Annotated in this window: 188 protein-coding genes and 3 pseudogenes; 70 read left to right on the forward strand and 121 right to left on the reverse strand. The window is 67.1% G+C overall.

Features of this window, described 5'->3' with window-relative positions; translation table 11 throughout:
- On the reverse strand, positions 1-721 hold a 721-nt coding region (locus tag LK10_RS05950), incomplete at its 3' end, for a DnaJ domain-containing protein (protein WP_043121112.1).
- Between the two features lie 12 nt (positions 722-733).
- On the reverse strand, positions 734-1,747 hold the full coding sequence (hrcA, locus tag LK10_RS05955; RefSeq protein WP_043121114.1) for a heat-inducible transcriptional repressor HrcA: 1,014 nt from the start codon (positions 1,745-1,747) through the stop codon (positions 734-736).
- Between the two features lie 250 nt (positions 1,748-1,997).
- Here hrcA and LK10_RS05960 point away from each other — a divergent pair, with 250 nt between their 5' ends.
- A complete protein-coding gene (locus LK10_RS05960; protein WP_043121117.1) occupies positions 1,998-2,843 on the forward strand; it encodes a DUF3097 family protein in 846 nt (281 codons plus the stop codon).
- A gap of 50 nt (positions 2,844-2,893) precedes the next feature.
- Positions 2,894-3,298: a DUF4870 domain-containing protein gene (locus tag LK10_RS05965; protein WP_043121121.1), complete on the forward strand. Its 405-nt coding sequence runs from the start codon at positions 2,894-2,896 to the stop codon at positions 3,296-3,298.
- A 15-nt stretch (positions 3,299-3,313) separates the two neighbouring features.
- On the opposite strand, the gene hemW is transcribed toward LK10_RS05965, so the two are convergent.
- Positions 3,314-4,564, reverse strand: a complete 1,251-nt coding sequence (gene hemW, locus LK10_RS05970) for a radical SAM family heme chaperone HemW (RefSeq protein WP_043121125.1) — start codon at positions 4,562-4,564, stop codon at positions 3,314-3,316.
- Positions 4,565-4,609: 45 nt separating this feature from the next.
- Positions 4,610-6,463, reverse strand: coding sequence for a translation elongation factor 4 (gene lepA / locus LK10_RS05975; RefSeq protein WP_043121127.1), 1,854 nt, complete (start codon positions 6,461-6,463; stop codon positions 4,610-4,612).
- Positions 6,464-6,780: 317 nt separating this feature from the next.
- Between lepA and rpsT the strand changes: the two genes are divergently transcribed.
- The gene (gene rpsT, locus LK10_RS05980; RefSeq protein ID WP_043121129.1) at positions 6,781-7,041 is read left to right on the forward strand and encodes a 30S ribosomal protein S20; all 261 of its coding nucleotides are present in this window, start codon (positions 6,781-6,783) and stop codon (positions 7,039-7,041) included.
- Positions 7,042-7,214: 173 nt separating this feature from the next.
- Here the strand turns inward: rpsT and holA are convergent, their stop codons facing one another.
- Entirely contained in the window at positions 7,215-8,243 is a 1,029-nt protein-coding gene (holA, locus tag LK10_RS05985; RefSeq protein ID WP_043121131.1) for a DNA polymerase III subunit delta, read from the reverse strand.
- Between the two features lie 261 nt (positions 8,244-8,504).
- Between holA and LK10_RS05990 the strand changes: the two genes are divergently transcribed.
- Positions 8,505-8,747, forward strand: a complete 243-nt coding sequence (locus LK10_RS05990) for a hypothetical protein (protein ID WP_052207012.1) — start codon at positions 8,505-8,507, stop codon at positions 8,745-8,747.
- A gap of 222 nt (positions 8,748-8,969) precedes the next feature.
- Here the strand turns inward: LK10_RS05990 and LK10_RS05995 are convergent, their stop codons facing one another.
- From LK10_RS05995 to LK10_RS06020, 6 genes are all read right to left on the reverse strand, one after another.
- Positions 8,970-10,280, reverse strand: coding sequence for a ComEC/Rec2 family competence protein (locus tag LK10_RS05995; RefSeq protein ID WP_197061867.1), 1,311 nt, complete (start codon positions 10,278-10,280; stop codon positions 8,970-8,972).
- 491 nt (positions 10,281-10,771) lie between these two features.
- Complete coding sequence (locus LK10_RS06000; RefSeq protein WP_081998313.1) at positions 10,772-11,614, reverse strand: ComEA family DNA-binding protein; 843 nt, start codon at positions 11,612-11,614, stop codon at positions 10,772-10,774.
- Positions 11,615-11,739: 125 nt separating this feature from the next.
- The gene (locus LK10_RS06005) at positions 11,740-12,759 is read right to left on the reverse strand and encodes a DegV family protein (protein WP_043121134.1); all 1,020 of its coding nucleotides are present in this window, start codon (positions 12,757-12,759) and stop codon (positions 11,740-11,742) included.
- Between the two features lie 34 nt (positions 12,760-12,793).
- Positions 12,794-15,322, reverse strand: a complete 2,529-nt coding sequence (gene leuS, locus LK10_RS06010) for a leucine--tRNA ligase (protein WP_081998314.1) — start codon at positions 15,320-15,322, stop codon at positions 12,794-12,796.
- 169 nt (positions 15,323-15,491) lie between these two features.
- Entirely contained in the window at positions 15,492-17,009 is a 1,518-nt protein-coding gene (glpK, locus tag LK10_RS06015) for a glycerol kinase GlpK (protein ID WP_043121137.1), read from the reverse strand.
- Positions 17,002-18,792 (reverse strand): glycerol-3-phosphate dehydrogenase/oxidase, encoded by a 1,791-nt coding sequence (locus LK10_RS06020; RefSeq protein WP_231567636.1) that lies wholly within the window; start codon positions 18,790-18,792, stop codon positions 17,002-17,004. Before LK10_RS06020 ends, glpK begins: the two co-directional genes overlap by 8 nt.
- A gap of 204 nt (positions 18,793-18,996) precedes the next feature.
- Here LK10_RS06020 and LK10_RS06025 point away from each other — a divergent pair, with 204 nt between their 5' ends.
- Genes LK10_RS06025 through LK10_RS06040 form a run of 4 tightly spaced genes read left to right on the forward strand, consistent with a single transcriptional unit; the run spans position 18,997 to position 22,825 of the window.
- A complete protein-coding gene (locus LK10_RS06025; protein WP_043121448.1) occupies positions 18,997-19,911 on the forward strand; it encodes a sugar-binding transcriptional regulator in 915 nt (304 codons plus the stop codon).
- A 36-nt stretch (positions 19,912-19,947) separates the two neighbouring features.
- On the forward strand, positions 19,948-20,781 hold the full coding sequence (locus LK10_RS06030) for an aldo/keto reductase (protein WP_043121140.1): 834 nt from the start codon (positions 19,948-19,950) through the stop codon (positions 20,779-20,781).
- Positions 20,781-21,701 (forward strand): alpha/beta fold hydrolase, encoded by a 921-nt coding sequence (locus tag LK10_RS06035; protein ID WP_043121142.1) that lies wholly within the window; start codon positions 20,781-20,783, stop codon positions 21,699-21,701. The genes LK10_RS06030 and LK10_RS06035 overlap by 1 nt, the downstream gene beginning before the upstream one ends.
- A complete protein-coding gene (locus LK10_RS06040) occupies positions 21,701-22,825 on the forward strand; it encodes a glycosyltransferase family 4 protein (protein ID WP_043121145.1) in 1,125 nt (374 codons plus the stop codon). Before LK10_RS06035 ends, LK10_RS06040 begins: the two co-directional genes overlap by 1 nt.
- A 67-nt stretch (positions 22,826-22,892) precedes the next feature.
- Here LK10_RS06040 and LK10_RS06045 read toward each other — a convergent pair whose 3' ends face one another.
- From LK10_RS06045 to pyrR, 13 genes are all read right to left on the reverse strand, one after another.
- A complete protein-coding gene (locus LK10_RS06045; RefSeq protein ID WP_043121148.1) occupies positions 22,893-25,046 on the reverse strand; it encodes a primosomal protein N' family DNA-binding protein in 2,154 nt (717 codons plus the stop codon).
- Positions 25,046-26,239 (reverse strand): methionine adenosyltransferase, encoded by a 1,194-nt coding sequence (metK, locus tag LK10_RS06050; protein ID WP_052207043.1) that lies wholly within the window; start codon positions 26,237-26,239, stop codon positions 25,046-25,048. Before metK ends, LK10_RS06045 begins: the two co-directional genes overlap by 1 nt.
- A 114-nt stretch (positions 26,240-26,353) precedes the next feature.
- Complete coding sequence (gene coaBC / locus LK10_RS06055; RefSeq protein WP_043121154.1) at positions 26,354-27,604, reverse strand: bifunctional phosphopantothenoylcysteine decarboxylase/phosphopantothenate--cysteine ligase CoaBC; 1,251 nt, start codon at positions 27,602-27,604, stop codon at positions 26,354-26,356.
- Positions 27,605-27,617: 13 nt separating this feature from the next.
- Positions 27,618-27,890, reverse strand: coding sequence for a DNA-directed RNA polymerase subunit omega (gene rpoZ, locus LK10_RS06060; RefSeq protein WP_043121157.1), 273 nt, complete (start codon positions 27,888-27,890; stop codon positions 27,618-27,620).
- A 41-nt stretch (positions 27,891-27,931) separates the two neighbouring features.
- Complete coding sequence (gene gmk, locus LK10_RS06065; RefSeq protein WP_043121160.1) at positions 27,932-28,492, reverse strand: guanylate kinase; 561 nt, start codon at positions 28,490-28,492, stop codon at positions 27,932-27,934.
- A 175-nt stretch (positions 28,493-28,667) separates the two neighbouring features.
- On the reverse strand, positions 28,668-28,985 hold the full coding sequence (gene mihF / locus LK10_RS06070) for an integration host factor, actinobacterial type (protein WP_043121161.1): 318 nt from the start codon (positions 28,983-28,985) through the stop codon (positions 28,668-28,670).
- Positions 28,986-29,114: 129 nt separating this feature from the next.
- Positions 29,115-29,996: an orotidine-5'-phosphate decarboxylase gene (pyrF, locus tag LK10_RS06075; protein ID WP_081998317.1), complete on the reverse strand. Its 882-nt coding sequence runs from the start codon at positions 29,994-29,996 to the stop codon at positions 29,115-29,117.
- Positions 29,989-33,336: a carbamoyl-phosphate synthase large subunit gene (carB, locus tag LK10_RS06080; protein ID WP_052207017.1), complete on the reverse strand. Its 3,348-nt coding sequence runs from the start codon at positions 33,334-33,336 to the stop codon at positions 29,989-29,991. The genes pyrF and carB overlap by 8 nt, the downstream gene beginning before the upstream one ends.
- A complete protein-coding gene (carA, locus tag LK10_RS06085) occupies positions 33,336-34,532 on the reverse strand; it encodes a glutamine-hydrolyzing carbamoyl-phosphate synthase small subunit (protein WP_043121163.1) in 1,197 nt (398 codons plus the stop codon). The genes carB and carA overlap by 1 nt, the downstream gene beginning before the upstream one ends.
- A gap of 3 nt (positions 34,533-34,535) precedes the next feature.
- The gene (locus LK10_RS06090) at positions 34,536-35,069 is read right to left on the reverse strand and encodes a PH-like domain-containing protein (RefSeq protein WP_043121164.1); all 534 of its coding nucleotides are present in this window, start codon (positions 35,067-35,069) and stop codon (positions 34,536-34,538) included.
- On the reverse strand, positions 35,066-36,430 hold the full coding sequence (locus LK10_RS06095) for a dihydroorotase (RefSeq protein WP_043121167.1): 1,365 nt from the start codon (positions 36,428-36,430) through the stop codon (positions 35,066-35,068). Before LK10_RS06095 ends, LK10_RS06090 begins: the two co-directional genes overlap by 4 nt.
- Positions 36,427-37,398: an aspartate carbamoyltransferase catalytic subunit gene (locus tag LK10_RS06100; protein ID WP_043121170.1), complete on the reverse strand. Its 972-nt coding sequence runs from the start codon at positions 37,396-37,398 to the stop codon at positions 36,427-36,429. Before LK10_RS06100 ends, LK10_RS06095 begins: the two co-directional genes overlap by 4 nt.
- Positions 37,395-38,048 (reverse strand): bifunctional pyr operon transcriptional regulator/uracil phosphoribosyltransferase PyrR, encoded by a 654-nt coding sequence (gene pyrR / locus LK10_RS06105; RefSeq protein WP_052207018.1) that lies wholly within the window; start codon positions 38,046-38,048, stop codon positions 37,395-37,397. Before pyrR ends, LK10_RS06100 begins: the two co-directional genes overlap by 4 nt.
- A 163-nt stretch (positions 38,049-38,211) precedes the next feature.
- On the opposite strand from pyrR, the gene LK10_RS06110 reads away from it, so the two are divergent.
- The gene (locus LK10_RS06110) at positions 38,212-39,390 is read left to right on the forward strand and encodes a PrsW family intramembrane metalloprotease (RefSeq protein WP_043121172.1); all 1,179 of its coding nucleotides are present in this window, start codon (positions 38,212-38,214) and stop codon (positions 39,388-39,390) included.
- A gap of 33 nt (positions 39,391-39,423) precedes the next feature.
- Here the strand turns inward: LK10_RS06110 and nusB are convergent, their stop codons facing one another.
- The 16 genes from nusB to hisS all read right to left on the reverse strand — a co-directional run bounded on the left by nusB (position 39,424) and on the right by hisS (position 56,649).
- Positions 39,424-39,834: a transcription antitermination factor NusB gene (gene nusB / locus LK10_RS06115; protein WP_043121177.1), complete on the reverse strand. Its 411-nt coding sequence runs from the start codon at positions 39,832-39,834 to the stop codon at positions 39,424-39,426.
- A complete protein-coding gene (efp, locus tag LK10_RS06120) occupies positions 39,834-40,397 on the reverse strand; it encodes an elongation factor P (RefSeq protein WP_043121181.1) in 564 nt (187 codons plus the stop codon). Before efp ends, nusB begins: the two co-directional genes overlap by 1 nt.
- Positions 40,398-40,472: 75 nt before the next feature.
- Positions 40,473-40,985, reverse strand: a complete 513-nt coding sequence (locus LK10_RS06125) for a tetratricopeptide repeat protein (protein WP_043121183.1) — start codon at positions 40,983-40,985, stop codon at positions 40,473-40,475.
- Complete coding sequence (aroB, locus tag LK10_RS06130) at positions 40,982-42,085, reverse strand: 3-dehydroquinate synthase (protein WP_043121456.1); 1,104 nt, start codon at positions 42,083-42,085, stop codon at positions 40,982-40,984. The genes LK10_RS06125 and aroB overlap by 4 nt, the downstream gene beginning before the upstream one ends.
- Position 42,086: 1 nt before the next feature.
- Positions 42,087-42,656 (reverse strand): shikimate kinase, encoded by a 570-nt coding sequence (locus tag LK10_RS06135; RefSeq protein ID WP_081998318.1) that lies wholly within the window; start codon positions 42,654-42,656, stop codon positions 42,087-42,089.
- Positions 42,653-43,852, reverse strand: coding sequence for a chorismate synthase (gene aroC, locus LK10_RS06140; RefSeq protein ID WP_043121186.1), 1,200 nt, complete (start codon positions 43,850-43,852; stop codon positions 42,653-42,655). Before aroC ends, LK10_RS06135 begins: the two co-directional genes overlap by 4 nt.
- A 26-nt stretch (positions 43,853-43,878) precedes the next feature.
- Complete coding sequence (locus LK10_RS06145) at positions 43,879-44,754, reverse strand: shikimate dehydrogenase family protein (protein ID WP_043121189.1); 876 nt, start codon at positions 44,752-44,754, stop codon at positions 43,879-43,881.
- The gene (gene mltG / locus LK10_RS22555; RefSeq protein ID WP_231567637.1) at positions 44,751-46,682 is read right to left on the reverse strand and encodes an endolytic transglycosylase MltG; all 1,932 of its coding nucleotides are present in this window, start codon (positions 46,680-46,682) and stop codon (positions 44,751-44,753) included. Before mltG ends, LK10_RS06145 begins: the two co-directional genes overlap by 4 nt.
- Positions 46,683-46,768: 86 nt before the next feature.
- The gene (gene ruvX, locus LK10_RS06155; protein ID WP_052207020.1) at positions 46,769-47,329 is read right to left on the reverse strand and encodes a Holliday junction resolvase RuvX; all 561 of its coding nucleotides are present in this window, start codon (positions 47,327-47,329) and stop codon (positions 46,769-46,771) included.
- A gap of 9 nt (positions 47,330-47,338) precedes the next feature.
- Positions 47,339-50,029: an alanine--tRNA ligase gene (gene alaS, locus LK10_RS06160; RefSeq protein ID WP_043121192.1), complete on the reverse strand. Its 2,691-nt coding sequence runs from the start codon at positions 50,027-50,029 to the stop codon at positions 47,339-47,341.
- Between the two features lie 127 nt (positions 50,030-50,156).
- A complete protein-coding gene (locus LK10_RS06165) occupies positions 50,157-50,369 on the reverse strand; it encodes a hypothetical protein (RefSeq protein WP_043121195.1) in 213 nt (70 codons plus the stop codon).
- A 71-nt stretch (positions 50,370-50,440) separates the two neighbouring features.
- Complete coding sequence (locus tag LK10_RS06170) at positions 50,441-50,821, reverse strand: DUF948 domain-containing protein (RefSeq protein ID WP_043121196.1); 381 nt, start codon at positions 50,819-50,821, stop codon at positions 50,441-50,443.
- A gap of 224 nt (positions 50,822-51,045) precedes the next feature.
- Positions 51,046-51,669 (reverse strand): 30S ribosomal protein S4, encoded by a 624-nt coding sequence (rpsD, locus tag LK10_RS06175; protein WP_043121199.1) that lies wholly within the window; start codon positions 51,667-51,669, stop codon positions 51,046-51,048.
- A gap of 189 nt (positions 51,670-51,858) precedes the next feature.
- On the reverse strand, positions 51,859-53,319 hold the full coding sequence (locus LK10_RS06180; protein ID WP_043121202.1) for a replication-associated recombination protein A: 1,461 nt from the start codon (positions 53,317-53,319) through the stop codon (positions 51,859-51,861).
- Between the two features lie 30 nt (positions 53,320-53,349).
- Positions 53,350-55,179: an aspartate--tRNA ligase gene (gene aspS, locus LK10_RS06185; protein WP_052207021.1), complete on the reverse strand. Its 1,830-nt coding sequence runs from the start codon at positions 55,177-55,179 to the stop codon at positions 53,350-53,352.
- Between the two features lie 123 nt (positions 55,180-55,302).
- Positions 55,303-56,649 (reverse strand): histidine--tRNA ligase, encoded by a 1,347-nt coding sequence (hisS, locus tag LK10_RS06190; RefSeq protein ID WP_043121204.1) that lies wholly within the window; start codon positions 56,647-56,649, stop codon positions 55,303-55,305.
- A gap of 129 nt (positions 56,650-56,778) precedes the next feature.
- On the opposite strand from hisS, the gene LK10_RS06195 reads away from it, so the two are divergent.
- From LK10_RS06195 to LK10_RS06205, 3 genes are all read left to right on the forward strand, one after another.
- A complete protein-coding gene (locus LK10_RS06195) occupies positions 56,779-57,549 on the forward strand; it encodes a peptidylprolyl isomerase (RefSeq protein ID WP_052207022.1) in 771 nt (256 codons plus the stop codon).
- 29 nt (positions 57,550-57,578) lie between these two features.
- A complete protein-coding gene (locus LK10_RS06200; protein ID WP_081998320.1) occupies positions 57,579-59,015 on the forward strand; it encodes a DUF349 domain-containing protein in 1,437 nt (478 codons plus the stop codon).
- Between the two features lie 120 nt (positions 59,016-59,135).
- Complete coding sequence (locus LK10_RS06205) at positions 59,136-59,765, forward strand: type IV toxin-antitoxin system AbiEi family antitoxin (protein ID WP_197061868.1); 630 nt, start codon at positions 59,136-59,138, stop codon at positions 59,763-59,765.
- A 5-nt stretch (positions 59,766-59,770) separates the two neighbouring features.
- On the opposite strand, the gene LK10_RS06210 is transcribed toward LK10_RS06205, so the two are convergent.
- On the reverse strand, positions 59,771-62,125 hold the full coding sequence (locus tag LK10_RS06210) for a RelA/SpoT family protein (RefSeq protein ID WP_052207024.1): 2,355 nt from the start codon (positions 62,123-62,125) through the stop codon (positions 59,771-59,773).
- Positions 62,126-62,144: 19 nt separating this feature from the next.
- On the opposite strand from LK10_RS06210, the gene LK10_RS22560 reads away from it, so the two are divergent.
- Positions 62,145-62,303 carry a hypothetical protein gene (locus LK10_RS22560; RefSeq protein ID WP_156144057.1) on the forward strand — a complete coding sequence of 53 codons (159 nt, stop codon included), beginning with the start codon at positions 62,145-62,147 and terminating at the stop codon, positions 62,301-62,303.
- Positions 62,304-62,603: 300 nt separating this feature from the next.
- Here the strand turns inward: LK10_RS22560 and secF are convergent, their stop codons facing one another.
- From secF to pdxT, 8 genes are all read right to left on the reverse strand, one after another.
- Positions 62,604-63,608 (reverse strand): protein translocase subunit SecF, encoded by a 1,005-nt coding sequence (gene secF, locus LK10_RS06215; protein WP_043121213.1) that lies wholly within the window; start codon positions 63,606-63,608, stop codon positions 62,604-62,606.
- Positions 63,608-65,401: a protein translocase subunit SecD gene (gene secD / locus LK10_RS06220; protein ID WP_043121214.1), complete on the reverse strand. Its 1,794-nt coding sequence runs from the start codon at positions 65,399-65,401 to the stop codon at positions 63,608-63,610. The genes secF and secD overlap by 1 nt, the downstream gene beginning before the upstream one ends.
- Before the next feature lie 69 nt (positions 65,402-65,470).
- Positions 65,471-65,911, reverse strand: a complete 441-nt coding sequence (gene yajC, locus LK10_RS20760; RefSeq protein WP_052207046.1) for a preprotein translocase subunit YajC — start codon at positions 65,909-65,911, stop codon at positions 65,471-65,473.
- Positions 65,912-66,072: 161 nt separating this feature from the next.
- Positions 66,073-67,173 carry a Holliday junction branch migration DNA helicase RuvB gene (gene ruvB / locus LK10_RS06230; RefSeq protein ID WP_043121218.1) on the reverse strand — a complete coding sequence of 367 codons (1,101 nt, stop codon included), beginning with the start codon at positions 67,171-67,173 and terminating at the stop codon, positions 66,073-66,075.
- Positions 67,166-67,813: a Holliday junction branch migration protein RuvA gene (ruvA, locus tag LK10_RS06235; protein ID WP_043121221.1), complete on the reverse strand. Its 648-nt coding sequence runs from the start codon at positions 67,811-67,813 to the stop codon at positions 67,166-67,168. Before ruvA ends, ruvB begins: the two co-directional genes overlap by 8 nt.
- A gap of 190 nt (positions 67,814-68,003) precedes the next feature.
- The gene (ruvC, locus tag LK10_RS06240; RefSeq protein WP_408021440.1) at positions 68,004-68,621 is read right to left on the reverse strand and encodes a crossover junction endodeoxyribonuclease RuvC; all 618 of its coding nucleotides are present in this window, start codon (positions 68,619-68,621) and stop codon (positions 68,004-68,006) included.
- 7 nt (positions 68,622-68,628) lie between these two features.
- Positions 68,629-69,384, reverse strand: a complete 756-nt coding sequence (locus tag LK10_RS06245; protein WP_043121222.1) for a YebC/PmpR family DNA-binding transcriptional regulator — start codon at positions 69,382-69,384, stop codon at positions 68,629-68,631.
- Between the two features lie 2 nt (positions 69,385-69,386).
- Entirely contained in the window at positions 69,387-70,067 is a 681-nt protein-coding gene (gene pdxT, locus LK10_RS06250; RefSeq protein WP_043121469.1) for a pyridoxal 5'-phosphate synthase glutaminase subunit PdxT, read from the reverse strand.
- A 132-nt stretch (positions 70,068-70,199) separates the two neighbouring features.
- Between pdxT and asnB the strand changes: the two genes are divergently transcribed.
- Together asnB and LK10_RS06260 are read left to right on the forward strand one after the other, a co-directional pair.
- Positions 70,200-72,890, forward strand: coding sequence for an asparagine synthase (glutamine-hydrolyzing) (gene asnB / locus LK10_RS06255; protein ID WP_043121223.1), 2,691 nt, complete (start codon positions 70,200-70,202; stop codon positions 72,888-72,890).
- A gap of 89 nt (positions 72,891-72,979) precedes the next feature.
- Entirely contained in the window at positions 72,980-74,992 is a 2,013-nt protein-coding gene (locus tag LK10_RS06260; protein WP_043121225.1) for a M3 family metallopeptidase, read from the forward strand.
- A 124-nt stretch (positions 74,993-75,116) separates the two neighbouring features.
- Here the strand turns inward: LK10_RS06260 and pdxS are convergent, their stop codons facing one another.
- The 6 genes and pseudogenes from pdxS to LK10_RS06285 all read right to left on the reverse strand — a co-directional run.
- Positions 75,117-76,025, reverse strand: a complete 909-nt coding sequence (gene pdxS / locus LK10_RS06265; RefSeq protein WP_043121227.1) for a pyridoxal 5'-phosphate synthase lyase subunit PdxS — start codon at positions 76,023-76,025, stop codon at positions 75,117-75,119.
- 168 nt (positions 76,026-76,193) lie between these two features.
- Positions 76,194-76,814, reverse strand: a complete 621-nt coding sequence (gene pgsA / locus LK10_RS06270) for a phosphatidylinositol phosphate synthase (RefSeq protein ID WP_043121228.1) — start codon at positions 76,812-76,814, stop codon at positions 76,194-76,196.
- Positions 76,804-77,442, reverse strand: coding sequence for an HIT family protein (locus LK10_RS06275; RefSeq protein WP_081998321.1), 639 nt, complete (start codon positions 77,440-77,442; stop codon positions 76,804-76,806). The genes pgsA and LK10_RS06275 overlap by 11 nt, the downstream gene beginning before the upstream one ends.
- A 1-nt stretch (position 77,443) precedes the next feature.
- Positions 77,444-79,465, reverse strand: a complete 2,022-nt coding sequence (gene thrS, locus LK10_RS06280) for a threonine--tRNA ligase (RefSeq protein ID WP_043121229.1) — start codon at positions 79,463-79,465, stop codon at positions 77,444-77,446.
- 162 nt (positions 79,466-79,627) lie between these two features.
- A complete protein-coding gene (locus LK10_RS23010; protein ID WP_408021445.1) occupies positions 79,628-80,131 on the reverse strand; it encodes a helix-hairpin-helix domain-containing protein in 504 nt (167 codons plus the stop codon).
- Positions 80,126-81,991: pseudogene (locus LK10_RS06285) on the reverse strand (PHP domain-containing protein); the annotation flags it as partial. The pseudogene LK10_RS06285 and the gene LK10_RS23010, both read right to left, overlap by 6 nt.
- A 79-nt stretch (positions 81,992-82,070) precedes the next feature.
- Here LK10_RS06285 and LK10_RS06290 point away from each other — a divergent pair.
- The gene (locus LK10_RS06290; RefSeq protein WP_043121231.1) at positions 82,071-82,790 is read left to right on the forward strand and encodes an SOS response-associated peptidase; all 720 of its coding nucleotides are present in this window, start codon (positions 82,071-82,073) and stop codon (positions 82,788-82,790) included.
- Here the strand turns inward: LK10_RS06290 and LK10_RS06295 are convergent.
- On the reverse strand, positions 82,771-83,958 hold the full coding sequence (locus tag LK10_RS06295) for a winged helix DNA-binding domain-containing protein (protein ID WP_043121233.1): 1,188 nt from the start codon (positions 83,956-83,958) through the stop codon (positions 82,771-82,773). The two genes, LK10_RS06290 and LK10_RS06295, sit on opposite strands and share 20 nt — an antisense overlap.
- Positions 83,959-84,543: 585 nt before the next feature.
- Between LK10_RS06295 and LK10_RS06300 the strand changes: the two genes are divergently transcribed.
- Positions 84,544-85,122, forward strand: a complete 579-nt coding sequence (locus LK10_RS06300; protein WP_197061869.1) for an adenylate kinase family protein — start codon at positions 84,544-84,546, stop codon at positions 85,120-85,122.
- A 171-nt stretch (positions 85,123-85,293) separates the two neighbouring features.
- Here LK10_RS06300 and LK10_RS06305 read toward each other — a convergent pair whose 3' ends face one another.
- The 3 genes from LK10_RS06305 to LK10_RS06315 form a co-directional block, all read right to left on the reverse strand.
- Positions 85,294-85,674: a nuclear transport factor 2 family protein gene (locus tag LK10_RS06305; protein ID WP_043121236.1), complete on the reverse strand. Its 381-nt coding sequence runs from the start codon at positions 85,672-85,674 to the stop codon at positions 85,294-85,296.
- 69 nt (positions 85,675-85,743) lie between these two features.
- A complete protein-coding gene (locus LK10_RS06310; RefSeq protein ID WP_081998323.1) occupies positions 85,744-86,091 on the reverse strand; it encodes a hypothetical protein in 348 nt (115 codons plus the stop codon).
- A gap of 172 nt (positions 86,092-86,263) precedes the next feature.
- Positions 86,264-86,509, reverse strand: a complete 246-nt coding sequence (locus tag LK10_RS06315; RefSeq protein ID WP_231567640.1) for a hypothetical protein — start codon at positions 86,507-86,509, stop codon at positions 86,264-86,266.
- Positions 86,510-87,090: 581 nt separating this feature from the next.
- Between LK10_RS06315 and LK10_RS20765 the strand changes: the two genes are divergently transcribed.
- From LK10_RS20765 to LK10_RS20770, 3 genes are all read left to right on the forward strand, one after another.
- On the forward strand, positions 87,091-88,968 hold the full coding sequence (locus LK10_RS20765) for an LGFP repeat-containing protein (RefSeq protein WP_052207026.1): 1,878 nt from the start codon (positions 87,091-87,093) through the stop codon (positions 88,966-88,968).
- A 720-nt stretch (positions 88,969-89,688) separates the two neighbouring features.
- Complete coding sequence (locus tag LK10_RS06325) at positions 89,689-90,900, forward strand: beta-propeller fold lactonase family protein (protein ID WP_052207027.1); 1,212 nt, start codon at positions 89,689-89,691, stop codon at positions 90,898-90,900.
- Between the two features lie 304 nt (positions 90,901-91,204).
- Entirely contained in the window at positions 91,205-92,851 is a 1,647-nt protein-coding gene (locus LK10_RS20770) for an LGFP repeat-containing protein (protein ID WP_052207028.1), read from the forward strand.
- 690 nt (positions 92,852-93,541) lie between these two features.
- Here LK10_RS20770 and LK10_RS06335 read toward each other — a convergent pair.
- Positions 93,542-94,111, reverse strand: coding sequence for a TetR/AcrR family transcriptional regulator (locus tag LK10_RS06335; RefSeq protein ID WP_043121241.1), 570 nt, complete (start codon positions 94,109-94,111; stop codon positions 93,542-93,544).
- An 80-nt stretch (positions 94,112-94,191) separates the two neighbouring features.
- Between LK10_RS06335 and LK10_RS06340 the strand changes: the two are divergent.
- Together LK10_RS06340 and LK10_RS06345 are read left to right on the forward strand one after the other, a co-directional pair.
- Positions 94,192-94,934, forward strand: a pseudogene (locus LK10_RS06340) (SDR family oxidoreductase).
- A 126-nt stretch (positions 94,935-95,060) separates the two neighbouring features.
- Complete coding sequence (locus tag LK10_RS06345) at positions 95,061-95,540, forward strand: RidA family protein (RefSeq protein WP_043121244.1); 480 nt, start codon at positions 95,061-95,063, stop codon at positions 95,538-95,540.
- Positions 95,541-95,570: 30 nt separating this feature from the next.
- Here the strand turns inward: LK10_RS06345 and LK10_RS21220 are convergent, their stop codons facing one another.
- Positions 95,571-96,182, reverse strand: coding sequence for a hypothetical protein (locus tag LK10_RS21220; RefSeq protein WP_231567642.1), 612 nt, complete (start codon positions 96,180-96,182; stop codon positions 95,571-95,573).
- 84 nt (positions 96,183-96,266) lie between these two features.
- Positions 96,267-96,413 (reverse strand): annotated as a pseudogene (locus tag LK10_RS23015) (GNAT family N-acetyltransferase); the annotation flags it as partial.
- On the opposite strand from LK10_RS23015, the gene LK10_RS22225 reads away from it, so the two are divergent.
- Both LK10_RS22225 and LK10_RS06360 read left to right on the forward strand, forming a co-directional pair.
- Positions 96,342-96,602: a hypothetical protein gene (locus tag LK10_RS22225; RefSeq protein ID WP_043121249.1), complete on the forward strand. Its 261-nt coding sequence runs from the start codon at positions 96,342-96,344 to the stop codon at positions 96,600-96,602. The pseudogene LK10_RS23015 and the gene LK10_RS22225 overlap by 72 nt on opposite strands.
- 399 nt (positions 96,603-97,001) lie before the next feature.
- On the forward strand, positions 97,002-98,483 hold the full coding sequence (locus LK10_RS06360; RefSeq protein ID WP_043121251.1) for a cation:proton antiporter domain-containing protein: 1,482 nt from the start codon (positions 97,002-97,004) through the stop codon (positions 98,481-98,483).
- Between the two features lie 36 nt (positions 98,484-98,519).
- Here LK10_RS06360 and LK10_RS06365 read toward each other — a convergent pair whose 3' ends face one another.
- Positions 98,520-99,833, reverse strand: a complete 1,314-nt coding sequence (locus tag LK10_RS06365) for a DUF2254 domain-containing protein (protein WP_156144060.1) — start codon at positions 99,831-99,833, stop codon at positions 98,520-98,522.
- 262 nt (positions 99,834-100,095) lie between these two features.
- Between LK10_RS06365 and LK10_RS21765 the strand changes: the two genes are divergently transcribed.
- The 7 genes from LK10_RS21765 to LK10_RS06395 all read left to right on the forward strand — a co-directional run bounded on the left by LK10_RS21765 (position 100,096) and on the right by LK10_RS06395 (position 110,019).
- Positions 100,096-100,194, forward strand: a complete 99-nt coding sequence (locus LK10_RS21765) for a potassium-transporting ATPase subunit F (protein WP_156144061.1) — start codon at positions 100,096-100,098, stop codon at positions 100,192-100,194.
- A 3-nt stretch (positions 100,195-100,197) separates the two neighbouring features.
- Positions 100,198-101,838 carry a potassium-transporting ATPase subunit KdpA gene (gene kdpA / locus LK10_RS06370; protein ID WP_043121253.1) on the forward strand — a complete coding sequence of 547 codons (1,641 nt, stop codon included), beginning with the start codon at positions 100,198-100,200 and terminating at the stop codon, positions 101,836-101,838.
- Positions 101,835-104,039, forward strand: coding sequence for a potassium-transporting ATPase subunit KdpB (gene kdpB / locus LK10_RS06375; RefSeq protein ID WP_043121256.1), 2,205 nt, complete (start codon positions 101,835-101,837; stop codon positions 104,037-104,039). The genes kdpA and kdpB overlap by 4 nt, the downstream gene beginning before the upstream one ends.
- A 25-nt stretch (positions 104,040-104,064) precedes the next feature.
- Complete coding sequence (kdpC, locus tag LK10_RS06380) at positions 104,065-104,646, forward strand: K(+)-transporting ATPase subunit C (protein WP_043121258.1); 582 nt, start codon at positions 104,065-104,067, stop codon at positions 104,644-104,646.
- 44 nt (positions 104,647-104,690) lie between these two features.
- A complete protein-coding gene (locus LK10_RS06385) occupies positions 104,691-107,210 on the forward strand; it encodes a DUF4118 domain-containing protein (protein ID WP_043121261.1) in 2,520 nt (839 codons plus the stop codon).
- Positions 107,211-107,221: 11 nt separating this feature from the next.
- Positions 107,222-107,899, forward strand: coding sequence for a response regulator (locus LK10_RS06390; RefSeq protein WP_043121264.1), 678 nt, complete (start codon positions 107,222-107,224; stop codon positions 107,897-107,899).
- Positions 107,900-108,042: 143 nt separating this feature from the next.
- Positions 108,043-110,019, forward strand: coding sequence for an APC family permease (locus LK10_RS06395; protein ID WP_043121267.1), 1,977 nt, complete (start codon positions 108,043-108,045; stop codon positions 110,017-110,019).
- Positions 110,020-110,031: 12 nt separating this feature from the next.
- On the opposite strand, the gene LK10_RS06400 is transcribed toward LK10_RS06395, so the two are convergent.
- On the reverse strand, positions 110,032-110,376 hold the full coding sequence (locus LK10_RS06400; protein WP_043121270.1) for a hypothetical protein: 345 nt from the start codon (positions 110,374-110,376) through the stop codon (positions 110,032-110,034).
- Between the two features lie 204 nt (positions 110,377-110,580).
- Here LK10_RS06400 and LK10_RS06405 point away from each other — a divergent pair, with 204 nt between their 5' ends.
- The 3 genes from LK10_RS06405 to LK10_RS06415 all read left to right on the forward strand — a co-directional run bounded on the left by LK10_RS06405 (position 110,581) and on the right by LK10_RS06415 (position 112,663).
- The gene (locus tag LK10_RS06405; protein ID WP_043121274.1) at positions 110,581-110,841 is read left to right on the forward strand and encodes a mycoredoxin; all 261 of its coding nucleotides are present in this window, start codon (positions 110,581-110,583) and stop codon (positions 110,839-110,841) included.
- A gap of 98 nt (positions 110,842-110,939) precedes the next feature.
- Positions 110,940-112,034, forward strand: a complete 1,095-nt coding sequence (locus LK10_RS06410) for an S-(hydroxymethyl)mycothiol dehydrogenase (protein ID WP_043121276.1) — start codon at positions 110,940-110,942, stop codon at positions 112,032-112,034.
- A complete protein-coding gene (locus LK10_RS06415; RefSeq protein WP_043121278.1) occupies positions 112,034-112,663 on the forward strand; it encodes an MBL fold metallo-hydrolase in 630 nt (209 codons plus the stop codon). The genes LK10_RS06410 and LK10_RS06415 overlap by 1 nt, the downstream gene beginning before the upstream one ends.
- Positions 112,664-112,692: 29 nt before the next feature.
- Here the strand turns inward: LK10_RS06415 and LK10_RS06420 are convergent, their stop codons facing one another.
- Positions 112,693-113,262 carry an SDR family NAD(P)-dependent oxidoreductase gene (locus tag LK10_RS06420; RefSeq protein WP_408021442.1) on the reverse strand — a complete coding sequence of 190 codons (570 nt, stop codon included), beginning with the start codon at positions 113,260-113,262 and terminating at the stop codon, positions 112,693-112,695.
- 75 nt (positions 113,263-113,337) lie between these two features.
- Here LK10_RS06420 and LK10_RS21770 point away from each other — a divergent pair, with 75 nt between their 5' ends.
- From LK10_RS21770 to LK10_RS06450, 6 genes are all read left to right on the forward strand, one after another.
- Complete coding sequence (locus LK10_RS21770; protein ID WP_043121281.1) at positions 113,338-113,754, forward strand: hypothetical protein; 417 nt, start codon at positions 113,338-113,340, stop codon at positions 113,752-113,754.
- On the forward strand, positions 113,751-116,192 hold the full coding sequence (ppsA, locus tag LK10_RS06430) for a phosphoenolpyruvate synthase (protein ID WP_081998328.1): 2,442 nt from the start codon (positions 113,751-113,753) through the stop codon (positions 116,190-116,192). The genes LK10_RS21770 and ppsA overlap by 4 nt, the downstream gene beginning before the upstream one ends.
- 215 nt (positions 116,193-116,407) lie before the next feature.
- On the forward strand, positions 116,408-117,025 hold the full coding sequence (locus tag LK10_RS06435) for a hypothetical protein (RefSeq protein ID WP_231567643.1): 618 nt from the start codon (positions 116,408-116,410) through the stop codon (positions 117,023-117,025).
- Between the two features lie 83 nt (positions 117,026-117,108).
- On the forward strand, positions 117,109-117,465 hold the full coding sequence (locus tag LK10_RS06440; RefSeq protein WP_043121286.1) for an SPW repeat protein: 357 nt from the start codon (positions 117,109-117,111) through the stop codon (positions 117,463-117,465).
- Positions 117,466-117,584: 119 nt separating this feature from the next.
- The gene (locus LK10_RS06445) at positions 117,585-117,854 is read left to right on the forward strand and encodes a universal stress protein (protein WP_081998342.1); all 270 of its coding nucleotides are present in this window, start codon (positions 117,585-117,587) and stop codon (positions 117,852-117,854) included.
- Between the two features lies 1 nt (position 117,855).
- Positions 117,856-118,719: a polyphosphate kinase 2 family protein gene (locus LK10_RS06450; protein WP_043121290.1), complete on the forward strand. Its 864-nt coding sequence runs from the start codon at positions 117,856-117,858 to the stop codon at positions 118,717-118,719.
- A gap of 7 nt (positions 118,720-118,726) precedes the next feature.
- Here LK10_RS06450 and LK10_RS06455 read toward each other — a convergent pair whose 3' ends face one another.
- The 5 genes from LK10_RS06455 to mgtA form a co-directional block, all read right to left on the reverse strand.
- The gene (locus LK10_RS06455; protein WP_043121292.1) at positions 118,727-119,200 is read right to left on the reverse strand and encodes a pyridoxamine 5'-phosphate oxidase family protein; all 474 of its coding nucleotides are present in this window, start codon (positions 119,198-119,200) and stop codon (positions 118,727-118,729) included.
- Between the two features lie 67 nt (positions 119,201-119,267).
- The gene (locus tag LK10_RS06460; protein ID WP_231567645.1) at positions 119,268-120,236 is read right to left on the reverse strand and encodes a hypothetical protein; all 969 of its coding nucleotides are present in this window, start codon (positions 120,234-120,236) and stop codon (positions 119,268-119,270) included.
- Positions 120,233-120,934: a cytochrome b N-terminal domain-containing protein gene (locus tag LK10_RS06465; protein ID WP_081998329.1), complete on the reverse strand. Its 702-nt coding sequence runs from the start codon at positions 120,932-120,934 to the stop codon at positions 120,233-120,235. The genes LK10_RS06460 and LK10_RS06465 overlap by 4 nt, the downstream gene beginning before the upstream one ends.
- A complete protein-coding gene (locus tag LK10_RS21775; RefSeq protein WP_156144063.1) occupies positions 120,931-121,098 on the reverse strand; it encodes a hypothetical protein in 168 nt (55 codons plus the stop codon). Before LK10_RS21775 ends, LK10_RS06465 begins: the two co-directional genes overlap by 4 nt.
- A gap of 52 nt (positions 121,099-121,150) precedes the next feature.
- Positions 121,151-123,850, reverse strand: a complete 2,700-nt coding sequence (mgtA, locus tag LK10_RS06470) for a magnesium-translocating P-type ATPase (protein WP_052207031.1) — start codon at positions 123,848-123,850, stop codon at positions 121,151-121,153.
- A gap of 86 nt (positions 123,851-123,936) precedes the next feature.
- Here mgtA and LK10_RS06475 point away from each other — a divergent pair, with 86 nt between their 5' ends.
- Positions 123,937-127,104 carry an HAD-IA family hydrolase gene (locus LK10_RS06475; protein WP_043121295.1) on the forward strand — a complete coding sequence of 1,056 codons (3,168 nt, stop codon included), beginning with the start codon at positions 123,937-123,939 and terminating at the stop codon, positions 127,102-127,104.
- A 49-nt stretch (positions 127,105-127,153) separates the two neighbouring features.
- On the opposite strand, the gene LK10_RS06480 is transcribed toward LK10_RS06475, so the two are convergent.
- Together LK10_RS06480 and LK10_RS06485 are read right to left on the reverse strand one after the other, a co-directional pair.
- On the reverse strand, positions 127,154-127,708 hold the full coding sequence (locus LK10_RS06480; RefSeq protein ID WP_043121299.1) for a DUF421 domain-containing protein: 555 nt from the start codon (positions 127,706-127,708) through the stop codon (positions 127,154-127,156).
- A 68-nt stretch (positions 127,709-127,776) separates the two neighbouring features.
- A complete protein-coding gene (locus LK10_RS06485; protein WP_043121300.1) occupies positions 127,777-128,463 on the reverse strand; it encodes a DUF5134 domain-containing protein in 687 nt (228 codons plus the stop codon).
- Here LK10_RS06485 and LK10_RS22565 point away from each other — a divergent pair.
- Positions 128,374-128,964 carry a BlaI/MecI/CopY family transcriptional regulator gene (locus LK10_RS22565; protein WP_081998332.1) on the forward strand — a complete coding sequence of 197 codons (591 nt, stop codon included), beginning with the start codon at positions 128,374-128,376 and terminating at the stop codon, positions 128,962-128,964. The genes LK10_RS06485 and LK10_RS22565 overlap by 90 nt on opposite strands.
- A gap of 31 nt (positions 128,965-128,995) precedes the next feature.
- Here LK10_RS22565 and LK10_RS06495 read toward each other — a convergent pair whose 3' ends face one another.
- From LK10_RS06495 to LK10_RS06505, 3 genes are all read right to left on the reverse strand, one after another.
- Positions 128,996-131,308, reverse strand: coding sequence for a heavy metal translocating P-type ATPase (locus LK10_RS06495; RefSeq protein WP_269429489.1), 2,313 nt, complete (start codon positions 131,306-131,308; stop codon positions 128,996-128,998).
- Positions 131,305-133,320: a cytochrome c oxidase assembly protein gene (locus LK10_RS06500; protein WP_052207033.1), complete on the reverse strand. Its 2,016-nt coding sequence runs from the start codon at positions 133,318-133,320 to the stop codon at positions 131,305-131,307. Before LK10_RS06500 ends, LK10_RS06495 begins: the two co-directional genes overlap by 4 nt.
- Positions 133,321-133,384: 64 nt before the next feature.
- A complete protein-coding gene (locus LK10_RS06505; protein ID WP_197061871.1) occupies positions 133,385-135,154 on the reverse strand; it encodes a chloride channel protein in 1,770 nt (589 codons plus the stop codon).
- Between the two features lie 83 nt (positions 135,155-135,237).
- On the opposite strand from LK10_RS06505, the gene LK10_RS06510 reads away from it, so the two are divergent.
- Positions 135,238-135,726 carry a MarR family winged helix-turn-helix transcriptional regulator gene (locus tag LK10_RS06510; protein WP_043121303.1) on the forward strand — a complete coding sequence of 163 codons (489 nt, stop codon included), beginning with the start codon at positions 135,238-135,240 and terminating at the stop codon, positions 135,724-135,726.
- A 13-nt stretch (positions 135,727-135,739) separates the two neighbouring features.
- Here LK10_RS06510 and LK10_RS21235 read toward each other — a convergent pair.
- From LK10_RS21235 to LK10_RS06535, 4 genes are all read right to left on the reverse strand, one after another.
- Positions 135,740-136,637, reverse strand: a protein-coding gene (locus LK10_RS21235) for an IS5 family transposase (RefSeq protein WP_156144065.1) whose coding sequence is annotated in 2 segments (ribosomal slippage) — positions 135,740-136,285 and positions 136,287-136,637 — 897 coding nt in all. Because the reading frame shifts where the segments join, the coding sequence is not laid out codon by codon here.
- Positions 136,638-136,707: 70 nt separating this feature from the next.
- Entirely contained in the window at positions 136,708-137,409 is a 702-nt protein-coding gene (locus LK10_RS06525) for a DUF4396 domain-containing protein (RefSeq protein ID WP_156144066.1), read from the reverse strand.
- A gap of 125 nt (positions 137,410-137,534) precedes the next feature.
- Entirely contained in the window at positions 137,535-139,811 is a 2,277-nt protein-coding gene (locus tag LK10_RS06530; RefSeq protein WP_043121312.1) for a transglycosylase domain-containing protein, read from the reverse strand.
- A 102-nt stretch (positions 139,812-139,913) separates the two neighbouring features.
- Complete coding sequence (locus tag LK10_RS06535) at positions 139,914-141,428, reverse strand: SulP family inorganic anion transporter (protein WP_043121316.1); 1,515 nt, start codon at positions 141,426-141,428, stop codon at positions 139,914-139,916.
- An 85-nt stretch (positions 141,429-141,513) separates the two neighbouring features.
- Between LK10_RS06535 and LK10_RS22230 the strand changes: the two genes are divergently transcribed.
- Positions 141,514-141,882, forward strand: coding sequence for a MerR family transcriptional regulator (locus LK10_RS22230; RefSeq protein WP_052207050.1), 369 nt, complete (start codon positions 141,514-141,516; stop codon positions 141,880-141,882).
- On the opposite strand, the gene LK10_RS06545 is transcribed toward LK10_RS22230, so the two are convergent.
- From LK10_RS06545 to LK10_RS06605, 13 genes are all read right to left on the reverse strand, one after another.
- Positions 141,871-143,106 (reverse strand): MFS transporter, encoded by a 1,236-nt coding sequence (locus LK10_RS06545; protein WP_231567647.1) that lies wholly within the window; start codon positions 143,104-143,106, stop codon positions 141,871-141,873. The genes LK10_RS22230 and LK10_RS06545 overlap by 12 nt on opposite strands.
- Before the next feature lie 59 nt (positions 143,107-143,165).
- Positions 143,166-143,750 carry a V-type ATP synthase subunit D gene (locus LK10_RS06550; protein ID WP_043121321.1) on the reverse strand — a complete coding sequence of 195 codons (585 nt, stop codon included), beginning with the start codon at positions 143,748-143,750 and terminating at the stop codon, positions 143,166-143,168.
- A complete protein-coding gene (locus LK10_RS06555) occupies positions 143,747-145,171 on the reverse strand; it encodes a V-type ATP synthase subunit B (RefSeq protein ID WP_269429490.1) in 1,425 nt (474 codons plus the stop codon). Before LK10_RS06555 ends, LK10_RS06550 begins: the two co-directional genes overlap by 4 nt.
- Positions 145,168-146,925: a V-type ATP synthase subunit A gene (locus LK10_RS06560; RefSeq protein ID WP_156144069.1), complete on the reverse strand. Its 1,758-nt coding sequence runs from the start codon at positions 146,923-146,925 to the stop codon at positions 145,168-145,170. Before LK10_RS06560 ends, LK10_RS06555 begins: the two co-directional genes overlap by 4 nt.
- Positions 146,913-147,437: a V-type ATP synthase subunit E family protein gene (locus LK10_RS06565; RefSeq protein WP_043121323.1), complete on the reverse strand. Its 525-nt coding sequence runs from the start codon at positions 147,435-147,437 to the stop codon at positions 146,913-146,915. Before LK10_RS06565 ends, LK10_RS06560 begins: the two co-directional genes overlap by 13 nt.
- Positions 147,434-147,658: a V-type ATP synthase subunit F gene (locus LK10_RS06570; protein ID WP_043121325.1), complete on the reverse strand. Its 225-nt coding sequence runs from the start codon at positions 147,656-147,658 to the stop codon at positions 147,434-147,436. Before LK10_RS06570 ends, LK10_RS06565 begins: the two co-directional genes overlap by 4 nt.
- Positions 147,659-147,662: 4 nt before the next feature.
- Positions 147,663-148,067, reverse strand: a complete 405-nt coding sequence (locus tag LK10_RS06575; protein ID WP_197061872.1) for an ATP synthase subunit C — start codon at positions 148,065-148,067, stop codon at positions 147,663-147,665.
- Positions 148,067-149,401, reverse strand: coding sequence for a V-type ATPase 116kDa subunit family protein (locus LK10_RS06580; RefSeq protein WP_043121329.1), 1,335 nt, complete (start codon positions 149,399-149,401; stop codon positions 148,067-148,069). The genes LK10_RS06575 and LK10_RS06580 overlap by 1 nt, the downstream gene beginning before the upstream one ends.
- Complete coding sequence (locus tag LK10_RS06585; protein ID WP_043121333.1) at positions 149,388-150,308, reverse strand: hypothetical protein; 921 nt, start codon at positions 150,306-150,308, stop codon at positions 149,388-149,390. Before LK10_RS06585 ends, LK10_RS06580 begins: the two co-directional genes overlap by 14 nt.
- Complete coding sequence (locus LK10_RS06590; RefSeq protein WP_043121336.1) at positions 150,305-150,733, reverse strand: hypothetical protein; 429 nt, start codon at positions 150,731-150,733, stop codon at positions 150,305-150,307. Before LK10_RS06590 ends, LK10_RS06585 begins: the two co-directional genes overlap by 4 nt.
- Before the next feature lie 133 nt (positions 150,734-150,866).
- The gene (locus LK10_RS06595) at positions 150,867-151,595 is read right to left on the reverse strand and encodes a lipoate--protein ligase family protein (RefSeq protein WP_156144070.1); all 729 of its coding nucleotides are present in this window, start codon (positions 151,593-151,595) and stop codon (positions 150,867-150,869) included.
- A gap of 26 nt (positions 151,596-151,621) precedes the next feature.
- Positions 151,622-152,440: a thioesterase family protein gene (locus LK10_RS06600; protein ID WP_043121341.1), complete on the reverse strand. Its 819-nt coding sequence runs from the start codon at positions 152,438-152,440 to the stop codon at positions 151,622-151,624.
- Positions 152,437-152,979 carry a DedA family protein gene (locus tag LK10_RS06605; RefSeq protein WP_043121343.1) on the reverse strand — a complete coding sequence of 181 codons (543 nt, stop codon included), beginning with the start codon at positions 152,977-152,979 and terminating at the stop codon, positions 152,437-152,439. Before LK10_RS06605 ends, LK10_RS06600 begins: the two co-directional genes overlap by 4 nt.
- 130 nt (positions 152,980-153,109) lie before the next feature.
- On the opposite strand from LK10_RS06605, the gene LK10_RS06610 reads away from it, so the two are divergent.
- The gene (locus LK10_RS06610) at positions 153,110-154,144 is read left to right on the forward strand and encodes an NAD-dependent epimerase/dehydratase family protein (protein WP_043121346.1); all 1,035 of its coding nucleotides are present in this window, start codon (positions 153,110-153,112) and stop codon (positions 154,142-154,144) included.
- Between the two features lie 91 nt (positions 154,145-154,235).
- Here the strand turns inward: LK10_RS06610 and LK10_RS22235 are convergent, their stop codons facing one another.
- The 6 genes from LK10_RS22235 to LK10_RS06635 all read right to left on the reverse strand — a co-directional run bounded on the left by LK10_RS22235 (position 154,236) and on the right by LK10_RS06635 (position 159,229).
- Entirely contained in the window at positions 154,236-154,409 is a 174-nt protein-coding gene (locus LK10_RS22235; protein WP_197061873.1) for a hypothetical protein, read from the reverse strand.
- A gap of 189 nt (positions 154,410-154,598) precedes the next feature.
- Positions 154,599-155,603 (reverse strand): hypothetical protein, encoded by a 1,005-nt coding sequence (locus tag LK10_RS06615; protein ID WP_043121348.1) that lies wholly within the window; start codon positions 155,601-155,603, stop codon positions 154,599-154,601.
- A gap of 72 nt (positions 155,604-155,675) precedes the next feature.
- Complete coding sequence (locus LK10_RS06620; protein ID WP_231567648.1) at positions 155,676-156,413, reverse strand: SDR family oxidoreductase; 738 nt, start codon at positions 156,411-156,413, stop codon at positions 155,676-155,678.
- Complete coding sequence (dgoD, locus tag LK10_RS06625; protein ID WP_043121354.1) at positions 156,407-157,555, reverse strand: galactonate dehydratase; 1,149 nt, start codon at positions 157,553-157,555, stop codon at positions 156,407-156,409. Before dgoD ends, LK10_RS06620 begins: the two co-directional genes overlap by 7 nt.
- 25 nt (positions 157,556-157,580) lie before the next feature.
- Entirely contained in the window at positions 157,581-158,186 is a 606-nt protein-coding gene (locus tag LK10_RS06630) for a 2-dehydro-3-deoxy-6-phosphogalactonate aldolase (protein WP_043121355.1), read from the reverse strand.
- Positions 158,183-159,229: a 2-dehydro-3-deoxygalactonokinase gene (locus tag LK10_RS06635; RefSeq protein ID WP_043121357.1), complete on the reverse strand. Its 1,047-nt coding sequence runs from the start codon at positions 159,227-159,229 to the stop codon at positions 158,183-158,185. The genes LK10_RS06630 and LK10_RS06635 overlap by 4 nt, the downstream gene beginning before the upstream one ends.
- 73 nt (positions 159,230-159,302) lie before the next feature.
- Here LK10_RS06635 and LK10_RS06640 point away from each other — a divergent pair, with 73 nt between their 5' ends.
- Entirely contained in the window at positions 159,303-160,103 is an 801-nt protein-coding gene (locus LK10_RS06640; RefSeq protein ID WP_231567650.1) for an IclR family transcriptional regulator, read from the forward strand.
- Positions 160,104-160,161: 58 nt separating this feature from the next.
- Here LK10_RS06640 and LK10_RS06645 read toward each other — a convergent pair whose 3' ends face one another.
- Positions 160,162-161,244: an L-idonate 5-dehydrogenase gene (locus tag LK10_RS06645; RefSeq protein WP_052207035.1), complete on the reverse strand. Its 1,083-nt coding sequence runs from the start codon at positions 161,242-161,244 to the stop codon at positions 160,162-160,164.
- Positions 161,245-161,476: 232 nt separating this feature from the next.
- Here LK10_RS06645 and LK10_RS06650 point away from each other — a divergent pair, with 232 nt between their 5' ends.
- A complete protein-coding gene (locus tag LK10_RS06650) occupies positions 161,477-162,685 on the forward strand; it encodes an aspartate transaminase (protein ID WP_043121359.1) in 1,209 nt (402 codons plus the stop codon).
- A 24-nt stretch (positions 162,686-162,709) separates the two neighbouring features.
- Positions 162,710-163,393 carry a 4-carboxy-4-hydroxy-2-oxoadipate aldolase/oxaloacetate decarboxylase gene (locus LK10_RS06655; RefSeq protein ID WP_231567651.1) on the forward strand — a complete coding sequence of 228 codons (684 nt, stop codon included), beginning with the start codon at positions 162,710-162,712 and terminating at the stop codon, positions 163,391-163,393.
- A gap of 156 nt (positions 163,394-163,549) precedes the next feature.
- Here LK10_RS06655 and LK10_RS06660 read toward each other — a convergent pair whose 3' ends face one another.
- A complete protein-coding gene (locus LK10_RS06660) occupies positions 163,550-163,774 on the reverse strand; it encodes a hypothetical protein (RefSeq protein ID WP_043121362.1) in 225 nt (74 codons plus the stop codon).
- A gap of 171 nt (positions 163,775-163,945) precedes the next feature.
- The gene (locus tag LK10_RS06665; protein ID WP_043121365.1) at positions 163,946-164,875 is read right to left on the reverse strand and encodes a LysR substrate-binding domain-containing protein; all 930 of its coding nucleotides are present in this window, start codon (positions 164,873-164,875) and stop codon (positions 163,946-163,948) included.
- A 233-nt stretch (positions 164,876-165,108) separates the two neighbouring features.
- On the opposite strand from LK10_RS06665, the gene LK10_RS06670 reads away from it, so the two are divergent.
- From LK10_RS06670 to LK10_RS06715, 10 genes are all read left to right on the forward strand, one after another.
- Complete coding sequence (locus LK10_RS06670; protein WP_052207036.1) at positions 165,109-166,191, forward strand: ABC transporter substrate-binding protein; 1,083 nt, start codon at positions 165,109-165,111, stop codon at positions 166,189-166,191.
- Positions 166,192-166,235: 44 nt separating this feature from the next.
- Positions 166,236-167,369, forward strand: a complete 1,134-nt coding sequence (locus tag LK10_RS06675) for an ABC transporter ATP-binding protein (RefSeq protein WP_231567653.1) — start codon at positions 166,236-166,238, stop codon at positions 167,367-167,369.
- Positions 167,366-168,289 (forward strand): ABC transporter permease, encoded by a 924-nt coding sequence (locus LK10_RS06680; RefSeq protein ID WP_043121368.1) that lies wholly within the window; start codon positions 167,366-167,368, stop codon positions 168,287-168,289. Before LK10_RS06675 ends, LK10_RS06680 begins: the two co-directional genes overlap by 4 nt.
- A gap of 2 nt (positions 168,290-168,291) precedes the next feature.
- A complete protein-coding gene (locus tag LK10_RS06685) occupies positions 168,292-169,122 on the forward strand; it encodes an ABC transporter permease (RefSeq protein WP_231567655.1) in 831 nt (276 codons plus the stop codon).
- A gap of 240 nt (positions 169,123-169,362) precedes the next feature.
- Positions 169,363-170,151 carry a LamB/YcsF family protein gene (locus tag LK10_RS06690; RefSeq protein WP_408021444.1) on the forward strand — a complete coding sequence of 263 codons (789 nt, stop codon included), beginning with the start codon at positions 169,363-169,365 and terminating at the stop codon, positions 170,149-170,151.
- 1 nt (position 170,152) lies between these two features.
- A complete protein-coding gene (locus LK10_RS06695) occupies positions 170,153-170,875 on the forward strand; it encodes a 5-oxoprolinase subunit B family protein (RefSeq protein WP_043121372.1) in 723 nt (240 codons plus the stop codon).
- Positions 170,872-171,876 (forward strand): 5-oxoprolinase subunit C family protein, encoded by a 1,005-nt coding sequence (locus LK10_RS06700; RefSeq protein ID WP_043121374.1) that lies wholly within the window; start codon positions 170,872-170,874, stop codon positions 171,874-171,876. The genes LK10_RS06695 and LK10_RS06700 overlap by 4 nt, the downstream gene beginning before the upstream one ends.
- 90 nt (positions 171,877-171,966) lie before the next feature.
- Positions 171,967-172,716, forward strand: a complete 750-nt coding sequence (locus tag LK10_RS06705; protein ID WP_043121377.1) for an SDR family oxidoreductase — start codon at positions 171,967-171,969, stop codon at positions 172,714-172,716.
- Positions 172,717-172,800: 84 nt separating this feature from the next.
- Positions 172,801-173,340: a hypothetical protein gene (locus LK10_RS06710; RefSeq protein ID WP_043121378.1), complete on the forward strand. Its 540-nt coding sequence runs from the start codon at positions 172,801-172,803 to the stop codon at positions 173,338-173,340.
- Positions 173,341-173,375: 35 nt separating this feature from the next.
- A complete protein-coding gene (locus tag LK10_RS06715) occupies positions 173,376-173,891 on the forward strand; it encodes a gluconokinase (protein WP_043121380.1) in 516 nt (171 codons plus the stop codon).
- A gap of 24 nt (positions 173,892-173,915) precedes the next feature.
- Here the strand turns inward: LK10_RS06715 and LK10_RS06720 are convergent, their stop codons facing one another.
- The gene (locus LK10_RS06720) at positions 173,916-174,251 is read right to left on the reverse strand and encodes a YnfA family protein (RefSeq protein WP_043121382.1); all 336 of its coding nucleotides are present in this window, start codon (positions 174,249-174,251) and stop codon (positions 173,916-173,918) included.
- 41 nt (positions 174,252-174,292) lie between these two features.
- Positions 174,293-175,210: a cation diffusion facilitator family transporter gene (locus LK10_RS06725; RefSeq protein ID WP_043121384.1), complete on the reverse strand. Its 918-nt coding sequence runs from the start codon at positions 175,208-175,210 to the stop codon at positions 174,293-174,295.
- Positions 175,211-175,321: 111 nt separating this feature from the next.
- On the opposite strand from LK10_RS06725, the gene LK10_RS06730 reads away from it, so the two are divergent.
- Entirely contained in the window at positions 175,322-176,605 is a 1,284-nt protein-coding gene (locus LK10_RS06730) for an APC family permease (RefSeq protein ID WP_043121388.1), read from the forward strand.
- Between the two features lie 42 nt (positions 176,606-176,647).
- On the opposite strand, the gene LK10_RS06735 is transcribed toward LK10_RS06730, so the two are convergent.
- The 3 genes from LK10_RS06735 to LK10_RS20775 are packed head-to-tail and all read right to left on the reverse strand — an operon-like array spanning position 176,648 to position 178,718.
- Positions 176,648-177,223 (reverse strand): DUF3618 domain-containing protein, encoded by a 576-nt coding sequence (locus LK10_RS06735; protein WP_043121390.1) that lies wholly within the window; start codon positions 177,221-177,223, stop codon positions 176,648-176,650.
- Entirely contained in the window at positions 177,220-177,684 is a 465-nt protein-coding gene (locus LK10_RS06740) for a phage holin family protein (protein ID WP_043121393.1), read from the reverse strand. The genes LK10_RS06735 and LK10_RS06740 overlap by 4 nt, the downstream gene beginning before the upstream one ends.
- A 20-nt stretch (positions 177,685-177,704) precedes the next feature.
- A complete protein-coding gene (locus LK10_RS20775) occupies positions 177,705-178,718 on the reverse strand; it encodes a hypothetical protein (RefSeq protein WP_156144071.1) in 1,014 nt (337 codons plus the stop codon).
- 205 nt (positions 178,719-178,923) lie between these two features.
- Between LK10_RS20775 and LK10_RS06750 the strand changes: the two genes are divergently transcribed.
- The 3 genes from LK10_RS06750 to LK10_RS06760 all read left to right on the forward strand — a co-directional run bounded on the left by LK10_RS06750 (position 178,924) and on the right by LK10_RS06760 (position 182,135).
- Complete coding sequence (locus LK10_RS06750; RefSeq protein WP_043121394.1) at positions 178,924-180,009, forward strand: YihY/virulence factor BrkB family protein; 1,086 nt, start codon at positions 178,924-178,926, stop codon at positions 180,007-180,009.
- A 280-nt stretch (positions 180,010-180,289) separates the two neighbouring features.
- Positions 180,290-181,369, forward strand: coding sequence for a LacI family DNA-binding transcriptional regulator (locus LK10_RS06755; protein ID WP_043121396.1), 1,080 nt, complete (start codon positions 180,290-180,292; stop codon positions 181,367-181,369).
- Between the two features lie 58 nt (positions 181,370-181,427).
- Positions 181,428-182,135 carry a hypothetical protein gene (locus LK10_RS06760; RefSeq protein ID WP_043121398.1) on the forward strand — a complete coding sequence of 236 codons (708 nt, stop codon included), beginning with the start codon at positions 181,428-181,430 and terminating at the stop codon, positions 182,133-182,135.
- Positions 182,136-182,219: 84 nt separating this feature from the next.
- Here LK10_RS06760 and LK10_RS06765 read toward each other — a convergent pair whose 3' ends face one another.
- Entirely contained in the window at positions 182,220-182,822 is a 603-nt protein-coding gene (locus LK10_RS06765) for a TetR/AcrR family transcriptional regulator (RefSeq protein ID WP_043121400.1), read from the reverse strand.
- Positions 182,823-182,909: 87 nt separating this feature from the next.
- Here LK10_RS06765 and LK10_RS06770 point away from each other — a divergent pair, with 87 nt between their 5' ends.
- Positions 182,910-184,292, forward strand: coding sequence for a M20/M25/M40 family metallo-hydrolase (locus LK10_RS06770; RefSeq protein ID WP_043121401.1), 1,383 nt, complete (start codon positions 182,910-182,912; stop codon positions 184,290-184,292).
- Positions 184,293-184,405: 113 nt separating this feature from the next.
- Positions 184,406-185,431 (forward strand): YihY/virulence factor BrkB family protein, encoded by a 1,026-nt coding sequence (locus tag LK10_RS06775; RefSeq protein ID WP_052207038.1) that lies wholly within the window; start codon positions 184,406-184,408, stop codon positions 185,429-185,431.
- A 31-nt stretch (positions 185,432-185,462) separates the two neighbouring features.
- Here LK10_RS06775 and LK10_RS06780 read toward each other — a convergent pair whose 3' ends face one another.
- The 4 genes from LK10_RS06780 to LK10_RS06790 form a co-directional block, all read right to left on the reverse strand.
- Positions 185,463-186,416 carry a beta-ketoacyl-ACP synthase III gene (locus LK10_RS06780; RefSeq protein ID WP_197061874.1) on the reverse strand — a complete coding sequence of 318 codons (954 nt, stop codon included), beginning with the start codon at positions 186,414-186,416 and terminating at the stop codon, positions 185,463-185,465.
- Positions 186,417-186,608: 192 nt separating this feature from the next.
- A complete protein-coding gene (locus LK10_RS21785; protein ID WP_156144072.1) occupies positions 186,609-186,761 on the reverse strand; it encodes a hypothetical protein in 153 nt (50 codons plus the stop codon).
- Between the two features lie 509 nt (positions 186,762-187,270).
- Complete coding sequence (locus LK10_RS06785; RefSeq protein ID WP_043121404.1) at positions 187,271-188,212, reverse strand: Sir2 family NAD-dependent protein deacetylase; 942 nt, start codon at positions 188,210-188,212, stop codon at positions 187,271-187,273.
- A 9-nt stretch (positions 188,213-188,221) separates the two neighbouring features.
- Positions 188,222-188,443 carry a DUF3073 domain-containing protein gene (locus tag LK10_RS06790; protein WP_043121405.1) on the reverse strand — a complete coding sequence of 74 codons (222 nt, stop codon included), beginning with the start codon at positions 188,441-188,443 and terminating at the stop codon, positions 188,222-188,224.
- 211 nt (positions 188,444-188,654) lie between these two features.
- On the opposite strand from LK10_RS06790, the gene LK10_RS20780 reads away from it, so the two are divergent.
- A complete protein-coding gene (locus LK10_RS20780) occupies positions 188,655-189,242 on the forward strand; it encodes a septum formation family protein (protein ID WP_052207039.1) in 588 nt (195 codons plus the stop codon).
- Between the two features lie 148 nt (positions 189,243-189,390).
- On the opposite strand, the gene clpB is transcribed toward LK10_RS20780, so the two are convergent.
- Complete coding sequence (gene clpB / locus LK10_RS06800) at positions 189,391-192,030, reverse strand: ATP-dependent chaperone ClpB (RefSeq protein ID WP_043121406.1); 2,640 nt, start codon at positions 192,028-192,030, stop codon at positions 189,391-189,393.
- A 153-nt stretch (positions 192,031-192,183) separates the two neighbouring features.
- Here clpB and LK10_RS06805 point away from each other — a divergent pair, with 153 nt between their 5' ends.
- The gene (locus LK10_RS06805; protein WP_043121408.1) at positions 192,184-193,086 is read left to right on the forward strand and encodes a DUF4031 domain-containing protein; all 903 of its coding nucleotides are present in this window, start codon (positions 192,184-192,186) and stop codon (positions 193,084-193,086) included.
- 4 nt (positions 193,087-193,090) lie between these two features.
- On the opposite strand, the gene LK10_RS06810 is transcribed toward LK10_RS06805, so the two are convergent.
- The 8 genes from LK10_RS06810 to LK10_RS06845 all read right to left on the reverse strand — a co-directional run bounded on the left by LK10_RS06810 (position 193,091) and on the right by LK10_RS06845 (position 201,888).
- A complete protein-coding gene (locus LK10_RS06810; RefSeq protein WP_052207040.1) occupies positions 193,091-193,642 on the reverse strand; it encodes a 2'-5' RNA ligase family protein in 552 nt (183 codons plus the stop codon).
- A 3-nt stretch (positions 193,643-193,645) separates the two neighbouring features.
- Positions 193,646-194,209 (reverse strand): YceI family protein, encoded by a 564-nt coding sequence (locus tag LK10_RS06815; protein WP_043121410.1) that lies wholly within the window; start codon positions 194,207-194,209, stop codon positions 193,646-193,648.
- Positions 194,210-194,317: 108 nt separating this feature from the next.
- Positions 194,318-194,719: a YccF domain-containing protein gene (locus LK10_RS06820; RefSeq protein ID WP_043121413.1), complete on the reverse strand. Its 402-nt coding sequence runs from the start codon at positions 194,717-194,719 to the stop codon at positions 194,318-194,320.
- A gap of 50 nt (positions 194,720-194,769) precedes the next feature.
- On the reverse strand, positions 194,770-196,731 hold the full coding sequence (locus tag LK10_RS06825; RefSeq protein WP_043121416.1) for an ABC transporter ATP-binding protein/permease: 1,962 nt from the start codon (positions 196,729-196,731) through the stop codon (positions 194,770-194,772).
- On the reverse strand, positions 196,728-197,846 hold the full coding sequence (locus LK10_RS06830; protein WP_156144073.1) for a peptidoglycan-binding domain-containing protein: 1,119 nt from the start codon (positions 197,844-197,846) through the stop codon (positions 196,728-196,730). Before LK10_RS06830 ends, LK10_RS06825 begins: the two co-directional genes overlap by 4 nt.
- Positions 197,833-198,774, reverse strand: a complete 942-nt coding sequence (locus tag LK10_RS06835) for a hypothetical protein (protein ID WP_156144074.1) — start codon at positions 198,772-198,774, stop codon at positions 197,833-197,835. Before LK10_RS06835 ends, LK10_RS06830 begins: the two co-directional genes overlap by 14 nt.
- Positions 198,775-199,054: 280 nt before the next feature.
- Positions 199,055-200,650 (reverse strand): DEAD/DEAH box helicase, encoded by a 1,596-nt coding sequence (locus LK10_RS06840; protein ID WP_043121422.1) that lies wholly within the window; start codon positions 200,648-200,650, stop codon positions 199,055-199,057.
- Positions 200,651-200,841: 191 nt separating this feature from the next.
- Positions 200,842-201,888, reverse strand: coding sequence for an Lrp/AsnC family transcriptional regulator (locus tag LK10_RS06845; RefSeq protein WP_043121425.1), 1,047 nt, complete (start codon positions 201,886-201,888; stop codon positions 200,842-200,844).
- 142 nt (positions 201,889-202,030) lie between these two features.
- Here LK10_RS06845 and LK10_RS06850 point away from each other — a divergent pair, with 142 nt between their 5' ends.
- From LK10_RS06850 to trmB, 3 genes are all read left to right on the forward strand, one after another.
- Positions 202,031-203,305: a M20 metallopeptidase family protein gene (locus LK10_RS06850; RefSeq protein ID WP_043121428.1), complete on the forward strand. Its 1,275-nt coding sequence runs from the start codon at positions 202,031-202,033 to the stop codon at positions 203,303-203,305.
- A gap of 48 nt (positions 203,306-203,353) precedes the next feature.
- Positions 203,354-204,691: an MFS transporter gene (locus LK10_RS06855; RefSeq protein WP_081998338.1), complete on the forward strand. Its 1,338-nt coding sequence runs from the start codon at positions 203,354-203,356 to the stop codon at positions 204,689-204,691.
- 144 nt (positions 204,692-204,835) lie between these two features.
- Positions 204,836-205,711 carry a tRNA (guanosine(46)-N7)-methyltransferase TrmB gene (gene trmB / locus LK10_RS06860; RefSeq protein ID WP_043121431.1) on the forward strand — a complete coding sequence of 292 codons (876 nt, stop codon included), beginning with the start codon at positions 204,836-204,838 and terminating at the stop codon, positions 205,709-205,711.
- Between the two features lie 81 nt (positions 205,712-205,792).
- Here the strand turns inward: trmB and LK10_RS06865 are convergent, their stop codons facing one another.
- Positions 205,793-208,678: an FAD-binding and (Fe-S)-binding domain-containing protein gene (locus tag LK10_RS06865; RefSeq protein ID WP_081998339.1), complete on the reverse strand. Its 2,886-nt coding sequence runs from the start codon at positions 208,676-208,678 to the stop codon at positions 205,793-205,795.
- A 100-nt stretch (positions 208,679-208,778) separates the two neighbouring features.
- On the opposite strand from LK10_RS06865, the gene LK10_RS06870 reads away from it, so the two are divergent.
- Positions 208,779-209,682, forward strand: a 904-nt coding sequence (locus LK10_RS06870; protein ID WP_052207041.1) for a bile acid:sodium symporter family protein, incomplete at its 3' end; no start/stop codon positions are given.

Here is a 209,682-nt window from a genome sequence, read left to right on the forward strand (position 1 = left end):
CCCCCCCCCCCGTCCCCGCCTCCCCTTGGCCGGCAAGCTGGATGCGGGTTCCCGTCGAGACGCCGGCCGGAATCTTGACCGTGAGGGAACGCCGGCTGCGGACCCGGCCCTCCCCGCCGCACTCGTTGCAGGGATTCGGGATCTCGGTGCCGAAGCCGCCGCACGAGGGGCACGTCGCCGTCGTCATGACCTGGCCGAGGATCGAGCGGACGGCGCGCTGAACGTGCCCACTGCCGTGGCACACGCTGCACCGCACGGGCTGCGTTCCGGGCTCGCAGCAGGAACCTTCGCACCGGGAGCAAAGGACAGCTGTATCGACCTCGATCTTCTTGTTGACGCCGAAGACGGCGTCCTTGAGCTCGATCCGCACTGCGATGAGAGCGTCTTGCCCGCGACGCACCCGCGTCGCCGGACCAGTCTGAGCCCCTCCCCCGCCGAAGAAAGTCTCGAAGATGTCCTGGAAGGCGAAGCCCGCCCCGTTGTACGCGCCCGAGAACCCGTTGTCCGTGCCGTTCTCGTTGCCGGTCGCGTCGTAGACGCGGCGCTTGTCCGGATCGGAAAGCACCTCGTAGGCATGGGTCACAGCCTTGAAGCGCTCCGACGCCTCGTCGCCCGGGTTCACGTCCGGGTGAAACTTGCGGGCCAGCTTCCGGTAGGCCTTCTTGATCTCCTCGCCGCTCGCATCCGGTGATACGCCGAGGGTTTCGTAATGGCTGCTCACTGTCTTCTTTCTCTAGCTTCCGGCGAGGATCTTCGAGAGGTACCGCGCAACCGCGCGCACCGCTGCCATCGTGGCCGGGTAGTCCATCCGTGTCGGGCCGAGTATGCCGATCTTGGCGTCGTCCCGACCGTACCCGGTTGCCACGACCGAGGTCTCGGCGAGCGAATCGGCGGCGGTCTCGTGGCCGATGGCCACTGCCACGCCTCGCGCATCGCTTGCCATCTCGGACAGGAGGCGCAGGAGCACTACCTGTTCCTCAAGGGCTTCGAGCACCGGCGAGATGCTCAGGAGGAAGTCGCTGTTGGACCGTGCGAGGTACGCCGTACCCGCGGTCACGATCCGCTCTTCGCGGCTCGCCGCGGCAAGCGCTGCAAGGCCGGCGGCGAGTTCTGCCGCGACGGGACGATCCTCAGGGAGGAGCGAATCCATCGTGGCCGCCACATTCGCCCCAACCTGCGAGACCGGCTTGCCTGCCGTTGCTGCAAGGAAGCTCTGGCGCAGCACCGCTAGGCGGTCGTGGTCGAGGTCCTCCCCCAACGTCACGACCCTCTGTTCGACCGTGCCGCTGTCCGCGATGAGCACGAGCAGGACCTGCCGCGGGGCGAGGCCCACCGCCTCGACGTGCCGCACGCGTGCGCGGCCCAGCTGGGGATACTGCACGACGGCGACCTGATTCGTGAGGTGCGAAAGCAGCCGCACGGTGCGCTCGAGAACGTCATCCAGATCGTCGGCGCCTTCCAGAAGGGACTGGATCGCGTGCTTCTCCGCAGACGAGAGCGGGCGCACCGCCGCGAGCTGGTCGACAAACACGCGATAGCCCTTGTCCGTCGGGACGCGCCCGGCGCTCGTATGGGGCGCAACGATGAGGCCTTCGTCCTCGAGGGCGGCCATGTCGTTGCGGATCGTTGCGCTTGAGACTCCGAGACGATGGCGCTCCACGAGGGCCTTCGAGCCAACAGGCTCCCGATAGTGGACGTAGTCCTCGACGATCGCCCTCAGGACCTCGAGTTTGCGTGGCTCGTTCATTCCACCTCCTCTGCGGGCAGTAACCAGCGCTTTGACGCGCCTTCCGTACAGGACGTTCATCAAATCCTTAGCACTCTCTCTACCCAAGTGCTAGATCTATTATGCGCCCTTCCGCGCGTACACCCGGGGCATCAGGACACGCGGCCGGAAGGGCCGAAGGCTTCGCCTTCCCGCCACTAGCATGAAGGCCGACCCAGTTCTGGACCGATCCAGCCCTGAGGTGCGTCAGTGCAAGGAGGCGAAGGACCGGATGTCCTACTACGACCAGTGGGGGCCGGCTGAAATCGCCGCCCCGAAGAAGAGCGTCCTGCCGGAGGTCGCGATCGAGTTGGGCATGGTGCTCGAGGACAGCCAGACAGGCTGGGTGGGTGCTGTCACCCGCGTCGAGAAGTCTGGCGGCATGCACGTCTTCAGCCTCGAGGACCGGCGCGGCAAGACGCGCTCGTTCGAACTCGGCTACGGATTCCTGCTCGAGGGGCGTCCGGTCCGGCTCGCTCCTCCTGCCCCGCGGCAGAAGGCGGTGGTTCCCAAGCGGACCGCGTCGGGTTCCGTTGCAGTCGAAGGCGCTCGGGCGAGAGTGGCCCGGGCAAGCCGCATCTGGGTCGAGGGCAAGCATGACGCCGAACTCGTCGAGAAGGTCTGGGGCGACGATCTCCGCCTCGAGGGCATCGTCGTCGAACCCCTCCACGGCGTCGACGATCTCGCAGCCGCCGTCGCTGACTTCCGGCCTGGCCCCGAGAGACGCCTCGGCATCCTCGTCGACCACCTCGTCGAAGGTTCGAAGGAAACACGGATCGCAGAAAAGGCTCTCGCGGTAGCCGGGGCGCCAGGGAACGTCCTGATTGTGGGGCACCCGTACGTGGACGTATGGCAGGCCATTCGACCGCAGGTCCTAGGGATTCCGGCGTGGCCCACAGTTCCCCGCGGGCTCGACTGGAAGACGGGCATCCTCCGTGCCTTCGGGTGGCCCCACGAAACGCCCGAGGATCTCGGCCTCGGCTGGCAGCGGCTGCTCAGCGCGGTCCGCACGTACGCCGATCTCGAGCCGGCTCTCCTCGGCCGCGTCGAAGAGGTCATCGACTTCCTGACCGCCTGAGTTCGGTATTCTGAGGGCCAAGACCCTGTCCCCGAATGCAAGGAAGTGCTGTGTCCCAGAACTGGCAGGATCACCGTGAGCCCCAAGGGGGCCGGCTCGGGAAGGTCGGAGGCGCCGAGCCTTTCACCGCCAGCGAAGACCGTCAGTGGGCCACGCTCGCGCACTTCGGTGGAATTCTGGGCTGCGTCCCGTCGCTCCTCGTCTACCTCTCCTTCAAGGATCGGGGGCCGTTTACCGCCCAGGAGTCGAAGGAAGCCCTCAACTTCACGCTGCCCCCAACGATCGCCGCGCTCGTGCTGAACCTGTTCTCCTTCATCCCCGTGATCGGCGTCTACTTCGCCGTGGTGGCGACGCTCATCTGGGTGGGCCTTGCGATCCTGTCCGTGACGGCAGGCATCGAGGTCAACCGCGGGCAGCCGTTCCGCTATCGATTCAATCTGCGCTGGATCAAGTAGGGCTCGTAGTTCAGCTCACGGCATGAGGCGGCGCACGACCGCGTCAGCGAGGAGCCTGCCCGCAAGGGTGAGCACGAGGCGTCCCCTGAACGCAGTCGGCCCGTCCACGAGGCCTTCCGCGATGAGTCCCGCGACCTCGTGCCTGGAGGTGGGCGGAAGGACTTCGATCGGGAGGCCCGTGGCGAGCCGCAACTCAAGGATTATTCGCTCCTCGAGGCGCGTCGCGTCGTCGAGCGTCTCACGTCCCGCCGCTGGCGAATCTCCTTGGCCCAGACGCGCCGCATAGGCGCGCGGGTGCTTGACGTTCCACCAGCGGACGCCGCCGACGTGCGAGTGCGCACCCGGCCCCACGCCCCACCAGTCCCCGCCACGCCAGTAGGCGAGGTTGTGCTGGCACTCGAATCTGCCGTTCTCGGGGCCGTCGCCTGGCACGCCGCGCGCCCAGTTGCTCACCTCGTACCAGTGGAACCCCGCGCTGCCGAGCACGGTGTCGGCGATCTCGTACTTGGCCGCATGGTCGTCGTCGTCGACGTCGGGGACCTCGCCCCGGCGGATTTGGGCGGCGAGGCGCGTGCCCTCCTCAACGATGAGGGCATAGGCGCTCACGTGGTCCGGCTCGGAGGCGAGCGCGGCATCGAGGGACCGACGCCAGTCGTCCATGCTCTCCCCGGGAGTGCCGTAGATGAGATCGAGGCTGACGTCGAGCCCTGCGTCCCGCGCCCAGCGGACCGCCTCGGGAACCCGGCTCGGGGTATGCGTCCGATCGAGAACACTGAGGACATGTGGGACGGCCGACTGCATGCCAAAGGAGACGCGCGTGAACCCAGCCTCACGCAGCGTGAGGAGGGCTTCAGGAGTGACGGAATCTGGATTGGCTTCGGTCGTGACCTCTGCGCCCGGCGCTAGGCCCCACTCACTCACGGCTGCCTCGAGGATGGCGGCGAGGTCGCGGGCCGGCAGGAGGGTCGGGGTGCCGCCGCCGAAGAACACGGTGGACAGACGACGCCGGGGCACGCCTGAGGCGTCAAGCGCTCGGGCTGCGAGCCGCACCTCGCCGACGGCCGTCTGGGCGTACTCGTTCTGGGAGGCGCCCCCGCCCAGCTCAGCCGCAGTGTACGTATTGAAATCGCAATAGCCGCACCGTACGGAGCAGAACGGGATGTGCGCGTAGAGCGAGAAGCCCCGCGCCTCGGCGCCGATGCCCGCCTGGGCCGGCAGGACGCCGTCGGCCGGCGCCGGGTCCCCGAGGGGAAGGCTGCTGGGCAACCTAGGCCACCGCCTTCCGGGCAGCCGCACCGAAAACGTGCATGTCTACTTCTTGGCCTTGTCCTTCGATTCGTCCGTGGTCAGCGCCGCGATGAACGCCTCCTGGGGAACCTCCACGCGGCCCACCATCTTCATGCGCTTCTTGCCCTCTTTCTGCTTCTCCAAGAGCTTGCGCTTACGCGTGATGTCACCGCCATAGCACTTCGCGAGGACGTCCTTGCGGATCGCCCGGATGTTTTCACGAGCGATGATGCGCGAGCCGATGGCGGCCTGAATCGGCACCTCGAACTGCTGACGAGGTATGAGCTCCCGGAGCTTCGACGTCATCATGACGCCGTAGGAATACGCCTTGTCCCGGTGTGTGATGGCGCTGAAGGCGTCGACCTGCTCTCCTTGGAGGAGGATGTCCACCTTGACGAGGTCTGCCGCCTGCTCCCCCTCGGCCTTCCAGTCGAGCGAGGCGTACCCTCGCGTCTTCGACTTGAGCTGGTCGAAGAAGTCGAACACGATTTCCGCGAGCGGAATCCAGTAGCGCAGCTCGACCCGGTCCTCAGACAGGTAGTCCATGCCCTTCATCTGTCCGCGGCGCCCCTGACAGAGCTCCATGATCGCGCCGACGAACTCGTTGGGCGCGAGAATGGTCGCTGAGACCATCGGCTCCCGGACTTCCTTGACCTTGCCCGTCGGGAACTCGCTCGGGTTGGTGACCGTCACCACCGATTTGTCCTCGAGCGTGACCTCGTAGATGACGTTCGGGGCCGTCGAGATGAGGTCGAGGTTGAACTCTCGCTCGAGCCGCTCGCGCACAATCTCGAGGTGCAGAAGCCCGAGGAAGCCGACGCGGAAGCCGAAGCCCAAGGCTGCCGACGTCTCGGGTTCGTAGACAAGAGCTGCATCATTGAGCTTGAGCTTGTCGAGGGCATCCCTCAGGTCTGGATAGTCGGAGCCGTCCAGCGGGTACAGGCCCGAGAAGACCATCGGCTTGGGATCCTCGTAGCCGCCCAGGGACTGGGCGGCAGGGCGCGAGAGGTTGGTCACGGTGTCACCGACCTTGGACTGCCGCACGTCCTTCACGCCGGTGATGAGATAGCCGACCTCGCCGACCCCGAGGCCCTTGCTCGGGATCGGTTCGGGAGAGATGACGCCGATCTCAAGGAGCTCGTGGCTGGCCTTGGTGGACATCATCTGGATCCGCTCGCGCGGCGAGAGTGCGCCGTCGACAACGCGCACGTAGGTGACGACTCCGCGGTAGGTGTCGTAGACAGAGTCGAAGATCATGGCCCGAGCGGGAGCCGTCGCGTCGCCGACCGGGGCGGGGATGTCCTGAACGATGCGATCGAGGAGGCCCTCGACACCGACGCCGGTCTTGCCGGAAACCTTCAGGACGTCAGCAGGGTCCCCACCGATGAGGTTGGCGAGTTCTTCGGCGTACTTCTCGGGCTGCGCGGCGGGGAGGTCGATCTTGTTCAGGACCGGGATGATGTGCAGATCGTTCTCCATGGCGAGGTACAGATTGGCGAGCGTCTGGGCCTCGATACCCTGCGCTGCGTCGACCAGCAGGACTGCGCCCTCGCACGCGGCCAGCGATCGGGACACCTCATAGGTGAAGTCGACGTGGCCGGGCGTGTCGATCATGTTGAGCGCATACGAGACGCCTTCGACCTCCCACGGCATGCGGACAGCCTGGGACTTGATCGTGATTCCGCGCTCACGCTCGATGTCCATGCGATCGAGGTATTGCGCCTTCATGTCCCGGGGCTGCACGACGCCAGTGAACTGCAGCATTCGGTCCGCGAGGGTCGACTTGCCGTGGTCGATGTGGGCGATGATGCAGAAATTGCGGATGATCGACGGATCGGTCGCGGCGGGCACCGGTGCGGTGCGGGCCTGTGGAGACACCCTGTACGTCCTCTACTGCTGTGCGGCTGTTAGTGCTGTGCGCCTGTTACTGCTGAATCCAGCTATCCTGTGCCAGCGGGGCAATGCTGACTTCCCAGTCTCCCACGGATCCAGTCCCGACGGAGAGCCCTGAAGCTTCGCCGCGCCGTCGCGAGCGAAGGCGGCGGGATGTCTTCGGTCTGCTAGGATTGTCTGCTGTGTGTCCGTGCAGGTCGACGGGCACTGATGGCCGGCCGCCAAAGGCATCCCCACGCCGCTCAGTCGAGGCCGGTCTGAAAGCCCTCTAGACCCTGTTAGCAAAACAAGAAAGTTCACACGTGGCGAACATCAAGTCCCAGAAGAAGCGGATTCTCACCAACGAGAAGGCCCGCCAGCGCAACATGGCCGTCAAGTCCGAGCTCAAGACCCTCATCCGCTCGGTCAACGCGGCTATCGAGGCATCCGACAAGGATGCCGCGAACTCGGCGCTGCTTCGTGCGACCAAGAAGCTCGACAAGGCTGTGAGCAAGGGCGTGATCCACAAGAACCAGGCGGCGAACCGCAAGTCTGCGATCGCCAAGAAGGTCAGCGCGCTCTGACACACCCGTCAGGCAACGGCTGGGGCCGGGCATCCTTGCGGATGCCCGGCCCCAGCTGGTTAACGGGGCCAGCTGGTTAAACGGCCCCACTTGGTTGGACGGCCCCACTTGGTTGGACGGCCCCACCTGATTGGACGGGCGGCGTCGTCGTCGGGGCGCGACCAGCGCGCGGCTCACCGGGCCCGCGCAGAGGCGCTCACGACGGCGAGGGCCCGTTCGACGGCATAAGCGGGGTCTCGAGCGAGTCCCTTCACTTCGGCATCCGCCTCGGCGACAGCTCGGATCGCCGTCGCAAGGCTCTTCGGTGTCCATCCCCGGATGTCGCGCTGAGCCTGCTCTACGAGCCAAGGCTGCAGGCCAAGCGTACGGGCGATGCTCTGGGACGATCCGTTCTCTCCCGCAACTTTCGCAAGCGTTCGCAGCTTCGACCCCACGGCGGCGACGATCGGAACCGGATCCACTCCGGTCTCGACTGCGTGACGGAAGGTGGACAGGGCCAGAGCGGCGCGTCCTGCGAGTGCGGCATCGGCCACCTTGAAGGCGGTTGCCTCGACGCGGCCGCCGAAGTACTTCTCAACCGTAGCGACGTCGACGGTCGAGGTCGCATCGAGCTGGAGCTGGCTGCACGCTGCTCCCAGTTCGGCCAGGCTGCTTCCAACCGCCGCCACAAGCGCATCGATCGCATCCCGCTCGATGCGACGCCCCGAGCCCTTGAACTCGGCCGCGACAAATGCAACCTTGTCTGCGTCTCTCTTGAGCGGCTGGCAGTCGACGACGGGTGCGCCCGAGCCTCGCACGGCGTCGAGGAGCTTCTTCCCCCGCGTTCCGCCTGCGTGCCGAAGGACGAGGACGATGTCTGGCTCCGGCGCGGAGAGGTAGGCCAACGCGTCTTTCAGGAAGTCCTCATTCATTGATTCGAGGCCGCTCGCCTCGATGTACTTCTGCTCACCGAACAGGGACGGTGACGCCGCAAGCAGGAGCGTTCCCGGCGCGTAGGTCTGCGCATCGAGGCGTGTGAGCTCGAGATCGGGATGCGCGGTCCGCGCCTGTTTCCGTATTGAATCCATGGCGCGAGCCGCGAGATAGTCTTCGGGGCCAGAGACGAGCACCACCGGTGCGGGAGCGGCGTTCCTGAAGTCGATTCCAGCTGAGGAGGGGCTTGAGGGACCCAGTCGCGGGGTCCGCCGTCCGGCCGCTGCCATCACGATCCTGTTCCTGCCGCAGTGGGGTTCACTGGACAACCTTGCCACGGGGGTGTCGCGTGGCCAACTCGGTAGGGCAGTTCCGACTGCCAGTCTCGGCACGGTTCTAGTCCAAAAGTGACTTCCTTACTCACCCCGGGTTCGGATCCTGTTCATCTTGTGGCAAAGGGAGATGGGTAGGCTCGCAGGCACCTGATGAGAATTGCCGTACGGGGACGTCTCCCCTGCTGCATGAGATTGGCTGCACGGAGGAAGCACGAGATGAATGAACTGGCCGAAGCGTGGGCTAGCGGGCCAATCCGAATCCGTTTCGAAGGAATCGGGACGATCACCCTTCCGCCCGCGGACACCCTTGCCTTCCTTGGGGGCGCCTCCCTCCTTGCGGCCATCGGACTTATCGAGTGGCCGATCGCCGTGATCGCTGTCCTCGCGCGCCTCCTGACGCTCTCACGCCGCAGTCAGAGCCTGCGGGGGGTGGGCGAAGCCTTGGCCCTCCTGCGCTAGTCAGGGAACAAGAAGGCCGCACCGCGGCGACTACAGGCCATTCGAGGACGCCTACGACGCCGGCCGCCGCGAGACCGCCAAACCACAGGAGCCGCTTCGGCTCCATGAGCTCGTTCATCGCCGGAATCTGCGGGCAATTCGCCCTACTTCCGAGCTGCCCCTGGGGAGGGAGCGCTCCTGCATCGGCCCACCACGTCGAGCCTGTGGCCGGTAGATTCATGCTCAAGTCGGAGGTGTTCGCGCTGCTCGACGTCGATGCCCGAGGCCGCAGACGAGAGCCGCCGTGGCCAGGGACACGAGCGCCATTCCCACGCTGCCGACAGGTCCCCCCGCCCAGGGGAGCCGGGCCCCTGGCAGGCCCGCGAACGCGTGTGCGGCCCCCGCAAGCAGCTCTGCCGGAAGTCCGGCGAACGCGGTCGCTACGAGTGCAATCGGCGCGCACAGCGGCCCTGCTGCGAGGGCAAGGGTTGCACCGACGGTGATCGGCGGGACGAGCGGTGCGACCGCGAGGTTGGCAGCGAGCGACCATGTCTGGAACGAGGGCTCGAGCAGGACGACGACCGGCCCGCAGAGGAGCTGCGCCGAGAGTGGTACCGCGACGGCCGCTGCAAGCCACGCCGGCAGACGTGCAGAGAGCCGCGTCGCGAGCGGGCGAGCGATGAGCGTGATCCCCAAAGTGGCCAGGACGGACAGGGCGAAGCCGAAGCTGAGGGCGAGCGCCGGGTCGGCCAGTACGACAGCGATGATCGCTGCCGAGAGGGCCGCCGAGCCCGCACCAGTGCGCCCTGAGGCAAGGGCCATGAGGGAGACGACTCCCATGGCACCAGCCCGGAGGACACTGGGCTCCGGGCCAACAATCCCGACGAAGCACACCAGAACCACGCCGGACACACCATGCACCACTTTCCGCGGCAGTCGGAGCGCCCTGAGGAACAGCACGACCGTCCCCACGACAATGGCGAAATTCGCCCCGCTAACGGCGGTGAGATGAGTGAGGCCCGCGACGGACATAGCGCCTTCGAGCTGGGGATCGAGGCGGCTGCGGTCGCCGACCGCGAGGGCGGGGACGAGGCCGGCGGCGTTGGCCGGGAGCCAGGCCGAATGGGTGCGCAGCCCCTCTCTGGCGGAGGCGCGCCATCCAGCTGCGGCAGCCGGAGGAGCGATTTCCCTTGGAGACCCCTGCGCCGTGACAAACGCCGTCCCGGGGCCTCGAGGGGAGACTCGCACAGCCACCTCAACCCGCGTGCCCGCAGCCAGACCTCGAAGGTATTCGCCGCCGGCCAGAATCACGCGCGCGGAGGCACTGAACCGTTGGCCGTCCCTGACGGCGGCAAGAAGCCGTGCGTCTGTCATGTATCTTGGCCCGGTTGCGAAGCGAGCGGTGACTGCCTGCCTCCGGGGCTCGGAAAGGATCTCGAGGGAAGCCATTGCTGCTCCCCCTTCGGAGATGAGCGTGCCGGCAGGGCCAGCGGTATCCGCCGAGAGACGCGCGGCACCCGCTATGAAGCCGACACTTCCAGAAACAGCGGTCACGACAGCAATCATCGCGAACTTATGTCCCCAGTCACGCACGGCCTTTCCGCCGCCGCTCCGACAGAACAAGCAGGCAGAAGCCTTCATCCGCCGATGCCGGGCGTGTCTTCTAGCCGATGCTGCGACTGCCCAGGCTCCGGCGATGACAAGCAGGGTGCATGATCCCAATGCCCAAGTCCAGCGATCCCCTTCTCCGAGGCCAAGGGAGGCGCTCGCCGGTGGCCAGGCAGCCCCCGCCCAAACGGCCGCGGCGGGCGGGAGAAGCCGTAGATCCCTCCATCCCCGATGCTCCTGCCCATGATCGCCGTGGTTCGACGTGTGCCCTCGAGCCACGCGAAGCGCCAACCATTCCCGCAGAGCCTCGAGGCCGCCCCCAACGTGGCTCTGGGTGCGCGGTCTGACATACGCCGGATCGGCGTCCGCCTTGCCGGTCGCCGAATCAACGTAACGCCGCCAGGCTTTCCGAGACGCGCAGTTCAGCTGCCTCCTGCTCACACCGTTACCAGGGGCAGTAGGGAGTCAAGCATTTTCGAACCGATGCCCGGAACGGCGTCCAGATCCTCGGGAGAAGAGAAGCGTCCGTGCTGCTCGCGGTACTCGACGATCCTCCGCGCGAGGACGGGCCCCACGCGCGGAAGCTGAGCGAGTTCCTCGGCGCCTGCCGTATTGAGATTGACCTTCGTGCCCGGGCTTGCCGAGCGGTTGTCCGCGGCGCCGGCTCCGCTTCCCACTCCGGCCTCGACTGCCTCACCGCGGCGCGGAACCGCAATCCGCGCTCCGTCTTCCACCTGCGCGGCAAGATTGAGACGATCCGCTTCCGCATCGGGCAGGGGTCCTCCGGCGGCGGTGATGGCGTCATGGACGCGGCTTTCCTTGACTAGCTGGTAGACGCCCGGCTTGGCGACGGCTCCCGCAACATGGACGACGACGATCTGGACACCGGCCGCTTCTCGGCTCGCCGTCATCCAGCTCCCACCACCGCTGGATGTTCCCCCGTCCGTGGATCGAGGGGCGTTGTGCGGCTCGGCCGGACTGACCTCCGGCGGGGACGCTGCGGTGGACCACCACCAGAGCCCGGCACCGATGCCCAGAACGCACAGGACGAGGGCGGCGAGCCCTCCGGAGAGAATCCAGCGCCGCGCCTCTGCCGAGCCCACTTGCTCATCGGCCTCAGGGGACTCGTCCGGGTCCGGGCTCTCCGGGAACCGGGCCGCCAGCAAACCCTCGTCTTCGGGCTCCCGCAACCAAGGGGCTTCGCCCTGACTGCCCGGCCCAACCACGCGGTCCCAGCGGTGCCGCGCCCTCAGGCGCTCGCCGCGTTTCCGTCGTCCCATGCTGCAACCTTGGCAAGAAGGGCGGTGAGCTGGGGCGGCAAGCAGCGGCTATGTGGACGTACACGCGCGAGCGCGTGGCTGGAGGAGGAAAACCCAACTAGTCCTCCACAGTCGTACGGCCCCGATCAGCCTTTCGTGGCTTCCGCAGGATCTGTAGCTTCGCCGAATCGGCCCGTGACCACAATTGCGAGGACGCCGAGCCCAGTGTGCGCCGCGAGGACGGCCGGGAGCGGTGTGACAACGATCTTGGCTTCCCGCATAGAGGAGGATGTGGCTTTCAGATCCAGCTCCTGGACGAGTTCATGGGCAAGCTCCTCAGCCTCGGAACGATTGCCGAAGTAGTGAACAGCGAGCCTAGGGGTGGTGCGCCTGCGCGCGTCTGCCGTTGAGAGTTCGCGCAGCCGAGGGAGGGCCCGGGCGCTCGTCCTGATCCGCTCGAGCGGGACTATCTTTCCATCCTGGACCGCGAGCAGTGGACGGATGGAAAGCATCGTGCCTACCCATGAGGCGGCGGCACCGATCCGGCCGCCGCGCCGCAGCTGCTCGAGGCTCGGAAGGAAGAAGCGGACTTCGGCACCGTCCAACGTTCCGCGGGCCGCGGCAAGCACTGCTTTCTGGTCCTGCCCGGCCGCGGCGGCACTGCAGGCAGCCTGGACGGCGAAGCCCTGTGCCATGGCGGCGGTGCGCGTATCCAGGATCTCCACCGGCACATCTACCCGCTCCGCTGCGAGCCGCGCGGCATCCGCCGTGCCCGAAAGCGCCCCCGAGAGGTGGATCGACACGACCGCTTCGAACCCCTCGGCTTCGAGCCGCCGGTAGACGCGCTCGAAAACTCCGGGAGCGGGACGGGAAGTCTTCACCGGCCTTCCGGCCGCCAACGCTATTCCGAGTGCAGTTTCAGCCTCCGGGCCGTCCGGGAAGATCTCGTCCCCCGCCATGACCGAGAGGGGAACTGCTTCGAACCAAGGCTCGGCCTCCGCTGCCGCGAGCCACTCGAGCGGGAGTCCGCACGCGCTGTCGGTGACGACGGCGGTGCGGACCCGCGTCTGGCTGGCGGGCCGAAGTGCCGAGAGCCTCAGGCGGCCGAGACGCTCCCAAAGGAAGCGGTCGCCCAGCCACCAAGGCGCCGGGGGGCGCTCAGTCAACCGCTCCCCCGATCGCTGGCGCTAGGGCTATGGCTCATGCCGGAACGATGTTCACCAACTTCGGGGCACGCACGATGACAGTGCGGATGCCCCGACCATCGAGGATGCGCTCCACATTCGGTGACGCGAGAGCGAGTTCCCGCAGGGCGTCCTCGGCAATGTCAGGCGCCACCTCAAGACGGTCCCGGACCTTGCCTTGGACCTGGACCACTGCCGTGACCGTCTCCTCCACAAGCAACGACGGGTCGTAGGCGGGCCACTCGGCGTTCGCGACCGAGGGTTCGTGGCCGAGGGCAGCCCAGAGATCCTCGGCCGTGTACGGGGCGATGAGGCTCAGGATGATCGCGACGACTTCGACCGCCTCGCGTACGGCAGGATCTGCCCCTCCGGGCCCGCTGTCGATCGCCTTGCGGGTCGCATTGACGAGCTCCATCGCCTTGGCGACCACGACGTTGAACTTGTGCGACTCGAGGAGCTCCGCGGCGTCGGCGAGGGTCCGGTGCGTGACGCTCCGCAGCGCGCGGTCACCCTTCGCGGGGTCGACGCCGGGCTCGCTCGTGACATCCTGCCCGAGGCGCCACGCCCGAGCGAGAAATTTCGCGGAGCCTGCTGGAGAAACGTCGGCCCAGTCGACGTCGTCCTCCGGCGGGGAGGCGAACACCATGGTGAGGCGCACAGCATCGACTCCGTACTGGTCGAGCTGCTCGCCGAGGTCGACGCCGTTGCCGAGGGACTTGCTCATCGCCTTGCCGCCGTTGAGGACCTGCCCCTGGTTCATGAGCGCTGCGAACGGCTCGTCGAAGTCGATGAGCTCCATGTCCTTGAGGACCTTGGTGAAGAACCGGCTGTACAGAAGGTGGAGGATCGCGTGCTCGACGCCGCCCACGTACTGTGCCACGGGCATCCAGCGCTTCGCGGCCTCCGGGTCGAACGGTCCCTCGGTGTAATCGGGTGAGAGATAGCGAAGGTAGTACCAGGACGAGTCCACAAAGGTGTCCATGGTGTCCGTGTCACGCTTGGCGGCACCTCCGCAGTTCGGGCACGTGACATTGACCCAGTGCTCGGCCGCGGCGAGCGGGGAGGTTCCCTTCGGGGCCAGCTGTTCACCGCGAAGGTCGTCCGGGAGACGTACGGGAAGCTGATCGTCCGGCACCGGAACCTCGCCGCACGCCTCGCAGTGGATGATCGGGATCGGTGCGCCCCAGAAGCGCTGGCGCGACAGGAGCCAGTCGCGGAGCCGGTAGTTGACCGTGCCCTCGCCCGTTCCCGCGGCTTCGACGATCTCGATGGCCTTTGCGATGCCTTCAGCCTTGGAGAGCCCGTCGAGCGGCCCGGAGTTGATGATCGTCCCCTCGCCGGCCGTAGCAACTCCGGTCACGGCCGGGTCGTCCTCGCCGGTGTCGAGCACCGTGCGCACAGGCAGCCCGAATGCCCGGGCGAAGTCGAGATCTCGCTGGTCATGCGCGGGCACCGCCATGATGGCCCCAGTGCCGTAATCAGCGAGCACGTAGTCGGCGGCCCAGACGGGCAGCTTCTCCCCGCTGAGAGGGTTCACCGCGTAGCGTCCGAGGAACACGCCGGTCTTCTCGCGGTCAGTGTTCTGGCGCTCAATCTCGGAAAGCGCTTTGACCCGATCCTGGTATTCGGCCAGAGCGGCCGCTTCCTCGGGCGCCACCAGTTCGGTCGCGAGGTCGGCGTCGGCCGCTACGACGAAGAACGTGGCACCGTAGAGCGTGTCGGGCCGCGTTGTGAAGACCGTGACCTTGCGCGACGGCTTGGTGCCGTCCCCGGTTGCCTCGACTTCGAAGTCGACATGCGCGCCCTCGGACCGCCCGATCCAGTTGCGCTGCATCGCGAGGACCCGCTCGGGCCAGTGGCCCTCGAGTTCGGTCATATCGTCGAGCAGGCGGTCGGCGTAATCCGTGATCTTGAAGTACCACTGGTTCAGCGCCTTCTTGGTCACGGGCGTGCCGCAGCGTTCACACGCGCCGTTGACGACCTGCTCGTTGGCCAGCACGGTCTGATCCTTGGGGCACCAGTTGACCGGGTGGTTCTTGCGGTACGCGAGCCCGCGCTCATAGAAGCGCAGGAAGAGCCACTGCGTCCAGCGGTAGTACTCGGGGTCGGAAGTGTGCAGACGGCGTGACCAGTCGAGGCTCAGTCCGTAGCGCTTGAATGACGCCGCCTGGGTGTCGATGTTCGCGTAGGTCCACTCGGCCGGGTGTGCGTTGCGCTTGATGGCGGCGTTCTCGGCGGGCAGGCCGAAGGAGTCCCAGCCGATTGGATGGAGCACGTCGTAGCCGCGAAGGCGCCAGTAGCGGGACACGACGTCACCCATCGCGAAGGCTTCTGCATGGCCCATGTGGAGATCGCCCGAGGGGTAAGGGAACATATCGAGGACGTACCGGCGCTCCCGGCTCCCATCGTCCTTGGGCGTGAAGACGCCCAGCTTCTCCCATACCGCGGGCCACTTGGCCTCGATCGCGGCAAAGCTGTAGGCAGCCTCCCCCGCGGCCGTAGCCTCGGCTACGACCGCCTGCTCCGCGCCCTGCTGTTCGCTCACCCTGCTTCTCTCCACTGTTCGTCACCTCGGCGTTACGACAGCATTCGTCCCCTGACACACAAAAGCCCCTCACAGGGAGGGGCGGCCGCTCGCTGGAGCGGCTAGCGAAGCAGGAGGATGCCGTGCATACCGCTATCCTAGCGCAGCCACGGCACCCTCCCGCCTCGGCCTAACGGACGTCGGCGTCGACCCAGTCCATCGACTTCGTGACGGCCTTGGTCCACTGACGCATCAACCGGTCGCGCTCCGAGTGGTCAAGCTGCGGGCTCCAGCGCATGTCTTCGTCCCAGTTCGCGGAAAGCTCGCCGAGGTCGCCCCAAAAGCCGACGGCAAGTCCGGCTGCGTATGCAGCGCCGAGAGCTGTCGTTTCGATGACCTTGGGACGGACCACGTCCACTCCAAGGATGTCGGCTTGGAACTGCATGAGCGCATCGTTGGCGACCATTCCGCCGTCGACCTTGAGCTCTCGCAAGGGCACGCCGGAGTCTCGGTTGACGGCATCAAGGACCTCCCGCGTCTGGAACGCCGTGGCCTCGAGGGCCGCCCGCGCAATGTGGCCTTTGTTCGCGTAGCGCGTGAGCCCGACGATCGCTCCGCGAGCGTCGGCACGCCAGTAGGGCGCGAAAAGCCCCGAGAAGGCCGGCACGATGTAGACGCCGCCGTTGTCCTTGACCGAGCGGGCAAGCTCCTCCACCTCTGGCGCGGTTCGGATGAGGCCGAGATTGTCCCGCAGCCACTGGACGAGCGAGCCGGCTACCGCGATTGAGCCTTCGAGCGCATAGTGCGGCTCGCCTTCCCCGAGCTTGTAGCCGACGGTGGTCAGGAGGCCGTTCTTGGAGTGGACGATCTCCTCTCCGGTATTGAAGATCAGGAAGCAGCCCGTGCCGTAGGTGTTCTTGGCCTCGCCCTTGGCGAAAGCCGCCTGGCCGAAGGTCGCGGCCTGCTGGTCGCCCAGGATGCCCGCTATCGGGACCTCGCGCAGGAGTTGTGACGTGTGGACCTCCGCGTACACCTCGGACGAGGACTTGATCTCGGGCAGCATCGTTGCGGGGACGCCGAAGACATCTAGGATCTCCTGGTCCCACGAGAGGGTCTTGAGGTCCATGAAGAGGGTGCGGGACGCGTTGGTCACGTCGGTTACATGGACGCCGCCGTCGACTCCGCCCGTGAGATTCCAGATGAGCCACGCGTCGGTGTTCCCGAAGAGGAGATCTCCCGCCTCGGCTCTGGCCCGGGCGCCTTCTACGTTGTCGAGGATCCACTTGATCTTCGTGCCGGAGAAATACGTGGCCAGCGGGAGGCCCACCTTGTCCTTGAAACGGTCGACGCCGCCCTCGGCCGCGAGCTCGTCGGCGATGGACTGCGTGCGCGTGTCCTGCCAGACGATCGCGTTATATACCGGCTCCCCCGTCCTCCGATCCCACACGACGGCGGTTTCGCGCTGGTTCGTGATGCCCGCAGCGGCGATGTCGTGCCGGGTCAGGTTCGCCTTCGAGAGGGCCTGACCGATCACCTCGCGGGTGTTGTCCCAGATCTCCCGCGGATTGTGTTCGACCCAGCCCGCCCGAGGGAAGATCTGTTCGTGCTCGAGCTGCCCCGTCGAGACGATCGAGCCCGCGTGGTCGAACACGATCGCCCGCGTGCTGGTGGTGCCCTGGTCGATCGCAAGGACGTACTGCTCAGACATTCACGGCTCCCTCGATCGTGATCGCCCCTTCTCCTCTAGCGCTGAACCCTCCACTGGCTTCGAGCGCCGGGCCCGCGACGCCGTGGAGATCGGCAAGCGTGTGCTCGGCATGCTGGACCTCCTGGCGGACGCGCTCAGAATCCCAACCTAGATGGGGTGCAAGCCCCTCGGCCACCTCCCGGATGACCTTCTGCGTGACCAGACCACGGAAGGCGAGCGAGGTGCGCCGGATGAGGACATCCACGACGTGCCCGACATGTTCGTGCTGGGCCATGTAGGCCAGCTCACGGACGCTGAGCTCCTGCGTGCTCTCGAGCAGGCGGTCAGAGCCCTCGGCAAGGAAGGCCGCGACCTCAATGGCACGCGTCCCGTAGCGTTCGAGGAGCACCTCCGCCCTGGTGGTCGCCAGTCCCGGAAGGTGCGAGGCGATCCACTCCCGACGTGCAGCCGTCCCCTCCGGAAAGCCCGCGCCACCACCGATGGGCAGCTCAGCAGTGCTCTGCCGCCGCGCGACGCGGAGCTCGCGGAGCACGGAGTCCGCCAAATGCTCGGAGAGGGCGCGGAATGTGGTCCACTTCCCGCCCACAAGGCTCAGCCGTACGGGTGCCCCGTCCGCACCGTCCGACCGCTCGATCCGGTAGTCCCGTGAGACGAAACCCGGTGCCGTGTCGTGGCGCGGGAGCGGGCGGACGCCCGAGAAGGTGTAGACGATCTGGCTCGGTTCAACCGTGACGCTGGGGAAGACGTGGTGGATCAGTTCGAAGAAGTACTCGACCTCTTCTTCCGTGCAGACGGGGGTGAGGTCTTCCCCGGCATCGATGTCCGTGGTCCCCACGAGCACCCGGTCGCCGATCGGGTAGATGAGGACGATGCGACCGTCGGAGTGCTCGAAGAAGATCTCCCGGCCACCGGTTGCAGCGAGCAGATCGGGGGCGTCGAGGACGATGTGAGAGCCCTTGGTCCCACCCATATAGAACGTCTCTGCTCCGAGAGCAGAGTTCGTCCGGTCTGTCCACGCTCCGGTCGCATTGACGACGACGTCCGCGGCGAAGTCGAACACCTCACCGGTGAGCTCGTCGCGCAGCTGCACCGCGCCGTCGTGCATCCCGACAGCACTCACATAGTTCGCCGCCCGTGCTTCAGGGTTGGCTTCGAGACCGTCCCGCAGGACATCGAGCGTGAGGCGCTCGGGATTGTGGACGGAGGCGTCGAAGTAGGTGGCCGCGTACTTGACGTCTGGGCGCAGCCGCGGAAGCTCGGTCAAGGCGCGCCGGCGGCCCACGAACTGGTGCCGTGGCACGCGGCCGCCCTCACGGGAGAACGCGTCGTAGAGGGCGAGGCCGAGCTTGATCAGGAGCGCCCCCCGCGCCCTGGGCTTGCCGGAATGATGGGTCAGGAAGCGCAACGGGGCGTTGAGCAGCCCCGAGAACGTGGTGAAGATCGGGATCGTGGTCTGGAGCGGTCTCACGTAGTGGGGGGCGATGCGCAGGAGACGGTTTCGTTCGACGACCGATTCGTGCACGAGCCGGAACTCGCCATTCTCGAGATATCTGATGCCTCCGTGGATCATGTGCGAGGACGCCCCTGAGGCGCCTTGGCAATAGTCGCCGCGCTCTACGAGCGCCACGTCCACGCCCTGCAGCGCAAGGTCTCTGAACGTGCCCACGCCGTTGATCCCGCCCCCGATGATGAGGACCTGCGAGCGGGGCCTCGCTCTGAGAGCCGAGACCAGAGAGCGAGCGGGCAGCGAGCCGGCCGGGACACCGGGATTGTGCGGGGCCACAGGGATTCCTCCTTTGAAGACATGCGATGGCTGTTCTGCAACCATTCTTCGAGGATGTGAGAGGAATCTTCAAGAGCGATGCACGAACGTGCAAGAATGTCCCTCGTGACGCTCCCAGCTTCGCTTCCAGATCCCTCCGAGGCAGGGTCTTCCGCACAAAGTCCCGTCACCCGAAGGCAGCGAGAAGCCCTCCTCGCCGCGCGGCTGTACTACCTCCAGGACCTCACGATGGATGCGATCGCGCGCGAGCTGAAGACCTCGCGCTCCACGGTCTCGCGCCTCCTGACGTTTGCCAGGGAAACCGGGCTCGTCCAGATCCAGGTCTGGAACCCCCTCGAATCGTCGGCAGAGCTCGAATCCGCGATCGCCCGGCGCTACCGCATCCGCGCCCACGTAGTCCCCCACGTGTCGAACCTCAACGAGGCCGAGACGCTCGACCGGGTGGCGATGTATGCCGCCCGCACTCTCACTCCCTTCGTCGGATCGAACACCGTGCTCGGTGTGGCGTGGGGTTCGACCCTCACGGCGATGAGCAGGTACCTCAATCGGAAGTCGACGCACGGCAGCACGGTCGTCCAGCTCAATGGCGCTGCCAACACCCAGACGATGGGCTTGGGGTACGCGAGCGAGATCATGCGCCGCTTCGGGGCCGCCTACGACGCTTCCGTGGAGGAATTCCCTGTTCCTGCCTTCTTCGACCGTGCAGAGACGAAGCGGCTCATGTGGCAGGAGCGGAGCGTTCGGCGTGTCCTCGACCTTCAGGCTCGCATGTCGATTGCCGTGTTCGGGGTGGGCTCGATAGACGCCGATGTGCCGAGCCACGTCTATACGGGGAGCTACCTCGACACCGCAGATCTGCAGTCCCTCGTTCACGAGAGGGTCGTGGGCGACGTCGCCACGGTCTTCTACCGTGAGGACGGGAGTTCCGACGGGATCGCGCTCAATGAGCGGTCGACCGGCCCGGACCACGCACTCGTGCGCGGCGTCGAGCACCGCTTCTGCGTCGTTTCGGGCCGGGCGAAGGCTCGCAGCCTGCGCGGCGCGCTCAAGGCGGGCCTCGTGACCCAGCTTGTCATCGACGAGGCGACCGCCCGGGCTCTCCTCGCGCTCGATGCCTGAGGCCGGGCGAAGCGATCGGCCGGTAGAGTCGGGGGCATGACCCAGGCTCCCCGCGTGACCCTGTCCGGCGGCATCGACATGCCCCAACTCGGTTTCGGGCTCTACAAGGTGCCGGCGGAGGATGCCGCACGGCTCGCCGGAGAGGCACTCGGAGCGGGTTACCGGAGCCTCGATACGGCAGCCATGTACGGCAACGAGGCCGGCGTGGGACTCGCTGTGGCGGAGGCGGCCGACGGCGGTCTTCCGCGCGAAGACGTCTTCGTCACCACCAAGCTCTGGAACAGCGATCAGGGGTACGACCCGGCGCTCCGGGCATTCGATCGTTCCCTCTCCGCGCTTGGGCTCGACTACGTGGACCTATACCTCATCCACTGGCCGTGTCCAGCACGTGGGCTCTTCGTCGAGACCTACCGCGCGCTCGAGCGTTTGCTCGAGGACGGGCGGGTCCGGGCCATCGGAGTCAGCAACTTCCAGCCTGAGCATCTCCGGCGCCTTGCTGCCGAGTGCACCGTCATGCCCGCTGTGAACCAAATCGAGCTCCACCCGTGGCTCCAGCAGGATCTGCTCAAAACCGTCCATGCGGAGCTCGGGATCCGCACGGAGGCGTGGTCTCCGCTCGGGCGCGGTCGAATCCTTCGGGATCCAGTGATCGCGGAGATCGCCGCTGCCCACGGTGTCTCCCCTGCCCAGGCCGTGGTCCGGTGGCACCTGCAGTGCGGCCACATCGTCATTCCAAAGGCCAGCAGCCCCGAGCGCATCCGTGAGAACGCCGATGTGTTCGGGTTCGAGCTCACGGCCGACGACCTCGACCGCATCGCTGGGCTCGACCGCGGGGAGCGGACCGGTTCCGACCCCAGCGAGGTGAACTGATGGCCGTCGCAGCGGGGGAAGGCTTCCTCTCCTCAGCCCTGGGTGCCCGAGAGCGGCGGACAGACCTCGAACTTCTCGGTTCAAAGACGGCCGTCTATACGTACGAGCCGGTGGACGGCGAAGGGGCGCCGACGATCCTTGCCATCCACGGCTTCCGCGGGACCCACCACGGGCTCCTGCGCATCGTCGATCTCCTGCCCGATGTCCGGATCGTGATGCCGGACCTGCCCGGCTTCGGCGCCTCCTCGCCGATGAGCGGGCACCGGCACGACATCGAGGGCTATGCCGCGTGGGTGGACGCGCTGGCCCAGGCTCTTGGACTCGGCCCCGAAACCGTCCTGCTCGGGCATTCCTTCGGGTCGATCGTGGCGGCCCGCGTCTGCTCCGAGCATCCGGAGGGGTTCTCGCGGCTCGTACTCGTCAATCCGATCTCATCGCCAGCGCTCGAAGGTCCGCAAGCCATCCTGAGCCGCCTTGCGGTCGGCTACTACCGCGCTGGGGCCGGCCTGCCCGGGGCAGTCGGGTCTGCACTCCTGCGCCACCCCGCAATCGTCCGGGTCATGAGCGAAGCCATGGCCAAGACACGCGATCCCGAGCTCCGGCGATTCGTCCACGCCCAGCATGCACAGTACTTCTCCAGCTTCGCGAGCCGCGATGTGCTCCTCGAGTCGTTCCGCGCCTCGGTCTCGCACACGGCGGCCGAGGCCGCCGACGGGCTCTCGCTGCCCGTGCTCCTGATCGCAGGCGATCGCGATGAGGTCGCACCGTTGCCGGCCGTGCGGGACTTTCATGCAAGGCTCGCCGACTCGCGGCTCACGGTGATTCCCGGCGTCGGGCATCTGATCCATTACGAAACGCCGCAGCCGGCGGCGGACGCAATTCACGCGTTTCTGGCCGAACCCAAGGAGAAAGCAGGCTGATGAGGCTCCTGATCGATGCCCGCTTCACGCGGACCGACCAACACGATGGGATCAGCCGCTACGGCGCGAGCCTGATCGAGGCTGTCGCGTCCCGCACAGAGACTGCGATGCTTATCAGCGATGAGCGTCAACTCGCCCTCCTGCCCGACGTGCCGCACGTGAAGGTCTCGAGTCCCCTCTCCCCCGCAGAGCTGTTCATCGCCGCACGGGTCAACGGGCTCGAACCGGATGTCGTGTTCTGCCCCATGCAGACGATGGGCTCGTGGGGGCGGCGCTACCCTCTGATCCTCACGCTCCACGACCTCATCTACTACGAGCACCCCACCCCGCCCGGGTTCCTGCCTGCCCCCGTACGCCTTCTGTGGCGCCTTTACCACAAGGCCTACTGGCCCCAGCGGGTCCTCCTCAACCGGGCCGACGTCGTCGCCACCGTGAGCCGCACGACCAAGTGGCTCATGGCGGAGAAGCGGCTCACCAGGCGTCCGGTGCGGATCGTCGGCAACGCACCCCAGGGAGGACTCGTGCCGCGGGACCCCGACGCACAACCGGGCCGAAGCCTCCTCTACATGGGCTCATTCATGCCGTACAAGAATGTCGAGACCGTGATCGCCGGAATGGCGGCGCTTCCCGACTACACGCTGCATCTCCTCAGCCGCATCACCCCGAACCGGCGTGCCGAGCTCGAATCGAGCATTCCACCGGGCGCTTCAGTCGAATTCCACAACGGCGTGAGCGAGACCGAGTACGAGGAGCTCCTGCGGGGCGCGACGGCACTCGTGACCCTCTCCCGTTCCGAAGGCTACGGGCTGCCCCTCGTGGAGGCCATGTCCGTCGGAACCCCCGTCATCGCGAGCGATATCCCCATCTTCCGGGAAGTCGGGGGCGACGCCGTGCGCTTCGTCGACCCCGATTCGCCGGAAGCATTCGCGGCTGCCGTGCGCGAGCTCGAGGTCCCGCACACGTGGAGCGAGGCCTCCCGCGACTCGGTGAGGCAGGCCGAGAAGTTCAGCTGGGACCATTCGGCCCAGGCCCTGCTCGAGGCGGCCGAGGAGGCGATCGAGCAATTCGGCGCCCGCCGCGGTGCCTTCACGCGCGCCGGGACCCGCACCGCCGGGCCGGCTTAGCCCCGCGCCCGAGTCCGGCTCACGGCAATCGGCAGACGGCAATCGGCATACGGCGGGCAGCTACCAGCTAGACGAGATCAGAGCCGTCGAGCCGGAGCTGGACGGGTTCCGAGCCGCGCCGCGTGGCCAAGGCGATCCGGGCTGCCCTCAGCCCGCGTGACACTTCTGGCCCCTCAGCAATGGGGAAGAATGCGAGCAGGCGCCAGACGTCTTCCTCTGTCCGCACCCCAGCGGCGGCCGAAACTGGGACGGGGCCAGCAGTTCGTACTCCCGGCCGGGCGAGTACTGATGCGGCGGCGCCAGCGAACGTCTCGACGCCCGCCCGTGTTCCGGTGATAGCTGCGAGGCGTACGGCTGGGGGCAGCCCGAGGCTCTTCCGCACGGTGAGCTCGCGTTCGGCGAAGCCCGCCGGATCCCATCGCACGAGGGCAGCGACGGCCTCGTGTTCGCTCGCCGTCACGACGACGCGGCCGCCGTCGTCAGCGCCCCGCACGAGCGCCGCAGCGTTGAGCCAACGCCGGAGGGCCTCCTCTCCCGCCCTCAGGGTCTCGCGAGAGAGCAGGGAATCGCCATCCAGGAGGAGCGCGGCGGCGTAACCCGTCGGCGCGACGGGCTCGGCGCCGACCGTCGCGACGACGAGGGCAGGACTGTCGGGCACCTCGGACTTGACCTGATCGCCCGATGAAGTAATGACGACGGCGCCCGGGAATGCACGCCCCAGTTCTTCGGCCGTGCGCAGCGCGCCCACAGAGGAACGGCGGAACGAACGGCCCCCGCAATACGGGCAAGCCCATGCCCCGCTCGGCGTGCCGCACCAGCGGCACGCGACGGTGCGGGCCCCTCCGGTCAGGGTTTCCGCGAGCGGGCCTGAACAATGCACACAACGCGCCGGCTCCCTGCAGCGCTCGCATGCAAGCGACGGCGCGTACCCTGCCCGGGCCACTTGGACCAACACTGGACCGTCTGCGAGGGCCTCGCGCGCGAGCTGCCACGCCGCATGTGGAAGGCGGGCCATCCGTGCATACGGATCGCGTGCGCTCTCGAAGCTGTCCGCGGTACTGGTGACCCTGGGAAGCCGCTTCCGGACGATCGACCGCGCCGGCTCGACGCTCTGGAGCCAGCCCGAGTCGACGAGCCGGCGCGTCTCAGTGGAGACGGTGTGGCCCGCGAGCAGGAGCGCGCAACCTTCCATCTCGGAGCGGAGGAGGCAGACCTCCCGCGCATGGAAGTAGGGGGCGCGCGGCTCGGCGTGGAGGTCGTCGCCGTCATCCCAGCACACCACCAGCCCAAGGTCACGGACCGGAGCGAGGACAGCCCCCCGGGTTCCCACCGCAACACGCGCACGACCGGTCAAGAGATCCAGGAAGCCCCGGTAACGCTGGCTGGGGCCGTCCTCAGCCGCAAGCCGCACAACGCGCTCGCCCGGGAGCGCTTGCTCGAGAACGAGCTGCATCCGCTCGAGGTCGCGCCGGTCCGGGACGACCACGAGCACGCCTCGTCCTGAGAGCCGCGCCGTCCGAATGGCCTCGGCGACGAGCTGGGGCCATCCGCGAGGGCCGTAACCCTCGACTGCCTGCACTGAGGCCCGGGGGCTGCCTCCCGCTGCGAGGTGGCGAAGGAACGCGGAGCCTCGCTGGAGCTCGGCCCACAACGACGGCGACGACGGCGGAGCCGGTGAATCCTTCTCTGCAGCTGGGTCGCTCGCGTTCTCGGGCTCTTTTCCTGCCGCGCGATCAGCGAGCTCTGGGAGATACTCGGCCTCGACGCGCGCCGCCCGGGGCGGTACGGCGAATCGCAGAACGTCACCGAGTGCGCCCGCCCATCGCTCGGCGACTGCCGTTGAGACCTTCAGAACCTCGGGAGTGAGAACGACAGCAGGCGAAACGACTTTGGCGAGTGGTTGAAGGGCAACGCCGGCGTCGGAAGACTCGGCTCGTTCGAGGATGAGGCCGCTGTGCTCTTGACCCGCGACGCGCACGCGCACCCGCACTCCGGGCTTGGCAGCCTCGGACAGCTCTTCCGGGACGAGGTAGTCGAACGGTCGGTCGAGTTGCGGGAGGGGAGACTCGACGCAGACTCTGGCGACGGGAAGCTCGCTAGCCGCCCGAGGGGCAGCTGGCGCGAGCACGGGCTCGGGAAATCCGAGCAGGAGCGAAGGCTGTGCGACTCGCTGCGACCCCGAGCCCGAGCCTCCCCCGCTGCCGGGCCTCGCTGCCGCCATCAGTCGTTGAAGTAGTCCTTGAGGGCTTGGACGCGGTCGAGACGCTCCCAAGTGAAGTCGGGATCCTCCCGGCCGAAGTGGCCGTGAGCCGCCGTCTTCGCATAGATCGGGCGCCTGAGGTCGAGCGCGTCGATGATGGCCCTCGGGCGCAGGTCGAAGATCTCGTTGATCGCGGCGCTGATCCGCAGCGGGTCTACGCTCTCGGTTCCGAACGTCTCGACGTAGATGCCTACGGGACGGGCCTGGCCGATCGCATAGGCGATCTGGATCTCCGCGCGACGCGCGAGCCCCGCGGCGACGACGTTCTTGGCGACCCAGCGCATCGCGTAGGCGCCTGAACGGTCTACCTTCGACGGATCCTTCCCTGAGAAGGCGCCGCCGCCGTGCCGGGAGAAGCCCCCGTAGGTGTCGACGATGATCTTCCGCCCCGTGAGCCCCGCGTCGCCGACAGGGCCGCCGATGATGAAAGGACCGGCCGGGTTGAGGATGCTCCTGACGTGAGCGCTCTCGAGCTGGCTCGCAGCCAGCACCGGAGCGATGACGTGATCGGCAAGGTCGGCCCTGAGCTGGGCCAGCTGGGTGCCCTCGGCGTGCTGGCTCGAGATGACGACCGTTTCGACCGTCACCGGCTCGTCGCCGTCATAGCCCACAGTCACCTGCGTCTTGCCGTCGGGGCGCAGATAGGCGAGCTCGCCGCTCTTCCGCACCTCCGTGAGCCGCTCTGACAGTCGGTGAGCGAGCCAGATTGGCGTCGGCATGTAGGACGGGGTCTCGTCGCTCGCATAGCCGAACATGATGCCCTGATCGCCGGCGCCCTGGCGGTCGTATTCGTCCTCGAGGGTCCCTTCACGGGATTCGAGCGAGTTGAACACGCCGTCGAAGATGTCGGAGGACTGCTGCCCGATGGACACCGAGACGCCGCAGCGGGCTCCGTCGAAGCCATTCGCGGACGAGTCGTAGCCGATGCCGAGGATCGTGTTGCGGACGATCTGAGGGATCTCGACGTAAGCGTCGGTTGTGACCTCGCCCGCGACGTGGACGAGCCCCGTCGTCGCCATCGTCTCCACGGCGACCTTCGACTCAGGATCGGCCGCGAGGAGCGCATCGAGGATCGCGTCGCTGATCTGATCGCAGATCTTGTCGGGATGCCCCTCGGTCACGGACTCGGACGTGAAGAGCCGTAGGGCGGTCATGTCGGCCGGGAGTCCGGCGCCATAGGGAGCGTGGGTCACTGCTCTACTCTACTTCCTGCCCACCGACGAACCGGGGCATGTATTGCGCTGCGGGAAGAGCTCAGGTCCCGCCCGTCAGCGGGCTTCGAGCGCGCGGGCAAGCCGGACGACGACGGCGCGCGCCACCTCGTCCTTGCTGCCCGCCACATGCTCGGGTGCGGCTCCGTCCTTCGAGAGAATCGTCACACTGTTCTCGTCGAGCCCGAATACGCGGTCGGTCCCGACCTCGTTGACGACGAGGAGGTCACAGCCTTTGCGTTCGAGCTTTGCCCGTCCGTAGGCGAGGACATCGCCGCCCTCGTCTCCGGTCTCAGCGGCGAAGCCGACCACGACCTGCTGGGTGCCGGCCGCATCTCGCCCTCTGACAAGCTCGGCGAGCACGTCGGGGTTCCGCACGAGTTCGATCGGCAGATCGGGGGCGTCGTCGCGCTTCTTGATCTTTGCGTCGCTGCGGCGGGCCGGGCGGAAGTCGGCGACCGCGGCAGCCATGACGATCGCGTCCGCAGAGGCGGTGCGCTCGAGCATCTCTTCGCGCAGTTCGAGCGCTGACTCGACCTTCACGACTTCGACGCCCTCGGGAGGGGAGACTTCGAGGTGCGCTGCCACAAGTGTCACGTGCGCGCCCGCTTCGAGCGCCGCGCGGGCCACCGCAACCCCCTGCTTGCCCGACGAACGATTGCCGAGGAAGCGGACGGGATCAATGGCCTCGCGCGTCCCACCTGCGGAGACGACGACCCGACGCCCAGCGAGCGGGCCCCCCTCAGGCGCGGTGCCGGCGTCGTGCTCGGCATCCCTGTTCTGTCCGCCCGCGAAGCTGAGGGCCGCAGCGAAGATGTCCTCAGGATCGGGCAGCCGGCCGGGACCGCTGTCCTTCCCGGTAAGCCGGCCTTCCGCGGGGTCGAGCACGTGCACACCCCGCTCGCGAAGCAGGGAAACGTTCGCCTGGGTCGCGGGGTGGCGCCACATCTCGGTGTGCATCGCCGGCGCCATGACAACTGGGCACCTTGCCATGAGAAGCGTGTTGGTGAGCAGATCGTCGGCGTGTCCGCCGGCGGCTCGTGCGAGCAAGTCGGCGGTCGCGGGCGCCACGACGATGAGATCGGCCTCGTGGCCGAGCCGAACGTGGTTGACGCTCTCCACGGCTTCGAATACCTCGGTGCGGACAGCCTTCCCGGAGAGGGCCTCCCACGTCGCCTTGCCGACGAAGCGGAGCGCTGCCTCCGTCGGGACGGCCGTTACATCGTGCCCGGCTTCGGTGAAAAGACGCAGCAGCAGGGCCGCCTTGTAGGCGGCGATGCCGCCACCCACACCCAGGACGACGCGCACGCGGCCTCTGGCCTCAGTCCTGGGACTCGGCGTCGCCCTCAACGCGCTTGGCCACGAGGAGGCCGTCGTTGATTTCACGCAGCGCGATGGAGAGGGGCTTCTCGTTGAGCTTCGTGTCGACCAGAGGGCCGACGTACTCGAAGAGGCCCTCGTGGAGCTGCGCGTAGTATGCGTTGATCTGGCGGGCGCGCTTGGCCCCGAAGATCACGAGCCCGTACTTCGAGTCCGACTTCGTGAGCAGATCGTCGATCGGCGGGTTGATGATTCCTTCGGGGTTCGAAGTCACGACATTCTCCAATGCACTGTGCGGTTGGCCTGAACAGCCCTCTAGCGCGCCGACTGGCGCGCGTGCGGGGTCAGGCCCATGAGTGAAACAAGCTCGTCTGCCGCGCGCCGGACGTCGTCATTGACGACGGTGAAATCGAACTCCGGTTCGGCAGCGAGTTCTATTTTAGCCGTTTCCAGCCTCGCCTGCTGTTCCTCGGGACTTTCGGTGCCGCGGCCGACGAGTCGGCGCACCATTTCCTCCCAGCTGGGAGGAGCCAGGAACACGAATCGTGCCTCGGGCATGGCAGCCTTGACCTGGCGCGCGCCCTGCAGATCGATCTCGAGGAGCACCGACTTGCCCTTGGCGATGGCCTCCTCGACGGATGCGCGGAGTGTGCCATAGCGATTCTGGCCATGCACGATTGCCCACTCGAGGAAGGCGCCCTCTTCGATGAGCCGATCGAACTCCTCGGGGGACTTGAAGAAGTAGTGGACTCCCTCTTGCTCCCCGGGACGGGCAGGTCTCGTGGTAGCGGACACCGAGAGCCAGACCTCGGGATACGTATCGCGGATGTACGTGGAGACAGTCCCCTTGCCGACGGCGGTGGGTCCGGCGAGCACCGTGAGCCCTGTGTGCTTCGCAGCGCCTCCTGCGCGGCCTCCGTCAGTCGGTGCGCTCGTTGTACTGTCCACGCCTTGTCCCTAGCTCCCTCCGCCGTCGCTATGCGGCGTTGTCTTGTCGGTGCCCGATTCGCGCTGGGCACCATGCGGCTTGGGGACCAGCGTGCCCAAGCCGTCAGTCCGCTCTGAGAAAATCTATCAGCGCCCGGCGCTGATGGATGCCGAGGCCCCGGAGCCGCCGGCTTGCGGCAATGCCGAGCTGCTCGAGGATTGCGAGCGAGCGCACGGGGCCGATGCCGTGAAACGACTCGAGGAGCTCCGTGACCTTGAGGCGAGCGAGGGCCTCGTCCTCGTCGGCTTGCTGGAAGAGCTCGGCCAGGCTCAGGCTTCCCGCTCTGATAGCCGACTTCGCTTCGGCTCGGCGCGCACGCGCAGCTGTCGCCTTGGATACGGCCCGGTTTCGTTCTTCAGCGGTCAAGGGGTTGAGTCCCAATGCTCGCCTCCCACGTAGATGTCGCGCGCACCCCCGCACGGATGCCTCCGAACCTAGTCCGCTAGCTCCAACGTGGCAATGCCGTCTCGAAGCCCGGAGCCCTCGCTGTGCAGCAATCCCGAAGTCAGCTCAAGCCAGGTCGGCGAGAGTCCGTTCAGCCCGTTCGCGGAGACCGGAGCGGGATGGGCCGCCCGCGAGGATCTCCCGGCTGGATGTCCCCAGGACGCGAGGGGCGGCCGCCCCGAACGTCGCACGAAGGACGGCGCCCGTCGCTCCCTGAGCGCCGAGCCCCGGCGCGAGGATGGGACCGCCCATCGCGGCCAGGTCGAGGCCGAGCCGCACGACGGCGTCTCCGACCGTCGCGCCGACCACGAGGCCCACGCTGCCGAACGGCTCGCCCGCATAGCGCGTGTTTTCCGCACCCGCTGCCTCACAGACGGTTTTGGCGACGGAGTGCTCGCCTCCCGTGTGCTGGATCGACGCTCCCTCCGGATTGGATGTCAGGGCGAGAACGAAGACCCCGCGCCCAGTCGCCGCGGCTGCGTCGAGGGCAGGCCTGAGGGACTCGAACCCGAGGTAGGGACTCAGCGTCACGGCATCGGCCGCAAGCGGAGAGCCTTCCCCGAGCCAGGCGTCGGAGTATGCCGCCATCGTCGAGCCGATGTCCCCGCGCTTGGCGTCCGCGATCGTCAGGACGCCGGCTTCCGCCGAGACCTCGAGGACGTCCTCAAGGACAGCGAGGCCGGCCGAGCCGTGGCGCTCGTAAAGCGCCACCTGCGGCTTGACGGCCGCGGCCAAATCCCCGACTGCCTCGACGACGGCGAGGGAGAAGCGACGCAGCCCCTCGGCGTCGTCCGAAAGACCCCACGCCGACAGGAGCGACGGGTGCGGGTCGATACCCACGCACAATGGGCCTCGCGCGCCCATCGCAGAGGCGAGCCGCGCGCCGAAGGGCGCGCGGCTCGCCGCACGGCTCAGAGTCTGCTCCGCTCCGCGGCCCAGCTCAGACACCCGCGGGCTCCGCGGCGGTCGCGTCCGTTCCTGTGGTCTCCGTCTCCCGGAGCTGTGAAGCGTGCTCCTGGAGGCTCGTGACGGTCCACTCGAACTGCCGCATGGCCTCGATCGCGAGCACCGCGAAGTTGAACTCGGCGACGGTCGTGATGCACGGCTTGCCGTTCGAGGTCGCCGCGGCGCGGATCTCATAGCCGTCGCCACGGGCGTCTCCCCCGGACGGCGTGTTGAACACCATGTCTATCTGGCCGTCGTTGATGAGGTCGACGATCGTGCCCTGACCGCCGTCCACGCCCGCCGGCCCGGGGCCCTCTCCGACCTTCCGGACGACCGTGGCCTGGATGCCGTTGCGCCGGAGCAGGGCAGCCGTCCCGCCCGTCGAATAGATCTCGAAGCCGAGGTCGGCGAGCTTCTTGACGCCCAGGATCACCGAACGCTTGTCGCGGTTCGCCACCGAGACGAAGGCTCGGCCAGAAGTCGGCAGGGCGTTGTTCGCGCCGGCTTGGCTCTTGGCGAAGGCGGTGTCGAAGTGCTTGTCGATGCCCATGACCTCGCCGGTTGACCGCATCTCGGGACCCAACAGGCTGTCGACGACCGTCCCTTCGGGGGTGCGGAAGCGGCTGAAGGGCAGGACAGCTTCCTTGACTGCGACGGCAGCGTTCGGGTTGATTGCCCCACCGTCGCCGGTCTCGGGGAGCATGTGGTACGCGGAGCGCAACTGGTGGATCGAGACTCCTGTCCCGATGAGGGCTGCTGCCTTCGCCATCTGGACGCCCGTGGCCTTCGAGACGAACGGGACGGTCCGGGACGCCCGGGGGTTGGCCTCGAGCACGTACAGCACGTCTGCCGCGAGGGCGAACTGGATATTGATGAGCCCGCGCACCCCCACGCCCTCGGCGATGGCAGCTGTCGCCTCGCGCACCCGCTCAAGGACGTCTTCCCCGAGAGTGACGGGCGGCAGGACGCATGCGGAGTCGCCCGAGTGGATTCCTGCCTCCTCGATGTGCTCCATGATGCCGCCGAGGTAGAGTTCGCGGCCGTCGTAGAGCGCATCGACGTCGATCTCGACAGCATCCTCGAGGAAGCGGTCGATCAGGACCGGGTGGTCCGGAGTAATCTCCGTCGCGTTCTCGATGTACCGGTGCAGGTTCGCCTCGTCGTAGACGATCTCCATGCCGCGGCCGCCCAGCACGTAGGAAGGACGTACGAGCACCGGGTAGCCGATCTCGTCCGCGATCCGCTTGGCCTCGTCGAACGACACCGCTGTGCCGTTCTTCGGCGAGACGAGCCCCGCGTCGTCGAGCACCTTGGCGAAGGCGCCGCGGTGCTCGGCGAGGTCGATCGCCTCGGGTGACGTACCGAGGATCGGCACCCCGGCGTCCGCGAGCTGCTGGGCGAGCTTGAGCGGGGTCTGGCCGCCGAGCTGGACGAAGACACCCATGACGCCGCCCGTGCGATCCTCTGCCGCGATGACCTCGAGCACGTCCTCGAGCGTGAGGGGCTCGAAGTAGAGGCGGGTCGAGATGTCGTAGTCGGTCGAGACCGTCTCGGGGTTGCAGTTCACCATGACGGTCTCGTAGCCGGCCTTGCGCAGGGCCATCGAGGCATGGACGCACGAGTAGTCGAACTCGATGCCCTGCCCGATGCGGTTGGGGCCGGAGCCGAGGATCACGATCGACGGCTTGGAATGGAGGCCGACCTCGTCCTCCTCGTCGTAGGACGAGTAGTGGTACGGCGTGTAGGCGGCGAACTCAGCGGCACACGTGTCGACGGTCTTGTAGACCGGGCGCACGCCGAGCGCCTGGCGGACCCCGCGCACGACGTCCTCGGAGTGGTGGGTGAGGGCGCCGATCTGCTCGTCGGAGAACCCATGGCGCTTCGCGAGCCGCAGGACGTCCTCGGTCAGCGCGGGAGCGGCCTTGATCTCTGCCGCAATCTCGTTGAGCAGCTGGAGCTGGTCGAGGAACCACGGGTCGATCGACGTCGCTTCGTACAGCTCCTCGATGCTCGCCCCTCCGAGCAGCGCACGCTGGACCTGCTTGAGGCGATCCGTTGTCGGCCGCTTCGCCTGCTGGACGAGCTCGGCCACCTCGTATTCGGGCACCGGCGAGAAGTCGAGCTGCGCACCGCGCTGCTCGAGCGAGCGGAGCGCCTTCTGGAGAGCCTCCGTGAAGTTGCGCCCGAGGGCCATTGCCTCGCCCACGCTCTTCATCGTCGTGGTGAGGGTCGGGTCTGCAGCAGGGAACTTCTCGAACGCAAACCGCGGCACCTTGACGACGACGTAGTCGAGCGTCGGCTCGAAGCTCGCCGGCGTCTTCTGGGTGATGTCGTTCGGGATCTCGTCGAGTGTGTAGCCGAGGGAGAGCTTGGTGGCGATTTTTGCGATCGCGAAGCCAGTGGCCTTCGATGCGAGCGCCGAGGAGCGCGAGACGCGCGGGTTCATCTCGATGACGATGACGCGCCCGGTCTTCGGGTCGACTGCGAACTGGATGTTGCAGCCACCCGTGTCCACGCCGACCTCGCGGATCACCGCGATCGCGACGTCGCGGAGCTTCTGGTACTCGCGGTCGGTCAGGGTCAGGGCCGGAGCGACCGTGATCGAGTCGCCCGTGTGGACGCCGACGGGGTCGAAGTTCTCGATCGAGCACACGACGACGACATTGTCGTTCTTGTCGCGCATCATCTCGAGCTCGTACTCTTTCCAGCCGAGGATGCTCTCCTCGAGGAGCACCTCGGTGGTCGGGCTGTACAGCAGGCCTTGGCCGACGATCCGGCGCAGATCCTCTTCCGTGTACGCGAAGCCCGAACCGAGGCCGCCCATCGTGAACGACGGTCGCACCACGAGCGGGTAGCCGAGCCACTCGGCCGCCTTGAGAGCCTCGTCGATCGTGTGCACGATCTGGCTGCGCGCGGATTCCGCGCCGCAGCGCTCGACGACGCCCTTGAACTTCTCGCGGTCCTCACCGAGCTCGATTGCCTCGATGTTGGCTCCGATGAGCTCGACGCCGTACTTCGTCAGCACGCCGTTCTTGTCGAGGGCGATTGCAGTGTTGAGCGCGGTCTGGCCCCCCAGAGTCGGGAGGATCGCGTCCGGGCGCTCCTTCGCGATGATCTTCTCGACCACCTCGGGGGTGATGGGCTCGACGTAGGTCGCGTCGGCGAACTCGGGATCTGTCATGATCGTCGCAGGGTTCGAGTTGACGAGGATCACCCGCAGGCCCTCGTCCTTGAGCACGCGGAGCGCCTGCGTCCCGGAGTAGTCGAACTCGGCAGCCTGGCCGATGACGATCGGGCCGGAACCAATGACGAGGACGCTCTTGAGGTCTGTACGCTTCGGCATTACTTCGCTTCCTCGCTCTGAGAGGTCTTCTGGCTGTCCATGAGATCGATGAACCTGTCGAACAGGTAGGCGGCGTCATGGGGGCCTGCCGCCGCTTCGGGGTGGTATTGGACCGAGAAGGCGGGAATGTCGAGGCAGGCAAGGCCTTCGACAACCTGGTCATTGAGGCTCACATGGCTCACCTCGACGCGCCCGTAGCGCTCCTCGGGCGCTGGGGTCGGCCCATCGAGAGGGGCGTCAACCGCAAAGCCATGGTTCTGGGACGTGATCTCGACCTTGCCAGTCCGACGGTCCAGGACCGGCTGGTTGATCCCCCGGTGGCCGTACCGGAGCTTGTAGGTGCCGAAGCCAAGTGCCCGGCCGAGGATCTGGTTGCCGAAGCAGATGCCGAAGTAGGGGATCTTCTCGTCCAGCACCGAACGGAGCAGCGCAACCTGCCCATCAGCCGTGGCGGGGTCACCGGGGCCGTTCGACATGAAGAATCCGTCAGGGCCGACAGCCTTGACGTCATCGAGCGTCGAGCTCGCAGGCAGGACGTGAACCCGCACGCCGCGCTCGGCGAAGCGGTGCGGCGTCATCGACTTGATGCCGAGGTCGACGGCGGCAATGGTGAAGCGCGGTTCGCCCTCCCAACCGTGGTCGCCGGGCTCCACGGTGTAGGACTCGTCCACGCTCACCTCTTCGGCGAGACGCGAGCCCTCCATCGGCGCGCTCCCGAGCACCTCGTCGAGCAGCTCCTTGTCGCTGCGCTCGGCGTCCGAGCCGGAGAAGATCCCGGCCCGCATTGTCCGGTGCTCCCGGAGGTGCCGAGTGATAGCACGCGTGTCGACGCCCTGGATGCCGACGACGCCCTGCCGCGCGAGTTCCTCGTCGAGGCTGCCCTCCGAGCGCCAGTTCGACGGGCGGCGCGCGGCGTCGCGGACGACGTAGCCCGCGACCCAGATGCGGCGCGATTCGGGATCTTCGGTGTTGACGCCTGTGTTGCCAATGTGGGGCGCCGTCTGCACGACGATCTGGCGATCGTAGGAGGGATCGGTGAGCGTCTCCTGGTACCCGGTCATGCCGGTCGCGAAGACCGCTTCGCCGAGGGTCGTGCCCACCGCGCCGTAGCTGCGACCGCGGAACATGCGCCCGTCCTCAAGCACCAGCACAGCGGGCGTGTTGTGGTTGGCCGCCCCGTTCGTCACATCAGTCACTGTTCACTCTTCTTCCTGGTCTGCTGGCGCGCTGCCGTCCCGGCGTCCCGCACTCATGAGATCTTCGATCGCTGCCACGAGGGCAGCCTTGTCTTCTGGTCGTCGGGTCCGGAACCCCGTGTCCAAGGCCTTGTCGCCGAGCCGCCACTCGAGCACCACAAGGCCGTTGCGCTCGACGAACTTCCCGGCCATCCCGCTGCCGAGCCGGACCTCCGCGAGATCCCCGGCGGGGACCCACAGCGGGCCGGATCCCGCTCGGTCGAAGAGGACCCCGCCGTCGCACACCACGGCGTCGGCACGCGTTCGGATCCCGAGTCCATGGACCGCAATCCGGTCGAGCCAGTCTCCCGCCGCCGTCGTCGTGACGTATTGCCCCTCGGCCCGGAAGCGCAGGCCGCCGGGATCGTCCGGGAAGGGAATCGGCGAGGGCACGTCGGCCTGTCGGCGCCTGCGTGCGCGCCAGCCCAAGGAGACGAGCAGCACGAGAAGCCCGACGAAGATGACCGACGTGACAAACGTCAGGAGGTGATCGCTCACTGCGCCACCACTGGGGCTGCCTGCGGATGCGGGGCGTTGAGCGCCCCGTCGAGGACCGTCGGATGCCCACGGAAGAACGTCGCAACGACCCGCCCTGGCAGCTCGCGGCCCACGAACGGGGAGTTCCGCCCCTTCGTCGCCTGTCTCGAGGGATCAACCGTCCACCGTGCGGACGGATCCACGAGGGTGATGTTCGCAGCCTCGCCCTCCGCGAGAGGCCGCCCCTGATCCGCAACACGCCCGATCTTCGAAGGGACGACCGACATCGCCTCGGCGACCCGTGCCCAATCCATGAGGCCGCTCTCGACCATCGTGTGCTGCACGACCGAAAGCGCTGTTTCGAGGCCGGTCATGCCCATCGCCGCCTGCGCCCACTCGCATTCCTTGTGCTCGCTCGGGTGTGGGGCGTGGTCGGTGCCGACGACGTCGATCGTGCCATCGGCGAGGGCCTCCCGGAGCGCCTCCACGTCCTCCTGTGTGCGGAGGGGCGGATTCACCTTGTAAACAGGGTCGTAGCTTCGCACGAGCTCGTCCGTGAGCCACAGGTGGTGGGGCGTGACCTCGGCGGTGACCGAGATGCCACGCGACTTCGCCCACCGGATGATCTCGACCGATCCTGCCGTCGAGACATGGCACACGTGGAGGCGCGATCCGACGTGCTGCGCAAGAAGGACGTCCCGCGCGATGATGCTCTCCTCCGCGACTGCCGGCCAGCCCGGAAGACCGAGCACCGCCGAGACGACGCCTTCGTTCATCTGGGCGCCCGCTGTGAGGCGCGGCTCCTGCGCGTGCTGGGCCACGACGCCGTCGAACGCCTTGACGTACTCGAGCGCGCGCCGCATGAGCACGGGATCGTGGACGCACATTCCGTCGTCCGAGAACATCCGGACCTGCGCGGCCGAGCTCGCCATGGCCCCGATCTCCGCCAGCTGCTCGCCGGCAAGGCCGACGGTCACTGCCCCGACGGGGCGGACGTCCACCCACCCTGCCCTGCGGCCAAGGCTGTGGACCTGTTCGACGACGCCCGCCGTATCCGCCACTGGGCTGCTGTTGGCCATCGCATGGACGGCGGTGTAGCCGCCGAGCGCCGCGGCCCGCGACCCGGTCTCGACGGTCTCTGCGTCCTCCCGTCCCGGTTCGCGCAGGTGAGTGTGCACGTCAACCAGGCCCGGAAGCGCGACGAGCCCTTCGGCGTCGACCACCGTCGCTCCAGGCGCGCCTGCAATGCTGCCGACCTGGGCGATGCGTCCGTCTTCGACGAGGAGGTCGACTCGCTCGCGTCCTAGCAGTGACGCCCCGCGGAGAAGGTAGCGGGCGCTGCTCGAGGCTGAGGCGCCTGAGGCGTTGGTCGGAGTGGTCATCGGGCAGACTCCTTCGCGGACATGAGCAGATACAGGACAGCCATTCGCACCGAGACTCCGTTGGCAACCTGGCGCAGCACCTGCGAGCGGTCGGAGTCGGCGGCCGTCGACGAGATTTCGAGGCCTCGGACCATCGGCCCGGGGTGGAGGATCACCGTGTCCTTGAATGCGGGCGTGTCGAAGCGGTCGAACCTCTCGTCCCCGAGCCCCCAAAGCCGCGAGTACTCGGCAGTCGAAGGGAAGTACGAGGCGTTCATCCGCTCGGCCTGGACGCGGAGCATCATGACGGCGTCCGGTGCCTGATCGAGCGCCGCGTCGAGGTCGTAGCTCACTGCACACGGCCAGTGCTCGACGCCGATCGGCAGGAGGGTGGGCGGCGCGACGAGGGTCACACGCGCACCGAGCGTCGTGAGAAGCCACACGTTCGACCGCGCAACGCGCGAGTGCAGGATGTCGCCCACGATGACGACGTGGGCACCCGCGAGATCGGCGCCGGCGGACGGCGTCCCTGCGACGCGCGCAAGGTGGCGCCTGAGCGTGAAGGCATCGAGCAGGGCTTGGGTCGGGTGCTCGTGGGTGCCGTCGCCCGCATTGACCACCGCGGCCTGGATCCAGTCCGTCACCGCGAGCCGATGGGGCGCGCCCGCGGCGGAATGGCGGATGACGACGGCGTCGGCGCCGATCGCCTCAAGCGTCTGCGCAGTGTCCTTGAGCGACTCGCCCTTGGAGACCGAGGAGCCCTTGGCCGCGAAGTTGATGACGTCGGCCGAGAGCCGCTTGGCCGCAGCCTCGAACGAGATCCGCGTGCGCGTCGAATCCTCGAAGAAGAGGTTGACGACCGTCCGGCCCCGCAGCGCAGGGAGCTTGCGGACCTCCCGGTCATTGACCGCAGCCATCTCCTCGGCGGTGTCGAGGATGCCGATGGCATCGCCGGGCGTGAGGTCACGAGTTGAGAGGAGGTGTTTCATCGGGTTCGCTCCTCCGTCTCGGCGCCCGCAGGGGACTCGATCGCCACGTGGTCCTCGAGGAAGCTCGCATCGGCGGGACCGTCGGTTTCGGCAAGCCGCACCCGTACCTTCTCCGCGGCAGAGGTGGGCAGATTCTTGCCCACATGGTCCGCTCGGATCGGCAGCTCCCGGTGCCCCCGGTCCACGAGGACGGCTAGCCGCACGATGCGCGGGCGGCCGAGGTCCACTAGCGCGTCGAGTGCCGCGCGGATCGTCCTCCCGGAGTACAGGACGTCGTCGACGAGGACGACGACCTTGTCATCGATCCCCTGAGCCGGGAGCCTCGTGGGAGAAGGTGGGCGCGTGGGCTGCCTGGAGAGGTCGTCGCGGAACATCGTGATGTCGAGCTGGCCGACGATCTGCTCAGCTGCGATGCTCGGATCCGCGGCGGCGAGCTTGCGCGCGAGCCTGACGGCCAGCGGGAAGCCGCGGCGGGGAATGCCGAGGAGGACAAGATCCTGAGGGCCCTTGTTGGCCTCGAGGATTTCATGCGCAATGCGCGTGAGGGCGCGATCGATATCCGCTGCGCTCAGGACGACGCGGCCCGAGAGCGCGTTCTGCGCTGGGGCTGCGGTCCGTGACGCTCCGTTGTCTGCTGCGGCTGTTGCCAAGGCAGACCCCTTTCCCCGCCTCACAGGACGGAATTAAAAAGGATGTGAAGGCTGAACCGCCTTCAAAGCTATCACAGGGCAGGGATGACCCAGCGGCCGATGTGGGCCACGGAACATTCCAACGCTCCCCCGCGCCCTAAGGGCCCCAAGCTAGCCTTGGGGCATGACGAGCAACGCGCCGTGGCCGCCGCCAGCCGGGCGCCCCGGACTTCCGCCGCAGGTCCTCTGGGATATGCCGGCCCCGCCACAGCCGCCCCGCCCGCGGAAGCCGGGCCTCACCGCACTCTTGCTGGCCGGCGGGGTCCTCGTCCTTGCAGGCCTGGCGCTCGTGGTGCCGTTCCTGCTTTCCTCGACCGGGACCGGCGGGCTCGCGATCGGCTTCGTGCTCTCCCTCGTGCCCTTGGCGATCGTTCTCGGCACGGTCGCATTCGTGGACCGCTGGGAGCCCGAGCCCAAGCGTCTGCTTGCGTTCGCACTTGCCTGGGGGTCCGTCGTCGCCGTCGCTACCACGACGCTTGCCCAGCCAGTCTTCATGGCTGTCTTCGCGCCGATGAACGCCGATCGTGATGCGACGCTGTCCTTCCTTGCGACTGTCGAGGCGCCGTTTGTCGAAGAGGTCTCAAAGGGGATCGGCCTGCTCGTGCTCTTCCTCGCCGCACGCAAGTACTTCGACGGTCCGGTCGACGGCATCGTCTACGGGATGACGATCGCTGCCGGCTTCGCCTTCACCGAGAACATCCTGTACTTCGGGAGGGCGTTTGCCAACGGAGGGGGCTCCGCGAGCGGGCTGGTCGTCGTGTTCATGCTGCGGGGCATCCTCTCGCCCTTCACGCATGCGATGTTCACGGGAACGCTTGGCGCCGCTCTCGGCTTCGCTGCCAGACGGTGGAACGCAGGCCTCGGCATCGTGGCCTTCGTCGTCGGGCTGATCCCCGCGATGTTCCTCCACCACTTGTGGAACAGCTCGGGCGACAGCTTCTTCTTCCTGTACGTCGCCGTCCAGATTCCGCTCTTCTGCGTTGCCGTCGCGGGGATCTACCTCCTCCGCCGCGCTGACGCCCGGCTGACGCACCGGCGGCTGACGGAGTACGCCGTCGCCGGTTGGTTCACCCCGCTCGAGGTCGACATGCTCGCGACGCCGCGAGGCAGGAGGGCCGGGATTCGCTGGGCGGCCTCCCGCGGGCGCGCACCCGCCATGCGACAGTTCATCCGCGTTGCCACCGAGCTGGCCTATAGCCGGCAGCGCGCCGTGAGCGGACGCGACCTCGCGGGCTATGCCCTCGCAGAGAAGGGCTACTTGGACGAAGCGGGCCGGCTCAGGCAGGCGATTGTCGCTCCCTGAACCGGCCCGCTTCGGCCTAGTACTGTGCCGCCCTCAGGCGAGCAGCGTCGGCTTGAGCGACTGGAGACGCCCGAGGAGCCCGTTCACGAATGCCGGAGAGTCGTCGGTGGACATCGTGCGCGCGAGCGCTACTGCCTCGCTCACCGCGACGCCGTCCGGAACCTCGTCGTTGAACAGCAACTCCCACGTGCCGATCCGCAGGATCACGCGATCGACGGCGGGCATCCGCTCAAGCGTCCAGCCTTGCGCGTAGGTGCGCAGGATCTCGTCGATCTGGCCCTGCTTCTCGACCACGCCCGAGACGATTTCCTCGGTGTACGGATTGATCTGCTGGTCCGTCCGCTCGCGGCGCCGCTGGATGACTTCAGAGGGCGCGACCGAGCGCTGCTCAGCCTCGAAGAGGATGTCGAGGGCCCGGCTTCGGGCCTTGCCGCGGGCGCTCACTAGTCGTTGACACGTCCCAGGTAGCTGCCGTCGCGCGTGTCGACCTTGACCTTGGTACCGGTTTCCAGGAATAGCGGAACCTGGATCTCGTATCCGGTCTCGAGCGTCGCCGGCTTCGTGCCAGCGGAGGAGCGGTCGCCCTGAAGGCCCGGCTCCGTGTACGTGATCTCGAGGGTCACGCTCGGCGGGAGCTCGATGTAGAGCGGAGCACCCTCGTTGAGCGCGATGAGCACATTCTGGTTCTCGAGCATGAAGTTCGCCGCGTCGCCCACGGCTTCAGCCGAGATGTGGATCTGGTCGTAGTCCTCCGTGTCCATGAACACGAAGTCGGTGCCGTCCTTGTAGAGGTACTGGTAGTCGCGCCGATCCACGGTCGCGGTGTCAATCTTCGCGCCAGCGTTGAACGTGCGGTCGACGACCTTGCCGGACGTGATGTTGCGCATCTTCGTGCGCACGAACGCGCCGCCCTTGCCCGGCTTGACGTGCTGGAACTCGATGATGTTCCACAGCTGGCCGTCAATCTTCAGCACGGTGCCGTTCTTGATGTCGTTGGTCGTTGCCACGTATCCCTCTCATGTCTGCGTGCTGGCGCCACTGAGACAGGGGCCAGCAGCACGCGCGGAAATCCGGGGTCTATTCTACGCGGTCGAGCCGAAACGCTCCTCGCGTGCCCTGCCGAGCGCAACTGTGCTCGTGTAGATGAGGCTCGCGTCCGCTGCCGCGGCGACGCGCAGCTCAAGGGCCTTCGCGAACGCGTCTTCGGCGGAGGCGTACTGGCCTCGAGTGAACTGGATCTTGCCGAGGTACTGCTGCACGGTCGCTTCTCGCGGGGTGCCTTTGACCTCGGTGAGGATCTGCCGGGCGCGCTCGAGCGCACGGTCATTGCGGTTCCCGAGGCGCAGCACGTCAAGCTCGAGCACCTTGAGCTGGAAGGATTCCGGATCGTGGTAGCGCGCTTCGACGATGAGCTCGGCCGCCTTGCTGACGTGGCCTCGGGCCAGTTCGACGACGGCGCGATCCTCGAGTGAACCGCTCTCCTCTAGCGCAGCCTCGCAACGCTCTTCGTCCACAACGACCGCGTTCAGCGTGTCGGGATCGACGGCGATGCCGGGGAAGCCCGCGTCGGGCCACTCGCGTCGGTCGATCATCATGCGGGGATTCCTTCGGCAATTTCCTGATAGGCGGCGAACAGCAGCGACGTGTCGGGAACGTCGAGGATTCCCGGCTTGGCGACGTCGTCGAGCACTACGAAGCGCAGGAGGTCACCGCGTGCCTTCTTGTCCCTCCGCATGCCGTCGAGCAGCGCTTGCCACCGGTCGCCACGATACGACGTTGGGAGGCCCAGGCCCTGCAGGATGTCGCGATGCCGATCGGCCACGCGGTCGTCCAGACGGCCTACGCTCCGGGCAAGTTCGGCTGCGAACATCATCCCCACGCTCACGGCCGCCCCGTGCCGCCACTGGTAGCGTTCCGCGAGCTCGATCGCGTGTCCGAGGGTGTGACCGTAGTTGAGGATCTCCCGCCGGCCGCTCTCCTTGAGGTCGGTTGAGACGACCTCGGCCTTGACGGCGATCGAGCGCTCGACGAGTTCGCGAAGCGTGGCCGAGGCCGGATCCGTGCTGCCTTCCGGGTCGTGCTCGATCAGGTCGAGGATCGCGGGGTCCGCGATGAAGCCGCACTTGACCACCTCCGCGAGCCCGGAGACGAGTTCGTTTCGGGGCAGCGTCGTGAGGGCGTCGAGATCCGCGAGCACTGCGGCAGGCGGGTGGAAGGCCCCGACGAGGTTCTTGCCCTCGGCCGTGTTGATGCCGGTCTTGCCTCCGACGGCGGCGTCGACCATCCCGAGCAGGCTCGTCGGAAGGTGGACCACTCGGACGCCGCGCAGCCAGGTGGCGGCGACGAAACCGCCGAGGTCGGTCACCGCTCCCCCGCCCACGGCGACGATTGCATCCGAACGGGTGAAGTCATTCTGGCCGAGCACTTGCCAGCAGAACGCCGCAACTTGGACGTGCTTGCCCTCCTCGGCGTCGGGAATCTCCGCCGTGAGCGCGGTGAAGCCATCGGACTCAAGGGACTCGCGGACGGCGTCGCCCGTTGCGCGGAGGGCACGCGGGTGGACCACGAGAACGCGCTTGACCCGCTCTCCGAGGATCGGCGCGAGGCGCGCGAGGAGCCCGTGTCCGACGACGACGTCATAGTTTTCGTGACGCTGGGAGCCTGTGACCTTGATGACGGTGTGGTCGCTGCTGATATCAGTGTCGGCGCTCACGCGTCAGCTCCTTCTGGAGGGGAATCAACTGGTCCGCGACCGTCTGAGCCACCTCATCCGCCGTTCCTCCGGCGGCATGGACCTTCAGGGTCGCTACTGTTTCGTAGACTGGCCGGCGCTGCTCCATGAGCTCACGCCAGCTCGCCTCGGCTTGGCCGTGGAGGAGCGGACGGTCCTCGCTCCCCACGAGTCGCGGCGCCACGTCTTCCCACGCCACCTCGAGGTACACGACGTGGTGGCCCGCGATGCGGTCACGCGTCTCCGGTCGGAGTACGGCGCCACCGCCGAGCGCCACGACAATCCCGTTCGGGTGCTCCTCGGCGAGGACGTCCGCGACGGCTCGGGCCTCCAGGTCGCGAAACGCGTCCTCGCCGAGACTGGCGAAGATCTCCGGGATGGGCCCGTGCTCGCGGACGATCCGCACATCGGTGTCCGCGAAATCGGCGCCTAGGATCCGCGCGAGCGCGAAGCCGACCGACGACTTGCCAGACGCCATGGGCCCCATGAGGACCACCGTTCGTCCGACAATCGGGTGCGCTGCGGCAGAGGTCATCGCGTGATCGAATCCATTTCGGCGGGAATGTTCTCAAGGAAGGACTCGAGATTGCGCTTGGTCTCGACGACGGAGTCCCCGCCGAACTTCTCGAGAACGGCCTGGGCGAGGACGAGGGCAACCATGGCCTCGGCAACCACGCCCGCAGCAGGTACGGCACACACGTCCGAACGCTGATGGTGGGCCTTCGCGGCCTCGCCCGTCGCGATGTCGATCGTGCCGAGCGCGCGAGGCACCGTTGCGATGGGCTTCATGGCAGCGCGCACGCGCAGCACGTCACCGATGCTCATGCCGCCCTCGATGCCGCCGGCGCGGTTAGTCGAACGCACGATCTTGCCGTAGGCGTCGCGGACGATCTCGTCATGGGCCCTCGAACCGCGACGTGCCGCAGTGCGGAAGCCGTCGCCGACCTCGACCCCCTTGATGGCCTGGATGCCCATGAGGGCGCCGGCGAGCCGCGCGTCGAGACGGCGGTCCCAATGCACGTAGCTCCCGAGGCCCGGCGGGAGGCCATAGGCGAGGACCTCGACGACGCCGCCGAGGGTCTCGCCTTCCTTGTGGGCAGCATCGACCTCGGCGACCATCGCCGTCGATGTCTCCGGATCGAAGCAGCGCAGCGGGTCGGCGTCGAGGGCATCGACGTCGGACGGCAGCGGAAGCGCGGCGTCCTCGGGTACGGCTACCGCGGCGATCTGGGTTGTGTGGCTCACGAGCTCGATCCCGAGCTGGCGGAGGAAGTTGGCGGCAACGGTCCCGAGCGCGACCCGGGCCGCGGTCTCCCTCGCCGACGCACGCTCGAGCACCGGACGCGCTTCCTCGAAGCCGTATTTCTGCATGCCCGTGAAGTCTGCGTGCCCCGGGCGCGGCCGCGTGAGGGGCGCATTCCGGGCGACCCCCTCGAGCACGTCCGGGTCAATCGGATCGGCCGACATGACCTGCTCCCACTTGGGCCACTCCGTGTTGCCCACTTGGATCGCGACGGGGCCGCCCTGAGTCAGTCCATGCCGAACGCCCCCGACGAGAGTCACCTCGTCCTGCTCGAACTTCATCCGGGCACCGCGGCCGTAGCCGAGGCGGCGGCGTGCGAGTGCTCGGCGTACGTCCTCACTCGTCAGCTCGACCCCTGCCGGAAGCCCCTCGACGATCCCAACGAGTGCCGGACCATGCGATTCCCCGGCGGTCAACCAACGCAACATGCCATCCATCCTGCCATGCGGCCCCGCTAGCGAGCTCGCTGCGGAAGGCCGACTGAGTTACACATCACATCTATGACGTCGAGGCTCCGTGCATCCTCGCGCCCCGTGAAGAGGACGATTTGCTCGACCGCCTGGTAGACAAGCATCTCGAGACCGTGCAGCACCCGACCGCCTCGCGCCTCCCACGTCTCCCCGAGCCGACTCGGCCACGGGTCGTAGGCGACGTCCAGCAATAGGCCGGCGCCGCCGTCGTCCGCAGAGCGGGAGGCCAGCTCGGCCGCCAGTGCGTCAGCAGCGCGCGGAGGAAGCGTGCTCACGACGACGTCGGCCGCCGCCAGCGCAGGCGCGCCCCCTGCGATTGCCTCGAGTTCGACGGCGAGACCGAGACGCTCGGCGAGGCCCACCGCCTCGCCTGCACGGGAGGGGTCACGGACAAGGAACTGGGCTGAGGCCGCGCCCAGCTCGGCGATGGCGGCCACCGCGGCGAGGGCCGTGTTGCCAGCGCCGACGATCACGGGAGCAACGGCACGAGTAACGCCTGCTTGGCGGAAGGCCTCGACGATTCCTGCCACATCCGTGTTGTGCCCGACGAGGCGAAGCGTCCCGGAAACCCTCTCGAAGGTGACCGTGTTGAGGACTCCGAGCAGGGCAGCGTTGCCTTCCAGCCGGTCCATCGAGCTCACGAGAGCCGCCTTGAGCGGCATCGTGACGGAAAGGCCGCACCAGCCGTCCTCGGAACGCACGCGCTGAACGAAGTCGGCGAGCTGTTCCGGCACCAGATCGTACGAACCGTAGTCGATGTCTTCGCCCAAGGCTTCATAAGCCGAGCTATGGAGCGAGGGCGAGCGTGAATGACCGATCGGATGGCCGAGGACGGCCGCCCGACGCCTGCCTGTGGTCACTGGCACTTCCCGGGGTTGGCGGTGCACCACTGCTGGTACTGGGCGACGTTGGCCTGGTGCTGAGCATAGGTCGAGGCGAACTTCGTCTCGCCCGAGTCCAGGTTCACCGTGACCCAGTACAGGTAGTTGTTCGGCGTCGGATGCGCCGCCGCCGCGACCGCCTTCGCCCCCGGAGAGCCGATCGGCCCCGGCGGCAGCCCCGGATGCACGTACGTGTTGTACGGATTGCCCGGATCCGCCTTCTGCGCGTCCGTGAGCTGGACAGTCTTGGTCCCCAGCCCGTACGTGACCGTCGCATCCGACTGGATCAGCCCGTTGGTCTGGTCGTTCGGCTTGAGCCGGTTGTAGATCGCCCCCGCCACATTGCCGTAGTCCGCCTGGCCGCCCTCGGCCTGGACGATGCTCGCCACGATCAGGTCCTGGTACTGCTTGGTCGGATCCGTGATCCCGTCGGCCTTGAGCTCGTCCACCGTGGTCGAGACCAGCTTCGCGATGATGTCCTTCGCCGGGGTCCCCACCGGGAACTTGTACTCCCCCGGGGCCAGGTAACCCTCGAGGCTCTTCGCCTGCGGCGGAAGGCCGAACTGCTGCGGCTGGCTGTTCAGCGCGTTCAGATCGTTCGGGTTCACCCCGGCAGCCTGCGCGATCGCAGCCAGCGAATCGCTGACCCGCATCCCCGCACTGAGCGCGAAATAGATCACCGGAGCAGTGTTCCCGGCCAGGATCTGCGCCGCATCCGAAGACTTCATCTGCTTCTTGAACGTGAAGTCGCCCGGATGGAGGCTCGCCCCGGTGGCGGCGAAGGCGTTGAGGAACGTGTCGGAGTCCGCGACGACGCCGTCCTGCTGCAGCTCGTCTGCGACCGCACGCGGCCCCGACCCCGGCTGCACCGTGATGGTGACCTGTCCGGAGCCGGGGCCCGGGTAGTCGCTCACCTTGTCCATGCCGAGCAATGGGCGCAGGACGGCCGCGCCGAGGAAGCACGCGCCGACGATGAGCGCCAGCGCAACCGTCATCGAGATGATGGCCTTGAACTGCCGCGAACGGCGCCGCGGCGCCTTGACCACTTCAGCCGAGGCGAAGACTGCCTCGTGCACTGTGGACTCTTCGGGGCCGACCGGCCCAGCCGACTGGGCAAGGAGCGCGTCAGCGGCAGCGACCACGTCTGGCTCAGCGACTGCTGTCCCGGTATCCGCAAGTGTCCCTGTATCTGCGAGCGAAACCGCGGGATCGGCAACCTCGACGCTCGACCCTGCTCGGTGTCGCAGCGCAGCATTCCGATGGCGCCCGTCGACGCCCTCCGCAGGCTCCGAGTCCCATACCGCGTTCCGGCTGAGGCCGGCCTCTGATCGGAGTGCAGAAGGATCCGCTTCCGTATCAGCGGCGGCTCGAACGGCTTCGGCGCGCTTGATGACGGACCGGGCTGAAACAGCTGTGGCCGCGAGACGCGGTCCTTGCGTCGCGACAGACGCCGGGCGCGGCTCTGTAGGCGAGTCGCTCGATTCCGGCGCCTCGCCGCGAGCGCTTGGAGCGCTCGGGTCTACGGCAGGCAGGAAGCGTGTGGTCTGGGCATCTTTGCCGCCGGCAGGGTTCGTTGGGCGCCGGAGTCCTCGAGCCAGGCGTTCTTCAGCCTCGTACACTGGCTCGCCCTTCACGGCGAGGTGGCTGGAGGAGGCGGGGACCGGTGCCGGCCAGTCCGCGAGCGTGCGCCCGGTCCGGGGGCGCGAGCGTGGAGCCGCCTCCCGCGAAGGGGTCGAGGCTGGGCGACCGTCGCCGTCTTCCTGTGCGGCGCCCGAGGACTGATCTACATCGGGGGTCTCGGCAGGCGGCACGGTCGACGCCGGGCGGTACGGAGACGCGGTGGGCCGCGACGACGACGCTGTGGCCGGATTCGGTCCGGACTGCTTCCGCTGCTGGGTCTCGGTCACTGCACGCTCCCGAGCCCTGAGCTCGCGGCGGGTCAGGGGCCGGTCAGACGTGGGCCGGGTGTCATGGTCCTGAGGGTCCATCCTGGCTACGCACTCCTGTTCGGGTCGTCTCGGCGGATCCCCCCACCGTGCTCCGCTCCGGGCGGCACAAGTTCTCCGGTTTCGCCACGGCTCCCCTTGAGCAGGTTCAGGGCATGCTCGAGGATGCCGACGGCGGCCACCTGATCCACTACTTTACGGTGGTCCCGAGTGGACAGGCCAGCCGAGCGCAGGTTGCGGTGCGCCTCGACAGTGCTGAACCTCTCATCGACGAGCCGGACCTCGCACGCTGAGCCGTCCGCAGCGAGGCGGTCCGCGAGCAGCCCAGCGAAGCTGCGAGCCATTTCCGCCGACGCGGATTCGGAACCGTTCAGGCGCCGCGGTAGCCCGACGAACACCTGGATGGCGCCTCGCTCGACGGCTTCATGCGCGACGAGCCCGATGTCGTGGTTGCTCTTCGGGTCCCGCGCCAAGGTCCGGACGGGACTGGCAAGAATCCCGTCCGGATCGCAGGCTGCGAGGCCCACGCGGACCATGCCGACATCGACGCCGAGGCGGACCCCGCGGCGGAACGCCGGGGTCTGCGGATCAGGGGTGCCGAGGGACATGTGCCTCCTTCAGTGAGCGGCCACGGCAGCTGCTACGGCGCTCAAGGCCTCAACAACCTTCGAAGCGTCCGTGCCGCCGCCCTGCGCCACATCATCCTTGCCGCCTCCGCCGCCCCCAAGGACGCCAGCGGCAGTCCGCACCAAGGCACCGGCCTTGACGCCGGACTCCCGAGCCGCTTCATTCGTCACGACGAGCACCACGGGGCGCCCGTTCGCGACCCCGGCCACAGCGACAGCGGCAGCCGGGGCGGACGCGCCCGTGCCCAGTCGCCCGCGAAGATCGAGCGCGAGTCCCCGCAGCTCGTCCGCAGAGCTGACCTCCCCGGCGTCGTGCGTGATGAGGCGCACTCCGGCGACGTCCTTCGCCGTGCCGACCAGGGCCGCGGCCGAAGCTGCCACCTTCTCCTTGCGGAGCCGCTCAAGTTCCTTTTCGGCGTTCTTGAGCTTGGCGAGGGTCGCACCGATGCGTTCCGTCAGCTGTGCCGAGGGGACCTTGAAGATCTCGGTGAGCTCGGACACGAGCGCTCGTTCCGCGGCCTGATGCCGGAAGGCATCGAGACCGACGAAGGCCTCGACGCGCCGGTTGCCCGAGCCCACCGACTGCTCGCCAAGCAGCGTGAGCGAGCCGATGAGCGCGGTGGAGTCAACGTGCGTACCACCGCACAGCTCCATCGACCACGGACCGTTGATCTCGACGACGCGGACGCGCGAGCCGTAGTTCTCGCCGAACAGGGCCATAGCTCCCGCAGCTTTGGCCTCAGCAAGCGGCATCTCCGACGTGTTCACGGTGAAGTTATCGCGGATGGCGAGGTTGGCGACCTCCTCGATCTCGCTCCGAGAAGCACCACTGAGCTGCTCGCCCCATGCGAAGTCGAACCGCAGATACCCGGCCTTGTTGAAGGATCCACGCTGCACGGCCTCCGGGCCGAGAATCTGACGCAGAGCCGCGTGGACGAGGTGGGTGGCGGTGTGCGCCTGCTCTGCAGCATGACGGCGTTCCCGGTCGACGGCGGTGCGCACGAGCGCATCCGAGGGCAGCTCGCCTTCGCGGACGATGCCCTTGTGCACGCTGAGTCCCTTGATCGGGCGCTGCACATCGAGTACCTCGACCACGAAGCCATCGCCGCTGATGAGTCCCGTGTCTGCAGCCTGGCCACCGGCCTCGGCGTAGAACGGCGTCTCTTCGAGGACAATCTCCACCTCCGAGCCCGACTCCGCACGGCTGACCTGTGAGCCGTGGGACAGGAGGCCTCGAATACGCGATTCCCCGTCGAGTTCGGTGTAGCCCGTGAAGACCGTTGGCCCCTCGGCGAGCAGCTCTTGGAAGGCGCTGAGATCGGCGTGGCCGCTCTTCTTCTCCTTCGCGTCGGCCCGTGCCCGCGTGCGCTGGTCCTCCATGAGGGAACGGAAACCGGCCTCGTCGACTGGGACTCCCGCTTCCTCGGCCATCTCGAGGGTCAGGTCGATCGGGAATCCATACGTGTCGTGCAGCGTGAACGCTTCCTCGCCCGAGAGCGCGGTTCCGGACGCCCGCGACAGCTTGACTGCCTCTTCGAGCCGCGTCGTGCCCGCAGCGATCGTCCGGAGGAACGCCTTCTCCTCGGCGTAGGCTATCCGGCTGATACGGTCGAAGTCCTTCTCGACCTGCGGGTAGACGCCCTTCATGGCGTCCCGCGAGGCGGGCAGCAGCTCTGGGAGGACGGGCTTCTCGACGCCGAGCAGCCGCATCGCGCGTACAGCTCGGCGGATGAGGCGCCGCAGCACGTAGCCGCGGCCCTCGTTCGAGGGAGTGACGCCGTCGGCGATGAGCATGAGCGCCGAGCGAACGTGGTCGGCGACGACCCGCATCCGCACGTCATCCGCATGGTGCGGGTCGTCCGCGGTCTCGGCGGAGGTGTACTCCCGGCCCGAGAGCTCCGAGGCCTTGTCGATCACGGGGCGCACCTGATCGGTCTCGTACATGTTCTCGACGCCCTGGAGGATCATCGCGAGGCGCTCCATGCCGAGGCCCGTGTCGATGTTCTTCTTGGGGAGCTCGCCGACGATGTCGAAGTCGACCTTGGAGCGCACATTCTCGATCTGGTACTGCATGAACACGAGGTTCCAGATCTCGATGTACCGGTTGTCGTCCACCGCTGGGCCGCCCTCAATCCCGTATGCGGGGCCGCGGTCATAGTAGATCTCGGAGCAGGGACCCGCGGGGCCAGGCTGGCCGGTCGACCAGTAATTGTCGCTCTTGCCCATCCGCTGAATGCGCTCGGGCGGAATGGACGTATGGGTGAGCCAGAGGCGCTCGGCCTCGTCGTCCTCTTCGTACACCGTGACCCAGAGACGCTCGGCTGGGAGGCCGTAGCCGCCGTCGTCCACGCTCTTGGTCAGCAGCTCGAACGCGAACTTGATCGCGTCTTCTTTGAAGTAGTCGCCGAAGGAGAAGTTGCCGCACATCTGGAAGAACGTGCCGTGGCGGGCGGTCTTTCCGACTTCTTCGATGTCACCCGTGCGGATGCACTTCTGGACGCTCGTGGCGCGCGGGTAAGGCGGCTCTTCCCGAGCCGTGAGGTAGGGGATGAAGGGGACCATGCCCGCCACCGTGAAGAGCAGCGAGGGATCGCTGGAGACGAGCGACGCCGAGGGCACCGCCGTGTGCCCCTTGCTGACGAAGTAGTCGACCCAGCGTCGAGTGATCTCGTGCGACTTCATGGCCTGTTGTTCAACCCTTCCGAAATTGTCCACACTGCTTCTCTACGGCCCCGTGTGGGCGCGGCGGGCGAACCGCCGCAACATTCCATTGTGCCCTGTACGGCCTCTTGGCCGCGAACGGACGCGCTCAGCCCTCGATGCCGAGGGCGCTGCGCAGCTCGGCTTCCCGCGCGGCCATCGCACGCCGGACGTCCTCGGCGAAGTGCGCCGCACTCTCCGCAACGCGGTTCGCGGCCCGGTTGAGGCCGCCGCCCGTTGGCTCACCGCGCAACTGCTGCACTGCCCGGTAAGCCACCACGCCGACGGCCGCCCCGAGGGAGAGCCAGATCAGACTCCTCATGCCATGCCCCGTTCGTTCTCCGGTGGTTCTGTACGCTGGTTCGCCACGCTGGTTAGCCCCGTGCCGAGGGCCTAGCGGCTTCGGCGGCCGGACGGCCTCGCCGTGCTGCCCCGTTGGGCCCACGCGGTCCGCACGCCGTAGGTGAAGGAAGCGACCTTGACCAACGGCGAGCCGACAGTCGCCGCCACGAGCGAGGAGAGGGCCGAGACGTTTGCGGTCGCGTCGGAGACGTTGGCCGCGATCCCGTCGACCTTCTTGAGCTGTTCGTGGGTCGTCGAGACCGTCGAGGTCACCTCGTCCATGAGCGGTGTGGCGCCGTCGGCGACCGTCCGGATCGATGCGCGCAGCTCGTCGAAGACGCGGCCGAGCTTGATGATCGGCACGGCGAGCAGTGCAACGAGCACAGCAAACACGCCGGCAGCGATGAGGCAGGCGATGTCGGCTCCGGACACAGGGTTCCTCCTTACGGGACAGCCAGCACGGCGTCCCTTGGCTACCATACAGGGGCCCCCGCGCCCTTCGGCTCACGAATTCTGCCCTCAGGTTGGCAGGGTTCGCGCCCTGCAAATTAGCGCTCTGCGAGGCTGACGGCGCAGGCCGGGGCACGGGCAACAAAGGAGCCCGCGGCAATCCCGGCCGCGGGCTCCTTGCTGGTCGGCCCGGAGGCCGAGGGGAATCAGCGCGCGTAGTACTCGACGACGAGCTGCTCTTCGCAGGTCACCGGGATCTCGGTGCGCTTCGGGCGGCGCACGAGGCGTGCCTGAAGGGCCTCGAGCTTGACGTCGAGGTAGCCCGGGACGGCCGGGAGGACGTCACGGTGGGCGCCGGCCGCGGCGACCTGGAACGGCGCCATCGTCTCGGAGCGCTCGTGGACGCCGATGAGCTGGCCCTCGCTGACGCGGAACGACGGGCGGTCGACACGCTTGCCGTCGACCGTGATGTGGCGGTGCACGACGAGCTGGCGGGCCTGGGCGATCGTGCGGGCGAAGCCGGCGCGGAGCACGAGGGCGTCAAGACGCATCTCGAGGAGCTCGATGAGGTTCTCACCGGTGAGGCCCTTGGTGCGCTTGGCCTCCTCGAAGGCACGAGTCATCTGCGCCTCGCGGATGCCGTACTGGGCGCGGAGACGCTGCTTCTCGCGAAGGCGGACGGCGTAGTCCGAGTCCTGCTTCTTGCGGGCGCGGCCGTGCTCACCGGGGCCGTACGGACGGCGCTCCATGTACTTGGCGGCCTTGGGGGTGAGGGCGAGGCCGAGAGAGCGCGAGAGGCGCGTCTGACGGCGGGCACGAGTGCTCGACACGTGTGTCCTTTCGTAGTGCAACGGCTTGCGTGAATCCTGGCCTCCAGGCGGGAGAGCTTCGGCCCGTTGCTGCCATCAGCTGCCGTCCGTGCTGCCTTCCAGGCATGCCTCTGCACAAGTCACTTGTGCGGGAGAACACGTCATGGGGAAGGATCAGACACGCGACGTGCCAGACGGTCAACTAGCCTATCACGAACCCCGAACGATCGACCGCAGCCGCTCTAGCCGTGCAGCGATGTCCCGCTCCGCGCCGTTGCCGGTGGGAACGTAGTAGTCCTTGCCGACGAGATCGTCAGGGGGATACTGCTGACTGGCGACCGAATGTGGGGCGTCGTGCGAGTAGACGTAGCCGGCGCCGTGCCCGAGGCGCTGCGCTCCTGCATAGTGGGCGTCCCGCAGATGGGCCGGAACCCCGATGCCGCGCCCTGCCCGGACGTCCGCGATCGCCGCGTTGATGCCCATGTAGGAAGCGTTCGATTTCGGTGCGGTCGCGAGATGGACGACCGCCTCCGCCAAGACGATCCGTCCTTCGGGCATCCCGATGAGCTGGACAGCCTGAGCGGCAGCAACAGCAGTCTGGAGAGCGGTTGGATCAGCCATCCCGATGTCCTCGGCTGCCGAGATGATGATGCGCCGGGCAATGAAGCGCGGGTCCTCCCCCGCCTCGACCATCTTCGCGAGATAGTGCAGGGCGGCGTCGACGTCCGAGCCTCGGATGGACTTGATGAAGGCGCTGATGACGTCATAGTGCATGTCGCCCTGGCGGTCGTAGCGGACCGCATGCACGTCGAGGGCTTTCTCCGTGTGCCGCACCTCAAGGGTGACGGGCGCGCCCTGGCCCGCTCCGCCGTCGTGCGCGCCTTCCCGGGCGGCCTCGTCCAACGCGACCGCGGCGGCGGCCTCGAGGGCCGTGAGCGCACGGCGGGCGTCGCCCCCGGCAAGCCGCACGAGGTGCTCCGACGCTTCCTCCGAAAGGACGACGGCGCCGCCCAGCCCCCGCGGATCCTCGACCGCGCGCTCGAGGAGACCGCGGATATCGTCCTCGGTGAGTGGCTGAAGCGTGAGAAGCAGGGACCGGGAGAGAAGAGGAGAGACGACGGAGAACGAGGGGTTCTCCGTCGTCGCCGCCACTAGAACGACCCAACGGTTCTCGACGCCCGGCAGGAGCGCGTCCTGCTGGGCCTTGGTGAAGCGGTGGATCTCGTCGAGGAAGAGGACTGTCGTGATGCGGTGCAGATCGCGCGCGGTGAGCGCCTCGTCCATGACGCGGCGGACATCCTTGACCCCCGCAGTGATGGCCGAGAGCTCCACGAACTTTCGGCCCGGACCCCGCGCGATCACGTGTGCGAGCGTCGTCTTCCCTATGCCGGGCGGACCCCAAAGGATCACCGAGCTCGGACCAGTGGGGCCTCCCGATGCCTCTGCGCCAGCAGCGAGCTGGCGCAGAGGCGAACCCGGGCCGAGCAGATGCTGCTGGCCCACTACCTCGTCGAGGCTCCTTGGTCGCATGCGCACCGCAAGGGGGCTGCGCTGTGCTTCCCGCCGCGCGCGCTCGGCACGATCCTCACGTCCTCTGGATCCGGACTCCCCTTCGCGCACACGGTCGATCCCGCCGTCGTCCATGGGCTCGAGTCCGAACAGATCTTCCATCAGCACTACGGTACGCCGCTGCGGCGGCAGTCAGGCGCGCGCCTTCTCCCCAACCGGCTTCTGTGGCGGGTTTCCGGCGGGAGCCTTGGCGGGGTCGAGCTTCGCATCGACCCCCGCCTCCTTGCGCTGTTCGGGAGTGATCGGGGCGGGCGCCGCAGTCAACGGGTCATAGCCGTTGCCCGTCTTCGGGAACGCGATGACCTCCCGGATGGATTCGACCCCTGCGAGGAGGGCGACCACCCGGTCCCAGCCGAACGCGATTCCGCCGTGCGGCGGGGCGCCGTACTTGAAGCCCTCGAGCAGGAACCCGAACTTCTCCTGCGCGGCTTCCTCGTCAATGCCCATGACCTTGAACACGCGCTCCTGCACGTCACGCCGATGGATGCGGATTGAGCCTCCGCCGATCTCGTTGCCGTTGCACACGATGTCGTAGGCGTAGGCGAGAGCGCTCCCCGGATCCTGGTCGAACGTGTCCAGGAATTCGGGCTTCGGCGAGGTGAAGGCGTGGTGCACGGCGGTCCATGCGGAGTAGCCGAGCGCCACGTCTCCGGAAGCGACTGCGGCCTCCGAGGGCTCGAAGAGGGGCGCGTCGACAACCCACACGAACGCCCAGTCCGCAGGGTTGATCAGGCCGGTGCGGTGACCGATCTCGACACGCGCCGCGCCGAGCAGCGCGCGCGACGCCGTCCGCTCGCCAGCCGCGAAGAAGATGCAGTCGCCGGGCTTGGCTCCGACGGCCTCGGCGAGCCCCTCGCGCTCAGCGTCGGTGAGGTTCTTCGCGACCGGGCCGGCGAGTTCGCCGTCCTCCTTGAAGAGGACGTAGGCGAGGCCCTTCGCGCCGCGCTGCTTGGCCCACTCCTGCCAGGCGTCGAGGGTGCGACGGGGCTGGGACGCGCCACCGGGCATGACGACGGCGCCGATGTAGCCCGCGGCGTAGCCGGCCTTGAAGACGCCGAACTCGGTGTCCTTGAAGTATTCAGTGAGGTCAGTGAGTTCGAGGCCGAAGCGCAGGTCGGGCTTGTCCGAACCGTACTTGGCCATCGCCTCGGCGTAGGTCATGCGCGGGATGGGCGTCTGGATCTCGACACCGATGAGCTTCCAGATCGCGGCGACGATCCGTTCGCCGAGCGCGATGATGTCGTCCTGCTCGACGAAGCTCGCCTCGATGTCCAGCTGAGTGAACTCGGGCTGACGGTCGGCGCGGAAGTCCTCGTCCCGGTAGCACCGGGCAATCTGGTAGTACTTCTCAATGCCGCCGACCTGGAGCAGCTGCTTGAAGAGCTGAGGCGACTGCGGAAGCGCGTACCACGAACCGGGTGCAAGGCGCGCAGGCACGAGGAAGTCGCGCGCGCCCTCCGGAGTCGAGCGCGTGAGCGTTGGAGTCTCGACCTCCACGAACCCTTCGTCGTGCAGGAGCTCCCGCGCCACGCGGTTCGCGTCCGAGCGAAGCCGCATCGCACGCGCAGGCCCGGGCCGGCGGAGGTCGAGGTACCGGTGCCGAAGACGGGCCTCTTCGCCGACCTCGACGTGCTCGTCAACCTGGAACGGCAGCGGCTCGGCCGTGTTGAGGACGGTCACGCGATCAGCGATGACCTCAATCTCCCCGGTCGCGAGATGCGGGTTCTCATTGCCCTCGGGACGCTTCTCGACCGTGCCGACGATCTGGAGGACGTACTCGTTGCGCAGCCCGTGGAAGATCTCCTCCTCGCGCACGACGATCTGCGCCACGCCCGAGGCGTCCCGCAGGTCGACGAACGCCACCCCGCCGTGGTCGCGGCGGCGGGCCACCCAACCGGCAAGCGTGACGGTCTGTCCAATGTGCTCGGCGCGGAGGGAACCGAGGTCATGTGTGCGCAGCACGGCGCTCCTCTTCAGAAGTTCTGGTCTTCGATGCGATCAGGACCTGAGCCTGCCGTCCATACCGCTGGCCCACGGGGTGCGCCGACGGCGGGCATGCTGGACCTGTCGGATATCCCTGAAAGTCTACCTGCCTTGATTCGGGCGGATCTGCGGCACGAGGTCCTCAGCCGGCGGCGCCCACGAGGCGGGATCAGCGGGGACCTGGTCCCCTGAGCGGATGTCCTTGACCTCGTGGCTGCCATCGTGATGGGGGAACCAGACGAACGGAATGCCTCGCCTGTCGGCGTACTTGATCTGCTTCCCGAACTTCTCAGCGCTCGCGGCCACCTCGGTCGCAATGCCCCTCGAACGGAGCTGGGCGGCAACTTGCTGGGCAGCGGGCCACGAATCGTCATCTGCGAGGGCAACGAGTACTGCTGTGGGCACGGACCTGGTGGCAGCTGCCAGTTCGGCCCCGATGATCCGGCTCACGAGCCGCGTCACCCCCACCGAGAGGCCGACACCGGGAAATTTTCGATTGCCCTTCGTCGCGAGCGAGTCGTAGCGGCCTCCCGAGCAGATCGAGCCGAGGTGCTCGTGGCCGACCAGGACCGTCTCGTAGACGGTGCCCGTGTAGTAGTCGAGGCCACGGGCGATGCTGAGGTCGGCAACGACGGTCCCGGGAGCCACAGCGGACGCGGCGCCGATCACCTGCTCGAGCTCGTCGAGACCCTCCTCGAGCAGTTCGTCCTGCACGCCAAGATCACGCACCCGGGACACGAAAGACGTGTCCTCCGTACGAATCGACGCGAGTTCGAGAGCTGCCTTGGCCTGCTCGGGCGTCGCTCCGAGTTCCTCATGGAGGAGCTCGGCGACGCGCTCGGGCCCAACCTTCTCGAGCTTGTCGATGCTGCGCAGCACTCCTGCAGTGTCGGTCAGCCCGATTCCGCGATAGAAGCCCTCAGCGAGCTTCCGGTTGTTGACTCGGAGCCGGAACGGCGGGATCGGGAGCGCGGAGAGGGCTTCGACGATGACGAGGGCGAGTTCGACGTCGTAGCGGAACGGCAGGCTGCCGTCGCCGACAACGTCGATGTCCGCCTGCGTGAATTCGCGGGCACGTCCCTCCTGTGGGCGTTCGCCGCGCCACACCTTCTGGATCTGATAGCGGCGGAACGGGAAGGCGAGGTAGCCGGCGTTCTCCACGACGTAACGCGCGAATGGGACGGTCAGGTCGAAATGAAGCGCGAGCGCATTTGCGTCCGCCTTGCTGGCGGCGTCCTCGTCGTCCTGCAGACGGCTGAGCCCGTAGACCTCCTTGTCGATCTCGCCCTTGCGCAGCAGCTGGCCTACCGTCTCGACGGCGCGCGTCTCGATCGACGCAAACCCGTGGAGCTCGAACGTCTTCCGGAGCGTGTCCAGCACATGGAGCTCCACCAGTCGCTCTTGCGGAAGCCACTCGGGGAATCCGGACAGCGAGGCGGTACGTGCCATGAGGTCAATGCTCCTTGAGTGCGAACGGCGTGCGTAGACTGACTGATGCCCAAGTTTATGCGGTAGCCAGGGAGGTCGGTCCGCGTGCCAAAACGCAGCGCCCAGGAGGCGCGCCGCCGCGTCCAGCTCATGGAGGCCAAGCAGGCCCTCCGGCGCGGTCAGCAGGCTCGTCGTCGCCGCGACAACATCATCGCTGCCAGCGCCGTCGTCGTGGCGCTTGCGCTCGCAGGCGTCCTCCAGGGAACAGTCTTCGCGTCGAACCCCACAGCAGAGCAGTACGCCGCGGTCCAAGCGGGCCTAGGCTCGCCGTCGGCCTCACCCACTGCATCGGCGACGCCATCAGCGGCGGCGACCAACGCTCCCGGCATCCCGGCCGCCAGCACTGCAGCTGGGAAGACGTTCACGGGCAGCCTCGTGCTGAACACCGGCACGCTCGGCATCCAGATCGACGGGACGAAGGCGCCCCAAGCCGCCGCCGTGTTCAAGTCCCTCGCAGACAAGGGAACGCTCAAGGGGCGGGTGTGCCATCGGCTGACAACGAGCGCGACGGCGTCGATCCTCCAGTGCGGTGCCGAAGACGCAAGCGGCAAGTCGGATCCCACCTACACGTGGGGCCCCCTTGAGAACACGCCCTCTGACCAGAAGTACCCGGCGGGGACGATCGCCGTCGCCCGGACCGCGGACAACGCGTATGGCAACGGGCAGCAGTTCTTCATCGCCTACAAGGACTCGACGTTCCCGAACGACTCCGCGGGCGGGTACACGATCGTCGGCCACGTCACGTCCGGCCTCGATGTCATTACCAAGATTGCCGCGGCAGGGGTGAAACCGGGCGGCTCCTCGGCGGATGACGGGTCCCCGGTGACCCCAGTCACGATAGACTCATTCACACTGAACTAAGCCGCGGGCTACGCCCGTAACTCCAGTCCATCACAAGCGAAAGACTTCTAGCGGTGACCGAAAGTCAGCAACCCGACGACGCCGCAGCCCCCCAGGCTGCTCCCGTTCCCTCCGTTCCCTCGCCGGCGGCCTTCGCCAAGGCGAAGCCCAGTCCGGTCCCTTCGCCAGCACCGGCAGCAGCTCCCGCCGCTCCGGCGGCTCCCGCCGCCGTCAACCTCATCGAGGCCCGGAAGTGGGGCCGTGTCGAGGGCGACGGTCACGTGTTCCTGACTGTGGATGGCGAAGAGCACTCCGTCGGGCAGTACCCCGGCGTGTCCGAGGACGAGGCCCTCGCGTACTTCGCGCGCAAGTTCGAAGACGTGCTCGCGCAGATCGTGCTCCTCGAGCAGCGTGTCACGTCACATGCCGCCGCAGGTGATGTGCGCAAGGCGTCAGGGCATCTGCGTGCCCAGCTCACTGAGCGTGCAATGGTCGGTGACATCCGCGCGGCCGAAGCCCGGCTCGACGCCCTCGACGCCGCAGTCGCAGAAGCCGAGGCAGAGCAGAAGGCTGCACACGAGAAGGCACGGGCGGAGGAACTCGCGAATCGCGAGGCGATCGTCGCGGAGGCTGAATCGATCGCAGGGCAGGACCCCCAGCGGACTCAGTGGAAGACGAGCGGCGCCCGCATGAACGAGCTGTTCGAGGCGTGGAAGACCTCGCAGAAGTCCGGCCTCCGGCTGGGTCGGGCCGCGGAAGACGCCCTCTGGAAGCGCTTCCGTGCCGCGCGCACCCAGTTCGACCGGCACCGGAGGGCGTATTTCTCGCAGCTCGACAATGCGAACGCTGCGGCCAAGGCCGTGAAGGAGCGTCTCATCGCGGAGGCGGAGGCGCTCCAGACATCTACGGATTGGGGCTTCGCCGCTGGCGAATACCGCCGGCTGATGGATGAATGGAAGGCTGCTCCACGGGCCAATCGCAAGGAAGACGACGCGCTGTGGACGCGGTTCCGGGCGGCCCAGAACGTGTTCTTCGAAGCGCGCCAGGCGGCGAACGAGGCGGTTGACCGCGAGTTCGCGGCCAATCTGAGTGTCAAGGAGGCGCTTCTCGCAGAGGCGCAACAGCTGCTCCCGATCACGGATGTCAGCGCGGCCAAGCGCGCTCTGCAGTCGATCCGTGACCGCTGGGAGGATGCGGGCAAGGTGCCACGCGCGGACATGGGCCGGATGGAGGCGGGCCTCCGGAAGGTCGAGGACGCCGTCCAGCACGCAGAGAACGAGAACTGGCGCCGGACCGACCCCGAGATCCAGGCCCGTACGGACTCGGCACTCTCGCAGCTTGAAGCCTCGATCGCCAGTCTGCGGGACGAGCTCACGCGCGCCGAGTCTTCGGGCGACGCGCGGGAGGCGGCTAAGGCGCGCGAGGCTCTTGAGGCCCGTGAGTCTTGGCTCGAGACCCTCCGGCGTTCCGCGAGCGAACTCGGCTGACTTAGACCCCGAAGGCCCTGAGCCTCATCCGAAAGGGATGGGGCTCAGGGCCTTCGCAGTTATCCACATTCAGCCCCCAAGGGGCCTCCTCCGCGTGCGGTTGCAGGCATGATGGCTTCCATGCGCCATGCTCCCCTTCCCCTGCCGAAGTCGTCGCGGCCGCTTCCCGCGGGCCGCCTGCCCGAGGTCCTCGTACCGGGCCGTCCTTTTACGAGCTCAGAGCTTCAAGCCATGGCGAACGACGGGGTGCTTCAGCAACTCGTGGACGACTCCTACGCTCCGGCCGCGACCGCGCCGACCCCGGAACTGCGAGCAGCGGGCCTAGCTGCTGTCCTCACCGCCCAGCTCAAACGACGAACGGTCGTGGGCAGGATGTCCGCAGCCTGGATCTACGGGTGCGCTCACCCGCCGCCGGCGCCCGTGCTACTTGTACCTGCACCGCGGCGGCTCTCTTCCACCGGTCGAGGCCACGGGGCCCTCCTCCACGAGGTGGTCCTGGGTGACTACGACGTCCTCGAGTTCGGGGCGATTCTGGTCACGAGTCCGCTCCGCACCGCCGTCGACATCGCGGTCCACTCCGAGGGCAGGCTCGCGGCGCAGACGCTGCGGCGGCTGTTGGGGCAGCCCGGGCTCGGACTTACTCCCTCACTCGTTGCGAGGGCGCTTGAAACACTCCCCCGTCAACCACACAAGCAGCGCGCCCGCAATCTCCTCACGCGCCTCGCTGCGACAGCTTCGAACACCCGATGAGGCCTTTAGGTCCGGCGTCGGTTCCCAGTGGTGCGGTAGACGTCGAAGACGCCGTCAATACGCCTTACAGCACTCAGCACATGGTTGAGGTACTTCGGATCGCCCATTTCGAACGCGAAGCGCGAGAGGGCGAGACGATCGCTCGATGTGTGGACGTGCGCCGAGAGGATGTTGACGTGGTTCTCCGCGAGCACCCGTGTGACGTCAGAGAGAAGACTCTTGCGATCGAGCGCCTCGACCTGGATCTCGACGAGGAAGACGCTCGACTGCGTGGGCGCCCAGGCCACCTCGACAATCCGGTCAGATTGCGCGCGCAGGCCGGCCGCGTTCGTGCAGTCCGTTCGGTGAACGGAGACGCCCGAGCCGCGTGTCACGAAGCCCAGGATCGGATCGGGCGGCACGGGCGTACAACACCGAGCGAGCTTCACCCATACGTCGTCTACGCCCTTGACGATGATGCCCGAGTCCGAGTACTTCGGCGGCGCGGAGGTAGCCGGCGCGATCGTCTCGGCGATATCCTCCGCGGTCCCAGCGGCGCCCCCAAGGCTGTCGACGAGCTTCTCGACGACGGACTGCGCGGATGCATGCCCATCGCCGATTCCGGCGTACAGACCCGCGATGTCCTGGTACCGGAACTCCTGAGCCACAGCCAGAAGCGTGTCGTGGCTCAGAAGCCGCTGAAGCGGGAGGTTCTGCTTGCGCATGGCACGCGTGAGCAGTTCCTTCCCCTTGTCGATGGCCTCCTCGCGGCGTTCCTTGCTGAACCACTGCCGGATCTTGTTGCGGGCCCGGGCGCTCTTGACGAAGTTCTGCCAGTCCTGGCTGGGACCCGCCCCTTCGGCTTTCGACGTGAAGATCTCGACGACGTCGCCATGATTGAGCTCGCTGTTGAGCGGGACCAGCTTGCCGTTGACGCGCGCGCCGATTGTCCTATGCCCCACCTCGGTGTGGATCGCATACGCGAAGTCCACCGGAGTCGAGCCCGCAGGCAAGGCCATGACCTCGCCCTTCGGGGTGAAGACGAAGACTTCCTTCGCGTTGATCTCGAACCGCAGCGAATCAAGGAATTCCCCAGGGTCCGACGTCTCCTGCTGCCAGTCCACAAGCGAGCGGAGCCAGCCCATCTCGGCAGCCTTGCCAGTGGGGGTATGGGAGTTCCTGTTCGACTGGTCCTTGTACTTCCAGTGAGCCGCGACGCCGTATTCTGCCCGCCGGTGCATCTCGTGCGTGCGGATCTGGATCTCGACCGGACGACCGTTCGGCCCAATGACCGTCGTGTGAAGCGACTGGTACATGTTGAACTTCGGCATCGCTATATAGTCCTTGAACCGGCCCGGGAGCGGGTTCCACCGCGCATGCATCGCGCCGAGCACGGCATAGCAGTCACGCACGGAGTCCACGAGGATTCGGACGCCCATGAGGTCGTTGATGTCGTCGAATTCCTTCTGGCGGACGATCATCTTCTGGTAGATCGAGTAGTAGTGCTTGGGCCGGCCAGTCACCTCGGCGCGGATCTTGGCCCCGCGCAGATCTTCGACGATCTGGTCGCGGATCACAGCCAACTGCTTCTCACGCTCAGGGGTCCGCGCGCCCACCATGCGCACGATCTCCTCGTACACCTTCGGGTAGAGCGCCGCGAACGAGAGGTCTTCGAGCTCCCACTTGATGGTGTTCATGCCGAGCCGGTGGGCCAGCGGCGCGAAGATCTCGAGGGTCTCCCGGGCCTTGCGGGCCGAAGACTCCGGAGAGACGAAACGCCAGGTCCGCGCGTTGTGGAGCCTGTCCGCGAGCTTGATCACGAGGACGCGGATGTCCTTGGCCATCGCCACGACCATCTTGCGGACGGTCTCGGCTTGAGCAGCGTCTCCGAACTGCACCTTGTCGAGCTTGGTGACGCCGTCCACGAGCATCGCAACCTCGGGACCGAAGTCCTTGCGGAGCTGGTCCAGCGTGTAGGTCGTGTCCTCCACAGTGTCGTGCAGGAGGGCTGCGGCGAGGGTCGTGCCCGTCATCCCGAGTTCCGCGAGGATGGTGGCGACGGCCACAGGATGGGTGATGTACGGGTCGCCGCTCTTCCGCTTCTGGCCTTGGTGGCTGCGCTCCGCTACCTCATAGGCCCGAGTGATGAGGTCGAAATCCTCCCTCGGGTTGTTGGCACGGACCGTGCGGAGCAAGGGCTCGAGGATCGGCGAGTGGGCCGCAATGCTGCGACCAGTGAGCCTGGCAAGCCTCGAGAACGTCCGATCCCTCCGGCCCAGCATCGGGCGCTCGAGGAGACTGTTACCACCGACCGGATCGTCGGCGGCGGGCCGGGGCGGTGCAACAGCGGTACGGGCCGCGGCACCACCCGGAGCTGGCATAGAGCCTGTCGGAGCCGGCGTGACGTCGGCCGGAGCTGGCGATGCGCTCGAGGGAACGGGGTTGGAGGGCGTTGAGTTTGAGGCAGCCGGCGCCGACGAGGAGGGTGCAGCTGGAGCGGACGACGACGATCCCTCCCGTGCGGACGGGTCGCTCTGGGCGCGACGCAGCTCCGGCTGACCGTTGCCAGCCGACCCCGCTGACTGCGGGGCGCCGGACCGGGCCGGAACGGGCGTCGAGCGCTCCTCCACGCGAGCCTCCTGAAGGGTAAGAGGATTAATTCAGTCTATGCCTCTCGCAACATCTCGAAGAATCGTGCACATTCCCCGCGAGGGCCCTAGTTCGCTGAAGGCTTCGCTGGCGGGGACGCCTTGTGCGTCACTGCGGCCGAGCATGCGGCGGCGCGTACGGCAACGGCCCGAGCCGCTCCCCTTCCAGCGGGGGCCGCTCGGGCCGTCGTCGTTATGTTTGTCGAGGCGCCTAGACTGTGCTGGCTGCGGCAGCGGATGCCCGCCTGGCGGCAACCTTCTCGGCCTGCTTCACCAGGTCCGGCTCCCGCTGGCGTAGAGCGGCGTACATCGGTGCCGCAATGAACAGCGTGGCGGCAGTTCCGACGAGGATGCCGACGAACAGCGCGAGCGAGAGGTCTCGGAGCGTCCCGGCCCCGAGCAGCCCGGCGCCGATGAAGAGAATCGCCGCGACAGGCAGGACCGCGACCATCATCGTATTGATGGAACGGACGAGGGTCTGGTTCACCGCTAGATTGACCTCTTCGGCGAAAGTCCTCCGGGAGGAGGTCTTGATGTCGGCCGTGTTCTCGCGGATCTTGTCGAACACCACCACGGTGTCGTACAGCGAGTAGCTAAGGATCGTGAGGAAGCCGATGATTGCGGACGGGCTGATCTCGAAGTTGCTGATCGCGTACACGCCCTCGGTGATGAAGATCGTCACGAGCATGCCGCTCAGCGCTGAGAGGGACATCTTCCAAGTTCGGAAGTAGAGGGCCATGAGGACTGCTGCGAGCAGGACGAAGACGATGAAGCCGATGATGGCCTGATTCGTCACGTCCGCACCCCAGGTCGGACCGATGAAGGTTGACGTCACGTTGTTCTGGTTGACGCCGTACGCGGTCGCCAGCTTGTCCCTGAGCTGCTGGGCCTGGGCCTCGGACAGCTGATCGGTCTGAACCTGGACCGTGTTCCCCGCTACTGTCGTGACCTGGGGAGCGCTGCCCGGCACCACCGCGTGGACAGCATTCTCGCCCGGCAGGGTGTCGTTCGTCTTCGCGGCCGAAATGGTGAACTGGGATCCGCCGCGGAAGTCGATGCTGAGGTTGAACCCTCCACGGAGGATCGGCACGACGATCGCGATGAGCACGGCAATGCCCGCGATCATGAACCACAGCTTCTTCTTGCCGACGAAGTCGTAGGAGCGCTTGCCCGAGTAGAGGTCGTTGCCGAAGCGGGCGAGGGTGGTCGTCGACATCAGTTCTCCTCCTGGGAGCGCTCGTTGCGCTGTGTGCTCTTGCCCGCTGCAGCGAGATCGGCCTGTCCCTCGCCCTTCGCCTGGGCCTCGGCCGCCCGGCGCTCGGCGATGGTCATGCGGCGACCTGCCTCACGCGCAGCGGCCGCGTTCTTCGGCTTGAGCGACGACTGGGCGGCCGCGGAGGCCTCCCTCAAACGACCCGCGCCCCGGTAGAGAGGAACCGCTCCGAGTTGGACCGGGTCGAGGCCGGAGAAGCGGTGCCCCTCGCCGAAAAACTTCGTCCGGGCGATGACCTGGAGGGTTGGGTGGGTGAACATGAACACCACGAGAAGGTCTGCGATCGCCGTGAGGCCGAGCGTGAAGGCGAAACCCTGCACGTTGCCGACCGCGACGAAGTACAGCACGACGGCGGCGAGCAGGTTGACGGCCTTGGATGCCAGCACCGTGCGCTTTGCGCGCCGCCAGCCGTTCTCAACGGCGGATACAAGGCCTCTGCCTTCGCGCAGTTCATCACGAATGCGTTCGAAGTAGACGATGAACGAGTCCGCCGTCTGGCCGATGGCGACGATGAGGCCCGCGACGCCGGCAAGCGAGAGCCGGTAGTTCTCGGTCCAGCCGAGGATCGTGATCGCGAGATACGTCAGGAGCCCGGCCACGACGAGCGACGCGATCGTCACGAAGCCGAGGGCACGGTACTGGAACAGCGAGTAGACCACCACGAGGAGCAGGCCGATGATGCCGGCCAGAAGACCCATTTCAAGCTGTTGAGTGCCGAGCGTCGCGGAAATCTGCTGCTCGCTCTGGATGTCGAAGCTGATCGGGAGGGCTCCGAAGCGCAGCTGATCGGAAAGCGTCTGAGCAGTCTGCTGAGTGAAGTTGCCCGTGATCTGCGGATTGCCGTCCGTGATGACCGCGAGGGCCTGCGGCGCCGAAAGCACCTTGTCGTCGAGCACAATGGCGAACTGCGCTCGCGGATCCGGAGTGCCCGAACTGCTGGCCGCCGTGTAGAAGCCGTTGAGTCGCTGGGTGACGTCCTTGAACTTCTTCGTGCCGTCTGCGTTGAACTGGATGTTCACCGCCCACTGGTTCGTCACTGCGCCCTGCTGGCCCTGTACAAGGCCGTAGGTCGAACCGGAGATGTCTGAACCAGGGATCTCAACGGGACCCAGAATGTACTTCACGGCCGGGTTGCCGTTCGCCGCGGGCTGGCACGTGACGAGCGGCTTCGACGGATCCGAACGCTGGGTCGACTCGGCCTGTGGCTTCGTGCAGTCGAGCGCCTCGTACTGCTTGTACAGCGCAGCCGTAATCCAGTTGGTGTCGCTTGCGTTCGCGGGCTTGGCCGTCGGGTTGGGCAGCTGGTTGTCCGGAACGAGCTGATTCTGGGGCACCGCGCCCGGATCGCCGGCCGTGAGCACGGGGCGGAAGTTCATGTCCGCCGAGGCCTGGATGAGCTGGCGGGTCTGAGCAGACGGGATGCCAGGGAGGTTGACGACGACGTTCCGCCCGGATTCGGTGCTGATCTGCGCCTCGGACACACCCGAACCGTCAACGCGCTGACGGATGATCTGGACAGCCTGATTGAGCTGATCCTGGTTCACCGCGCCGCCGCTGGTGGTCTTCGGGGAGAGGATCATCTGCGTCCCGCCCTCGAGGTCGAGCGCGAGCTTCGGCGCCCACGAGGCCTGACCTGCGATGGCACCGCCACCGAGCACCGAAACGAGCGCGACGAACAAGACGACGAGCCAGACGAGCGTCCTGACTCCCGGCCGCTTGCTGCGGGAACGTGCCATGAGTTCCTTACTCCTGGTCGGAACGAAACCCGCGCGCGGTCGGCCCGCGCGCGGGGGAGGCGAAATGCCTTACTTGCCTTCGCCTTCGAGACGCCGGAGCGTCTGCTCGGGCGTCTCGTGCAGCTGCGCTTCGGGCCGCCCGATCTCGGGGCGCTGGACCTCCGGACGCTGGGTCTCCGGCCGCTCCCCGAAGCGGGGCTCCAACGTCGAGCCCTCAGCGCCGGTTTCCGTCGGCATCGCCTCGCCCTCGGCGGGAACCGCCGGCTCGACGACCTTCGAGACGGCCTGGCGGTGGACAGTCGCAGTCGCGCCTGGAGAGAGTTCAAGCACAACCTTGTTCTCGGCGTCGTCGACGGAGAGAATCCTCCCGAAGAGACCGAAGTTCGTCATGACCTCGACGCCGGGGACGAACTTCGTGCGCATCTCGGCCTGCTGTGCCTGCGCCTTCTTGTTGCGTCGGAACATCGTGAAGATGAAGAACGCGAAGATGACAAGCAGGAGGATGGTCATCAAGTCCATGGCTGAGTCCAATCTGTTGCTGGGACGCGCTGCCTAGGAATGCGCGTCGGACCCGGCTGTTTCCGGGCACGGCATGACGTCCCGCCGTGCAGGATGTCTTATCTCAGTCTACGGGTAAGCGTCCCCAAGAGTTCCCGGAGGCACGCGAGCTCTCAGTTCCAGTCGGTCAGAAATTCGGCGTCGTTGGCGTCGTCGTCGGCTGCAGGAGCTGAGCCCGGCCCGAACAGCGTTGCGCTGTAGGCGAACGGGGCGTCAGGCGGAAGCGGAAGCCCCAAGTGCTCGTAGGCGGCGGGAGTCGCGATGCGGCCCCGGGGCGTGCGCCCCATAAGACCTTCCCGGACGAGGTATGGCTCCGCCACGGTCTCGACGGTTTCGGGCTCCTCGCCAACCGCGATTGCGAGCGTCGAAAGGCCCACCGGCCCTCCCCCGAACTTGGTCACGAGCGCTGACAAGACCCCGCGGTCGAGCCGGTCGAGGCCTTTCGCGTCCACTTCGTACATGTCGAGCGCTGCCGCCGCAGCCCGGGCATCGATCTGTTCGATGCGGTGGACGAGCGCCCAGTCCCGCACGCGCCGGAGGAGGCGGTTGGCGATGCGGGGCGTTCCGCGCGAGCGGCCCGCCACCTCAGTGAAGCCCGCGGACGTGACGCGCAGGTCGAGCAGTCCCGCGGACCGGCGCAACACGAGTTCGAGCTCCTCGACCGAGTAGAACTCGAGGTGGCCGGTGAAGCCAAACCGGTCGCGCAGCGGGCCGGGCAGGAGTCCGGCTCGCGTTGTGGCGCCCACCAGGGTGAACGGAGGAAGATCCAGCGGAATCGCCGTGGCCCCAGCACCCTTACCCACGACGATGTCGACCCGGAAGTCCTCCATCGCCATGTAGAGCATTTCCTCCGCAGGGCGGGACATACGGTGGATCTCATCGAGAAACAGGACTTCGCCTTCGGACAGCGAGGAAAGAATCGCCGCCAGATCTCCTGCGTGCTGGATGGCCGGCCCCGACGAAATCCGCAGAGGCGCGTTCATCTCCGCTGCAATGATCATGGCGAGAGTCGTCTTGCCGAGACCGGGCGGCCCAGAGAGCAGAACATGGTCTGCGCTGCGGCCCCTTAGCCGCGACGCCTCGAGCACCAGCGAGAGCTGCCGCCGCACACGCTGCTGCCCTACGAAGTCGTCGAGGTGCTTGGGCCGAAGGGCAGCCTCGATCGCTCGCTCTTCAGGCTCCTCGCCACCCGAGACGAGGGACGGCTCAGCCACGAGTGCCTGACTTCACGGGAGTCCTCGCGCCTTGGCCCAGCCAGCGAAGCGTAGTCCGCAGGATCTCAGGAACATTTCCCGCTTCCGCAAGGTCCGGGCGGTCCTCGAGAGCACGTTCGATACTCGTCGAGGCGTCCTTCTCAGACCAACCCAGCGACGTCATCGCGTCAACCACCTGCGGCTTCCACGCTGTCCCAGACGAGCCAGCGGACGACGGCGCGTGCTCGCCGCCCGTGCCGAGCGGGACGAGCTTGCCCTTGAGTTCCAGGACGAGGCGGGCGCCTACCTTGGGGCCGATGCCCGGCACCTTCGTGAACGCCTTCGCGTCTTCCGAGTGCGCCGCGACCCGCACAGCCTCGGGACTGTGCACCGCGAGGACTGCGAGGGCAAGCCGGGGCCCCACACCAGCGACGCCGAGCAGCACCTCGAACACCTCCCGCTCCTCGGGCGAGGCGAAGCCGAACAGAGTGAGCGAATCCTCTCGGACGACCATGAGCGTATGGACAGTACCTTCCTCGCCCACCCTCAGGCCAGCCAGAGTCTGGGGCGTGGCCGAGAAGGCCATGCCCACTCCCCCGACGTCGATGACGCCGGAACCGAGCCCCACATGGGAGACCGCGCCACGGAGGAAGCTGATCACGGTGAGGGCTCCTTCTGCCGTCCGAACATATCTACGAACAAGTTACCGGGGTTTGGGAACAGAAAGGGTCAGGGCCTGCGGCGCGCCTTCGACTCCGCTGCTGGCCATTTCTCCGCCCGCTCCCAGCAGTTAGGTCTTTCGGCGCGCCTTCGACTCCGCTGCTGGCCATTTCTCCGCCCGCTCCCAGCAGTTAGGTCTTTCGGCGCGCCTTCGACTCCGCTTCCGCCCACAACCTCTGCGCCGGCGTCAACGCACTCGCTGTCATCGCCGTCGTCCTTCCCACCGCCGACGGCGAGCCCGGAGCCGCGCCTCGCCACGCATGGGCGAGAGCCAGGGCGAGCGCATCCGCGGCGTCGGCCGGCCGAGGCGAAGCCTCAAGCCGCAGGATCTTCGTGACCATGCGCGTGACAGCCGCCTTGTCTGCGCGCCCACTGCCCGTGACCGCGGCCTTGACCTCGGACGGCGTGTGCAGGGCGACAGGGATGCCCCGGCGTGCAGCAGCCGCGATGACGATTCCCGAGGCTTGGGCAACGCCCATGACTGTGCTCACGTTCAGCTGCGAGAAGACGCGCTCGACGGCGACGACCTCGGGCTCGTAGCGATCAAGCCACTCGTCGATCGAGCGCGCGATGACAAGCAGGCGGGCGTCGAGCGGCTCGTCCGCGCTGGTCCCGACGACGCCGACGCCTACGAGCGTCGCCCTGCGGTCGCGCGCTACATCGACGACGCCGAGGCCGCACCGGGTGAGGCCCGGGTCGACGCCGAGGACGCGCAGCTGAGGGGTCTCGCCCCCGGGAGTCGATGCCACGGCGGGGTCACTCGGCCTCGAGGGCCGCCATGACCTCCTCGCTCATATCCGCGTTCGTGTAGACGTTCTGGACGTCGTCGAGATCCTCGAGGGCGTCGACAAGCCTCACGAACTTGCGGGCCGCGTCGGCCTCGAGCTCCACCTCCATGGATGGCACGAACTCCGCCTCGTCGGTGTCGTACTCGATTCCGGCGCTGTTGAGCGCGTCGCGCAGAGCCTGGAGATCGTTGGGCTCGGAGTAGACGACCCAGTTCTCGCCCGCGTCCTTGACCTCCTCAGCACCGGCGTCCAGGACTGCCATGAGCACGTCGTCCTCCGAGAGGCCGTTCTTCGGGAGGCTCACGACACCCTTGCGGTTGAAGAGATAGCTCACCGATCCCTGATCGGCCATGCTGCCGCCGTTGCGTGTGACCGCGAGGCGGACATCCGCGGCAGCGCGGTTCCGGTTCTCGGTGAGGCACTCGATGAGCAGCGCCGAGCCCTGAGGGCCACGCGCCTCATACATGATCTCCGTGTACTCGATCGCCTCGCCGGTCAGGCCCGCGCCCCGCTTGATGGCCCGATCGATGTTGTCATTCGGGACCGAGTTCTTCTTTGCCTTCGAGACCGCCAGATCGAGGGCAGGGTTGCCGGACAGGTCAGGGCCTCCGAGGCGCGCCGCGACCTCGATCGTCTTGATGTACTTGGCGAATGCCTTGGCACGCTTGGCGTCGATGACAGCCTTCTTGTGCTTCGTGGTCGCCCATTTGGAGTGGCCGGACATGCCTACGCTTCTCCCTTGATCATGCGGATGAAAAGTTCATGGACCCGCCGCTCGCCCGTCACCTCGGGATGGAACGATGTCGCGAGCAAGTTTCCTGAACGGACTGCGACAATTCTAGACCGGCCCCCGAGCGTAGCCGTGTGGGACGCGTGCTCGGGGTCGACCTCGGCGAGCACCTCAACGGAGGAACCCACCCGCTCAACCCAGGGTCCGCGGATGAAAACCGCATGCACAGGCCCCCCGGACTGATCGATGTCCTTGAAGTCGAGATCCGTTTCGAACGACTCCCGCTGGCGCCCGAAGGCATTGCGCCGCACCGTGATGTCCAGGCCGCCGAACGTCTCCTGTGGCGCGCCGTTGAGATCCTCGGCCGGATCTGCAATCTCGTCTGCGAGCAGGATCATGCCGGCGCACGAACCGAACACGGGGAAGCCGTCCCGGATTTTCTCGCGAAGCGGTTCGGCGAGGCCGAACGACCGCGCGAGCTTGTCGATCGTGGTCGATTCCCCTCCAGGGACCACCAGGCCGTCCACCTCTTCGAGTTCCTCTGGGCGGCGCACCTTGACCGCTTGGGCCCCGAGAGACTCGAGGGCGGCGACATGCTCGCGCACGTCACCCTGCAGCGCGAGAACGCCGACGCGCAGCGCTGGCTGGGCGGTTGGGTCCGAAGCGGGAGTAGGCAGCGAATTCACCCATCCAGTCTAGTCGCGAACGAAACCGGGCCGCGTTGGGAACGCCCTGGCCCCGGCCGGGGAGGGCTGCGCCGGTAGCATGGACGGCGGACCGTGTGACGACAACAGATTGAGGATTGCACGATGTGCGGTATCGCCGGCTACTACGGGTTCGGTCAGGATCAGGCTCTGCTCGACGCTATGAACAGCTGCATCCAGCACCGCGGCCCAGACGGCGAGGGCTACTTCATCGATGATCCCCTCGCTGATTCCGCGGGACAGGGCGGGGTGGGCCTCGCACACCGCCGCCTCGCGATCGTCGACCGCGCTCACGGCCAGGAGCCGATGATCAGCGCCGACGGCGAGACCGTCCTCGTCTACAACGGCGAGGTCTACAACTACCGCGAGCTGCGCGCCGAACTCGAGGATCTCGGCCGGACTTTCCTGACCGTGTCCGATACAGAGGTAGTCCTCCAGGCGTACGAGGAGTGGGGCAGCGAGGCCTTCGACCGCTTCAACGGCATGTTCGGCCTCGCGATCCTCGATCGGCGCCTGGGCCGCCTCGTCCTCGCGCGCGACCACTTCGGCATCAAGCCGCTCTACTGGGCCAACGCCGGGACCGAGCGTGAGCCGCAGATCCTCTTCGCCTCCGAGATCAAGCCGCTTCTCGCGTCGGGAAAGATCGAGGCGAAGCCCAACGAGCGCATCCTGTACCGGTACCTCCGCTTCCGGATCCACGACGACACCGCGGAGACCTTCTTCGACGGTGTTCAGAAGCTGCTCCCGGGCGAGATGATGACGATCGAGCTCGCGACCGGGCGCTTCCGCATCTCGAGCTACACGCGCCTTCGTGAAGAGCTCGAAGAGCTCGCACAGGTCAAGACGCCGTACACCCCCGACGTCGTCGAGGAGTACCGCCGTCGCTTTACCGAAGCGATCCGGATCCGGCTCAACTCCGAGGTGCCTGTGGGAAGCGCACTCTCGGGCGGCCTCGACTCCTCGGCCGTAGTCGTCACCATCAACCGCCTCATGCAGGAGAACGCCGACGGCCTTGAGGCCGTCGGTGCGAAGCAGAACACCTTCAGCGCCGTGTTCCCGAATGCCATCAACGACGAAGAGGCCTATGCCGACGCAGCGATCGCGGTCTGCCGGGGCGGCATCGAGGCACACAAGATCAAGCCGACGCCCGAGAGCTTCGATGCGGACCTCGTCGACTTCGTCCGGACCATGGAGGAGCCCATCATCTCCTCCGGTCCCTACGCGCAGTACTGCGTCATGAAGGAGGCGAGCAAGCACGTAACCGTTCTCCTCGACGGCCAGGGCGCAGACGAGATGATGGCGGGCTACATCCCCTACTACTTCGCTTATCTGCGCCAGCTGAAGGACGACGGCGACTTCGCGACGCTCGCGAGAGAATCGTCGTCGAGCCTCGACATCTTCTACCGCCTCGGCCGCTTCCGCCTGAAGGGCATGGCGAGCGGGAAGAAGACTGTCTCGATGGGCACCCTCCTCAAGCGGGATTGGGCGCAGAAGTTCAGCGGCGAGGCGTTCGGCAACATCCCCGCGAACCTCAAGCTGCGCCTCATCGACGACCTCTTCGAGAAGTCGCTCCCCTCGCTTCTGCGCTACGAGGACAAGAACACGATGCGCTTCTCGCTCGAAGGACGCGTGCCGTTCCTCGACAAGGAGGTCGTGAAGTACCTCTTCAGCCTCTCCGACGAGGCGATCATCAAGGAGGGCTGGAACAAGCGCATCCTGCGGGACGCGACCCGGGGCCTCCTGCCTGAGAAGATCAGCAACCGCCGCAACAAGATCGGGTTCACCACGCCCGAGGCGGAGTGGTTCAAGCTCATGAAGGAGCGGATCTACAAGGTCTTCATGTCGAACTCCTTCTACAACCGCCCCTACTGGGACCGCGAACAGGTCCTCACCGCGTTCGAGGAGTACCTCAACGGCAAGAACGACGCCGACACGATGATCTTCTGGCGGCTCCTCAACGTGGAGCTCTGGTTCCGCGAGTTCATTGACAAGGACGAGGCGCCGGCCGACGTCAAGGCAGGCAAGAGCGACTACGAAGCCAACCCCGGCAAGGAACTCGACATCGTCTCGGCAGAGCGCACGTTCCGCCGCTACCCCCTCCAGACTGAGGTCTTCGCGCGCTCCACCGAGCTTGCACCCGCCGTGACCGGGTACGTCGAGCGGTTCTTCTCCGGCCTTCCCGACGCTCCTGAGGACGCTCGGAAGGCAGTGGAAGGCCGCCCCTGGTACCTGCTCGTGAGCGAGAAGATCGTTGCGATCACGCAGGGCCGCTCCTTCCCTGTCTGGGAGATCGAGGTCTCGCCCGCGGCCCGCGTGCTCAGCCGCTTTGTCACGCGCACGCCAGCCGGGATCGGGCTCGGAAGCCCTTGGTCCATGCAGATCGCGATCAACGAGGTCGGCCTGCCGCTCATCGCCAAGGCCGCAGCTGCCTCCGTCGTCGGGAAGTTCCAGGGCAGGAGCGGCGTGTTCTACGACGTCGTGGGCCACAACATCAACGCGATCGACGGCGCGACGCCCTACAGCTTGGGTGCCGCAAGCAACTCCGTGAAGCTCGCCCCCAAGGATCCAGACGGCGTCGCCCGCTCGCTGAGCGCCGCGATCCGCGCGGCGCTTCCCGCCGACGCCGTTGCCTCGTTCGGCGGGACCGCGGTCATGGACGCGAACGACCTCGGCGTCGTCGTCATGGGGCATGACACCGGGCTCCCCAAGGAGACGATCGCAGGAATGTTCAAGGACAATCCGCAGGGCCAGGGTTCGCAGGCCACGCCGATGTCCCTCGTGTTCGCCCAGGACTGAGGCGCGACACAGAGCGGCGGGCCTCGCCCTAGAAGGCGATGGGGCTCCGGGCGCTTGCCCGGGGCCCCACTGCGTGAAAGGCTCCTTTCATGACCAACCCGCTCCTGGCACCCAGCCCGCTCCCCTACGGCCTGCCGCCTTTCGCTGAGATCAGCGACTCGCATTACGCGGAAGCCGTGGCGGCTGGCATCGCGGAACAGCTCGCCGAGATCGCGGCGATCACCGAGAACGCCGAGTCACCGACGTTCGAGAACACCGCCGTGGCACTCGAGCGCTCGGGCAAGACGCTCCTGCGTGCCGTCGAATCATTCACCACGCTGGTCTCGTCGCACGGGACGGAGTCCATCCGCGCGCTCGAGACCGACATTATGCCCAAGCTGAGCGCTCATGACGACGCGATCCTTCTCAATCGCGCTCTCCGGGACCGGTTTGCGGCCATCGACACTTCCGGACTCGACCCGGAATCGTGCCGGCTCGTTGCCGAATGGCTCAACGACTTCCGCAGAGCCGGAGCGGACCTTGATGACGCCGGCCAAAGCCGGCTCCATGAACTCAATTCAGAGCTCTCGCGGCTCGGGACGGAATACGGCCAGCGCGTTTCGAAGGGCATCAATAGGGCCGCGGTTCTCATCACTGACGAGGACGAGCTCGCGGGCATGTCCCCCGATGGCCGCGCGAGCGCCGAGCAGGCAGCGCGCGCCGCAGGGCACGACGCCGGCTGGCTCATCACGTTCATCCAGCCGACGGGACAGCCCGTGCTCGCCGTCCTCGAGAACCGCGAGGTCCGCCGACGGATCTTCGAGGCGTCGGTGGCCCGTGGAAGCTCGGGCGGCGATACCGACGTCCTTGGCCTAGTCCGGGACATGGTGCGCCTTCGGGCGGAGAAGGCCGAGCTCCTCGGTTACGCGAGTTTTGCTGACCTAGCGGTGGATGATCAGACGGCGCCCTCAGCCGATGCCGTGCGCACCATGCTGGGCCAGCTCACGCCGCCGGCGGTGCGTAACGCCGCGGCCGAGGCCCGGGTGCTCGCAGAGACGGCGGGCCATGACCTTGAGCCGTGGGACTGGGCCTTCTACTCCGCCAAGGTGCGTCGCGAGCGGTACGCCGTGGACGAGCAGGCACTCCGGCCGTACTTCGAGCTCGACCGGCTCCTGCGGGACGGGGTCTTCTTTGCGGCGGGCCAGCTCTACGGGCTCCGCTTCGAGGAACGCCCCGACCTGGTCGGCTACCACGAGGACGTGCGGGTCTGGGAGGTCTTCGACGCAGATGGTGCTGGTCTCGGGCTGTTCCTGGGCGACTACTTCGCCCGGCCCACTAAGCGCGGCGGCGCGTGGATGAACGCTCTCGTTGAGCAGGCAAGGCTCACGGGCGACCGGCCGGTTGTCATCAACAACCTCAACATCAAGAAGCCCGCTCCCGGCGAGCCCACCCTCCTGACCCTCGATGAGGCCCGTACCGCCTTCCACGAGTTCGGGCACGCCCTTCATGGGCTTCTCTCCGACGTCGAGTACCCGAAGTTCTCCGGCACGAACGTCCCACGCGATTTCGTCGAGTACCCATCACAGGTCAACGAGATGTGGCTCCTCTGGCCCGAAGTGATCGCCAACTACGCGCGGCACTACGAGACCGGCGAGCCGCTTCCGAGCTCCCAGATCGAGGCGCTCGACGCGGCACAGCTGTGGGGCGAGGGCTACGCGACGACAGAGTATCTGGGAGCTGCCCTCTTGGACCTCGCGTGGCACCGGCTCGCTGCCGGCGAGGACCCCGGCGACGTCCTCGAGTTTGAGGCGCGTGCGCTCGAAGGTGCTGGAGTCGCCGTTCCCCTTGTTCCTCCCCGCTACCGCACGGGCTACTTCCAGCACATCTTTGCCGGTGGCTGGTACGCCGCTGGCTACTGGTCCTATATCTGGAGCGAGGTCCTCGACGCGGACACGGTGGAGTGGTTCAAGGAGAACGGCGGACTGACTCGCTCTAACGGCGAAACGTTCCGTACCGAACTCCTGTCCCGTGGTTTCTCACGGGACCCGCTTGACTCGTTCCGCGCTTTCCGCGGGCGCGATGCCGACGTCGCGCCGCTGCTCACGAGGCGTGGCCTCGTCTGAGACGCGAGCACTCTGCCAGCTTCCGAGGTGAAGTCTTCAGAGTACGACGACGGCCCACACCTGAGCGATCAGGTGCGGGCCGTCGTCGTTGCCTCTAGAAGCGGCTATCCGGTTCTAAGTCCGGTCACCAGCCGCGCTCGGCGAGGCGGTGGGGCTCGGGGATCTCGTCGACGTTGATGCCGACCATGGCCTCGCCCAGGCCGCGGGAGACCTTCGCGATCATGTCCGGGTCGTCGAAGAACGTCGTGGCCTTGACGACGGCGGCGGCCCGCTGGGCGGGGTTGCCGGACTTGAAGATGCCCGAGCCGACGAAGACGCCGTCGGCGCCGAGCTGCATCATCATCGCCGCGTCCGCCGGGGTCGCGATGCCGCCGGCGGTGAAGAGCACGACGGGGAGCTTGCCCGTCTCGGCGATCTCGCGCACGAGCTGATACGGGGCCTGGAGCTCCTTGGCCGCGACGTAGAGCTCGTCCTCGGCCATGGTGGTCAGGCGCTTGATCTCGGCGCGGATCTTGCGCATGTGAGTGGTGGCGTTGGAGACGTCGCCCGTGCCGGCCTCGCCCTTGGAGCGGATCATGGCCGCGCCCTCGTTGATCCGGCGCAGCGCCTCGCCGAGGTTGGTCGCACCGCACACGAACGGGACCGTGAACTGCCACTTGTCGATGTGGTTCTCGTAGTCGGCCGGGGTCAGGACCTCGGACTCGTCGATGTAGTCCACGCCGAGGGACTGCAGGACCTGGGCCTCGACGAAATGGCCGATGCGGGCCTTGGCCATGACCGGGATCGAGACAGCCTCGATGATCGAGTCGATCATGTCCGGGTCCGACATGCGGGACACGCCGCCCTGGGCGCGGATGTCGGCAGGGACTCGCTCGAGGGCCATCACGGCCACGGCGCCGGCGTCCTCGGCGATCTTCGCCTGCTCGACGTTGACGACGTCCATGATGACGCCGCCCTTGAGCATCTCCGCCATACCGCGCTTGACGCGGTCGCTGCCGGTGGTCGGAGCCGAGGAATTTGCTTCAGTAGACACGTGCTCGTCTTTCTATTGGCTTGCTGGCGGACGGTCGGAGGGATCCGGCCGTCATGACAGGGAAATCCTTGGGGTTGCTCCCAGTCTATCGCCGCACGAGCCCGGTTGTGATCCGTGCGACGTGACAGCCGCCCCTAGGCCGGAGTGGGCGACTGTACAACGCCGCAATCAGGCAGAGCCGGACTCCGCCTTCGTTTGGGAGCGGACAGCGACCACGCGCTGCACCACAGTGACAGCACTCGCGGCGGCGAGGACGGCGAGGGTCCAGAAAAGGAACGGAGTCGGGAGGCCGAGACCGCACAGGCCCGCGACAACGAGCACCGAGACGAGCCGCTCAGCCCGCTCGGCAACGCCGACGTTCGCCTCGTATCCGAGGGACTCCGCTTTCGCGCGGGCATACGAGACGAGGTTGCCGAGAAGGATGCAGACGACGGCGAGGGCACCCGTTCCGTCGTCGTGCCCCCCGCCGTAGAACCACAGCGCGAGCCCGAGGAAGATTGCATCGTCCTGGACCCTGTCGAGGGTCGAGTCGAGGAAGCCTCCCCAGCGGCCCTTCCGGTTCACGAGGCGCGCCATGATCCCGTCGAGGACGTCTGAGAAGACGAACAGCGTGATCGCTACGACACCCCAGAACAGGTGGCCGAGCGGAAACAGGATGAGGGCCGAGGCGGTGACGCCCGCGGTTCCGATGAAGGTCACGACATCCGGTGAGATCCCGGCACGGATCAGAGCGTTGGCGAGCGGGGCGAAGAGCCGCGTGAACAGCGCCCGGGCGTGTCTATTGAGCACCCGCGCCCTTTCCGTCCACAAGCACTCCGTCCTCGGGCCACGCATCGGCGAGGAGGCCCCTCGTCTCATCGAGGGTCTGCGTGATCTGCTTCGTCTGGGCGATGATCGGCAGGAAGTTGCCGTCCCCTCCCCACCGGGGCACCACGTGCTGGTGCAGATGAGCGGCTATCCCTGCACCGCCGGCATCGCCCTGGTTGATCCCGAGGTTGAAGCCGTGGGGGTGGGCAACCTTGCGGATCACGCGCATCGCTGCCTGGGTCATCGCGGCCATCTCATCCGTCTCTTCCCGGGAGATGTCGGTGTAGTCGGCCACATGACGGTACGGACAGACGAGAATGTGCCCGGGGTTGTATGGATACAGGTTGAGGATGGCGTAACACGTCTTGCCCCGGTGCACGATCAGCGACTCCTCGTCGCTCCGGCCCGGAGCAGCACAGAACGGGCATTCCTTGTCCTTGTACTGGCCCTGCCCACCCTTGATGTACGCCATGCGGTGCGGAGTCCACAGGCGCCCGAAGGCATCCGGCGTTCCGGGCAGCTCGAACGAATCCGTCACTTCGCTGTCTGATCCTTCGACATCGGTGACTGACTGCGCTCGCTGACCCTCAGCGCCCGTGGGCTCGGCCATATCAGAGAGCCCTCGTCCGAACGGCCTCTACGATGCGCTTGATCGCCTCTTCGACCGGCACACCGTTGTCCTGGCTTCCGTCCCGGAAGCGGAACGAGACCGCCCCGGCCTCCGCGTCCTCGCCCCCGGCGATGAGCACGAACGGCACCTTTTCCTTGCTGGCCGTCCGGATCTTCTTCGGGAACCGGTCGCTCGAGGCGTCCACCTCCGCACGGATGCCTTCCTTCTTGAGGCGGGCGACGACGTCGTACAGGTAGTCGTTGAAAGCCTCGGCGACCGGGATCGCCACAACCTGAACGGGCGCAAGCCACGCGGGGAAGGCACCCGCGTAGTGCTCGGTGAGCACCCCGAGGAAGCGTTCGATCGACCCGAACTTCGCCGCGTGGATCATGACCGGCTCCTGACGAGTGCCGTCTGCAGCCTGATACTCGAGGCCGAACCGCGCGGGCTGGTTGAAGTCGTACTGCACCGTGGACATCTGCCACGTGCGGCCAATCGCGTCTCTGGCCTGAACCGAGATCTTCGGACCGTAGTACGCCGCCCCGCCCGGATCCGGCACGAGCTCGAGGCCGGTCTCCCTGGCCACACGCTCGAGGACTGCGGTGGCTTCCTCCCACTGCTCATCGGTGCCGATGAACTTGTCTGACTCAGGATCGCGGGTCGAGAGCTCGAGGTAGAAGTCGTTCAGGCCGAAGTCGCGCAGGAGCGAGAGGATGAAGTCCAGCAGGTGCTTGACCTCGCCGGGCGCCTGCTCCTTCGTCACGTAGGAGTGGGAATCGTCCTGCGCAAAGCCGCGAACGCGGGTCAGGCCGTGAACGACGCCGGACTTCTCGTAGCGGTAGACGTGCCCGAACTCGAAGAGCCGCATCGGCAGCTCCCGATAGGACCGGCCCCGCGAGCGGTAGATGAGGTTGTGCATGGGGCAGTTCATCGCCTTGAGGCGGTAGTCCTGCCCGGGCTTGACGATGTTGCCTTCCTCATCGCGTTCCTCGTCGACGTGGAGCGGCGGGAACATCGTGTCTGCGTAGTACGGCAGGTGCCCTGAGGTGTGGAACAGGCCGTCCTTCGAGATGTGCGGGGTCCCGACGTACTGGAAGCCCTCCTCGATGTGCCGACGGCGCACGTAGTCTTCCATCTCGCGCTTGATGATGCCGCCCTTGGGGTGGAAGACCGGCAGGCCCGAGCCGAGTTCGTCCGGGAACGAGAAGAGGTCGAGTTCGGCACCGAGCTTGCGGTGATCGCGCCGTTCAGCCTCCGCGATGCGGTCCTGATACTCCTTGAGCGCTTCCTTCGTGGGCCACGCGGTGCCGTAGATGCGCTGGAGCTGCTTGTTCTTCTCGCTGCCGAGCCAGTACGCGGCGGCGGAGCGCGTCAGAGCGAACGCATTGGAGATGAGCTTCGTGTTCGGCAGGTGCGGTCCGCGGCACAGGTCGCACCACACGACGTCGCCCGTCTTGCGGTCCACGTTGTCGTAGATCGTGATCTCGCCGACGCCAACCTCGACGTTCGCGCCCTCCTTCTCAGCGCCCTCGGACTGGTTGTCCTTGGCGCCCAGGATGATGAGTTTGTACGGCTCGTTGGCCATCGCCGCACCGGCCTCGACCTCCGTGACGACGCGCCGGCGGAAGAGCTGGTTCTGGTTGACGATCTTGAGCATCATCTTCTCGAGGGTCCGCAGGTCCTCGGGCGTGAACGGCTCCTCGACGTCGAAGTCGAAGTAGAAGCCGTCCTTGATGTACGGGCCGATGCCGAGCTTCGCATCGGGGCGGAGCTGCTGGACGGCCTGCGCCATGACGTGGGCCGTCGAGTGGCGCAGGACATTGAGGCCGTCCTGAGACGCGATGTCAACGCCCTCAACGACAGCCATCGCCGGGATCGGCTGGTCGAGGTCCTTCAGGACGCCATCGACGCGAACGACGACGATCTCGCGGCGACCCTCGAAGAGGTCCGCTCCCGTGGTGCCCGGCGTGACGGTGCGTTCTTCGCCGTCCACGAAAACGGTGATCTGCTGGGCATCTGACACGGGCGTCTCCTCTTGATCTCTCGGCTTCATAGCTTGTGGCATACGGGGACCACAGCCAGCCATCGTCAAGCCTATCGGAAACGGCGGGGCCCCCTGCTGCACCATCACGCCGCGGACGCCGACGCCGGTCCGGGCAGGACAGGATGCCCCGCGGGGCCGGCGTCAGGCGATGTCGAGGGCGAGCTGGCCCTCGATCGGCTCGTCCCGCCGCGATGCCGGCCGTGAGGCGAGCTGTGCGAGGTGCGCCAGGAGATCGGCCCGGCTGCCGCGGGCCGCGACGTCACGGTGCAGCGAGTCGAGCGCGCCGAGCTCGGCGAGCCGGCGGAGCGACGACCTCGAGAGGCGCGCTCGATCCCGGAGGTCGGCGATGGTCGCGTAGGGCTGCCCGTCGACGATCCGGCGCAGCTCGGCCTCGGACACACCGGTGATCCCCTTGAGCGCGAACCGGATCCCGAGCCTCCCCGCATCGGGTCCCTCCTCGACGCGCTCTACGCGGTATTCGTCCCGGCTCGCGTTGATGTCCAGCGGCAGGATCGGAACGTCCATGCGGCGCGCTTCCGCAACGAGCACCCGCTTGGGGCACATTCCGGGCTCGTGCTCGAAGACCCCCGCGAGGAAGGCCTCGGGATGATGCGCCTTGAGCCACGCCGTCTGGTAAGTCGGCATTGCCTGGGCAAGTCCGCCGTCCGTGATGAGGTCGCTGAACGCGCGGGGACCCACCCGCCCGGCAGGCTCGCGTCGGGCCGGTGATTCGATCTCGAAGCAGCCGAGCGTGCGCGTCGAGCGGATGAGCTCGTAGGTTGGCTCGTCGTCGAGGGGCACCGCGTCGAGGTCGATCGCGATCCCCTCGATCCGCTCGACTTCTCTCGCGGCGAACGCCATCGAGCTCTGCAGCCGCACGCCGACCAGGCCCAGCTTGATGACGCCGATCCGACCGATGTCGTCCTTCTCGAACTGGCTCATGGGAAGGCCGACCCCGCTCGGCTGGACGGGAGTGCGGTCGAGCAACCCGGCGTCGCCGAGGATCACGCCCCATGGTGGAGTGGAGACATCAAGCGGGAGGCCGTCGAGCCGCTTCGCGATGTCTCCGGCTTCCCCCTCGTCGAGGCCGAGCGGGAGTCCGCTGCGCTGGGCGCCGCCGGGTGCACGGTACCCGTTCTGCATGCTCACGAGCGCCGCTCGCTGCGACCCGAATCGCTTGAAGATGCGCCGGTAGATGTTGCGCTGTTCGGCGCTCTCGACGTCGATCTCGAGATCAGGAAAGCTCGAGCCGTCGCGAGCCAGGAAATGTTCGAAGACGAGTCCGTGCCGCACGGGGTCGATGTGGCTGATGCCGAGCAGGTAATTCACGAGACTGGAGGCTCCCGGGCCCGGGACCGCCGAGCGCACGCCCATACCCCGGATCGTCTCGACGACATCGCCAACGGCAAGGAAGTACGAGGCGAAACCGAGGTTGCCTACAATCTGCAGTTCCTGGTCCAGCCGCTGGTGCACGCGCTCCTCGGCGTCCCCAGAGAATCCGGGGAAACGCCTCGCAATACCTGCCCGGCACCGTTCGGCGAGTTCCTGCCGCGGCTCACCGGCGAATCCGACAACCGAGGCTTCCGGGACCATCGGCTGGCCCCATCCCGCGTCAAGGGCCGGGTCGAGACGGCAGCGGTCTGCGATGCGTTCCGTGTTTCCGAGGAGGTTCGCGAGGTCGTGCCCTCCGAGTCCCGCCGACCCGATGATCTCGCGGCCGAGCTGATGCATGAGAGCGGCGGGCTTGAGCCAGCTCTGCCCGGACGGCTCGCCCGAGGCGCCGTTCTCCTCGGCATACCGCACCCCATTCGTCAGTACCGCCGGGACCGAGTGCTCATTCGCGAGGCGCAGCATTCGGACTGCGTGGCTCGTGCTGAGGGGCTGGCCGGGGGCAGTGAGATGCGTGACGAGTTCCACCGTGACGACCCCAACGGGCATGGCGTCGAGCCAGTCCCTGAAAAGGGTCCGCGGGCGCAGGAAGCGAGGGCCGGACATCGCGCGGCCGACGTCGGAGTCCGGCCCTATGAGCACTGTGAGGACTGGACGCCCGGTGTCCGCGTCGATGCATCGTGCCGCCAGTTCCGAGCGGAGGACGCCGACCGGGACGGCGCTGCCTGCCTTGCCGCCTGTGTGGGCGTGTGCATCCGAGACGAGGCGGCACAGGGCCTTCCAGCCCGCCCCTGCGTTGTGGCCGTGAGCGAGGACGACGACGCGCCCCGCGACGCCTGAGGAGCCTCGGCGCGGCTTCTTGGCACCCGGGTGCGCTCGGCCGTCGTCGTCCGGCTCGGCGAGGATGGCGAGGTCCACCCCCACGATGGGGTCAAGACCCGCCTGCTTGCACGCGGAGACGTGCTTGACGGCGCCGTAGAGGCCGTCACGATCGGTGCATGCGAGGGCGCTCGCGCCATTCGCCTCCGCAGCGGCAGCCAAGTCCTCCGGCGACGAGACGCCATAGGGTGCGCTGAAGGAGGTCGCGACGTGCAGATGGGTGAACTCTTCCGTCACTGGCTCCTAATCGAACATGTTTTCGAACACGCCCAGTGTAGACGGGAGCGCGGGGGGTGTGAACGGGGATAATGGCGGCATGTGCGGCAGATACGTCATGGCCCGGGCGGTCGGCGACCTCGTGGCGGAGTTCGACGTCGACGAAACCTTGGTCGAGTCCCTCGAGCCCTCCTATAACGTTGCCCCGACCGACCCCGTGCCGATTGTCCTGGATAGGCGAGATCGTGAGACGAAGGACCTCTCTCGCAAGCTTGTCACGGCGCGCTGGGGACTCGTGCCTTCGTGGGCCAAGGATACGAAGGGAGCAGCGCGTCTCATCAACGCAAGGCGCGAGACCGTGACCGAGAAGCCCTCGTTCCGCAAGGCGGCATCGCACCGGCGTGCCCTCGTTCCAGCCGACGGGTACTACGAATGGCAGAAGGAGGAGAACGGCGCGAAGCCGACCAAGATTCCCACCTACCTCCACGCCCCGGATGAAGGTGCCCTTGCCTTCGCGGCCCTGTTTGAAAACTGGCCGGACCCGACGATGGCCCCCGATGACCCACACCGCTGGCTGAGGACCTGCACCATCATTACGGCACCGGCCTCGGACGCCCTCGGGCACATCCACGACCGTACCCCGCTCATCATTCCCAAGGACCTCTGGGCAGATTGGCTCAACCCTGAGATCACGTCGGAAGGCGACGTGCGCAGCCTCATCGATGCGATGCCCGAGCCCCACCTCGTGCCGCGCGTGGTGAGCAACCTTGTCAACAGCGTCCAGAACAACGGGCCCGAACTCATCGAACCGGTTGGGTGAGGCTGCGCTCCAGACGCGTGCGGATCGCGGGCGTGACAGCTGTGCCGTCGAGTCGTTGCTGTAAGTGTGCGGCTGCGGCGTCGAGCGCCTGGGCCGCCTCGTGTCCGCGGTCAGCGAGCAGGACGGTGCGAACCTCTCCGGCGGAGGCAACGGCCCAGGAGCCGATGATTTCGCCGTCCCACCACGCCGTCGGGCCGATGTTGCCGGCTGCGTCGAAGACGTCGTGCGGGCTGATTCCGAGGAACCATTCTCGGTGCTTCCAGCCCATAGGGGTGGGATCGAGGGAGGGCAGCAGCGTTGCGACGGGTGCCTGATCCAGGGAATCCGTGCCCGGCTCGGCGCTGAGCGCGATCCCCGGCTGACCGTGAAGGTCGACGTCGACCACCGGGAGCGTTGTGAGCGCCCGGCGGACGGTCGTCTTGCTCCAGCCGGTCCACCACTGGAGATCGTCCATGGTGGCCGGGCCGAAGCGTTCGAGCCAGCGTCGTGCCAAGGCGGATTGTGCCGCGGCGGCATCTAGCTCGGGCATTCCTTCAGGCCACCAGCGCTCGACGGGCTCCCAGCGATGGTGCCGACTCGTCCAAGCACCCGTTGGGCTGCCGCGCACGATGCCACCGGCTGCGCTCATAGCCGTCAGTAATGGCGAGGTGAGATTCTGTGCTCTTTCCGACCGCGAACCGGGGCGTATCGTCGTTCGCAGCTCCGGGACCTCGGCGCCGAGTTGCGCACCGGTCGCCGAGCCCAAGCGGCCCAGCGACTCTCGCACGCGTGATCCGACCCCATCCAGCCACTCCTCGATGTCGGCGCCGAGCGGCGGGTCAGTGCCGTTGCGGCGGATTCGGCTCTCGAGTTGCCGGTGCAGCGTCAACGCGAGCGCCGAGCTGACGGCGGCTTGGATGATCGGCACATCTTGCGTCGGGAACAGGAACAGCGTGCGGCGCATCGCCATCCACCGCACCAGCGTCCTGCGGTCGTACATCGCCGCCGCGACTTCGGCGATCGTCGCCTCTGCGCTTCGGGCCAGCACCGACAGGTACACGCTCGCCGGGTCCGTTGCGTGCAGCCCGATGAGGTCCGCCGCCACCTGATCTGGTCCTGCGGAGTCGCCGGCCAAGTGATGTCGCTGCACCATCAAGAGCCGCCGCTCCCGCGCCGAGAACGTCCGCATTCTCACTCCCGCTTCCTCGCACGATCACGATAGCCCCAGCAGAGCGCAAGTCGTCCCGATGGTGTGCGTCTGCCGCGTGTCCGTTCAACAGCAACCCATCACCCGCGAATTTTCGATGGCATTGATCGACAACGTCATCCTCCCCGCGATGCGCGGCCCGGTCGTTGGGTGACACGACGCCGCGCTCGCCGATGGCGCCCGCATCCTCACCCCGCTCGGGCCAGCGGCCTTTGCGCCTCTCTACGGGGATGCTCACTGACCGGTTCGGCGTCGCTTGGATCATCGACAGCGGCGCACCCTCCGCCTAACCGCGCGTCAACGTCGCGCTCACTCACGTCCTGACGGATCAGGGGCTCGAGCTTGGGCACCTGTCAGAAAGACGCGTGCTCGCGCTTGGCTTCGAGATTCAAGGGGAACACGCTACCCGTTCTAAATGGCAAGTCAGGTGCAGCCGATGCACCGCCGGCATGGGCCGAAGATAGTCGACACAGAAAGCTGGAGACAGCTTCACGAGGCGAACGGCTTGTTCCAGGAAAGGATCGGCCTGCAGGCGGCTAGCGGGAGATGTTCGCTACCATCCGTACCGTGCTGTCCCACAACGATCCGCTCCCGTTACGCCCACGCCGCGTGGCCGTTGCTGGCGTTGCAGGAACGGGGAAGACAACCCTTGCGGGACGCATAGCGGCGGTCATCGGTGCACCCCACACCGAGATCGACGCGCTCTACCACGGACAGGACTGGGTACCGCGCGAGTCATTCCTCGACGATGTCCGTTCGCTGGCCGCACAGGAGACGTGGACGACCGAGTGGCAGTACAACGTCGCCCGCCCGCTGGTAGCTGAGCGTGCCGACCTCGTTGTATGGCTCGACCTTCCTTTTTGGACGACGACGCTGCCGCGCGTCGTGCGTCGAACGCTACGGCGCCGGCTCAGGCAGGAGGTCCTATGGAACGGCAACATGGAGCCGCCTCTGCACACGTTCTTCACCGACCCTGAGCATATTGTGCGCTGGGCGATCTCCACGCGCTTCCAGTACCGCGCTCAGGTTCCGGCGCTGGAGAGGGCATCGCCACCAGTGACGGTGGTCAGGCTGCGCTCCAAGAAGGAGGTGGAGCGGTGGCTTGAAGGACCACTTCAGCGCGCGACTCGGGACAACACGGGTTAGCCGCCGCCCGATGACGCCGGCCGGGGGGCTCGCCGCCTGCAGCGCCAGCGTCGGCCACGAATCCGACGGTCTAGGCGAAGAAAGATCGTGCTTCTTGAAGCGGCATCTCGAGGCTCGGGAAATCTGCCTGTCCTGGAGGAGCATTGCCGGGCTGGGCGAGAGGTCGCATGACTATATGCCGCTAAGGCGCGGGCCGGCATGGCCTGCCAGGCACTTCCACCCGTGTCCGGTCAGCACCCAGACCTGGGTCATCGGCATGCGGTACGCCTCCGGGTGTTCCGGCTCCCCGACTTCGTCGACCACTATTGCGCGTAGGACCGCCGTCCTGTCGCTAAGAAGGACCTCCGGGTCGCCCAGGTCCTGCCCGCGCCAACTCGTCCCGCCACCCGTGTTGGCCTTCACGTAGGAGGCCCTGTCGAACTGCTCGCCAGTGTGAGAAGTCCATCTGAAGCGCGGGTGGAGCAGTCCGCTGAGGGCCTGCGGGTCCCCGGCCTTCATCGCCTCAGCCCTAGCCCGGGCAGCCTCTAACACCTGATCGCGTTCTCCGCCCATCCAGCCATTATTCCGCCCGCTGAAGGATCGACTTTCGTACATCATCCTGCCGGAGACTCCGGAGTGAGTCTACGGTCCTCCCATCAGCCGGCATGTGAATGTCCCGCCGTGGGCCTTGACCAGGATCGAAGCAACGACATCCCTGCCTGCGGGTCGCGCCGCCGCGTAGATGTCTGCACCCCCAGCGGTCTTGCCTTGCATGGTCAATCCATCCAAGGACTGGGTGCTCGGCGACGGGGTCGACCGGCAGTCAAAGTCCCGGCCGGAGAACTGGACCTTCGACGGAACCTCCTTGGGCCAGAGCACCCAATCGGAAGTGCTCTGATGAACCGCCCAGAACCTGGCTGTAACGACGACGACGGCGACGACGACGACGATGCCAGCCGCCACGAGTGCGGTCCATCTCCCCCGGTTCATTTCGCGACCATACCGCGTGTACGGTGAGGGATCCCGCTACAGCCACGCCGCTGCGGCGATGAGCTCGGCGAGGCAGCGCGGCGGCCGGCCGATCCGGATGCAAGGCGTTCCGGATGCCCCTGCCCGGCCACGTTCTACGGTATCGGCGGCGTCTTCTGTGCGGTGGGCTGTGCTACTTCGTCTGGTTGGGATGGCTCGTGTGCACCTGCTCCAGGTAGACCACATGCCCCTCCACGTAGAACCAGATGCGGGCATCGCCTTTGAGCGTCGGCTTGTGCTGCCGCCGGTCGTGGGTGGCGCCGTCGCGGGTCACCCGCCCCAGCTCGCCCCTCAGCCTGTAGTTGGTGGGCGTCTCGAGCCCGGGCGTCCGAGTGAGGAAGTCCCAGGCGTCCACGAGCGGGTTCCTGATCGTCGCCACAAGGTCGGTCCAACCCTTCCGGCCTGCGCCGAGGCGAACTTGATCTCGTATTCGCTCTTCTTCGTGGGCCGTTCGACCTTCGAGTCCTTCGCCACGGGCTAAGGGCGCTCGACTGCTTCGGGCTCGTCGAGCCATTCGACCGGCTCCTGGCCCAGGCCGGCGCGCACCGCCCCACTCGTGCCCGGCGGTTTTTCGGATGTCGGCGAGCTCGTAGAGCCTGTTGCTGGGTGAGCACAGTAGCTACCGCGCTCCCAGACTCCCGTGGGACTCGCCAGACTGATCGGCAACTACGAGGGGCCCAGTTACTTCCACGACTTCCCTTGAAATCATCCCGCCGAAGCTAATCCGTCCGGTGGGAATCCTTGAGCGGGCGATCTTGCATGAGGCGGCCTCCCCCACCGACCTGACAGTGAAGGCAATTCTTGTGATAACTCACTACCGACAAAGCTTGTCGTCCCCGTTGCCAACCCGCTAGCGTGAGCCCCGTCGATGTCCTTACATCGATTCGGCTTCGATGCCTGGGGGACCTTTTGAAGAATTCAGCGCGCATTCGCGCATTGTTGTCCGCGCTCCTGGGAGTAATGCTCCTAGGCGTCGGCCTCGTCACCGCCGCGGTGCCCGCCACCGCCGCGGTGCCCGCCACCGCCGCGACCCCGACCGGATGGCCGGGTGTGGGGGGCATCGTCTACGCCGCTGGCGCGGATGGGTCCGGGTCCATCGACTACCAGGCGCTGCTACGCGTCGTCGTCACCTACACCGACCCGCAGTGCGTCAACCAGACTACCGACTTCCACCCCAATGGCGTGGTGAACACTGACATCGGGGGCTCGACGTACACGTCCCCGCCGCTGTCACAGTGGACCGCCACGACCACGCAGAGCACGTTCACGACGTGCCACGACTCCACCGGCAACCTGCTCACCGGAGTGGGCGGAACCGTCACCCGCACCATGGTCGCGTGGACGCAGTATTTCTCGTGCCAGCCCGCCGGGCTCGGGATCACGGGCACGCTGACCGACCCTGAGGCGGGCCTGACCAACGCAGCCGGTCTCGTCACGTTGCAGGGCCGCGCAACCTGGTTCGTCCCGGACTTCTCCGGCCCGCTCCCCGCATCCTGCCCGCCGCCACCCGCAGCACCCGTCATAGCCCCCTCGGCCGCCGAGGGTCCGCCCGGCTCGGCGCTGACCGTGACCGGGACCGGCTACGTTCCCGGCTCACCCGCGACGTTGACCTTCGACACTGACATGACCACCACCCCGACCGGCTCTGCGACCGTCGGTGCCGACGGCACCTTCACGGCGAAGATCACGGTGCCCGCCAATGCTCCCGTCACGCAGGGCTGGATCGTGGTCAGCTCGCCCGGCAGCTACACCCGGCGGGTGCCGTTCAAGGTGGTCCCCGGGCTGACCGTCTCGCCCACCTCGGGCGTGGCAGGATCCAAGGTGACCATGACGGGCTGGGGCTTCTCCGCCAACACACTGCTCGCCGTGAGCTTGTGGGGCGCCGACCCCTTGACCCTCGGAACGGTCACCACTGGCGCGGACGGGACCTTCACCTACGCGGCCACCATTCCAAGGTGGCCGGGCGGCACGGGAACGGAGGGCTTCACGTCAAGTCTGTCCGTCCGCGGGCCCCAGGACTGGGCCGCGGTTCCCTTCACGGTCCCGCCGCTTGCGCAGTGGATGGATGCGAAGGCGGGCGGCTGGGGACTAGGGAACGCCACGAGTCCGCTCACCTTCATCCTTAACTTCGGCCACTACCGCAACTACCAGTACGGTGCCGTCGTGGAAGCGCCCTCCGGGTACCTGTTCGTTTCCCACGGCGCGATCCGCAGCGAGTGGGCGGCGTTGGGCTTCGAGAATGGCGCCCTGGGCTACCCCACCAGCGATGAGGTCGGCGGGCTGGTCAACGGCGGCGTCTACCAGAACTACGACGGCGGGGCCATCCTGTGGTCCCCGGCCACCGGCCCCCACGAATCCGTCGGCCCCATCCGCGCCGAGTGGCAGGCCACCGGCTTCGAAAGCGGCGTCCTGGGCTACCCGACCACAGAGGTGGCCACCGGCCTCGCCAACGGCGGCTCCTACCAGAACTACCAGCGCGGAGCGATCGTCTCCTCCCCGGCCTCGGGCACCCACGAATCCATCGGAGCCATCCGGGGCGAGTGGCAGGCCACCGGCTTCGAGGGCGGCATCCTGGGCTACCCGACGACCGACGAGGTCGGCGGCCTGCGCAACGGAGGCGTCTACCAGAACTATCAGGGCGGCGCCGTCATCTGGTCCCCGGGGTCAGGAGCCCACGAATCGTACGGCCCGATCCGCGCCGCGTGGCAGTCCACTGGGTTCGAGGGCGGGCGCCTCGGCTACCCGACCAGCGAGGTCTACTCCCTGACCGGCGGCACCGCCCAGAACTTCCAAGGCGGCAGGATCACCGACATCAACGGCACCATCACGATCTCGTAACTGCCAGGTCCTCGCGCTCCCAACGGCGCAACCCGCCCGACTCAAAAAAAGGCCAGCGGGTCCTCGTCGCTTGGCCACGACTAGTCTGCCAAAGCTTGTCCTCCTCCCCGTTGACCCATCCGCACCTGCCCGTAAGTCGGCGGCTGGCTGCACCTCTGGCATCCTCGTGCCTTCTCCCTTCGAGAAGCCGCTAATGCAGGCGCTCCCCCGTTTCCCCGGTCCGAAAGGTGCCTAAGAAAGTGACTCTCAGCTCGTAGGGCGCCTCAAGACACCCGCGCCAGCAGGAGGCGTCTGTTGACACTCTGGAAACACTGGATCCATGACCGACTCGCAGTGGCTTTCAAAACTTGGGCGTCGCATCCAGGTAGCGGCCATGGAGAGGCCGTTTCCCGATCCGAACATCGTCGGCGACGAAATCGCCTACCAGTACCACGACCCTCGCCTCAATCTCTGGAGGGGTCAATGCGCATGTGGTGAACCGTGGCCCTGCCAAAAAATCCGTGGGACTCGCACTGAAAGGGTTCCTTTGGCGGCACGCCGGTGCCTCTCCCCGAGACGTGAGCGGCTCTCTCGAGATTCGGGGAAGTCACAGTTGACCGCTGGGACCAAAACCGGATATCCGAGCGCCGCACTCCCGTTCGTCGGCGACGGGGACCACTTCAGCGCGGGTATGCTGCGTTTCGGCGGGCTGGGCCGCCGAACTGTCGATGGGGGTGGCGGGTGCGGTTCTCGCAGGTTCTGGGGCTGGTCCTCACAGGGGCGTTGCTGCTGCTGGGCGCGGGCCCGTCCTCGGCATCCCCGGGTGACACCATCACGCGCGCGGGGTGGTGGACTCCGCTGGGCGTCGTCGTCGGCGCTGACGGCACCGCCTACATCGGCGACCTGTCGGGCAAGGGAGTCAGCGTCGTGCCAGCGGGGGCGAGCGAACCGTCCCGGATCCTCTCGACCAACCTGCTCACCAACGGGCTCGGCCTCTCCGGCGACGGCACCCTCTATCTCGAAGGGACCGATCCGGACACGCGGCAGGAGCAGATCGGCGTGATTCCCAAGGGCGGCGACGGGGTCACGCGCACGATTCCCGTCTCGCAGGGCGCCCATCTGATCGCCGTGGCCTCGGACGGGACGGTCTATGTGCCCAACTACGGCTCGGGCACGGTCTCGGTCATCCCGCCCGGCGCGGACACGATCGCGCGAGAGATCGCGGTAGGGGCGGGGCCGAGGGAGGTCGCGATCGCGCGGGACGGCACCGCATACGTCACGAACCAGGTGGCCGGGACAGTGTCCGTCATCCCAGCGAGCGCCGGCAGGGTCTCCCGGACCATCCAGGTCAGCTCCGCCCCCGGGCGCACGGACAACCCTCACGGGATCGCCGTCGGCCCCGACGGCACGGTCTACGTCACGGACATCACCGCCAACGAAGTCGCCGTGATCAGGCCCGGCGGGACGGCTGTGGCCTATCGGGTGCCTGTCAGGTACCCGAAGGAGGTCGCGGTGGCCTCCGACGGCACCGCCTACGTTCTCTCTACGGCGCAGAACCTGTCCGTGATCAGGCCCGGCGGAAGGGCAATCGCCCGCAGCGCCGCCGTCTCGGCCAGCCCCGGCCATCTCGCAGTCACCCCCAAGGGGTCCGTCCTGGTCACCAACCCCGAGGACCAAACCGTCTCCGTCCTGGGCCCAGAGCTGCTCCAGCCGATCGCCCCCACAGCCTCAGGCAACCCGTCTGCGACGCCGCAGGCGCAAGCCGTGGGATCGTCCCCCCAGACCCAGAGCAACGGGGGAAACAGCAGACCCGGGGACGGCATGCCGGTCATCCTCGGCACGTCCGCCCTGGTACTGCTCGCCGCTGCGGGCACGGTGATCGCAGTCGCCCGACGGAGAAGACGCCCGGCCGCGCACGGCACCTTGGCGACGGCGCCAGACCGAACCGCTTGAAGCTGAGCGGCTCGCACCAAGCGGGGCCATGGGCTCCGGCACCGATAGCGGCGCATGGTCGTGAGCGAGCCTCGCGAAGAATCCACCGATCCAGGGGGAACGGGCCTCATGGCGGACTCTCTCGAGGGACAAAATCCGACCGCCAAGGCACGTGGGGACAAAAGTGCAGTCCGGCAAGCCGATGCCGCGGGTTCATCTTCTGAGAGTGAACTATTGGGAGATCTTGCCGCGGCCTTTTCCATGGCCTAATGTCAGCCACGCCGGTGTTTTCACATCGATTCGCTTTCGGTGCTTGGGGGATCTTTTGAAGCAGAAGTCAGCGCGCGTTCGCGCATGCTTAGCCACGCTCGCAGGGCTCGCTCTTTTGGCCTCCGGCCTCGTCACCGGCATTGAGCAGGCGAGCGCCGCGGGCACATCATGGGTCATCGACCTCAAGGTCGCTCCCGGCACGGTCGGCGGATCGGGAACGATCACCTTCACTACCCAGACGCTGTCGCAGGAGACGTTCTCAGACCCTCAGTGCGCCAGCCTGAACCAGACTGCCCCAGAGGGGAAGGTTGCGCTTTACGTCGGTGACGTGGTCTACACCTCGCCGACCCTCTCGCAATGGTCGAGCACTACGAGCACCGCCACGGATTCGGCGGTCACGACCTGCCAGACCACCGCCGGAACGTCCGTGCCAGCTACGGCAACGGTGATACGTACCACCGCCACGTGGTCCGTGAACTATTCGTGCCAGCAGCCGTGGAACACGATCAGGGCGACGTACAGCAACAACCCTTACGCGAGCCTGGGCATCGCCGACGCGATCTGGGGTGGCGTACCCATGCCGTCCTTCATCCCCTCAAACGGCGCGCTCCCGACCTCCTGCCCCGCGATGACGCTCTCCCCCTCGTCGGGCCTTCCCGGGTCGCCCCTGACAGTTACGGGTACCGGGTTCAAGCCCACGGACACCACGACGGTGCACTTCAACAACGTCTCACCTCTTGGGTCTGCGACCGTCGGCGGCGACGGCACGTTCACCGCGAAGGTGACGGTTCCCGCCAGTGCCTCGGACGGGACCTATTGGGTCTCGGTCTCGTCGCCAAGCTTTAACACCGTCTCGTCGCAATTCACGGTGGCGACACCCCCCACTCTCGCCGGGCGGATGGACGTCAAGGCCGCCCAATGGGTCCTCGGGGCTGCCACAAGTCCGGTGACGGCCATCCGTAACGGGGGCTTCTACCGCAACTACCAGTACGGGGCGATCATCTCGGCCCCCTCTCAGACTCTGTATGTGTCACATGGAGCGATCCGCAACGAATGGGCCGCTCTCGCCTTCGAGAACGGCGTCATGGGCTACCCCACCACTGACGAGGTCGGGGGCCTGCGTAACGGCGGCGTGTACCAGAACTACGAAGGCGGGGCCCTCCTGTGGTCGCCGGCGACCGGTGCCCACGAATCGCTGGGCTTCATGCGCGCTCTCTGGCAGTCCACCGGCTTCGAGAACGGCATCCTCGGCTACCCGACGAGCGACGTGGTCACCGGCCTACGAAACGGCGGCTCGTACCAGAACTACCAGGGCGGCGCGATCGTCTCTTCGCCGGCATCCGGCACACATCTGTCGACGGGACTCATCCGCCATGACTGGCAGGTCAACGGCTTCGAAAACGGAGTGCTCGGGTACCCGACGACCGAGATCGTCACCGGCCTCAATAACGGCTGGTCATACCAGAACTATCAGGGCGGGGCGATCCTGATGGACGCTGCCGGCACTTATGCAAGCGCGACGTACGGACCGATCCGCGCGGCATGGCTGTCCACAGGTTTCGAGAAAGGTCCCCTCGGCTACCCTGTCGGCGATCCCTATCCCGTGCCCGGCGGGACCTCCCAGAACTTCTACTACGGCCGAATCACCGACATCAATGGGGCCATCACCATCTGCACCGCAGGGAACGCCTGCTGGAGGTAATTCGCCTCGCCAGACCTCAACTTAAGCATTCGCAGATTCCCAATTCACACATCAGTTGGTGAGTCGGTCTGCGGCGATGTGTGCTGCGATGTCTGTGGCTGCAAGACTGGTGCTGTTGAAAATCAACTCTTCCGCAAACTCGACGCGTTCGAGGATCGCGGCGAGTTCCGGTGCCGTCTTTCACGCCATTCAAGTTCGTTCTCCTTGTCACCGTGCCGCAACCTCAGTCCGGCTTATGCCACATCGGCGTGCCAACCAGTCGCACCAATAGCGGTGCTTGGATTCAAGTGCCTTCACGCAGAGGTCGAACTGGTCGGTGATTTCCACGACGCCAGCAGCCACGATCACTTGAGGGCCGCGAGCGTGAAAGTTCGTGGGGGCGGCTCTCAGGTCTGCCAAGGCCAACTCAGAGGCGGAACCGGTCATCTGGTGGAGACGGCCAAGCGCAACGAAGCCAGTCGACGTCGATGATCCAACTGAAGCACGTATCCCTGCATCCACGTCCAGATGTGCCGGGCCGCGAAATCGTAGAATCGGCGAACCGGGGCAGACGGGGGGCCATGGACAGTCCCGACGACGACGCTGGGCCCCCGGGCTCCGGGTCCGGGCAGCGAGGGAAACGGCCATCATGTGACGGCCCCCGGACCTGTACCGAAAGGCTGGCGGTGCCTGCTGGGCCTCCCGGGAAGGTCAGGTCGCGGTGGGCTGTCCGAGGATGAGGTCGAGTTTGCGGCTGAGGGTCTCTTTGAGGTCGAAGGCGGGGGGGTCTTCGAGCAGCCAGCGGTTTTGGGTGTCGAAGTAGACCGCGGCGAGGATCTCGGCGACGTCCTGGGGTGCTGCTTGGGGGAAGAGTTCGCCGGAGGCTGCGCCGTCTTCGAGTGTGGCCATCACCGCTGGAGGGACCGGCTGGGGGACGACCATCTGCCCGCGCAGCATGCGGGTCAGCGGGCGTTCACGTTCGTTGATCTGGGCGAGCACGTCGTAGATGCGGTGCAGGCGCTCGCGCATCCGGCCAGAACCGGGGACGTAGGCCTCTGCCGCCTCCTGCCTGCGCCTCTCGCCCCACGCGAGCACGAAGTCACGCTTGGTCGGGTAGTGGTTCAGCACGGTCTGGCGGGCGACGTCCGCCCGCTCGGCGATCTGGTCGATCGTGGTTGCCTCGAAGCCCTGCGCTTCGAAGAGCGACAGGGCTGCCTCCAGCAACCGCCGCCGCATCTGGAGTCGCTGCCGCTCGCGCCGGCCGGGGACCGCTTCTGACATGCGACCAGTCTCGCACGGGATGCAGGCTGGAGTATATTTTTAGTCTCCAGCCTAGAAATCTTGATCTGAAGGAGTCTTCCATGCCTGCATGCTCCGACCATCGTGTCGCCCTCGTGACGGGCGCCTCGCGGGGAATCGGCCGCGCGGTGGCCGAGCACCTCGCCGCCGACGGCTATTCCCTCGCCCTGGGCTACGGAACGGACGCGGACGCCGCCGCGAGGTCCTCGCAGCGGTCGAGCGATCGGGCTCCCACGCCGTCACGGTGAAGGCGGACGTCGCCGACCCGGAAGCAGTCCTGGCCGCGTTCGATGGCGCCGAACAGGCCTTCGGCGGGGTTGACGTCGTCGTCCACGCGGCCGCCCGCATGACGCTCTCACCGCTGGCCGGCTTCGACCTCGCGGACCTCGAGGGGATGCTGCGGACCAATGTGCTCGGAACCTTCACGGTGGACCAGCAGGCCGTCCGCCGGGTCCGCCGAGGCGGGGCTATCGTGAACTTCTCCTCCTCAGTCATCGGCCGGGTCCTGCCCGGCTACACCGGCTACGCGGCCAGCAAGGCCGCCGTCGAGGCAATGACGTTCGTCCTGGCCCACGAGCTCCGCGGCCGGGACATCACCGTGAACGCCATCGCTCCCGGCCCGACAGCCACCGACATGTTCCTCGAGGGCAAGAGCCCCGAGCAGGCTGACTTCTTCGCGAAGGCCTCGCCGCTGGAGCGCCTCGGCACCCCAGAGGACATCGCGGCCGCGGTCGCCTTCCTCGCGGGCCCGACCGGGCACTGGATAAACGGTCAGACCCTCCGCGCGAACGGCGGCATCAACTGACCACAACCCACGGCCATGCAGCCTTAGCCAGAGATGAGGGTTCTCTTTGACGCGCTGATGGGTTCGGACGATCATTGCGGAGGCAAGCGCATTGCGGAGGCAAGCGGTCCGAGCGATGATCGACCCGTGGGCATCATCGAGGAACGGCTTGCTCAGCGCGGCCTTGTCCTGCCGCAACCGGCGCGAGCACCGCAGGGCTTCGCTTTTTCCTTCGAGTGGGTGAGAGTCGTCGGCAACCGGGTCCTCGTGTCCGGTCACTCGCCTCAAGCGAGTGACGGTCAACTCGCCGGTCCCTTCGGAAAAGTGCCGTCGGAGGTCTCGCTCGAAGCGGCAACGGAGGCCGCCAGAGCCACCGTTCTCTCGGTTCTCGGTAGCGTGCGGAATGCGATCGGCGACCTCGACCGCATAACTGCGTGGGTGACCGTCACCGGCATGGTGAACGCCGATAGCGGCTATGGCGAGACGACGAACGCGATCAACGGATTCTCCGACCTGGTTCTCGAGCTGTTTGGTCCGACCGTCGGTGCCCACGCTCGGACCGCGGTCGGCTTCGCGGCGCTGCCGCTGAACAACGCCGTAGTCGTGGGCGCCGAGCTGCAGATCTGAGCATCAGATGGCAAGGCCGGTCGGCGCACGTCACTCGAGCGGTGCCACCAGCCGATCTTCTCTTGGCGGCAGGTCGGCGCGCACCGCTGTCGTGATCGACGTTTTGGGAGTCCAGGCCTTCACGTCCAGAACGGGGAGGACGGGGCTTCGGGGATCCAAAGTGATGAGCATATTGCTGGCCCGCTCCCGGAAACTCCAGCGTGTGTCCTGCCACAACGCGGTCGCCGCCTCGCGCTGTCCGGGGAGAAACCAGAAGTGCTCTACACTCAGGTTCCGCAGCATCCGGTCTTTGGGTACGACGCGTAGCACTGAATTGGCGAGCCGGATCGCGGCAGGCATCCGCACGACCTCCATCGTTCGAAGCAGCCCTTCCTCGCGCACAGCCAGCCCCGCGAGGATGGCACCAGAGGGGCTTGTCGCGACACGGTAGTGGTTCACCGGCTCCCCGGCCGGCACCCACTGAAGCCACTGCTCAAGCGTTTTGGGCGACCAAATCCGGGCAAAGTTGTATTCCTGCGTCGCCTCCGTCACACCAGCGGCCACTTCGGGCAGATCCTCGCCCGACACGGCGCGCAGCTCGACACCTTTCGGCGCCCGGGGCGGATGCGAAAGCATCGGCACGGGCACGCTGATGGCGGGCATGCTGAACGCCGTGGCCCACCGACGCGCCGCTGCCATCGAGCCGACGTTGCCGCGTTGGATGTCCGCGACTACGACGACGTTCGGCCCCGCCAACTGCTCGGCTCGCTCGATCCGCCAACGGGCTAGCGCCCGCGCGACGCCTTGCCTCCTGTGCGACGGGTGCACGACGAGAGCGCCCAGAAGCGCGTATGGTCGCTCCGCGCCCTCATATCGGAACCGACCGAGCGTCAGGCGCGCCGATCCGACCAACTCGCCGTTGCGGATATCTTCAGCAACGACGCTACTGAAGTGCGTGAGAGCGGTACCACTTGTTCGAACGTGCGTGTGGATGCGGAAACCGATCGCGCCGCCGTCGGCGGCCGCCGCACCGAGGCGCTCGATCGCCTCGTCATCTTCGGCTCCGGCTGGCCGGAGCTGTAACCCGTCGTGAATGGCCGCAGTCCTCTCGACGTAGGTGCAGATGGCGACGCGAAACCCACGTCGCGGGAAGCGTTCTCTTGCGCGAGTGTAATACGCCAGTCGGCCGACGGGCCCTCGGAGTCCGGCGCGAGTTCGGGGAACTGCCTCAACTTGGCCTTCCGCGCGGCCCTCACAGGCCCGCGGTTTATCCACCTGCCGCGCTACACCCACTCTCGGAGTGGGCACTAAGGTCTATTGAAGTCGCCCCCTGAACGTGCCAACGTGCTGGAATGCGACTCCCACAGCTAGAAATACCGGACGAGGGCCCGTTCTCCTGACTTCCTGTCGCCGGAGTGCCCCGGCTCAGGCTCGCGGGTTCACTGCCCCGGACCCCGAACATCCCGGAAGGAGGAGACAGGCTTGGAGGACGTTGTTCCGTTCGGGCTCGTGGTACTAGTCGTCGCCCTCGCCGCTCTCGCCGCGGTGCTCTCCAACCGCATCAGCGCGCGCCTCCTCATCCCGGCCCCCGTGATACTCCTCGCGTGCGCGGCCGTGGCCTCGGATGTGTTCCCCGCACTGGGACAGCTCTCGACCACGGCGGTCCAGCGCGTCGTGACGATCGCCCTTGCCGTCGTCCTCTTCGACGGCGGGATGCACATCGGCTGGTCGCGCTTTCGATCCGCGGCGGTGCCGATCCTCTGGCTCGGGCTGGCTGGAACCTTCGTCACCGCGGGCGGCCTTGCACTGGGAGCGCACGAACTGTTCGGCCTCGACTGGACTACGGCCCTGGTGATCGGCACAGCGCTCTCCCCCACCGACCCCGCCGTCGTGTTCTCGGTCTTGGGCCGCAGAGAGGTCGGTGGCCGTGCCGGCGTCATACTCGAAGGAGAGTCGGGCGCCAACGATCCGGTCGGCATCGCCCTGATGGTCAGCCTGCTGGCTGGCAGCAGCGGTGCGGGCGGGATCGACGCGGGCGCGACAATCGTCAACTTCGCCCTCCAAATGGCCGTGGGCGGCGTCGTGGGAATTGTGGGAGGACGGCTCCTGCTGGCCTTCATGCGCCGCGTCCAGCTGCCGAGCGAGGGACTCTATGCGCTTCGCACCCTCGCTGGTGCCCTCGCGCTGTACGGCATTGCAACCGTCGCCCACGGCTCGGGGTTCCTCGCCGTCTTCATCGCCGGCATCGTCCTCGGTGATGAAGCCGCCCCCTACAAGGGCGACATCAGGCGCTTCCACGCGTCCCTCTCGAGCATCGCCGAGATCGTGGTCTTCGTCGTCCTCGGACTTACCGTCAGCCTGCGCACTCTCCCCGACGGCAACGCCTGGGCTATCGGCCTGGGGCTGGCCGTCCTGCTCACCATCGTCATCCGCCCCGTGTTCGCGGGCTTGGTGCTGATGCCGGTCAAGCTCAAACGAGGTGAACGGATCTTCGTACTCTGGTCCGGCCTCAAGGGCGCCGTGCCGATCCTCCTCGGGACCTTCGTCTTCAGCTCCGGAATGACGGGGACCACGCGCATCTACGACATCATCCTGGTCGTCGTGGTCTTCTCCGTCCTGGTCCAAGGAAGCCTCGTGCCGTGGGTGGCCGCCCGCTGCCGCGTCCCAATGCGCATGGTCGAACCCACGCCTTGGGGCCTTGGCCTACGGTTCAGAGAACCTCCCAAAGGGCTCCACCGCTATCGGGTTGCCGTCGGATCGGCGGCCGACGGCAAGGCGATCGGGGACCTCGGGCTCGGCGAAGACGTCTGGATCAGTTTCATCCTACGTCGGGGCAGCCCGCTCCAGGTGCGCGCATCAACGGTCTTGGCCGCGGGCGACGACGTGCTGGTCCAGATTGACCCGGCAGAACCGGCGTCGGTTCCCGCAAGGCTTTTCACCGAATCCCGCCGGGGGCAGCTGTAACCTCAACTGACTGCGGCTCAGGGGCATGGGCTGCGGCTAGGAGAGGGCGTCGAGCACCGCGCTTCCCTCCGCCAGCAGCGGCTCGCGGTCCTCAGCTTGGGGAACCACCCGCCGAACATCGTCGAGGAGCGTCTCGACGTACTTCCGGACAACCGCGCGATGCGCTTCGTCGCTGAACCATGCGACATCGCGGCACACCCGCAGAAGCGCACGGACCACCCGGGGCTCGCTCGCCCCGTACCGCCGGACCTGCCCCAGAGCCAACTCCATGAGGTAGTTGAAGTCCCGCGCCGGGACGTACAGCCGGACAACGCCCTGAGAGTCCGTCACCGACTGGGGCCCGTGCCGCCGCACGGCAAGGGCGGCGAGGATGGTGGCCAGGTGATCGACCGCCTGATTCGCAGTGTACGGATCGTTCACGGCCGGGGAGAGAGCCTTGGACGCTATATCGGCCAGTTGCCGAATGCCGAACGCGACGTCCTGCTCGAGCGTGCGTTCATAACCTACTCGCACGCTCCGCGTGACCGCACTGCGCAACTCCTCGACGACGTCGGGCGCAAGAGGGGGCCCGCTGCCATCCTTGCCGCCCCACACCCAAGCGAGGGGAGCTCCTTCAACGACGTGACGGCCGACCATCGGGACGATCCGGCCGGTCAGGCCCAGCTCCTCCAACATCTCGACCAGCGCGCTGCCATGGACGGCTTGGACGTACCCCGACCTCGGCGCAGGCAAAGCCAAGGCCCCCCGCGGGGGTTCCGGCACCCGCACCTCTGGATCTCCCTCGAGGAAAGAGCTCTCGAGCACCTTGACGGTTGCCTTCTCCACGCTCTTCATGACCTGGTCTATCTGGATGGAGTGCGTGAGATGGTGCACGAAGAATACGAGCATGACCATGCTCACGAACAAGAGGAGCAAGGCCCCGCTGACGGCGAGGCGGGGGTAGGTCTCGGTGCGCTGACCGCTCGCAACGCCGACCGTGTAGAGACCTGCCGTGCTGTAGGCGAAGGTCGCGACGAAGACGCTCAGGGTCAGCTGGTTCGGGATGTCGCGAAGGAAGTTCCTCAGCAGCCGTGGGCTGAACTGGGTCGAAGCGAGTTGGAGCGCCACCACGGTCAACCCGAGGACTAGGGCGATGACCGTCACCATCGTGCTGGCAATGCTGATGAGGAGATTGCGGGCGTCGTCGGAAGTTCCTTGGAAGACGAGGAAGGCAAAGGGCGACGTCGGGTTGATCAGGATCGAGGACAGGCCCGCGCCCGCGATCAGCGCAAGGATGACAGCCGCCGTCGGCATCGCCCAGAGGGCACTCGCCAAATACTCTCGGACCGCCTCACGCCTCACAGGGGACACTCTCGGCTGCTCGCTGCCGTCGGTCAAGACATGCCTCGCGCAAAGACCGCGCAAAGAAACCCGGTGGCGGCGTTAGGAACGGGTCAAGAGGCTCTGGCTGGCCGTTGCGGGAAGATTCACTGTTTCCGTGAGGACCTGCAGGGCGCGGTCCTGGCGGAAGGGGTTGTGTCATGGCCGATGTGGCCGTCGTGGCGATCTTTCTCGTGCTGGCCGGTCTCGTGATGTGGTGCGTCTCGGCCATCTCGAAGTTGGTGGACCGGGCATGAGCTACGGAATCATCGCCTGGATTCTGCTGGGGCTTGTTGCCCTCGCGGTGTGCATCTATCTCGTGGACCAGCTGTTCCGCCCGGGCGGGCGGTGACCGATGCAGTTCAGCTTCCTCTCCTTCATCACCCAGATCGGCATCCTCGTAGTGGCACTCGGCGCGGTCCACCGGCCCTTGGGCGCGTACCTCGCCAAGGTAGCGGACGACGGCGCCCATCTCCGCTTCGAGCGCTGGATCTACAAGGCGGCGGGGGTGGGTCCGGACAGCGAGCAGACCTGGAAGGGCTATGCGCGCAGCATGGTCGCATTCTCGGTGGCCGGCGTGATCCTGCTCTACGCCGCCGAGCGCCTTCAGCCGCTCCTTTCGGGTGGCCGGATGGCGAGCGTGGACCCATGGGTAGCCATGAACACTGCCATCTCTTTCATCACGAACACCAACTGGCAGGCCTACGTCCCGGAATCGACCCTTGGCTTCGTGGTGCAGATGGCCTTCCTCGCAGTGCAGAACTTCGTCTCCGCAGCCGTTGGCATCGCCATTGCCTTCGCCCTTGTGCGTGGGTTCGTCCGGAAGGGGTCGGATTCCCTCGGAAACTTCTGGGTGGACGTGACTCGCATCACGTTCCGCGTTCTTCTTCCGCTCGCGGCGGTCGTGGCCGCACTGCTCATCGTGACCGGCGTCGTCCAGGACTTCTCGCCGAGCACCGTGCACAATGCGATCACGGGTGTCTCGCAGACGATCCCGGGCGGCCCGGTCGCGAGCCAAGAGGCCATCAAGGAACTCGGCACGAACGGCGGCGGATACTTCAACGCCAATTCGTCGCACCCCTTCGAGAACCCGAACGCGTTCAGCAACATCTTCGAGGTCTTCCTGCTCCTCGCGATCCCCTTCTCGCTCCCCTACACGTTCGGCCAGATGGTCGGCAGCCGGAAGCAGGGCTACACGATCCTGACCGTGATGGCGGCACTGTGGCTCATCGCAGAGGGGATCATGGCGTCGACCATCGCGGCGTGGCCCAACCTCGGCGAGGGCCTTGAGCAGCGATTCGGCCCCGCCGCGAGCGGCATCTTCGCGACCGCCACGACGCTCACTTCCACCGGCGCCGTGGACTCGATGCACGACTCGCTCCCACCGTTGGCCGGCGGCATGGCCATGTTCGACATGATGCTCGGCGAGATCGCCCCAGGCGGGGTCGGCTCGGGCCTCTACGGGATGCTCGTGCTCGCCGTCCTCGCGGTGTTCCTCGGCGGTCTCATGGTGGGCCGGACCCCTGAATATCTGGGAAAGAAGATCCAGGCCCGCCACATGACGCTCGCGGCCCTGTACCTGCTCGTGACGCCGGTCCTCGTCCTCGTGCTCACGGGCGCAGCGGTCCTGATCCCATCTGTCGTCGCGGATGCGCCCTCCCAAGGGCCCCACCAGTTCAGCGAACTGCTCTACGCGTTCACGTCGGGCGCGAACAACAACGGTTCGGCCTTCGCGGGCATCAGCGCCTCGGACCCCCTGATCTCCTCGCTCATGAATGTCGCGATGTGGCTCGGCCGTGTGCTGCCGATGGTCCTCGTGCTGGCCCTCGCAGGGAGCTTCGCCGCGCAGAAGCCCATCCCACCATCGCCGGGCACTCTCGCGACGTACGGGCCCCTGTTCGCCGGCCTGCTCGGCACCGTGACGGTCCTCTTCACCGCCCTGAACTACTTCCCAGCCCTCGCGCTGGGACCCATCGCGGAGGGAACCTTCAGATGACCACGTCTCACGACGCTCGCCCCCTAGCGACCAATCCCTCACCTGACGTGCCCAGCCATGCGCCGGCGCCGCGCGTCACCGAGCTCTCCGGGCATGCGTACAAGCGGCGCAAGGCGTTCAACCGGGAGCTCGTCCTCGCGGCCATCCCGCAGTCATTCATCAAGCTCGACCCCCGGCAGATGCGGCACTCCCCCGTCATGTTCACCGTGCTGGTCGGCACGGTCGTGTCCGTCGTCGCGTGTGCCGCCCAGATCATCCAGGCGAGCCCCGACGTCGTCTTCAGCCTCGTCATCACCCTCTGGCTGCTCCTGACCGTCCTCTTCGCGAACTTCTCGGAGGCCCTCGCCGAGGGCCGGGGAAAGGCGCAAGCGGACAGCCTCCGAGCAGGCCGACAAGGGCTGCTCGCACGCAGGCTCAAAGGCGCGGCCCGTGGGGAAGGAAACGCGGCTGAGGAAAGCGTTCCCGCTCCAGAGCTCCGCAAGGGAGACCTCGTTGTCTGCGAAGCGGGAGACGTCGTCCCATCCGACGGCGAGATCGTCGAGGGCCTCGCCATGATCGACGAATCCGCGATCACCGGCGAGTCGGCGCCGGTGGTGCGCGAATCCGGAGGGGACCGTTCCGCTGTGACAGGCGGCACGAAGGTCATCTCCGACCGCGTCGTGGTTCGGATCACGGCCGACCCCGGCCAGACTTTCATCGACCGCATGATCGCGCTCGTCGAGGGCGCCGAGCGCCAGATGACGCCTAACGAAGCTGCCCTCCATGTGCTGCTCGTCGCGCTCACGATTGTGTTCCTCGCCGTCACGGTCGTGCTTGTGCCGTTCGCCAACCTCGCGGGCGCCGTCCCCTCCCCCGTGGTGCTCGTGGCGCTCCTCGTGTGCCTCATCCCCACGACGATCGGCGCGCTCGTACCGGCGATCGGCATTGCGGGAATGGATCGCCTCGTCCAGCACAACGTCCTGGCGACGAGCGGCCGTGCAGTCGAGACAGCGGGAGATATCACGACCCTTCTGCTCGACAAGACCGGCACGATCACGTTCGGCAACCGCCGCGCCGTGGACTTCCTCCCCGCGCCAGGGGTCCCAGAGGCCGAGTTCATCGCGGCCGCGCGGCTCGCGTCCCTCGCGGATGAAACCCCTGAAGGCCGCTCGATCGTCGACCTTGCGGGCGAGCGCGGCGCGACGGGCCCGAGTCTGGACGAGCTCGCACGCAGTGCGGGGCAACAGGGAGCCTTCGCCGTTGTCGAATTCTCGGCGATGACGCGAATGAGCGGACTCGACGAGGGCAAGCGCCGCTACCGCAAGGGCGCCGCTTCCGCCGTCGCGCGCTGGGTCCGCGAGCTGGGAGGGGACATCCCGCCGGGAGTGCGCGACGACGTCGACTCGATTGCGAGCGACGGCGGCACGCCCCTCGTGGTGGCGACGGACGACGGCGTGGACCAACCCGAGCGGCACAGGCCGCGCGTATTGGGCACTGTCCATCTCGCCGACGTCGTGAAGCCGGGGATCGCGGACCGTTTCGCTGCACTGCGCCGCATGGGCATCCGCACCGTCATGATCACAGGAGACAACAGGCTCACCGCGGCAGCGATAGCCAAGGAGGCCGGCGTCGACGACTATCTGGCCGAAGCCACGCCGGAGGACAAGCTCACCCGCATCCGGGCCGAGCAGAAGGCGGGGCAGCTCGTCGCGATGACCGGGGACGGCACAAACGACGCTCCCGCCCTCGCGGCCGCCGATGTTGGCGTCGCCATGAATTCGGGCACACAGGCCGCGAAGGAGGCAGCCAACATGGTGGACCTCGACTCCGACCCGACGAAGCTCATCGACGTCGTTGCGATCGGGAAGCAGCTGCTCATCACGCGCGGCTCGCTCACGACGTTCTCGGTCGCGAACGACGTCGCAAAGTACTTCGCCATCATCCCAGCCTTGTTCGTCGCGGTCTTCCCAGGCTTGAGCCTGTTGAATGTCATGGGTCTCACGAGCCCGAAGAGCGCGGTGCTGGCCGCCGTCATCTTCAACGCGATCATCATCGTGCTGCTCGTTCCGCTCGCCCTGCGCGGCGTGCGCTACCGGCCCGTCACCGCCCAACAGGCACTGCGGCGAAACCTGCTCGTCTATGGCGTTGGCGGGATCGTCGCACCTTTCATCGGCATCAAGATCATCGACCTGCTTCTGGCCCTCGTGCCGGGACTGCATTGAGGCGAAGACAAGGAAGGAGGGCCACGTGAACGTCTACCTGCGGCAGCTCGCAACGTCGTTCCGGTTCCTCGCGGTCGCGACGCTCGTGCTGGGCGTGCTGTACCCGCTCGTCATGTTCGGCGTGGGCCAGGTGATCGGCTCTCCGGAGGCGAACGGGTCGATCGCACAGCTCGACGGGGCGCCCGCGGCATCGACCCTGATCGTCCAGCCCGTTCCCGAGAAAGAGAACCGGCTCTTCTTCCCGCGGCCCTCCGCGGTGAAGTGGGACTCCACGACATCCGGGGCATCGAACCTCGGTCCCTCGGACCCTGCCCTCGCCAAGGCAGAGTCCTCTGCCCGTGCCGCGATCGCGGCCCGCGAAGACGTTCCGGCGTCAGCCGTCCCGCTCGACGCCGTGACCGCTTCGGCGTCCGGCCTGGATCCGGATATCTCCCCGGCCTACGCCCAGCTCCAGGTGCCGCGTGTCGCCAAGGCGACAGGTCTCAGCGTCGACGAGGTGCAGCATCTGGTCACCGACGCGACGACGAACCAAGTCCTGGGGTTGCTGGGCCAGCCCGCCGTTAACACCACGAAGCTAAACCTCGCGATCGCCGCGAGGCTGAAGTAACGACGTCAAAGAGAAAGTCTGGAAATAGGGGAAGAATCAGCAGCATGGACCGCGGGAGCCTGCGCATCTTCCTCGGCGCCGCGCCGGGCGTCGGGAAGACCTACGCGATGCTCGAGGAGGCCCACCACCTCGTCGCGGGCGGGACCGACGTCGTCGTCGGCGTGGTCATGGACCATGGGCGGGCCCAGACCGCCGCGCTGGTCCGAGGACTTGAGGCCGTGCCGCTGCGCGTCGTCGAGTACCGCGGCACGAAGCTCCCGGAGATGGACGTCGATGCCGTCCTGGCCCGCAAGCCCCACACCGCGCTGGTCGACGAGTACGCCCATACCAACGCTCCTGGCAGCCGCCATGCCAAGCGCTGGGAGGACGTCGACGAGCTCCTAGAAGCCGGCATCAACGTGCTGACGACGGTCAACGTCCAGCACCTTGCTTCCCTCAACGACGTCGTCGAGGCCATTACCGGCACCCGGCAGCAAGAGGTGATTCCAGACGCGATTGTGCGCAAGGCGGATCAGATCGAACTCGTCGACATCCCGCCTGAACTGTTGCGCCAGCGGCTCAGCTCCGGCCTCGTGTACGCACCGGACAAGATCGATGCCGCGCTCGCCAACTACTTCCGGCTCGGCAACCTCTCGGCCCTTCGGGAAATCGCGCTCATCTGGCTCGCCGACCGGGTCGAGGAGGGGCTTGCCGAGTACCGGAAGCGTCACCGCATCGACGAGACGTGGCCTGCTCGCGAACGTGTCGTCGTTGCCCTCACGGGAGGACCCGAGGGCGAGGCGCTCGTCCGCCGGGCCGCGCGCATCCTCTCGCGCGTGAGCGGCGGCGACCTCCTCGCGGTCCACGTCCGCACCCCCGACGGCCTAGCTGAGGGCTCGGAGCAGTCCCTTGCCGCGCAGCGTCGGCTCGTCGAGGACCTTGGTGGCAGCTACCACCAGCTCGCGGGCGACGACATCGCATCGACGCTGCTCGATTTTGCGCGCAGTGTCAACGCCACGCAGATCGTCGTGGGCGTCTCCCGGCACACTCGCCTCCAGCAGTTCCTCGGGCGCGGAGGGGTGGGGAGCGCCGTCGTGCGCGACTCGGGCGAGATCGACGTCCACATGGTGACCCACCCGCTCGCCGGCCGCGGGCCCCGCCTCAGGCTCACGCCATTGCTTGGGCGCACCCGGGCAATCACGGGGTACATCCTCGCGTTCGTCGTCCCGATCCTGATGACAGCGGCGCTCCTGCCGTTCCCCCAGCTCAACCTCACGACGCACGTGCTCGCCCACCTGTGCGCCGTCGTCCTCGTCGCCTTCGTCGGCGGGCTGTGGCCCGCAGTCGTCGCCGCGGTCTTCGACTCGCTCCTGCTCAACTACTTCGTCACCCCACCCGTCGGCACCCTCACGATCGACGATCCGCAGAACTTCTTCGCCCTGGTGGCGTTCATCGCCGTCGCGGTCGCGTTCTCCCTCGTCGTCGGGGTGTCTTCGCGCCGATCCAGGGACGCGGTGGCGGCCCGTGCAGAGGCGAGCACGCTGAGTGAACTGGCCAGTGGCTCGCTCGCCCGAGACCAGAACGCGGACGAGTTCCTCGAACAGCTCCGAGCGGAATTCCAACTGGACGCCGTCAGTCTGCTTGCCGACATCGACGGCACCTGGAAAGTGCGGGCCAGCGCCGGCACCGACGCGCCCGCGAGCCTGGAAGAAGCCGACGGTGCGGACCCCTTGGACGGCGAGCAGACCCTCGCCTGGACTGGACGGCCCCTCAGTGGGCGCGAACGCCGGCTCCTCTCCGCGTTCGAAGCCCACCTCACCGCGCTCCTCGAGCGCCAGCAGCTCTCGCTCAGCCTCCGAGAGACGGTCCGGCTCGGCGAAGCCAACCGCATTCGGACCTCCATCCTGAGGGCCGTCTCCCACGACCTGCGGACGCCGCTCGCGGGCATCCGCCTCGCGGTCACGGCACTCAAGCGGCAGCGGGGAAAGACGACTCCCGAGGAGCAGGAAGAGATGCTCGACACTATTGACGCCTACTCGAACCGCCTGGACAACCTCGTCGCCAATCTCCTCGACATGTCCCGCATAGACAGCGCGAGCGTGTCGGTCCTGCACGAGCCGGTCACGTGGCTCGACGTCGTCTCCGAGGTTCTCTCCGAACTGGCGCCGGACGCGGTCCGCGTCGATCTCGCCCCGAATCTGCCGGCGCTCGACGGCGACCGCGGCCTCCTCGTGCGGGCGCTCGCCAACATCGTCGAGAACGCGGTCAAGTATGCGCCGAACAGCGACATTGTCATCGTCGCGACGACCGGCGGCCTGCTCGCCCCCAGCGTTGCAGACCGGCCCGTGAGCGAGCTCCGCGTCATCGACCACGGCAGCGGAGTGCCGGCCGAACGCGTCATGGCCATGTTCCAACCGTTCCAGCGTCTGGGCGATGAGGAGACCGGCCCCGGTATCGGCCTCGGCCTCGCGGTTGCGAAGGGCTTCATCGAAGCGATGGGAGGCGAACTCGGGGCCGAACCAACGCCGGGCGGAGGCCTGAGCATGATCATCCGCATGCCTCTGTACGCTGGGCCGCGGGACTAGGAAAGGCGACGATGAAGCGCGTACTCGTGGTAGACGACGAGCCACAGCTCCTGCGTGCGCTTCAGATCAACCTCAGGGCAGAAGGCTACGCGGTCACTGTCGCCGGCAGCGGAAGAGAAGCGTTGCGGCTGGCCGCCTCGGCACCCCCCGATGTGCTCGTCCTCGACCTCGGTCTTCCCGACCTAGACGGCGCCGAGGTGATCCGTGGAATCCGGGGGTGGTCTGATCTGCCGATTGTCGTGCTCTCGGCCCGCCATGGCTCGACCGACAAAGTGGAGGCGCTCGACGCCGGCGCGGACGACTACGTGACCAAGCCCTTCGGTCTCGACGAACTGCTCGCCCGCCTGCGCGCCGTCGAACGCCGCTCCGCCCACGCCCCCGCTGACGGGTTCATCGACGCCGGTGATCTCGTCATCGATCTGGGGGCCGCCACTGTCACGCGACAGGGCGAGCGCGTCCACCTCACGCCGCGAGAATGGGGCGTCCTTCAGATGCTAGTTGCCAATCGCGGAAAGCTCGTCACACAACGGCAGCTTCTCCAGACTGTCTGGGGCCCAGCCTACGGAGAGGAGACCCAGTATCTCCGGGTCTACATGGCGCAGCTGCGGAGGAAGCTCGAAGCCGACCCCGCAAAGCCCCGTCATCTCATCACCGAAGCCGGCCGCGGGTACCGCTTCGATACCACCTGAGCTGCGGCAGAGCGGGACTGCCAGTTAATCGTTCGTAAGGGTTCCATAAAAGCCCCGTCATGCTCCCGAGCAGGCGGGTTATCGTCACAGCGATCGCAGCATTTGCAGGACGAGTTGCAGGACAACGACAAGGAAGAGCTCCGATGACAACCTTGAGTCGCCCTCCCGCCGAGCCGACATCGGGCAAGACCAGGCCGAGTCATTCGCTCCGCGCCTGGTTGCTGCACGACCTGCACGAGACTCAGGCTCTCCACCAGGGCCCTCACGCCATACCTCGGGGCCATGAGAAGAAGCACGCGTGGTGGCAGGTGATGTGCCTGACCGGCGTCGACTACTTCTCTTCACTCGGATACGCACCGGCAATCGCCGTCGTCGCGGCCGGCGTCGTCTCCCCTCTCGCGACCCTCGTGCTCGTGGTCGTGACCCTCTTCGGCGCACTCCCTGTCTACAGACGGGTCTCGGTCGAGAGCCATAGCGGCTCCGGATCGATCGCGATGCTCGAGCGCCTGCTGCCGCGCTGGGGCGGCAAGTTCTTCGTGCTGGCCCTCCTCGGCTTCGCCGCCACGGACTTCATGATCACGATGACGCTCTCGGGTGCCGACGCCGCGGCGCACCTGATCGCCAACCCGCTGATGCCGGGGTGGCTTCAGGGGCAGAACATCGGCGTCACCCTCTTCCTGCTTGCGCTCCTCGCCGCCGTCTTCCTGCGGGGTTTCAAGGAAGCCATCGGTGTCGCCGTCGTCCTCGTCGGCTTCTACCTCTTCCTCAACGCGATCCTCGTGGTCGTCACCCTCGGTGACGCCCTCTCCCATCCGATCAAGGTGAACGACTGGTGGCAGGCCCTGACCACCTCCCACGGAAACCCTGCCGCGGTGATCGGCATCGCGCTCCTCGTCTTTCCAAAACTCGCGCTCGGCATGTCCGGCTTCGAAACGGGGGTCGCGGTGATGCCCCAGATCCGCGGCGACGCGAGCGATACCGAGGAGCATCCTGCCGGGCGGATCAGGGGCACGAAGCGACTGCTCACGGTCGCCGCCCTCATCATGAGCACCTTCCTCGTCACAAGCAGCTTCACGTCGGTCGTCCTGATCCCCCAGAAGGAGTTCCAGCCGGGCGGAGCCGCCGACGGTCGCGCACTCGCGCTCCTCGCCCACCAGTACCTCGGCGTCGCCTTCGGAACCGCTTATGACCTCAGCACCATAGCGATCCTGTGGTTCGCGGGAGCCTCTGCAATGGCAGGTCTGCTGAACCTCGTTCCCCGCTACCTTCCCCGCTACGGAATGGCGCCCCAGTGGACCAAGGCCACCCGGCCGCTCGTGCTCGTCTTCACTGCGATCGGGTTCCTCATCACCCTGATCTTCGCGGCAAACGTCGACGCTCAAGGCGGCGCCTATGCCACCGGCGTCCTGGTCCTCATGACCTCCGCCGCCGTCGCCGTCACGCTTTCGGCTCGGCGCCGACAGCAGCGAAAGGCCACGATCGGCTTCGGGATCGTCGCCGCAGTCTTCGTCTACACGACTTTGACCAACATGGTCGAGCGCCCCGAGGGCATCCAGATCGCCGTCATCTTCATCGCAGCCATTATCGTGATCTCATTCATCTCCCGGGCACGGAGGTCCTTCGAGCTCCATGCGACGAGCATCCACTTCGACGAGAAGGCCATCGAGTTCGTCGCCGAGGCGGACTCGGGGCCGCTGCAGATCATCGCGCACGAACCGCTCAGGCTCACTGGCGATGCGTACCGCCACAAGCTGCAGACGGTCAGCGAAGTGAGCCACCTGCCGCTCGGGGATGACGTCCTCTTCCTCGAAGTGATCGTCGACGATTCCTCGGACTTCGAAACGGAATTGGAGGTGCACGGCATCATGCGCCATGGGTTCCGCATCCTTGAGGTCCACGGGCCTGTCGTCCCCAACACGATCGCCTCAGTCCTGCTGCACATCAGGGACGTCACCGGCCTCATGCCGCACATCTACTTCCGCTGGACCGAAGGCAACCCTGTCCGGAATCTGCTGCGCTTCATGTTCTTCGGGGAAGGCGAAATCGCACCCGTCACGCGGGAAGTGCTGCGTCAAGCAGTCCCCGACATCACCCAACGGCCTTGGGTCCACGTCGGTTAGGGAGCCGACGCTTCACTCCCGTTCCTCAAGCCCAGCCGCGAGTCGGGCAGCGTCCTCAAGGGAGCCCGGCGGGAACCGACGGAAGGCTTCGTCGGCCTTCTCTCTGCTGATACCGCTGGCGAGGATGCGCACTTCCTCTGCCTCGTCGTCGTCCACATTGGCGCAGGCGAGGATCTGGCCTTCCTTGGCGGAGAACATGACCCACCACTCCTCGCCGTCGGTGTCCTTGAAGAGATAACCGTCGCGGCCTCGAAGGAGGTCGCCTTCGACCGCGTCGTCGGCTCCCGGGGAGGAAGCAGGCAGGGCCTCGTAGTGCACGGGCGGCCGGCGCCGATCGTTCAATCCGTGGAACTTCATCGCCTTGTTCTCCAGCAGTCGGTGGCCGTGGCAGGGCCCTGCCTAGGTGAAGTGTCGTGCTGGCCGCACCTCGCGTACAGAGGCGACCGCGTAAAGGCTTCGTCAGGATCCGCAGCCACGTAGACGAGAGCGAGAAGAAGGAATACTTGATCCCCTGAAACCGTTCTGCGATACGGAAGACCCAACCGCTCGAGGAGTACACCCATGACCGACTTCACCCCTTCCGACGGCACGATCACGATGTTCTCGACCGCATGGTGCGGTTACTGCAACCGCCTCAAGAAGCAGCTCGACGCCCAGGGCATCGGCTATACGGAGGTCAACATCGAAGAGGTCGAGGGCACGGCTGAGCTCGTCGAGCAGCTCAACGGCGGAAACCGCACCGTCCCGACCGTTATCTACCCGGACGGCACCGCTGCGACGAACCCCTCGGCCGCGCAGGTGAAGGAGAAGCTCGGGGTCTGACCGCCCTGAGTGATTTACGTCACCTCTGGTGGCTCCCCGTAGGATGGCAAGGCCATCATGGCACCGTCATCTGTCGGGGAACCACCGGAGGTTTTTTCATGGCCCAGACCGTTCACGAAGTGAAGGCCGTCGTCGTCCGCGAGAAGGGCGGGCCGGCAACTATAGAGACGATTCTGGTCCCCGATCCGGGGCCGGGCGAGGCACTGGTGGACGTTCTCACGTGCGGCGTCTGCCACACGGACCTGCATTACAAGCTCGGCGGCATCGGCGACGATTACCCCTACCTCCTTGGCCACGAGTCGACGGCCATAGTGAGCGCCGTCGGTGAGGACGTCACTGATCTCAAGCCCGGCGATCGCGTCATCCTGAACTGGCGCGCGGTGTGCGGCGAATGCCGCGCCTGCAGGAAGGGCCAGCCGCAGTATTGCTTCGCGACCCACAACGCCACCCAGAAGATGACCCTCCAGGATGGGACGCCGCTCTCCCCCGCCCTCGGCATCGGCTCCTTCGCCGAGAAGACGCTCGTAGCGGCGGGCCAGTGCACCAAGATCGACGACGACGTCGACCCCGCCGCGGTTGGGCTGCTCGGCTGCGGCATCATGGCCGGCATCGGCGCGGCCATCAACACGGGGGCAGTCCAGCGCGGTGAGTCTGTCGCCGTCATCGGCTGCGGCGGCGTGGGCTGCGCGGCGATCGCGGGGGCCAAGCTCGCGGGGGCGACGACGATCATCGCCGTCGACCTCGATCCCGCCAAGGTCGAAACCGCCAAGAAGCTCGGGGCGACCCACGGCGTCGTCTCGCGCGACCATGACCCTGTCGAGGCGATCCGGGCGCTCACGAACGGCTTCGGTGCCGATGTCGTCATTGATGCTGTCGGCCGGCCGGAGACCTACAAGCAGGCGTTCTACGCCCGCGACCTCGCTGGGCGAGTGGTGCTCGTCGGCGTCCCGACCCCCGACATGAAGCTCGAGCTGCCCCTGCTCGACGTCTTCGGGCGGGGCGGCTCGCTCAAGTCCTCGTGGTACGGCGACTGCCTGCCGAGCCGGGACTTCCCCATGCTCGTGGACCAGTACAAGCTCGGCCGCCTTCCGCTCGATGCGTTCGTCACCGAGCGCATCGGTCTGGGCGACGTCGAGGCCGCGTTCGAGAAGATGCACCGCGGCGAGGTGCTCCGCTCGGTGGTGGAGGTCTGATGAGCGTCCGCATCGAGCGCCTCGTCACCTCGGGGACGTTCTCCCTCGACGGCGGCACGTGGGAGGTCGAGAACAACGTGTGGATCGTCGGCGACGATGAGCGCGTCGTCGTCATCGACCCCGCGCACGACGCCGCCCAGGTCGCCGAAGCGGTGGGCGGGCGAACCGTCGCCGCGGTTCTCCTCACCCACGGCCATGACGACCACATCCGGCATGCGCGGGATTTCGCCTCGCGGGTCGGCGCGCCCGTTCACCTCCACCCCGCAGACCAAATGCTATGGGAGGCCGTCTACCCGGACAGCCGCCCCGACTCCGACATCTCAGACGGTCAACGCTTCGAGATCGGGGGCGCCGAGCTCGTGGCCCTGCACACGCCGGGCCACTCGCCCGGCTCGGTGAGCTTCCATGCCCCGGCCCTCGGCACGGTCTTCACCGGCGACACGCTCTTCCAGGGCGGGCCCGGCGCCACCGGACGCTCGTTCAGCGACTTCCCGACCATCGTCAACTCGATCCGGGAGCGCCTCCTCACCCTCCCGCCGGAGACCGCAGTGAACACGGGTCACGGTGACTCCACCTCAATCGGCGCAGAGGCTCCTCACCTGCAGGAGTGGATCAACCGAGGCCACTGACGGGCTGGCATCGACGGGTGGGACGCGGCTCAGACCGCGTTCCACCCGTTGTCGGAGGCGAGCACGACGCCGTTGATATTGCTGGCGTCCCGGCTGAGCAGGAACGTGATGCCTGCCGCGAGCTCTTCGGCCTCGGCAATCGGCGGAACGTTCGCCTGCATGAGCGGACCGAGCACCTCCGTTGCGAGCTCCGAGGCAAACTCAGCATGGATATTCGTCCGAGTTCCTCCGGGCGCCACGGCATTGACCCGGATCCCCTTCCGCGCGTACATGACAGCTGAACTCCGGGTGAGCCCGATGACAGCGTGCTTCGAGGCCGTGTAGGCGGCTCCCGCCGCAGAACCCCGAAGGCCCGCCTCGGAGGAGACGTTCACGATCGAGCCCATCCCGGCCTCGAGCATGAGTGGTACGACGGCCCGCATGAGCCGCATCATCGACGTGAGGTTTACCCCAAGCACACGGTCCCAGGTCGCGTCGTCGACCTCGTGCACCGGTTGGGAGAGCCGTTGCGCGGCCGATCCCTGACGCCGCGCCCGTGACGACAACCGTCTGGCAGCCCCCGCCTCGCCCTTCCCGTGCGGGGACCAAAGCCCCTTCACCCGGCTCCGGCGCGCTTCGAGAATCGACGGCAAGGGACGACGCCGCCGCCCCGCTATGTCCCAAAGGAGCCTTTCATGTCCCCCTCCCGCCAGGCCCTCGTCGTCCACCCCGCTGCACCCGATATGGATGAGGAACAGCGAGCTGCGCTCGGGGCCTGCATTGATGCAGCGTTGGCGTGCACGCAGGCATGCATTTCGGGCGCCGACAGCTGTCTTGAGGAACCCGCCGTGGCGGAGCTCCGTTCGGTGATCAGATGGCAGCAGAACTGCGCGTCGGTCTGCACGGCTGCTGTCCAGATGCTCTCGCGGCTCGGATCCGACTTCGGCAGCATGCCGGACTCGGTTGTGCGGATGATGTCAGAGGCCTGCGAACGGTGCGAAGAAGCTTGTCGCCCTGTCGCAGACTCGTATCTGCACTGCAGGATCACCGCCGACGCCTGCCAGGCTGTGCTCGAATCAGTCGCGGCTCTCATGGCCCGGAGCGAACGATGAGCGCGCTCGCAGGCGAGGGGCAGCTTCCCGCTGCCCTCGGACGGTCCGATCATTCCGCCGTCGTGCTCCGCTTCGAGGACATCGGCATGAAGGATCTTCCGGATGTCGGAGGAAAGAATGCCTCGCTCGGGGAGCTGACCCAAGCGCTCACCGCGTCAGGGGTTGCCGTCCCTGAGGGCTTCGCGACAACAGCCTTCGCATACCGCCAGTACCTCGAGGCAAACGGCATCCGCGAGGCGATGGGCTTGCGTCTCTCGGAGTACCGTTCCGGGAGTGCCAGCCTCCGCGACACCGGGGCGGCGATCCGGGAACTCATCCTCGCGGGAGAGTTCCCGCTCCCCTCAGCCGGTGCCATTCGATCCGCCTACCGCGACCTGAACAACCGGGCGGGGCTCTCTCGAGGCGGCGCGCCGATTGCTGTTGCCGTGCGGAGCAGCGCAACCGCGGAGGATCTTCCCGAGGCGAGCTTTGCCGGCGCCCAGGAGACCTTCCTCAACGTTGTCGGCGAGCGCGAACTCCTGGAGGCCTGCCGTCGCTGCTACGCCTCACTCTTCACAGACCGCGCCATCACGTATCGAGAACTCCACGGCATCGACCACTTGGACGTTGCTCTCTCGATCGGGGTGCAGCGGATGGTCCGCGCTGACCGCGCGGGATCAGGCGTCATGTTCTCCCTCGACACCGAGTCGGGCTTCCCCCGGGCGATCGTCATCAGCGCTGCGTGGGGCCTCGGGGAGACGGTCGTACAAGGCAGCGTCGAGCCAGACAAGTACGAGGTGTTCTCGCCTCTTCTGGCAGATCCGACCGCTCGTCCGATCATTGGAAAGGCCCTCGGTGCGAAGGAATCAAAGCTTGTCTTCGCGCGAAGCGGATCCGGCACGCTTCTGCTGGAGACCTCGGCGGCCGAGCGGGAGGCCTTCGTGCTCGACGACGAGGAGATCCTCCGCCTTGCGCTATGGGCCGTCGCGGTCCAGGAGCACTATGGCCGGCCTATGGACATGGAATGGGCAAAGGACGGCCTCACGGGCGAGCTGTTCCTGGTCCAGGCTCGTCCCGAGACGGTCCAGTCTGCGCAGAGTGCCTCGACGCTGCGTGTGCACCGTCTCACCGGCTCCGGGCCGGTCCTCGCCCGTGGGGCTGCGGTGGGTGACGGGATCGCCTCAGGCAACGCCTGCGTCATCAGGGACGTCCGGGACATTGGCGGCTTCCGTGACGGCTGCATCCTGGTGACCACAATGACGGACCCCGACTGGGTGCCGGTCATGAAGCGGGCAGCCGGAATCGTGACGGATCACGGCGGGCCAACGAGCCATGCGGCCATCGTGAGCCGCGAACTCGGCGTGCCCGCCGTCGTTGGCACAGTGCATGGAACCAGCGCCATCGCGGACGGGAGTCCCGTCACCGTCAACTGCGCCCAGGGTTCCGAGGGACTCGTTCTCGGGGGCCTGGTGTCGTTCGTCACCGAGGAGGCCGACGTCGGGGCCCTCCCGGCGCTTCGGACGCGGCTCATGGTGAACCTTGCCGATCCCTCGGGCGCCTTCCGCTGGTGGAAGCTTCCCGCTGCCGGAGTGGGTCTGGCGAGGATGGAGTTCATCGTCTCCAACCTCATCCGGGTTCACCCCATGGCACTCGTCCACCCAGAGCGGGTTGGGAGCGCCGCAGAGCTGGGGGCGATTCGCGAGCTCACCCGCGGCTACGCTGACCCGACTGAATACTTCGTGGACCGGCTCTCCAGGGGTATTGCGAAGATCGCAAGCCCCTTCCACCCCCAGCCCGCAATCGTCCGGCTCAGCGATTTCAAGACCAATGAGTACGCGAACCTTCTGGGTGGGTCGGCGTTCGAGGAACCGGAAGAGAACCCGATGCTGGGGTTCCGGGGGGCCTCCCGCTACCACGATCCTCGCTACCGCGAAGGCTTTGCCCTCGAGTGCCGGGCCATCAGGAAGGCCCGTGAGGAACTCGGCTTCCGCAACATCGTGGTGATGGTCCCGTTCTGCCGGACCCCCCGCGAAGCCGATGCCGTCCTCGCCGTGATGGCAGAGGAAGGGCTTGCAAGAGGCTCCGAGGGTCTCGAGGTCTACGTCATGTGCGAGATCCCCTCGAATGTCATCCTCGCCGAGCAGTTCGCTGCCCGTTTCGATGGCTTCTCAATCGGCTCGAATGACCTCACACAACTCGTCCTCGGCGTCGACCGGGATTCGGAACAGCTCGCCAACCTGTTCGACGAGCGGGACGACGCCGTGAAGGCGATGATTGCCCAGGCGATCCGGGGAGCTCACACGGCGGGAATCCACATCGGCATCTGTGGCCAAGGCCCCAGCAACCACCCCGACTTCGCGCAGTTCCTCGTGACCCAGGGCATCGACTCGATCTCACTCAACCCGGACAGCTTCCTGCGGACTGTGCCGGTCATCGCTGCAGCGGAAGCCATGGACTAGGGCCTTCAGCCCAACCTCAGTCGCGACCGCTCTCGTAGTCGCTGCACCGGCGCGCAGCTCCCACAGAGCCGAAGGTCCCTTCGGTCACGGCCAGAACGAGGGTCTGAGGTGGGCACGGACTTTCGACCCAAGTTCCGCCGGCATCGCAAACCTACACTGACGGTACGAGCCCGCTTTCCTGGACTCAGACGACCAGCAAAGTAGCGTGACTTCAGATGGCACGGGACTGGCGCACCGCCCGAGCAATGTTCAGCCTCACCCTCGTTCTCGCCTTGTCGGCGTGCTTCGGGAGCAGTTCGTCGGGCCCTTCGTCGTCGAGCGCCTCGACGGCTCCTGCACAGGCGGCCGCCCCGTCGTCGGGCGCCTCACCAGCGCCTGGCAATTCCGCGAGCAGCTCTGCTTCCTCCGGGGGCGCGCTGCCGGAGCAGGTGGCCCCCTTGGCCGTCTTCTACGTGGCCGTGGGCGACAACGGCGTGTCAGGGCCCCTAATCGGCTGCGGCGACAGCATCGTCGCGACCTCCACCCAGCCGGTCCGCTTCACCGACCAGGTCGGTCCGGCCATCCGCACCCTCCTCGCGAACCGCACTCGGTCCGTTGGCATGTCGGGGCTAGTCAACGTCCTCTACCGGTCCACCCTGACCTACCTGGGCGGCAGCTTCGACGGCACCACCATCACCATCTACCTCAGTGGCCAATTCAACCTTTCGGGAGAATGCGACATCCCGCGTGCAGAGGCGCAGCTTGAGTACACGGCCATGGCGGCAGCCGGCGCCTCGCGCGCTGCCGTCTTCGTCGACGGCACGCCCATCGACGCCGTACTGAGTCTCAAGTAGGCGAAGAGCCTCCGCCTGGGCACCCTGCCCAGGCGGATCCCGGGGCACGGATCCCGGGAAGGAAAAAGGAAGGAAGCAGTCCGATGAAGAAATGGATCCGCTGGGAGGACTACGCCGCAGGCGTCTGCGGCCTCTACGCGGCCCTGTCAGTCCTGTGGACCGCACAGACATCCATGTCCACCACCCTCATGCTGGTCTTCGGCATCATCCTCGTCGCCACCGCAGTGCTGAACCTCTCAATGCCCGGCACCCCATGGCTCGAATATGCCCAAGGCGCGGCAGGGATCCTGCTGTTCGCCTCCCCCTGGATCGGCACCTACACCGACCACACCGGCGCAGCATGGACATCCTGGATCGCCGGCATCGTCGCCGCCGGCGTCACCGTCGCCGCCATCAGGCCAGCCACCGAGGCGCACCACAGGGTCATGCCCTCCCACTGAGAAGCTGACCCCCCTCCCCGCGGCTGACGGCCCCGCGCCGCAGCCGCCCGGGAGGCGCGTCAGCCCGAGGTGGCCTAAGGCCCTATCTGTCGTCAGTGCCGTCCATCTACGCTCATGGCATGGATGAAACAGAGGCTGAAGAGGCCCTCACAGGCATCGTCGTCGGCGTCGACGGTTCGCCGCTCTCCATTGAAGCGCTGCGCTGGGCAGCTCGTCTGGAGCCGACCGTCGGCGGGCCGATCACGGCGGCGGGGCTCCTGCTCGGCTCGGTCAGCGCAGCGTGCGCCGAGCATGCGGACTGCCCCGTCCTCGTCGTGCACACGCCTGAGGACTCGAAGGCTGGCCCTTCCAATCTGAAGGCCGCGGCGGCGACCACAGCGTCCAGCTGAGATGACGAAGCGCAGGCCCGGGAACGGCTTCTTCGAGCCACCGGAGGAGCTCCTAGGCGTCGGCGAGCCCTTCTCTCTGGCCCAGATCGACTCGTCCCTGACACCTGGCTTCCGCGGGGCAAAGGCCGACGGCGAGGCCATCCTCACGCTTCGAGACCCGCACCTCGCCGATCTGCAGCAGCGGCTCTTCGCGGAGGGACGCGCTGGAGGCCAGCGCGCTCTCCTGCTCGTCCTCCAGGGCATGGACACCGCTGGCAAGGGCGGCATGGTCAGCCACGTGGTCGGCGCCGTCGACGTTCAAGGCGTCCAACTCGCCGCGTTCCGCGAGCCCTCTGAAGAAGAGAAGGCTCACGACTTCCTGTGGCGCATTCGCATGCAGCTCCCGCGGGCGGGCATGCTCGGGTGCTTCGACCGGTCACACTACGAGGACGTTCTCGTCCCGCGCGTCCACGGCTGGATCGACCTCAACGAGCTCGAACGCCGGTTCTCAGCGATCCGCGACTTCGAGTGGGAGCTCCACGCGGCCGGGACCATGGTGCTCAAGGTCATGCTCCACATCAGCCGCATCGAGCAGAAGCGCCGGCTCTCCGCCCGGCTCGACGACCCCGCCAAGCAATGGAAGTTCAACCCCGGCGATGTCACCGAACGCGCGTACTGGGACGAGTACATGGCCGCATACCAGGACGCTCTGGAACGGACGAGCACCGTCTACGCGCCGTGGTACGTCGTGCCGGCCGACAACAAGTGGTATTCGCGGCTCGTGGTCCAAGAGCTCCTCGTGGCAGCACTCGAGCGCATGGATCTCACGTGGCCAACTCCTGGCTACGACGTCGAGGAGCAGAAGCGAAGGCTCGCGCAGACGTGATGCCCGGCTACTCGTCTGAGGCGGGACGGATGCCCATGAGCTGAGAGGCCCAATGCCCCGGGTCGGCGACGACGAACTGACGACCGGACAGCTCGAGGGGGACGATCCGCACAAAGAACGCCTTGGCGCCGTGCTGCCAGGGGAACAGCGGAAGCGCCAACGCGTCGACGATCTCGGAGGTTTCGAGGACAGGCTCCAGGCCGCCCTTGATGACCACCGACCAGGCTTCGTTGGTTCCCGGCTCGAAGGCGTCGACCTCGAAGGCGACGCGGGCCCGCTCGAGCGATGCCGCGAGCTTGGTCCCGGGATCGGAGCGGAACACGACCGTCCCTCGATCCACCACATAGTTGATCGGAAAGAGTTCGGGATGCTCTTCGCCTGCGATCGCCAACCGCCCGAGGACCATCGTGCGGAGCTTCGCCCAGCACTCCTCGCTTGAGAGCTCCTGCACCTTCGGGTACCGCATGGGCTGGGTTGTCATGGCGACAGTGTAGGTCTGACAGGGCGGTGCAGGAACGGGCTCAAAGGCCTATTCTCCGGGTCCATCTTCAGCGCCTCCGGTAGTAGTCCCGCCAGATGAGGCGGTGGATGGGGATGAGCCGTGGGATCGATCGGAGGCCGGGGATGAACGGCAGGAACATGAGGGCGAGCGTAAGCAGCACCATGATCCCTACGATCACCAGATCGGCGTTCGCGAGGGAATTGAACGGCGGGATCTGGTACCAGAAGGAGAACAGCCAGAGCCACGACTGGCCTGGGTAGTTCCCTGTCTCGTTCATCATTCCCCACTGGTCGCCCGTCAGATGCTGGCTGTCCGCCAGGCCTGGGAAGTACGTTCCGTCTCCGAGGAACAGGACGGTCTTGGTGCGGTCGAGCCCTGCGGCCGTTCCGCCGTCGAGCGCTCCCTCGAGCGCTCCCTTCTGCGCCATCACGAGCAGCGCGGAATCCAGGCCGGGGACGGGCCCGTAGTTCCCGGCCGCGACCTTGGCGGGGTCGCCGTCGGGCGCCTTGGAGAGGGCGTCTGAGTAGGCGGCGGTCCAGTCCGTTCGCTGGGTGTCGCTTGCGGCGTTCCACACGGCGAGGCCGGCCGGGGGCTGCGGGAGCGTTTCGAGCGGCCCGACGACGAAGTCCTGCGCCGTGTCGATAGGCAGCCGGACCCCGGAGAGGCTCTGGAGGTCGATCGGGCCGAGGGTCTGGCTCGCGCCCTGAGTCGAGTTGTAGGGCGGCCCGTACTGGGCCGTGTCGCTCGTCCCGCCGAGTTCGGCGGTGGCGGTCGCCACGAAGTCCGACGGCGCCGTCGTCGCCCATTGCTGAAGGGTCACCGGGGCGTCGTCCGGGGAGCCGACGACGGCGGCGAGCCCTACCGTGAGGAGGCCGACGACGACGAGCGCGTAGACGAGCTCCTTGATCAGGTCGTACTCGCGCACCGTACCGCGCCATGGCCCGCGGTCGAGGTCCTTGCCGCGCCGGTCGGGCCGCTCGGGACCGGCAGTGCGCCGCCGGGAGATGGTAGTCATGAGAGGTCCCCCTCCCCTGTCTCGAGGGTCCCGGCAGCGTCGCGCAGCTGCAGGTTCCGCAGCTGGGAGTCCGTCTCGGCGGCCTCGAGCGGCGGGACGACGCCGTGGGCCCGCACGAGAAGCACGTGGAGGACGACGACCGCCCCCACCGCGAGCGGCAGCAGCACGATGTGCCACATGAGGATCTGGCCGAGGTTCGCGACGTTGAACCACGCCCCGACCCCCACCGCGTTGAGCGCGTCCTTGGCCTGGAACGCGATCCACTCCGAATCGAAGTTCGTCTGGAGCAGGTATCCCGTGAACGCCGTGACGATCGAGACGACGAATGCGAGAACCCCGGTGATCCAGGTCAGGGCCCGGCCGCCCCGCCAGGAGGCCATCCAGAACTTCCCCCACAGGTGGATGACCATGAACATGAAGAACAGCTCCACGCTCCACAGGTGCGTGCTGTTGATGAAGTGCCCGAAGGCGGAGACGTGGTACCACGCCGGCCCGTTGAGGGCCAGGACGCACCCGGAGACGATCACATAGCCGAGCGCGGCGATGGAGCCCATCCCGAAGACGTAGATCCAGGAGGCGACGTAGCTGGGCTGCGTCTCGGGCAGGAGCTTCTCGGGCGGGAGTGCCTTGAGGGACCGCTCACGGAACCGCCCGGTCCAGGAGACGATACGGCTGCCGCTGCCCTGTTCGGCGCTCATCTCCGACCCCGTCCGCCAGGGAAGGGAAGGAGCAGCGCGAGGACGAACAGGACGACCATCGCAATGATGACGATGAGGTTCCCCAATTGAATGGTGAACTGCCCCCATCCGAGGAAGATGCCCTGGGCCACCATCGCGGCCGCCTCAAATGCTGACGAATACACGAAACGATGGTGGTCTCTGTTCGAGGCAGGGGCTAGAGCCCTTGGGCCCGTCTCAGCGCCGCCCGCCCGCTACGCCGCCCGCCCGGCGCACGTGGGCGTGTCCGGTGTGCACGAGGAACGGCACGGCACGCCGGTGCACTCGGGCGTGCGAGGCATGGACTGCGTGAGCCGGAATCGCCAGAGCCGCGGGAGCCGCGAGCCGAGCCTCGCGGGCCGCTTGCTCTCTGGCGGCACGGGCGTCTGCCGCCTGATAGAAGAAGTGCTTTGCGACTTCGACCAGAACGAGGTACAGGATGACCATGCCCACGAGGGCGAGGAAGAACGGGGCGGGCAGCATCCTGAAGCCGATGAGCGTCCGGAACGGCGTGTAGGGGATGACGGCTCCGATGGCGACCACTGCGATCACGCTCGCGGTGAGCGCCCTCGATGCGGCGCTCCGGAAGAACGGGATGCGCCGCGTGCGGATCGCGAAGACGATGAGCGTCTGCGTCGCGAGCGATTCCACGAACCAGCCGGCCCGGAACTCCTCGGGCGCGGCGTGGAATATCCAGAGCATGAGCCCGAACGTCGCGAAGTCGAACAGCGACGAAACGGGCCCGAAGACGACCATGAACCGCCGGATCAGGCCGATGTCCCAGTGGGCTGGCTTGCGGAGCTGGTCCTGATCCACCTTGTCCGTGGGAATCGCCAGCTGGCTCGTGTCGTAGAGGAGGTTGTTGAGAAGGATCTGTCCCGGCAGCATCGGAAGGAAGGTCAGGAAGGCGCTCGCGGCGGCGGCGGAGAACATGTTGCCGAAGTTGCTGCTCGTGCCCATCAGCAGGTACTTGATCGTGTTCGCGAAGATGCGCCGGCCGCCGACCACTCCGTCGGCGAGCACCCCGAGGTCCTTCTCAAGGAGGACGACGTCGGCGGCGTCCTTCGCGACGTCGGCGGCACTGTCCACTGAGATGCCGACGTCGGCCCGGTTCAGCGCCAGGGCGTCGTTGACGCCGTCGCCGAGGAAGCCCACAGCATGCGTGCGCCGCAGCACCGTTACGATACGCGACTTCTGCTCCGGCGAGACCCGGGCGAAGGCCCGGGCGCCGATCGCCGCCGAGGCGAGTTCGTCGTCGTCCATTGCCGCGACCTGCGCCCCCGTGAGGACGCCGCCGCTCGTCATCCCCAGAACGGACATGACGTGCTCAGCGACCAGGGCATTGTCCCCGGTGGCGATTTTGACCTCGATGCCCAGCGCCGCGAGCCTGTCCAGCGACTCCCGCGCATCGGCCTTCGGGCGGTCGATGAAGCTCAGGAAGCCCTCGAGCCGGAAAGGGCCCCCATCGGGCCCGCTCGCCACAGCTACCACCCGTGCTCCCCTCCGGAACAAGTCCTCAAGCCGGCCTCGGGCCTCATCCGGGACGTTGGCGCAGCGTTCGAGGACAGCTTCCGGTGCACCCTTGAGAATGCGCACAGGGCTGCCTGTGCTACCCCCTTCGACAAGCGTCTCCATAGTCCGCGTCTCGTGGTCGAAGGGGCGAAGGCCAAGGCGGCGTCGGGCCGCGAAGCGTCCGGGCAGTTCCGGGAAGGCGTCCCACAGGGCCGCGTCGACGGGGTTCTGCCCTTCGCCTGTCGCCCCCGGCGCGGACGGGTCCGCCTCGCAGCACAGCACAGCGAGTTCTGCGAGCCGTTCGGGGGCTCCCGGATCGTGGGCGTCGGCTGGCTGCGCCTCCTCGAAGCCGATCCGACCCTCCGTCAGCGTCCCGGTCTTGTCCGTGACCAGGACGTCGAGGTTGCCCAGATCCTCGATCGCAAGGAGCCGCTTGACGAGCACACCAGCCTTGGCGAGGAGCCGAGAACCGGCGGCCAGGCTGGTGCTGACGACGGCGGGGAGCAGCTGAGGCGTAATCCCCACGGCAATTGCGAGGGAGAACAGGACTGAATCGAGGAACGGCCGTGCGAGGAGCAGGTTGACCGCCAAGATGCCCGCTGTGAGCGCCACTCCGACCCAGAGGAGCATGAGTGAGAACTCCTTGAGGCCACGCTGGAAGGCAGTCTCCGGCAGCCCTTGAGCCAGCCCCTCGGCGATGTGCCCGAAGGCGGTTGACTTGCCCGTAGCCGTAACGACGGCGCGTGCCGAACCCGCGTGGACCACGGTTCCCATGAGGAGGCAGTCTGTGAGGTCGCCAAGGCCTGAGCCTTCGGCGACCGGGGCGGGGTTCTTTTCGACAGGCGCCGACTCCCCGGTCAGGACCCCCTCGTCCGTCTCCAGATCCACCGCCTCGAGGAGCCGCGCATCGGCGGGGACGATATTGCCGAGGCTGAGCCGGATGATGTCTCCCGGAACGAGCTCGCGCACCGGAAGCGAGCGCTCCCTTCCGTCACGGACCACCACGACCGTATGGCTGATTCGCTCGTGCAGATCCGCTGCGGTGCGTTCGGCTCGGAACTCGTTCGCGAACCCGAGGAGACCGCTCCCCACGAGGATCGCCACGATGATGCTCGCGTTGAGCCGGTCCCCGGTCGCGAAGGACATTGCTGCGGCGGCTACGAGGAGCGCTTGGAGGGGGCTCGCGAACTGGCGGACCAGCACGTGCGGCCAGCTGACGCGGCGGGCTTCAAGCACGTTGGCCCCGAGCGCGAGCCTCCGGGAGGCCTCGCCTTCGCCTAGCCCAAGGGGCGTGGAGCCGAGCGCAGCCAGCACGTCGGCGACCGGCATCGAGGAAGCGCGCGCCGAGGGTATCTGTACCAGCGCCGAAACGGTCTGGACGCTCATGAGCCACACTCTACGGGCACTTGTCCCGGGTGGGGATCCGTGATTCGGCACTGGCAGCAGGGTTCAATCGCTGGTACAAGTTGGCCATGACCCGCTCGCCAACGTGGGACGCCGCCCGGCCGCCGTTCGACGCGGTTGTCTTCGACCTCGACGGCGTTGTCACCGACACGGCGGTCGTGCACGAGGCCGCGTGGCGGGAACTGTTCGACTCCGTCCTGAACGATCCGAGAGCCGCAGACGGCGACGGCGCCCAATCCTTCAGCCGGGGTGACTACCTCCGTTTTGTCGATGGGCGCCCTCGCGAGGAAGGTGTTCTGGCTTTCCTCGGGTCCCGGGGCATCTCGATAGCCCGCGGGAGCGCAGACGATGCGCCCGGGAGCTGGAGCGCCTTCGGCCTCGGCGCGCTCAAGGATCAGCTCTTCAAGAAGCGCCTCGAAGCCGGAGGCGTCGAAGTGTTCGAAGGGACGGCGCAACTGCTCAGCCGCCTTCACGCCGGCCATGTGCCCGTTGCGCTCGCGACAGCGAGCCGCAACGCGGAGGCGGTTCTGAAGGCGGCGCACCTTCAAGGCGCGTTCGACGTCGTGATCGATGGGGTCGAGGCCGCCCGCCTTCGCCTTCCCGGCAAGCCCCGCCCTGATACGTTCCTCGAAGCGGCCAGGCGCCTGGGGCTGGAGAGTGGACGCGCCGTCGTCATCGAAGACTCCGCCGCGGGCGTCGAGGCGGCGCACCGCGGCGGTTTTGGACTCGTCGTAGGGATCGACCGGGGCGGCCGCCGAACCGAGCTCGAGAAGGCCGGGGCCGACGTCGTCCTCGACGATGTCGGCGAGCTCGATCTCGGGCTCGTCATAGCCGACCCTTGGCTGCTCGTCTACGAGGGCACCGACCCGGGCCACGAGGGGCATAGGGAGGCACTCACCACTCTGTCCAACGGGTATGTGGGCGTTCGAGGAGCAGCGGCGGAGAGCGGCAGAGGCGGCATTGGCTACCCGGGCACGTATCTGAGCGGCGTGTACAACCGGGTGGTGAATCTGGTTGAAGGCCACGAGACTGAAGACGAGCACATGGTCAACGGGCCTAACTGGATCCACCTCGACCTCAGCATCCGCGGCGGGAACTGGTGGTCACAAGGCGGCCTGACGCTCATTTCGGAGCGCCGCGTTCTGGACTTACGCCGGGCACTGCTCACCAGAGAGGCCGTTCTGACAGACGACGACGGCCATCGGCTACGCGTGCTCCAGCGCCGTTTCGTGTCCATGGCAGACCCCCACCTCATGGCCCTTGAGACCACAGTCACGGCTGAGGGGTGGAGCGGGAAGGCGACAGTCCGAAGCGGCTTGGACTTGGACGTGAGCAACGAGAACGTCTTCGAGGACTCCCTGCTGGCCCGTCGCCACCTCGTTGACGTCACCGCACTGGACGAGGGCGAGAGCGCGCACGCGAACGTTCTTACAGCAGAGGCGGAGACCATCCAGAGCAAGGTCCGCATTGCCACCGCGATGCGGACGGTCCTTGAAGGAGCAGGCGGCCACCCAGGAGCCACGGGGCGCATCGGCGGCCTGCACTTCCATGAATTCACTCTCGAGCTGCTCGAGGGCAGGCCGGCGCGCATCGCCAAGACGGTCGCATTCGCAACCTCGCGGGACCGCGCCATCTCCTCGCCGAAGACGGCTGCGCTTGCCGCCCTCGAGCGCTCCGAGCGGGCCTTCGGGGAGCTTCTCACAGAGCACTCGGCGGTGTGGAAGAGGCTGCTTCCGCTGTTCACCGTGCGCGTCGACGCAGCAACCCACGTGCAGCTCGTGGTGAACCTGCACGTGTTCCATGTCCTGCAGGTCTTGGCCCCGTGCGTCGCCGACTTGGACGTCGGCGTACCCGCCCGGGGACTGCACGGCGAAGGCTACCGGGGGCACGTCTTCTGGGACGAGCTGTTCGTGCTGCCGCTCATCACGTCGCGGATTCCCGCCGTCGCCCGCTCGCTCATCGCCTACCGCTGGCGTCGCCTTCCCGCGGCCCGGGCAGCCGCAGCAGCGCAAGGCCTCAAGGGCGCGCTGTTCCCATGGCAGAGCGGGAGCGACGGCCGGGAGGAAACCCCGCAGTGGATCTTCAATCCGCGGTCGGGACATTGGCTGCCCGACCGCTCCCGGCTGCAACGCCACGTGGGCCTGGGAATCGCCTTCAATGCGTGGCAGTACTTCGAGGCCACCCGAGACAGGTACTGGCTGCTCCAGCAGGGGGCAGAACTGGTGATCGAGGTCGCTCGGCTGTTCGTGGCCCTGGCCGAGTACGACGTCGAGGAGGACCGCTTCCACCTGCGCGGGCTGATGGGGCCGGATGAGTATCACACCGGCTACCCCGACCGCCAGGCCGAGGGCATCGACGACAACGCGTACACCAATGCGATGAGCGCATGGGTCTGCCATACGGCGTGCCGCATCCCCGAACTCGTGCAGGGGCACGATCGGGAAAGCCTGATTGAGCGCCTGAGGATCCGTCCCGAAGAGCAGGGACAGTGGGAACACCTGAGCCGCCGAATGGCCATCCCCTTCCACGACGAAGGGATCATCAGCCAGTTCGCCGGCTATGGGGACCTCGAGGAACTCGACTGGGACGCCTACCGGGACAAGTACCACAACATCGAGCGTCTGGACCTGATCCTCGAGGCAGAAGGCGACAGCACCAATCGCTACAAGCTCTCCAAGCAAGCCGACGCCCTCATGCTTCTGTACCTCTTCGGCCGGGATGAGCTGATCACGCTCCTTGACCGGCTCGGATACTCGGCGACGCCCGAACAGCTTGCTCGCAGCGTTGACTACTACCTCAGCCGCACTGCGCACGGCTCGACCCTCAGCCGAGTCGCACACGCTTCGGTCCTTGCGAGCATGGATCCAGAGAGGGCCTGGGAGACCTTCAGAGAGGCGCTGGACGCCGACCTCGACGACACACAGGGCGGCACAACACGTGCGGGCGTCCACTTGGGCGCCATGGCGGGAACGATCGACGTGGTCCAACGCAGCTTCGCGGGCCTCCGCCTCACCGCTGATGCCCTCGTCTTTGCCCCGCAGCTGCCACGCGAGCTTCGTTCCGTGGCCTTCAGGGTGCGCTACCGCGACCAGTTGCTCGACATCCGCCTCGAACACGGCAGGCTCTCCCTGGTCTCGGCTCCGGGTGACGCCTCACCCATACGCCTCCGCGTGGGAAACGAGGAGGCTCTGCTGGCAGCCGGCGGCTCGCATCATTTCCGCCTTTCAAAGGCGTAGCGCTCCCCCGACAATGGAGTCGCGTCCTCGCCGTCGTCTCCGACGAGCCTCACGAACCGCCCCCGACGTCGAAGAGCGCCTCGAGGTGCTCAATTCCGCGAACGTTCTGCATCATCTCCCGATCGAGGTGGGTGCCGCGCCGGATGACACTGATCTCGCCGGTGGGTTCAAGGATGACGCAGGCCACTTCGGACGGACTCCCGATGCCCGCAAGGCGAAGGCGGGGCCACAGTTCGTCTTCGACCATGTGACAGCGTTTGAGGTTCCCATGGAGTATTTCTGCTCCGGCCATGAGGAGCAGCGGCGGGCTGTCGAGCAGCTTCCGCGAGCGGCTCACGCGTTGGAGCTGGCCCGCCATCGCCTGCATCGCGAAAAGGGTCAAGAGCGCCACAACGCCCCCGGCAAGGTTGGGAGTGCGTCCGAGGGCGGCGCGTCCAATCACGGCCCCCAAGGCGACGGCGCTGGCGAGATCGGAGCTGGACACGCGCGCGAGAGGGCCTTGGCCGAGGATGCGGACGAGCACGACGAAGACCCAGTAGATCGCCGCAGTCGCGACGGCGACTTGGAGCGCCTGGGCCGGGGTGATCAGTAGCTGGTCCAACATCCACATCCTCCTGAACGAGACCAATGTGCTGCTTCCCGCTCAGCTGTGCGGGGAAACCAATTGGTCCTTCAGGGCAGGACCAGGAGCCCGAAGCCCATCAGCATGACCGCCGCCATGCAAACAGATGCCGCAGTGCGCCGTCGTTCGCTAGCGCTCTGCCCCGATCCGCGGCGAGCCACGGACCTCAGAAGGAGCCCAGCGAACACGACGAGCGCCACGACGAACAGCAGGAGGCAAACCCACGAGGCCAGGGCCGGCCACCCCGAGAGCACTCGGGACATCCCAGTGCCAGGAGCAGGGTTCATGGGCATGGCAGGTTCGGCCCCTGCAGACATGTGCATGGGCATGGGCATGGCCATGGCACTGGGCCGAGGGGCCTTCATCGAGGCCATCGAGAGGCCCATCGCCACATACATCCACGCCATCGCGACCATCATCAGGAGGTGGTACCACAGCAGGACGCCGCGATGATGATGGCTCTCAAGTCCCGACGAGGAGCGGTGGGGCTCAGGGACGAGGATCTGGTATCCGTAGACCGCGGCCGCGCCGGCGAAGACGAGGGCACCCACGAGAGCCGGGATCGCCATCCCGAACGGCCAGACCATCGCAGTCATCCCCGCCGCCATCACGAGGTGGAGGACGGCGTTGAGGCGGGTACGCGGCCCATGCCTCTGGCTGAGGTCCGGAACGTAGAACGCCACGACGGCGGCTGCCAGGACGGTGACCAGCCACTGCAGAACGATGTTGCCCGTCAAGAGGATGTCCTTCCCGCCGGCGCCATTCGGGCAGTGGATGCCGGTCGGACGCGGGCATGCCCGACCGGTAGGATCGTTGGCCGGAGGTGGAGCTTGAGAGATCGTCGCCCGCGGGGGCAACTGGAGGGAATCGTAATGCGTGCCCTCTGGGAAGCCGACGGGGCCCTGAGCGCCCGTGACGTGCTGGGACGATTCGAACAGGGCGAGGTCCCGGCGCTCACGACCGTCCTGACGGTCCTCGAGCGGCTCCGTGCCAAGGGCCACGTGGTTCGGACTTCTGCGGACGACGGCACTGCCCGCTTCGCCCCAGCACAGCCCGAGCCGAGCTTCGTCGCGGCGAACATGCTGACCGTGCTGACCGACAGCCAGGACCGCGGCGCCGCGCTCCTGCATTTCGCCGGCCATCTCCGGGACGAGGACGCCGAGCTCCTCCGCCGCGCTCTGGGCTCATCGCAGCGAACCCGGTCTGTGCCCGATCCCCACGCGAGCCAAGCGCCGTGACGTTCGTGCTGTCGCTCCTCACGGCACAGCACTAGACGGCCTCACGAGCCATCGTCTCGCCCACTCCGTACTCGACCACTCTGCGCGAGTAGTCCCGAGAAGCGGGTTCGAAGTTGCGCAGCCGGAGGCTGTTGGAGACCACGAGCACCGAGGAGAGCGCCATGGCCGCCGCAGCGATGAGCGGGTTGAGGAGGCCGAGGGCAGCGATTGGGATCGCCGCGATGTTGTAGCCGAACGCCCATACGAGGTTGAGCCGGATGGTGCGCAGGGTGCGGCGCGAAAGCAGGATGGCGTCGACGACCGAGCCGAGGTCATCGCGCACCAGAATGATGTCGGCTGACTTCATGGCGATATCGGTGCCACGGACCATGGCGAGGCCGAGCTCTGCGGTGGCGAGGGCAGCTGCGTCGTTGATCCCGTCCCCGACCATCGCAACCCGGTGCCCTTGCGCCTGGAGCCTGGCGATCGCCTCAGCCTTCTCCGCAGGCAGCACTCCCGAGACCACGTCTTCGATGCCCGTCGCCGCAGCGGCGGCGCGGGCTGGTGCCTCGGCATCACCCGTGAGGAGGATGCTGTGGAGGCCAAGCGAGCCGAGCCGCTCGACCGCGGTCGCTGCAGAAGGCTTCACCTCGTCGGTGAGGGCGATGACGCCCCGCACCACGGCGTCAACGGCGACCAGGACAGCCGTGGCACCTTGGGTGTGGAAGCGTTCGACGGCGGCAACAGCCTCGCTCGGGACAGCGAGCCCCTCATGGGCGAACAGGCGCGGACCGCCGACGGTCACGGCCGCGCCGTCGACCTCGCCCCAGGCACCGAGTCCGGGAAGGGCTGCGAAACGGCTGGCGCGCGGAAGATCCCCGAGTGCGGCACGCGCCGCCTCGGCGATCGCCTTCGCGATCGTGTGCTCTGAGCCGGACTCGACGGCGCCAGCCCACCGCAGGAGCTCGGCGTCGGTCGACCCAAGCGGCTCGAGGCCGGCCACGCGCATCGCCCCGGTCGTGAGGGTCCCCGTCTTGTCGAAGACCACCGTGTCGATCGCCCCGCTCGCCTCGAGCGCGTCCTGGCCCTTGATCAGGATCCCGAGCTGGCCGCCGCGACCGACGCCGACCATGAGCGCCGTCGGAGTCGCGAGACCGAGCGCACAAGGGCACGCGATGATGAGGACGGCGACGCCGGTCCCGAACGCATCGCGCGGAGCGGCGCCGAGGAGCAGCCACGAGATCATGACAAGGATGGCCACGACGATGACGGCCGGGATGAAGTACTGCGAGACGCGGTCCGCGAGAGTCTGGATGCGGGCCTTGCGCCGCTGGGCCTCCTCCGCGAGGGCGGCCATCTGCGCGAGGCGTCCTTTTGGACCTACCGCCTCGGCACGGATCTCGAGGCGCCCGGTGAGGTTGACCGTCCCCCCGATGACCTCGGAACCAGCCCGCACCTCCACCGGAACCGATTCCCCCGTCATAGGGCTCGTATCGATGCCGGAGGCGCCGTCCAACACGGTGCCGTCGGCGGCGAGACGCTCGCCTGGACGCACGACGAATGTCTCCCCGACGCGCAGCTCACCCACCGGGACAATGTGTTCAAGGCCCTCACGCAGCACCCGAACCTCGCGCACCGCGAGGGACGCGAGAGCGTTCAGGACGTCCCCGGCGCGCCTTCGGGAGCGGGCCTCGAAGTAGCGTCCTCCGAGCTGGAAGGTGATCATCCCTGCAGCGACGTCGAGGTAGATCGCGTCGGCGCCTTGTGGCGTGACTCCGAAGCCGAGCCAATAGCCCGGGCCAGAGGAGCCGATGACGAGCGTCACGACAGCCCAGCCGAAGGAAGCAAGGCTCCCGAGGGAGACAAGGGTGTCCATGCTGAGGGATCCTCGGGCGAGGCCACGCAGCGTCGCTCGGTGGAACGGCCATGCAGCCCACGCCACGATCGGGATCGCCAAGAGGACGCAGACGAGCTCCCAGTCAGGGAAGCGCCAACCGGGGACGAGGGCGAGGAGGATCGTGAGGTCGCACAGGGGGATCGTGAGGATGGTCGCGACGGCCAGGCGGCGGCGGAGCGAGCTGATCCGGGTCTCGGCAGCGCGAGCCGACCACACGTCGTCGTCCGCTTCCCGCACAGCGGCGCCGTAACCGGCCTTCTCAACGACCCGGATTGCCTCGGCCGCGCCGGCAGGTTCGATGCCGTGGACGACGGCGCGCTCCGTGGCGAAGTTCACCACTGCATGGACGCCGTCGAGCTTGTTGAGCTTGCGCTCGATCCTGGCTGCGCAGGCCGCGCACGTCATCCCTGAGATGTTGAGCTCGAGCGGTTCCGTTGCCACCTCGATGGGAGTAGCTGCTTGCGTCACGGGCGCTCCTCCAAGGGACTCGAATAGCGGCGCTCGGACAGTTGCCCGAGCATTTCGTTGTACGCCTCGAAACTCTCGTCGAGCCCCGAGTCGAGGTGCCGGTCGAGGCGCTTCGTCTCGCGGCGGTCCTGCCGCGCCCACTGGGTGAGGAGCGCGAAGACGACGACGAGCAGCGGCAGTTCGCCCGCGGCCCAGGCGATGCCGCCGCCGGTGTACTGGTCGGAGTGCAGGTCGGGCCACCACGGGCGGGTGAGCCACTGGTAGAACTCCTGGGCGATCACGCTCGTGCTCGTCATGACGATCACGCCGAAGAACGCGTGGAACGGCATCGCCGCGAGCACGAGGCCGAGCTTGCCGAGATGGGGTATCGGACGCGGCGGCTTGTCGACGCCGATCACGAGGCTGTAGAAGAGGTAGCCCACGATCAGGAGGTGCACATTGAACAGCTGATGGGCCCAGTGGTAGCGCATCGCCTGCTCGAAGATCGGGGTGAAGTACAGCACGTAGTACGAGCCGATGAACTCCACGAAGACCCACAGCGGATTGTTCAGGTGCTGGAGCAGTGGCCAGTGCAGGATTGCCTTGACCCACTCGTGGGGACCCGGAGCGCGGCCCGGCGCGGCCGCCGTCGTGGCCCGAAGCGCAAGCGTGAACGGGCCGCCGAGGACCAGCAGCACCGGGCAGAGCATGTTCAGGCTCATATGCAGGATCATGTGGAGGCTGAACGAGGCGTCAGCATATTTGCCGAGGCCAGACGAAGTCGTCAGCACCACGGCGAGCCAACCCAGAAGCCACGCGATCGTGCGCCCCAGCGGCCAATGATCCCCGCGTCGACGCAGGCGCGCGACGGCGAAGAGGTACAGCCCCGACCCCAGGACGGACATGACGAAGAAGAACGTGTTGAGGCGCCAGTCGAAGGCCAGCACCGCTAGCGTGGGGGTCGCGTTCACGTCGTAGCCGAAGAACAGCTGCATGATCGACGTCGGCGCGAAGTAGTTGGGCGGCGGGACGCGGGACATCGCGATTTCGAGCCCGCCCATCGCGGCCATGAGGACGACGGCGACAACGCCCGTGTGGCGCATCCTCGCCCGCGCCTCGCGCACGTCTGCGCCCGGCAGCCCTCGCAGACGCAGCTGCAGTGCCCCGAGAGCCGCCAAGAGGACGAACCACGCGGTCAGGAGCCAACCCGTGGCGCTCGCAAAGGGCGCGGACCCGTCGAGGAAGAACCAGGCCTCAACGCCGCCGAAGAGCGCCATCATTCCCCAGCAGACCGCCGCGACGCGCCGGTAGCGCTGGATCGTCTGGCCCCAGATCGCCTTGCGCTTCAGGAGTCGGTGCGTCAGGACTGCCGTCACGCCGAAGAACACGGTTTCGGCCGGGACTGCGTAGATGGCGGCGTCGCTGCCGAAGTCATGGTTCGGGCCAACGAGCACCTGGGTGACGAGCACGGGACCGAGGACGCCCGCGAACGCGATCACCAGCAGCGCGAGGCCGGCGGCCCAGTGCCGCGCCAGGCGGAGCCCTACGAGGACTGCGAGAGCGCACAGGCTCGTGACGATCCAGGCACCCGGGAGGTAGGAGGCCTGGATGAGGTAGGTGAACGCACCGGGGTCGAAGACATGGGTGACGGCATAGCCGTTCGAGTCCGCGCCGTCGACGGCGATGAGGGCAAGGGAGGTTACGAGCCACACGGCTGACGACCACGTCACGAGCCGTGCGTCCGCGGGGTCGGCCCGGGGCGCGCGCAGCTCCCCCGGACGTCCCCGGAGGAACGCGGCCTGGAACAGGCCCCCGACGCACAGGGCCGAGGCCGCCCACGCGACCACGTGGAGGAGGGTACTGGCGACGGCCGTGCCGATCCCCGGGAAGTCGCGGCTCAGCTCACGGTAGGGCGCCGCACCGAGCATGAGCGCCGTTGCGAGTGCGATTGCCGAAGGGATGATTGCGCTCCACCAGAGGTGGCCCCCTGAAGGAGCCGGGCGCTGGACCGAAGCAGGTGCCTTGGAAGCCATCGCGGGCCACTCTACATGATGTAGAAGAGGCTTTTCTGGGAAAGGACGGGTCATAGGGAGCTCCTCACGAAGCGGCGACGAGCCGGTGCAGGACGTGCTCGGTGCTGAGCCATCCGCACAGGTGCCCGTCGGTATCGATCACTGGGAGACCATCCGTCTCCCCTGCGGCCAAGACCGCCTCGACGGCGGATTCGAGTCCTTCGTCACGCCCCAGGGCAGCCGCGGCCTGAGCAAGCGCCCCGACGGTAAGGCGGTCGGCGTCGTCCTCGTTCTCGAGGCCGGCGGCAAGCGTGGCGGGAGTGATGACGCCGGTGAGCCTGCCCATCGCGTCGACCACCGGGAGTGCACCGTTTGCCTCGAGGAGCCGCCTGCCGGCCTCCCGCGCCGAGAGGGTTTCGACCACCGGCTGCGGAGCCTCCCCCATGGCCTGGGCGACGGTGTGCCCCTCGAGCACCGCCCTGCCCCTTGCGGGTGCGGAGATGTCGACGCCCCGACGGAGCAGCTTGCGGGTGTAGATGGTGTCGCCGCTGATCAGGGCGGACAGGGCTGTGGCGACCAGGACGGCAAGGAGGAGCGGGAGGATGAGCGAGTACTCACCACTGAGCTCGAAGATGATCAGGCCTGCGGTGATCGCCGCCCTGGTCGAGCCGGCGAACACCGCGCCCATGCCGACCAAGGCGAACGCCCCCGCGTCTCCGGCCAACGACGGGAACAGGAGTGCGACGGCCTGGCCGAACGCCGCTCCCGCGGTCGCCCCGACGAAGAGGGAGGGCGCGAAGACTCCCCCGGAGCCGCCGACCCCGATGGTCAGGCTTGTGGCGAGGATCTTCGCCGCCCCCAGGACCAGGAGGAAGCCGAGCGCGTAGTGGCCCAGGACGCTGTTCTCGAGCACCGGGTAACCGACGCCGTACATCTGCGGCAGGGCCAGGAGCAGGCACCCCAGGAGCAGTCCGCCCAGTGCGGGGCGAAGCCACTCGGGTCCGCGCCAGAGCCAGTCGCATACGTCCTCGACCGCGTAGAGGATCTTCGAGAAGAGGACTCCGATCCCCCCAGCCACGAGGCCGAGCAGGGCGAACAGGAGCATCTCGGCGGGGTTCGAGACCGTGAACGCCGGCAGTTGCAGGAAGGGGTAGTTGCCCAACAGCGCGCGTCCGACCACGGAAGCGGCGATCGAGGAGAGCATGACGGCGGCGAACGAGCGCGCGGCGAAGTCCCGCAGGATCAACTCGAGCGCGAAGAACACGCCAGCGATCGGGGCGTTGAAGGTCGCGGCGATGCCACCGGCGGCCCCGCAGGCCACAAGGGTGCGCAGCTGAGCTTCCGAGGAGCCAGCCAGCGTGCCGAGGCGTGAGCCCAGCGCCGAGCCGATCTGTACGATCGGCCCCTCGCGGCCCACCGACCCGCCCGATCCGATGGTGAGCGCCGAGGCGAGCGCCTTGACGACGGCGACGCGTCCCTTGATCCGCCCTCCCTTGCGGGCGACGGCGTACATCACCTCCGGGACGCCGTGGCCCCTCGCCTCGCGGGCAAAGAAGTGGACGAGCGGTCCATAGATCAGGCCGCCTACTGCGGGGGCGAAGATCACGAACGCCGGACCGAGCCAGGGGACCCAGTGGTTCGCGGGATGGCCTTGGGTCCCGGCATAGTCAGCGGCACCCGAGAACAGTTGGGTGGCTCCGACGATGAGCCAGCGGAATGCGACAGCGGCAAGGCCGGCGCCGAGGCCCACGATCACGGAAAGGAGTACAAGCGGCAGCGACCCTACCCCGAGCCGCTCACCCACGCCCCGGCCGAGAGCTCTGATTCTGGAACCGCGGACGGCGGCAGACGGCACAGGAAAAGCTCCTAAGCTGTAAAGTGACAATATTTGCACGATGCACACGTTTGTAGAAGACCATAGCAGGGAAGGGGGCCTTTATGTCACCTACGGGCCGTCAGGCACAGGGCAGCGGGGCCTACGACGAGGTCGAATCAGTCCTGCGAGCCTCACGCGCGCTGCTCGGCGTCGTCGCGCGGTCTGTCGCCGAGGCCCTCGAATCCGTCACACTCCCGCAGTTCCGGGTCTTGGTGGTCTTGGCGAGCTCGGGCCCGGTCCCCATCGGCATCCTCGCTGCCAAGCTCGGCAGTGTCCCCTCCACCTTCAGCCGCTTCCTCGATCGCATGGAGGACGCCGGTCTCGTGGCCCGGCAGCCAAGCCCGGACAGCCGGCGGGAAGTCCTCATCGCGCTTCAGCCAAAGGGCGCTGCAATAGTCGAAGAGGCTACTGAAAGACGCCGTCAGGCGATTGGCGAAATCCTTGAGCGCCTGGACAGGAACGAACGGGCAGCGATCCTCGCGGCTATGGACGACTTCTCCGCCGCAGCCGGCGAGCCCGCACCTGAGACGCTCCTGATCCTCGGCCTCTGAGTCCCTTCTGGGCCTAGGGCGTGTCTGATAAATGTCGCAGCCATGCGATCGTCGCGTTGAGGACAACGGCGGCGCGGTAGACGATTGCGAGCTTGTCGTAGCGGGTGGCCAGCCCTCGCCATTGCTTGAGGTGGCAGAAGCGGCGTTCGACGACGTTGCGGTTGCGGTAGTCGGCGGCGTCGAAGGCCGGTGGCCTGCCGCCTCGTGAGCCGCGGCGTTTGCGGTTGCCCTTCTGGTCATCGGGCTCGGGGATGACGGCCTTGATGTCCCTGGTGCGCAGGTGGGTGCGGATCGCTCGGGATGAGTAGGCCTTGTCCCCGCGCAGCGCATCCGGAACGGTCCGGGGTCGGCCGCCGCCGATGCGCACCACCTTCAAGGCCTCCAGGAGCGGCAGGAGCATCGGGGAATCGGCGGCCTGCCCGGGGGTGCAGGCGGTCACCAGGGGCAGGCCGTGCCCGTCGACGAGCTGGTGGATCTTGGTGGTGAGGCCCCCGCGTGAGCGCCCGACCGAATGGTCAGGCGGCTCCGCGGCCGGATTCGTGTAGTTCGACGAAGCCCCCTGTGGTGCGGGCGATGTTGGTCGCGTGCTGGTGGGCGCGGGCGATCGTAGAGTCCACGGACAGGCTCCAGTCGATCTTCCCGGCCGCGTCCGCGGCCGCCGTCAGACGGGACAGGACCCGGTCCCAGGTCCCGTCCCCGGCCAGGCGCCGGTGCCACGTCCACACCGTCTGCCACGGGCCGAACACCTCCGGCAGGTCACGCCAGGCGATCCCGCACCGGTACCGGTACACGATCCCCTCGACCATCGACCGGGCATCGGCGAACGGGCGCCCCTTCCGCCCCGTCGGACGAGGCAGCAGATCTTCGATCAGCGACCACTGGGCATCGGAGAGCAACTGGAACCGAGACACGCCCTCAACGATTTCAGAGCAAACACCCGAATTTGTCAGACACGCCCTAGCCCCTCCAGACGCTCGCCGCTCACATGGCCTCCTTGACGCCCCTGCGGATCAGCCAGACGTTGGCGGGCCAGGCCGTGGCGAAACCGATCACCATGCCGATCTGCATGAGGAACCAGTAGACCGGCGAGTCGGGGTGGAGATGGGGCCCCGGGAAGAACACGAAGGACATGAGGGCCATCCACCCGAATAGGCCGACCTCGAACGCCGTCAGGGACAGGACGTCTGCCTTGGCCGCGGCGATGATCCCCTCCCTCATGCCGAGGCCCCGCATCGGGGCAATCGCGAAGTACTGGAAGGCAAGGCCAAGGGCGACAGCGAGGATGTAGTCCCCGATGTATTCGCTCCACAGCGACGCCCCGGCGATGCTGAACCCGAGGACGAAGACCAGGGTTTCGGCGACGATGTCCCCCAGCGTGCACCCCGCACCGCAGTGGCTGACCCCGACGGCGACAGTAGCCCACTCGGGCTTCTCGGGCGGGTGCTTGCGGCCCCTGCGCTCGAGCCAGCGCCTGCTGGTCGGGCGCCCGAACCTCCAATACCCCCATAGGCCCACCGGGCCAAAGTAGAGCGCCGTCACCGGCCAGACCGCCTCCATGACGGGCATCTTGAGCCGGTGGCCCCTCACGTAGATGTCGGCCGCGATCACGGCAGCGCTGACGAATGCGACGGCCAAGCTGAGCCAGGCCAGGACGGTGAGCCACTGCGGCACGCCGGGACTCACGGCGTCGCCCTCGAAGACGGCTCCTTCTCTTTGCTGCCAATCTGCAAATAATGCATGTTACATGGTTCCCCGGCTCGGCGATCGGGAAACCAGAAGCGACGGCTCGAGAGGCCGCGCGGCCTCCCTCAGCCCTTGCCCTTTGCCTTGCCTCTGCCGCTCCGGGCGGGCGGCGCGGGGCTGGCTGGAGGCTGAACACTCAAGCCGCTTCCGGATTGGTGGGCTGGCTGCTGTTTCGGCGCGGCCGCGCCCGTGATGAGGTTCTGGGGCGGCGGATCGAAGTTCCCGTGGTCGTAGTACGCGTACGCATGCTGCATGTACTGGGCCCATTGCGGGCCAGCGATGTAGGCGCCGTCGACGACGGGATAGAAGTGTCCGTTGACCGTCAGGTTGCGTCCGAGCCTGGCTGTGGAGTTGAAGGGATCGCCGAAGAACGAGGCCGTGGCCAGGCCCTTGGTGTATCCGACGACCCAGGTCTGGTTGTTGTACTGGTTGGTGCCGGTCTTCATCGCGTCCGGGACGCCGAGCTTCTCGGGAATGAGCAGGCCTGAGCCCTTGGTCACGACATCCTGGAGGACGTTCGTCGCCGCCTGAGCGACCCCGGGCTTGAGGGCGTTCGCCTGACAGCTCTGGTTCTGGCCGCCGATCTTCTTGCCGTGGGCGTCGTCAACCTCCGTGATGGAGATCGGCGTGCAGTACGTCCCGTCGGCGTCGAAGGTGGCGAAGGCGTTGGCCATCGTCAGCGGGGCGACATTCTCGCCGCCGAGGAGGTTGCCGAGGGTGGAGAGGTTGAGTTTGTCCCCGGCCTTGTCGCCCTTGTGCAGCCCGAGGGCATCTGCCGCGCGCTGGATGTCGCAGAAGTCGTTCAGGCCGGCCGCGGAGGCGAAGGTTGCGGTGTTGATCGACTGGGCGATGCCCTCCCTCACGGTCATCGGCCGGTACCAGCCGGGCTCGTCGTTCTGGAGGTCATTGGTCGCTCCCTGGCCGACCTCGGCGTCGTCGTACGCGCCGGTGACCTTGGTGCAGGTGTCCCGCCAGGGATAGTTCAGGGGGTACACGCGCCGGGACGCGTCCACGACCTGGTTGGTGGGCTTGCCCTCGTCCAGCCAGGCGGCCAGGGTCACGGGCTTGAGGGTCGAGCCGGGCTGCATGCCCCCCACCCCGCCGAGCGGGTTGCCGTTGGCGTCGGCGCTGTCGACGTTGAAGTTGTAGCTCGTGACGAAGTCGGTGCCCTGGCCGGCGAGCTCGCGGGAATTCTGCGCCATGGCTAGGATCTTCCCCGTTCCGGGCTGGACCGTCACGAGAGAGGTTCCCCACTTGTCCGGGTGCGGCCCGGTCGTGGCGTCGACCTGCTGCTGGGCCGGCCCCTGCAGACGGGGGTCGAGCGTCGTCTTGATCGTCAGCCCTCCGCTCGTGACCCGCTGGACCCTGTCCTTGGCGGTGGCCCCGTACGCGGGGTCGTTCTCGACCTGGTGCAGGACGAAGTCGCAGAAGTACGGGGCTTGCGCCGCATACTGGCAGCCCTGCCTGGGCGGGTTCAGCTTGAGCGCGAGAGGGGCCTTGACGGCCGCGTCGTGCTGGGCCTTGTCGATGTACCCGTGCTCGAGCATCGCGTCCAGCACGAGATTCCGTCGGGCGACCGCCCTGTCGGGGTAGGCGGTCGGGTCGTAGTAGCCCGGCCCGTTCACCAGGCCCGCGAGCAGGGCCGCTTGGGGCAGGTTCAGGTCCTTCGCGTCCTCCGAGAAGAAGTACTGGGCCGCGGCCTGGACCCCGTAGGCATTGCCGCTGAAAGGGGCGATGTTCAGGTAGCCCTGGAGGATCTGGTCCTTGGACTCCTGCTGCTCCAGACCGATCGCGAGCTTCATCTCTCGAAGCTTGTCCCCGATCGTCTTGTCGCCGTTGAGGACCACGTCCGAGCCCTTGCCCTGGGCGACGAGGTCCTCATTGAGCACGTTCGTCACATACTGCTGGGTCAGCGTCGAGGCGCCCTGACGGCCCCCGCCCGCATCAACCGTGAGGGCGCGCAGGATTCCCATGGGGTCGATGCCGCCATGCTGGTAGAAGCGGTAGTCCTCGATCGCGACGATCGCGTTGCGCATGTTCATCGACATCTGGCTCAAAGGCACATCGGTGCGGTTCTCGGTGAACAGGGTCGCGATCAGCGAACCATCTGAGGCCAGGACCCGGGTCACCTGCGCTGGCGGTGTGACCTTCAGATCGCTCGGCAGGCTGTCGAAGAACTGCACGGAGCCGTTGGCCGCTGCTGCCGAAGCGGCGACTGCGGGTGACATGAGGCCCGCCACCAGAACGCCGCACACCGAGCTGACCGCCACGAGCGCGAGCAGCTTCCCGAGAGCTAAGGCGACGCTCACGGGCCACTTCCTGCCGGGGGCTTCCTTGCTCATGGTCGGGCTCCGATCTGGTGTCGAGAGTTGTGAGCGTCGGTCGTCGGGATCGACTACTGTGCATCCTGCAAATGTTGTTACCCTACACCGGTTCCCGTTCCCTCAGCTGACCGCGGCGAGTTTCCCGCTCAGGCGGTCATGCATCGCCTGAGATCCCGCATTCAGCCCCACGATCGTGACTTCGACATCGTGGTGCCGGTACTTCTCGGTCACCGCGTCGAGTGCAGCGACCGTGGATGCATCCCAGACGTGTGAGTCGTGCATGTCGATCGTTACGCGCTGAGGGTCGTGGGCGTAACGGAACTGGCTGTACAGGTCATTCGAGGAGGCGAAGAACAACTCGCCGTCCACCGTGTACACGGCGGTCTCGACGCCGTCGCGCTCGACAATCTCGCGCTTCACGGTGACGAAGTGCGCCACCCGCCGTGCGAAGAGGATCATCGCCACGAGCACACCGGCGCCGACGCCGATGGCGAGGTTATTGGTCGCGACGACCACGACGACGGTCACCACCATGACGGCGGTCTCGCTCTTCGGCATCCTGTGCAGGGTGGAGGGGTGGATGCTGTGCCAGTCGAAGGTGGACACCGAGACGAAGACCATGACGGCGACGAGGGCCGCCATCGGGATGAGTGCAACGATGTTCCCGAGGGGTACGACGAGGAGCAGCAGGATCGCTCCGGCAAGGAATGTCGAGATGCGGGTGCGGCCGCCAGCGGCCTTGACGTTGATCATGGTCTGGCCGATCATTGCGCACCCGCCCATTCCGCCGAAGAAGCCGGTGACGATGTTCGCTATGCCCTGCCCCCACGCCTCGCGGGTCTTCGACGAGCCGGTATCGGTGATGTCGTCGACGAACTTGGCCGTCATGAGAGTCTCAAGGAGCCCCACGGTCGCCATGCCCAACGCGTAGGGGCCGATGATCTGCAGGGTGTGGAGGTCCAGCGGCACGTGCGGGAAGAAGAGGGTCGGCAGGCTATGGGGCAGCTGGCCTTTGTCGCCGACAGTGGGCACGTGCAGGCCGACGACGACGGCTGCGAGCGTGAGCACGATGATGGCGACGAGCGGAGCCGGCACTGCGCGGGTGAGCCTGGGCAGCACGAACACGATCAGCAGGCCGACACCGACGAGGGGGTAGACGGCCCATGGCACACCGATGAGGTTTGGAAGCTGGGCAGAGAAGATGAGGATCGCGAGGGCATTCACGAAGCCGACCATGACCGAACGGGGAACGAAGCGCATGAGCTTCGCGACGCCGAGGAGACCGAGCAGCACCTGCAGGGCTCCGGCGACAATGACGGTGGCGACGAAGTAGTCCGTGCCGTGCGACTTCACGAGCGGAGCGATGACGAGGGCGGTCGACCCCGCGGCCCCGGAGATCATTGCCGGCCGGCCCCCGACGATCGAGATGGTCACGGCCATGGTGAAGGACGCGAAGAGCCCGACGCGCGGATCGACACCCGCGACGATGGCGAACCCGAGAGCTTCCGGGATGAGGGCGAGGGCGACGACGAGGCCGCCTAGCACCTCCGTCTTCAGCCTTCGCGGGGTCCGCAGCGCTCGACGGACGGACTGGGCCTCCTCCGGGGTCTCGGTCACGTGGGCGAGGGCAGGCACAGGTCTCCTCAAAGTGGTGCGTCGGGAATGCCTTCAACTCTACCCTCACGTAAGGGTAGATGTGGAATCCCGCTACAGTGTGGGGGTGCATATCGGTGAGCTCGCGGAGCGCACGGGCCTGTCCCTGCGCACGATCCGCCACTACGACGAAGTCGGTCTCCTCCCCGCGCGCATGCGGACCCAGGGCGGGTTCCGGGTCTACGAGGAAGACGATGTCGAGCGGCTCCAGCTCATCAAGCGCATGAAGCCCATGGGCTACAGCCTTGAGGAGATGGCCGAGATCCTCGGCCTGCTGCTGGACGCTTCGCCGATTCCGCACGGAGCAGATCTGGGCGAGTTCATCGCTGAGGCGGAACGACGCCGCGACAAGCTGGCCAGGAATTTGGCGCAAGCAGAAGAGCTCGTCGCGCTCCTGAGAGGGTGGGAGCCTCCGCGGGACGAGTCAGCCGGCTGACCGACTGTGGCCCCTTCGCCCTTCCCGCAAGAGCGGAATCATGAGGGCGAGGGCGAGCGCTTGGGTCGCAAGGGTGAAGACGACGACGGCCGGGATCGAGACCTCGTAGAGCGCACCGATGATGGTCGAGCCCGCGAGCCAGGCGAGACCGTAGATCGCCGTGAAGGTGCCGTAGGCCGTGCCCCGGTGGGCGCTCGGGACCAGGTCTGCGACGGCTGCGCGAAGGGTTGATTCATGCATGCCCATTGCTGCTCCCCACACCGCGGCGCCGACCCAGACGAGGGCGACTTCAGTGCTGAACGAAAGGAACGGGACCGCGGCCGCAAGCGGGAGCGCGATAAGGAGGCCGCCCAGTCCGAGCCTGTCGTACAGGGCACCCGAACCAAGGGCGGCGAGGGCAGCCGCGCCCATCGCGACTGCGTAGGCCACGGGGATCAGCGGCCCCGGAAGCACGCTGCGCACCTCGAGGTGGTACGAGATCACGGCGAAGGTCGCGAAGCCGAGCATCGAGGCCGCCGTGAAGGTGCTGTACCACCAGAAGGTGCGCGGCAGCCGCACGGCACCCTCGGTTGGCTTGGGCCCTCCGGCAGCGCCCTGCGGGTGGTCGCGGTCGTAGCGCTCGGGCGAGGGCACAGCGCGTCGAACCCAGAGGACCGCTATCACGGCCAAGACCCCGGGAATGGCCAGGATCGCGAAGCCAGCCTGGAAGCCGGAGACGGCCACCATGAGCGCTACGAGCAGGGGCCCGACGAAGGCCCCTGACTGGTCGAGGGCCTCGTGAACCGCGAAGGCCTTCCCCTGCCCCACGACCGTCCCTGCGTGGGAGAGCATGGTATCGCGGGCTGGAGTGCGCACTGCTTTGCCGAACCTCTCCGCGACCACCAGCAGGGAGGCCTGCCAGAGGGTCTGGGCGAGCGCCATCAGCGGCACGGCCACGATGGTGACCAGGTACCCTGCTATCGTCAGCGGCCAGTAGCGACGGGTCCTGTCGGCCAATGGCCCGGTGCCGAGGCGCAGGACGAGCGAGACGGCCTCGCCGAAGCCCGTCACGAAGCCGACCAAGGCACCGGAGGCACCCAAAGTGGCGAGGAACGGGCCGGTGATCGAGCGCGCCCCCTCGTAGACGACGTCGGCGAGCATGCTCACGAGCCCGAACGCGAGCACGAACCCAAGCGGTCCGACGCGGTTCGATCGCTCAGTCAGGGGCCGTTCTCTTGGTGCCAATGGACGCCTTTCTCGCAGGTGAAGACGAGAGTGGCCGAAGCCTTCAACCGAAGAAGAGCTTAGTCACGCGTCGCCCAACGCATCCTCAGCAGCTCTTCGAGTTCCTGCTGCTCCAACTGGCGGCGGCCTTCGAGCAGCTCTTGTTCGAGCCTAGGAATACGCCGCTTCTCGAGTACTCGCAGCCTGCGGCGAGTTCCCGAAAGCTCGGAAGCCAGAAGAAGCACCGCGCGGTCGGCAACCGCGCTCGCAGCCGCCGCGAACACGGCGTCACGGTGCGCGGCCACACATCGATGGAGCGACCAGCCGCCGCCGCTCGGTTCCAGTGGGGGAAGAACGCACTCGTTCCCAACCGGGTGAGCGGCGCCAAGCGTCGTGCCCCAGACGACGCCGACCGTTGCCTCCTGCTGGGAGCCTGCCTCGGCGAGGTGGTCCGCGCCGTCGAGCGCTTCCGCGCGGCGAAGCCATCGCCGGGCGTCCTCCGCGCGCTTCCGCCATTCTTCGGCGGCACGTGCAGCTTCGGCTTCCCGCCGGCCCAGCTCCTCCGCGAGGATGCGCTGCTTCCGGTCGAGCATGCGGGCCCCAGCTTGGGCAGCAGAGAGCCGCCGTTCAGCGGCAACGATCGCAGCACGTCCAGCAGCCCTCACGGAAGCTCGCCTTCCTCCGGAAGGTACTGCTCGACGAGTGCTTGCGGAATCATGTTCAGCTCCCGCCGAGGGAGGCTGCCGAGCGCTCTCCACACCCTGTTCAGGGTGTCATTGATCTTTCGGGCCTCGGACCTGCCCTGGTTCAGGAGCTCTTTCTCGAGCATTTCCCGGTAGGCGAGGTAGCTCTGATCGGTCTCGCTCATCGCCGCCGTGCCGACGAGCTCGGCGAGCTCCGCCGTCTGCCGTGCGCGTGCGAGGGCGGAGAGTGCCTGTGCCGAGACGTGGAGGTGATCCTTCCGCGTTCGCCCCTCCCCTACGCCGCTTCGCATGAGCCGGGAGAGAGAGGACAGCACGTCGACAGGTGGATAGATGCCCCGCGCCGCGACATCTGCCGAGAGCACGATCTGACCCTCGGTGATGTATCCGGTGAGGTCCGGCACGGGATGCGTGATGTCCCCGGCAGGCATGGTGAGCACGGGCATGATCGTGACCGAGCCCTCCCGGCCGCGCACCCGTCCGCACCGTTCGTAGATGCTGGCCAGATCACTGTAGAGGTAACCTGGGTAACCGCGGCGAGCCGGGATTTCCCCACGTGCGGCAGCCACCTCCCGAACCGCCTCTGCATAGCTCGTCATGTCCGACATGATGACCAGTACGTCGACGCCTTCCTCGTACGCAAGGTGCTCGGCAACCGTCAAAGCGATTCGCGGAGTGAGGATTCGCTCGATCACCGGATCGTCCGCCGCGTTGAGGAACAGCACAAGCTCGGATGCCGAGGAGCGCTCCTCAAGCCTGTCCCGCACGAAGGCGATATCGGCATGGGTCATCCCCATCGCTGCGAACACTACGAGGAAGGAACTGCCGGAAGCCGTGGCCTGAGCTGCGATCTGGGTTGCCAGGTCCAGGTGCGCAAGGCCCGGAACGGAGAAGATCGGCAGCTTCTGCCCTTTGACTACCGTCATCAGTGCATCCACCGCGGAGATCCCCGTGACCACAGGCTCTTGGGGAGGTTCGCGATGGATGGGATTGAGGGGCCATCCGTTGATCGGCCTCACGAGGCTTCCCCCGACGGGAGGCCCGGAGTCCAGAGGCGCTCCGCGTCCGTTGCAGGCTCGTCCCAGCCATCCGCGGCCCACGGGGATGTGCAGCGGTTGGCCCCCGAACCGTACCTCGAGGCCCCCCAAGGCGAGCCCATCTGTTGGTTCGAGGACCTGGAGTGTCGCCAGATCCCCTCTGACCTCGAGGACCAGCCCGTGCCGCACCGCGCCGTCGGGCGAATCGATCTCGGCGAACTCGTCCCAGCCGACGCCTTCGGCTCCGCCGACCACGAGAAGGGGGCCCCGGAGTTCACGGACGTCGGCGTGGGCGACAGACGGGGCCCGATCCTGGCCCTCTGCGATCGTCCGCGATCGGCTGCTCACGCGAGCTCCGCGAGACGACGCAGCAACGTCTCCTGCCGTCCGACGACGCCGGCTGCGTCGTCGGAGGCCGTCTCCTCTGCGGCCCGAAGAACGAGCCCGTAGTCAGCCTGCTCGATGGTGGCCGCGGATACGCCGCGGTCGATCAGCTCGTGGCACGTGTCGACCGCGGCGAGCGCCAGTCCGAGAAGGGCTATGCCCTTCTCGGTGGAACAGTAGCCGTCGTTCCTGCTCAGCGCATTCTGCCGCAGCACGCCTTCGCGCAGGAGCCGTCCGCCGAGTATCGTCACGCGTTCATGGCCGGGCAGCGAGGTGGTTCCGATGACCTCGGCGAGCGCCGCGAGGCGATCCGCTTCGCTCAAGATGACCGAGGCCCGCGTCCTCTGGCTTGCCCACGCCTCGTTGCCGTTCGTGCCGTGCCAGACTGCGATGGCGTCGAGGTCCCGGGTGAAGGACCCCGACCAGCTCACGGCGGGATAGTGGCGGGCATATGCGAGGTCGGGGTCGAGAAGCCAAAGCGAGCGCACGAAGCGCTCGGTGTCCGTCGTCACCGGCTCGGTCATGTCCCCGCCAGGGGGCGAGACGGCGCCCACGACAGTGACGGAGCCGACCCTGCCTCCGAGAGTCACCACTCGGCCGGCGCGCTCGTAGAAGGCGGCCAGATTCGAAGCGAGGCTCGCGGGATAGCCTTCCTCGGCTGGAAGTTCGCCGTTGCGATTTGCGAACTCGCGGAGCGCCTCCGCCCAGCGAGAGGTCGAATCGGCGATGACAAGCGCGTCGTAGCCCATGTCCCTGAAGTACTCGGCGACCGTCAGCCCGGTGTACACGCTTGCTTCGCGCGCCATCATCGGCATGTTCGAGGTGTTCGCAATGATGACGGTCCGATCGATCAGTCGGCCTCCGGTTCGGATGTCCTCGAGTTCCGAGAGCCCGGCGAGGACGTCCGCCATTTCGTTCCCGCGCTCGCCGCAGCCCACATAGACGATCACATCGGCCGAACTCCATTTGGCGATCTGCTGGAGCAGCAGGGTCTTGCCCGTGCCGAAGCCTCCCGGGACGGCCGCAGCAGCGCCGAGGGGCAGAGGGAACATCAGGTCGAGCACCCGCTGCCCGGTGTGGAGGGGCGCGACGTCGGCCGTCCTCTCACGGAACGGACGCGCACGGCGGATCGGCCATCTCTCGCCGAGGGCCACCTCCCGCTCGCCCACGCGCGCCACGGGGTCTGACAGTCTGAGGGGAGCCGGTCCTGAGACCCAGGTGATCTCGCCGGCTGTCGTCGAGGGCACAAGCACTCGGTGTTCGAGGGAGCCCGAACCTGTGATCACCCCAAGGAGGTCTCCGGGCGAGACCTCGTTTCCCAGGGCGGCAGTGGGAGAGAAGTTCCATGTCTTCGCAACGCCCCCCGAGAGCACGCCTTCGTCCCGCTCGGCAGTGAGCCACAGCGACTCGGAGGAGAGAGGGCGAAGGAGACCGTCGAAGACACCGCCTAGGAGTCCGGGTCCCAAGAGACCCGCCAGTGGGCTGCCTGTGCCGTCAACCCGGTCCCCGCAGGCGAGCCCGCCGGTGTACTCGTAGGCCTGGACAATCGCCCGCGTCCCGGTCACCGAGATCGTCTCACCGCTGATGCCGTGGGGGCCGAGCCGCACGAGTTCGAGGATGGCCAGACCCTCAAGTCCCTCGACCTCGACGAGAGGGCCGTTCACACGCACGATCCGACCGGCCCTCCTACCGCCGGCCGCATCGGTCACTCCAGCCACAGCTGCGAGACCTCCTCAGGTGTGCGCTCGGCCTCCCGGAGGGCCAGAGCGGGCAGAGAGAGGTCGAGCCGGCGTGTTCCCGCGACGGCAGCGATGCCTCCCTCCGGACTCTCCGTGAGCACCGCATCGGCGCCGAGCGATTCGCGGGCCTTCGCCGCCAGCTTGGCCAGAAGGAGGCCGTAGCGAGGATCGTGGCGAGCCGCGGCAGCACCGTCGCGCAACTGACGCAGCAGTTCGAGCCTCAGCGCCTCCTGTGCCGCGAGCACGCGCTCCCGTGCTGCCCGGCGCGTTCGGGAAGAGCGGGAGCGCGCATCCGCTCTCGCGTCTGCCTCGCCCTGGGCCGCCGCGCCATCCGTGATGCGGCGCGCTTCGGCCTCCGCTTCGGCCCTCAAGGAAGCCGCCCGCCGTCGTGCGTCAGCAACCATCTGGTCTGCCATGCCCTCAGCGGACCGCCGAAGCGCTTCCCTCAGCGGACCGAGTGCGGCCTCCGCAGCGCTGTTCAGGGTGCTCACGGCGGCAGCACCGCCACGAGAGGGGCATTGGCGGGATCGGACAGGTCGGCTACCGCCTCGGCCGCGCGGTTCGTCAGGATTACGAGGCCGGTCTCCGGGGGCAGGTCCGCCCAGCGGCGCCGAACCTCCGCCGAATCCTCTGCGGCCAGGACCCGCACTCCCGCCATGGCGAAGCCGGCGAGTGCGGAGGACTCGCCGAGGGCGACGACGGCCGGCGGCATGCGTCTACGCCTTTCCGATGAGGATGATCGCCACGACCAGCCCATAGATCGCGATGCCCTCCGCGAGGCCGACGACGACCATGGCCCGGCCGAACATCTCAGGACGTTCGCTCATGGCCGCGAGGGCCGCCGAGCCGGTGTAGGCGACGGCGATGGCCGCGCCAAGGGACGAGCCTGCTACGGCGATCGCCGCAGCGATGAGCGCCGATCCGCCCGCTCCCGCCGTCGTCGCTGCGTTGCCTGCAGCGTGGGCCGACGGCGCGAAGGCAGTGACCAGGACCGCGGTCAGCGCGACTCCCGCACTGCCTGCAAGCAGGAAGCCGAGGGCCTTCTTCCGCCAGCGTCTTATGGCCACGGCGGCGGGTGCGGCTACCATCAGCGCGAGAGGTGCCACGATGATCCACACCATCAGTTGACCTGCCTTCCCGACCGGATACCCGCATTCAATCTGACTGCCGAATCCTCTTCTCTGGAAGAGAGGACGGGTGCCCATTCCAGGAAGGGCCGTCCCTCGGATTGGAAGATGCGGGAGAAGAGTTCGTAGTACTCGAGGCGCAGGGCTTGCACGCCTGCGACGAGCGCTTCGAGGGCGAAGCTGACCGCGTTGCCGAGAACGAAGAGGAGCACGGCGCCTGCTGCTCGAAGATCCGGCCCCCACAGCGCCGTCGTCCCGTCCCAGACCACCGCGCCCAGAGCCGCGTGGGTGAGGCCGAACGCAGCAAGGCGTGCGAAGGAGACGAGATTCGAGCCCAGTCGCACAACCGCGTCTACCACCTCAATGCTCGCCTCAACCGCCCCTTCCGGGCCTCCCCCGGCCGCAGCGAACAGCCCCAGGAAAATGAGTACGAGCGCCGCGCCGCCCGTGAAGGCGCCGCTCACCGTGAGCGGAGCGGAGCCTGCGATGATCCCCCACGCGAGCAGCCCCAGCGCAGCGAAGAGCAGCGACCCAGCGAGACCGGCCCGCGAATACAGCGCTTGAGCCCAGCCGCCTTCACGGACGCGGTTCACCGTCCCGATCGCGTAGGCGATCGCGAGTAGGGCACCGCCGACCGCGATGGCCGTCAGCAGTAACGGCACGGGGTTGGACAGGGGCTCGAGCCACAGCACCGGAACGACGCCGGTCGGGCCAAAGGCCTCCCCGTAGAGGAAGCCGAACGCGACTGCCGCGGCCCCCGCCCCCGCCACAAAGGACCACATCTTCCTGACTCCGGCCAGGATCCGGATCTTCCCGGAGCGCATCAGGAGGCCGGCCAGGACGAGGATGAGGCCGTGGCCGACGTCGCCGAACATCATGCCGAACATGACTACGTAGGCAATCGCGGTCAGGCGTGAGGGATCGACATCCTCGTACGGGACGGTTCCGTACGTGTCCACAAGACTCCTTGCGGCCGAGGCGGAGTCCCGCGGGGTGAAGAGGGTCGGTGGCGCCTTCCCGCGGGGCCTCTGCAACGGGACAACCGCGGCGCCCTGCGCGGCCATGGCTTCCTGCAGGACGGGTAGGTGCTGCGCTGGGGTCCATCCCGCGAAGCCGGCGAGCGGCCCCGAGCGCACGGCAGAAGCGAGGGCCCGTTCAAGCTCCGCCTCGTCGCGGCCCTTTCCGAACGGACCGGGCGTGTATGGAAGGTCCAGTTCGACAAGCCCTGCCCGAGCGAGGGTGCGAAGCACGTCCGAGAGCCGTTCCTCGAGTGCCACCAGACCGATGCGCTGCATGCGCAGGGGGGTCAGCCGGTCACGCCACGACATCGAGCACCTCGTCCGGCCGGCCGCCATGGGCCGCAGAAGCGAGCGCCGCGCGCAGGCGCCACGCATCCGAAGCCAGGACGGCGATGCCGCCGAGAACGTTGAGCGGGCCGAGCCGAGGCGCGCGGACCCAGGAAAGCGCGTCGTCCTCGATCCGTCGGCGTAGCTGCGCCTCGACGCGCCATCCGAGTTCGACGCTGTCGATCCGGCCGAGGATGGTGCGGGCCGACGGTGGGAGGGCCGCGCGGAGTTCTTCGAGCGTCCCGGCTGTCTCCCATGAGCTCCCGATCGTGCGGGCCGCCGCTTCCCGCAGCGCGGCAGGTGGGGTGGCGCGGCGGAGGAGAAGTCGGTCCTGCAGGACCAGGAGGACGACCGCATTGACCTGCCACTCGCGGGTCGCGGGAGCGACTGACACAAGTCGACGCAGCCATGCCAAAGTAAGCCGGTCCCGAAGTGGGAGGCCCTCTGCAGGCGACGCCCAAGGAGTGCGAGTGAGAGCGGACCCGAGCGCGGCGAGCGAGGCGGCGTTGTCAAGCCTGGGCCATGCCGTGGCGAGAGTCCCGAGGTCAAAGGGCGGCGGCGCAGGCTGCCCCGCCAGACGCCGCGCGAGGCCAACGATGTTCTCACGCTCGAATCCGGCGGCAAGGGCCCTCGCGAGCCGGGCTCCCGAAGGCGGAAGCCACCCAGCGAGCACCCGCAACTCCCAGAGGACGGCGGCCCGCGTCCCGTGGGCGGCTTCCTCAAGCGAGTGCGCCTCGCGGACGAACCGGCCGTAGGCCGAGGGGGCGAGAAGCGCGAGTGCATCCTCCAGCCCGGTCTGAACCGCGATGGCCTGGCACCCCCCAGCCCCGAGCCGCTGGCGGGCGAGGGCGCCGGCCCGCACCGCTGCCGCCGTCCACCCCGCGCTCACGTTGTGGCCGCCGAGCGGAAGATCCGTTCAATCAGGCGCTGGACAGTGGCGGGAATGCGGTCCTGCCCCGAACGCTCCAGCTCGGCGGCTTCGGCGCTCGCCTGTTCCTCGAGCCGGGAATCTTCCTGAGCAGCCGCCGCAAGCACGGCTTCGTAGCTCCGGCGGCGGGCAGCGGGGCTCTCAAGCCGGGCGTGGGACAGCACGTCATCCGCAGCGGTCCGCGCCACGGCGAGCACCTGTTCGGACTCCCTCTGCGCATCGTTGACGAGTGCCTCGGCTTGCTCGAGTTCCGGGGCCAGTGCCCCGAACACGACTCCGAGTTCCGCGTCCGGGCCGACCGCGTCCATGGCCGGCACCCCGCTGCGGGCAGCGGGTCCAGGCGACCCGACAGGGCGGAATCGGTCCAGGAAGTTCGATCGGGCCACCGCCCCTCCAACGACGAGCTCAAGAGCGGCCTACTCCGCCCCTGCTCCTCAGTGTCGAGCGCGGCCGTCATGCCTCCTAGGGCCGAAGGTCCTCTGGGCCGCTGCCCAAGCCGAACGCGAGCGCGCTGACGCCTCAGTGAGCCGCAGCCAAGGCCCCTTGCTCGGCGTACATCGCCAAGAGGGACTGTTCGACGGCGTCAACCGTGAGGCCGGGGACGAGGTCGTCCGCCGCCCCCGCGGTGCTCGGGTCGAACGGGAGCTCGAGTGCGCGATATACATCAGTGAGCACCGCGCGGACCGGCAGCGCATCGCTCACCACGAACACCGACGAGAAGAGCCAGGCACCGGAGACTACGCGTTGCGCCGTACCGACAAGCTTGATCGGACGTTCAAGCCCGCCCCCCGCCGTCGTCCCCTCCCGCGGCACCCCGTGCACGCTGTATTCGCCCGGGCAGTATTCGCCGGGGATTTCCCCGACCCGCGCATCGACCCCGACGCTTCGGAGAACCTCCGCGTAAAGCTCCCCGAAGACCTCGAAGCGATGCCGGTGGCCCACCATCGCCTCGGCCGCCGGCTCGATGTGGTCCACGATGAGCGTGCCCTCGTGATAGGCGGCGGCGCGGCCGCCGGCCTTCCGCACTACCGGCTCGAAGCCCCGGGAAAGGGAAGCGGCGCGCGCAGCCTCGAAGCCCGGCAGGCGGGTGTCGCGCTGGCCGAACGCCATCGTCGGAAGCGGCCGGTAGAGCCGCAGCGTCGCCCCCCGCAGACCGCGCTTGACCTCGTCCAAGAGCTCGGCCGCTCGGGCGAGCTGCGCGGCAGCGTCGCTCGTGTCTCGGTCCTCGATGACTGCGAGCGGTGCCATAGCACCGTCATTCCAGGCACCCATGCTCAGGTCCGGCGAATCGTCAGGATCTGCTCCGCTCGGCCGAATGGGCCGTCGTCGTCGTGCAGAACCGAGGACGTGAGGCCGATGCCGTCGGTACCGAAAGAAACGGCGTTGTCGATCCCAAGCCACTCTCCCGACGGTTGCCGGTAGAGGTGGACCTGCAGGTCGACGTTCGGGAACGCCCAGCTGCCCGGGCCGGGCGGGACGCGGGTCGCAATCCCGTTCGCGGTGTCCACGAGGCCCATGAGCCGCACCCAATCCGGGCTCGGGACACCGTCGATCAAGGGGTACGGTGTGCGGATCCACACCGTCCCGTTGCCCGAGCGGTGATGCGGAGCCTGATACATCTCGAGCGAGCGGATGTACCCGCCGGGCCATGCTGTCGTTCCATCCCAGCGCTGGCATTCCTCGCGCGAGGGAATCCTCGGATCTTCAACTGCCGCGACAGATGACGTGTCGCTCTGGGCGAGCCGCCAAGCCGTGGCACGGATGACGACGCGCCCCTTCGTCGCGAGTTCGGCCTGGATGAGCTCGATCGTGCGGCCCGGCCGCAGAGTCTTCGTGGTGACCGTGCACTCCCCTGCATGGATCAGCCCGAGGATCTCGTAGCTGATCCGGGCGATCCTCAGGCCCTCGCGGGGCTCGTGGAGTTCGAGTGCGTGAGCGAGCAGTCCTGATGGGGGCGCCATGTGCTGCTCATGCGCGTTCCACGCACCTTGGGCATGAATGGTCGAGCGGTAACGTCCGCTGCCGAGGTCCTCATAGTAGAAGTCGCCCGTCGCGAGCTCGATCTGCTCGCTCGCCTGCTGCGTCTCCGTCACGCGGTGTTCCCTTCCTCCGGGGCGGCGCCGTCGCGCGCCTCGTCCACCCTAACGGCATTCGCGTGGGCGGGCTTCCCGCGGCGGCGCACCCCAAGCGTGAAGCGGACGACGACGATACTCACCCCAGTGCCCGCCACCGCCCACGCCCACGGCGATGCCGCGGCGTGCTCCAGGACAAGCTCGACGGCGGCCAAGCCGACCGTGGCGTAGATCAAAGCCCATGCCGCAGACCCGACGACGGTCGCGGGAACGTAGTAGCGGAGGGGCATACGTGCCATCCCGGCAGCCAGGTTGACGGTTGTCTGGAGACCGACCGTCAGGAACGTCAGTACGACGGCGAGGGGGCCCCAACGGTCGATGAGCCGGCGAGCTCGCGCGAGCCTTCCGGGCCGCGACCGCTTCGCCCATCTGGTCCTTCCGTACCCAGCGGCGAGGCCCCGACCGAGCCAGTAGGTGCCATTGGTCCGGAACAGGACGACGACGAAGAGGGCGGCGACAGCAGCTTCGAAGGGCAGCTCGAGCAGTTGATCGAGCGACAACCCTCTCCCCCTCCTCACGACAGCACTGAATGGCCAGTCTATTCGAGGGCCAGCCCGGACTTCGGTTGCTTGCCCCCTCTGGCACTGGGCAGGAGAAGGGGAGGATCACGGATTCCGAAGGAGCACGCACATGCGCATCGCCATCGTGGGAGCCACAGGAAACGTCGGGACTGCTCTGCTGCGCCGCCTCGGTGCGGAAGGGGGCCATGACGTCATCGGCATCGAGCGCCGCACCCCGGACGCCGGCGCGGAGCCCTATCGCCATGCGAAGTGGCGGCCCGTGGACATCAGCACGGCCGCCGCCCCAGCCCAGCTCGCAGAGGCGTTCGCAGGCTGCGACGCCGTCGTCCACCTCGCTTGGCTCATCCAGCCGAATCACCGAGAGTCCGAGCTTTACGCAACCAACGTCACGGGCAGCTCGAACGTCTTCAATGCCGCCATAGCTGCGGGGGTCCGCCAGATCGTCTACGCGTCCTCGGTCGGCGCCTATAGCCCAGCCCCGAAGGACCGCCGGGTTGACGAGAGGTGGCCAACCGGCGGCATCCACACGTCCCACTACAGCCGGCACAAGGCCGCCGTCGAACGGTTGCTCGACGACATCGAGGAAGCGCACCCCGAGGTGGCTATCGCGCGGCTGAGGCCCGGCCTCATCTTCCAGTCAGGTCAAGCCTCGGAGGTCGGGCGGTTCTTCCTCGGGCCGTTCATCCCCGTGCAGGTCGCCAGGCTGCGCCCGCCGATCCTGCCGATGCCCTCGGGCATGGTCTTCCAGGCCGTCCATGCGGACGACGTCGCGGAGGCGTACCGCCTCGCGCTCGTCTCGGGCGCGCGCGGGGCATTCAACATCGCCGCGGAGCCGGTCCTCGACCGCACGACCCTGCCGCCCGTCGTCGGCGCGCGAAGCTCGGTCCCGATTCCCAAGGGAGCGCTCCGAAGCCTGGTCTGGGCTTCCTGGGAGCTTCGGCTCCAGCGTTCGGACCCTGGCTGGATCGACATGGCGCTCCAAGTGCCCGTGATGGACACGCGCCGTGCGCGCGAGGAGCTCGGGTGGGAAGCGCAGCGTAGTTCTCAGGAAGCAATCACCGCAGTCCTTGGGGGGATGCAGGAAGCTTCCGGGATCGAGGCTTCGCCATCGCTGCGGCCCGGCCAGCAGTCGGCTACCAAGTGAGCGCGGCAACTGGAGCCTGAACCGAACCCAAGCAGCCGAAAGCCGGGGCGGCAGAATGCCGCCCCGGCTTTCGCTTGGTTCAGCTCCGGGTTCAGTCTTCCGAGAGATGGACGGTGAAGGTGTCCGGCCCGCTCCGGACGACCTTGACCCGGTCGCGCGGAGCGCTGGCCTTGGTCGAGACGTGGGTGATGGCTGCATCCAACGTGTGGTCGAGGGTCGAGGGGTCCCAGATCTTGAGGGTTACCGAGTGGCTATCAAAGCTCATGCGCCTTTGCCTTCTTTGATGGTCGTTGCCGGTGCGCGGCCGCCCGTCTTAGAGCGATTCCGCACCTGGCACCGGCTCCTCTTTGAGCGCGGCACTATCGACTTTGCCATGCACCTGCCTCGCGACGGGCCCTTTGTGATGGATGGCACAGGTCTTGTGACGTTCTGCTACCGCACCGGGCGCGGCGGTTCAGGAGAGGCGGTCTAGCCGCTCGCGCGCCCGGTCCACTGCGCGGCGCTCCTGTTCCGCAAGCCGTGCGGCAAGCCTCCTCGCGCGCTCCGCGAAGCCCGCTTCGCGTTCGACGGCCTCGAGCTGATCCTCGAGCTCGGCAATCCGCTCGCGCAGCTCGCCGAGCTCCTTCGAGATCCCCTCGCGCCGCGCGGCCGTCTCGGACACACTCCGCTCAGCCTCCGTCAGTTCCTCCGAAGCCTGCTTTGCTCCGCGCTCGGCCTCGTCGAGCTCGGCCTGCGCCTCCTCGCGCTCGCGTTCCCTGGCTTCCTCGGCACGCCGCCTCTCGGCTTCCTCGGCACGCCGTTGAGCCTCTCGGTCGCTCTCGCGCGTCTCCTTGGCCGGCGCTTTGACTGGCGCCCTGGCCGATTCCTTGGCTTCACCCTCGGGCGCGCTCGCAGACCGCTTCCCCGTTCGCTTCCCGGAAGTCTCGGAGCGCGTGGTGTCCCGTTCGGGGAGCGCTCCCGGGACGGCGACGGCCCCGGCGAGGTCCACGGGCTCGATGCCGTTGCTCGAGAGAGTGCGGACAAGCTGGCCACTCCGGACGGCGGCGGCCGCATCGGGATCCGCCACGGCGGCCCGGAGCGTCTGTTCCATCTCAGAAGCGGCGGCATCGCTTATGCCCACTCCCAGTTCCTCGGCCACCGAGCGTCCCTCACGGACGACGGCGCTCAGGAGGCGGTGCCGCTGCTGGCCAAGCTCGCGCATGCTCGCGGGATCCAGCTCCTCCTGGGCGCGCCGCAGCTCCTCGCCGAGGTCGAGCACGTTGGCGATCTCATCGGCGCGACGCCGCGCCAGCATGTTGACCGCCCAGGCCGCGGTGGAGGGTTTGGGAAGGCGCCCGATCTGCTTGGCGAGCAGAGGGTTCCCATCGGCCCGTGCCGCCTTGGCCCGCTCGTTCCGGGTGGCTGTGAACTCGCCCGGCAGCAAGGCATAGAGCTCCGAGGCTGCGGCGGACAGATCCATGGGGTCAGCATAGGCCGGGGCGGTACGCCGGCCCGGTACAACGGCGGTTTGGCCGCGCAAGCGTGCTGGCGACTATCGCTGCCCGACGGGAGTGATCACGAGTTCGTCGACGCGCACGTGCCGCGGGCTCTCGAGCACGAACTGGACCGAACGGGCGACGTCCTCGGGGCTCAGCATCGCAGCACGCTGCTCGCCATTGGGGACGTTCGGCCGAAGGGCCAGGAAGTCGCTGTCGACGTCGCCCGGGCACAGGTGGCACGCCTTGATGCCGCCGGCGCCCTCCTCGTCATTCAGGGACGCGACGAGCATGCCGAGTGCCGCCTTGCTCGACATGTAGGCCGCGCCCGCGCCGGGCGAGAAGCGCCACGCCGAGCGGGACGAGATGACGACGATGCTTCCTCCACCGGCCGCTCTCATACCTGGCAGCACAAGGTCGACGGCTCGCGCGACCCCTGTGAGGTTCGTCTCGACGATGTCGGAGAACTCGTCCATCGACTGGTCCGACCATGAACGTCGGGGAGCATTCAGACCGGCCGAGACCACGAGTCCTGTCACGGGGCCCCATGCCTGGGTGATCCGTTCGTGCGCTTCCCGCAGTGCGGCGCCATCCCGCACGTCGACGGGAACCTCGAGCGCCTCCGCGCCCTGCTGCCGAACGTCGTCGGCGGCGGCAGCGACGGCGTCGTCACGCCGACCGCTGATGGCGACCTTCCAACCCGAAGCCGCCGCGGCCACGGCGGCGGCGCGGCCCATTCCGCTGCCCCCGCCGGTGACCCACAGCACGCGCGCGTTCGCGGGAGCTCCTACCACTCGGCCACCGAGCCGTCCTTGTGCCGCCACACGGGGTTCCGCCAGCGATGCCCTTCGGCCGCGCGCTCGACGACGTACTCCTCGTTCACTTCGATGCCGAGGCCAGGTCCGTCGGGGATCTTCACCATGCCGTCCTGGTAGTCGAATACCGAGGGGTCGGTGACGTAGTCGAGAAGGTCATTGGAAGTGTTGTAGTGAATCCCGAGGCTCTGCTCCTGAATGAACGCGTTGTAGCAGCCCGCGTCGATCTGCAGGCAGGTCGCGAGAGCGATCGGCCCGAGCGGGCAGTGCAGCGCCAGCGCGACGTCGTACGCCTCCGCCATGTTCGCGATCTTCCGGGCTTCGGTGATGCCCCCGCAGTGGGACGGGTCAGGCTGGATGATGTCCACCGCGCCGGTGGCGAGGATCTCCTTGAAATCCCAGCGGGAGTAGAGCCGCTCCCCCAGCGCAATCGGGGTCGGCGTGTTCCGCATGACGTCGAGGAGCGAACTCGCGTGCTCTGACAGCACCGGCTCCTCGATGAACATGAGCTTGAACGGCTCGAGCTCCTTGATGAGCACCTTGGCCATGGGCTTGTGCACACGGCCATGGAAGTCGACGCCGATTCCGACGTTGGGACCCACAGCCTCCCGGATCGCCTGCACGTTCTCGAGGCAGCGTTCGACCTTGTCCCAGGTGTCGATGTACTGCAGCTCCTCCGTGCCGTTCATCTTCACGGCGGTGAAACCGCGGTCGACGGCGGCACGGGCGGCGGCCGCGGTATCGGCCGGACGGTCCCCGCCGATCCACGAGTAGGTCCGGATGGACTCCCGGACCCTGCCGCCGAGCAGTTCATGGACCGGAACGCCGAGCGCCTTGCCCTTGATGTCCCACAGGGCCTGGTCGATGCCGGCGATAGCGCTCATCATGATCGGGCCGCCGCGGTAGAAGCCAGCGCGGTACATGACGGTCCAGAGGTCCTCGATGTTGCGTGGATCCTGCCCCACGACGTAGTCCGCGAGCTCCTCGACGGCGGCAGCGACCGTCGCCGCGCGTCCTTCGACGACCGGCTCGCCCCACCCGGTCACCCCCTCGTCAGTCTCGATCTTGAGGAAGAGCCAACGCGGGGGGACGGTGTACGTCGTCAACGACGTGACTTTCATGATTCTCCTAGCGAGGTTGGTTGGCTCAGCGGGCGGCGTTGCGCCAGGCGGCCATGAGCTCGGCGGCCCGGTGGGCGACGTCGTCGGCGCTGCGGCCGGGCTTGTACAGGGTCGAGCCGATGCCAGCCCCGCCAGCACCCGCGGCGACCCATTCTCCGAGGTTTGACGCCGAGATCCCGCCTACGGGCAGCAGTTCCGTTCCCGGGGGCAGGACGGGGCGCCAAGCCTGCATTCCGCCGATCCCCACGGAGTCCGCGGGAAACAGCTTGAGCGCGGTCGCGCCCGCGGCGAGAGCCGCGAACGCCTCGCTCGGCGTTGCAACTCCGGGGTAGCTGCGCATCCCGGCCCCGACGGTCGCGCGGATCACGTCCTGATCCATGTTCGGCGAGACGATGATGTCGGAGCCTGCCTCCTTGGCCAGCTCCACCTGCCCCACCGTGAGAACCGTCCCGGCACCCACCGCACAGTCGTCGGGGAGCGCAGCCCGAATGAGCTTGATCGATTCGAGGGGATCCGGCGAATTGAGCGGAACCTCGACGTAGCGGAAACCGGCTGCGTACAGCGCGTGACCGATCGTTTCGGCCTCAGGCGGTGTAATGCCGCGCAGGATGGCGACGAGTCCGGTGGTCATGAATCCTCCTTGTCGATGAGCCCGAGGGCGAGGGCGGTCCGCCATAGTCCTGCGACCACAGCGTCCTCGGGGGCGAGGTCCGAGGCGATGCCAGCTCGCTCGAGGGCTCGTGCGTAGCGCCCGCCTAGCTGGGCGTTGGCACAGATGGTGATCCGACCGCCCGCTATGTCCTGTTCCCCGATCCAGAGATGTGCGAACCGCTCGACCTCTGCCCCGATCATGAGACCGGAGACGTAGTCCTTGACGGCGGTCGGCTCGAGTTCTCCCGCCATGACGAGCGTTCGTGCCGAGAAGAGCGAGGTCGCTACGTCGGTCGGGGCGGCGGGAACGGGCTCGGTCGCGGCGAACGCGACGTCCAGGCCTCGGTCGAAGGCGTCCAGGTCAGGGGCCTGCGGTTCCTCGGCGAGTCGCGCGACGATGCTGTGCTGCATGACCAGGCCGAAGAGCTCTCCGGTCATCGTGGTCACGAAGTCGGAGACGCGCGTTCCTTCGAGGCGAAGCCATTTCGTGTGGGTCCCGGGAAGGACGACGACGGCGGGCGAGCCTGCGCCGTCGTCGGCTGCATCCCCCGTGCCAGCGGCTGTATCCCCCGTGCCAGAAGGGAGTGTCCCAAGGACTTGGGTTTCCTCGCCGCGGATGACATCCGGATGATCGCTCGGGCTCCCAGCCGTGCCGTCCTTGAACAGGCCGGGAATGATGAAGAGCGGGCCGAGCGGTGTCGGCACCTCGGTGAGGGACTCGGGTCGTTCAGTGAGGTCCACGGGGAGGTGACGGTACTCAGCCTCTGCCCAGCCCTGATTGCTGCCCACCATGCCGCAGGCCACGAGAGGGAGCCCAGGCGCGGACCGCAGCCACTCGCCGCAGAGGTCGTCGAGCTCCTGCTCGAAAGCGGCCGTGCGATTCTCTCCTGAGCGGGAGAGCGCGAGAACCCCGCGCCCGTCGAGTCGTCGGTCCAGCACGGTCCCGTCCTCGCCGAGGAGATACGCCCTGCAGGAGGTGGTGCCCCAGTCCAAGCCGACCATGCGTGCAGGGATATCGATCATGACCTGCAGTCTTCCTCCATGCGTCCCAACATGTCGAACTTCATCCCAGATATAGGGATGTAGGCTGGGTCTTGTGCCCCATGAGACCGCATTGCCACCCCAGGAGAACCGCCTGAACGCGCGAGACGCCGAACCTTCGCTTCCATCCGGAACCCAGACGCTCGCGCGCGGCCTCGACATCATCCGCGCCGTGGCCGAGGGCGCACGCGATCTGAGGAGTGTCGCTGAGGCCACGGGGATCGGACGCAGTACCGCCCACCGGCTCGTACAGCTGCTCGATCGGTACGGCTACCTCCGAGTTGCAGGCGGGCGTGACTACGCTCTCGGCCCGGCGCTCATCGAATTCGGGTTCCAGGCACTCCACCAGAACCCATTGCCCGTCGTCGCCCGGCCCGTCCTCGAAGAGCTGGCCGAGAAGGTCCAGGACACCGTTCATCTGGCCATCGTCGACGGGGGCGAGGTTCTGTACCTCGACAAGATCGAGGGCACGCGTGGGGCTGAGATGCGCTCGCGGATCGGGCATCGCATGCCGCTCACGCGCACCGGCATCGGCAAGGCCCTCATCCTTGACCGGGACAGCGACTGGCAGCGGCTCTACGAGGCCGAACGCTCTGGGGACCCAGGCCGCGTCGAAGAGTTCCTCCGCCGAATGCACGAGTACTCCCGGCATGGCGCCGCGATGGATCTCGAAGAGAATGAGCCCGGAATCCGCTGCGTTGCCGCCCCTATCCGAGACGCAGGGGCCAGCATCGTGGCTGCAGTCAGCGTTTCCGCGACCAAGCCGTTCATGCCCGCCCAACGGATGCGCGGACTCGTCCCGGTCGTCCAGAAGGCCGCCCGGTCAATCTCGAGATCGCTCGGCTTCGCGGGCTGAAACCCCGTCTGATGGTCACCTCCCGCGGGTCCACGTTTCCATGACCGACGGTAGGTGACTACTGAACGGGCGATGACCCGCGGGACGTGACGGTTGGATGGCCGAATCGCAGCAGCACCTTGCCCGACGTCGAAGCATCCCTGGCGATGGCAAATGCCTCGAGCGCCTCGTCGACATCGAACACATGCGTGACCACGGCGGATGGATCGATCTCTCCCGCAGCGAGGGCCGCGATGACCTCGTCGATCTCATCGTTGAACCGGAAGGAGCCCACAAGCTCAAGCTCCCTTGCAATCGCGATCGAGACCGGCACTGGCTGGTCTCCTGGCGGCAGGAGGCCGAGCATGACGACCCGACCTCCTCGCGTGGCCGCCCTGATGGCCGTCCGCAGCCCAGGGGCACTCCCCGAGGATTCGATCACGACGTCGGCGTCGAGGCCTTCGAGTTCGCTCGCCTCCGATGCGAGCACTGTCCGGCTCGCGCCGAGTTCCTTGGCACGCGCCAGGGGTGCCTCAAAGAGATCCGTCACGAAGATCTCGCCCGCGCCGTGGTGTGAGAGGACGGCGACGACGAGTGCGCCGATCGGACCGGCACCGACTACGAGAACGCGTCTGCCAGCGACGTCGCCAGCCTGCTTGACGGCATGCCACGCGACGCTGAGGGGCTCGATGAGGGCCGCTGTGCGCGCATCCAAGTCCCCCGGGATGGGCCGCAGCATGCGGGAGGGAAGGGCAACGACGTCGGCGAACGCGCCATTGCGGTGCGGGTGGGTCGCTGCGCTGCCGAGATAGGTCCCACCTGGCGAGAGGTTCGGGCGACTGGACGGGAACCTGGGGCCGTCGCCCGGCCCGGGAGTCGCGGGATGAACGGCGACGCGCACACCCTCTGCGGGCCCGCTCCCATCTTCTGCAGAGCGCACAACGCGCCCGATGATTTCGTGGCCCAGCACGAGCGGATCCTTCAGGATCGACTCGCCGGCGGCCCCGTGCAGCCAGTAGTGGAGGTCAGAACCGCAAATTCCGCCGAGCTCGATGGCCACGAGGGATTCATCCGGTCCGGGGATCGGTGCCTCAAGAACGTCCACCCGGAGATCATCGCGTCCGTGCGCGACGACGGCGCGAACGCCCGCTTCTGTCTTCATTCTTCCTTTTCCTTTAGTCGAATTTCCCGCTATGGAAATTGCTCAACCCATCCGACCGGTCCGCTCGGGTGAACAATTTTGCGCGTTTCGACAATGGTACGGCCGAGAGGCCGATTCACCGTCATAAGTCGTGCTTATCCGTCCACTCAATCTACGTCTTATCCAAAAGAGCCGTGCGTATATAAGGTCGAAAGAAGTCCACGACTTCCCCGCCCACTCTCTTGGAGGAGACATGTCCGAGTACCAGCCGGCCTCGCGGGTCACCCGCATCCGGGAGTCCGCGAGCGTCCTTGCGGCGGCGCGGGTCCGCGAGCTCAAGGCAGAGGGCCGGTCAATCATCGACCTCACAGTCGGTGAGCCGGACTTCGACACCCCGGACCACGTGAAGCAAGCCGCGATCGCCGCAATCGAGGCCGGTGAGACGAAGTACACGGCCGTCACGGGAACGCCCCAGCTTCGCTCGGCGATTTTGAACCACGTCGAGCGCCGCACCGGCATCCTCTACAGCGCCGCCGAGATCACCATCGCGGGTGGAGCGAAGCAGGTCATCTTCACAGCCTTCATGGCTTCGCTCAACGAGGGCGACGAGGTAATCGTCCCCGCCCCCTACTGGGTCTCCTACCCCGACATGGTCCTGGCCAACGACGGCACCCCCGTGATCGTCCCCTGCGGGGACGAGGTGGGCTTCAAGCTGACCCCAGAGGCTCTCGCCGCCGCCATCACGCCGGCTACGAAGTGGGTCATCCTCAACGCGCCCTCGAACCCGACCGGCGTCGTGTACACCCGGGCCGAGCTCGAGGCCCTCGCCGCCGTTCTGGAAGAGAATCCGGACGTCTACGTCCTGACCGACGAGATCTATGACGAGATCTACTACGGCGAAGGGCAGATCACCAGCCTCGTCGGCGCCGCTCCGCAGCTCAGGGACCGCGTCCTCGTGGTCAACGGCGTCTCGAAGGCCTACGCGATGACCGGCTGGCGGCTGGGCTACGCCGTCGGGCCGGCTCCACTCGTCGCCTCGATCAACAAGCTCCAGTCCCAGATCTCCTCGTGCCCATCCTCCATCAGCCAGGCAGCCGCGACCGCCGCGCTCACAGGCGACCAGTCCTTCGTGGCCGAGTGCGTCGAGGCGTACCGCGAGCGGCGAGATGTCGCAGTAGCCGGCCTCAAGGCCGTCGAAGGCCTTGCCTGCGAAACACCACAGGGTGCGTTCTACGCCTACGTGAAGTGTGCGGGTGCCGTCGGTAAGACGACGCCCGATGGAGCCAGGATCGAAAATGACCAGGACTTCGTCCTCTACCTGCTCGACTCGGCATCGGTAGCGGTCATTCCGGGTTCGTCATATGGCCTCGGACCATATTTCCGAATTTCTTTTGCCACCTCACTGGAGACCATTAAGGCCGGCGTAGAGGCTATCGATAAGGCCGTCCGTGCCCTCAACTAATCCCTCCAACTGAAAAAGAGAACCATGGAACAGATGATCCACGTCAAGACCAAGTTCGAGCGCCCGGACGCCGATGTCGTCAAGCGCCTCTCTGCGTTTTCGTCGGCGACGATTCACGAGGCCCAGGGCCGCAAAGGCGCCCTCAGCTCGCGCATCAAGCCGATTGACCGCTCGATGTCCTTCTGTGGCCCTGCCGTCACCGTGCGCTGCGCCCCCCGAGACAACCTCATGCTCCAGGTGGCCATCCACTATGCGCAGGAGGGCGACGTCGTCCTCGTGGGCGCGGGCGAATTCACCGAGGCTGGGACGTTCGGCGACGTCCTCGGCAACGCCATGAAGGCCAAGGGAATCGCCGCGATGGTCACCGACTCGGGCGTCCGTGACACCGCAGACCTCATCGAGCTCGGCCTCCCAGTGTTCTCGGGGAGCATTTCCATCAAGGGCACCGTCAAGGAGACGCTCGGGCCGATCAACCACCCGATCGTCATCGGCGACGAGGTCATCTACCCGGGTGACATCCTCAAGGGCGACGCCGACGGCGTCGTCGTCGTGCGGCGCGAGGAGGCCGAAGAGGTCATCGCGCTGTCTCAGGCCCGGGTCGACAAGGAGAACGAGCTCATCAAGGCCTACCACGCCGGTGGGACGACGATCGAGCTCTGCAACCTCACAGACGTCCTGAAGGACAAGGGCCTCTTGGTCGAGGACTGATCCCCGCCTCATCAACAAGACTCGCTCAGCGCCCCCGTTCTCCGGAACGGGGGCGTTTCGCAGTTACCGAGAAACGTCAAGCAGTTACGGAGAAACAAGAAGAGGGCCCTCCCGGGGGCCCTCTTCTTTCCTGCTGAATTTTTATCGAATCGCGCTCTACCAGATCGCTCCTTCTGCAACCCGCCGCTTCGCCTCGACAAGCATCCACTCAGCGCTTCCGCCGTCATGGGTGGGCATGATGCTTCCTTCGAAGACGAACAATGGCTCGCTCGGCGAATCGACGGGCTGCCAAAGTCCGTTGGTGGGGCAGTGCGTTCCTGTCCGAACGATCATGCTCTGGGACTTCCTCAGGTTCCAACTGGTGTGGCTGATCTTTTTCATTTCAGGCTTCCTCGCGCTGCGTCAGCTGGTTTTCGCTGACTTAAGAATTGATCCGATAGCTCAATGGTAGGCAGCAGAATAGGGCGCTGAATAAGATCAAAGTCGAGTGCCTAGATAAGGCTCCGCTATGGATGGCCTCTGCGCCGGACAGGCACGGGGCGAGTTGGAGTCCTAGGCAGCGTCGCTCCCGTAGCGGGCGAGCAGCCGGTTCTTGATCATGTCCCGGAGCAGGATCAGCACGGCTGAGGCCGCCTCTGACATCGGCTCGTGGTCCGCCGTGCACAACCCGAACTTGACGTGCAGAGCCGGCTCGACGAGATGTCGCATTCTGAATCCGGCCTCGGGAAAGAGCGCGTCGGCCGCAGATCTGGGAAGAACCGTCGCCCCGAGATTGGCGTGGAGAAGCCGGCTCAGGGCGGGGACGGATTCCACTTCTCCAGCTATCCGGAGGGGAAGGCCCTGATCGGCGAACGCCTTGTCGAGGAGCCGCCGGACGGTGTGGTTGTCCTCAGGGAGGAAGAGAGGCAGCTGAGAGGCTTCCCGCAACGTGATCGACCGCTCGTCGGGCGAACCCTGGTCCACCTCCGGGCTTGCCACCACGTACAGGTCGTCCAGAATCATGCTCGTGAAGCGGACGCCCCGGGCTTCCCGTGGCTCGTAGATGAGAGCCATGTCCAGCCTGCCGTTCTTGATGGCATCGCTGAGGACTCCCCCGAAGATCTCCGTCAGGTGCAAGGTGATGTCGGGATAGCGGCGCCCGACTTCCTGCACGATGGCAGGCGCCAGGCTTGAGGCCATGCAGTAGGGCGCCATCGCGATGGCAACGCGTCCCGAGGGCGCTGCACCGGACCGCTCGACGTCCTGGCGGGCCTGTTCCACGAGCCGAAGGATCGATTGGGCATGCCGGTACAGGGCGTTGCCCGCGGCAGTCGGCTCGACACCCTGCTTGCTCCGGATCAGCAGCCGCTGCTTGAGTTCCTTCTCAAGGGCGGATACCTGTTGGCTGAGGGCCGGCTGCGCGACATGCAGCGCCGCCGCGGCCTTCGTGATGCTGCCCGAGTCTACGATCCTGACAAAGTATTCGAGCTTCCGGGTGTCCACTGTCTTTCACCTTTCGAGGTCCCGTCATAACAGATCAGTATGTCGGGACACAGAAGCTGTCTTTGTGTGACCCAGACCTCAAACGCTAGTTTGAAGCTAATGGCCAGACCGCAATGCCGCTGTCTTGGTCAGCCCGATTTCTAGTCTTTCCGGAAAATCACTCATCGAGCCATCCAACTCGATCATTCCGCAACGTATCAATTCAAGCTGCTTGCCCCGAGAAAGAGCGTATTATGGGATTTTACACGAAGTACCGCACGGCGGCCACGGCTCTCGCCGCCGCCTCAGTTCTCGCCCTTTCTGCTTGTGGAGGCGGCAGTACTCCCCAAGCTGGCTCATCGACTTCGGGCGAAGTTAACATCATCGCCTACGCCTCCGTCTGGCAGGACCAGTACACCGCAGCCGTTATCAAGCCGTTCGAGGCGAAGTTCCCGAATATCAAGGTCAACTACGTTGCGAAGCGATCGTCCGCGGACATGCTCAGCGCATTGCAGGGGCAGAAGAGCAAGCCGAATACCGACGTCGCGATCATGGACCAGTCGGTCTCCCAGAGCGGCAACCAGCAGGGCCTCTTCGCCAAGATCGACCAGAGCACCGTCCCTAACCTCGCTAACGTGCCGGACAAGTTCAAGGACAAGAATGGCTACGGACCAGTCGACATGCTGGACGCCATCGGGCTCGTGTACGACACGAAGACGTTCCCCACTCCCCCGAGCAGCTGGAACGCCCTGTGGGACAAATCGAACTGCGGCAAGGTCAACGTGGTCGCTCCGCCGTCCCTCCTTGGCCTCTCCCTGACCGCGATCACCTCCAATATGCAGGGCGAGGACTACACGAAGAGCATCGACAAGGGAGTGGCGAAGCTCAAGCAACTCGCCCCCTGCATCCAGACGTTCTCGCCCCAGCCTGACGAGTACCAGAACGTCATCACCGGCCAAACCGTCCTCGGACTTGGGCAGAACGCCCGCGGGCAGTTCTATGCCGACCAGACTGGCAAGAAGATCGGTGTGGCCTTCCCGAAGGAGGGCACGGCCTACCAGATCAACACGATCAACCTGATCAAGAATGCCCCGCACTCAGCAGCAGCGAACACGTTCATCAACTACGCCCTCTCGGCAGAGGCTCAGGAAGCATTCGCGAAGGATCTCTTCTACGCTCCGTCCGTGAGCAACGCGGTCCTTCCGGCCGATGTGAAGTCCCGAGTGGTACCGACCGACGGATCGCTCAAGATCCTTCCGCTTGACGTCGACTTCATGGCTTCGATCCGCGACAAGTGGACGCAGACCTGGAAGCAAGAAATCATCCCGGCCAAGTGATGACCGTGCTTCCTCAGCTCGCCCCTCTCAGGAAAGTCAATCCCGTGAATTCAGCCAACACCGTGGGTTCGTCGAAGCTGTCCATTGTCGACCTCACGAAGCGATACGCCCCTGGGCTGGAGCCAGCCGTGGACCGTCTGTGCATGGATGTCGAGGAGGGCCACCTCGTGGCCCTCCTCGGCCCCTCAGGCTGCGGCAAGACGACCACGCTGCGCATGGTCGCAGGGCTCATGGACCCCACCGCCGGCTCTATTGTGGTCGACGGCAAGGACATCACCCAGACACCTGTGAACAAGCGCGGAATGGGGATGGTCTTCCAGTCCTATGCCCTCTTCCCACATATGGATGTGGCGCAGAACGTCGCTTTCGGCCTTCAGATGCGCAAGGTGCCTTCCGGGGAACAGGCCAAGCGCGTGAATGCTGCTCTCGAAATGGTCAAGCTCGCGCACCTCTCGAAGAGGAAGGTACGTGAGCTCTCAGGTGGGCAGCAGCAGCGTATTGCGCTCGCCCGTGCCCTGGTGGTGGAACCGACCCTCCTGCTCCTGGACGAGCCGCTGTCGAATCTGGACGCCAAGCTGCGCGAGACCATGCGCAGTGAGATCCGGTCGATTCAACAGCGCACGAAGGCGACCACGTTGTTCGTCACCCATGACCAGGACGAGGCGCTTGACATGGCCGACCGGATCGCTGTCATGAACGGCGGGCTGATCGAGCAGTACGACACGCCGGCGATGGTCTATGAACGTCCCACGACCCGATTCGTGGCCGACTTCATCGGCCAAGCCAACTTCCTCACCGCGCAGGTCCTCTCTGAGAACGGACAAGCCGCGGACGGCGAGCGGTACTACAAGGTCGAGGTCGGCGGACTTGGCCGCTACAGTGCCGTTGGCGCTCCCGGACTCGCGGGAAGCAGCCGGGAGATCGTGATCCGTCCGCACAGGCTCCGTGCCTCGCTCCACCCCCGCCCCGGAGACGATGCGATCGCTGGAACGATCGAACGTGTGAGCTATACCGGCGACACGATCGCCTTCGCCGTCCGCGTCGGGGACCGGAGACTGCTGGCACAGTCAATGACCTCGAGCGCGGATATGCCTCGCACAGGCGATGCAGCATACCTTTCTTGGGAAGCCGCTGACGCATTCCTCCTCCCCGGGCACATCAGAGGGTCAGGCACATGACCGCCCCAACCGAGACCCAGCAACTCATGTCGGTGCGCGCCGGCGTTCTGCCGGGCGCACTCGAGAAGGCCAAAGCAGCACGGGACCGCCGAACGTACCTCCTGCTCCTGCTCCCCGCGATCTTGGGGCTCTTCGCAACCTTCCTTCTGCCGCTCGGCTATATGGTCAAGATGTCCTTCGACAGGGGCGCACCGGACGGCGTCATCGAAAGCGCCTTCACCCTTGATTCCTACGTTCGAGCGCTCTCCGACCCCTACTACTGGCAGGTCATCTGGAATACCTTCCAGATGGGCATCATCGTCGGGGTCCTCTGTGTCCTGGTGTCCTATCCGATCGCACTGTTCCTCGTTCGGACTAGGAGCAGATTCAGGGGACTCCTCATGGCCGTGGCCGTCGCCCCCCTGCTTACCTCGGCCATCGTCCGCACCTACGGCTGGATGGTGATCCTCGGCTCGAACGGGCTCGTCAACTCCTCGCTCCACAGCATGGGCCTGATAGACGCACCGCTCAAGCTCACCAACAACATGACGGGCGTCGAGATCGGTCTGGTCGAGATCTTCATGCCCTACGCCATCCTCACCATGGTCTCGGGCTTCGGCCGCCTCAGCTCCCAACTCGAGGAGGCCGCCGGTTCCCTCGGAGCGAACGGCTTCCAGGTCTTCGCGCGCATCACGCTCCCGCTTAGCCTTCCGGGCGTGCTCGCATCGTTCCTGATGGTGTTCGTCCTCACCATCAGTACCTTCGTAACCCCGACGCTCCTTGGCGGCGGAACCGTGCAGGTGCTCGCAACAGAGATCTACGACCAGACCACCGGAGTCCTGAACTGGCCGTTCGCAGCAGCACTCTCGGTCATCCTTCTGGCACTCTTCGGCGCCATCATCGCCGTCTACCAGCGGCTCACCAGGAAGATCGGAGGCTAGCGGTGCAGCAAACATTGGCCGTTGACGAAGCTCCACCCTTCAAGCCGCGGCGCAGAATCGGCAGACCAGCCTTCGGGACCCTCCTGTTCCTCCTCTATATTTTCCTGCTTGCACCGCTGCTGATCGTTTTCGTCATCGCATTCGAATCGAATCAATATCTCTCGTTTCCGCCGCAGGGGTTCACGCTCAAATGGTTCGAGATGCTGCCGAGTGAGAGCATCTTCGTCGACGGGATGAAGGTCACGCTCGTCGTCGCGGCGAGCGTCACCGTGATCGTGCTCGCAATCGGGGTGCCTGCCGCCCTCGCGCTCGACAGGTACGAATTCAAAGGGAAGGGCGCGCTCCATGCGTTCTTCCTCTCGCCCCTCCTCGTGCCGAGCATCGTCCTGGCCCTCGGGCTCGTGCTCATCCTCACCCCGCTCGGGCTCACCAACACTTACGAGGGAATCATCATCGGGCACGTTGCCATCACGTTTCCCTTCGTGGTGAGAACCACCCTCATGAGCCTGACCACCGCCGACACATCCTGCGAGGCGGCCGCACGCATCCTCGGCGCAGGGGCTTGGACCGTGTTCCGGCGCATCACGCTCCCGCTCATCCGCTCAGGTGTCATTGCAGGCGGAATCATCGCCTTCATCGTCTCGTTCGATGAAGCCGTGATCTCCCTCTTCGTTGCCGGATCCGGGCTCCCGACGCTTCCCGTCCAAATATTCCAGTACGTTTCGAACTCGGCGGACGCAGCCGTCGCAGCCCTCTCAGTCGTCCTGATCCTCATCTCGCTCGGCGTGGTAGTCGTGGTCGAGCGGGTGATGGGCCTGAGGAAGGCGCTCTAGAACTCTTCTCCACCGGGCAACTCCCTCCAGACCCGCCGTCGGCCATCCGGCCGGCGGCGGGTCTACCTGTCCGTCCACGTGTCCTAGGTCATAACGCTGGCCTATCCCGGGATAGACGATCAGTCTTTGTTCAGGGGGCTCCGGCGATGAGACGATCAAGTAGGACAAAATGCGGGACGCCGCAGGCGAAATATCCCGACATTCGAAAGACCATTCTCAAGACCGCGAAAAGAGCAACTCGTGAACCCCATGATCGACCTCGTGGCAGATCTCGGCGAAGGATTTGGCGCATATCGGATCGGGAATGACCCCGAGCTTCTCGAAATCGTCTCAAGCGCCAATATCGCGTGCGGGTTCCATGCGGGAGATCCGGACATCATGAACTTCACGGTGGCAGAATGCGTCCGCCGCGGCGTGGGCATTGGAGCCCATCCGAGCTTCCCGGACCTCCGTGGATTTGGCCGCCGCACGATGGACCTGAGTGAAGACGAGGTCCGCAACGACGTCCTCTACCAGCTCGGAGCCCTTTCGGCGTTCGCCGCCATGCACAGCGGTCGCGTTGCTCACGTTGCGCCTCACGGGCGCCTTGGGAACCTCGTCGCCGTGCGCCCCGATTACGCTGCCGCCGTCGTCGACGCGGCTGCCGGTGTCGACGAGGATCTCATCGTCGTCGCCCAGGAGGGAGAACTCGCCAAAGCGGCCCGCGCCCGCGGGCTGCGCGTCGGCGTCGTCGGGATCGTTGACCGTGCGTATCAGGAGGACGGCACCCTCGTCCCGCGCAGCCTTCCCGGCGCGGTGCTCCACGACCCTCACGCGATCGTTGATCGGACCGTCCGCATGGTGTGCGAGCGGAAGCTGCAAACCACCTCGGGCGTCGACATCGACATCGAGGCCGACACGGTCCTGCTGCACGGCGACAACGAAGGAGCGGTGAAGTTGGCCCGGCTCATCCGCTCCGAGCTCACTTCCGCGGGTGTCCACATCGCACCTCTGGCCGAGGTGCTGGCTGCGAAGCATCCGGTGGCCTGAGATGCCTACGTTCGCACCTTCCCCCGTAGATGTCTTCGAGTCCGGAGATGCCGCATTGCGCGTCGTCGCGAAGTCCGGCGATTCCGAGCGGGACTGGAACACCGTCCACCGGCTCGCCGAATGGCTCGAGATGTGCGGCGCGGAGGGCCTGCGCGGGGCGGTCGCCACGTATGACTCGGTGCTGGTGGAGTTCGATGTCCTCGCCGTCTCGGCACGCCAGATGCGTGCCTTCGTCGGCTTGGGTATGCGGCAGCTTGCGCTTTCCGCGGACGACGACGGCTCCCCCCGAGCCTTCGACGTCCCCGTTGTGTACGGGGGCGACTTCGGGCCGGATCTTTCCGACGTGGCCGAGCAGCAAGGTCTTTCAGTCGACGACGTCGTCCGCCTCCATTCGTCCAAGACCTACATCATCCGCTGCCTTGGAGCACCCGCCGGATCGCCCATGATGGACGGCCCTGACTTTCCGCTTCCGGTGCCGCGTCTCAAGGACCCGCGCCTGAGCGTTCCGGCCGGAGCTGTTTCGGTAGCGGGGCGCCAGGCGGTCATCGCTCCTGCGGTCGCACCTGGTGGTTGGCGCGTGATCGGCCAGACCCCTCTTGCCCTCCTCGACATTTCTCGCGAGCCCCTCGTGCCCTACCGGCCGGGTGATGTGCTCCGCTTCCGGCCGATCCCGGAAGAGGAGTTCGCGGCGTACGCAGGCAGGATGATGGAGGCCCACGCATGAAGGGCCAGCTCATCGTTCGTCAGGCCGGCAACTCGGTCGTGACGGATCTAGGGAGGTTCCGCGGCCCGCGCTATGGGCTCCCGGTGAACGGCGCACTGGACCAGTATTCGGCTAGGGCCGCCAATATCCTCGTCGGGAACGACGAAAATGCACCGCTCGTGGAACTTACTGCTCTCGACTTCAGGATGACTGTCACCACTGACGTTCTGATCTCTGTCACGGGTGCGCCGCTTACACTGACGGTCTCAAACCGGGAATGTCCCCTCTGGCAGCCGGTTTCCGTGGCGGCAGGAGAGACAGTCGCGATTCGAGGGATCCACGGTGGCCTGCGCGCCTACTTGGCTGTCCATGGGTCCGTCGACGCGCCCACCCTGCTCGGCAGCTGCACACCCGACACCGTTGTCGGGTTTGGGCTCCAGCTTCGGGAGGGAATGGTGCTCGAGACCCGTTGCAGCCTCGGCCCTCTCCGTCAGCCCTATTTCGACATGCCGCTCTTCCGCTTCGGAGCGGAGCGACCCCCCGTGGGACATGAGCTGGTTGTCTCGGTCACCGACGGGCCGGACTTCGCCGAGTTCGGCGATTCGGCCAACCTTCTCTTCACGTCGGAATACCGAGTCAGCCCCCGGAGCAACCACATTGGACTGCGCCTTGGCGGCAGGCTCCCGGAGAGGACGACCACGGGAGAGGTGCTTTCGCGCGGAGTCCCTGTCGGCGCCATCGAAGTCCCATCACGTGAGGAACTCCTCGTCCTGCATCGGGGTCGCGGTGTCACTGCGGGCTACCCAGTCCTCGCCGTGGCCACGAGCCTCGGGCTCGATGTCCTGGCCCAAGCGCGGCCCGGTGACACCGTTCACTTTGTGAGGACGACAGTCTCCGAGGCAACCATCGCCTACCGGCGTTCGATGCTCGAACTCGAAACCCTTCGGAAATCCGTTGGCACCGCCTTCGGCCTCCTCGGCATCCCGAGCCCAGGGGGCGGCCAGGATCTTCCGGCCGCCTGAGCCGTACCGTTCCAAAATCCAACCTACCTGCCACCAACAAGCCACCTCGGTCGTGCTATCAACGGCACCGCCCAGTCCTTTGGAGAATCGATGACATTCGCCGACTACAAGACCGCACTCGTCACAGGCGCTTCGACCGGCATGGGAGCGGCCATCGCGGCGCTCCTGGCCAAGCGGGGCCTGACGGTCCATGCCGCTGCCCGCGGCGAGGAACGCCTCAGGGAACTCGCCGAGCGAACGGGCTCCATTTCCCACGCTCTCGATCTCACCGATACGGCGGCAGTGGCCGCCGAGCTCGGCGGACTCGAGATCGACATTCTCGTCAACTGCGCCGGCGTCTCCCGGCCGGGCAACATCCTCAGCTCCTCTGAGGAGGATCTCGACGAGATCATCGACGTCAACCTCCGGGGTCTGCTCCAGCTGACCCGTCTGATCCTGCCGGGGATGGTGGAGCGGGATCTTGGCCACATCGTCAACATCAGCTCGATCGCCGGCGTCTACAACTTCTACGGGCACACGGCCTACCACGCCACCAAGGCAGCCGTGCACCAGATCTCCCGCCAGCTGCGCAATGACACCGTGGGCAAGCGCATCCGTGTCACCGAGGTCTGCCCCGGCCGAGTTGAGACGGAGATCTTCGGACGCAATCTGGGCGGTTCGCCCGAGGCGATGGAAGAAGCCTGGAATACGTACTACGAGGGCTACGAGTCGTTGACCACCGACGACATTGTCAACGCCGTCGACTACGCCATAGAGGCTCCCCGGCACGTCAACATCGGCATGCTCGAGATCATGCCGACCTTCCAGGTCCCGGGCGGCCTCACCTTCGACCGGCGCTGACGTCCATGGACGGCCGAGGCTGATGTTCGTCTACGTCGGTTTCGGCCATCGCGTCTCGGCAAGCTCAGCAACGGGAGGCATGGCATGACCGGCAGGATCGAATTGCGAAGGCCGCTTAGTCAGGAACGCGGCGGGAAGTACCGGTATCGGCAAGGAGCCGCCCAGCCAAGCTCCCCAGGCGACCGTGGGGCAGAGGAACGAATTGCGCAGGCCCTCTCAGGGCACAGGCAGCTCCTGAACCAATTCCGCTCTCGGATCCGAACGCTCACTGCCAAGAGAAACGAAGCACTCGTTCGGGCCCTTGAGGACGAACTGGCCATTTCGGCCGTAGCGAACGTCATCGGTGAGACGGTGCCGACCGTCCGGCGCATCGCCCTCGCCTTCGAAGAGAAGCCCGCAAGCGGCCTGTCACGAGACGAACATATAGATTCCCTCCGGAAGATCCGGACCGAACTTGAGGCAGCTGCTGCGGCGAAGGAGGCTCTCGAAGGGGAAGTCGGAATCTTGATTGCCCGCGCCTACCAGGCCGGATTCACGGATGAAACGCATCTGGCAGGGATGGCAGGCATTTCGACCGAGAGCGTTCACAACAGGCTGCGCCAGCACCTCGGCAGGCCGCGCTGAAAATTTTTCATCAACGTCTTCAACTCAGGAGCAGTATGGACAACTCGACGCTGCACATCGTCGTGATGGGCGTCTCGGGATGCGGAAAGAGCACGGTCGGCACGCTCCTCGCCCGGGAGGTGGGCGGCGTCTTCCTCGACGGCGATGAGCTTCACCCTCAGGCCAACGTCACCAAGATGGCGGCCGGCATCCCCTTGGACGACGCCGACAGGGAACCCTGGCTCCGTGAGGTCGGGCGGCGCCTGAAGGACTCCGAGGCGCCGCTCGTCATCGCCTGCAGCGCGCTGAAGCGGTCCTACCGGGACCTTGTCCGCGCGAGCGCCCCGCAGGCCCTCTTCGTCCACCTTCACGGCACGCGAGAGCTGCTTACCACCCGCATGGCCGCGCGCCCCGGGCATTTCATGCCCCTCTCCCTCCTTGATTCTCAGCTCTCGACCCTTGAACCGCTCGGCTCAGACGAGTCAGGAATCCAGCTCGACATCGCCCAGACGCCGGAGTCCATCGTGGAACGGGCGGCAGCGTGGGCTCGGAAGCCTCTCCTGCACGCCTAGCCCGGAGGCCGCCTCGGCTCTCAGCTAGCCGGCTCGGGGCGCGAACATGATGACCGCGACCCCGGCGAGGCAGATGGCAGCTCCGGCGAGGTCCCACCTGTCGGGTGTGAATCGGTCGATCAGAACACCCCAGGCAAGTGATCCTGCGACGAAGACGCCGCCGTAAGCGGCGAGGATTCGGCCGAAGTGGGCGTCCGGCTGGAGAGTCGCGACAAAGCCGTATGCTCCGAGAGCGGCAATCCCGAGCCCGGCCCACCACCACGGCTTCCCTTCGCGCACGGCTTGCCAGACCAGCCACGCGCCACCGATCTCCGCGACAGCCGCGAGCACGAAGAGCACCGACGATCTGAGGATGTTCACCGCCCGATCATCCCAGCTCCCGTCGAGAAAACGTGGGCCCGTCAGTGGTGGATGTGTTCACGGTCTCGGTATGCCGCCGTCTCGAGCTGGAAGGTGGAGTGTTCGATGGCAAGGTCGAAGTGCTCCGCCACGCACTTCTGGAGGTCAGCGAGGATGGCTTGAGCATGGCCGTCAGTCAGGCATCTGTCCTCAAGCGTCACATGCCCTGTGATGACCGGGGTGCCGGAGCCGACGAGGCTTGCGTGGAGGTCATGGACGTCCAGCACGTGCGGGAGCGCGAGGATGTGCTCGCGGACGGCTCTCAGATCCAGGCCCTTGGGGGTGGACTCGAGGAGCACGTCCGCCGTGTCCTTCAGCAGGCGCAGCGTCCGCGGGATGATGAGCACGCCGATGAGGAGCGACACCACCGCGTCGGCCCGTGTCCAACCGGTGAGACCGATGACGGAGGCCGCAACGATCACGGCAACGGATCCGAGCGCGTCGTTGAGGACTTCGAGGAACGCCGCCCTGAGATTGAAGCTCCGATGCCGGCTTGAGGCGAGGACAGCCATCGAGAGGGCGTTGCCCGCGAGCCCGAGGACGCCGAACCACAGCATGGCGGAGGACCCCACCTCAGGCGGTTCGATGAGCCGACGGATCGACTCGACGAGCACGAAGGCGCCGACCACGAGGAGGAGGCCGGCCTGCAGCGCAGCGGCCAGGATCTCCGCGCGCCGGTAGCCCCACGTCCGCTCCGGGGTGCGGGGCTTGAGCGCGAGCGAGGCGGCGATGAGCGCAATCAACAGGCCGGAAGCGTCGGTGAACATGTGGCCTGCATCGGCCAGCAGGGCGAGCGACCCGGAGAGCACGGTACCGATGGCCTGGGCAACCATGATCACGACCGTTACAGCGAACACCGTCAGCAACCGTTTGCGGTCCCTCACCGGGTCGACGTCGTGCGCGTGCGAGTGGTCGTTCACGCCGCGTACACCTCGAGGACGTTCATGTCTTCGAAGGTACCCGAGGGGAAGTGTTCCTTGCGACGCCTGCTAGAAAGTAGAGCAACAGCCCGAAGACCTTAAGGAGCACCGGTGACAAGCCAACAGGGGGCACTCGCGCGGCGCCTAGGCACTTTCGACGCCGTCGCCATCGGCCTCGGTTCCATGATGGGAGCAGGGATCTTCGCGGCGTTCGCGCCGGCTGCGGTCTCGGCTGGCGCCGGGCTGCTCATCGGCCTGGCCATTGCTGGAGTGGTCGCCTACTGCAACGCGACCGCGTCCGCCCAGCTCGCCGCCCAGTACCCGACCTCAGGCGGTACGTACATCTACGGACGGGAGCGCCTTGGCGAGTGGCCGGGCTTCTTCGCCGGGTGGAGCTTCGTGATCGGCAAGACCGCAAGCGCAGCCGCGATGGCCATAACGTTCGCGGCCTACGCCGCACCGGTGGGCTGGGAGAAGCCTGTCGCTGTGCTCGCCGTCCTCGCGGTCGGCGCCGTCAACTATGTGGGTGTCACCCGGACGGCGAACGCGACGAAGGTGCTCGCCGCCGTCGTCCTCGCGGTGCTCGCGTTCGTCGTCGTGCTCGGGCTCTCACAGGGGCACCCGCAGCCCTCGTTCCTCACCACGGGTCTGCTCGACCACGGCTGGTACGGCATCCTGCAGGCGGCCGCGCTCCTGTTCTTCGCATTCGCCGGCTACGCCCGCATCGCGACGATGGGCGAAGAGGTCAAGGAACCGCAACACACGATTCCGCGGGCCATCATCGTGGCGCTCGCGATCGTTCTCGTGGTTTACGCTGCGGTGGCGCTCACGGCACTGCTCACGATCGGGCCGGGCAGGCTCGCGGCCTCCGCCGCCCCGCTCTCCGACGTCGTCACCGCGGGCGGCTCCGTGTGGGCCTCGCCCCTCGTGCGGATCGGCGCCGCGGCCGCCACGCTCGGTTCGCTCCTCTCGATCACCGCCGGGATCGGCCGCACCACGCTGGCAATGGCGCGCCACGAGGATCTGCCCGTCTGGCTCGCCGCCGTCCATGACCGATACCACGTGCCGCACCGCGCCGAGGTCGTCCTCGCCGTCGTCGTCTGCATCCTCGTGGTCGCCACGGATCTTCGGGGCGCGCTCGGCTTCTCCTCGTTCGGAGTTCTGCTCTACTACTTCGTCGCGAATGCCTCTGCCTTCACTCAGGATGACGGGCACCGGCGGTACCCCAAGGTCCTCCAGATCCTCGGGGCCGTCGGCTGCATTGTCCTGGCCGCCTGCCTCCCGCTGCCCTCGATTGTTGCGGGCCTCGTTGTCCTCGCCGTCGGCATCGGCTACCGGATGATCGGCCGACGCATGCGCCGCGAAACCTCGGGCAGCACCCGAAACCCCCGGTAGAAACCGGGGGTTTCGGCGGTCCGCACGGGTTTCGCGAAGGTGCTAGCTCTCGCGCACGTTCTGCTGCGCTTCCTGGGCTCGGTCCTGCACCGAGGCGCCCTGATCCTGCGCCTCCTGCTTGACGTTCTGCGCGCTCTCCGTGGCCGTCTCCTTGACCGACTGGACCGCATCTTGGGCCGGGGCCTTGAGGTTGGAGGCCGCCTCGGACGCGGCGTCCGAAAGCTGCTGGGTCACGGGCTGGGCCTTTTCCTTGACGGTCTGGGCGAGTTCCTGCTCCTTCTCGCTCGGCGGGATGAGCGACGAGACCAAAAGGCCCGCACCGAACGCGATGAGGCCCGCAGCGAGTGGATTGCCCTGGGCCTTGCGGACCACGCTGCGCTTCGCCTGATCGACCGAGTCGCCCGCGTCGGAGAGGGTTCCGCGCGTGCTCTGGGCCGCGTCCTCGGCGCTGCCCATGATGCGGTCCTTCACACCGGAAACAGCCCCCTTGACACGCTCGGTCTGACGGTGGGCGATGTGGGATGGGGTGACTTTGTCAGCTACCGCATCAACGTCGTAGCCCAACCTCTGTCGGGTCTGTTCGATATCTGCTCGGATTGCGTCGGGATTCTCACTCATCGTGGCTCCTCACTCGGCTTGAGGGATTCGGGAATCTTCTTCATGGAGTCGGCGGTGCGGGGCAGTCCCTTCACCGACTCGAGGTCCTTCTTCGCGCGGGCGGCCAGGATGCCCCCTATGATCGCCCAGATAATCGCGACGATGACGGCGGACCATCCCAGCCCTATCGCCGTAGACCCGAGGGCCCACATGAGCGCGATGGAAAGGAACAGGAGGGTGAAGTGGCCAGCAACCCCGGCTCCCCCATACAGTCCCGCCCCGCGCCCGGCCCGCTTCGCGGACTGGGTCGCCTCTGCCTTCGCGAGGGCAAGCTCTTGACGCATGAGCGTCGAGAGGTCCTGGGTCACGTCGCTCAGGAGGTCACCGATCGAGGTGTTCGCCGCCTTGGCTTCAGCGGGCGGAGTTGGCGGGGAACCCGAGGCAGCGGACGACGACGGCGGGTAGCCGGGCGTGCCGCCCATCGGAGCTTCGTATGGGTGGCTCATCGCAGGCCACCCCGGTCCTCGCGCGGAACCGGCGGGATCTCGTCGGTCACCGGCTCGGCATCCTCACCCAGATAGCGGCCTTCCTCGCTCTCCGCGAGGTCGGCACCGGGAGCGGTCGCATGCCGCGCGCCCGGAGGAGTTCCATACGCGGAGCTGCTCGTGATCGCGCCGTCCTGGACCGCGCCCTCGTCCCACGCCGAGTGCTCGACGGTGGAGGACTGCCCGTATCCATCAGGTCGGGGCTCGTAGCCGGGAACCCCTGGCTCGATGCCCCCTGGCACTGGAGCCACGGGAGGCTCGGCATCCGGCGCCACGGGAACCCCGCTGGCCGGAACACCCGCACCGCCCGGATAGGCCCCCGGTGCCCCGGCATAGCCGCCGGCGGTGCCGGGGTAGCCGCCCGTAGCGTAGCCGTGCCCCGCCGGGTAGGCCTCCGGCGAGGTCCCCCCTGCTGCCTGCTGGCTCCCGCCGTCGTTAGATGCACCGGCGGCGAGCGAGCGGGTCAGACGCCCTGCAAGGAGGCCCGCCCCTGCCGCGATGGCAAGGAACGTGCCTGGCTTCCGCCGTGCATACGACTTGACCTCGTTGAGGAGTGAACCCGGGTCACGCTGGCCGAGGTAGTCGGCAAACGCCCCGGCCCTCTGCGCCGCCTGGCGGACCAGATCGGTCCCCACGCCGGGGTTTTCGCTCTTGGACGCGAGCGAGCTGAGCTCCTCGTGCAGAGACTTGAGCCCTTGGGCGGCCCGCTCCTGCTGAGCTGTGGCCTGCTGCATGAGCTCCTGACGGCTCTGGTGGACGAGGTCCTTGGCCTGATACTGGGCCTCACGGGCGACATTCGTCGCCTCGTCCTTCGCGGTCTGCCCGACCGCGCTCGCCGAAGCACCCGCTTCTTGGGCTACTCCGCGGGCCTCGTTCTTCGCCGTCTCGGTGGTGGAGCTCTGCGAGTTGGGCGAGCTGCTTCCCGGGGCTCCCATTGGTGCTCCGGGACCATTCGATGGGAAATCGACCATCGTGGGTTCCTCTCGACTCGGTGTGCTTGTGGTGCCGGGCTGATACCCCGGGCGGAAAGGCACACACATTTCATTGGACTTTCGTTCGACGACGTCTTTTGGGGTTTGATCGACCCCTTTGTGGGCAGCAGAGCGTCAGCATCCTTTCGGGGTACTGCCCGATCTTGGGGTACAGCCCGATCGCATCCGGGGAAGGAAGTTCATTTTGAGTCGGCATGACACGCGGGAAAGCGCGAATCGCGAAAACACTTGGGAAAAGGCCGAAAAGGCGCCGCCGCCTGACGACGCACGCAAGCCACGGCGACCGCAGGACGTGACCAAGCCTTCATGGCGGTACATCGCACGGAAGACCCTGCGCGAGTTCACGAACGACCAGTGCATGGATCTAGCCGCCGGTCTCACCTACTACGGAATCCTCGCGCTGTTCCCGGCGCTTCTCGCGATCGTCTCGCTTCTGGGGCTCTTCGGACAGGCGGAGAACACGGTCAGCGGCATGATGAACATCGTCCAGAGCGTGGCGCCTGGAGCGACCACCGACACGATCCGCCAGCCCATCGAGGACCTCGTGCACAATCCCGCCGCCGGACTGACCCTCATCGGCGGCCTCTTGGGCGCCATCTGGTCGGCGTCCGGCTATGTCCGCGCCTTCGGCCGGGCCATGAACCGGGTCTACGAGATCGACGAGGGCCGCCCTTTCATCCGCCTCCGAGGCACTACGCTCGCGATCACCGTCGTGGCCGTCATCGTGGTGGCGATCATCTCCGCGGTGCTCGTTCTCAGCGGCCCCATCGCCGAATCCGTCGGGAACGCAGTCGGCCTCGGTGGAGCTGCGGTACTCGTCTGGAACATTGTCAAGTGGCCGATCGCCGTAGTGCTCGTCATCGGCCTCATCGCCGTCCTTTACTACTTCACGCCGAACGTCCGCCAGCCCAAGTTCCGGTGGATGAGCATGGGGTCACTCATCGCGCTCGTCATCTTTGCCCTGGCCACAGTTGGGTTCGGCTTCTACGTGGGCAACTTCGGCCACTACAACAAGACCTATGGAGCCCTGGGCGGCGTCATCATCCTGCTCCTGTGGGTGTGGCTCCTGAACATGTCGCTCCTGTTCGGAGCGGAATTCGATGCGGAAGTCGAGCGGGGCCGAGAGCTGCAGGCCGGAATTCACGCGGAGGAGTCGATCCAGCTCCCGCCCAAGTCGACTGACAAGATCGAAAAGCGTGAGGAACAGGCCGAAAAAGACATCCATTACGCGCGTGAACTGCGCCATCACCATGGAGAGCAAGCTCCATAGGCGACAGAACAAGCAGAACAGCCATACAATTAATTGCGCGTCCGGTGCGGAGCTGTCCCCCACAGCGACCCCCGGGCGCGTACTTTCGCTCTTGACTATCCCCGGCCTCCCCAGCCCCGGCCTGGCCAGCCCGGCCAGCCCCGGCTTGTCCCCCCAGGGATTCTTGACAGACTGACCGTCCTCCCCCACGATTGATCCATCGCTCTTTTGATCAATCAAATCCGCGAAGCCTGTGCGGGTCGAATGATCAGAGGAATCCAATGAGGGACGGGAGCAGACCGTGAACGGAGAAGACCCTTCGCCGGTCGTTTCCCGGCCCACCGTTTCGAGCGTTGCCCTCCTCGCCGGAGTCTCGCGCCAAACCGTCTCCAACGCGCTCAACAACCCCCAACGGCTCCAGCCGGACACCCTGAAGAAGGTCCTCGCCACCATCGAGGAGACGGGATACGTCCGCAGCGCGGCTGCCCGCCAAATGCGCACGGCTCGTTCCGGCGTCCTCGCCTACAGGCTCGATCCCGTCCGGGACGGGATCGGGGGCGCTGTCCTGGACACGTTCCTGCACGCCCTGTCTGCCGAAGCGGAACGCCGCGACTACCGAGTCATGCTCTACACAGCGGATTCAGACGACGCCGAGCTGAGGCAGTTCTCACGGCTCGCCCAGGCCCAAGCAGTCGATGCCTTCATCCTCATCGAAACGCACCGCGACGATGTGCGCTATGAGTGGCTTGTGGAGCACGGCATCCCCTTCTCGGTCTTCGGCCGCCCGTGGTCCAGCGACAGCTCCGGCCATGCACACGGGTCAAGCCCCCAGCCAGCGCACGCCTGGGTCGACGTCGACGGTGCTTCCGGGACGGCGCAGGCCACGAGCCACCTCCTCGAACTGGGCCATCGCGAGATCGCCTTCCTCGGATGGCCAAAAGGGTCCGAGACGGGCGACGAAAGACGGCGCGGATGGGCGGAGACCCTCGCCCAAGCCGGTGTGGGCGAGGACAGGCGCGATTCCCTCGATTCAGGGCAGCGCGATGGGATCCTGGAAGGAGCCGATGCGGCGCGGCGGCTCCTCGCCGCCGGGGCCACGGCCTTCGTCTGCGCATCCGACTCGCTCGGGATCGGCGCCTTCAGCGCGATCCAGGCGGAAGGCGGGAAGGCCGCTGTCGTCGGTTTCGATGACACGCCTACCGCCGCCGCTCTCGGCCTCAGCTCGATACGCCAGCCAATCGAGAAGGCGGTGAGCTGCGCGCTGGGCAGCGTCTTCGCCCAGCTCGACGGGGCTTCCGGCGCCTCGAGCGAGCCGAGCCTCCTCCTCCCCCAGCTCATCGTGCGGGCGAGTTCCAGGCCCGCCACGGGAAGCCCGGCGTAGAGCCGCCACTCCGCTGCGGCCAGCCACAATTCCCATGCCATCCCCCAGAAGGACCATCATGGCTTCCGCCCTCGCCCTTACCCCCACTCAAACACTCGGCCCGGTCCGCATCAGGCGGGCCGTCCCTCAGGACGCGGAACGGTATCCCGAGCTTCTCGGCCCGCTGCCGCCACAACTCGCATGGGCTCTCGGCAAGGGAGGCCTTTCCACATCCCTCGAGGCGGCGGCCAGGGGACGGCAGAGGTTCCACGAAACGCTCGCTGCCGCTCATACGAGGGGCTACAACGCGGCATTGTCTTCCGTCTCCACGGCGATCATAGCTCTGGCGCACGACGACGAGCCCCTCGGCAGCCTCGTTGCCACGCCGGCCGTAAGGGCTTTCCGGCAGCCGCACACATTCCGCGGCCACACGCAGCTCGAACGGCTCAGCCTGATCTTCGCAGCCGAGGTCCTCGCGATGACTGTGCCCGAATCCTCCCGAACCGGTGCGGCCCTCCTGCACTCAGCAGCCGACCTGTACAGCCGAGCCGGATACGGAGTCCTCTTCGGGGCCGTCAGCTCAGACGTCGAAGCACCGTTGCCAGCACCCTTCTCGACCATCGCGGCCGGCAAGGCGCTGTGCCTCGACCCGGCCTTCCTCGGCCACTCTGTCGGTCTCGCCCTCGTCCGCCCCGAGCCAGACACCCGCATCTACTACACGAGCCTTCAGGAAGAGCCCCAGACAGGCTGGGAATACGAAGTCCCAGCTCACCCCGCCGGCCCCTAGGACCTCGATCGCCCACCCGCCGCTCCGGCCACCTCAGGCCGCGCCGCTTACGGGGCCACGCCGCTTACGAGGCCACCCCGCTTGCTAGGCCTCACGCTCAAGCGGACGGCGGTCCGCGACGAGAAGCGCTGCCATGTGGCGTGCGCGCGCGGCGGCGTCCAGATCGCCTTCGGCGGCAGCGACAATGGCACCCTTGAGGAGAATGTGACACGACCATGCGAACCCGTCCGGGTCGCTGAGGTTGGCGTGGCGGGCAATGCTGGCGAGCTGGTCGCGAGTCCGCGCAAGGTATTCCAGGCTCGCTCTGCCCAAAGGGTGGCTCGGCCCCATCTCCATCAGGACGTGCAGAAACGAACTCACCTCCGACGAGCCCTGGCGGAACCACTCGTCGAAGACGTCGAAGACGGCCAGGAGAGCAGGCGTTTCACTGCCCTCGTGCCGCTTGACGGCTTCGTCGATCGCCCTGCTGCGTTCCTCATACCAGCGCTGGAGGTAGGCCAGAGCGAGATCGTCTTTTGTACGGAAATACTTGTAGAACGTGGCTTTAGCCACGCCAGAGCGCTCGATGAGTTCGTCAACGCCGACATCCCGAATGCCGCGGTCCGCAAAAAGTGAGAAGGAGACATCGAGGATCCGTTGCCGAGCACCCCGCTTCGGAGACGCCTGAGTGCGGTTCGTCCCTCCCATAGTCGGCACTTACCCAAGAAACCAAAGGTGAATCAATGAGCGGCCAATATCGCGGGAGGAAGCAGCGCCGCGGCTAGGCTGAAGCGCATGGCCCCTCAACGCGTGCCCGTGAAGTTGCTCCGTGAGAGCGTGGACGCTGACTACTCCCGCATGGTCGACGAGCTGAAGGCCCTGGTAGCCGTACCCGGCATCGCTTGGCCGGAATTCGATCCCGCGCACCTTGCTCGCAGCGCCGGCCTCGTCGCCGCGCTCGCCGAATCCTCCGGCTTCCCCCATGTCGAAATCCTCTCAGCGAAAGCGCCAGACGGCACGCCCGGTGCCCCCGCCGTCGTCGCCCGCCACCTCCCCAAGCCGGGGTGGCCCACGGTCCTGCTCTACGCTCACCACGACGTCCAGCCTCCCGGGGACCCGGCACTGTGGACTTCGGGGCCCTTCACCCCTGAGGAACGAGGCGGACGGCTGTGGGGCCGCGGGGCCGCGGACGACAAATCGGGCGTAGTCACACACCTCGCGGCCTTTCGCTGCCTCCGGGAGGTGCTCGGCGACGGTCTCGGGCTGGGAATCGCTCTCTTCATAGAAGGCGAAGAGGAATCAGGGTCCGCGACCCTCGAAGCGTTCTTGGCGGAGCATGCGGCGGTTCTGAAGAGCGACGTCATCGTCGTGGCGGATTCTGGGGTCTGGAAGATCGGCGTGCCCGCCCTCACGACCAGCCTGCGCGGCCTCGTCGACGGAACCATCGAGCTCCGGTCCCTGAGCCACGCGCTTCACTCGGGGACCTACGGAGGTCCTGTCTTGGACGCCGTCACGCTCCTGGCGAAGCTTCTGGCAACGTTCCATGACGCGACGGGTGCCGTTGCGGTCGAGGGCCTCGTGACCGGCGACGGCACCGACCGGGACATCGATGAGGAAACGTTCCGAGCCGATGCGGCTGTCCCGCCGGGGGTCCGGCTCGCGGGGAACGGCACCATCACGTCGAGGCTCTGGACGAAGCCGGCCCTCGCGATCATCGGCCTCGACGCGCCCGCGGTCGCCACCGCGTCCAACACCCTCGTGCCTAATGCCAGAGCGAAGTTCAGCCTCCGGATCGCCCCCGGAGACAGCCCGGAGAACGCCATGGACGCAATCCGCCGGCACGTGCGCAGCCACACGCCCGCCGGCGCCGAAGTGATCGTCACGTCGGGGAGAGCGAGCATGCCCTACGCCGCAGATCCCTCGTCGCCGGCAGTCAGCGATGCGCTGTGGGCCATGCAGGAGTCGTGGGGTGCTGCCCCCGTTCGAGCTGGGGTGGGCGGCTCAATCCCGCTCGTCTCAGCCTTGCGCCAGCACTTTCCGAAGGCTCAGATCCTGATCACGGGCGCGGAGGACCCCGATTCGAGGGCCCACGGCGAAGACGAATCAGTCCATCTGGACGAGCTGCGCCGCTCGATCCTCGCGGAGGCCCTTCTGCTGGCGAAGCTCAACGGCCGTTAGCGGCTCAACCCATGTCTCGCCGCTTCCTTGCGGAGGCAATGCGGCAGGATGGGCAGGAAGGTTCACCGCGGCCGACGACGGCCGGACCGGGAGCGGGGGGAGGGAGGCTGGCGATGGGATCCGTTGGGCGATTCGACGCGCTCCAGCAGAGGCATCCGTGGGTCGGATACCCGTTGGCCGTGCTGTACAAGTACATCGACGATCAGGGGCCGTTCCTCGCGGCCTTGATCACGTACTACGCGTTCGTCTCGCTGTTCCCGCTGCTCCTGCTTCTCTCGACGCTGCTCAGCTTCGTCCTCTCCGGCGACCCAGAACTCAGGACCGCGGTCATGACCTCAGCGCTGGCCGAATTCCCCGTCATCGGATCGCAGCTCTCCCAACCGAAGGGGCTCGGCGGCGGGACGGTCGGCGTCGTCATCGGCATCCTCGGCGCCCTGTACGGCGGAATCGGAGTGGCCCAGGCCATCCAGCACGCCATGAATACAGCCTGGTCGATCCCTCGCAACAGCCGGCCCGATCCGTTCAAGTCGCGCGGGCGCAGCCTCCTCCTGCTGGGCACCGTTGGCCTGGCACTTCTGGGCACGACCATCCTCTCTGCCCTCGGAGGCTTTGCGGATGCCCTTGGCGCCGCAGGCCGGGCAGTCTTCCTGGCCCTGTCTGTCGCCGTGAACGCGGGGGCATTCATCCTCGCCTTTCGCATCGGCACAGTCCGCCCCCTCACCGTGAGGCAGGTCCTCCCGGGGGCGGTCGGAGCCGCGATCGCGTGGCAACTCCTGCAGTCCGTCGGTCCCATCTATGTCGCGCAAGTCGTCAGGCGGGCCAGCGAAATGAACGGCGTGTTCGCCGTCGTCCTCGGCCTGCTCGCCTTCCTCTACCTCGCAGCGGTCGCAATCGTCCTGTGCGTCGAGGCGAACGTCGTCCGGGTCGACAGGCTCCACCCTCGCGCCCTCCTCACTCCGTTCACCGATCAGGTGGACCTCACGGCGGGAGACCGGAAGTCCTACACGCGGCAGGCCAAGGCACAGCGGTTCAAAGGCTTCGAGCGGATCGACGTCACCTTCGAGAAACCGTCCTCCAATGAGGATCCCGGTTCAGCCGATGTCAGCGAAGATGGGCCGCAGCCCCACAAGGAAAGCTGACTCCCCGGACTCGCTCCCGGCGCGACTCTGCCTAGTTCGGCAGCGTCACAACCTGGCCGGCGAAGGTGAAGCCGCCTCCGAAACCGAAGAGGAATGCGCGGCCGCCGCGCGGAAGTTCGCCGCGGTGCCATGCCTTCGAGAGACCGAGCGGAACGCTCGCTGCCGAAGTGTTGCCCGATTCTTCGATGTCCCGGATCAGAACTTGCTTGTCAGTGACACCGAGCGCGCGGGCGAGCGGTTCAAGGAGCCGGAGGTTCGCCTGATGGAACGCGAAGACGTCAATGTCCGCGGGAGTGAGCCCGGCTCGGTCCAAGACGCGCTTCGCCTGGTCCGCAGCCTCGGTGAGCACCCAGCGCATGACGCTGCGGCCGTCCTGCGAAAAGAGCTGGGTCTCCTTGTCGATCACCACGGCTTCGAGCATCTCGGGGACCGATCCCCACACCACCGGAGAGATGGTGGGCTCAGGCGAGGGGCCGAGGACGACGGCGCCGGCGCCATCGGCCGTGAGCACGCATGTACGTCGGTCGGTCCAATCGGTCACCCCCGAGAGCTTCTCGGCACCGATCACGAGCGCGTGCTCGGCCGTGCCCATACTGATGGCCTGATCGGCAAGCGCGAGCGCGTACTCGAATCCCGAGCATGCCGTGTTGATATCGAGCACCGCCGGACCGGAAAGGCCGAGCTCTGCGCTGACCCGAGCAGCCGAGTTCGGGCTCCGGTCCATCAAGGTCGTGCTGGCGACTACGACGAGCGAAACGTCATCGATCCGCGCGTCCTCCAGCGCCATCCGAGCGGCTGCCGACGCCATGTCGACCACGGTCTCGGACTCAGAGGCGATGCGTCGCTCCCGGATTCCGGTACGAGTGCGAATCCACTCGTCATTCGTTTCGACCCTCCGGGCCAGATCGTCGTTGGTGACTATGTTCGCGGGCTGGTAGTGCCCGAGTCCTTTGAGGGCCGAACCCCGCAGTGAACGCTGATCCATGTTGACCATCGTATTGACCTGCACCGACATAGGCCGACACGGCCCCCCGTGGCGCACCCTCCCCCACCGTTTCGGGTACAGCTACTCCCCTCCACCGCCCTTGCGGGTACAGCTACTCCCCTCCACTGCCCTGTGATGTCTCAGGTGATCGTGGACGGTTCATGTCTCGCGTGAGTGTGGACAGTTCATGTCTCACGTGAGTGTGGGCGCTTTGGGTGGGGCGGGGTGCTTGAGGCCGCTGCGGGAGACGAATCTGGTGCCCTCGGGCGGTCTGGGGTGGGCGAGGATCTCGGTGCCCTGCTCGTCGAAGAACGCCACGGTGCGTTCGTCGTAGACGACGCGCACGCGTTTGCCGGCCCAGGCGGCCCCGAGGAGGAAGTGCAGTTCAGGACGGTGATGACCCCTTTTGGGCCGGCTGCCGGTGCGGACGGCGATCCGGGGCTCGAGGAGGGCTGCGGCGGGCTCGGGCGGGGATGGGGGGCTCGGCCGCGGGGGTACGATTGCCGGCCAACGGCCAGCTTCAGACGGAACTTCGGATCGGGCTCATAGACGCTCATGAGCCGACCAGAACCGCCAACTGTCCACGGACCCGTGAGACACACTGTCCACACTCACCTGCGACAGAAGTGTCCATTCAGTCCCGAGACTTCACACCCCCCTCTCAACGTTTCGGGTACGCCAACGTTTGGGGGCCGATGTCCCTGAAGACCGTTCGCGCACCCGAGATGCGCCCGGATGAGAGTTGGCGTACCCGAGATGCGCCCAGAGGAAAGTTGGCGTACCCGAAACGGTAGGTGGTTGGGGGTTTGGGCCGGAACGCTTCGTGGGCGTTGGGGCTAGAGGGACGTGGTGGGCTAGAGGGACGAGGCCAGGTCTTCCAAGGCTTCGCCCACGTCCGAGCGCCAACGCCAATGCGCGCGCCTGTCCCCCCGAGTCGGCCCCGCGTTGACGATGCCGACCGGCTTGCCGTCCCGGACGGCATCCAGCACGAAGCGAAAGCCGCTCATGACCGCGAGGGATGAGCCGAGCACGAGGAGGCTTCGCGCTTGGGCGAGCATCGCCGTCGCCCGCTCCTTCCGTTCGATCGGCACGCTCTCGCCGAAGTAGACCACGTCCGGTTTGAGCTCCACTGAGCCGCACACAAGACACCCCACCATGCGGAACCTGTCGACCCAGGCCTGCGGCAGCTCAACGTCGCCATCGGGGTTCACCGTCCTGGGATCGAGGCGCACGGCCTCGGCGTATCCCGGGTTGGCCTGAGCCAGCCGCTCGTCAAGGTTTGCCCGTCCCTCGACGTTGCCGCAGTTGAGGCACACGACTTTGTCGAGGTCGCCGTGAAGCGACACAAGGTTCCGCGATCCGGCAGCGGCGTGCAGCCCGTCAACGTTCTGGGTCACGACACCAAGCAGAACACCCCGAGTCTCGAGCTGAGCGAGAATCCTATGAGCCGAATTGGCGCGGGCCCTGTCTATGTGCCGCCAGCCTACGAAGCTGCGGGCCCAGTACCGGTGGCGCGCCGCCGGATCGTGGCGGAACTCCTGATACGTCATAGGCCGATGCTTGCGCCATGATCCCTGCGGTCCGCGATAATCCGGAATCCCGGACGCGGTCGATACGCCCGCTCCGGTCAAGGCCATGACTCCGCCGCCGCCCAGCATTGACAAGAGGCCAGAACGGGCCTCGGAAGGATCCTGTGGTTCGACCGTCTCGACGACTTCTCGGGCGATGGATCGCAGAGCCGCCGCATGGGCTCGCGCTACCGCCGGATCACCCTCACGATCAGCGACCTCGCTCATGAGCAGGGGTCAGCCCGTCTGTCGAGATCCCTCGTCGTCGTCCTCAAATTGATCCGCATACTTGTCCTCGTAGTCGGAGTAGTCCGGCTCGAGGTCGTCTGCGTCATGATGCGAGTGGCTGCTCGAAGCGCCGAGTTCGCGCTGAAGTGCCGCATAGTCAGTGTTCGGGCTGTAGTACTTGATGTCCCGAGCCTGCTTGGTTGCCTTAGCCTTTTGACGGCCGCGCCCCATGGCGTGACCCCCTCTTTTGCCTCGTCCCGGAGGTAGTCGCGAAGGCAGGCTCGCGAGGCCCCGGAGTCATTGATCAATTTGTCGTAGGTCTAGACTACATGTAATTGCGGCCGCCTGCGTATTCGCGAAGTGCGCGGCCCACGGCATGTGAGGGCCAGCACTGCACTGGGCCCTCGGTCCTCGAGAGAACGTCGGAAGGGCATCATTCGGCATGGAGAGCGCGCAGGGTCAGTACGGCCACCCGTTGAGGGAACCGAGCGAGCCCCTGACGCGGCGCCAAATCCGGATTCCCGAGCGTCCGCGTCGGGCTCCCCGGAGCCCCCGCCTCCCCTCCACACCATGGGGCAAGGTCCTCGGTGCGGGCGGCGTCGTCGTCGTTCTCTTGATCATCTGGGCCCTTGCCTCTTCGCTAAGCGCGAAAAGTGAGACGTCTGTGGCCGCCCCCGCCGCCGAAGGGCTGACCCCTTCCGCCAGCTACAAGACTGGCGATTGCTTCGCCAATTTCGACGCCAACGCGGAGGCGAACCGACTCGTCCCGTGCACCGAGGCCCACTCGGCCCAGCTCGTCGCAACGGCCATGTACGGCCCCGGCGATTCCTACCCCGGCAAGGATGCGCTCGAACAGCGCGCTTCGGACCTCTGCCGCCAGACGCAGCTCACACTCCCCCAGGACACGAGCGCGCTCCGGCAACGCAACGCGTTTCCGAGCCAGGGCAGCTGGTCGGCTGGGGACCGCCGCGTCGACTGCTTCGTGGAGAGCACCAAGGGCAACACGCTCACGGCGACATTCCTGCCCTGAGGACGGCGGTCAGCGGACGACGACGGGCTCCCGCCGCCGTCGTTCGGTGGTCACCTCCGGCGGGAGGTGACCACTGAACGGGGCTCAACCCGCGGGAGTTGACCACTGAACCGAGGCAAACCCGCGGGAGGTGACCACTGAACGGAGACTATGCCTCCTGGGACGCCGGAGCCTTCCGAGTGACGCTCAGGCCGCTCGTCGCGCCGGTGAGGTCCTGGAGGTCGACCGAGACGTCCGCGACGTCGACAAGCACCGTGTCGCCGTCGGCGATCTCCCCAGAGAGGAGCTCCTTCGCGAGCCGATCGCCGATCTCGCGCTGAACGAGCCGACGAAGAGGACGGGCGCCGTAAGCGGCGTCGTACCCCGTCATCGCCAGCCACGCGCGAGCGCCATCGGTGACGTCGAGGGTGAGGCGGCGCTCGTGGAGTCGCTGCTGCAGCGAATCGACCTGGAGCTGCACGATCCGGGCGAGTTCGTCCACCGAGAGCGGATCGAACATGATGACGTCGTCGAGCCGGTTGAGGAACTCCGGCTTGAACGAGGAGTGCACCACACCCATGACCGCATCGCGCTTGGTGGCCTCGCTGAGGTCGGGGTCCACGAGGAACTGGCTGCCGAGGTTCGAGGTCAGGACAAGGATCGTATTGCGGAAGTCCACCGTCCGCCCCTGGCCGTCAGTGAGCCGGCCGTCGTCGAGCACCTGGAGCAGGATGTCGAAGACCTCAGGGTGGGCCTTCTCGACCTCGTCGAGCAAGATCACCGAGTACGGCCGGCGCCGCACGGCCTCGGTGAGCTGGCCGCCCTCCTCGTAGCCGACGTATCCCGGAGGTGCCCCGACGAGCCGCGCGACCGCGTGCTTCTCGGAGTATTCGCTCATATCGATCCGCACCATGGCGCGCTCGTCGTCGAACAGGAAGTCCGCGAGGGCCTTCGCGAGCTCGGTCTTGCCGACGCCAGTTGGGCCGAGGAACAGGAACGAGCCGGTCGGCCGGTTCGGGTCGCTGATGCCCGCACGGGCGCGGCGGACGGCGTCCGAGACGGCCTCGACCGCCTTCTTCTGCCCGATGAGCCGCTTGCCGAGCTCCTCCTCCATGTGGAGGAGCTTCTGGCTCTCGCCTTGGAGCATGCGCCCCGCCGGGATGCCGGTCCAGGCCGAGATGACCTCGGCAATGTCGTCGGCGGTGACCTCCTCGGCCACCATCTTCGCCTTGCCGCTCACCTGCTCTTCAACCGCGGAGGCCTCCTTGAGCTCGCGATCGAGCGTCGGGATCTCGCCGTACAGGATGCGCGAGGCCTCCGCGAGATCGCCCTCGCGCTGCGCCTTGTCCGCAAGCGAGCGGAGTTCGTCGAGCTTCGCTTTGAGCTCACCGACCCGGTTGAGGCCGGCCTTCTCAGCCTCCCAACGGGAGTTGAGGGCCGCGAGCTCCTCCTTCTTGTTCGCCATGTCCTCGCGGATGGCGGCGAGGCGCTCGATCGACCCCTCGTCAGTCTCGCCATCGAGGGCGAGCTCCTCCATCGTGAGGCGGTCGACGGCGCGGCGCAGCTGGTCGATCTCCTCCGGTGCGGAGTCGATCTCCATGCGGAGCCGCGAGGCCGCTTCGTCGACGAGGTCGATGGCCTTGTCAGGAAGCTGCCGGCCCGAGATGTACCGGTTCGACAGCGAGGCGGCAGCCACGAGCGCCGAGTCGGCGATGGCAACCTTGTGGTGCGCCTCGTACCGCTCCTTGAGGCCCCGGAGGATCGCGATCGTGTCCTCGACGCTGGGCTCGCCAACGAATACCTGCTGGAAGCGCCGCTCGAGGGCGGCGTCCTTCTCGATGTTCTCGCGGTACTCGTCAAGCGTGGTGGCACCGATGAGCCGCAGCTCGCCGCGGGCGAGCATGGGCTTGAGCATGTTGCCCGCGTCCATGGACGAATCCCCGGTTGCGCCCGCGCCGACGACCGTGTGGATCTCGTCGATGAACGTGACGATCTGCCCCTCGGAGCTGCGGATCTCCTCGAGGACCGCCTTGAGCCGCTCCTCGAACTCGCCGCGGTACTTGGCGCCAGCCACCATGGAGCCGAGGTCGAGCGCGATGAGTGTCTTGCCGCGCAGGCTCTCCGGGACGTCGCCCGCCACGATCCGCTGGGCGAGACCCTCGACGACGGCGGTCTTGCCGACGCCTGGCTCGCCGATCAGCACCGGGTTGTTCTTGGTGCGACGCGAGAGGACCTGGACGACGCGGCGGATCTCGGAGTCGCGGCCGATGACCGGGTCCAGCTTGCCGGAACGGGCAATAGCGGTCAGGTCAGTGCCGTACTTCTCGAGGGCTTGGAAGGTGTTCTCCGGATCCGGGCTGTCGACCTTGCGGTCGCCTCGCACCCCCGGAAGCGCCGCCTTGAGCGACTCTAGCGTCGCCCCGGCGTCCCGGAGCGCTTTGCCGGCCGCCCCGCCGTCGGCCGCCAGCCCGAGCAGAAGGTGCTCGGTGGAGACGAAGCTGTCCCCCATCTGCTCAGATTCCTGCTGGGCAACGTGGATGACCTGCAGGCCCTGCCGGCTCAGCTGGGCCTGGGCAACGGTGCTGCCCGAAGTCGAGGGCATCGCTTTGATGGCGGTGCTCGCCGCGACGCTCACGGCATCGGGGTCCGCCCCGGTTGCCCGGAGAAGGGCGACGGCGACGCCATCCCGCTGGTCCATGAGGGCCTTGAGCAGGTGGGCGGGCTCGACCTGCGGATTACCGGCCGTCGAGGCGTTCATCGCTGCGGCCGAGAGCGCCTCCTGGCTCTTGGTGGTGAATTTGACGTCCAATGCGAGCTCCTTCCCCCTGCTACCGGACTTGAAAGCGCACTTCCTACTGAAGGGCATAGTTCTTACTTAGGTCAACGCACCTAAGTTGAGTGTAGTCCGCTCAAGTCTCAACGGCAACTCGAAGGTTTCCTTCCCGGGGCCACAATGGACCCCATGGCCATCCTCATCGACACCCCGATGTGGCCCGCACACGGGACCGTCTTCGCACACCTCGTCTCGGACACATCCCTCGCCGAGCTGCACACCTTCGCCGCAGCTGCGGAGATTCCTGAGCGGGCCTTCGACGAGGACCACTACGACGTGCCGGAGCGGCGGCATGCCGACTTGGTCCGGAGGGGGGCACTCCCTGTCGACGGGAAGACCCTCACCCGCACACTCATTGCGTCCGGCCTCCGCGTGCCCGCACGCGAGCGGGCAAAGTCGCTCGCCACACCGCTTGCGCAGAGGTGGGAGAGGCTCCTTCCGGGCCGGAATGGGCTCGGCGACGAGCTGCTCGAGCGTTGGTCCGAGCCGCACCGCCGGTACCACACAGGGGCGCACCTCTTCGCCGTCCTAGCGGCCCTCGACGAGCTCACCGGCGAACGCCCAGCACCCCGCGCCGTCGAACTCGCCGCATGGTTCCACGACGCAGTGCATACCGGGAGCGCGGGGCGCGACGAGGAGGATTCCGCGCTGCTCGCGGAGTCGCGGTTGCGAGATGCGGGCCTCGCCCCCGCGGAGGTCGGTGAGGTGGCGCGGCTCGTCCGGCTCACCGCTGATCACCGTCCCCAGGCGTACGACGACGGCGGGCAGCTCCTGTGCGATGCGGACCTTTCGGTGCTGGGCAGGGAGCCCAAGGGCTACCTCCGGTACACGGAACAAGTGCGGGCCGAGTATGCGCAGGTGCCCGACGAGCTGTTCCGGGCGGGACGCGCGTCGGTCCTCGATCAGCTACTCGGCTTGGACCCGCTTTTCCACACTCAGCGTGGACGCACGCTCTGGCTGGCCCAAGCACTCCTGAACCTGCGCGGAGAGCTCGCACATCTCCGCGATCCGCAGCAGGGCAGCCGAGCCTGATCCGCTAGGTCCCGCGCACGCCTCGCTCGGCGCCCTCGCCCCACGCGGCGACCGAAACGCGAACCGAGGTGTCGCCGTCGGGCGCCATGTCCACGAGCGCAAAGTTGTCGAGGATCAGCCTGTCCCCAGAGTGAACGCGCCTCTCTCCTTGAACGCTGATGTGCGGCCGGAAACCCCGCCCTGTGTGCTGCGGGCTGTGAATCCTCCCAGCGCCCGCCTCGAGCACCGCCGAAACCTCCGCGACGATCCGGTCGTGCACCGCCTGGAGACGGGGCTCGGGTTCGACGAGTGACACTCGCACCCTCCCCCGATAGCCGAAGTCGGCGTCGGCTCCGACGACGACGGGAATCGGGCCGTCGTCGGCCGCGATGGCACGGCCCACGGCCTCGAGCGCGGGCACCCGAGGCGCGTCGAACCGCAGGAGCGTGACGTGGAGCGGCCAGTGCCGCTTGCTGAACGGGACGCCCACTCTGGTGGGTTCGACGAACGCAACCACGACGAAGGCGCCCGCCGGTTCGGCCTGAGCCGGACCCACGGGCGCCTCGTTCGCGTCCATCGACTAGTTCTGGGACGCCTCGGTCTTGACCGCTGAGATCTCGAACTCGAGGAGGATGCGGTCGGAGACGAGCACTCCGCCAGAGTCGAGGGCTGCGTTCCAGTTCACGCCGAAGTCCTTCCGGTCGATGCGGCGGGAACCCTCGAAGCCGGCGCGGAGATTGCCGAACGGATCCCGCTCGACCCCGATGAACTCGAGCGGGATGGCGATCTCCTTCGTAACGCCGCGGATCGTGAGATCGCCGCTCACGATGAAGCTGTTCTCCTCCACCTGATCGATCCGCTTGCTCACGAACGTGATCTCGGGATAATGCGGGGCATCGAAGAAGTCGTTGGTGCGAAGGTGCTCGTCGCGCTGGGCGTTGCGCGTGTCGATGCTGGCGACCTTGATGGTGATGCTGACCGTCGAGGCGGTCGGGTCCTCGGCATCGACATTGATGACGCCCTCGACATCGTTGAAGGATCCACGGACCTTCGTGACCATGGCGTGGCGGGTCGAGAATCCAAGGCGCGTGTGGGCTGGGTCAAAGTGCCATTCCCCCGCGTACGAAGGATCGATTTCCGGCATGGGGCCTCCTTAGTCGTACCCAACTTATAGCCGGAGAGGCTCGCTGTCACAAAGTGCTCTGGAACACAGTTGTGTTAGTACCCGGGGGTTCCGGGTATTGTCACGGGTTCAGTGGCTGTAGGTGGGCAGGAGGCTCTTCGACGGAACGATCCGCTTGCCGAGGGGGAACAGCGAGACGGGTATGAGCTTGATGTTCGCGACGGCCAGAGGGATCCCGACGATCGTGGCCGCCATGGCAATGGCGGTGGCAACGTGGCCGATCGCGATCCAGATTCCCGCTACGAGGAGCCAGATGATATTGCCCAGCTCTGTCGCTACGCCCGGCCGCTCGTGCCGGTCAACGACCGTCCGGCCGAACGGCCAGAGCGCGTAGGTCCCAATGCGGAATGCCGCGATGCCCCACGGGATCGTGACGACGAGGAGGCAGCACACGATGCCAGCCAGGAAGTAGCCGAGGGCGAGCACAAAGCCGCCGAAGACGAACCAGATCACATTTAGCAGGGTCTTCATGGGTCCAGTCTGCCCGCGCCCACTGACATTTGTCTCACCGCGTCTGATGATCATCCCCGGATCAGCTGGGCGGGGTTGGCTCGGGATGCGACGACGGCGGGATGGACGGCAGACGCCACCCCGCTGCCCAGGCCCAAAGCGATCCCCCAGACTGCGGCGTACCAGGGAATGACAGGAGCCCACCCTTCGCTCTGGGCGTAAGCGAGAACGGCGATCATCCCCACCGCTCCCCCTGCTGCGCCACCCACGAGGCCGACGACAGCGCCTTCCACGAGGAACATGCCCGCGATCGCCGCCCTCCGCATGCCCAAGGCACGCCGGAGCGCTATCTCTCCTGTTCGCCCCAGGACCCCCAAGTACATCGTGGTCCCGGCACTCAGGCAGGCGATCGCGAGCAAGACGATCGAGACGATGGCGACGAGCCGGCCGAGGTCATCGTTGACACCGTGTTTGAGCTCGCGCAGGTCCGCGACGGTCTGCACCTTCACGTCACTCGGTTGGGCCGGGCTGAGCGCCTTGGGCAACGCGTCCGCAAGCGCGGCTGGCATCCCCGGAGCCGTTCGCAGGACAAGAGTTGCGGCGATCCGGTCCATGACGGGATATGAACCAACACCGACGACGACAGAACCGCTGAGGACGGGGTCCCGGCCGGGATCCTCGATGACGCCCACCACCGGGACCGGCTCGCCGTAGAGCCATACGACGACGCCGGGACCGGGCTTCGCGACTCCGAGCCGCCGGGCCGCGTCGGCGCCGAGCAAGGCAATCGGGCTGCCAAAGGAGTGGTCGAGAAGGGCCACATCCCCGTGGGTGACCTTGGCCCCTTGGATGCGGAGATATTCAGAGTCCGCGATGCGCACAGCCCCGTTGAAGGCAGGCTGTCCAAGGAACGATTCCGGGCGAAACGTCGAGGGGTTGACCACCGAGGAAGAGAGGTCAGCGACGACGCCCGCTCCTCGAACGCCGACGAGGCTCTTAACACGGCTGACGTCGGCGGCAGCCTCGCCCCAGGAGCCGTACCCCGCTTCCCGGTTCGCGCGGACCTCATCACTGGCCGCGGCGTCGATCCTCGACGAGACCTTGACCGCTGCGCTCTCGCTGAGCCCGATCGCCGCGACAAGACCACCACTGCCCAAGAGGAAGGCGAGGACGAGAAGGAGCGCTTTTGCCGGCCGGACGGTGAGCGCGGAAAGAGAATCGGCAACGACGTCGACGAGTTCGTCCCGACGTCGGCGTACAAGTCGCTCTCCGCGCGCGTCCTTCCCCGCCGCATGCCCATTCTGCCGTTCCGCTAGCCGCGCAGTTCCGGTGTCGCTCACCACGGCCCCGTCTCGCATCGTCACCACGCGGTCGGCGGAGGCGGCTATTGCAGGATCGTGGGTCACCAAGATGACTGTCGTTCCGTTGCGATGAAGCTCGCGCAGATGGCGGAGGACGGTCTCGCCATTGGCGGTGTCCAGGCTCCCTGTCGGCTCGTCGGCGAGAACCACCTCGGGAGACCCGATAACAGCCCGCGCGATGGCGAGGCGCTGCCGTTCGCCTCCCGAGAGCAGGGATGCTGGGGTACCGGCGCGATGACCGAGTCCGAACCGTTCGAGAATAGGACGCACGAGACGCTTCTGGACGCCTAAGCTGACCCCTCGGGCGCGCAGGCCGAGCACGGCATTGCGGGCTGTCGAATCGCGCCCGACCACGTGGGAGTCCTGGAACACGAACCCAAAAGTCTGTGCGCGCTCCTCGGTGCGCTGCCGCTCACCGAACCGGGCAGCATCAGTGCCATGAACGCTGTAAGTGCCGTGGGTCGCCGTGTCCAGCAGTCCGAGGACGTTCAGGAGCGTCGACTTGCCTGAGCCCGAAGGTCCGACAATCGCAACGAACTCTCCCTCGTGGATCTCAAGATCTACTCCTGTGAGGGCCTTCGCACCAGGGAACTCGCGCGAGACGCCACGCAGGCTCAGCACTGCCTGCGACGGAGGCGCTGCCTCGCCCGGTCTCAGTTGTTCGCTGCTCATGGCAGTCTTACCCGATCGCCAAGGGAAAGCCCCTCCATGTCCGCCAAGGCTGCCCACCCGTCCGTCTGGGCTGTGACCTTAACTCCCACCCTTCGGGAACCTGTCCCAGACTCAACCTCGACATATGCCGTTCCTCCCTCCTGGCGGATGGCAATCAGCGGGACCGCTAGAGATTCAGAGGCACGAGGTCCCGCGGTGACGGTGACCGACTGATCCGGCGCGAAACCCGCGGTCCCGGGCGGCAAGGGCAGCATGAGGTCCTTCCCCGGCACCTCCTTCTGGTTCGGATCGCCGTCCTTGAAGCCACTCACTTGGGCCACCTTCGCCTCGAGGACGGCCGATCCTGCCCGTACCGTCGCCGGCGTGCCCACAGGGAAGGACTCGGCCTGGAGGAGATCAGCGCGGGCCACGATTGCATCGTCTGCGATCGTGATACGGGCCACGGTCCCGTCTTCGAGGACCGTTCCGGCGTGCGAGATGGACGAGAGCTTTCCCCTGTCTCCGGGAAGCTGGACGAATTCTCTCCAGCGAAATGCCGCCTTCGAGGCTGAATCAGCGGCTGGCGCCGTGCTCCCCGCTGCCGCGTAGAACTTGGAGAGGGCGCGTTGGGTCGCGGCGTCGAACGTTCCTGTGGCAGTGCATGGATGACCCAAGGCAGCAAGAGCTTCCTGCAGCTCGGTCACATCCGGACCCTTGTCACCGTCCGCGAGGTCTCGGTAGAGCGGGACGCGGCTTTGAAGGACCAAGACTGGGCGCCCGGAGACGACGGCGAGGAGGTCGCCGGGGGCAACATCGTCGCCGACCGCCTTCGCGACTGAAGTGACGACGAGGCGGTCGACGCCGGGCGGCGCACTCGCGGTGACCGCGACCTGAGCGCCTGCGACTACTTTCCCGGCTACAGCCACCTGCTTCGCCACGGCTCGCCGCTCCACAGCAGCGGAGACCGGCACGGCAGAAGTAGTGGTTTGCTCCGGAGCCACGCCTTCCGCGGCGACCGCTCCAGCGAAATAGGCCCCAACGAGCCCAGCTACGACCACCAACGCCACGATCGGGACGAGCCACCACCGCGGAACTCGTCTCATCGCCGTCCCCAGCCCCGCGTCAGAGTTTGGCATCCGAGAGTCCGTAGACTTTGGAGTTGGGAACCTCATTGAGCTTCGCGTCGGCGATTCCATGCTCGCGAAGGACCTTTCGTGCCCGCTCCACGGCTGCGGCCTTCTGCTCGGCAAGCGCGTTGAGCTCACCCTGATGGTCCTTCATCTGGGCAGCTTGGTACTGAGCAACGATGTCATACGGCGTCCTCGCACCCCCGCTCGACTCCTTGCATTCGATGTCGAGGAGGGCCAGCCGGATGTCGTCTTCCTTATTGGAGCCTGACGCTATGCCCCACGTATCGACCACCTTCAGCCCCTTGCCTGCAACACAGGTCTCCCAATCGGCGCGATATCGGAGATACTCAGGGTCGCGCTCCGTTAGAACCTGGGCAACCTGATGAATGCGTTGCTGGACGGAGAAGTCGCCGCCTAGTCCGGCAAGGAGCTCGGGAAAGCCTGCGCGGTCAACGCGCAGTGAGCACTCGGTCGTGGCCTGATCGTCGGCGGCGCTGACCTGGTACTCGCGACCTTCAGTCAGTCCCGGGACCACACGAATTACCGGTTCGGTCCCGTTCTTGGCTGCCAGTACACGTGACCACTGCCCGTAGGTGGCGTCTTGGAACACCTTCCGGTAGCCGCGCGACGGACGAATCGTGTGCCCCGAGGCCTTAACGCAGTCCTCGATGAGATATCCCACAGCTTCGTTCACGAGCGTGTTTTCCCGGTCGGAGTACCAGTATTTGTCCATCGGGAGGAAGACCTCCCCCGTCGCCTCGTTCAAAGAGGCCCGAACATCGGCTGCGACGGCGCGATCCACAGCGGGTAGCGGTGATTCCTGCGGAGGAGGAGGGGTTCTGGTCGCCGGCGAACACGACGTGGCGGCGAGGGCAGCCGCCGCCAGCACGAACGCCGCCCGAAAGACGCGTAGGCCTCCGGCTGTGAGCGTCATTCTTCAGCCCCAAACGCTGGAAATCTCGTCGTCCCAGTTCCAGCCCGGCACCATCTGGATTCCTCGCAGATCGTTGAAGGCGCGTCCGTCCCGGAATATGAGCGAGTGCCCGCGGAAATCGGCATCGCGTTCTCTCCCGTTCCCGACCACCGCAGTAGTGGTCGCTCAAGGAGAGATTTGCACGAGTTGCAGATAGCTAAGTGTCAGGAAGGGCCGTCTCCGTGGCCCCACGCGTCAGGCTCGGTGCCGGCGCTGAGACCACGGAGAACGCAGCAGATCCTCAGCCCCGGCGAGTGTTCGAGGCCGGAGCCCCGGCGCGGCGCGGGCCGCGGCGAGCCGGGGTCGACGTCGGCGCGGCACCCTGACCGGCGGAGCGAGTAGGGGCCTGATGCGCCGTCGAGGCCTTCGACGCAGGCGAGGCCTTCTTCGACGCCGACCCATGCCCGGCGGGCTTGCCCTGGGCAGCGCGCGTCGTCGTGCGCTGCGCCGAGCCCTGCTCAGCCGCCTTGCCCGGCGTCGTCGCTCGCCGCGCCGTCGTCCGCTGGGGCGACGCGCTGCGGCCTTCGGAAGTCCCCGCGCCCGAACCGCCGCGCCCACGCCGCGACCGCTTGCGCTGCGCATTCGCACCGGTCGACGTCCCACCGCCCTGGCGCGGCTGCTTCGCCGCGACGGCGGCCTCGCGCTCCGCTGGGTCGACGTACTCGGCGGGCTCTCCGACGAGTTCCGTCACGGCGGCAGACGACGACGTGACGGGCTGGAACTCAACCTTCACTCCCGCGTGACGCAGCAGTTGGCGAACCTCCTGCTGCTGCTCGGGCAGCGCAACGGTGACCACGGCACCCTCGGACCCCGCACGCGCCGTGCGACCCGAGCGGTGCAGGTACGACTTGTGCTCGGCCGGCGGATCGACGTGAACCACGAGTTCGACATCGTCGACGTGCACGCCGCGGGCAGCGACGTCGGTCGCCACGAGGACGCGCACAGCTCCGGACGAGAAGTCCGCGAGGTTCCGGTCGCGCGCGTTCTGCGAGAGGTTGCCGTGGAGATCGACGGCGGGGATGCCAGCCTGTGTCAACTGCTTCGCGAGGCGCTTCGCGTGGTGCTTGGTCCGCATGAAGAGGACGCGGCGGCCCCGGCCTGAGGCCAGCGCATGCACGAGGTTCTTCTTCGCACCGGCGTCGGCGGCGACGAAAACGTGGTGCTCCATGGTCGTGACGGCGGCACGCGCCTCGTCCAGCGAGTGGGTGAGCGGGTTGTGGAGGTAGCGCTTCACAAGGGCGTCGACGCCGTTGTCCAGGGTCGCCGAGAAGAGGAGCCGCTGGGCGTCCTTGGGAGTCTTGTCGAGAAGGCGCTTGACGACCGGAAGGAATCCGAGATCCGCCATGTGGTCTGCCTCGTCGAGCACGGTGATCTTGACATGGCCGAGGTCGACGAGACCCTGGCGCACAAGGTCCTCAAGGCGGCCGGGGCACGCGATGACGATGTCGACGCCCGCGTTGAGCGCGCGCTCCTGGCGCATCTGGGAGACGCCGCCGTAGATGACCGTCGTCGTGAGCCCCGCGGCTCGGGCGAGAGGCTCGACTGTGGCGTTGATCTGGGTCGCGAGTTCGCGGGTGGGGGCGAGCACGAGTCCGAGCGGGCGGCGCGCGACACGGACGACGGCGGCCCCGGCCGCGTCGAGGCGGGTCACAAGCGGGATCGCAAACGCAAGCGTCTTCCCGGAGCCAGTGCGGCCACGACCGAGCACGTCACGCCCTGCAAGGGTGTCCGGCAGCGTAGCCGTCTGGATGGGGAACGGGGACTCGATGCCCTGGGCAGCGAGCGTGTGATCGAGGACGGCGGGCACGCCGAGCTCGGCAAAGGTGGGGGCAGGCATGGGTAAGGCAGCTCCAGCATCGGATCGTCCCACGGGCCACGTCGGCGTCGCGGGGTTCGCCGAGGAAAGGAGCCGGACCTCTGTTCCGCAAGCGCATTAGCGAGCGGGAGGGCCTGTCAACGCGTTCATCGACGCTTGTTGGGCTTGAATAAGACCGTCGAGAAGAGCCCGGTCGAAGTGCGCAACGTTCCCTAGTCTATCAGGGCCGGCGCGGCAACCAGCTCGCCGGTCGTCGTCCCGTCCGGTCGGAGCATGACGCCGACCCGCTTCACGGCGCGGAGCATCACGATGCTCTCGACAAGCTCAATCCCGGGAATGCGCTCCTGAAGTGCCAGCTCCGCCGTCATGACGTCGGCGACGGTGCGGAGCCACATCATGATCGTGAAGTTCGTCTGGCCGGTGGTCGAGGCGACGAGGCGCAGGTTCCGCAGGCCGCCAATCGCCGCTGCCGCGGCGGCATGCTGGCCGGGCGGGACCTTCGCGAGCCACTTGCACGCCACGGGATACCCAGCACGGGCCTGCGCGACCTCGCACCGGAACGAGAGCATGCCGCTGCTGAGGACACGGGACAGCTGACGGTGCGCCGTAGCGGGGCTCCGGCCGAGCTCGCGCGAGATATCCGCCGCGCTGGCCCTGCCGTTCCTCGCGAGGATCGGGAGGAGGTCGTAGCACGCGGCCGGAACGCGGCCCGCGAACGGCTCGATCTGGGCGAGTTTCGAGAACGCGGCGATCTGAGCTCGGTCGAGGGCAGCGAGGCGCCACGAGTGCCCTCCCGAATGGAGGCGCGTGCAGAGATGGGTCTGCACGCGACGGACGCCGGGGGCTTCGGCGATGAGCGGGATGACCGTTTCGCTGCACTCGACGAGCGACTCTGCGAAGACCGTGAGGGCGAGGTCCGGATGGCTCGCGCCGACGTCGATCGTCTGGACCTCCGGGATCGCCGCAAGCGACGCCGTCGCCGCGTCCCGCCCGCCGGGCGCACACTCGACGTCGACGAACGCGAGGACCATTTCAGCCGGGTCCCCCTTGAGGTGCGCCGTGATCCAGGCGAGACCAGCCGAGCGGAGTCGCTCCCAGCGGCGCGCGAGGGTCGCCGGGTGGGCGCCCAAGATCTCGGCCGCCTCGAGCCACGGCGCACGGGGAGCGATCTGCAGGCCGTGCAGGAGCGCGAGGTCCTCCTCCGAGAACTCGACCACGGGAGATCCCCATGAGGGAAAACGCTGGGTGCCGGAGTTCATATGAGCGATTATTGCAGGCTGCCTTGAAATCACTAGACCCTCCCGCACACTTGCTGGCATTGGAGAGAAAGTGGCGCACGCCACATTCGTCCCGTCCGGAACGACGGGATCGACGGGAACGACGGGAAACCGAGGAGGCACAGTGGAGCTGACGGCCGAGGCACGAGGACTGCGCGGGGAGCTCAACCAGTGGAGGCATGCGCTCCACCAGGAACCCGAAATCGGCCTCGACCTGCCACGCACGCAGGAGAAGGTTCTTGCGGCGATCGACGCCCTCGGCTTCGAGGTGTCCACCGGCACCGACACGACGTCCGTCACCGCGGTGCTGCGCGGCACCGCCGGCGAGACGTCCGACGACGGGGGCGCGCCGTCGTCGTCATCCGCGCCTTCCATCGGGGAACCCGCATCCTCGAGCGAGCGGCCCGTGGTCCTGCTCCGCGCGGACATGGACGCGCTGCCGGTCCAGGAACGCACAGGAGTCGACTTCACGTCGCGGATCGACGGCGCGATGCACGCGTGCGGGCACGACCTCCACACCTCGATGCTTCTGGGCGCCGCGACCCTCCTTGCCGACAACCGGCACAGGCTCGCCGGCGACGTCGTCTTCATGTTCCAGCCGGGCGAGGAAGGGTACGACGGCGCGAGCGTCATGGTCCGCGAAGGCGTGCTCGACGCCGCGGGGCGACGCGTTGACGCGGCGTTCGGCATGCACGTGTTCTCGTCGATGGCCCCGCACGGGCAGTTCGTCACCCGCCCGGGTGTCATGATGAGCGCATCCGACGGGCTCTTCGTGACAGTTCGCGGCGCCGGTGGGCACGGGTCCGCGCCCCACACGGCCAAGGACCCGGTGACCGTCGCAGCCGAGATGGTCCTCGCGCTCCAGACCATGGTGACCCGCCAGTTCGACATGTTCGACCCGGTGGTGGTGACCGTCGGCCGCCTAGCGGCGGGCACGAAGCGCAACGTCATCCCGGAAACCGCCGAATTCGATGCGACCATCCGCACGTTCTCAGACGCGCACCGCGAGCGGATGCAGACCGTGATCCCGCGCCTCCTCGAGGGCATCGCCCACGCGCACGGGCTCGAAGTCGAGGTCCGCTACGCGGCGGAGTACCCGCTCACCGTGACGGACCAGGCGGAGACGGAGTTCGCCGAGTCAGCCATCTCCGAACTGTTCGATGGCCGGCACGCTCGGCTCGTCCAGCCGCTCAGCGGTTCTGAGGACTTCTCACGCGTGCTCGCCGAGGTGCCCGGGAGCTTCATCGGGCTCAGCGCGGTACCCGCCGGCGTCGATTTCGCCACGAGCGCGTTCAACCACTCGCCGTTCGCGACGTTCGACGACGCCGTCCTCGCCGACGGCGCCGCGCTCTACGCACAGCTCGCCCTCGCCAAGACAGCCCAGCTCGCGGCGCGCTGAGCCGCCAGAGACTACACCGCCAGGGATACACCTACGAAAGACACACCCATGACCCCCAACACCACACCAGCAACGGGAACTGCAGCTGCGAACGCACCCTCCATCGGGGCGAAACGCGGAAACAGCACGACCCATACCGTCCTGAGCACGGGAATCGGCAACGCCGCCGAATGGTACGACTGGGGCATCTACGCCACCTTCGCCCCGTTCTTCTCGAAGCAGCTCTTCAACCCTGCCGACCCGACCTCGGCGATCCTTTCCACCCTGGCGGTCTTCGCCGTCGGCTTCCTCGCGCGCCCCTTCGGCGGCTTCCTGTTCGGATGGATCGGCGACCGGATCGGGCGCAAGACCTCCATGACCCTCTCGATCGGGCTCGCTGCCGTCGGCAGCCTGCTCATCGCCGTCGCGCCCACCTTCGGGGCTGTGGGCCCTCTCGCCTCCCTCGTGCTGCTCATCGCCCGTCTCATCCAGGGCCTCGCCCACGGCGGCGAGCTCCCCTCGTCCCAGACGTTCCTCGCGGAGTCCGCGCCGAAGGAGAAGCGCGGTCTCTGGTCCACCCTCATCTACTTCTCAGGCACCATCGGAACGATTGCGGGTGTCCTCATGGGGGCGATCTTCACGATCGTGCTGACAAAGGAGCAGATGGGGGCCTTCGGCTGGCGCATCCCGTTCCTCGTCGGTGCCCTGCTCGGACTCTGGGGCCTCGTGATGCGCGCGCGGCTCAAGGAAACCGAAATCTTCGAGGAGGAGGAAGCCGAGGTCAAGGCCGCGCACGCGAAGCCGAAGCTCTGGCCCGAGATCGTCAAGCACCGCAAGCAGGCCCTGCAGGTCATCGGACTGACCGTCGGCCTGACAATCGTCTACTACGTCTGGGCCATCGTCGCTCCGACGTACGCTGCGACGACGCTCAAGATCGACGCCGGGCAGGCGCTGTGGGCGGGCGTCGCCGCGAACGTCGTCTTCCTCATCGCCCTTCCGCTCTGGGGCAAGCTGAGCGACCGGATCGGGCGCAAGCCCGTTCTCCTCATCAGCGCAGTCGGCGCTGCCGTGCTCAACTTCCCCATGCAGGCCCTCCTGCGGGACTCGGCGTGGCAGCTGTTCATCTCGATGTCCGTCATGCTCGTGTTCATCGCTGCGTCCGCCTCGATCGTCCCGGCGGTATATGCCGAGCTCTTCCCGACGTCGATCCGGACCGTCGGCGTGGGGGTGCCGTACTCGATCTGCGTCGCGCTGTTCGGCGGAACCGCTCCCTACCTGCAGACGCTCTTCACCGACGTCGTGAAGCAGTCGTGGATGTTCAACGGGTACGCCGTGCTCATGGCCGTGATCTCGGCAGCCGTCGTCCTGTCCATCCCCGAGACGAAGGGCAAGGACCTCACCGCCTGAGCACGCGCCGTCGTCCGCGCTCTCCCAGCCTTCCATCCAAGGGTCACGTCCCGACGGTCGCACCGTCGGGACGTGACCCTTGGACGTCTCGGCACCGTCGTTAGGTGACCCTTGGACGGGTGGGCGCCACTAGGCTTGAGGGCGATGAGCGAGCAGCATCCCGATTCCCCCGCAGACACCTCGGCCCCCTCCGGCAACCCGGTCACGCCTGGAAGCCAGGCCTCCTTCGGCACCTACCGTCGGCAGCCGGTGAGCTTCGTCCGCCGAGGCACCCGTCTACAGGGGCGCCGGCAGCAGGCGTGGGACGAGCACGCGCCGTCGTTCGTCGTCGACGTCCCCCGGCACGTCGCCGATACCTCCGTGCATCCGGACTACGTATTCGACGCAGCGGCCGAGTTCGGGCGCGAGGCGCCGCTCGTCGTCGAGATCGGGTCCGGCCTCGGCGAGGCGATTGTCGGCGCGGCGGAGGCCAGCCCCGAGCGGAACTTCCTCGCGGTCGAGGTCTACCGGCCGGGACTCGCGAACACGCTCCTGCGGATCGGCCAGCGCGGGCTCACGAACGTCCGGGTGGTGCAGGCCAACGCGCCCGAGGTGCTGGGCTGGATGCTGCCCGAGGGCTCAGTGAGCGAGCTCTGGGTTTTCTTCCCCGATCCTTGGCACAAGACGAAGCACCACAAGCGCAGGCTCGTGAAGGATTCGTTTGCGGAGCTGGCCGCCCGGGTGATTGCCCCGGGGGGCGTCTGGCGGCTCGCTACCGATTGGTCGGGCTACGCGCAGCAGATGCGCGAGGTCGTCGCTTCCTCCCCGGACTTCCGCAATGCGCACGACGGCGAGTCGGCCGGGGCGGCGAGCCCACTGACGGCGGCATGGGCCTCGGGAGTCGACTGCGAACCGACCGGGGAGACGGACGACGACGGCGGCTGGGCTCCGCGGTTCGAGGGCCGAGTGCTCACGAGCTTCGAGAACAAGGCGCTCAGAGCCGGACGCATCATCTTCGACCTGGAGGCGGTGCGGGTCTAGCGGCACACTCGAGACCGCAGCTAACGGACGAGACCGCCGGTTGTCCCCTGCGGTCTCGTCCGTTACCTCGGGTTTCGCGGCCTAGCCGGGGTTCCGGGCTTCGCCCTTCCGCAGCGCCTCGGCCAGGACCTGCACGAGATGCCGGCTGCCCAGCCCTGCGAGGTCCCCGACCTGTGTGCGGCACGAGAAGCCGTCGGCAAGGATCGCCCGCTCGGGCTCCGAGTCAGCCTTCGCGAGGATTCCGCCCCGCGCGATCTTCTCGGAGACCTCGTAATGCCCCTGCTCCATGCCGAAGTTCCCCGCGAGCCCACAGCACCCCGCCGAAACATCGACATCGCAGCCCATCCCGTCGAGGAGAGCACGGTCCGCGTCGTAGCCCATGACCGAATACTGGTGGCAGTGCGGCTGGACGAGCAGCTTCTCCGCTGACTTCGGCGGCTGCCACTCGATTCCCGTGAGGAACTCAGCGACAGTCTTCACGGCCCCCGCGAGCTCCTTGGCCCGCGGATCGTCGGGCAGGAGTTCGAGGAGGTCCGAGCGAAAGACGGCGGTGCAGCTCGGCTCGAGTCCCACGACCGTCCGTCCGGCCCTGACGTGCGGGATGAGAACGTCGAGGGTGTTTCGCAGCCGGGCCTTGGCGGCGGGGAGCTGCCCAGTTGAGATATAGGTGAGCCCGCAGCACGCCTCCCCCGCCGAGACTTCGATGTCGCAACCGGCCGCTTCGAGCACGGTGAGGGCGTCGCGCGGGATCTCGGGGTCGAGCCCGTCGGAGAAGGAGTCCACCCAGAGCAGCACCCGAGGCGCGCCCTCCGGCGCCGGATGACGACGGCGCGAGCGAACGTCCCAGCGGAACGGCGCCTTGGGGAGCTTGGGGAGCGAGCGACGGGAATCCGCGCCCATGAGCGTGAGGGCTGCCTTACGCAGCGGTGGGATGCGGCCCATGAGGTTGGCCAGCGGAGCGAAGGGTGCCGCGACACGAAGCCACTGCGGCAGCCGCCCCAGTGAGTAGTGGCTCCGCGGGCGGATCCGCCCCCGGAACGACTCGTACAGGGTCTGCGACTTGTACATCGCCATGTCGATCCCGGTGGGGCAGTCGGTCGAGCACGCCTTGCAGCTCAGGCACAGGTCCAGCGCCTCGTGCACCTCCGGCGAACGCCAGCCCAGCTGCACCACGCTTCCGTTGAGCATCTCCTGGAGCACGCGGGCGCGGCCGCGCGTCGAGTCCTTCTCCTCACGCGTCGCGATGTACGAGGGGCACATGAACCCGCGCTTGTCGCGCGGATCCGCCCGACACTTGCCCACGCCGACGCAACGATGTACGGCCTTGGTGACGCTCCCGCCGTCGTGCGTGAACGCGAAGCCGCGATCGACGTGGAGTTCGACGGCGCGGGGGCGCCGAAGGTCAGCGTCGACCGGCAGCGGGTGCACCACGATGCCAGGGTTCAGGTAGTCCTCTGGGTCGAAGATCGCCTTGAACTCGGCCATCGCGGCCAAGGCCTCAGCGCTGTACATCGCGGGGAGCAGCTCCGAACGTGCCCGACCGTCCCCGTGCTCGCCCGAAAGGGATCCGCCGTGCTGGGCGACGAGCACCGCGGCCCGCTCGAGGAAGCGCCGCATCAGGTTGCCGTCCTGCTCTAGCGGGAAGTCGATGCGCATGTGGACGCAGCCGTCGCCAAGGTGTCCATACGCCATGCCGGTGAGGCCTTCCTCGTCCAAGAGCGCGGCGAGGGCGCGAAGATAGTCGCCGAGCTGCTCGGGCGGAACGGCCGAATCCTCCCAGCCGGGCCATGCCTGATCGCCCTTCTCGGTCCGCCCCGCGAGGCCTGCGGCGTCCTCGCGGATGCGCCACAGCCGAGCGCTCTGCTCCCCCGAGGGCAGGACCTGCGACTGGTCCGTCGCAGCGGTGTCGACGAGCTTGCGGGCGGCCTGCTCCGCCTCGTCGGGGGTGTCACCCGGCACTTCGGCGAGCAGGAGGCACCCACCCTTCGGGAGGTCCGGCACGCTGTCCGGACCCTTCGCCCGCCGGAGGGCGTCAATCAGACGCGTGTCGAGGCCTTCGAGCGCGAGGGGATGGAAGGGCAGGAGGTTCGGGACGTCGTCGGCCGCTGTTGCGAGATCGCGGTAGCCGAGCACGGCGAGTGCCGGGCCCTTCGCGCGGGGGACGAGCCGGAGCGTGGCCTCGAGGAGGACGCCGCACGTGCCCTCTACCCCGACGAGGGCCGCCGCGAGATTGCGGCCCTTCTCGGGGAGGAGATGGTCGAGCGAGTATCCCGAAACCTGTCGGCTGAAGCGCCCGAATTCCTTCCTCAGGACCGATAGGTGCCGGTCGACGAGGTCGCCGAGTCCAGGGACGGCGTCGAACGTCTCCGGCCCCGAGGACACTGTCACGATCTCGCCGGTTCCGGTGAGCCACGTCAGCGAGAGCACGTTGTCCGCCGTGCGCCCATACGACATCGCGTGCGCCCCGCACGCGTTGTTGCCGATCATGCCGCCGACCGTGCAGCGGGTCCCGCTCGCGGGATCTGGTCCGAATCGCAGGCCGTGAGGCGCGCACGCGGACTCGAGGTCGGCGAGCACTACGCCGGGCTCGACGACGGCGGTCCGCGCCTCGGGATCGACCGACAGGATGCGGTTGAGGTAGCGGGAGAAGTCGATCACGAGGCCGGACCCGATCGAATTTCCCGCCATCGACGTGCCTGCGCCGCGCACGGTGACCGGGACGTGGCGCTCGCGCGCAGCGGCCACCGCGACGAGCACATCGTTCCGCGAGCGCGGGAGGACGACGACGCTCGGCACCACCCGATAGTTCGTCGCGTCGGAGGTGTAGAGGGCTTTGGCCAGGGAGGAGTCGTCGACGTCGCCGTCGAGCCGTGTGCGGAGCTCATCGACGAGGGACTGCACCGTCTTCTGCCCGGGGCGCATCTGTGCTGAGCCCTTCTCTGCGGGGCGCATTGCGATCGACGTCATATTCCAGTGCTACCCCAGATCCCGGGTCGAACTACAGAGTTCGCTGAATGGCCGAGGGTGCATTTCGCGATCAAGGCCCGATCTCGGGGAAAATCGAATCATGCCCCGCCGCTTGTCCCTTTCGCTGCCCCGCCGGTGGCCCCTCGACCCGTTCATCACCGCCCTCCTGCTGACGGTCGTGGCAGCCTCGCTGTTCCCGGCGCGGGACGCTTTCGCCCACGGGGTCACAGGTCTCCAGACGGCCGCGGTCGCGCTGCTGTTCTTCCTGTACGGCGCCCGTCTCTCGCCGCGGGAGGCTCTCGACGGACTGCGGCAGTGGCGGCTGCACGGACTCGTCTTCGCGGTGACCTTCGTCCTCTTCCCCCTGCTTGGACTCGCCGCGAGCCTGCTTGAACCGTCCATCCTCGGTCCGCAGCTCTACCAAGGCGTCCTTTTCCTCTGCCTGCTGCCCTCCACCGTGCAGTCCTCGATCGCGTTCACCTCGATCGCCCGGGGCAATGTGGCTGCCGCGGTGTGCAGCGCGACGTTCTCCAATCTGGCAGGCATCGTGGTCACACCCCTGCTCGCTGCTGTCCTGCTCAACGCGACGCACGGCGGAGGGGACTTCGCACGTCAGATCCTCGACGTCGTCCTCCAGCTGCTCGTACCCTTTGTGGGCGGTCAGCTCGCCCGCCGCTGGATTGTCGGCTGGATGGGCCGGCACCGGAAGGTGCTGACCCTCGTGGACCGCGGCTCCATCCTGATCGTCGTCTACGGTGCGTTCAGCGAGGGCGTCGTCGGGGGAATCTGGGGACAGCTCGCGCCGTCCCGGCTGGCCGGGCTGCTGTTGGTGAACATGTTGCTGCTGGCCGCAGTGCTCGCCGCTACGAGCTACGCGAGCCGTCGGCTCGGCTTTAGCCGCGAAGAGCGCATCACGATCGTCTTCTGCGGTTCGAAGAAGAGCTTGGCGACGGGAGTGCCAATGGCTTCGGTGCTGTTCGCCGGTCCCGCGGTGGGCGTGATGG

Source organism: Sinomonas humi (assembly GCF_000802235.1).
GTDB classification, from domain to species: Bacteria; Actinomycetota; Actinomycetes; order Actinomycetales; family Micrococcaceae; genus Sinomonas; species Sinomonas humi.

What these genes read in the sequence shown, in the direction of transcription:
- hrcA (WP_043121114.1), bottom strand. Translation starts at nt 1,747, where the DNA reads ATGAACGAGCCACGCAAACTCGAGGTCCTGAGGGCGATCGTCGAGGAC.
- LK10_RS05960 (WP_043121117.1), top strand. Translation starts at nt 1,998, where the DNA reads ATGTCCTACTACGACCAGTGGGGGCCGGCTGAAATCGCCGCCCCGAAG.
- holA (WP_043121131.1), bottom strand. Translation starts at nt 8,243, where the DNA reads ATGGCAGCGGCCGGACGGCGGACCCCGCGACTGGGTCCCTCAAGCCCC.
- LK10_RS05990 (WP_052207012.1), top strand. Translation starts at nt 8,505, where the DNA reads ATGAATGAACTGGCCGAAGCGTGGGCTAGCGGGCCAATCCGAATCCGT.
- LK10_RS06000 (WP_081998313.1), bottom strand. Translation starts at nt 11,614, where the DNA reads ATGGGACGACGGAAACGCGGCGAGCGCCTGAGGGCGCGGCACCGCTGG.
- glpK (WP_043121137.1), bottom strand. Translation starts at nt 17,009, where the DNA reads ATGTCTGAGCAGTACGTCCTTGCGATCGACCAGGGCACCACCAGCACG.
- LK10_RS06030 (WP_043121140.1), top strand. Translation starts at nt 19,948, where the DNA reads ATGACCCAGGCTCCCCGCGTGACCCTGTCCGGCGGCATCGACATGCCC.
- LK10_RS06035 (WP_043121142.1), top strand. Translation starts at nt 20,781, where the DNA reads ATGGCCGTCGCAGCGGGGGAAGGCTTCCTCTCCTCAGCCCTGGGTGCC.
- LK10_RS06040 (WP_043121145.1), top strand. Translation starts at nt 21,701, where the DNA reads ATGAGGCTCCTGATCGATGCCCGCTTCACGCGGACCGACCAACACGAT.
- LK10_RS06045 (WP_043121148.1), bottom strand. Translation starts at nt 25,046, where the DNA reads ATGGCGGCAGCGAGGCCCGGCAGCGGGGGAGGCTCGGGCTCGGGGTCG.
- metK (WP_052207043.1), bottom strand. Translation starts at nt 26,239, where the DNA reads ATGACCGCCCTACGGCTCTTCACGTCCGAGTCCGTGACCGAGGGGCAT.
- carB (WP_052207017.1), bottom strand. Translation starts at nt 33,336, where the DNA reads ATGCCGAAGCGTACAGACCTCAAGAGCGTCCTCGTCATTGGTTCCGGC.
- LK10_RS06095 (WP_043121167.1), bottom strand. Translation starts at nt 36,430, where the DNA reads ATGACCACTCCGACCAACGCCTCAGGCGCCTCAGCCTCGAGCAGCGCC.
- LK10_RS06100 (WP_043121170.1), bottom strand. Translation starts at nt 37,398, where the DNA reads ATGAAACACCTCCTCTCAACTCGTGACCTCACGCCCGGCGATGCCATC.
- LK10_RS06110 (WP_043121172.1), top strand. Translation starts at nt 38,212, where the DNA reads ATGACGAGCAACGCGCCGTGGCCGCCGCCAGCCGGGCGCCCCGGACTT.
- LK10_RS06125 (WP_043121183.1), bottom strand. Translation starts at nt 40,985, where the DNA reads ATGATGATCGACCGACGCGAGTGGCCCGACGCGGGCTTCCCCGGCATC.
- LK10_RS06135 (WP_081998318.1), bottom strand. Translation starts at nt 42,656, where the DNA reads ATGACCTCTGCCGCAGCGCACCCGATTGTCGGACGAACGGTGGTCCTC.
- aroC (WP_043121186.1), bottom strand. Translation starts at nt 43,852, where the DNA reads ATGTTGCGTTGGTTGACCGCCGGGGAATCGCATGGTCCGGCACTCGTT.
- ruvX (WP_052207020.1), bottom strand. Translation starts at nt 47,329, where the DNA reads ATGTCCCTCGGCACCCCTGATCCGCAGACCCCGGCGTTCCGCCGCGGG.
- alaS (WP_043121192.1), bottom strand. Translation starts at nt 50,029, where the DNA reads ATGAAGTCGCACGAGATCACTCGACGCTGGGTCGACTACTTCGTCAGC.
- LK10_RS06165 (WP_043121195.1), bottom strand. Translation starts at nt 50,369, where the DNA reads ATGAGGAGTCTGATCTGGCTCTCCCTCGGGGCGGCCGTCGGCGTGGTG.
- LK10_RS06180 (WP_043121202.1), bottom strand. Translation starts at nt 53,319, where the DNA reads ATGGAAGATCTGTTCGGACTCGAGCCCATGGACGACGGCGGGATCGAC.
- hisS (WP_043121204.1), bottom strand. Translation starts at nt 56,649, where the DNA reads ATGGCACGTACCGCCTCGCTGTCCGGATTCCCCGAGTGGCTTCCGCAA.
- LK10_RS06195 (WP_052207022.1), top strand. Translation starts at nt 56,779, where the DNA reads ATGGAGGCCAAGCAGGCCCTCCGGCGCGGTCAGCAGGCTCGTCGTCGC.
- LK10_RS06205 (WP_197061868.1), top strand. Translation starts at nt 59,136, where the DNA reads ATGCGCCATGCTCCCCTTCCCCTGCCGAAGTCGTCGCGGCCGCTTCCC.
- LK10_RS06210 (WP_052207024.1), bottom strand. Translation starts at nt 62,125, where the DNA reads ATGCCAGCTCCGGGTGGTGCCGCGGCCCGTACCGCTGTTGCACCGCCC.
- secF (WP_043121213.1), bottom strand. Translation starts at nt 63,608, where the DNA reads ATGTCGACGACCACCCTCGCCCGCTTCGGCAACGACCTCTACTCGGGC.
- secD (WP_043121214.1), bottom strand. Translation starts at nt 65,401, where the DNA reads ATGGCACGTTCCCGCAGCAAGCGGCCGGGAGTCAGGACGCTCGTCTGG.
- yajC (WP_052207046.1), bottom strand. Translation starts at nt 65,911, where the DNA reads ATGACCATCCTCCTGCTTGTCATCTTCGCGTTCTTCATCTTCACGATG.
- LK10_RS06245 (WP_043121222.1), bottom strand. Translation starts at nt 69,384, where the DNA reads ATGTCCGGCCACTCCAAATGGGCGACCACGAAGCACAAGAAGGCTGTC.
- asnB (WP_043121223.1), top strand. Translation starts at nt 70,200, where the DNA reads ATGTGCGGTATCGCCGGCTACTACGGGTTCGGTCAGGATCAGGCTCTG.
- LK10_RS06260 (WP_043121225.1), top strand. Translation starts at nt 72,980, where the DNA reads ATGACCAACCCGCTCCTGGCACCCAGCCCGCTCCCCTACGGCCTGCCG.
- LK10_RS06275 (WP_081998321.1), bottom strand. Translation starts at nt 77,442, where the DNA reads ATGGCCGAGCCCACGGGCGCTGAGGGTCAGCGAGCGCAGTCAGTCACC.
- LK10_RS23010 (WP_408021445.1), bottom strand. Translation starts at nt 80,131, where the DNA reads ATGCCGACTTACCAGACGGCGTGGCTCAAGGCGCATCATCCCGAGGCC.
- LK10_RS06290 (WP_043121231.1), top strand. Translation starts at nt 82,071, where the DNA reads ATGTGCGGCAGATACGTCATGGCCCGGGCGGTCGGCGACCTCGTGGCG.
- LK10_RS06295 (WP_043121233.1), bottom strand. Translation starts at nt 83,958, where the DNA reads ATGCGGACGTTCTCGGCGCGGGAGCGGCGGCTCTTGATGGTGCAGCGA.
- LK10_RS06305 (WP_043121236.1), bottom strand. Translation starts at nt 85,674, where the DNA reads ATGGGCGGAGAACGCGATCAGGTGTTAGAGGCTGCCCGGGCTAGGGCT.
- LK10_RS06310 (WP_081998323.1), bottom strand. Translation starts at nt 86,091, where the DNA reads ATGAACCGGGGGAGATGGACCGCACTCGTGGCGGCTGGCATCGTCGTC.
- LK10_RS20765 (WP_052207026.1), top strand. Translation starts at nt 87,091, where the DNA reads ATGCTCCTAGGCGTCGGCCTCGTCACCGCCGCGGTGCCCGCCACCGCC.
- LK10_RS06335 (WP_043121241.1), bottom strand. Translation starts at nt 94,111, where the DNA reads ATGTCAGAAGCGGTCCCCGGCCGGCGCGAGCGGCAGCGACTCCAGATG.
- LK10_RS21220 (WP_231567642.1), bottom strand. Translation starts at nt 96,182, where the DNA reads ATGCCCGCCATCAGCGTGCCCGTGCCGATGCTTTCGCATCCGCCCCGG.
- LK10_RS21765 (WP_156144061.1), top strand. Translation starts at nt 100,096, where the DNA reads ATGAGCTACGGAATCATCGCCTGGATTCTGCTGGGGCTTGTTGCCCTC.
- kdpA (WP_043121253.1), top strand. Translation starts at nt 100,198, where the DNA reads ATGCAGTTCAGCTTCCTCTCCTTCATCACCCAGATCGGCATCCTCGTA.
- kdpB (WP_043121256.1), top strand. Translation starts at nt 101,835, where the DNA reads ATGACCACGTCTCACGACGCTCGCCCCCTAGCGACCAATCCCTCACCT.
- LK10_RS06385 (WP_043121261.1), top strand. Translation starts at nt 104,691, where the DNA reads ATGGACCGCGGGAGCCTGCGCATCTTCCTCGGCGCCGCGCCGGGCGTC.
- LK10_RS06390 (WP_043121264.1), top strand. Translation starts at nt 107,222, where the DNA reads ATGAAGCGCGTACTCGTGGTAGACGACGAGCCACAGCTCCTGCGTGCG.
- LK10_RS06395 (WP_043121267.1), top strand. Translation starts at nt 108,043, where the DNA reads ATGACAACCTTGAGTCGCCCTCCCGCCGAGCCGACATCGGGCAAGACC.
- LK10_RS06400 (WP_043121270.1), bottom strand. Translation starts at nt 110,376, where the DNA reads ATGAAGTTCCACGGATTGAACGATCGGCGCCGGCCGCCCGTGCACTAC.
- LK10_RS06405 (WP_043121274.1), top strand. Translation starts at nt 110,581, where the DNA reads ATGACCGACTTCACCCCTTCCGACGGCACGATCACGATGTTCTCGACC.
- LK10_RS06410 (WP_043121276.1), top strand. Translation starts at nt 110,940, where the DNA reads ATGGCCCAGACCGTTCACGAAGTGAAGGCCGTCGTCGTCCGCGAGAAG.
- LK10_RS06415 (WP_043121278.1), top strand. Translation starts at nt 112,034, where the DNA reads ATGAGCGTCCGCATCGAGCGCCTCGTCACCTCGGGGACGTTCTCCCTC.
- LK10_RS21770 (WP_043121281.1), top strand. Translation starts at nt 113,338, where the DNA reads ATGTCCCCCTCCCGCCAGGCCCTCGTCGTCCACCCCGCTGCACCCGAT.
- ppsA (WP_081998328.1), top strand. Translation starts at nt 113,751, where the DNA reads ATGAGCGCGCTCGCAGGCGAGGGGCAGCTTCCCGCTGCCCTCGGACGG.
- LK10_RS06435 (WP_231567643.1), top strand. Translation starts at nt 116,408, where the DNA reads ATGGCACGGGACTGGCGCACCGCCCGAGCAATGTTCAGCCTCACCCTC.
- LK10_RS06440 (WP_043121286.1), top strand. Translation starts at nt 117,109, where the DNA reads ATGAAGAAATGGATCCGCTGGGAGGACTACGCCGCAGGCGTCTGCGGC.
- LK10_RS06445 (WP_081998342.1), top strand. Translation starts at nt 117,585, where the DNA reads ATGGATGAAACAGAGGCTGAAGAGGCCCTCACAGGCATCGTCGTCGGC.
- LK10_RS06450 (WP_043121290.1), top strand. Translation starts at nt 117,856, where the DNA reads ATGACGAAGCGCAGGCCCGGGAACGGCTTCTTCGAGCCACCGGAGGAG.
- LK10_RS06455 (WP_043121292.1), bottom strand. Translation starts at nt 119,200, where the DNA reads ATGACAACCCAGCCCATGCGGTACCCGAAGGTGCAGGAGCTCTCAAGC.
- LK10_RS06460 (WP_231567645.1), bottom strand. Translation starts at nt 120,236, where the DNA reads ATGACTACCATCTCCCGGCGGCGCACTGCCGGTCCCGAGCGGCCCGAC.
- LK10_RS06465 (WP_081998329.1), bottom strand. Translation starts at nt 120,934, where the DNA reads ATGAGCGCCGAACAGGGCAGCGGCAGCCGTATCGTCTCCTGGACCGGG.
- mgtA (WP_052207031.1), bottom strand. Translation starts at nt 123,850, where the DNA reads ATGAGCGTCCAGACCGTTTCGGCGCTGGTACAGATACCCTCGGCGCGC.
- LK10_RS06475 (WP_043121295.1), top strand. Translation starts at nt 123,937, where the DNA reads ATGACCCGCTCGCCAACGTGGGACGCCGCCCGGCCGCCGTTCGACGCG.
- LK10_RS06480 (WP_043121299.1), bottom strand. Translation starts at nt 127,708, where the DNA reads ATGTTGGACCAGCTACTGATCACCCCGGCCCAGGCGCTCCAAGTCGCC.
- LK10_RS22565 (WP_081998332.1), top strand. Translation starts at nt 128,374, where the DNA reads ATGCCTCTGGCTGAGGTCCGGAACGTAGAACGCCACGACGGCGGCTGC.
- LK10_RS06500 (WP_052207033.1), bottom strand. Translation starts at nt 133,320, where the DNA reads ATGGCTTCCAAGGCACCTGCTTCGGTCCAGCGCCCGGCTCCTTCAGGG.
- LK10_RS06510 (WP_043121303.1), top strand. Translation starts at nt 135,238, where the DNA reads ATGTCACCTACGGGCCGTCAGGCACAGGGCAGCGGGGCCTACGACGAG.
- LK10_RS06530 (WP_043121312.1), bottom strand. Translation starts at nt 139,811, where the DNA reads ATGAGCAAGGAAGCCCCCGGCAGGAAGTGGCCCGTGAGCGTCGCCTTA.
- LK10_RS06570 (WP_043121325.1), bottom strand. Translation starts at nt 147,658, where the DNA reads ATGCCGCCGGCCGTCGTCGCCCTCGGCGAGTCCTCCGCACTCGCCGGC.
- LK10_RS06575 (WP_197061872.1), bottom strand. Translation starts at nt 148,067, where the DNA reads ATGGTGTGGATCATCGTGGCACCTCTCGCGCTGATGGTAGCCGCACCC.
- LK10_RS06580 (WP_043121329.1), bottom strand. Translation starts at nt 149,401, where the DNA reads ATGTCGTGGCGTGACCGGCTGACCCCCCTGCGCATGCAGCGCATCGGT.
- LK10_RS06595 (WP_156144070.1), bottom strand. Translation starts at nt 151,595, where the DNA reads ATGGCACCGCTCGCAGTCATCGAGGACCGAGACACGAGCGACGCTGCC.
- LK10_RS06610 (WP_043121346.1), top strand. Translation starts at nt 153,110, where the DNA reads ATGCGCATCGCCATCGTGGGAGCCACAGGAAACGTCGGGACTGCTCTG.
- LK10_RS22235 (WP_197061873.1), bottom strand. Translation starts at nt 154,409, where the DNA reads ATGAGCTTTGATAGCCACTCGGTAACCCTCAAGATCTGGGACCCCTCG.
- LK10_RS06615 (WP_043121348.1), bottom strand. Translation starts at nt 155,603, where the DNA reads ATGGATCTGTCCGCCGCAGCCTCGGAGCTCTATGCCTTGCTGCCGGGC.
- dgoD (WP_043121354.1), bottom strand. Translation starts at nt 157,555, where the DNA reads ATGAAAGTCACGTCGTTGACGACGTACACCGTCCCCCCGCGTTGGCTC.
- LK10_RS06630 (WP_043121355.1), bottom strand. Translation starts at nt 158,186, where the DNA reads ATGACCACCGGACTCGTCGCCATCCTGCGCGGCATTACACCGCCTGAG.
- LK10_RS06635 (WP_043121357.1), bottom strand. Translation starts at nt 159,229, where the DNA reads ATGATCGATATCCCTGCACGCATGGTCGGCTTGGACTGGGGCACCACC.
- LK10_RS06645 (WP_052207035.1), bottom strand. Translation starts at nt 161,244, where the DNA reads ATGAAGACAGAAGCGGGCGTTCGCGCCGTCGTCGCGCACGGACGCGAT.
- LK10_RS06650 (WP_043121359.1), top strand. Translation starts at nt 161,477, where the DNA reads ATGTCCGAGTACCAGCCGGCCTCGCGGGTCACCCGCATCCGGGAGTCC.
- LK10_RS06655 (WP_231567651.1), top strand. Translation starts at nt 162,710, where the DNA reads ATGGAACAGATGATCCACGTCAAGACCAAGTTCGAGCGCCCGGACGCC.
- LK10_RS06660 (WP_043121362.1), bottom strand. Translation starts at nt 163,774, where the DNA reads ATGAAAAAGATCAGCCACACCAGTTGGAACCTGAGGAAGTCCCAGAGC.
- LK10_RS06670 (WP_052207036.1), top strand. Translation starts at nt 165,109, where the DNA reads ATGGGATTTTACACGAAGTACCGCACGGCGGCCACGGCTCTCGCCGCC.
- LK10_RS06680 (WP_043121368.1), top strand. Translation starts at nt 167,366, where the DNA reads ATGACCGCCCCAACCGAGACCCAGCAACTCATGTCGGTGCGCGCCGGC.
- LK10_RS06695 (WP_043121372.1), top strand. Translation starts at nt 170,153, where the DNA reads ATGCCTACGTTCGCACCTTCCCCCGTAGATGTCTTCGAGTCCGGAGAT.
- LK10_RS06700 (WP_043121374.1), top strand. Translation starts at nt 170,872, where the DNA reads ATGAAGGGCCAGCTCATCGTTCGTCAGGCCGGCAACTCGGTCGTGACG.
- LK10_RS06705 (WP_043121377.1), top strand. Translation starts at nt 171,967, where the DNA reads ATGACATTCGCCGACTACAAGACCGCACTCGTCACAGGCGCTTCGACC.
- LK10_RS06710 (WP_043121378.1), top strand. Translation starts at nt 172,801, where the DNA reads ATGACCGGCAGGATCGAATTGCGAAGGCCGCTTAGTCAGGAACGCGGC.
- LK10_RS06715 (WP_043121380.1), top strand. Translation starts at nt 173,376, where the DNA reads ATGGACAACTCGACGCTGCACATCGTCGTGATGGGCGTCTCGGGATGC.
- LK10_RS06735 (WP_043121390.1), bottom strand. Translation starts at nt 177,223, where the DNA reads ATGAGTGAGAATCCCGACGCAATCCGAGCAGATATCGAACAGACCCGA.
- LK10_RS06740 (WP_043121393.1), bottom strand. Translation starts at nt 177,684, where the DNA reads ATGGGCGGCACGCCCGGCTACCCGCCGTCGTCGTCCGCTGCCTCGGGT.
- LK10_RS20775 (WP_156144071.1), bottom strand. Translation starts at nt 178,718, where the DNA reads ATGGTCGATTTCCCATCGAATGGTCCCGGAGCACCAATGGGAGCCCCG.
- LK10_RS06760 (WP_043121398.1), top strand. Translation starts at nt 181,428, where the DNA reads ATGGCTTCCGCCCTCGCCCTTACCCCCACTCAAACACTCGGCCCGGTC.
- LK10_RS06765 (WP_043121400.1), bottom strand. Translation starts at nt 182,822, where the DNA reads ATGGGAGGGACGAACCGCACTCAGGCGTCTCCGAAGCGGGGTGCTCGG.
- LK10_RS06770 (WP_043121401.1), top strand. Translation starts at nt 182,910, where the DNA reads ATGGCCCCTCAACGCGTGCCCGTGAAGTTGCTCCGTGAGAGCGTGGAC.
- LK10_RS06775 (WP_052207038.1), top strand. Translation starts at nt 184,406, where the DNA reads ATGGGATCCGTTGGGCGATTCGACGCGCTCCAGCAGAGGCATCCGTGG.
- LK10_RS06780 (WP_197061874.1), bottom strand. Translation starts at nt 186,416, where the DNA reads ATGGATCAGCGTTCACTGCGGGGTTCGGCCCTCAAAGGACTCGGGCAC.
- LK10_RS06785 (WP_043121404.1), bottom strand. Translation starts at nt 188,212, where the DNA reads ATGAGCGAGGTCGCTGATCGTGAGGGTGATCCGGCGGTAGCGCGAGCC.
- LK10_RS06790 (WP_043121405.1), bottom strand. Translation starts at nt 188,443, where the DNA reads ATGGGGCGCGGCCGTCAAAAGGCTAAGGCAACCAAGCAGGCTCGGGAC.
- LK10_RS20780 (WP_052207039.1), top strand. Translation starts at nt 188,655, where the DNA reads ATGGAGAGCGCGCAGGGTCAGTACGGCCACCCGTTGAGGGAACCGAGC.
- LK10_RS06805 (WP_043121408.1), top strand. Translation starts at nt 192,184, where the DNA reads ATGGCCATCCTCATCGACACCCCGATGTGGCCCGCACACGGGACCGTC.
- LK10_RS06810 (WP_052207040.1), bottom strand. Translation starts at nt 193,642, where the DNA reads ATGGACGCGAACGAGGCGCCCGTGGGTCCGGCTCAGGCCGAACCGGCG.
- LK10_RS06815 (WP_043121410.1), bottom strand. Translation starts at nt 194,209, where the DNA reads ATGCCGGAAATCGATCCTTCGTACGCGGGGGAATGGCACTTTGACCCA.
- LK10_RS06820 (WP_043121413.1), bottom strand. Translation starts at nt 194,719, where the DNA reads ATGAAGACCCTGCTAAATGTGATCTGGTTCGTCTTCGGCGGCTTTGTG.
- LK10_RS06825 (WP_043121416.1), bottom strand. Translation starts at nt 196,731, where the DNA reads ATGAGCAGCGAACAACTGAGACCGGGCGAGGCAGCGCCTCCGTCGCAG.
- LK10_RS06830 (WP_156144073.1), bottom strand. Translation starts at nt 197,846, where the DNA reads ATGCCAAACTCTGACGCGGGGCTGGGGACGGCGATGAGACGAGTTCCG.
- LK10_RS06835 (WP_156144074.1), bottom strand. Translation starts at nt 198,774, where the DNA reads ATGACGCTCACAGCCGGAGGCCTACGCGTCTTTCGGGCGGCGTTCGTG.
- LK10_RS06840 (WP_043121422.1), bottom strand. Translation starts at nt 200,650, where the DNA reads ATGCCTGCCCCCACCTTTGCCGAGCTCGGCGTGCCCGCCGTCCTCGAT.
- LK10_RS06845 (WP_043121425.1), bottom strand. Translation starts at nt 201,888, where the DNA reads ATGAACTCCGGCACCCAGCGTTTTCCCTCATGGGGATCTCCCGTGGTC.
- LK10_RS06855 (WP_081998338.1), top strand. Translation starts at nt 203,354, where the DNA reads ATGACCCCCAACACCACACCAGCAACGGGAACTGCAGCTGCGAACGCA.
- trmB (WP_043121431.1), top strand. Translation starts at nt 204,836, where the DNA reads ATGAGCGAGCAGCATCCCGATTCCCCCGCAGACACCTCGGCCCCCTCC.
- LK10_RS06865 (WP_081998339.1), bottom strand. Translation starts at nt 208,678, where the DNA reads ATGACGTCGATCGCAATGCGCCCCGCAGAGAAGGGCTCAGCACAGATG.